182 protein-coding genes, 2 tRNA genes, 3 rRNA genes, 1 pseudogene, 1 riboswitch and 1 other annotated feature (2 of these 190 cut by a window edge) are annotated in these 230,686 nt (G+C 46.3%); of the genes and pseudogenes, 51 read left to right on the top strand and 137 right to left on the bottom strand.

The window, feature by feature from the left end; all coding sequences use genetic code 11:
- A protein-coding gene (locus U4956_RS02350; protein WP_323088770.1) for a MerR family transcriptional regulator crosses the window boundary here: on the top strand, positions 1-285 show its 3' portion. The gene continues 189 nt to the left of window position 1, outside the view; the window shows 285 of its 474 coding nt (coding positions 190-474); its start codon lies off the left edge, out of view; the stop codon is at positions 283-285.
- Between the two features lie 200 nt (positions 286-485).
- Here U4956_RS02350 and U4956_RS02355 read toward each other — a convergent pair whose 3' ends face one another.
- The 13 genes from U4956_RS02355 to parE form a co-directional block, all read right to left on the bottom strand.
- A complete protein-coding gene (locus U4956_RS02355) occupies positions 486-1,049 on the bottom strand; it encodes a dCMP deaminase family protein (protein WP_323088772.1) in 564 nt (187 codons plus the stop codon).
- A complete protein-coding gene (locus U4956_RS02360) occupies positions 1,046-2,101 on the bottom strand; it encodes an RluA family pseudouridine synthase (protein WP_323088774.1) in 1,056 nt (351 codons plus the stop codon). The genes U4956_RS02355 and U4956_RS02360 overlap by 4 nt, the downstream gene beginning before the upstream one ends.
- On the bottom strand, positions 2,094-2,606 hold the full coding sequence (lspA, locus tag U4956_RS02365; RefSeq protein ID WP_323088776.1) for a signal peptidase II: 513 nt from the start codon (positions 2,604-2,606) through the stop codon (positions 2,094-2,096). The genes U4956_RS02360 and lspA overlap by 8 nt, the downstream gene beginning before the upstream one ends.
- Before the next feature lie 178 nt (positions 2,607-2,784).
- A complete protein-coding gene (locus U4956_RS02370) occupies positions 2,785-5,454 on the bottom strand; it encodes an ABC1 kinase family protein (protein ID WP_323088778.1) in 2,670 nt (889 codons plus the stop codon).
- Entirely contained in the window at positions 5,426-5,590 is a 165-nt protein-coding gene (locus tag U4956_RS02375) for a hypothetical protein (RefSeq protein ID WP_323088780.1), read from the bottom strand. Before U4956_RS02375 ends, U4956_RS02370 begins: the two co-directional genes overlap by 29 nt.
- A 230-nt stretch (positions 5,591-5,820) precedes the next feature.
- A complete protein-coding gene (locus U4956_RS02380) occupies positions 5,821-6,873 on the bottom strand; it encodes a PTS sugar transporter subunit IIC (RefSeq protein WP_323088782.1) in 1,053 nt (350 codons plus the stop codon).
- Positions 6,874-7,114: 241 nt separating this feature from the next.
- A complete protein-coding gene (locus tag U4956_RS02385) occupies positions 7,115-8,086 on the bottom strand; it encodes a PPK2 family polyphosphate kinase (RefSeq protein ID WP_323088784.1) in 972 nt (323 codons plus the stop codon).
- A 55-nt stretch (positions 8,087-8,141) separates the two neighbouring features.
- Positions 8,142-8,336 carry a hypothetical protein gene (locus U4956_RS02390; protein ID WP_323088786.1) on the bottom strand — a complete coding sequence of 65 codons (195 nt, stop codon included), beginning with the start codon at positions 8,334-8,336 and terminating at the stop codon, positions 8,142-8,144.
- A 9-nt stretch (positions 8,337-8,345) separates the two neighbouring features.
- Positions 8,346-9,230 (bottom strand): DMT family transporter, encoded by an 885-nt coding sequence (locus U4956_RS02395; RefSeq protein ID WP_323088788.1) that lies wholly within the window; start codon positions 9,228-9,230, stop codon positions 8,346-8,348.
- A gap of 244 nt (positions 9,231-9,474) precedes the next feature.
- Positions 9,475-10,266: a biosynthetic peptidoglycan transglycosylase gene (locus tag U4956_RS02400; protein ID WP_323088789.1), complete on the bottom strand. Its 792-nt coding sequence runs from the start codon at positions 10,264-10,266 to the stop codon at positions 9,475-9,477.
- A gap of 361 nt (positions 10,267-10,627) precedes the next feature.
- Complete coding sequence (locus tag U4956_RS02405; protein WP_323088791.1) at positions 10,628-10,873, bottom strand: YneF family protein; 246 nt, start codon at positions 10,871-10,873, stop codon at positions 10,628-10,630.
- A 78-nt stretch (positions 10,874-10,951) separates the two neighbouring features.
- The gene (gene parC / locus U4956_RS02410; RefSeq protein ID WP_323088793.1) at positions 10,952-13,483 is read right to left on the bottom strand and encodes a DNA topoisomerase IV subunit A; all 2,532 of its coding nucleotides are present in this window, start codon (positions 13,481-13,483) and stop codon (positions 10,952-10,954) included.
- A complete protein-coding gene (parE, locus tag U4956_RS02415) occupies positions 13,476-15,404 on the bottom strand; it encodes a DNA topoisomerase IV subunit B (protein WP_323088795.1) in 1,929 nt (642 codons plus the stop codon). Before parE ends, parC begins: the two co-directional genes overlap by 8 nt.
- Before the next feature lie 303 nt (positions 15,405-15,707).
- Here parE and U4956_RS02420 point away from each other — a divergent pair, with 303 nt between their 5' ends.
- Both U4956_RS02420 and U4956_RS02425 read left to right on the top strand, forming a co-directional pair.
- On the top strand, positions 15,708-16,283 hold the full coding sequence (locus tag U4956_RS02420; protein ID WP_323088796.1) for an NADPH-dependent FMN reductase: 576 nt from the start codon (positions 15,708-15,710) through the stop codon (positions 16,281-16,283).
- Positions 16,284-16,423: 140 nt separating this feature from the next.
- Positions 16,424-17,071: a competence protein ComK gene (locus U4956_RS02425; RefSeq protein WP_323088797.1), complete on the top strand. Its 648-nt coding sequence runs from the start codon at positions 16,424-16,426 to the stop codon at positions 17,069-17,071.
- Here the strand turns inward: U4956_RS02425 and U4956_RS02430 are convergent.
- The 10 genes from U4956_RS02430 to U4956_RS02475 form a co-directional block, all read right to left on the bottom strand.
- Positions 17,047-17,454 (bottom strand): RidA family protein, encoded by a 408-nt coding sequence (locus U4956_RS02430; protein ID WP_323088799.1) that lies wholly within the window; start codon positions 17,452-17,454, stop codon positions 17,047-17,049. The two genes, U4956_RS02425 and U4956_RS02430, sit on opposite strands and share 25 nt — an antisense overlap.
- Positions 17,455-17,456: 2 nt before the next feature.
- The gene (locus tag U4956_RS02435) at positions 17,457-20,096 is read right to left on the bottom strand and encodes a DNA translocase FtsK (RefSeq protein WP_323088800.1); all 2,640 of its coding nucleotides are present in this window, start codon (positions 20,094-20,096) and stop codon (positions 17,457-17,459) included.
- A 215-nt stretch (positions 20,097-20,311) separates the two neighbouring features.
- The gene (locus tag U4956_RS02440; RefSeq protein ID WP_323088802.1) at positions 20,312-20,884 is read right to left on the bottom strand and encodes a hypothetical protein; all 573 of its coding nucleotides are present in this window, start codon (positions 20,882-20,884) and stop codon (positions 20,312-20,314) included.
- A gap of 440 nt (positions 20,885-21,324) precedes the next feature.
- On the bottom strand, positions 21,325-23,010 hold the full coding sequence (locus U4956_RS02445) for a ribonuclease J (protein WP_323088804.1): 1,686 nt from the start codon (positions 23,008-23,010) through the stop codon (positions 21,325-21,327).
- Positions 23,011-23,045: 35 nt separating this feature from the next.
- Positions 23,046-24,482 (bottom strand): tRNA (N6-isopentenyl adenosine(37)-C2)-methylthiotransferase MiaB, encoded by a 1,437-nt coding sequence (gene miaB, locus U4956_RS02450; RefSeq protein ID WP_323088806.1) that lies wholly within the window; start codon positions 24,480-24,482, stop codon positions 23,046-23,048.
- Between the two features lie 511 nt (positions 24,483-24,993).
- Positions 24,994-26,547, bottom strand: coding sequence for a ribonuclease Y (rny, locus tag U4956_RS02455; RefSeq protein WP_323088807.1), 1,554 nt, complete (start codon positions 26,545-26,547; stop codon positions 24,994-24,996).
- Between the two features lie 363 nt (positions 26,548-26,910).
- Positions 26,911-27,096 carry a 50S ribosomal protein L32 gene (gene rpmF / locus U4956_RS02460; protein WP_323088810.1) on the bottom strand — a complete coding sequence of 62 codons (186 nt, stop codon included), beginning with the start codon at positions 27,094-27,096 and terminating at the stop codon, positions 26,911-26,913.
- 11 nt (positions 27,097-27,107) lie between these two features.
- A complete protein-coding gene (locus U4956_RS02465) occupies positions 27,108-27,623 on the bottom strand; it encodes a YceD family protein (RefSeq protein WP_323088812.1) in 516 nt (171 codons plus the stop codon).
- 299 nt (positions 27,624-27,922) lie between these two features.
- Positions 27,923-28,606 (bottom strand): peptidylprolyl isomerase, encoded by a 684-nt coding sequence (locus tag U4956_RS02470; protein ID WP_323088814.1) that lies wholly within the window; start codon positions 28,604-28,606, stop codon positions 27,923-27,925.
- Between the two features lie 111 nt (positions 28,607-28,717).
- Positions 28,718-28,939: a hypothetical protein gene (locus U4956_RS02475; protein WP_323088816.1), complete on the bottom strand. Its 222-nt coding sequence runs from the start codon at positions 28,937-28,939 to the stop codon at positions 28,718-28,720.
- Positions 28,940-29,223: 284 nt separating this feature from the next.
- On the opposite strand from U4956_RS02475, the gene U4956_RS02480 reads away from it, so the two are divergent.
- The 3 genes from U4956_RS02480 (at position 29,224) to U4956_RS02490 (ending at position 31,441) form a co-directional block, all read left to right on the top strand.
- Positions 29,224-30,252 carry a nucleotidyltransferase family protein gene (locus tag U4956_RS02480; protein WP_323088818.1) on the top strand — a complete coding sequence of 343 codons (1,029 nt, stop codon included), beginning with the start codon at positions 29,224-29,226 and terminating at the stop codon, positions 30,250-30,252.
- Between the two features lies 1 nt (position 30,253).
- The gene (locus U4956_RS02485) at positions 30,254-30,841 is read left to right on the top strand and encodes a YdcF family protein (protein ID WP_323088820.1); all 588 of its coding nucleotides are present in this window, start codon (positions 30,254-30,256) and stop codon (positions 30,839-30,841) included.
- Positions 30,842-31,021: 180 nt separating this feature from the next.
- Positions 31,022-31,441: a hypothetical protein gene (locus U4956_RS02490; protein ID WP_323088821.1), complete on the top strand. Its 420-nt coding sequence runs from the start codon at positions 31,022-31,024 to the stop codon at positions 31,439-31,441.
- Positions 31,442-31,721: 280 nt separating this feature from the next.
- On the opposite strand, the gene U4956_RS02495 is transcribed toward U4956_RS02490, so the two are convergent.
- The 3 genes and pseudogenes from U4956_RS02495 to U4956_RS02505 all read right to left on the bottom strand — a co-directional run bounded on the left by U4956_RS02495 (position 31,722) and on the right by U4956_RS02505 (position 34,566).
- Positions 31,722-33,413, bottom strand: coding sequence for an ABC-ATPase domain-containing protein (locus U4956_RS02495; protein ID WP_323088823.1), 1,692 nt, complete (start codon positions 33,411-33,413; stop codon positions 31,722-31,724).
- A gap of 88 nt (positions 33,414-33,501) precedes the next feature.
- Positions 33,502-34,320: pseudogene (locus U4956_RS02500) on the bottom strand (DUF3427 domain-containing protein); the annotation flags it as partial.
- Between the two features lie 12 nt (positions 34,321-34,332).
- Entirely contained in the window at positions 34,333-34,566 is a 234-nt protein-coding gene (locus U4956_RS02505; RefSeq protein ID WP_323088825.1) for a hypothetical protein, read from the bottom strand.
- A 405-nt stretch (positions 34,567-34,971) separates the two neighbouring features.
- On the opposite strand from U4956_RS02505, the gene U4956_RS02510 reads away from it, so the two are divergent.
- Positions 34,972-35,646: a hypothetical protein gene (locus U4956_RS02510; protein WP_323088827.1), complete on the top strand. Its 675-nt coding sequence runs from the start codon at positions 34,972-34,974 to the stop codon at positions 35,644-35,646.
- A 718-nt stretch (positions 35,647-36,364) separates the two neighbouring features.
- On the opposite strand, the gene U4956_RS02515 is transcribed toward U4956_RS02510, so the two are convergent.
- From U4956_RS02515 to ruvA, 6 genes are all read right to left on the bottom strand, one after another.
- Positions 36,365-36,850 (bottom strand): hypothetical protein, encoded by a 486-nt coding sequence (locus U4956_RS02515; protein WP_323088829.1) that lies wholly within the window; start codon positions 36,848-36,850, stop codon positions 36,365-36,367.
- 335 nt (positions 36,851-37,185) lie between these two features.
- A complete protein-coding gene (locus U4956_RS02520; protein ID WP_323088832.1) occupies positions 37,186-39,399 on the bottom strand; it encodes a RelA/SpoT family protein in 2,214 nt (737 codons plus the stop codon).
- Between the two features lie 390 nt (positions 39,400-39,789).
- Positions 39,790-40,311 (bottom strand): adenine phosphoribosyltransferase, encoded by a 522-nt coding sequence (locus U4956_RS02525; RefSeq protein ID WP_323088833.1) that lies wholly within the window; start codon positions 40,309-40,311, stop codon positions 39,790-39,792.
- Positions 40,312-40,684: 373 nt separating this feature from the next.
- Positions 40,685-42,241, bottom strand: coding sequence for a single-stranded-DNA-specific exonuclease RecJ (locus U4956_RS02530; protein ID WP_323088836.1), 1,557 nt, complete (start codon positions 42,239-42,241; stop codon positions 40,685-40,687).
- Positions 42,242-42,398: 157 nt separating this feature from the next.
- Positions 42,399-43,433, bottom strand: a complete 1,035-nt coding sequence (gene ruvB / locus U4956_RS02535) for a Holliday junction branch migration DNA helicase RuvB (RefSeq protein ID WP_323088838.1) — start codon at positions 43,431-43,433, stop codon at positions 42,399-42,401.
- A gap of 360 nt (positions 43,434-43,793) precedes the next feature.
- Complete coding sequence (gene ruvA / locus U4956_RS02540) at positions 43,794-44,384, bottom strand: Holliday junction branch migration protein RuvA (protein ID WP_323088839.1); 591 nt, start codon at positions 44,382-44,384, stop codon at positions 43,794-43,796.
- A 403-nt stretch (positions 44,385-44,787) separates the two neighbouring features.
- Here ruvA and serC point away from each other — a divergent pair, with 403 nt between their 5' ends.
- Genes serC through U4956_RS02555 form a run of 3 tightly spaced genes read left to right on the top strand, consistent with a single transcriptional unit; the run spans position 44,788 to position 48,280 of the window.
- The gene (gene serC, locus U4956_RS02545) at positions 44,788-45,870 is read left to right on the top strand and encodes a 3-phosphoserine/phosphohydroxythreonine transaminase (protein WP_323088840.1); all 1,083 of its coding nucleotides are present in this window, start codon (positions 44,788-44,790) and stop codon (positions 45,868-45,870) included.
- Complete coding sequence (locus tag U4956_RS02550; RefSeq protein WP_323088841.1) at positions 45,870-47,042, top strand: phosphoglycerate dehydrogenase; 1,173 nt, start codon at positions 45,870-45,872, stop codon at positions 47,040-47,042. Before serC ends, U4956_RS02550 begins: the two co-directional genes overlap by 1 nt.
- Positions 47,039-48,280 (top strand): DUF1015 domain-containing protein, encoded by a 1,242-nt coding sequence (locus U4956_RS02555; protein WP_323088843.1) that lies wholly within the window; start codon positions 47,039-47,041, stop codon positions 48,278-48,280. Before U4956_RS02550 ends, U4956_RS02555 begins: the two co-directional genes overlap by 4 nt.
- A 193-nt stretch (positions 48,281-48,473) precedes the next feature.
- Here the strand turns inward: U4956_RS02555 and U4956_RS02560 are convergent, their stop codons facing one another.
- The 11 genes from U4956_RS02560 to U4956_RS02610 form a co-directional block, all read right to left on the bottom strand.
- Complete coding sequence (locus U4956_RS02560) at positions 48,474-49,229, bottom strand: exodeoxyribonuclease III (protein WP_323088844.1); 756 nt, start codon at positions 49,227-49,229, stop codon at positions 48,474-48,476.
- Positions 49,230-49,304: 75 nt separating this feature from the next.
- The gene (locus U4956_RS02565; protein WP_323088845.1) at positions 49,305-50,309 is read right to left on the bottom strand and encodes a glycosyltransferase family 2 protein; all 1,005 of its coding nucleotides are present in this window, start codon (positions 50,307-50,309) and stop codon (positions 49,305-49,307) included.
- A gap of 167 nt (positions 50,310-50,476) precedes the next feature.
- The gene (obgE, locus tag U4956_RS02570; RefSeq protein ID WP_323088846.1) at positions 50,477-51,760 is read right to left on the bottom strand and encodes a GTPase ObgE; all 1,284 of its coding nucleotides are present in this window, start codon (positions 51,758-51,760) and stop codon (positions 50,477-50,479) included.
- A 381-nt stretch (positions 51,761-52,141) separates the two neighbouring features.
- Entirely contained in the window at positions 52,142-52,513 is a 372-nt protein-coding gene (locus U4956_RS02575) for a hypothetical protein (RefSeq protein ID WP_323088847.1), read from the bottom strand.
- A 36-nt stretch (positions 52,514-52,549) separates the two neighbouring features.
- Positions 52,550-52,834, bottom strand: a complete 285-nt coding sequence (gene rpmA, locus U4956_RS02580) for a 50S ribosomal protein L27 (RefSeq protein WP_323088849.1) — start codon at positions 52,832-52,834, stop codon at positions 52,550-52,552.
- 26 nt (positions 52,835-52,860) lie between these two features.
- Positions 52,861-53,175 (bottom strand): ribosomal-processing cysteine protease Prp, encoded by a 315-nt coding sequence (locus tag U4956_RS02585; protein ID WP_323088850.1) that lies wholly within the window; start codon positions 53,173-53,175, stop codon positions 52,861-52,863.
- Positions 53,175-53,477 carry a 50S ribosomal protein L21 gene (gene rplU, locus U4956_RS02590; RefSeq protein WP_323088851.1) on the bottom strand — a complete coding sequence of 101 codons (303 nt, stop codon included), beginning with the start codon at positions 53,475-53,477 and terminating at the stop codon, positions 53,175-53,177. Before rplU ends, U4956_RS02585 begins: the two co-directional genes overlap by 1 nt.
- Positions 53,478-53,490: 13 nt before the next feature.
- Positions 53,491-53,567 (bottom strand) — a sequence feature (ribosomal protein L21 leader region).
- Positions 53,568-53,712: 145 nt separating this feature from the next.
- On the bottom strand, positions 53,713-54,489 hold the full coding sequence (locus U4956_RS02595) for a Cof-type HAD-IIB family hydrolase (protein ID WP_323088852.1): 777 nt from the start codon (positions 54,487-54,489) through the stop codon (positions 53,713-53,715).
- Positions 54,490-54,682: 193 nt separating this feature from the next.
- Positions 54,683-57,739 (bottom strand): DNA polymerase III subunit alpha, encoded by a 3,057-nt coding sequence (locus U4956_RS02600; RefSeq protein ID WP_323088853.1) that lies wholly within the window; start codon positions 57,737-57,739, stop codon positions 54,683-54,685.
- Positions 57,740-57,990: 251 nt separating this feature from the next.
- Entirely contained in the window at positions 57,991-58,914 is a 924-nt protein-coding gene (locus tag U4956_RS02605) for a bifunctional oligoribonuclease/PAP phosphatase NrnA (RefSeq protein WP_323088855.1), read from the bottom strand.
- Positions 58,914-60,101, bottom strand: a complete 1,188-nt coding sequence (locus U4956_RS02610; RefSeq protein ID WP_323088856.1) for an acetate kinase — start codon at positions 60,099-60,101, stop codon at positions 58,914-58,916. The genes U4956_RS02605 and U4956_RS02610 overlap by 1 nt, the downstream gene beginning before the upstream one ends.
- Positions 60,102-60,455: 354 nt before the next feature.
- Here U4956_RS02610 and U4956_RS02615 point away from each other — a divergent pair, with 354 nt between their 5' ends.
- Positions 60,456-60,641, top strand: coding sequence for a hypothetical protein (locus U4956_RS02615; RefSeq protein ID WP_323088858.1), 186 nt, complete (start codon positions 60,456-60,458; stop codon positions 60,639-60,641).
- 81 nt (positions 60,642-60,722) lie between these two features.
- Here the strand turns inward: U4956_RS02615 and U4956_RS02620 are convergent, their stop codons facing one another.
- The 6 genes from U4956_RS02620 to U4956_RS02645 all read right to left on the bottom strand — a co-directional run bounded on the left by U4956_RS02620 (position 60,723) and on the right by U4956_RS02645 (position 66,684).
- The gene (locus U4956_RS02620; RefSeq protein WP_323088860.1) at positions 60,723-61,175 is read right to left on the bottom strand and encodes a threonine/serine exporter family protein; all 453 of its coding nucleotides are present in this window, start codon (positions 61,173-61,175) and stop codon (positions 60,723-60,725) included.
- Positions 61,172-61,918, bottom strand: coding sequence for a threonine/serine exporter family protein (locus U4956_RS02625; protein WP_323088862.1), 747 nt, complete (start codon positions 61,916-61,918; stop codon positions 61,172-61,174). The genes U4956_RS02620 and U4956_RS02625 overlap by 4 nt, the downstream gene beginning before the upstream one ends.
- 31 nt (positions 61,919-61,949) lie before the next feature.
- A complete protein-coding gene (locus U4956_RS02630; RefSeq protein ID WP_323088863.1) occupies positions 61,950-62,231 on the bottom strand; it encodes a hypothetical protein in 282 nt (93 codons plus the stop codon).
- An 83-nt stretch (positions 62,232-62,314) separates the two neighbouring features.
- Positions 62,315-62,605: a sigma factor-like helix-turn-helix DNA-binding protein gene (locus U4956_RS02635; protein ID WP_323088864.1), complete on the bottom strand. Its 291-nt coding sequence runs from the start codon at positions 62,603-62,605 to the stop codon at positions 62,315-62,317.
- Entirely contained in the window at positions 62,602-63,567 is a 966-nt protein-coding gene (gene ftsY / locus U4956_RS02640) for a signal recognition particle-docking protein FtsY (RefSeq protein ID WP_323088865.1), read from the bottom strand. The genes U4956_RS02635 and ftsY overlap by 4 nt, the downstream gene beginning before the upstream one ends.
- Positions 63,568-63,756: 189 nt before the next feature.
- Complete coding sequence (locus U4956_RS02645) at positions 63,757-66,684, bottom strand: AAA family ATPase (RefSeq protein ID WP_323088867.1); 2,928 nt, start codon at positions 66,682-66,684, stop codon at positions 63,757-63,759.
- A gap of 541 nt (positions 66,685-67,225) precedes the next feature.
- On the opposite strand from U4956_RS02645, the gene trhA reads away from it, so the two are divergent.
- Both trhA and U4956_RS02655 read left to right on the top strand, forming a co-directional pair.
- Positions 67,226-67,861 (top strand): PAQR family membrane homeostasis protein TrhA, encoded by a 636-nt coding sequence (gene trhA, locus U4956_RS02650; RefSeq protein WP_323088870.1) that lies wholly within the window; start codon positions 67,226-67,228, stop codon positions 67,859-67,861.
- 423 nt (positions 67,862-68,284) lie between these two features.
- Complete coding sequence (locus U4956_RS02655; RefSeq protein ID WP_323088873.1) at positions 68,285-69,100, top strand: SseB family protein; 816 nt, start codon at positions 68,285-68,287, stop codon at positions 69,098-69,100.
- Between the two features lie 164 nt (positions 69,101-69,264).
- Here the strand turns inward: U4956_RS02655 and rseP are convergent, their stop codons facing one another.
- From rseP to uppS, 3 genes are read right to left on the bottom strand one after another with little or no spacing between them, the layout of a single operon-like run.
- A complete protein-coding gene (gene rseP, locus U4956_RS02660; protein ID WP_323088874.1) occupies positions 69,265-70,341 on the bottom strand; it encodes an RIP metalloprotease RseP in 1,077 nt (358 codons plus the stop codon).
- Between the two features lie 17 nt (positions 70,342-70,358).
- Positions 70,359-71,135, bottom strand: a complete 777-nt coding sequence (locus tag U4956_RS02665; protein ID WP_323088875.1) for a phosphatidate cytidylyltransferase — start codon at positions 71,133-71,135, stop codon at positions 70,359-70,361.
- On the bottom strand, positions 71,125-71,829 hold the full coding sequence (gene uppS / locus U4956_RS02670) for a polyprenyl diphosphate synthase (RefSeq protein WP_323088876.1): 705 nt from the start codon (positions 71,827-71,829) through the stop codon (positions 71,125-71,127). Before uppS ends, U4956_RS02665 begins: the two co-directional genes overlap by 11 nt.
- Before the next feature lie 406 nt (positions 71,830-72,235).
- Between uppS and U4956_RS02675 the strand changes: the two genes are divergently transcribed.
- On the top strand, positions 72,236-73,609 hold the full coding sequence (locus U4956_RS02675) for an IS4 family transposase (RefSeq protein ID WP_323088877.1): 1,374 nt from the start codon (positions 72,236-72,238) through the stop codon (positions 73,607-73,609).
- Between the two features lie 281 nt (positions 73,610-73,890).
- On the opposite strand, the gene frr is transcribed toward U4956_RS02675, so the two are convergent.
- From frr to U4956_RS02750, 15 genes are all read right to left on the bottom strand, one after another.
- Positions 73,891-74,439, bottom strand: coding sequence for a ribosome recycling factor (gene frr / locus U4956_RS02680; RefSeq protein WP_323088879.1), 549 nt, complete (start codon positions 74,437-74,439; stop codon positions 73,891-73,893).
- A gap of 90 nt (positions 74,440-74,529) precedes the next feature.
- The gene (gene pyrH, locus U4956_RS02685) at positions 74,530-75,237 is read right to left on the bottom strand and encodes a UMP kinase (RefSeq protein ID WP_323088880.1); all 708 of its coding nucleotides are present in this window, start codon (positions 75,235-75,237) and stop codon (positions 74,530-74,532) included.
- Between the two features lie 213 nt (positions 75,238-75,450).
- Positions 75,451-75,690: a hypothetical protein gene (locus U4956_RS02690; protein WP_323088882.1), complete on the bottom strand. Its 240-nt coding sequence runs from the start codon at positions 75,688-75,690 to the stop codon at positions 75,451-75,453.
- A 341-nt stretch (positions 75,691-76,031) separates the two neighbouring features.
- Entirely contained in the window at positions 76,032-76,496 is a 465-nt protein-coding gene (locus U4956_RS02695; RefSeq protein WP_323088883.1) for a pyridoxamine 5'-phosphate oxidase family protein, read from the bottom strand.
- A 410-nt stretch (positions 76,497-76,906) separates the two neighbouring features.
- Positions 76,907-77,341: a GtrA family protein gene (locus U4956_RS02700; RefSeq protein WP_323088884.1), complete on the bottom strand. Its 435-nt coding sequence runs from the start codon at positions 77,339-77,341 to the stop codon at positions 76,907-76,909.
- A gap of 329 nt (positions 77,342-77,670) precedes the next feature.
- Positions 77,671-78,567: a translation elongation factor Ts gene (gene tsf / locus U4956_RS02705; RefSeq protein WP_323088885.1), complete on the bottom strand. Its 897-nt coding sequence runs from the start codon at positions 78,565-78,567 to the stop codon at positions 77,671-77,673.
- 24 nt (positions 78,568-78,591) lie between these two features.
- Positions 78,592-79,542 (bottom strand): 30S ribosomal protein S2, encoded by a 951-nt coding sequence (gene rpsB / locus U4956_RS02710; protein ID WP_323088887.1) that lies wholly within the window; start codon positions 79,540-79,542, stop codon positions 78,592-78,594.
- A gap of 139 nt (positions 79,543-79,681) precedes the next feature.
- Positions 79,682-80,623, bottom strand: a complete 942-nt coding sequence (locus U4956_RS02715) for a tyrosine-type recombinase/integrase (RefSeq protein ID WP_323088888.1) — start codon at positions 80,621-80,623, stop codon at positions 79,682-79,684.
- A gap of 7 nt (positions 80,624-80,630) precedes the next feature.
- Positions 80,631-82,031: a methylenetetrahydrofolate--tRNA-(uracil(54)-C(5))-methyltransferase (FADH(2)-oxidizing) TrmFO gene (gene trmFO, locus U4956_RS02720; protein WP_323088889.1), complete on the bottom strand. Its 1,401-nt coding sequence runs from the start codon at positions 82,029-82,031 to the stop codon at positions 80,631-80,633.
- Positions 82,028-84,298: a type I DNA topoisomerase gene (gene topA, locus U4956_RS02725; RefSeq protein WP_323091438.1), complete on the bottom strand. Its 2,271-nt coding sequence runs from the start codon at positions 84,296-84,298 to the stop codon at positions 82,028-82,030. The genes trmFO and topA overlap by 4 nt, the downstream gene beginning before the upstream one ends.
- A gap of 270 nt (positions 84,299-84,568) precedes the next feature.
- Complete coding sequence (locus U4956_RS02730; RefSeq protein WP_323088890.1) at positions 84,569-85,183, bottom strand: ribonuclease HII; 615 nt, start codon at positions 85,181-85,183, stop codon at positions 84,569-84,571.
- Complete coding sequence (gene ylqF, locus U4956_RS02735; protein ID WP_323088891.1) at positions 85,167-86,036, bottom strand: ribosome biogenesis GTPase YlqF; 870 nt, start codon at positions 86,034-86,036, stop codon at positions 85,167-85,169. Before ylqF ends, U4956_RS02730 begins: the two co-directional genes overlap by 17 nt.
- A complete protein-coding gene (lepB, locus tag U4956_RS02740; RefSeq protein WP_323088892.1) occupies positions 86,036-86,674 on the bottom strand; it encodes a signal peptidase I in 639 nt (212 codons plus the stop codon). Before lepB ends, ylqF begins: the two co-directional genes overlap by 1 nt.
- Positions 86,675-86,928: 254 nt before the next feature.
- Complete coding sequence (gene rplS, locus U4956_RS02745; protein WP_323088893.1) at positions 86,929-87,279, bottom strand: 50S ribosomal protein L19; 351 nt, start codon at positions 87,277-87,279, stop codon at positions 86,929-86,931.
- A gap of 252 nt (positions 87,280-87,531) precedes the next feature.
- A complete protein-coding gene (locus U4956_RS02750) occupies positions 87,532-88,719 on the bottom strand; it encodes a M15 family metallopeptidase (protein ID WP_323091439.1) in 1,188 nt (395 codons plus the stop codon).
- Positions 88,720-88,798: 79 nt separating this feature from the next.
- Here U4956_RS02750 and U4956_RS02755 point away from each other — a divergent pair, with 79 nt between their 5' ends.
- Complete coding sequence (locus U4956_RS02755) at positions 88,799-89,086, top strand: hypothetical protein (RefSeq protein ID WP_323088895.1); 288 nt, start codon at positions 88,799-88,801, stop codon at positions 89,084-89,086.
- Positions 89,087-89,092: 6 nt separating this feature from the next.
- Here the strand turns inward: U4956_RS02755 and trmD are convergent, their stop codons facing one another.
- The 9 genes from trmD to U4956_RS02800 form a co-directional block, all read right to left on the bottom strand.
- The gene (gene trmD / locus U4956_RS02760) at positions 89,093-89,824 is read right to left on the bottom strand and encodes a tRNA (guanosine(37)-N1)-methyltransferase TrmD (protein WP_323088897.1); all 732 of its coding nucleotides are present in this window, start codon (positions 89,822-89,824) and stop codon (positions 89,093-89,095) included.
- Positions 89,821-90,309, bottom strand: coding sequence for a ribosome maturation factor RimM (rimM, locus tag U4956_RS02765; protein ID WP_323088898.1), 489 nt, complete (start codon positions 90,307-90,309; stop codon positions 89,821-89,823). The genes trmD and rimM overlap by 4 nt, the downstream gene beginning before the upstream one ends.
- A 176-nt stretch (positions 90,310-90,485) precedes the next feature.
- The gene (locus U4956_RS02770; protein WP_323088899.1) at positions 90,486-90,734 is read right to left on the bottom strand and encodes a KH domain-containing protein; all 249 of its coding nucleotides are present in this window, start codon (positions 90,732-90,734) and stop codon (positions 90,486-90,488) included.
- A gap of 57 nt (positions 90,735-90,791) precedes the next feature.
- Positions 90,792-91,064 carry a 30S ribosomal protein S16 gene (rpsP, locus tag U4956_RS02775; protein WP_323091442.1) on the bottom strand — a complete coding sequence of 91 codons (273 nt, stop codon included), beginning with the start codon at positions 91,062-91,064 and terminating at the stop codon, positions 90,792-90,794.
- A 78-nt stretch (positions 91,065-91,142) separates the two neighbouring features.
- Positions 91,143-91,778: a PBECR4 domain-containing protein gene (locus U4956_RS02780; protein ID WP_323088900.1), complete on the bottom strand. Its 636-nt coding sequence runs from the start codon at positions 91,776-91,778 to the stop codon at positions 91,143-91,145.
- Positions 91,779-91,781: 3 nt separating this feature from the next.
- Positions 91,782-93,206, bottom strand: coding sequence for a signal recognition particle protein (gene ffh, locus U4956_RS02785; RefSeq protein ID WP_323088901.1), 1,425 nt, complete (start codon positions 93,204-93,206; stop codon positions 91,782-91,784).
- Positions 93,207-93,369: 163 nt separating this feature from the next.
- Positions 93,370-94,614: a glycosyltransferase family A protein gene (locus tag U4956_RS02790; protein ID WP_323088902.1), complete on the bottom strand. Its 1,245-nt coding sequence runs from the start codon at positions 94,612-94,614 to the stop codon at positions 93,370-93,372.
- A gap of 18 nt (positions 94,615-94,632) precedes the next feature.
- Positions 94,633-95,463 (bottom strand): ABC transporter permease, encoded by an 831-nt coding sequence (locus U4956_RS02795; RefSeq protein ID WP_323088904.1) that lies wholly within the window; start codon positions 95,461-95,463, stop codon positions 94,633-94,635.
- Entirely contained in the window at positions 95,460-97,667 is a 2,208-nt protein-coding gene (locus U4956_RS02800; protein WP_323088905.1) for a hypothetical protein, read from the bottom strand. The genes U4956_RS02795 and U4956_RS02800 overlap by 4 nt, the downstream gene beginning before the upstream one ends.
- Before the next feature lie 866 nt (positions 97,668-98,533).
- Between U4956_RS02800 and U4956_RS02805 the strand changes: the two genes are divergently transcribed.
- Positions 98,534-100,198 (top strand): diphosphate--fructose-6-phosphate 1-phosphotransferase, encoded by a 1,665-nt coding sequence (locus tag U4956_RS02805; protein WP_323088907.1) that lies wholly within the window; start codon positions 98,534-98,536, stop codon positions 100,196-100,198.
- 170 nt (positions 100,199-100,368) lie between these two features.
- On the opposite strand, the gene U4956_RS02810 is transcribed toward U4956_RS02805, so the two are convergent.
- Both U4956_RS02810 and U4956_RS02815 read right to left on the bottom strand, forming a co-directional pair.
- The gene (locus U4956_RS02810; protein WP_323088909.1) at positions 100,369-100,695 is read right to left on the bottom strand and encodes an antibiotic biosynthesis monooxygenase family protein; all 327 of its coding nucleotides are present in this window, start codon (positions 100,693-100,695) and stop codon (positions 100,369-100,371) included.
- A gap of 255 nt (positions 100,696-100,950) precedes the next feature.
- The gene (locus U4956_RS02815) at positions 100,951-101,490 is read right to left on the bottom strand and encodes a hypothetical protein (protein ID WP_323088911.1); all 540 of its coding nucleotides are present in this window, start codon (positions 101,488-101,490) and stop codon (positions 100,951-100,953) included.
- Positions 101,491-101,717: 227 nt separating this feature from the next.
- Between U4956_RS02815 and U4956_RS02820 the strand changes: the two genes are divergently transcribed.
- Both U4956_RS02820 and U4956_RS02825 read left to right on the top strand, forming a co-directional pair.
- Entirely contained in the window at positions 101,718-102,296 is a 579-nt protein-coding gene (locus U4956_RS02820; RefSeq protein WP_323088912.1) for a hypothetical protein, read from the top strand.
- 135 nt (positions 102,297-102,431) lie between these two features.
- Entirely contained in the window at positions 102,432-103,805 is a 1,374-nt protein-coding gene (locus U4956_RS02825; RefSeq protein ID WP_323088914.1) for an IS4 family transposase, read from the top strand.
- Positions 103,806-104,606: 801 nt separating this feature from the next.
- Here the strand turns inward: U4956_RS02825 and U4956_RS02830 are convergent.
- The 10 genes from U4956_RS02830 to U4956_RS02875 form a co-directional block, all read right to left on the bottom strand.
- Positions 104,607-106,145, bottom strand: a complete 1,539-nt coding sequence (locus tag U4956_RS02830) for a hypothetical protein (protein WP_323088915.1) — start codon at positions 106,143-106,145, stop codon at positions 104,607-104,609.
- Between the two features lie 29 nt (positions 106,146-106,174).
- Entirely contained in the window at positions 106,175-106,843 is a 669-nt protein-coding gene (locus U4956_RS02835) for an IS607 family transposase (protein ID WP_323088916.1), read from the bottom strand.
- Between the two features lie 534 nt (positions 106,844-107,377).
- Entirely contained in the window at positions 107,378-108,391 is a 1,014-nt protein-coding gene (locus tag U4956_RS02840) for an aldo/keto reductase (protein ID WP_323088917.1), read from the bottom strand.
- Between the two features lie 405 nt (positions 108,392-108,796).
- Complete coding sequence (locus tag U4956_RS02845) at positions 108,797-109,309, bottom strand: DUF4428 domain-containing protein (protein WP_323088918.1); 513 nt, start codon at positions 109,307-109,309, stop codon at positions 108,797-108,799.
- A 292-nt stretch (positions 109,310-109,601) separates the two neighbouring features.
- A complete protein-coding gene (locus U4956_RS02850) occupies positions 109,602-111,131 on the bottom strand; it encodes a xylulokinase (RefSeq protein ID WP_323088919.1) in 1,530 nt (509 codons plus the stop codon).
- A 2-nt stretch (positions 111,132-111,133) separates the two neighbouring features.
- Positions 111,134-112,183, bottom strand: a complete 1,050-nt coding sequence (locus U4956_RS02855; RefSeq protein ID WP_323088920.1) for a zinc-dependent alcohol dehydrogenase — start codon at positions 112,181-112,183, stop codon at positions 111,134-111,136.
- A gap of 563 nt (positions 112,184-112,746) precedes the next feature.
- On the bottom strand, positions 112,747-113,586 hold the full coding sequence (locus U4956_RS02860; RefSeq protein ID WP_323088921.1) for a PTS system mannose/fructose/sorbose family transporter subunit IID: 840 nt from the start codon (positions 113,584-113,586) through the stop codon (positions 112,747-112,749).
- 2 nt (positions 113,587-113,588) lie between these two features.
- Positions 113,589-114,392: a PTS sugar transporter subunit IIC gene (locus U4956_RS02865; protein ID WP_323088922.1), complete on the bottom strand. Its 804-nt coding sequence runs from the start codon at positions 114,390-114,392 to the stop codon at positions 113,589-113,591.
- 13 nt (positions 114,393-114,405) lie between these two features.
- Positions 114,406-114,888: a PTS sugar transporter subunit IIB gene (locus tag U4956_RS02870; protein ID WP_323088923.1), complete on the bottom strand. Its 483-nt coding sequence runs from the start codon at positions 114,886-114,888 to the stop codon at positions 114,406-114,408.
- A 2-nt stretch (positions 114,889-114,890) separates the two neighbouring features.
- A complete protein-coding gene (locus U4956_RS02875) occupies positions 114,891-115,319 on the bottom strand; it encodes a PTS sugar transporter subunit IIA (RefSeq protein ID WP_323088924.1) in 429 nt (142 codons plus the stop codon).
- 834 nt (positions 115,320-116,153) lie between these two features.
- Between U4956_RS02875 and U4956_RS02880 the strand changes: the two genes are divergently transcribed.
- Positions 116,154-116,987 carry a class II aldolase gene (locus U4956_RS02880; protein WP_323088926.1) on the top strand — a complete coding sequence of 278 codons (834 nt, stop codon included), beginning with the start codon at positions 116,154-116,156 and terminating at the stop codon, positions 116,985-116,987.
- A gap of 370 nt (positions 116,988-117,357) precedes the next feature.
- Here the strand turns inward: U4956_RS02880 and U4956_RS02885 are convergent, their stop codons facing one another.
- Entirely contained in the window at positions 117,358-119,277 is a 1,920-nt protein-coding gene (locus tag U4956_RS02885; RefSeq protein ID WP_323088927.1) for a BglG family transcription antiterminator, read from the bottom strand.
- A gap of 362 nt (positions 119,278-119,639) precedes the next feature.
- On the opposite strand from U4956_RS02885, the gene U4956_RS02890 reads away from it, so the two are divergent.
- Entirely contained in the window at positions 119,640-119,828 is a 189-nt protein-coding gene (locus U4956_RS02890; protein WP_323088928.1) for a transposase, read from the top strand.
- Between the two features lie 526 nt (positions 119,829-120,354).
- Here U4956_RS02890 and U4956_RS02895 read toward each other — a convergent pair.
- The 5 genes from U4956_RS02895 to alsE form a co-directional block, all read right to left on the bottom strand.
- Complete coding sequence (locus U4956_RS02895; RefSeq protein ID WP_323088929.1) at positions 120,355-120,636, bottom strand: PTS sugar transporter subunit IIB; 282 nt, start codon at positions 120,634-120,636, stop codon at positions 120,355-120,357.
- A 104-nt stretch (positions 120,637-120,740) separates the two neighbouring features.
- The gene (locus U4956_RS02900; RefSeq protein ID WP_323088929.1) at positions 120,741-121,022 is read right to left on the bottom strand and encodes a PTS sugar transporter subunit IIB; all 282 of its coding nucleotides are present in this window, start codon (positions 121,020-121,022) and stop codon (positions 120,741-120,743) included.
- 281 nt (positions 121,023-121,303) lie between these two features.
- Positions 121,304-122,758, bottom strand: coding sequence for a PTS ascorbate transporter subunit IIC (locus tag U4956_RS02905; RefSeq protein WP_323088930.1), 1,455 nt, complete (start codon positions 122,756-122,758; stop codon positions 121,304-121,306).
- Between the two features lie 381 nt (positions 122,759-123,139).
- On the bottom strand, positions 123,140-123,589 hold the full coding sequence (locus U4956_RS02910; RefSeq protein WP_323088931.1) for a PTS sugar transporter subunit IIA: 450 nt from the start codon (positions 123,587-123,589) through the stop codon (positions 123,140-123,142).
- The gene (gene alsE / locus U4956_RS02915) at positions 123,586-124,257 is read right to left on the bottom strand and encodes a D-allulose 6-phosphate 3-epimerase (RefSeq protein WP_323088933.1); all 672 of its coding nucleotides are present in this window, start codon (positions 124,255-124,257) and stop codon (positions 123,586-123,588) included. The genes U4956_RS02910 and alsE overlap by 4 nt, the downstream gene beginning before the upstream one ends.
- 161 nt (positions 124,258-124,418) lie before the next feature.
- Between alsE and U4956_RS02920 the strand changes: the two genes are divergently transcribed.
- The 5 genes from U4956_RS02920 to U4956_RS02940 all read left to right on the top strand — a co-directional run bounded on the left by U4956_RS02920 (position 124,419) and on the right by U4956_RS02940 (position 129,169).
- Entirely contained in the window at positions 124,419-125,252 is an 834-nt protein-coding gene (locus tag U4956_RS02920) for a transketolase (RefSeq protein ID WP_323088934.1), read from the top strand.
- Positions 125,249-126,196: a transketolase family protein gene (locus U4956_RS02925; RefSeq protein WP_323088936.1), complete on the top strand. Its 948-nt coding sequence runs from the start codon at positions 125,249-125,251 to the stop codon at positions 126,194-126,196. The genes U4956_RS02920 and U4956_RS02925 overlap by 4 nt, the downstream gene beginning before the upstream one ends.
- Positions 126,193-126,651, top strand: a complete 459-nt coding sequence (locus tag U4956_RS02930; protein WP_323088938.1) for a PTS sugar transporter subunit IIA — start codon at positions 126,193-126,195, stop codon at positions 126,649-126,651. The genes U4956_RS02925 and U4956_RS02930 overlap by 4 nt, the downstream gene beginning before the upstream one ends.
- Before the next feature lie 137 nt (positions 126,652-126,788).
- Positions 126,789-127,175, top strand: a complete 387-nt coding sequence (locus U4956_RS02935; protein WP_323088939.1) for a hypothetical protein — start codon at positions 126,789-126,791, stop codon at positions 127,173-127,175.
- A complete protein-coding gene (locus U4956_RS02940; RefSeq protein WP_323088940.1) occupies positions 127,172-129,169 on the top strand; it encodes a BglG family transcription antiterminator in 1,998 nt (665 codons plus the stop codon). The genes U4956_RS02935 and U4956_RS02940 overlap by 4 nt, the downstream gene beginning before the upstream one ends.
- 233 nt (positions 129,170-129,402) lie before the next feature.
- Here U4956_RS02940 and rrf read toward each other — a convergent pair.
- From rrf to U4956_RS02960, 4 genes are all read right to left on the bottom strand, one after another.
- A 5S ribosomal RNA gene (gene rrf / locus U4956_RS02945) occupies positions 129,403-129,509 on the bottom strand.
- Between the two features lie 287 nt (positions 129,510-129,796).
- Positions 129,797-132,678: ribosomal RNA gene (locus U4956_RS02950) — 23S ribosomal RNA — on the bottom strand.
- 355 nt (positions 132,679-133,033) lie between these two features.
- Positions 133,034-134,562 (bottom strand): 16S ribosomal RNA (locus U4956_RS02955).
- The 16S, 23S and 5S rRNA genes sit together here, the layout of an rRNA operon.
- A gap of 728 nt (positions 134,563-135,290) precedes the next feature.
- Complete coding sequence (locus U4956_RS02960; RefSeq protein ID WP_323088941.1) at positions 135,291-138,254, bottom strand: AAA domain-containing protein; 2,964 nt, start codon at positions 138,252-138,254, stop codon at positions 135,291-135,293.
- A 645-nt stretch (positions 138,255-138,899) separates the two neighbouring features.
- Between U4956_RS02960 and U4956_RS02965 the strand changes: the two genes are divergently transcribed.
- Positions 138,900-139,367: a GAF domain-containing protein gene (locus U4956_RS02965; protein ID WP_323088943.1), complete on the top strand. Its 468-nt coding sequence runs from the start codon at positions 138,900-138,902 to the stop codon at positions 139,365-139,367.
- A 394-nt stretch (positions 139,368-139,761) separates the two neighbouring features.
- Here U4956_RS02965 and pheT read toward each other — a convergent pair whose 3' ends face one another.
- Together pheT and pheS are read right to left on the bottom strand one after the other, a co-directional pair.
- Positions 139,762-142,173: a phenylalanine--tRNA ligase subunit beta gene (pheT, locus tag U4956_RS02970; RefSeq protein WP_323088944.1), complete on the bottom strand. Its 2,412-nt coding sequence runs from the start codon at positions 142,171-142,173 to the stop codon at positions 139,762-139,764.
- A gap of 12 nt (positions 142,174-142,185) precedes the next feature.
- Positions 142,186-143,217 (bottom strand): phenylalanine--tRNA ligase subunit alpha, encoded by a 1,032-nt coding sequence (pheS, locus tag U4956_RS02975; RefSeq protein WP_323088946.1) that lies wholly within the window; start codon positions 143,215-143,217, stop codon positions 142,186-142,188.
- Positions 143,218-143,529: 312 nt separating this feature from the next.
- Between pheS and U4956_RS02980 the strand changes: the two genes are divergently transcribed.
- Positions 143,530-144,276 carry an RNA methyltransferase gene (locus U4956_RS02980; protein WP_323088948.1) on the top strand — a complete coding sequence of 249 codons (747 nt, stop codon included), beginning with the start codon at positions 143,530-143,532 and terminating at the stop codon, positions 144,274-144,276.
- A 218-nt stretch (positions 144,277-144,494) separates the two neighbouring features.
- On the opposite strand, the gene U4956_RS02985 is transcribed toward U4956_RS02980, so the two are convergent.
- A complete protein-coding gene (locus U4956_RS02985) occupies positions 144,495-145,790 on the bottom strand; it encodes an adenylosuccinate synthase (RefSeq protein WP_323088949.1) in 1,296 nt (431 codons plus the stop codon).
- 637 nt (positions 145,791-146,427) lie between these two features.
- Between U4956_RS02985 and U4956_RS02990 the strand changes: the two genes are divergently transcribed.
- Positions 146,428-147,282: an aldo/keto reductase gene (locus tag U4956_RS02990; protein WP_323088951.1), complete on the top strand. Its 855-nt coding sequence runs from the start codon at positions 146,428-146,430 to the stop codon at positions 147,280-147,282.
- 199 nt (positions 147,283-147,481) lie between these two features.
- On the opposite strand, the gene hcp is transcribed toward U4956_RS02990, so the two are convergent.
- The 3 genes from hcp to U4956_RS03005 all read right to left on the bottom strand — a co-directional run bounded on the left by hcp (position 147,482) and on the right by U4956_RS03005 (position 153,888).
- Positions 147,482-149,122 (bottom strand): hydroxylamine reductase, encoded by a 1,641-nt coding sequence (gene hcp, locus U4956_RS02995; protein WP_323088952.1) that lies wholly within the window; start codon positions 149,120-149,122, stop codon positions 147,482-147,484.
- 583 nt (positions 149,123-149,705) lie between these two features.
- Positions 149,706-152,627: a YfhO family protein gene (locus U4956_RS03000; protein ID WP_323088953.1), complete on the bottom strand. Its 2,922-nt coding sequence runs from the start codon at positions 152,625-152,627 to the stop codon at positions 149,706-149,708.
- Positions 152,628-153,189: 562 nt separating this feature from the next.
- On the bottom strand, positions 153,190-153,888 hold the full coding sequence (locus tag U4956_RS03005; RefSeq protein ID WP_323088954.1) for an alpha/beta hydrolase-fold protein: 699 nt from the start codon (positions 153,886-153,888) through the stop codon (positions 153,190-153,192).
- 361 nt (positions 153,889-154,249) lie between these two features.
- On the opposite strand from U4956_RS03005, the gene U4956_RS03010 reads away from it, so the two are divergent.
- The gene (locus U4956_RS03010) at positions 154,250-155,686 is read left to right on the top strand and encodes an MATE family efflux transporter (protein ID WP_323088955.1); all 1,437 of its coding nucleotides are present in this window, start codon (positions 154,250-154,252) and stop codon (positions 155,684-155,686) included.
- Positions 155,687-155,916: 230 nt separating this feature from the next.
- Here U4956_RS03010 and U4956_RS03015 read toward each other — a convergent pair whose 3' ends face one another.
- Complete coding sequence (locus U4956_RS03015; protein ID WP_323088956.1) at positions 155,917-156,171, bottom strand: hypothetical protein; 255 nt, start codon at positions 156,169-156,171, stop codon at positions 155,917-155,919.
- A gap of 257 nt (positions 156,172-156,428) precedes the next feature.
- Positions 156,429-156,502: transfer RNA gene (locus tag U4956_RS03020), tRNA-Trp, on the bottom strand.
- Positions 156,503-156,735: 233 nt separating this feature from the next.
- Here U4956_RS03020 and U4956_RS03025 point away from each other — a divergent pair.
- From U4956_RS03025 to U4956_RS03045, 5 genes are all read left to right on the top strand, one after another.
- Positions 156,736-156,915 (top strand): hypothetical protein, encoded by a 180-nt coding sequence (locus tag U4956_RS03025; protein WP_323088957.1) that lies wholly within the window; start codon positions 156,736-156,738, stop codon positions 156,913-156,915.
- Positions 156,916-157,018: 103 nt separating this feature from the next.
- A complete protein-coding gene (locus U4956_RS03030; protein ID WP_323088958.1) occupies positions 157,019-158,095 on the top strand; it encodes a hypothetical protein in 1,077 nt (358 codons plus the stop codon).
- Positions 158,052-159,431: an IS1380 family transposase gene (locus U4956_RS03035; protein WP_323088959.1), complete on the top strand. Its 1,380-nt coding sequence runs from the start codon at positions 158,052-158,054 to the stop codon at positions 159,429-159,431. The genes U4956_RS03030 and U4956_RS03035 overlap by 44 nt, the downstream gene beginning before the upstream one ends.
- 318 nt (positions 159,432-159,749) lie before the next feature.
- Positions 159,750-160,637 (top strand): hypothetical protein, encoded by an 888-nt coding sequence (locus U4956_RS03040; protein WP_323088960.1) that lies wholly within the window; start codon positions 159,750-159,752, stop codon positions 160,635-160,637.
- 177 nt (positions 160,638-160,814) lie between these two features.
- Positions 160,815-162,002, top strand: coding sequence for a pyridoxal phosphate-dependent aminotransferase (locus U4956_RS03045; protein WP_323088961.1), 1,188 nt, complete (start codon positions 160,815-160,817; stop codon positions 162,000-162,002).
- 250 nt (positions 162,003-162,252) lie between these two features.
- Here the strand turns inward: U4956_RS03045 and mscL are convergent, their stop codons facing one another.
- The 8 genes from mscL to gltX form a co-directional block, all read right to left on the bottom strand.
- Positions 162,253-162,669 carry a large conductance mechanosensitive channel protein MscL gene (gene mscL, locus U4956_RS03050; protein WP_323088962.1) on the bottom strand — a complete coding sequence of 139 codons (417 nt, stop codon included), beginning with the start codon at positions 162,667-162,669 and terminating at the stop codon, positions 162,253-162,255.
- Positions 162,670-162,723: 54 nt separating this feature from the next.
- A complete protein-coding gene (locus U4956_RS03055) occupies positions 162,724-163,179 on the bottom strand; it encodes a hypothetical protein (RefSeq protein WP_323088963.1) in 456 nt (151 codons plus the stop codon).
- A gap of 160 nt (positions 163,180-163,339) precedes the next feature.
- Positions 163,340-165,124 carry an aminopeptidase P family protein gene (locus tag U4956_RS03060; protein WP_323088965.1) on the bottom strand — a complete coding sequence of 595 codons (1,785 nt, stop codon included), beginning with the start codon at positions 165,122-165,124 and terminating at the stop codon, positions 163,340-163,342.
- A 239-nt stretch (positions 165,125-165,363) separates the two neighbouring features.
- Positions 165,364-166,350 (bottom strand): leucine-rich repeat domain-containing protein, encoded by a 987-nt coding sequence (locus U4956_RS03065; RefSeq protein ID WP_323088966.1) that lies wholly within the window; start codon positions 166,348-166,350, stop codon positions 165,364-165,366.
- Between the two features lie 281 nt (positions 166,351-166,631).
- Complete coding sequence (locus U4956_RS03070) at positions 166,632-167,669, bottom strand: hypothetical protein (RefSeq protein ID WP_323088967.1); 1,038 nt, start codon at positions 167,667-167,669, stop codon at positions 166,632-166,634.
- Positions 167,670-167,715: 46 nt separating this feature from the next.
- Positions 167,716-168,357 carry a hypothetical protein gene (locus U4956_RS03075; protein ID WP_323088969.1) on the bottom strand — a complete coding sequence of 214 codons (642 nt, stop codon included), beginning with the start codon at positions 168,355-168,357 and terminating at the stop codon, positions 167,716-167,718.
- Positions 168,354-169,145, bottom strand: a complete 792-nt coding sequence (locus U4956_RS03080; protein ID WP_323088971.1) for a mechanosensitive ion channel family protein — start codon at positions 169,143-169,145, stop codon at positions 168,354-168,356. Before U4956_RS03080 ends, U4956_RS03075 begins: the two co-directional genes overlap by 4 nt.
- A gap of 192 nt (positions 169,146-169,337) precedes the next feature.
- Complete coding sequence (gene gltX, locus U4956_RS03085; RefSeq protein WP_323088972.1) at positions 169,338-170,798, bottom strand: glutamate--tRNA ligase; 1,461 nt, start codon at positions 170,796-170,798, stop codon at positions 169,338-169,340.
- Positions 170,799-171,319: 521 nt separating this feature from the next.
- Between gltX and U4956_RS03090 the strand changes: the two genes are divergently transcribed.
- On the top strand, positions 171,320-171,586 hold the full coding sequence (locus tag U4956_RS03090) for a hypothetical protein (protein WP_323088973.1): 267 nt from the start codon (positions 171,320-171,322) through the stop codon (positions 171,584-171,586).
- A 553-nt stretch (positions 171,587-172,139) separates the two neighbouring features.
- On the opposite strand, the gene U4956_RS03095 is transcribed toward U4956_RS03090, so the two are convergent.
- Positions 172,140-172,215 (bottom strand) — tRNA-Gln (locus U4956_RS03095).
- Positions 172,216-172,783: 568 nt separating this feature from the next.
- On the opposite strand from U4956_RS03095, the gene U4956_RS03100 reads away from it, so the two are divergent.
- Positions 172,784-174,157, top strand: coding sequence for an IS4 family transposase (locus tag U4956_RS03100; protein ID WP_323088166.1), 1,374 nt, complete (start codon positions 172,784-172,786; stop codon positions 174,155-174,157).
- A gap of 1,100 nt (positions 174,158-175,257) precedes the next feature.
- Here U4956_RS03100 and U4956_RS03105 read toward each other — a convergent pair.
- Positions 175,258-175,575 carry a hypothetical protein gene (locus U4956_RS03105; protein ID WP_323088974.1) on the bottom strand — a complete coding sequence of 106 codons (318 nt, stop codon included), beginning with the start codon at positions 175,573-175,575 and terminating at the stop codon, positions 175,258-175,260.
- 339 nt (positions 175,576-175,914) lie between these two features.
- Between U4956_RS03105 and U4956_RS03110 the strand changes: the two genes are divergently transcribed.
- Positions 175,915-176,241 (top strand): GIY-YIG nuclease family protein, encoded by a 327-nt coding sequence (locus tag U4956_RS03110; RefSeq protein WP_323088976.1) that lies wholly within the window; start codon positions 175,915-175,917, stop codon positions 176,239-176,241.
- Positions 176,242-176,428: 187 nt separating this feature from the next.
- Here the strand turns inward: U4956_RS03110 and abc-f are convergent, their stop codons facing one another.
- The 14 genes from abc-f to U4956_RS03180 form a co-directional block, all read right to left on the bottom strand.
- The gene (gene abc-f, locus U4956_RS03115) at positions 176,429-178,327 is read right to left on the bottom strand and encodes a ribosomal protection-like ABC-F family protein (protein WP_323088977.1); all 1,899 of its coding nucleotides are present in this window, start codon (positions 178,325-178,327) and stop codon (positions 176,429-176,431) included.
- Between the two features lie 359 nt (positions 178,328-178,686).
- Positions 178,687-180,198, bottom strand: coding sequence for a hypothetical protein (locus tag U4956_RS03120; protein WP_323088978.1), 1,512 nt, complete (start codon positions 180,196-180,198; stop codon positions 178,687-178,689).
- A 2,586-nt stretch (positions 180,199-182,784) separates the two neighbouring features.
- Positions 182,785-183,702 (bottom strand): NlpC/P60 family protein, encoded by a 918-nt coding sequence (locus U4956_RS03125; RefSeq protein WP_323088979.1) that lies wholly within the window; start codon positions 183,700-183,702, stop codon positions 182,785-182,787.
- A gap of 783 nt (positions 183,703-184,485) precedes the next feature.
- Positions 184,486-185,841 carry an asparagine--tRNA ligase gene (gene asnS, locus U4956_RS03130; protein WP_323088980.1) on the bottom strand — a complete coding sequence of 452 codons (1,356 nt, stop codon included), beginning with the start codon at positions 185,839-185,841 and terminating at the stop codon, positions 184,486-184,488.
- A 325-nt stretch (positions 185,842-186,166) separates the two neighbouring features.
- On the bottom strand, positions 186,167-186,808 hold the full coding sequence (locus U4956_RS03135; RefSeq protein ID WP_395528677.1) for a redox-sensing transcriptional repressor Rex: 642 nt from the start codon (positions 186,806-186,808) through the stop codon (positions 186,167-186,169).
- A gap of 605 nt (positions 186,809-187,413) precedes the next feature.
- The gene (locus tag U4956_RS03140) at positions 187,414-188,553 is read right to left on the bottom strand and encodes a hypothetical protein (protein ID WP_323088982.1); all 1,140 of its coding nucleotides are present in this window, start codon (positions 188,551-188,553) and stop codon (positions 187,414-187,416) included.
- A 280-nt stretch (positions 188,554-188,833) separates the two neighbouring features.
- Complete coding sequence (locus U4956_RS03145; protein WP_323088983.1) at positions 188,834-189,376, bottom strand: Gx transporter family protein; 543 nt, start codon at positions 189,374-189,376, stop codon at positions 188,834-188,836.
- On the bottom strand, positions 189,373-189,735 hold the full coding sequence (locus U4956_RS03150; protein WP_323088984.1) for a NusG domain II-containing protein: 363 nt from the start codon (positions 189,733-189,735) through the stop codon (positions 189,373-189,375). Before U4956_RS03150 ends, U4956_RS03145 begins: the two co-directional genes overlap by 4 nt.
- Positions 189,732-191,009 carry a hypothetical protein gene (locus tag U4956_RS03155; RefSeq protein WP_323088985.1) on the bottom strand — a complete coding sequence of 426 codons (1,278 nt, stop codon included), beginning with the start codon at positions 191,007-191,009 and terminating at the stop codon, positions 189,732-189,734. Before U4956_RS03155 ends, U4956_RS03150 begins: the two co-directional genes overlap by 4 nt.
- Positions 191,006-191,938, bottom strand: coding sequence for a DNA-binding protein WhiA (whiA, locus tag U4956_RS03160; RefSeq protein WP_323088986.1), 933 nt, complete (start codon positions 191,936-191,938; stop codon positions 191,006-191,008). The genes U4956_RS03155 and whiA overlap by 4 nt, the downstream gene beginning before the upstream one ends.
- Positions 191,922-192,899, bottom strand: coding sequence for a gluconeogenesis factor YvcK family protein (locus U4956_RS03165; protein WP_323088987.1), 978 nt, complete (start codon positions 192,897-192,899; stop codon positions 191,922-191,924). Before U4956_RS03165 ends, whiA begins: the two co-directional genes overlap by 17 nt.
- Positions 192,896-193,762 (bottom strand): RNase adapter RapZ, encoded by an 867-nt coding sequence (gene rapZ / locus U4956_RS03170; RefSeq protein WP_323088988.1) that lies wholly within the window; start codon positions 193,760-193,762, stop codon positions 192,896-192,898. The genes U4956_RS03165 and rapZ overlap by 4 nt, the downstream gene beginning before the upstream one ends.
- 395 nt (positions 193,763-194,157) lie before the next feature.
- Positions 194,158-194,844 carry a TrkA family potassium uptake protein gene (locus U4956_RS03175; RefSeq protein ID WP_323088989.1) on the bottom strand — a complete coding sequence of 229 codons (687 nt, stop codon included), beginning with the start codon at positions 194,842-194,844 and terminating at the stop codon, positions 194,158-194,160.
- Between the two features lie 186 nt (positions 194,845-195,030).
- Entirely contained in the window at positions 195,031-196,347 is a 1,317-nt protein-coding gene (locus U4956_RS03180) for a TrkH family potassium uptake protein (protein ID WP_323088990.1), read from the bottom strand.
- A gap of 493 nt (positions 196,348-196,840) precedes the next feature.
- On the opposite strand from U4956_RS03180, the gene U4956_RS03185 reads away from it, so the two are divergent.
- Positions 196,841-197,383 (top strand): VanZ family protein, encoded by a 543-nt coding sequence (locus U4956_RS03185; protein WP_323088991.1) that lies wholly within the window; start codon positions 196,841-196,843, stop codon positions 197,381-197,383.
- 154 nt (positions 197,384-197,537) lie between these two features.
- Here U4956_RS03185 and U4956_RS03190 read toward each other — a convergent pair whose 3' ends face one another.
- Together U4956_RS03190 and U4956_RS03195 are read right to left on the bottom strand one after the other, a co-directional pair.
- Positions 197,538-199,439, bottom strand: coding sequence for a 5'-3' exonuclease H3TH domain-containing protein (locus U4956_RS03190; protein ID WP_323088992.1), 1,902 nt, complete (start codon positions 199,437-199,439; stop codon positions 197,538-197,540).
- A gap of 1,203 nt (positions 199,440-200,642) precedes the next feature.
- A complete protein-coding gene (locus U4956_RS03195) occupies positions 200,643-201,011 on the bottom strand; it encodes a thioesterase family protein (protein WP_323088993.1) in 369 nt (122 codons plus the stop codon).
- Positions 201,012-201,396: 385 nt separating this feature from the next.
- On the opposite strand from U4956_RS03195, the gene U4956_RS03200 reads away from it, so the two are divergent.
- Both U4956_RS03200 and U4956_RS03205 read left to right on the top strand, forming a co-directional pair.
- Positions 201,397-203,418: a hypothetical protein gene (locus U4956_RS03200; RefSeq protein ID WP_323088994.1), complete on the top strand. Its 2,022-nt coding sequence runs from the start codon at positions 201,397-201,399 to the stop codon at positions 203,416-203,418.
- Between the two features lie 470 nt (positions 203,419-203,888).
- Positions 203,889-205,319 (top strand): ATP-binding protein, encoded by a 1,431-nt coding sequence (locus U4956_RS03205; RefSeq protein WP_323088996.1) that lies wholly within the window; start codon positions 203,889-203,891, stop codon positions 205,317-205,319.
- A 552-nt stretch (positions 205,320-205,871) separates the two neighbouring features.
- On the opposite strand, the gene gpmI is transcribed toward U4956_RS03205, so the two are convergent.
- Entirely contained in the window at positions 205,872-207,464 is a 1,593-nt protein-coding gene (gpmI, locus tag U4956_RS03210; protein WP_323088997.1) for a 2,3-bisphosphoglycerate-independent phosphoglycerate mutase, read from the bottom strand.
- A gap of 554 nt (positions 207,465-208,018) precedes the next feature.
- Between gpmI and U4956_RS03215 the strand changes: the two genes are divergently transcribed.
- Positions 208,019-209,128, top strand: a complete 1,110-nt coding sequence (locus U4956_RS03215; RefSeq protein ID WP_323088998.1) for a site-specific integrase — start codon at positions 208,019-208,021, stop codon at positions 209,126-209,128.
- A gap of 172 nt (positions 209,129-209,300) precedes the next feature.
- Here U4956_RS03215 and U4956_RS03220 read toward each other — a convergent pair whose 3' ends face one another.
- From U4956_RS03220 to U4956_RS03230, 3 genes are read right to left on the bottom strand one after another with little or no spacing between them, the layout of a single operon-like run.
- Positions 209,301-210,053 (bottom strand): amino acid ABC transporter ATP-binding protein, encoded by a 753-nt coding sequence (locus U4956_RS03220; RefSeq protein WP_323088999.1) that lies wholly within the window; start codon positions 210,051-210,053, stop codon positions 209,301-209,303.
- Positions 210,050-210,793: an amino acid ABC transporter permease gene (locus tag U4956_RS03225; protein ID WP_395528661.1), complete on the bottom strand. Its 744-nt coding sequence runs from the start codon at positions 210,791-210,793 to the stop codon at positions 210,050-210,052. The genes U4956_RS03220 and U4956_RS03225 overlap by 4 nt, the downstream gene beginning before the upstream one ends.
- A gap of 5 nt (positions 210,794-210,798) precedes the next feature.
- The gene (locus U4956_RS03230; RefSeq protein WP_323089002.1) at positions 210,799-211,680 is read right to left on the bottom strand and encodes a transporter substrate-binding domain-containing protein; all 882 of its coding nucleotides are present in this window, start codon (positions 211,678-211,680) and stop codon (positions 210,799-210,801) included.
- 58 nt (positions 211,681-211,738) lie between these two features.
- Positions 211,739-211,904: riboswitch (Lysine riboswitch) on the bottom strand.
- Between the two features lie 314 nt (positions 211,905-212,218).
- Between U4956_RS03230 and U4956_RS03235 the strand changes: the two genes are divergently transcribed.
- The 3 genes from U4956_RS03235 to U4956_RS03245 all read left to right on the top strand — a co-directional run bounded on the left by U4956_RS03235 (position 212,219) and on the right by U4956_RS03245 (position 216,216).
- The gene (locus tag U4956_RS03235) at positions 212,219-213,592 is read left to right on the top strand and encodes an IS4 family transposase (RefSeq protein ID WP_323088465.1); all 1,374 of its coding nucleotides are present in this window, start codon (positions 212,219-212,221) and stop codon (positions 213,590-213,592) included.
- A gap of 700 nt (positions 213,593-214,292) precedes the next feature.
- Positions 214,293-215,585: an ATP-binding protein gene (locus U4956_RS03240; RefSeq protein WP_323089004.1), complete on the top strand. Its 1,293-nt coding sequence runs from the start codon at positions 214,293-214,295 to the stop codon at positions 215,583-215,585.
- Positions 215,578-216,216, top strand: a complete 639-nt coding sequence (locus U4956_RS03245; protein WP_323089006.1) for an RloB family protein — start codon at positions 215,578-215,580, stop codon at positions 216,214-216,216. The genes U4956_RS03240 and U4956_RS03245 overlap by 8 nt, the downstream gene beginning before the upstream one ends.
- Before the next feature lie 257 nt (positions 216,217-216,473).
- On the opposite strand, the gene U4956_RS03250 is transcribed toward U4956_RS03245, so the two are convergent.
- On the bottom strand, positions 216,474-218,129 hold the full coding sequence (locus U4956_RS03250; protein WP_323089007.1) for a GH25 family lysozyme: 1,656 nt from the start codon (positions 218,127-218,129) through the stop codon (positions 216,474-216,476).
- 453 nt (positions 218,130-218,582) lie between these two features.
- Between U4956_RS03250 and U4956_RS03255 the strand changes: the two genes are divergently transcribed.
- From U4956_RS03255 to U4956_RS03285, 7 genes are all read left to right on the top strand, one after another.
- Positions 218,583-219,422 carry an HAD hydrolase family protein gene (locus U4956_RS03255; protein WP_323089008.1) on the top strand — a complete coding sequence of 280 codons (840 nt, stop codon included), beginning with the start codon at positions 218,583-218,585 and terminating at the stop codon, positions 219,420-219,422.
- Complete coding sequence (locus U4956_RS03260) at positions 219,388-220,461, top strand: hypothetical protein (RefSeq protein ID WP_323089009.1); 1,074 nt, start codon at positions 219,388-219,390, stop codon at positions 220,459-220,461. Before U4956_RS03255 ends, U4956_RS03260 begins: the two co-directional genes overlap by 35 nt.
- 62 nt (positions 220,462-220,523) lie before the next feature.
- Positions 220,524-221,372, top strand: a complete 849-nt coding sequence (locus tag U4956_RS03265) for a hypothetical protein (RefSeq protein WP_323089010.1) — start codon at positions 220,524-220,526, stop codon at positions 221,370-221,372.
- 724 nt (positions 221,373-222,096) lie between these two features.
- Complete coding sequence (locus U4956_RS03270; protein ID WP_323089011.1) at positions 222,097-225,015, top strand: AAA domain-containing protein; 2,919 nt, start codon at positions 222,097-222,099, stop codon at positions 225,013-225,015.
- 94 nt (positions 225,016-225,109) lie between these two features.
- Positions 225,110-225,550, top strand: coding sequence for a hypothetical protein (locus tag U4956_RS03275; protein ID WP_323089012.1), 441 nt, complete (start codon positions 225,110-225,112; stop codon positions 225,548-225,550).
- A 136-nt stretch (positions 225,551-225,686) separates the two neighbouring features.
- Complete coding sequence (locus U4956_RS03280) at positions 225,687-227,312, top strand: transposase (protein WP_323088133.1); 1,626 nt, start codon at positions 225,687-225,689, stop codon at positions 227,310-227,312.
- Between the two features lie 44 nt (positions 227,313-227,356).
- Positions 227,357-230,686, top strand: the 5' portion of a protein-coding gene (locus tag U4956_RS03285; RefSeq protein WP_323089013.1) for a UvrD-helicase domain-containing protein. It continues 894 nt past the right edge of the window; the window shows 3,330 of its 4,224 coding nt (coding positions 1-3,330); it begins with the start codon at positions 227,357-227,359; the stop codon falls past the right edge of the window.

A 230,686-nucleotide genomic window follows, 5' to 3' on the forward strand; every position in this document is an offset into this window, starting at 1 on the left:
GAGATGAAAACGTTTCTTGCGTTATGCCTGGAAGGCGAGACTACGCTTGGCCAGCGGATTGCCATGCTCGACCATCTGGAAGATGGCATGGTCCAGAAGCAAAAGCGGCTGGAGGAAGACATTGCCTATATCCAAAAAAAGAAAAATTACTATCACCAGATTCAAAATGGTGAAAAGCCATATTTCAGTACTATTCTTCCTGATGGAAAGAGCCTGGAAGAATCAAAAGAGGCGTATTTCCGCCAACAGTCAGCCATGGACGCCTGCGATCCTGAAACCGACTGATTTTTCAAGCGTGGCTTGTGGGCATGCGATGGATGATGGAGAAAAAACTTCTCTTCCCGATTTTTGAACAGACAAAAAGCTGATCCGGCGCTTTGGATTTCAAAGAAATCCAGAGACGAAAGGATCAGCTTTTTCGTGGTTTCAAGCATGAGCTGGGCAGACAGGATTTGCCAAAAGTCTATTTCAGACTCATCCGCCCTTTAATGCGAGCAGCCGTTTTGGCCGCAGTCGCCTGGGATATGGTTGCTGACGGAAAAGTGGGTTGTTTTCACTCCTTCTGGCGTCTGTTCGTCCATTGAAAGATCGATGTGGATCTGGAAGGGCAGCTGAATCAGTTCTACGCCCGCATCCTGGAACATGCGCTTGCTGGCAAGATTATCCGGCTGGCCATCGTATTTATCGGATTCATAAATCACGCGGGTAATGCCGGACTGAATAATGGCTTTGGCACATTCATTGCATGGAAACAGTGAGACGTAAATTGTACAGCCGGAAAGGTTTTGAATGGAGTTTAAAATCGCATTCAGTTCCGCATGAACGACATAAGGATATTTCGTATCCAGGAACTCGCCTTTGCGCTCCCAGGAGTACTGGTCATCATCGCAGCCTTTGGGAAAGCCATTGTAGCCTAAGCCAACCACCCGTTTCTGGTCATTGACAATACAGGCGCCAACCTGCGTATTGGGATCTTTGGAGCGAAAAGCAGCCAGATGGGCCATGGCCATAAAGTATTGGTCCCAGCTTAAAACAGGGCTTCGTTTCATGCGTTTTGTTTCTCCTGTTCCAGCTCACCCAGAATTCTGGCAAACGTTGGATCCAATGGGGCTTCAAAGATCATCTTTTCACCGGTTCTTGGGTGAACAAATTCCAGCTGGTAAGCATGGAGCAGCTGGCCATTGGCTTCCAGAGTCTTGCGTGGTCCATATTTCGGGTCGCCGGCGACGGGATGCTTGATGTAAGCCATATGGACACGGATCTGGTGCGTCCGGCCAGTTTCCAGGGAGCATTCTACATAGGCATAGTCTTTAAAGTTTTCCAGCACCGTAAAATGCGTTACAGCGGGTTTGGAATTTTTCGCGGTGACAGCCATTTTCTGGCGGTCTTTTTCATCGCGGCCGATGGGGGCGTTGATGGTTCCATACGTATGAGAGAACGGATGATGAACGATGGCTTTGTATTTGCGGTGGCAGGTTTTATCCTGCAGCTGTTTTGCCAGGGATTCATGGGCCAGACCGTTTTTGGCAACCACCAGCAGACCCGAGGTATCTTTATCGATCCGGTGCACAATGCCCGGACGCATGACGCCATTGATGCCGGAGAGATCTTTACAGTGATCGAGCAGACCATTGACCAGGGTATGGGAATAATGGCCAGGTGCCGGATGGACAACCATGCCTTTTGGCTTGTTGATCACAATCAGATCGGAGTCTTCATAAATGACATCCAGGTCCATGGGTTCGGGAAGAACTTCCATGGATTGTGCAGGGGGTACATCGACAGCCAGAACATCCCCAGCCTGCAGTTTCTGGCTGGCTTTAACGGGTTTGTCATTGACGGTGACCCGTTTTTCATCCAGCAGATCAGAAGCGCGTTTGCGGGAAATATCCAGCACGGCGCAAAGGTATTTATCCAGTCTTGTGGGAACCTGGTCTTCTTTGACAACAAACGTTTCAAGGCCGCCTTCTTCTTTCGAATCGGGATCGTCTTCTTTTTCATCAAGTGTTACATCGATTTCAGCAGGTAAAGAGTCTTCAGGAAATTCAATTGTGATTTCTTCGCCCTCTTCTACTGATTTTGGTACTGAAGTATCAGCCATTTTTTGCGGCCTTCCTTTCTTTGAAATCGTCATAGAGCATGACGAACATTAACAGAATAAATCCTAAGGTAATGCATACGTCCGCTACATTGAATACCGCAAACGGAGATCCAAAAATATAGAAGCGGAAAAAGTCCCGAACGTAGCCAAAGCAGATCCGGTCAACGAGATTGCCAACAGCGCCCGCTAAAATCAATGCCAGGGCGAATTCCATTTTGGAATCTTTTGTTTTAAAGAACGCATAGACCATGGCGATGATTGCACCGATGGTCAGAATGTAGAAAAACCACATCCCAATTCCCGCAAAACTGGAAAAGGCTGCGCCATAGTTACGGACATAGGTCAGTTCAAAGAAGCCAGGAATCACCACAATCGTGCCATCGAGCGGGATAGACTTGGTGATGGCCCACTTGGTCCACTGATCCAGACCGACCAGGATAAACAAAAGCAGCAGGCAGGTGAAGATCGCTGGTACCTTGGATTTAAGCTTTCTGGTCCATGACATATCAGTCCCCCCTTTCTGATGTTCAGGCTTTTGTAAATGGGAAAAGCCATTTTTATTTGTGTCAGGTAAATTGTACAAATCTTCTCTCCTTGTGTCTTTTCGTGTCGATTCAATCGAATCGAAGATCAGTGTATCCAAGATTTGTCAAAAACAGATGAAACAAAATATGAAGATTTACTTAAAAGAGTTTATTGCCCTTCTTCGCATGGAAAATCATCTTGTAAAACAGCCATAAGCTTAAGCAAAAGGACAGGAAAAAGCCCACAAAGCCAAGCAGCGGGATCTCGAGAAAGCGCGGTTTCATGTTGGTCGTGCAGATAATCGAACTGCCTACAAGCAGTGCGGCAATCAAAACGCACACGATAATCCGATCGACCCAGCGATTAACTTCGGGCATCAGCTCACTTTGCAGATTTGCAATCGAAAGTCCAAGGCGCAGCTGGCCGTGCGAAAGAAGCCCCAGGATATTGTCGGCTTTGAGCGGCAGATTCATGAGAGCTTTGCCATCGGCATACGCCATCTGCAGCCATTTGACGATCTCCTGATTCCAGTCGATCTGGTCGATCGAGGTTTTGGATTTGGAGATGTAGTTGAGCATATTGACTTCCGGATCCAGGTCTTTGAGCGTTCCCTGAATCGTCACCATGCTTCTGGCCAGCATTGAAATCCCCTTGGGCAGACGGATCTTGTATTCATTGCAGACTTCCACCGCCTCTTCGATCATTTTACCAAGATCCAGACTGGCAAAGTCCTGGCTGACATAGCGGTTGAGATAGCTTTCCAGGGCATTGGAAAAACCAATGTAATCCAGGTCCGCCGGCGGTATGCCAATCGCAAGCACCGCATCGGTCAAGGCTGAAGTATCTCGGGCAGCAAGGGCGTGAAGAGCCTGGCTGATGGCCGCGGATTCATTTTTACTGATCTCGCCCATCATGCCAAAATCCAGCCAGCAGATGCGTCCATCATCAATCTTGAGATTTCCGGAATGGGGGTCAGCATGGAAAAAGCCGTAGTCAATCACCTGGGATAAAAAGTTCATCCCCAGCCGCATCGCAATTTCGTGGCGGGAGTAGCCAAGCTTTGCAAGTTCTGGATAGTTGTCGACCTCGACCCCGCCTACTTCTTCCATCACCAGAATATTGGGGCGGGTGTATTCGGTATAAATTTTCGGGACATGAATATATTGAAGACCCTGGCACTCTTTTGCAAAGCGGATCGCATTGCCGGCCTCATGGCGAAAGTCCATTTCTTCTTGAGCAGATGTCCAGAATTCATCAATGACTTCTTCAACATCGACAAGATCCCGCACCACTTCACTCAGTGACAGGATCTTCCCTGCTTTTTTCAGCATGGCGACATCAACTTTCATCTGCTCATAAATGCCCGGCCGCTGGACTTTGACCACGACTTTCTGGCCCTCTTTTGTGATGGCTTCATGCACCTGGGCCATCGAGGCTGAACCGAGCGGCGTTTGAGAAAAGGAAGCAAACAGCTCTTCCGGCGTTTTGCCATAGGCCCGGATGATTTCCTGACGAACGGTTGCATACGGCATTGGGGCCACATTTGAGCGCAGTTTTTCAAGCTCTTTGGTATAGGCCGGCGGCAGCAGATCTGAGCGGGAAGACATGATCTGTCCGAGTTTGACATAGGTCGGTCCTAAATCTTCAAGAATCATCCGCAGCTTGACGGGCGTCATCTTTTGCAGGGCATTATACTTTCGAACCGTCTTGAGAATCTGGAAAAAACGCCGGCGGGCGGAAACAGGTGCCCCAACAGGATGGTCAGACGCGGGGGCTGCCTGCGTCTTGAGCACATCATCAGCCTTTGAACTGTCGAATGTATTGGAATGGAGCGGCTGATTGGCGGCAGCTTTCGATTCTGGCGAATCCAAAGCTGATTCTCTCTGGCAAGAAGCCGTTCTGGAATCTGAATCCGGATTTGGATCTGTATCTGGCTGATCGGCTAGGTTCGAAACCTTTTGTTGCAAGATCTCTTTTGCCGCTTCTTCGCTCAGCTGTGAAACCTTCAGATCATTTTCAAAAATCCCAGCCGCCTCTAACGCCTCTTTTTCCTGGACAGTCCATGGGCTGTCATTAAAAGATGTCTCCGCCGATTCGAAAGCAGAAGCCGGATTTGCGGCTGCCTTATGGTCTGAGCTTTGCCTGAAAGCAAACTCAGTCTTTGCAGGGATAGAAGAGGAATCCGTCATTGAAAAATCGGAATCTGATCCAGCCGCTTTTCTGTCTGGCTCAACAGTCGAAAGGACAGGATTCGAAGGGGTATTCGGGGATGGATTGAGACTGGTCTTTGCCCCAGCCGCCACATCCGGCTTCGTTTTGGCGGGAGAATCCGAAGCAGAATTAGAATTAGAATTAGAATCAGACTCGGGGAGAAAAATCTCTTCTTGTACAGTTTCCTTGATGGCTTCTGTTTCAGCAGGCTCTTGTTCCTGCTTTTTTTCCTGCTCTTTTTCTTTGGACTCGAAAATCGATTCTTGCAGATCCTCCTGTGCCTGAGCGTGAAGATCAGTTTTTCTGGCATCAGTTTTAAAATCGAGAACTTCTTCGCTCTTTTCATGGCGGTCTGGCCCATTGTGGCGTATGGCAGATCTTTTGCGGTCAATATGCGTTTTCAGGCTGAAATCCTCCAGGCTGAACAGATCAGCCTGAAAGGACAACCAGTTTCCAGGGGTTTTCAGCGTACTGGACACTCTGGTCTTTTGATGGACTTCTTCTTTTTGTTCATGAACATCTAGAGCAATTTTCTTCTGGTCATGGATATGGACAGGATCCGATTCACCGGAAGGCTGATCGTCCAGCTCAGTCATCCTGTTTCGATCCGGATTCATCTTTGCCTCCGTGCTTCAGGGGAATATTTTCAATTTCTTCTTTTTCGGTATCGGTAATCTTGATCGAAATAGAAGGAATCGGGATATGCAAGGCCAGGTCAATGGCCCATTTGCTTTTCTGGTCAACTTTAATCATAGAGCAATTTTACCATGACCTATCCAATCGCCTTTTTACATACCCGAGCGGCTGCCTTGGCCAGCCCGACATGAAAAAAAGATCGTCGCGATGACGATCTTTTCAACATTTGACAGCAATGAAAACAGCCCAATGACAAAAACGGCTGAAGAAACAATTGAACGAAACAAATAAATTCCGGATCAGATTCTGTCAGACTGGGCCAGTTCATCAAAGGTGTTCTGACGGTTTTAAACGTTCAATTTGAGGTCTTCATCTGTATACAGCTTGGCCTGTAAGAAGAATTTGTGAATGACGTAGGTCACAACAGCCGGTAAGACAAAGGAAATCAGAATCAGCCCCAGCCAGTTCATGGCCCCAATCGATGCCATGCCGCCTTCACCCATCCAGCCGGTGATCACGCCAATCTGACCCACCAGGCCGCATGTCCCCATACCGCTGGAAATCGCTGGTCCATTCATTTCCAGATGGAACAGGCAAGTTGCAATTGGACCAATTACGGCACTGGCCAGAATCGTTGGCAGCCAGATGACGGGTTTGCGGATGATGTTGCCCATCTGGAGCATCGAAGTACCCAGACCCTGGGCAACCAGACCCGACCAGCGGTTGGCCGCAAAAGACATGATCGCAAAACCAATCATCTGCGTGCAGCATCCCGCAAGCGCTGCGCCCCCGGCAAGACCAGTCAGGGATAAAGCAGCGCAGATCGCTGCAGAACTGATCGGCAGTGTCAGGAAAATTCCCATCAATACCGAAACAATCATTCCCATCAAAAATGGCTGCAGTTCAGTCGCCCACATGATCAGGCTGCCAAGCCAGATCGCACCAGCCCCAATCGAGGGCGCCAGCGCAATCGATAATAAAGCGCCAATGCAGATCGTCACAAACGGAGTCACCAGAATATCGACTTTAGTTTCCTTGGAGACCAGTTTGCCGCACTCACAGGCAATCACCGCGACAAAATAAACAGCTAAAGGCCCGCCTGCGCCGCCAAGCGCATCCGCGGCATATCCAACCGCCAGCAGTGAGAATAAAACAAGTTTTGGAGCATTCAAAGACATGCCGATGGCCGCCGCCATCGCTGGACCTTTGACAGCACTGGCATAGGTTCCGATCTGAGCCAGTACTTCAATGTTCAACAAAGTCCCTAATGTATCCAGAATGGTGCCCATCAACAGGGATGCAAACAATCCCTGCGCCATGGCCGAAAGGGCATCAATGCCATAGCGTTTTGCGGAAATCTGGACGTCTTTACGCGCCAGAAACGCAATAGCAGCTTCCATAACTCAATTCCCTCCTAAGAATGATTTAATTGAACATGAGTATAGGCCTGCCATTTTTCTACCGCAATTCAATTTTTCGTTTCTTTTTCAAAACACAAAAAAAAACAACCAGAAAACGCAATTCTTTTCTGGCTGTTGACCGCTTTCATAGAGATTGGGATGTCCGGATGGCTTGGGATGTCCAAAACTCATTGTGAATCCTTGTTTATTCAAATGAGTTCTGGCCAGACACTTAAAGAACTCAGCTATTCTGGGTCTCTAAAGAAGTCTGGACATCTTTATCTTTGACAACACTGCCCCCGGCAGCCCGAATTTCTACGGCAGACGCTTCAAAGGTATTTTCTTCGCGGCTTGGCTTTTCACTTTCAAGGGCTTCTTTATAGACGTGAAGTTTATCAATCTGGTCTTTGGACAAGGTTGGATACTTCGGATCAATTTTCTCCAGAGCATTCAGGATGGCTTCAGAGACAAGGAAGCGCGCATACCATTTCTTGTCCGCTGGAATGACATACCATGGGTTATGTTCCGTCGAAGTGGCATTGATCATATCTTCATAGGCTTCGGTGTACTCATCCCAGAGACCCCGTTCACTTAAATCCGCTTCGGAGAACTTCCAGTTCTTTTCCGGACGCTCAATACGTTCCATGAACCGCTTTTTCTGGGTTTCAGCTGAAACATTCAGGTAGATTTTGACGATCCGATAACCGTTGTCGTACAGATAGTCCTCAAATTGGGAAATTTGTTTGTACCGGCGGGTAATGATGTCGGCGTTCAGCAGTCTTTCTGGCAGTTTGTACTTTTTCCAGAGTTCTCTGACTTTGACAATCAGAACATCTTCGTAGTAAGACCGGTTGAAGATCGCAATCTTACCCCGTTCTGGAAGGGCCTTGTTAAACCGCCACAGAAAGTCATGGGCAAGTTCTTCATGGCTTGGCGACTTAAAGCTGTAAACATCAACACCCTGTGGATTGACACCACTCATGACGTGTTTGATGGTTCCATCTTTACCCGCGGCATCGCGGGCCTGAATGAGAATAATCAAGCCTTCTCTTCCATCCGCATACAGCTTATCTTGCAGCTGCTGGATCTGAAGCTGATTGGCTGCGGTTTTTGCGATCAGCTCCTCTTTGTGTTTTTTCATGTCCTTGGGGGACGTCGGTGCTTTTTTCAGATTGATCGCTTCGGATCCATCGTATTTATATTGTTTGAGCATAATGGCCTGCTTTCTTTTCCATCAGTATATAGGTCTTTAGAAATCACAAACTCTTTCATGCCTTAAAGAAAGTCAAATCTAATTCTCCATCGGATCTGCAGCCGGCCGGCAGATTGCAAAAAGCAGACACAGCCTCACCATGGGCCCATACCTTGCCCCCATCTGCGCCTGCTTTCAGGAAAAGAAAAAAGGTGAACATCTGCTTTGATCCTGCAAAAATCCACCATTTGTTGATCCAGTCAAAATTCAATGTCTTCTGCTATGCCTGACGAACACGTTTTCTTGCCAGAAAGGTTTCGATGGCCGGAGCAGCTTCCACCATCAAAACAGAGGCAAAAATCAACACGCCGCCGATAATCATGATTGGTGTTTTGGCCTCATGTAAAATCAGAAAGCCAAACAGATTGCCCCAAAGACTCTCTGTTCCCAAAAGAATCGAACAGGCAGCCGGCGAAGTATATTGCTGGGCCGTTGTCTGCAGCCAGTAACACACAAACGTCGCCAGAACAATCGAATACAAAACCGACACAATCGCCGGACCTTCAAGATGAGAAGGCCATGTTGTCGTCAGTCCAAATGGCAAGGCGCAAAGCGCAGCCACGCTTAACTGGACGGCATTGATGACTGTTGCCGAGGCCGATCCCGCTTGAGAAAGCGAAACGATCTGGCCGGCAAACAACACCGCACAGACCAGCGTCAGCCAGTCTCCGGCATTGAGCGAAAAGCTGCCCGAAGACAAAGATAAGCAGCCAATTCCAATCAGACAGATTACCGCTGCCGCAAAAACAATCGGATCCGGTTTCTTGCGATACAGCATCCAGACGATGAAAGGGACACAGATCACATTGACCGCCGTCAAAAAGGCATTCATGCCCGTGGTTGTCCGCTCCAGACCAAAGGTCTGAAAGGCAAAGGCAAGATAGAGCAGCACCCCGGAAATGGTTCCGATTTTTACGGCCTGCTTCGTCATTTGTTCATGGTGGTACAAGACGGGAATCCAGGCCAGCAATGCGCCCCCCGCAAAGCGCAGCAATAAAAACGCAAATGGAGTAAAGCTGTCCAGCCCCATCTCGGTGGCCACAAAACCGCCGCCCCAGATGACTGCCGTTAAAAGACAATAGAGATTTGCTTTCTGTTTCGACATAAACTTCCTTTCCAAGACTCTTCTTTCAAAGACTTTTTCTCATTTTCTTTTTCAAAATTGTTCATTCCATTATACCGAACCACCATCAATTGGGCTGATTGTACTGGCTGCCCTGCACAAATCTGCTCAAAAAAACGACAACTGTTTCCAGAAGCTGGAACACTTCCGGTCAAGCTGTCGTTTGGATTGACTCTTCCTTTTCAAAATCAAAGTGTTTTGGGTCGTCAACTGCTCAATTTTTGCCTTAAAACAGAACATCGACCAGCCGCATACCGCCATAAAAGCCATGGTCAAAGACGGAAGCCGTACGCCATGAAGCATCAAGAACAGTTGGGGCATTCGGTTCCTGGTAAATTGCATCCGCCTGGGCCTGATCGATCATCTTATTGCGAACCATCGCATCCAGCACGAGTTTCTGTTTGGCTCTGGCATTGTCATAGTGGTCTGAAAGCTGGAAATAGCCCGGGGATTGCGGAATGCCGGCCAGAATTGTCGCCTGTCCCTGGGTGAGCTGGCTTGGCTCTACCCCATAATAGCCATGGCTGGCCGCATCAATTCCATGATAGCCGTCGCCATAGTTGATGATGTTGACATACAGGGCCAGGATTTCATCCTTGGTGTACATCTCGCAAAGCCGGTGGGCCAGGACGATTTCAGCGGCTTTCCAGACGGCTGTTCCATCGTATTGACGATACAGGTTTTTCACCACCTGCATGGCAATTGTCGAGCCGCCGGATTTTGGAATCGACGGAATGACCTGGCTGGCTGCTGCGCGGATCAACGCTTTGATGTCCACGGCCCCATGCTGGTAGTAGCGGGCATCTTCAATGGCAATCGTCGCCTGATACAGAGTCGGGGAAACCTGGTCATAGGAGACATATTGGGGATTGCTTCGCACGGTATCCACTAAAGCACTCAGCGGCTGCCGGCCTTCAAATTCATTGGCTTTATCAATTCCATCTTTAAAAAACCACACCACCGCTGCGATGATGACAATCATCAACAGTAAAAAGAGTCTTTTGAAGAATTTTTTCATTGTTTATACCTCATCACAGACCTTGTGGTCTGTCAGTTTCAGCTTATCATCCCTGTCTATTTTGAGACATCGAACGGACTTTCGCCCCTCTTACGCCAATGTAACGTATGGGCCGAATCTGGGTTTCTGGTCGGCCGGGAAAGTGCTTTTCTTCTTTTCAAGCGAAAACATGCCTGATTTCTATCCTGATTTCTGTCCCGGCTTCTATTCTGATTTCTGTCCTGACTTCTATTCTGATTTCTGTACGGTCTTTTTCTTCCAGAAGGCGGATCGATAAAAAACCCCTCTATCTGTTTTTTGTGCTCAAACAGACAAAGGGGTTTTCTGTCTAGTGACGAAAAAAGGCCATCAGCCTTTTTAGTTACTTTTTGTTTTTCGAATTGCTGTTCACGGTTTTCATGATCTGGCGGATCTGTGCCTCAGAAGGCTTGCGGCCCATCTGCAGGAACATAGCGCGGATCATCTTTTCACTGATCGGTGGGTTATCACGCAGCTCTTTTTCAAATTTTCGCTTTGTGAGAACAAAAGCGATAATCGCTCCGATAATGGCACCGACTAACGCGTACAGAATCGAAGACCATAACTGTCCCATTTCGTAACGCTCCATTCTTTTCTCAATCATTTTACACGGTTTGAAATGATCGCTCAATCTGAACAGCCAACTCTTGTTGGTCAAATTCGCAATTTATTGCGATTCTTGCGCGGATTGGTCAAACAGAGTCAGCTGGGTGAGGTTGTTTTCTCGCTCTGGCTGCTCTTCGGGCGTACGAAATCCATTTTCCAGACGCAAATCCAGCGATTCAAAGCCAGTGGGGTTTGCAAGGGTACCCACCGTGCTCCAGGTGGCTGAAGGCTCCATTTTGGGCAGCGTCGAAACATCTAAAGCCGGCAGCGAAGCATCCGCAAAACTCAAGGTCTGTCTGGCCGAAACCATGCGGGCATCAAAGACTTCAAGCGGATGCGACTTCACGGCCTTATACAGTCTTGTCCCGCGCGCCGGCCGTTTGAAGGTATCGATGCTGGAAAGCGCAATTTTTTTAAATGCCCCTTCGTTATTTTCAAGCACCAGATATTCCTGATCGGCTGCAAGCATGGCCTGCAACTGGTCATCTACTCCCAGATTGATCGAGCGGACGCCCTTGCCTTTACCCTTGGAGGCCGGAATTTCGCTGACATCCATCTTAAAGCCATAGCCTTCTTTAGAGACCAGAACCAGCTGATCCTCATTGTGAGCCGAATACACAACATGTTCCAGGCTGTCCTCTGGATTGAGACCCATCAGGGCAACCAGGCGGCTGCGGGTTTTCATCGGCAGGTCTTCATGGTGGATGCGGCGGATCTGACCGGCTTTGGTGGCCAGGACCACATCCACCTGGCTTGCCGGATTGCGCTGGGCAAAAACGCGGACAATCTGTTCGCCCATTTCCGGCTTAAGCAGTGAAGAATAATGGGTTCCAAGATCTTTCCATTTCTTTTCTTCGATCTGGTAGACCGGAATCTGGCCAAAGCGGCCTTTGTCGGTAAAGACAAGCAGGGTATCCAGGGTCGAGACTGGGGCATTGAAGATAAAGCTGTCCCCTTCCTTGAGTCCGGCGGTTCCATTGGAACTGGACGCAAAGGAGCGCATCGATACCCGCTTGACATAGCCCTGGCGGCTGACCACGGCCATGACCTGCTCATCGGCGATCATATCGCGATCATCAATCACGATTTCTTCGGCCTCATTGACAATCTGCGTCCGGCGCGGCATGGGGAACGCTTCAGAAATTTCCTTCAGTTCCTTGATCATCAGCTTGCGTCGGCGGCTTGGAGTCTTAATGATGCCTTCGAGTTTTTCAATCTCCTTGCGCAGCACCTGGGCTTCTTTTTCCAGCGCGATGACATCTGTATTAGACAGACGATACAGCTGCATGGTGACGATGGCTTCAGCCTGTGGTTCACTGAATCCAAAACGTTCCATCAGGCGTTTTTTGGAATCTGCCTTGCCGTTGGACTTGCGGATCAAAGCCACGACTTCATCAAGCACCGAAACGGCCTTTTGCAGACCTTCAACGATATGGAGCCGGTCCTGTTTGCGCTGCAGATCAAATTTTGAGCGATTGATGATGACTTCCTCACGATGCACAAGGAAGGCATCGAGCGCGTCGGCCAGACTGAGCAGTTTTGGTGTTTTGCGCACGATCGCAATGACGTTGTAGTGGTAGTACGTCTGCAGATCGGTATTTTTATAGAAATAGTTGAGGATGGCTTGCGCATTGGCTTCCTTTTTCAGATCCACCACAATCCGAAGCCCCTTCCGGTCACTTTCATCGCGGACATCCAGAATGCCGCTGACTTTCGCATTCAGGCGGATTTCATCCATCTTGCGCACCATTGCGCTTTTAATGACTTCATACGGGATTTCGGTGATCACAATCTGGTTGATCGTTTTGCCCTCTTCGATGACTGCTTTTGAGCGGACCGTGACTCTTCCCTTGCCGGTTTTTAAAGCCTGACGCCAGCCATCACTGCCGATGATCAGGCCGCCGGTTGGAAAGTCCGGACCATGGACGAGATCGAGCAGTTCATCTATCGGGCAGTCCGGATGTTCAATCCGATAAATCGCCGCGTCAATGACTTCATTGAAGTTATGAGGCGGAATATTGGTGGCATAGCCGGCGGCAATTCCGGTGATGCCATTGATTAACAAGTTTGGATAGCGGGCTGGCAGAACGGTCGGTTCGAGTTTTTCATCTGAATAGTTTGGCGCCCACTCCACGGTCTCTTTGTCGATATCTTCGAGCAGATATCCCGCCAGACGGGAAAGTCTGGCTTCGGTATAACGCATCGCCGCCGCCGGGTCATCATCAATCGACCCGTTGTTTCCCTGCATATCAATCAGCGGAATCGGCGATTTCCAGTCCTGTGACAGACGGACGATGGCATCATAAACGGAACTTTCACCATGTGGGTGATAGTTACCAATGACGTTACCGGCCGTTCTGGCCGATTTACGATAAGGCTTGTTATAGGTGTTGCCGTCTTCTTCCATCGACCAGAGGATGCGGCGCTGGACAGGCTTCAGACCATCCCGTGCATCCGGCAAAGCCCGTTCCTGGATGATATAGCGCGAATAGCGGGAAAACCGGTCCGCAACAATATCTTCCAGGTTCGAATCCAGGACTTTCGGCTCGGAAAGTTCAACGACAGTTTCTTTTTTCTTTCTGGCTCTAGGCATGTGTTTCTTCCTTTACAAAATCGTCTTCGAGCGTAAAGACGACATTTTCTTCAATCCAGCTTCGCCGCAGATCGGCGCGCTCGCCCATCAAAGAGGTAATGCGCTTTTCTGCCAGGCGGCTGTCATCCAGCTGCACGCGAAGCAAGGTGCGGGTAGCTGGGTTCATCGTCGTATCCCACAGCTGGGAAGCGTTCATTTCTCCCAGACCTTTGTATCGGCTGATCGAATAGCCGGATTTGAGTTCAGCTTTTTTGGCTTCAAGTTCTTCATTGGAATACAGATAGTATTCATGGCCGCCCTTTTCAATCCTGAATAGAGGCGGCAGGGCGATATACAGCATCCCCTCTTCAATCAGAGGCCGCATAAACCGATAGAAGAAGGTCAGCAGCAGATTCTGAATGTGGGCTCCATCATCATCGGCATCGGTCATGATGATGACTTTATGGTAGTTGGAGTCTTTCGCATCAAAATTGCTGCCTACCCCCGCATCCAGGGTGTGGATGATGGTGTTGAGCTCTTCATTTTTCTCCACGACATCCAGTGAGCAGTGTTCGGTGTTCAGCACCTTGCCGCGAAGGGGCAGAATGGCCTGATACTTCGAGTCACGCCCCTGTTTAGCCGAACCGCCGGCCGAATCCCCTTCGACCAGATACAGCTCTTTCTTGCGGGCATCTTTGGATTGGGCGTGGACAAGTTTTCCGGAAATAATGCGCTCTGAACGGTTCTTGCCTTTTCCCTTGCGGGCTTTCTCCCTGGCTTCGCGGGCAGCCTGCCTTGCCTGGCCGGCCTTGATCATCTTGCGCACCAGACATTCGGCCAGATCTTTGTTTTCCTCCAGGAAGTAGCGCAGATGTTCACTGACGACCTGATCAACCGCCATTTTCGCCTGCGGGGTTCCCAGTTTTTCTTTGGTCTGGCCTTCGAACTGAAGCAGTTCTTCAGGCACGGTGATATGTAAAACCATGGTCAGACCTTCACGGATGTCGCTGCCCTCCATGGATTTGTCTTTTTCTTTGAGAAAGCCGTTTTTACGGGCGTATTCATTCATGGTCTTGGTCAGGGCCTGACGGGCGCCGGTTTCATGGCTGCCGCCATCGCGGGTGCGGACCATATTCGTAAAGGAAAGCAGTGTTTCCTGATACGTATCCACATACTGGAAGGCGACTTGGATTTTCATCCCCTGGTTTTCGCCTTCAAACGAAATAACCGGGGTTAATGGCTCATGATCCGTATCCAGCTCTTCCACAAAGGCTTTGAGACCGTCTTCATAAACGAATTCATCTTCTTTCGGATTTTCCCGACCATCTTTGAGCCGGATTTTCAGCCCCTTCAATAAGAAGGCATCTTCCTGGACCCGCTCTTTGATCACAGAGTAGGAAAAACGGGTTTCCTTGAAGATTTTCGGATCCGGCCAGAAGGTTACAGACGATCCAGTTTCCCTGGTCTTTCCGATTTTTTTGAGAGTGCCGGTGTGTTTGCCCCCATCGGCAAAGTCCATTTCATACAGGTCCTTTCCATCGCGAACCTGGACAACGACTTTGGAAGAAAGCGCATTGACCACACTGGCGCCGACTCCATGCAGACCACCGGAGGCTTTGTAGGTGGAATCGGTAAACTTTCCCCCGGCATGCAGAACTGTAAAAATAACCTCAAGAGCCGACTTGCCACTTTTATGGACACCGACTGGCATGCCGCGTCCGTAGTCCTTGATGGTGCATGAACCATCGGCGTTGAGGGTGATATCAATTTCATCTCCGTATCCGTTCAGGGCTTCATCGATCGCGTTATCGAGAATTTCCCAGACCAGATGGTGCAGACCTTTGCGATCTGTTGATCCGATGTACATTCCAGGGCGTTTGCGGACCGCTTCCAGCCCCTCGAGAATGACGATCGAATTTTCATCATATGCCGCAGCTGGCATCGTATCATCCTTTCCAATTCATATTGACTTCACATCCACGCTATTCTATAACAAACATTGCGCGTAATATGCATATAAAGCGAAAATCTCATTGATTTTTGGTTTTTTTGCCCTGATTTTTGATTCAGGACCATTTTTGATTCTAACCGCGAGAGACATGATAACGAATTTTGAAACATCTTAACAGGGCAAATCAGAACGAAATTTTTAAAGAATCGAGTAGTTTGAAGGCAGAAGGGTCTTTTCGATCAGCCGGAAAGGCTCTAAAAAGAATTACAAGTATCTTGAAAGGATTGAACTATCATGAAAATTTTACTGATCAGCGGATCTCTGCGCAAGAATTCCTTCAATACCCAACTCATGATGATGGCTCAAAAGGCCCTCGACGGTCTGGCCCAAACCAAAGTGCTCGACTGGAGCCATGTCCCCTTCTTCAATCAGGATGAAGAAATTCCTGCTCATTCGGAAGTCGCTCAATGCCGTGAGCAGTTTTTATGGGCTGATGGTGTCTGGTTTTTCACCCCTGAATACAACCAGATGGTTCCAGGTCCATTAAAAAACCTGCTCGACTGGATGAGCCGACCGCTTGATCCAGCAGCCGGACGCACCAGTGCTTTAACTGGCCGTTATGCGGCAATCAGCGGGGCTGCCGGACGCAGCAAGGCCGCCTCCTCGCGTGATCAGCTTGAAAAACTGCTGAAATTCTGCCAGATGAACGTCTATAGCCAGCAAGTCGGCGTGGGAGTGACGCCATCGGAAATGAAATCCGATGCCTTTGAAGATCCGGCTGCCATCCAGAACGACATGGATGCTCAGGCAAAAGGATTTGTTGCCTGGATCAAAGAGCAGAAAGCAAAAAGCGAAAATAATCCCCTCTGACTTTAACTCTTAATTTTCAGCTGCCTGGACTGGGCAGCTTTTTTGTTGATTTGCCTTGAGCATTTCGCGCAGAGCAGCGTTTTGGGATCGAAATGTCGAAATCCCATTCTTTCTTCACAACCTTTTTCTACAATAGCGCCATGAGACCTGACCATCTGATTATTCGCCTTGCCGATCTTTGCAAAGCCGACTACCTCTGCTATGACTATGCCCGCTGCCAGATCAAACTGTGTTCCAGCCGGGAAACGCTGACCGTTCAGGCGGCCAGCCTCGATGAATTTTTCGATGCGGCTGCCCTGCTTCTGGGCTGTTCGATTACCGGACGCAAGAAAGCCTATGGCATGATGATGCACCAGAAAAAACAGCTGCCCATTATCCTCTCCCGATCCCTGCCGCTTTGCTTTCTGCCTACCGCAAGCCACCTGGATCCTGATCTTTATTACGTCAACTATGAGCGAATTGCATCCATCCTGCCACTCAAAATCCATTCTGTACAAAATGAGGGGGCTTTGGATGATGGTCTTTCACTTCCAGAAAGGCCGGCTCAAGAGCCGGTTGGGCCTGCTTCCTGTCCTGGTTCAAAGTCCAGCCCCCTTTCAGCCTTCGTTTTCGACAAAGAAAACCGACCCCAGGCTTCTGGTGATGCGAAGGCGCAAAAAAACCGCGCCATGATTGTCTTCAAGGATGGACTGGCTTTAAAAGCCGGATCCTTAAATGGCATGGCGCGGAACTATCATCGTCTGAACTGGTACCTTAAACGGCTTTATTCATCACAATCTTCACAATAAGCCTTGTCCATGGCCCGCTCATGGCGCAGCGTGTTGACGCCGCAGCCGTCGATACAGATCATGGCTTCATGGGGCAGATGCGGACTTTCGACAATGGTCATGGTCGGGTAAGGCTGGTCGACGAAGTTTTCAAACACCGAAAGGAATTCGTCTTCCATTTCGATATCGGTCAGATAGACCGTGAATTTGAGAACGTGGTCAAAACGCAGGTTAAATTCGCTTAATGTATCCGTCAGGGCATAGCAGGCATGAATGCACTGATCGCGGAAAGTTTCCCCTTTGCCCAGGTGGCCGGACAGATAGAAGAAATCGCCCAGCTGAACCATACTGGAAACGCAGTCATAATCCGGCAGACGGTCGCCGGTTTTCAAAAACAGGTTCATTGTTAATATTCCTCCTCCTGTAAATCATCTGCAGGTCGCTCAACCAGAATTTCACGGGGTCTGGATCCATTTGAGGGTCCGACAATTCCATTGGCTTCCAGCTGGTCCAGAATCCTTGCTGCCCGGCCATACCCCAGTCTGAAACGGCGCTGAATCAAAGACGTGCTGGCTTTGCGGCTGACAATCACGAAGTTTTTAACTTCCGGATAGAGTGGATCCATTTCCTCTGCCATGTCCGAAACTTCCCCGCCCTGGCTGTTGATCTCTTTGAGCATGACAAAGGCATCCTCATAGGCAGGACTGGCCTGGCTTTTTACCCAGCTGCAGATTTCTTCCACTTCCTTATCCTGGATGTACACACCCTGCAGCCGCACTGGTGAAGATGCGCCATTGTCCAGAAACAGCATATCTCCATAGCCCAGCAGCTTTTCAGCTCCGGACTGGTCAAGAATCGTACGCGAGTCCGGTCTGGAAGAAACCATGAACGCAATTCGGCTTGGGATATTGGCCTTGATAACCCCTGTAATGACGTTTACGGATGGGCGCTGGGTGGCAACGATCAGATGGATCCCCGCAGCCCGGGCTAACTGCGTAATGCGCTGAATACTTTGCTCAACATCTTTGGATGCGGCAAGCATCAAATCAGCCAGCTCGTCAATAATGACAACAATCCGCGGCAGGACTTCTTTGTGGCAGTCAGGATTCTGTTTGACATATTCATTATAAGAAGAAATGTTGCGCACGGTCAGTTCTTCGAACAAGGAATAACGCGCGTCCATCATTTCGACAATGACTTTTAAAGCCCCACTGGCCAGATTCGCGTCGGTAATCACCGGCGAAAGCAAGTGTGGAATGCCGTTATATGGCGTAAACTCAACCTTTTTCGGGTCGACCAGCAGCAGTTTGACTTCATCCGGTCTTGTCCGAAGCAAAATCGAACAGATAATCGAGTTGACGCACACGGATTTACCGGATCCAGTCGCCCCGGCGATCAATAAGTGCGGCATCGTATCCAGGCGGCCATAGACATTGTTGCCCATCAAGTCCTTGCCAAGCGTAAACATCAATGGCTTGTCCTGCAGCTTTGGCGGCACATTGCGGATGAGTTCTTTCATCGTCACCATTGTCTTTTCTGCATTGGGCACCTCGATTCCGACAGCGCTCTTGCCTGAGATTGGCGCTTCCACACGGATATCTGTAGCGGCTAAAGCCATCTTGATATCATTTTGCAGATTGGTAAACGCGCTGACCCGAACCCCCTGGCCGGGAATGACTTCAAATTCTGTCACTGAAGGCCCGATATGCACTTCACCAAGCGTTGCATCTACGTTGAACTGTTTGAGAATGTCAATCAGCTGCTGACCCTGAGTGCGGGCATTGCGAACATTCGCATTGCTTCGCTTGGCCGTATTTTCTTCGAGCAGACTGACTGGCGGCAGTTTGTATTTAGCCGGATCATACAGCTTGATTTCCGGTTCAGACGGCTCTTCTTTTGGCGGCTCATCAAAATTTCTGGCATCGGCTGCGATCACATTGGAAATCACATCGGGAACGGAAACGGAATCGGTCATCGAGGCATTTTCCTGTTGGGCAGCTGCGGGTGCATGTTCACTGGAAATGTCCGGCGCCTGTCTGGCGGCTTTGGCTTTCGATGGCGCTGCTTTGCGGGCTGGCTCTTTTTTCGGTCTTTCATCGACCGTCGGCACTTCGAACAGATGCTGCTGAACCAGTGAATCACCAGGAACCTGTGGTCCATCGAGTCCCTCCATCAGAATGCCGCTTTCAAAAATCGTCGGCCGGACAGGCTCGGGAGCCACTGTTTGCTGCTGGTGAATGGTAATCGAAGGCTCATCGAGTTCGCCCTCTTCTTCAAACAGCAGATCCTCCAGAAATCTGGAACTTGGTCTTGGCCTGGAAGCTTTCTTGCTGGCCGCTTTCTGGCGGGCCTTTTGCCTTTGCTGGGTTCTGGAAGAGTCAAACAGAAACTCAGAAACTGGATCCCAGAACATCAGGCACAGGCTGATCGTCAAAAAGCCGATGACAAAAAGCCACGCTCCAAATCTGGAGAACAAAGACACAAGCAGGCCGGAAATTCCTGCCCCCAGCACCCCATAATTGGTCCAGAAGTCAGGCGTTCCAAAGAAAGCCATGGACTGAATCACAACGCTTAAAGGCCCATAGGGATCCTCTGGAGTGGTCGCAAGCAGCGCAGTCCCGACAATCCAGCAGACACCAAAGACAATCAGGCCAGCTGAAGTCCGAGTCGAGAACACCCGCCTTCCGCCGGTATAAATGTATTGAAACCCGGCCCACATCATCACGGGCAGCGCAATGTATAAAAAGCTGCCGATGACGACTTGGAGGGTCTGATTGAACATCAGGCCAACCAGGCCAAGTTTAAGCATGGTAATCAATGCGAAAATCCAGAAAATGAGGATCAGACAGACGAGCATCATCCGACTCAGACGCACGCCCTGCTTCTTGTTTTTCGATGATTTCGATCGAGAATTCGAACGGCTTTTCGCCTGGCTTTTGGCTTTTGAACTCGTCGATCGGGTGTTTTTTGTTTTCGAGCCAGATTTTTTCGCGCCATTGGAGCGCGATTTAGCCTGGCTTGTTTTCTTCTTTGTGGTTGAAGCCATACATCCCCCTCTTTCGTCCTTCCATTCTAATTCATTCCTGGCCGGTAACAAAATGCAACTTTCCCTGCAGCAGGGGCAGTTCATCATCCAAAAGGCCTGAAAATGAAAAAACGAAAGCACGGATTCAGCTTTCGTTTGGAAACAATGAGTAAAAACAGGGTCCATTCGTGATGAATGGTCAAAAAGTTTCTATCAGGGTCCTGGACTCTGTTTTTTCAGTTTTTCGAATCCAGATCTTTGGGCGTACCTGCCTCGGCGACTTTCCAGGCAATCTGGCCAAACTGCCATCCTTTCTCTAAAAGTGTGTTGAACTCCTTCAGGCTGGTCGTGTAATTATGGGCGCCGCTTTTTGCCCTGGGGTTGTACTGGACATACAGATTGACGTCCCCTTTAGAGTAGAAAACTGGTTTTCCTTCCAGATCCAGCTTCCAGCCCTGATCGACAAGGCTTCTGGCTTCGGGAGCGCTGATGGTGTAGTAATGATCGCCGCCGATGGCATTTGGATTATACAGTCTGTAAACCGGATCTCCATCCAGCCAGGAGCGCCAGCCAATCCCCTCATACTTCCAGCCGCTATCCGCCAGAACATCCCGCTCATGCACATCCTGCGTGTAGAAGTGTTCTCCAGTATTTGGGTTATAAAGCCGATAGATATCGACCGTATCCACATCCTGAAAATCAGCGGCCATCATTGGCAAAGCAGGATTCAAAAGACTCACCGCCATAACGGCTGCCAGGGCATGTGAAACAAAATCATGAATGGATAAAGCTTTCTGTCTGTGGCTCATCAAAATGCCTCCTTCCATCAAAAAAATGAAGTCTGAGCGAAAAAAGCCAGACAATCCTCAAAGACTCCTCTTCAAAAAACAGCTTTCCCCTTTTCGATTCCTTTGACAGGTAAGCAGTACTTCTTTTAACAACTTTAGTGTAGCACCCCATTCCTCTGCTCCCTTCAGGCGTGCCGCAAGCGTCATTTTGACCTCCAGTCTGGACAGACCAACGACATCCCTGACCATTTTCTTCTGGTTTCGAACCTCTCTGATTGCTCCTTGTCTCTAGACACTTCGCCCGTCAAAGACTTTGATCCCTGAGAAAAAAGATTGCCTGGCAGATAGAACCCATCAGGCCGTAATCTGCATTTTTCATGTCTCCGTTTTTGCACAAAAAAACCTCCGAAAAGACTGAACTTTTCAGAGGCAAAATTCATTAAAATTTCAGATCCGGTCCATCAGGACTTGTCGCTCAGCTCCAGAATGACTGGCAGAACCATTGGACGTTTGGCGGTCTGTTTGAAGACGTAGCGGGAAACCTTGTCGCGAATCTGCGTGCGGCATTCCATGTTTTCATACTTGCCGGCATCCACCATTTCTTTGATGGTCTCTTCCATCATGCGGCTGACTTCCTTGGTCAGATATTCAGCATCGCGGACATACACCAGACCACGCGTCTGTACATCTGGTCCATTGATGATCTTCTTGGTCTTGAAATCCAGGCCAATCGCCAGAATCATGACCCCATCGGTCGAGAGAATTTCACGATCTTTCAAAACCACACCAGCTAAATCCCAGTCTGCACTGCCATCAATCTGGGCTTCATGCAGTTCAAGCGTTTCGCGCCCGGGCTGTAGTTCTCCATTGATAAAGGTGACGATTTCCCCATTATCGAGCAGCAGGATCTGTTCTGGCGGAATGCTCATCTCTTCAGCCAGCATGGCATTGGCACAAAGCATGCGGTACTGGCCTTTGATTGGGATGTAGTATTTTGGCCGGCACATGTAGATCATCATCTTCAGATCTTCCTTAGATGGGTGCATTCCTTTGACGTTGCGGTCAATCTTGATGATGGTGCCTTCCCGTTTGTAAATATCGTTTTCCATGTTCCGGAAGTCTTTTTCAACACCTGGAACCAATGGGGTGGCCACAACGAAAACATCACTTTCACGGATGTTGATCTCATCCACTTCATTGTTAGCAATGTTGGACATCAGCTGGAACAGGGCTCTTCCCTGACCGGAGATGATGACACACACATTTTCAAGAGAATCGATCTGGTCCGCACTGACCACCAGATCCATTGGAACTTCACTGGTGATGCTTTCCAGGCCGGCGACAAGGTTTTGAAGCTCCTTGGTGTAGAAGCAGATCTTGCGCTTGTGATCAATACAGCACTGAATAATTTCCTGGATGCGGTAAACCGACTGGGTATAGATTTCGACAAAGACGCGGCGGTTTTCATAATCCGACAGAACCTTGTCAAAGTGAGGCGTTACCCGATGGCCTGGCGAGGTGTGCAGCGGGTATTCTGCTCCTTTGGAATCCTGCAGCAGTGCCATGACTCCTTCACTTCTGAATTTAGAGCCTACGGAGTAATCTCCCTGGTAAGCTTCCGAAATATCATCGTAATCGGCGATAAACTCACCGGAATAGACAATGTATCCATGGTTTGTGCGAATGCCAAACCCATAAGTCTGGGGATAGGAGTGCGTGATCGGAAAGAAAACCACCTGACGGCCGCCGATTCGTTTTGTCTCTTTGTGGCGCACCATTTTTAAACGGGTGCCGGTAATATGATTCTTCTTTAATAAGTCAGAGACGATGCCCGCTGTAAACGGTGAGACATACACATCGGCTTTGATTTCTTTCAGTAAATAAGGCAGGGCGCCCATGACGTCATCATGACCATGGGTAATCAGGATTCCTTTGATCTTATCTTCATGTTCTTTCAAGTACGTAAAATCCGGAACGATACATTCAACGCCAAGCGCGCCATTATAATCCGGAAATTTCAGTCCGGATTCACAGATATAAATATCTCCGTCAATTTCGATGACGAACATATTTTTTCCGTCTTCATCCAGACCGCCCAGGGCGAACAGCCTGACAACTTCGTCCTGTTTCAATAATTCATTTGCCATAAACCCTCCATTTCTATCAGTATACCATTGCCAACTTACTCGCTGACTTTTCTGCCGTTTAAAGAGAAAGTTCTTGCCTGTGTAATTTCAACATCGACAATCTGACCGGGTTCTACCTGCTCACCCGTGAAGTTGACCGGGATGGAGGTTTCGGAATAGCCGCAGAATACCTCTGGGTTTTTCTTGCTTGGACCATCGACCAGAACTCTGAGCGTCTGCCCCACCAATTTCTGGTGGTTTTCATTGGCCAGACGATTCCACAGTTCATTGAGCTTATATAAACGTTCTTTCTTGGTCTGCTCGCTGATTGGATCTTCCATTTTTGCAGCCGGGGTCTGGGGTCTTGGCGAATAGATAAAGGTATAGGCATTATCGAAGCGGCATTTTTCAACCACATCGAGGGTATGCTGGAACGCCTCATCGCTTTCATTGGGGAAGCCGACGATGATATCGGTTGAAATCGTCACCCCGGGAACCTGCGTGCGGATTTTGTTGAACAGTTCAAGATACTGTTCACTGGTATACCGACGCCCCATCCGGCGCAGAATTTCATCATCACCGCTTTGCAAGGGCAGATGAACAGCGGGCATGATGTTGTCATAGCGGGCAATGACCTCAATCATCTTGTCAGAGAAATCCCATGGATGGCTGGTCATGAAACGGATGCGCTCAATGCCGATTTTGGCTGTTTCTTCAAGCAATTTTGAAAATTCCATCTCGCCTTCGAGATCCTTGCCATACGCATTGACATTCTGGCCAAGCAATGTGATTTCCTTATAGCCCAGTTTTTTCAGAATCCGGACTTCATTGAGGATATCTTCCGCTTTGCGCGAACGCTGCTTGCCGCGGGTGTATGGAACAATGCAATAGGTGCAGAACTTATCGCAGCCATACATGATGTTGACCCAGGCTTTGTATTTGCCCTGCCGGTGCTCGGGCAGGTTTTCATAGATTTCACCCTGACGGGAATAGACTTCAACCACTTTCTCGCCATTCTGCGAACGTTCTAGATACTGAGGCAGCTGGTTGAAGTTATGGGTTCCGAAAACCAGATGAACCCAGGGATAGCTTTCCAGTAAAGTTCTGGCAAACCCCTCTTCCTGAGCCATGCATCCCCCCACACCGATGATCAGATTTGGGCGGTTTTTAAACAGCTTTTTATAGCTGCCGACTTCGCCAAGAACATTGTTTGCGGCATTTTCACGAATACCGCAGGTATTCATTAAAATGACATCCGCTTCGTCTGCTTTTTGGGCCGGTTCATATCCGCAGGCTTCCAGAATGCCGGCCAGATTTTCGGAATCGCGTTCGTTCGCCTGGCAGCCGTAGGTGGAGATGTAATATTTCTGACCGTTTCCTAAATGGGACTGGTGATCAGAGATCTGCAGACCGTCGATGGTTTCAACTGCATCTTTGGTTCGGCGGGCTGCCTGTTGATGATCTGGCAGATGCCAGGTACTTTTGATTTTCATGAAAAGTCTCCTTTCGTATTCGATTCATCAGCTTTTGCTTCGCTTCCCTGTTTTCTGATCAGTTCAATTTCTGCCAGGGCACGACAAGAAGAAGCCGATTTTGTTTTGTGATCAATCTATCGTGATGAATGGTGCGTAGTGCAGGCGGACCAAAAGGGTGAGGAACTTTTGATCCCACAAGCTGCAAGGATAAGCAGCCGTTCGTACAAGATCAAAAAGCCGGGGATAAGAGAGATTTCTCAAACAGAAAACAAGCGGACAGGCCGCAAAAAGGCCGGCACAGGTTTTGTTTTCTGAAACGATCCGCTTAAGATGATCCATGATCTGTTCAAGATTGTTTTTTAGCAACCCAAAGAACAGATGGCCGTATCAATTATACAAAGCCGGCATCAAAAAGGCATTCTTCGAAAAGCAGGAAACAACTCCATCAGGGTTGGGGTGAATTGGGCAATATCGCCGTATTGAAGAAAGCATTTAAAAAACCGCCGGTGAGGGCGGTTAGTTACTTTAGTTACTTCGCAACTTCCTGAGCACGGACTTCGCGAATTACATTCACTTTAATCTGTCCGGGATATGTCAGTTCAGATTCAATTTTGTCTCGAATAGCGCGTGCCATTTTGACACAGGCGGTATCGCTGACCTGTTCGGGAACGACCATGATTCGGATTTCCCGTCCTGCCTGAATGGCGTAGGCCTGACTGACACCGTCAAAATCGTTCGCAATTTTTTCCAGATTTTCAAGTCGTTCCACATAAGCCTGCGCAGATTCCTTTCTGGCTCCAGGTCTTGCAGCGGAGATGGTATCAGCCGCAATGACGAGATGAGAAGTCAGAAATTTTGGTTCTGCGTCGCCATGGTGGGACGCGATGGCATTCAGAACAATTTCCTTTTCGCCGTGTTTTTTACAGAACTTGTAACCCAAATCCACGTGGCTGCCTTCCTGCTGATCGATATTGAGTGCTTTACCAATATCGTGCAGAAGACCGGCCCGTTTTGCCATGTGCTGGTTCAGCCCCAGCTCAGCAGCCATGGTTCCGGCAATGAGCGCCACTTCAATCGAATGCTGAAGCGCATTCTGGCCATAGGAGAAACGATACTTCAGGGTACCGATCAGACGGATAATCTCGCGATCGATCCGGCCGATGCCAAGTTTGAAGACAGTTTCTTCACCGGCTTTGATGATTTCGGCTTCGACTTCATGCTGGAATTTCTTGACTACTTCCTCAATCCGTCCAGGCTGAATACGGCCGTCTCGAATCAGATATTCCAAAGACAGTCTAGCCACCTCGCGGCGGATTGGATTGAAGCACGTGATCGTAATCAGGTCGGGCGTATCGTCAATGTTCAGTTCGACGCCGGTTGCCTGTTCAAAAGCGCGGATATTACGGCCCTCACGCCCAATGATCCGGCCCTTCATTTCTTCGCCTGGAATAGAGACGACAGAAACGGTCCGGTCCATGGTTTCCTGCTGGGCCATGCGTTCGATCGATAAGGCGATGATTTCCTGCGCGTTTTTGGCAGCTTCCGAATGGGCTTTATCTTCCTGCTCTTTGATGTAGGCCATGGTTTCATGTTCCATCTGTTTTTCAACAAGAGCAAAAAGTTCGTCTTTGGCTTCCTGAGAAGTCATGCGGGCAACTCCTTCAAGAACTTCGATCTGGCGGTCTATTTCTATCTGGAGCTGTTTGTCTTTTTCTTCAAGGCCGGCCAATCGCTCATTGACCTTGCGCATCTGAGCCTGAACCTCTTTTTCTTTCTGGTTGAGAGATTCGTCTCGGAAATTAAGACTGTCTTCACGGCGCAGAAGTTTGTTTTCTAAATCCATGACTTCCTGCCGGCGCTCCTTGATTTCTTTTTCCGCTTCGACTTTCAGATCGTGTACCTGCGTTTTGCCGTCGAGTACGGCCTGCTTCAGTTTCGCATCTGCATCGCTTTGCGCCTTTTCAAGGATCTGTTGTGCCTGTTGCTGATTTTTATCCAGGCCTGCTTTGGAATAGGCCATCATGGCCAGCACACCCAAAACAAGACCTGCTATCCCGGCCAGAGAAATCCAAAGTATATTCATTTGTTTCTCTGTCCTTCCATAAATAAAGCAATCAAATTATAGCAAATCCCCGTTTTTTGTCCATGGAGCACTCCAGCCCTGAAAAGTCTGTTTTCAGGACTGAAAATCTGTTTTCATGTCCATCGGGATGCTCACTGGTTATACCTGTAAGGAATAAAAGCGCTTTACTTAAACATTGCTTCTTGACTTTTTACTGTTGAATGAAACCGGATGTGATCCTGTCTGGAATTGGGTGACAAGGTTTGAAAAATTCTTTGCCGGGTGTCGTATTTTTGTGGGAATTCGTCGTTTTTTATGGGAAGCGCAAGGCACAAAAAAAGCGGATCCATTGTCCGCTTCGTTACGAATTGATTTTGCTTCGTATTAGTCGTTATTTTCTACAACTACAACCTGTCTGCCTTTGTAGAAACCGCAGGATGGGCAAACTTTATGAGAAAGTTTGTATTCTCCGCAGTTAGGGCATTTGCCAATTGCAGGTCTGGAAAGTTTGTAGTGAGTTCTTCTTTTCGCCTTACGGTGTTTAGAACCTCTTCTCTGCTGTACAGCCATCAGTGCACCTCCTAGTTATCCTCGAAATTGATTTCTTTCAGTTTTGCCCAGCGTGGATCTTCTTCTTTGGATTCAGATTTTTCATCCTGATCCGAAATCAGTGTCCAGCCTTCCCCAGAAGGATAGTTCTCGCGGGCCAAACGGGTAATGCTCATGGGTGCTTCATAGACTATGGCTTCAACGGCCTCATCACTCAGATCCAGTGTATCCTTGAAAACCCGAATGATTTCTTCGTCTTCAGAGGCATCGACAGGATCAAAGGAATATTCCTTCGAAGATTCGGCTTCAAATTCGACGTCAAGATCTTCCCCGGTAATCGAGTCGATCACTGTCATGATTCCATCATACTGAAGGCTGCTGACCACTTTGCTTCTGCCATCAAACTGAAGTTTCCCTTCAATATGACATTCCGGCACAGCTTTTACAGGCGTATTGACAAACCGTTTCCCTTCAGGATCAGAAAACTCCAGATCCACATTCAAAAAGGAATTCGGTGCAGCCAGAAAATCGCTTCTTCTGAATTTCACGATATTCACCTCATGTAGCATCTGCTATTATAGGCAGACCCTCCAAAAAAGTCAAACAAATCCGAACTCTTCAGTTTCTGCCTTACTCATCCGTAAATTGGGAATTTCTTACAAATTTCCAAAGATTTCACTTCATTGATTTTTCCCGTTTTTGAACATTCAGGAACGATCAGAAATGAAATTCTGGTCATTTTCTTTTGGGTGGAATCAAGAAATTCTGTCCGAAAAGAAAGAAAATCCACCCAATTTACTTATTCTTGTCGATTGACCGGAATGATCAATTCGACTTTTATTCTGCCTTATTTGCCTTCTTCAACAACTGTAATGGACTCGATGACCGGCTGCTGATCTTTGGCAATGGTTCCATTGTCATCGGTAGGCTCGGCTTTCGCGGCGATGTCATCCACAACATCCATTCCACTGGTCACTGTTCCAAAGGCAGCATACTGACCATCCAGGCTTGGGGTGTCTTCCTGAACGATGAAGAACTGGCTGCTTGCCGAATCTGGATCCTGGGCTCTGGCCATGGAAACCGTGCCGCGCACATGTTTCAGGGAGTTGTCAAATCCATTGGATTCAAATTCACCTTCAATCTGGTGGGAGCTGCCGCCGGTGCCATCGCCTTTTGGATCCCCGCCCTGAATCATGAACCCTTCCATAATCCGGTGCAGAGTCAGGCCATCATAAAAGCCGCTCTGGGCAAGATCGACAAAGTTTTCAACGGTTTCTGGGGCAATTCCTTCATCCATGGTGAAAACAATTGGTTCATCATAACCGGCAATTTTAATCGTAGCGGTATATTGGGTTCCACCTGGTTCAGACTTGGTCTGTTTAGCAGGGGCAGAGGCTGCTTCACTGGAAACAGCGGATGTTTCCGTACTGGAAACTTTGGATGAGGTGCTGGTTGTTGAACTTGAACAGCCAGCCATGAACAAAGCAGCGGCTAAAAACGCAGCAGAAGCTTTGACGTATTTCGTATTCATAAAATCCTCCTTCTTTGGAATCCTTTCCATATTCCGGACTCACTTGATAAAATCCAATTTTTAACTATAGCAGGCGGTTTTGGCAATGAGAACCACTTTGACACGCAGGCTTCAATCCTGGCCGAATCCACCACAATCTTTCTTTTTTGAAAGAACAGAGAAAGAGTGGACGGTTTTCATATCCTTCGTTTTTTCTTTTTGATCCAGAGATGCTCTTTGCCCTCCCTTAGCGCGTTCTTCTTTCAAGTCTGCTCTTACTCCGGTTTTCAATACCCAAATGAAACGTGAAAACTTGTGACGTTGAGCCAAAGCAAAGACCAGCACAGACTTCATGGTCTTCTTCCATATATTTATAGGAAGAAAAAGCTGCTTCTTGACCAAAGGAAAGCGTACTCACTTCTCTTATTTTTTTGAACGATTGGGTGGATTTTTTTTTGGATGGATGCAAGCGTGCCGGCCAGATCCTGCAAGGCGGCGTCTTTTTGCTGGCTAAGTTTCACTTGCCAAGTCGTTTCGATCTTCCTGAAGATCTTTTTTGGCCCCTTCAATCCCCGGCACATTTCAACCTTTTGGTTCTGGACTGGCCACATGGACCCAATTCAAGGTAGACTGAAACTATGTTAGCTGCTGGAGTCATCGCGGAATTTAACCCGATGCATAATGGACATCGTTATTTACTCAAAACCATCCACGAAACCCTAAAACCCGACGTGCTGGTGGTTGTTTTGTCGACCTGGTTTTCCAGCCGGGGTCTCCCCTCGCTGGAGAGTCTGGAGACCAAAACCAGACTGGCGCTGGAAGCCGGGGCGGATCTTGTCATTGGATTGCCAAGTGTGTACACGATGCAGTCCGCCGACTATTTTGCGCTGTATGCCATCGAAGCCTTGAAAACCGCCCAGGTTTCCATGCTTTGTTTTGGCAGTGAAACCGCCGACCACGCCCTTCTCAAACAGAGTGTGGATCAGCTCGAACATGTTTCGGTTGACCCCACCACCTCCCAGGCCCGCAATGCTGCTCAATACGATCTGGCCTTTGGACCTAACGATATTCTCGCCATCCAATACATGCGCTATGCCAGAGAGTTTGGCATGGAGGTACATCCGATCCTGCGCGATCAGTCTTTAAAATCTGCCACAAAAACCCGCCAAGATTTCTTTGCAGGGACAAAACAGGAAGAAGACCATCTCTTTGAAACGAACCAGTGCTGGGAAAACTACTACCCCCTGCTTCGTTATCTGCTGCTGGAAAGCGATCCCAAGTGGCTGGCTTCCCTGTTCCTGGTGGAGGAAGGCATTGAAAACCGCCTGATTCGTTGTGCACAGGTGCATTCTGACTGGGCTTCCTTTCTGGAAGCGGCGGTTTCGAAAACCTACTCCAAAGCCAGAATCCAGAGAACCTGCATGATAATTCTGCTTCAGATTCCTAAAACAGAGATGAAAGCTCACCCTTCTTTCTTCCAGATCCAGGTGCTGGGCTTGAATCCGAAAGGCCAAGCCTGGCTGAAATCTTTACCTGTCGGAACGCCCATCGCAAACCGCTTTGGCCAGCTGCCCGACTATTTACAGAAATGGGAAAACAAAGCCGGCCGGCTGTATGGCATGTTTTCAGACACTTCGCCGGCCTGGAAAGTTGTGGTTGAAAAATAAAATGCGAAAAAATCGAAAACGATGCCGCCATGGCTGGTGGATCTTTCTTACCCTGTTTGCGGGAGGGCTGCTTGTAATTTACGAAAAGTTTCTGCCGCCCACAAAGCGTTCCAAAAAAGGACTCGTCTATCCGTATGGACTGGTTTTAGGCTGTGCCTGCAAAGACGACGGAACCCCGAGTCATGCCATGCTTGGCCGCTGCCAGCTGGCCGTCAAGGAATATCAGGCTGGCAAGTATGGGACACTTGTCACTTCTGGATCTGCAGTCAAAAACCAATACGTCGAAGCCAAAGAAATGGCCAGGCTCATTGGCCAGATGGATCCTGATATCCCAATTCTTGAAGAGGTGAATGCGCGCAACACCTGGGAAAATTTGAAGTTTACCCGGGAAATGATCGGCGATGAGCCAATTCTCGTCATGACGGGCGGTATGCACGCCCGAAGGGCCAGTGCAGTCACCAGAAACTTCTTCTCTACGTATGCCATTGCCAGCTATCCGGATTTTTCCATCAAGCGGCTGTTTACAGAAATCTATTCCCGCTTTAAATACTGCTGGATTGAGCTTGCCAAGTTGTGGCCCTTTCATTAGACTTTGAAACTTTAAATCTTATCCAGGGTCTGAATCCCTGTTCAGCCTCTAACCTTTGAATCTTTCAAGTCAGAGCATTGCTCCTGTTTTCTTTCGCTTTTCTTTTTGCTTCTTTGCATTCAGACTGGATGCTTCCAGTTTTCCTTCGCGTATCAACGCATATAGAAAGGAGGATACGTGATGATCGTCAATCATCCTTTACCTGCAGCCAATGAAACGCCTGAAACGCACATGGCTTTCTCGTTTGCCTGGATGACAAGTGATGAAAAGTATGGCTTTAAAGGGCTTCACAAAATGAAAGGCAATGATGCCGCCATTCTTGAATCGCTCTTTGAATTTCTGGAAACCATCTCCAAAAATCCCTGGTCCTTTACCAAGCATCGCAACCGCTATAATGGCGGCTATGAAGAACTGCCAGTCGCTGAGATGGAACCGACCATTCTCAATGGCATGGATCCCGAAAAAAGGGCTGAAGTGACCAGCGTCATGGTCTTTCGCTTTAATGACTCCAAAGACCGCCTGATCGCCCTCAAAGAGCAGAACGTACTGTATATTCTCGGCTTTGATCTGCATTTCAATCTGTATGATCATGGAAGCTGAATCGCATTGCCCGCAAAGGACTGCCTCCTTGCTGATCCCTGCCCTTAAACGAAAAAGCAGGAACACATGATGAATCATCATGATGAATCATCATGATGTTCCTGCTTTTTTTACTGCAATCTTCAAAGCCATCATCAGACTTCTTCCAATCGGCAAGAATACCCATCCAAATTGCAAAGCCGTTTGGTTGGGTGCATTGCCCCAGAAAACTTTAGAGATCTCTTCTCTGTTTTTGGATCAGCTCTCCTTTTTTGGGAATGCTCTTTCTTCTGGATTGACTCTATTTCTGAACAAACTGCTGGGAGCGCATGCGATTGAGAGCGCCTAAGAGCTCCTGGCGCCGCGGCATGGCCATGGCGCCTTTGCCAAAGAAGGATAATCCTTTTTCGTGAGCCAGGCTTTCAAGTTCATCGGCCAGCTGTTCCGTGGTTTTTTGGCCATCTACCAGGTAGCGCTGCGCGTAGAGAATCATTTTGCCAATCGCAGCAGTCTGCTGGGAATCGACAAGCTGTTCTAAAGCGCGGATGTCAATGGGTTCTCTGGCAATGGAGATGGTATCAAGCGCATTGGTTTTGACTTTGACCTTATCTCCAAGCAAAACCGGATTTTTCTTGACAACCCGGGCGCGTGGGGGTTTCATTGGCGGATACTCGCTTTTTTTGTCATTTCGGAACGCGTTGGCTTTTTCTTTTGCAAACGCCGTGATGTTGTGCGGTTCGTAGTTTTTCATCTGCAAAATCTGATCCGCCTGGTCAAAGTACGCGCCGGAACTGCCAGCAACCAGAATCGTGGAAACACCCTTGTCGGCCAGTTCACGAATCCGGGCAATATAAGGAATAATTGGCTCTTCACTCGAGGCAACGACTTCGCTCATCAGCTCATCACGGATCATGAAGTTAGTCGCGGACGTATCTTCATCAATCAACAGGACGCGGCTTCCCGATTCCAGAGCTTCCATCACATTGGCGGCCTGGCTGGTTGAACCGGAGGCGTCTTCACTGACAAAGTCGGTCGTGGATTTTGCGTTTGGCAAAGATTGAATAAAAGACGAAATGTCCTCCGTATGAACACACCGGCCATCTTCCGAACGGATCTTGGCGGCATCCGCTTGCGTAATGACAAACTCGCGGCCATCCTTAGCAATGTGATCATACACCCCCATTTCCAGGGCGTTTAACAGAGTGGACTTGCCATGATAGCCACCGCCAACGATCAGCGTAATGCCTTGGGGAATGCCAAGGCCGCGGACTTTTCCTGCATAGGGCAGATCAAGGAAGACTTCATTTTCTTTGGTCGAAACAAAGGGGATCGCATCCTTCATGGGCAGCGAACTGGCTCCGCTGGCTCTTGGAAGAATCGAGCCATCGGCCACAAAGGCAGCAAGATGCTGGTCCTTAAGGGCTTTGCGGATGGCCTGCTGGTCAATGGAGAGCTCATAGGCTTTTTGCAGGGTTACTTTCTGTGCCAAAGTCATATTTTCATAGATCAGGTTATGACAAACCAGCTCTGGCAGCACATGAAAAAGAATTTCAATCAGCTTGCCGCCAAGAATCGTACGGCCTCGGGCTGGAAAACCGACATTGAGCCGAAAGATCAGCGAACCATTTTCAGGGTTGATGGTGCAGGCTGAGCGTTCAAGAATTTCCTGCGTGACTTTGGCACAGGAAATCGAGCCAGTCTGTTTGGAGCCGCCAGCCCGCACATTGGATTTGAGAGCCTGCCCAAACATACGCAGCAGCTGATCCTGCAAAGCGATGCGGCAGACTTTATTTTCATAGAGATGTTGGGGAAATCCTGGTTTGGGGATATAGATCGAGACATCGGAAGGAGAAGCATAAGGATCAGACTGGACATGATCAATCGAAAGAACATACGATCCAAAGTCCCACTGGCCTTTCAGATCCCGATAATTCGGATAGCCACGGCCATCGATGCGCAGAATTTCACTTTTTAACATTTGAGCTGTTTTCATTCAATTACCTTCTTTGTTCCATTCTAACAATCCAAAGAAGATTCTCTGCCTGATGCGCTCAGCTCCAATCCAGTCGTCCCAGTGCGCATCAGGTTGTCGTGAAGTAATCGTACAGATCAAAACGCACTGGATGTTCAAGCTGGTAACCAATCTGAACGACCCGCGCATTCACTTTGGGCATGATCTGCTCTTCAAAATGGCCATCGGGCTTCATCAGACCCAGATAATAAAATTCCTTGCCCTGCTCTTTGGTGTTTTTGCGCAGAAACAAAGGGATTTTCATCCCGGTCTGTTCACTGCCGGCAATCGCTTTTACATCGGCCGATGTCAGTGACCGCCTGGCTTTGGAATACGCAATCAGCCTTGTCGGCGATTCAAAGTGGTCTTCATAAGCTATAGAATCAGCAATCGTTTCGGCTTTGTCGTAATTGATATACACTGGGAAGACGTTATTGATCTTTTCATGCACATATCCGCCAACATTCTGGGCAACCATGCCCTTTTCAAAATCGAGCAGCCGGAAACTGTCCGCATAGGTATACGTCCGATTCAGATTCAGCCAAGTGTCATCTTCAAACTTGGTGTAGTCCCGCTTCCAGCGCTGCAGACCAAAGCCAATCAGATCTTTGAGTTGGTCCTGGAAGGCATCGCTTTTCAGAACTGTTTTAAACGAGTCATGGAGATGAAGATTTCCATCCTCATCTTCATCCAAAAAGATCACATCTTTATCGCGAAGGACTTCATTTTCCTGTCCCTGAATCCATTCCTGCTTAAACTGTTTTTTCAGGTTGGTCCATGTCTTTTTGGCTAATGGATATCCAGCTTTTTCCAGCTTCTTTTCAAATCTGTTTTTCCAGTCTTCCTGATCTTCAAGTATACTTTCGAGCATCCACAACTCATGTGGTCGTTTTCCATTGGCTCACTTGCGGGAAATAAAACGCAGAAAATCCAGTTCAAGATCAGTAAATGTCGGCAGCTCAGGTACTTTTGCCTTCTTTTGGAGAAAGTCAACATAACAGCCATAACTGGAATTGGAAAAGATCAGCAGCGGATCCATCGCTTCATGCCGGTCAAAATCAACCAGCCTTGGCGTACGGCCTAACTGCTGCTCCAAGGCCTGCCAGCCCTCCATCAAAACTGCCGCGGAATTCATCGTGGCTTTTTCAATCGACTTAAAAATCCGAGATTTAGCCTTTCAGGTCTTTTCTGATCGCTGCTTCTCTATTTTTCTTGCCAAAAGCACCTGGGTGGTTCAGACCTATCTGAAGCATGCAGGTGCTCGTTTCTTTTTCTTGATTATCGTTTAATCCCTTCATAAACCGCCAGCCGCTCTGACCAACCCGCTTAATTTCTGTCAATCTCAAACGTGGTCAATACCAATTCGATCTGATCTGAATGTTTTGGCGAATTCTTCTGTGATGCCCTTCGGACTTTGACATCTGTCTGGTTCAATTCACTACGAAACGAACAGATTCGAATGTTTTGAAAAAAATTTTAAGAAGTTCAAACAGATCCAGCACTTTCGCGTATATGGAAGTAGAAAGGATACTTAAACCACATGAATAAATCAAAATTGATTGAACAAAAATTTGATCAGGACCTCGTGCCGGATCCTCCGCACAAAGGCGCTTCTGCCTCCACACAAGGCCGCTCTTCAGAAAACAAACCTGGAAATGCGATCGACATCTCTGCCCAGAAAGCATTGCAGTCAAAAGACAAAAAAGAAAAATCTGCCCGTAGTTCGGCAGCCCCAAGAAAACCAGAGAAAAAGCAGAAAAGAAATAGAAAAACATCCCCTGGTCATTCCTCTCACCTGCTGCCCTCATCACCAAGGGACATCTTTGCCAAGGATATCAATCATCAAGTCTATGATGTCCGTTTTTTGATGAACAAACCACTCAGTTTGGCTCAGCTCGAATCCTATTCCCCTGCCTATGCCAGAGCAGCTTACGAAAAAGATGGTTGCCAGATCAAAGATGTTGTCCTCATTATCCTGACCAACCAGCAGCGTTGGAACGACACTGGTGAAGAAATCTTTAATGGCGAACCCGTTGTCAACATGGAAAGATTTCAAGTCTATCAGGAAGAAAATTCATTGGAAATTGTACCGAACTCCCATTTTAAAGTCTGCCTCGTTAACGTCCTGTACGATGGCGATGATGAGCGCGGGGATCTGATGCGTGCGCTCCGGCGTAGTTCCCTGGAAGAAATCCAGAATTGCAGGATTCACTAATACAGACTTTTCTTTAGAATATAGATAACTTTAAGTGCAGTATATTGAAGTCGTTGTGAGTAAGCTACATTAATTCATATATGGGATTTTGCCTAAGTCGTATTATGACTAAGATAAAATAGCTAACAATTAAATAACTTATTTGTAGATTAGTTGGAAATATATTCTTTAGTTAAAGCATATTTTCTATTTTATCTATAGTCCCGAAACTCACTATCCCATTTTTATTAGTACTGCATTTCAGGGCGTTATCGCCTGAAAAGTTAAGGTAATAATGATCTCCATCTCCCGCGGGTGAATTCCTGCGGGATTTTTCTTTCGCCCCAATAAAACTCAGTGTCTGTTTTTGCCTGGCTTACTGTTCAAAACCAACAGCAATCGGATAAGAATAAAAACAAAAAGGACAGATCCTCTGAATCTCTGGTGTATCCCTTCATACTCAGAGTGTCCGTCCTTGATGAGTTCGGATGATTAATTGTTGTGGAAAGCTGGAATTGAATCTGAACCTCCAGTCAGGTTTCTAAGATCAGAAGTGACACGTTTTCAAGATCGGTTTCCAAGTCAGCCAAGGATCAAAACCAGCCCGTTTCTGGAAAGCATCTGCTTACATTTGGCTGGAATCTCAATTTCTCAATCTGTTTTTCTCTGTTCAACCGCTTGATGTTCTGTCCGATTCAGTCCCGCTTCCATCCTGATTCAACGAATTGGCCTGCCTCTCTTATTCGCAGGCGAAACCATTGGATTCAGCACCAGAAACAATATCTTTATAGATCATTTTCTGATCTTCGCTGATGTCAAACACTGTACGGATCTTGTCAAAGTCTTTCATAGAAATTTCCATATTTAATGCGGAGTCAGTGACTTCAGTTTTGATATCCGCAGCGTCTACACCAAGCAGGGTGGTGATGGTAGAAATATAGGTTTCTTCCTGGGATTCCACGATCGACTTTACCTCAGAATCACTCAGATTCGCTGCAGCATCGCCTGCGGCTTCCCGGATCGCAGCGAATGGCATTTCGAATTTGAAATCAATGGAAGAAATTTCGGCATCTTCAGCTGGGGCTTTAATGACAGCGCTCATCACAAGACCGGCGCCGGGCATTTCTGCGGTGCAGGTGGATGTGACTTCTTTTGATACACCGCCACAACCGGCTAACAGCAGGGCACAAAGCGAAGCAGCTACAAAACGTTTTGTTCTTTTCATACAGAATCCTTTCCTGATACATTTTCCGCAATGTAAAAACATTGCGAAGCTTAATGGTTCAATTATGCTTTAATTTTGGGAAGAAGGCAATCTCTGTCAGACGACTGCCCCAAAAGAGAGCCCTCATCCAAAACAGAATCATCATTTATGGCTTAATTCTTACATTTTTTATGGGCAAGATAGGCGATAACAGATAGACAGTTTTCGATCAAAAAAAGGACAGTTTCTGATGATGGATAGAGTGATGGATATCCATTTTTAGAAACTGTCCTGAATATTTAGATGAAAGAAAGTAAACTGTCCTGCCTCTTGATTCGAATCCACAGGCAGTCTCTTCAGAGAATTGTGCGGGTCACTTCTACAACAGAGCGCACCTTTTTCAGGTTGGCGATCAGACGCTCCAATTGGGCAGCATCTTTGACGCCGACTTCTGTTTTGGTCACAGCCATCAACGATTCGCTGTCGACGGTCGAGTTGATGGATTTGATGCTGACGCCGTTTTGCTGGAAACAGGTGACCAGATCCGAAAGCAGGTAGTTGCGATCTTCCGAATCAATCTGCAGATAAACGGAGTAGTTCTTTTCTTCCAGCTCATCGCCCCAGTACACCGGAATCAGACGCTTGCTTTCCTTGGCGATATTCGGGCAGTCTTTGCGATGGACTTTGACCCCTTTGCCTTTGGAGACAAAGCCGACAATTTCATCGCCTGGTATGGGGCTGCAGCATGGCGCCAGCGAAACCTGAATTGTATCGATTCCCGGCACAATGACACCACAGGCGGTTGGCTTGGTATGGTTTTCGTTTTTGGAAAACAGCTTGAGGATTTCTTCGTTGTCATCCATCGCTGCTTTGCCCGTATTGAGCCGTTCGAGAACCACACTGGCCGGAATGCGCTTCGTGGCAATCGCCACAAACAGATCATCCTGGCTGCGGTAAGAAAGCGACTGTAAAACCGACTCAATGCGCTTGGAGTGTTTGACGTCAATCAGATCCAGTCCGGAATTTTTGAATTCCGCTTCGAGAATCTGCTGGCCTTCACGGATGAGTTCCTTGCGTTCTTTCAGATCTTTTTTCTGGTAGAACGATCGGATCTTATTGCGGGCATGTGCCGATTTGACAATCTTGATCCAGTCACTGCTAGGCCCTGGTGAGGTTTTGCTGGTCATGATCTTAACCACATCACCAGTTTTGAGCGGTGTATTCAATGGAACGATCGCACTGTTCACCACAGCTCCCACCGTATGGTTGCCGACTTCCGTATGAACACGGTACGCAAAGTCAATGGGCGTGGAGCCGCTTGGCAAAGCGATCACTTTGCCGCGCGGAGTGAAGCAATAAACATTGGCTTCGAAAATATCCTTTTGAACGGTGGACATGTATTCGAGCGGATCTTCACTTTCTTCATCGGTGATAATCGAAAAGTCACGAAACCACGAAAGCTTGTCTTCCATTTCTTTGATGTTGCTTTCTTCATAGCCTGGCTTGCCGTTTTCTTTATAAAGCCAGTGGGCCGCAACCCCTTTTTCGGCGATGGAGTCCATCTCTTCCGTGCGAATCTGAATTTCAAAGATGTTGCCAGATCCCGGGCTGACTACAGTAGTATGCAGCGATTGATACATATTGCTTTTTGGCATTGCGATATAGTCTTTAAAACGGCCAGGAATGGGTTTGTAAGTGGCATGGATATAGCCAAGCACCTCGTAGCAGTGCGGAATGGAATCGGTAACGATGCGAATGGCCTGCAGGTCGAGGATTTCTTCAAAGCGTTTGTTTTTGGTCACCATCTTTTTATAGATGGAATAGAAGTGTTTGGAGCGGCCAAAGATCCGGTAGGGGATGTTGTATTCTTTGAGGATATATTCGATATCCGTAATCATCTCGTTGACCTGGGCGTTGCGTTCCGTTTCGCGCTCGGCCACCATCGTCTTGACCAGCTGGTATTGTTTTGGATACAGATATTTAAAAGAAAGGTCTTCCAGTTCGTTTTTCACTTTGGAAATACCAAGCCGGTGGGCAATGGGCGCATACACCTGCAAGGTTTCTTTGGCGATTCGCTGCTGCTTGGCTTCGGGCTGGTATTCAAGGGTGCGCATATTATGGAGCCGGTCAGCCAGCTTGATTAAAATGACACGGATATCTTTGGCCATGGCGATAAAAATTTTACGGTGGTTGCTGGCCTGATACTCCTTTTCATCCTTGAATTCCCGGTTGATCTTGCCGACTTTGGTGACTGCTTCAACCAGGTCGGCAATCTCCTTGGAAAATTCTTTTTCCAGAACGTCATAGGTAACCCAGTCCACATCTTCCATCGTGTCGTGCAAAAGACCGGCTGCAATGGTTTTTGGAGAACAATGAAGGCCGGCAAGAATGTTGGCTACCTGGATGACATGAATGACATAGGGTTCGCCGGATTTCCGGTACTGACCTTCATGGGCCTTTTCTGCAAATTTCCACGCTTTCTCAATCAGCTCAAGGTTTTCCGGCTTCTTGATGTAGGTACGGATATTGTCCATACACTGATCCATCGTGACGCTTTTTTTGTCTGGCATCTTAGTCCTCCTTCTCTATATGGCAAAGAGGCAGGCAGTCTTCAAACCTGCCTGCTTCTGTTTTAACTTCAAATCGATTGATTTCTAACTGATTCCTTTTACTGCTGTTTGGCTAAGTCTGACATCGCCCACAAAAGAAACGCCAGATTTGCCGGGGAATGCTTTTATTTTGCTTCAATCCTGCTTTAAATACCGTTCGTTCACCTGAATTTATGCCAATTTATACAAAAAAAGGCTGAAGATCGCAAAAAATGAAGGCTTTCCGTTCAGGGTCAGTGAACAAAACGGGTATCCTTCTGCGATTTCAGCTTATTGAAGCATTGGAATTCCGGTATGTCGGTCTGCTTTTTTTTGCGGTTTTTCGCGCTTAAAAAGTTCGAAAGGCTCTGTTTATTCGCCTTCGTAATGCAGCAGAGTCATAACTGGAGCGTCAGTTAAACGATCACGGCCGTGCAGGTCATCGAGTTCAACGACAAAGGCATAACCAGCCACTTCACTGCCCGCTTTTTTGATCAGTTTGGCAATGGCTTCAGAAGTGCCGCCAGTGGCCAGTAAGTCATCGACGATTAAAACGCCGCTGCCTGCAGGCAAATCATCCGCATGCATCTGTAAACGGTCGGTGCCGTATTCGAGCGTATAGGATTCTTCGATGGTTTTTCTTGGCAGTTTTCCAGGTTTACGGACTGGAATGAATGGCAAGTCAGCTTCGAGAGCTGCCGGAATGCCAAACATAAAGCCCCGCGCTTCTGGAGCAACGATGACATTTGCATCGACGTCTTTGGCAAATTCTGCCAGGCCTTCAGAGGCCTGTTTTAAAGCTTTCGGGTCAGCAAGAATCGGGGTGATATCCCGAAACATAATGCCTGGTTTTGGATAATCAGGGATGGTCGCAATTCTTTCTTTTAGATCCATGGTATCGACAGGCTGCCCTAATAATTGCGGACAGCCGCTCCTTTCTTTTCATTTTTACTTCTTGATTGACTGGATTATTCTTGAATTTTGTTTTTTCTTCACTGTGGCCTGGCCGACAGTCCTGAATCGGTCAAAGACCGGTTCCTTTTTCAAGGGACAGTTTCAGTCATGAAAAATCCCTTACAGCCACGTTTCTATTTTACTGTCCGATTCGCGTTCCGTCTCATTTCGAAAATGTTTTTTCGATGTGGAATCCACATTTTCGACAATCAGGAACATCTGACTGCCTTTTTCTGTTCAATCGGGCAAGATTGTTGGCATCCGAAGCAGACAGGCCGCCAGAAATGATGTCAAATCCAGCTTACTCAGTGACTCAGATCCGGTAGACGATCTCATCAATCACAAAATCAGCGGATTCTCTGCCTCGATAACAGGAAATCGACAAGGTGCCGATCAGGGATTCAATGGTTGAAGGATCACTGGCAGCATCCGTGCTGGACTGGTTGAAATGAATCGCCTGGACACCATTGGCCAGCGTGAATTTGCGGTGCGCCCCGCCGGACAGGTCAAACTGGCTGACGATCTTTGGCTGGTCAAGGCGGAATCTAGGGAGTTCAAACCCCTGGCCAAAGGGACGGAAAGCATCGAGTGAGCGGATATTTTCGATGGTAATTTCTTCCGGTTCAATGGATACCGTCACTTCTTCAACAGCTTCCCATTCAAACTTGCGGGAATACGTCTTCACAAAGGTTTCAAAGTCTTCCCATCGCTCTTTTCGGACAGTAAAGCCGGCTGCCTGGGCATGACCGCCCAGCGCGCTGTAGCCATCGAATTCGGACAGGAAGTTCAGGCAATGGAAGCCTTTCGGCCCACGCATACTGCCTTTATAGCCGCTTTCACACTTCGTGCAGACGATCGCCGGCTTGCCATATTGGGAACAAAGATTGCCCGCTGCAAGACCAATGACGCCTTCATGGAAATCAGGATTCATCGCCAGCAAAACATTCCATGTCGGATGGATCAATGCCTGGCTTTGGGCATAAACCAGGCTGCATAACTGCTTCCGGTTTTCATTGAGCGCAATGACTTTATCAGAATACTGGCTGATCAGGCGGGGATTGACGGCTTCAAGATAGCGGACAAATGTATTCACATTCGCCCGATCCGCCAGCCGGCCAATCGAATTGACCCGCGGTGCAATCTGGAAAGCAGCATCCCGCTCGGTAATGGGCTTGGAACGGACAAAGGGTTCAAGATGCGGCTCGCCTTTCTGGTTAAAAAGCTTCAGTCCTTCCTGAATAATGGCCCGTGTCTGGCCGCGTACTTCCATGCAGTCCGCAATCGAAGCCATGGCCGCCCAGATTAAAAACCGATCCTGCTCAATGCCAAGCGCCCGCAGGCATTCATAAGCCACACCTGCCCCGCACAAGGTTGAAAAGGCATCTTCCAGAGTATCGGGATGAACCAGAACTGCACAGTCCACGCTTTCTGGCAACAGGTGATGATCAGTCACAATGACTTCCACGCCCAGTTCTTTTGCCCGCTTCAAAGCCCCGTCAGCTTTGACGCCATTATCACAGGTCACAATCAAGCTGTAGCCTTTGTCATAAGCCATCTCTACAGTTTTCGGTTTGAGGCCATAGCCTTCCTTGATCCGGTCGGGAATGTAATAACCGACACACAGGCCATAGGCTTTTAATCCTTCCACAAAAATCGCAGACGACAGAATGCCATCGCAGTCATAGTCACCGGCGACCAGAATTTTTTCCTGGTTCTCTCGAGCCTTTTCCATCCGGTCCACAAAGTTTTTCATGCTCTCACTCTGGCTGATGGGATAGAGTCCCTGCGGATTGAGAACCTGGCGGGCCAGTTCAGGATCCGGGTTCATGGCTGAGAGAACCTTTCGGGTAAAATCACTCAGATTTTTCATAAATTTCTCGGACAGACGACCTTCAGGATTTTGGATGATTCGGCTGTCCTGAAAAGCCGTCTGATTTTCTTTCTATTACGGGTATGGTACGGATACGGAAAAAATGATCCTCGAAAGTCGAAGATCACAGATGCCGGTTCAAATTGAATTGTATCGATCAATCGGGCAAACCTTTACCCGAAAGCTCTTCGGGCAGCACCCCTAAATGCTCATACGCCTTGCTAGTCGCCACCCGACCTCTGGGCGTCCGGTTAATCAGACCGATCTGAAGCAGGTATGGCTCATACATATCACTGAGGGTTGCTGTATCTTCACCAATCGAACTGGCCAGCGCTTCCAGGCCGACCGGGCCGCCTTTAAAGCGGAAGATAATCCCTTCGAGAAACCGGCGGTCCGTTGTGTCCAGACCCAGTTCATCCACATTGAGACGGTTGAGGGCATCTTTTGCGACCTGGCGGGTAATCAGGCCATCGTTGTACACCTGCGCAAAGTCGCGGATCCGGCGCAGCAGCCGGTTGGCAATTCGCGGCGTCCCACGCGATCGCAAGGCAACTTCGGATACGGCATCCTCATCCATCTCAACATCCAGAATGCCTGCCGTCCGGCTGACAATGCGTTCCAGATCCTGCCTGGCGTAATACTGCAGCGGCAGGATGATTCCAAAGCGGTCTCGCAATGGGGCCGATAAATCCCCGGCTCTGGTGGTTGCTCCAACTAAGGTAAAGGGCGGCAGGGCGAGTCTTAAAGAATGAGCCGAAGCGCCTTCTTTGCCGACAATAATATCCAGATAGAAATCTTCCATCGCTGGATAGAGAATTTCTTCAATCTGGCGGGGCAGCCGGTGGATTTCGTCAATAAATAAAACATCTCCGGCTTCTAATGTGGAGAGCACAGCAGCCAGATCCCCGCTTTTTTGCAGGGCCGGGCCGGAGACTGTCACCAGATTGCCCTTCATTTCATTGGCGATAATCATCGCCAGCGTTGTTTTTCCAAGTCCTGGCGGACCGTATAACAGAACATGGTCGAGCACTTCATTACGGCTTCTGGCAGCCTGAATGAATACGTTGAGATTGTGTTTCAGTTCATCCTGCCCGATATACTCTTTCAGCGAAGCCGGGCGAAGCGCCTGTTCAAGATCCGAACTGCTCTCTTCTGCAGTTTCGGCTCCATCCAGAATTCTTTCTTCTTCCATGACTGAACTTTCTTCCTTTCTAAATGGTTTCCAGCTGCATTCCTCTTGATAGATCCTTCTTCATACGACAGGCAAGAATCCCCATCCAAATGGCTGTGCAGTTTGGATGGACTCATTGACAAAAGGACCACTCTCAACGCCTCGTTCAATATTCAGACCTTGAAAAATCAACAGCTGGAACGTACGAATCAAACCTTCCCTGGCTTCCAGTCCAGGATTTGATCAGAGATGGTGCTTTTTTTGAGATTTATGGAGTTGACAGGGAAAACAGGGAAACCTGTCTTTTCCAAACCGGCCAGGTTTTGTTCCCTGGGCTCTGTTCCCTGTTTTCTTGCGGACAGCTGCTGAGTGGAGAGCTTTTTAGAAGCGTTTTCCTTTGGCAAGCTGTTTCAGGCAGACACGGAGCAGTTCATCGACTTTTGCACCGGCCAGTACGTCGGGTTCAATCTGTAAGGTATTGATTTCGGCCTCTTTATAGCCAAGCGACTGCAGCGCATCGACCACCTCGCTCCAGACAGGGTTTTGGGGAGCTTTCTTTTTATCTTCTTTTTGCGGTGTAAAGACGACTTTTCCCTTGAGATCGAGAATGATCTGGCCTGCGGTTTTGCTTCCAATACCCGGAAGCTTTTTAAGCGTCGTGGCGTCGGCATTTTCGATCGCTTTGATCATCGTCTGGACATCGATATACTGCAAAGCATTGAGCACGCTCTTGCAGCCAAGCCCTTTCACTGTAATCAGCAGGGTAAACAACTGGTATTGTTCTTCACTTTCAAATCCATAAAGCGTCTGGCCATCTTCGCGAAACTGCTGGTAGCAGAAAAACTGCACCTCCTGGCCAGGGGAATAACTTGCGGGATTGAGAACGTACACTTCATAGCCGACAGGACCCGCTTTGACAATGACACGGTCCTTGCGCTGTAAGAGAATTGTTCCTTCGAGATAAGCGATCAATGTAACCATCCTTTCTTGACAGAAACAGAAAATCCCATTTCAAATCTTCTCATTTTCTGCATTTTTTCGTTTTAAAGTGCATGAAATGTGTCTCGCGTTTCATTATACCAAATCCATCTGCACTTCGCTTTTTTCCTTGAAAAACGGATGGCCTGCCGCCTTTTTCGAGATGGGAGGCAGGATACTCTTTCAACCTTTTCAGAAAGTTATTTTCATTTTTCGCCCGTTTTCGGCCTCTTCCTTGACAGATTCCCCATTTTTTCGAAAATCTTGCAAGTGATTTTCAGCATTTTCAGAAAATAGTGTTATAACTTTGATACTGCTTCCGGATTTGTACAAGTTGTGCATGCAGACGTACATGATTCGCAAACAGTTTAATTTGAAAATGACAGGAGACAACGAAATGAGTAAGATCTACAACTTTTCCGCAGGCCCAGCCTGTATGCCAGAAGCTGTGCTGAAAAAAGCAGCCGACGAAATGCTTGATGCCAACGGCTCAGGAATGAGCGTTATGGAAATGTCACACCGATCTTCAAGCTTCGAAAACATTCTGAAAGATACTAAAGACACCATGCGCCGTCTGGCCAACATCCCGGATGATTACGAAATCCTCTTTATCCAGGGCGGCGGAAACTTACAGTTTTCCATGGTGCCCATGAACTTCAACAAGAACGGTGCCGATATCATCAATACGGGTCAGTGGACGAAAAAAGCCATCAAAGAAGCCCAGAAGCTTGGTCGGGTCCACATTGCCGGCGATTCCTCGGACAAAACCTTCACCTACATTCCAAAAATCACGCAGGAAGATCTCGATCCTGATACAGACTACGTCTACATCTGTGAAAATAACACCATCTATGGAACCAAATACAAAGAACTGCCGCCTCACGAAGGCAAAAAACTGATTGCTGACTTATCGAGCTGCATCTTTACTGAACCACTGGATGTGACCCAATACGACATGATCTTTGCCGGAGCTCAGAAAAACCTCGGTCCAGCTGGCGTCACTGTCGTGTTCATCAAAAAAGATCTGCTCAACGACAAACGCGATGACATTCCAAGTGCCATGCTCGACTACCAGACGTATGTCGATAATGACTCCATGTATAACACGCCGCCTACTTACGGTATCTATATGGTCGGCCTGGTGTGCAAATGGCTCGAAGATGAAATTGGCGGGCTGGAAGAAATGGAAAAAATCAACCACAAGAAAGCCGCTCTGTTATACGACTACCTCGACCAGTCCAAAATGTTCTCCAATCCGGTTGCCAAAGAAGACCGTTCTTATGTCAATATCCCATTTGTAACGGGCAATCCAGATCTGGACAAGAAGTTCATCGCCCAGGCTAAAGAAGCCGGCTTTGAAAACCTGAAAGGCCACCGTACGGTTGGCGGCATGCGTGCATCCATCTACAATGCCATGCCTGTTGAAGGCGTCGAAAAACTGGTTGCCTTCATGAAAAAATTTGAAGAGGAAAATGCCTGATGAAAAAAATTTCGTTAATGAACGCCATTTCTCCCAAAGGAACGGCGATATTCGATGATACCTATGTGTGCGAAGAAAAAGCTGAAAACCCAGATGCCATTATGGTCCGTTCGGCTGATCTTCATGACTATGCTTACCCTGAAAATTTAAAAGCCATCGCCCGTGCGGGAGCTGGCGTCAACAACATCGATCTGGATGGAGCAACCGATAATGGGATCGTTGTCTTCAATACTCCAGGGGCCAATGCCAACGCCGTCAAAGAGCTGGTTTTTGCCGGTCTGCTGCTTGCCAGCCGCGACCTGTTCCATGGTATGGAATGGGTTAACTCCCAGCAAGGCAGTGCAACCCTCGCCAAAGATGTTGAAAAGCAGAAAAAGAAATATGCCGGCAATGAAATCGCTGGTAAGACCTTAGGCGTTGTGGGCCTTGGCGCGATTGGAAGCAAAGTCGCCAACACGGCTTTACACCTTGATATGAACGTTCTGGGCTATGACCCGTATCTGTCCGTTGATTCGGCCTGGAAACTCTCCCGCTGGATCGAACACAAAACGGATCTGAAAGATCTGTTTGCCAACGCCGACTTCATTACCCTGCATCTGCCTTTACTGGATTCTACAAAAGGTCTTGTTAATAAAGAAACCATCGCCACCATGAAAGATGGCGTCAAGATCCTCAACTTTGCCCGCGGCGGCCTGGTGAACGATGACGATCTTCTGGAAGCCCTCGATTCTGGCAAGGTGGCTTTATATGTCACGGATTTCCCAGATGGAAAACTGGCCGGACATCCCGGCGTCATTGGTCTGCCGCACTTAGGAGCAAGTTCGGAGGAATCTGAAGAAAACTGTGCGGTTCAGGCCGCCAAAGAATTGCGTGCCTACCTGGAAGAAGGCAACATTGTCAACTCTGTCAACATGCCTAACGTTTCCCTGGAAATGCGCATGCCCTATCGCGTTGGCGTGATCCATACCAATACACCAAAAGTGCTCTCCCGCATTACGGACATCCTGTCCAAAGACGATGCCAACATCGAAAACCTGCTCAATAAATCCAGAGGCGATGTCGCTTACACCATTCTGGATTTGGATACTGCCCCAGCCGAAGAATCGCTGGAAGCCATCCGTGCATTACGACAGGTTATGCGCGTAAACCTGTTTGAAAAGGATAAAGCGTGAGCATTTTTACCAGCGCCAATATTCTGCTGCCCGCAGCTGAAAATAAAGAAAACTGGGCGGTTGTCGCCTGTGATCAGTATTCCAGCGCGCCTGAATACTGGGATGGCGTGTATGAACGCGTCAAAGACCAGCCAAGTACGCTCCATCTGATTTTGCCTGAAGCCTGGCTCAATACCGAAAAAGGAGCCGCCCACCAGGCAAAAATTCGTTCCAACATGGAAGACTACCTCCAGAACGATATTCTCAAGCTCTACCCCGCTGCCTTCATTTATACCGAACGCACCCTGGCTAATGGCTTGGTCCGTCAGGGTCTGGTCGGAACTTTAGATCTGGAAGCTTATGACTACCACAGCCCTTCTGATCATCCGATCCGGGCTACCGAAGCCACGATTTTAGAGCGGATTCCGCCCCGGGCAAAAATCCGTTCCCAGGCCATCCTGGAATTCCCGCATATCCTGCTTTTACAAAACGACAACCAGGACCTTCTGTTTCAGCGGATTGCGGCGATCAAAGACCAGCTTGAACTGCTCTACGATTTTGACTTGATGGAAAATGGCGGCCGGATTCGTGGCTGGCTGGTTGAAGGCGAATCTAAAGCATGGATTGAAAGCTGGATCGATGAATATGAATCCGCCCAGCATGAAATCAACCCGGCCAGCCCGCTGGTCTATGCGATTGGGGATGGCAATCATTCCCTTGCCGCTGCCAAAGCGGTCTGGGAAGAAATCAAGGCTGGCCTGACAACCGCCGATCAGGGGGATCATCCGGCTCGCTATGCGTTAGCCGAACTGGAAAACCTGCATCATGAAGCGCAGAAATTCGAACCGATCCACCGCATTCTTAAACATGTTGATGTCGATCATCTGATTGCATCCTTCAATCAGGTCAGTGCCGAAAACGGCTATGCGATTGAGTGGCTCAGCCACGATAAAAAAGGCACTCTCTATCTGGATTCGAGTATTTCTCCCCTGCCCCTTGCAGTGCTCCAGCATCATCTCGATGCCTACCTCGATGAAAATGAAGGCGAGATTGACTATATCCATGGCGAAGAAGATCTCATTGCTCTGGCGATGCAGCCAGGCAATGTCGGTTTCTTCCTGCCGGCCATCTTGAAAGATTCCTTATTCGAAACGATCAAAAACGATGGCTCCCTGCCGCGAAAAACCTTCTCGATGGGCCATGCCCAGGAAAAACGCTATTACATGGAAGGGCGCAGCCTGGTTGATCACAAGAAATAGAATCCAGAAAGAAAACAGACTCATTCAAAACAGGATTTCCCTTCTTTCCTGTTTTCAGACGTCATCCATTACGGATGGCGTTTTTTCGACGCAAAAAATCCCCTTTCCTGATGGAAAGAGGCAATTTTTCTGTATTCAATTGTTCAAATTTACTCGTCCATCCAGTCTCCTGTCTTCAATGTTCAATCCAGTTTCAGAACTCCAGATCGATATCCAGCACAACCGGGCAATGGTCGCTGCCGAAGACATCATCAAGGATCTGTACGGATCGAACCTTGGGCAAAAGCTCCTTGCTGGCAAGCCAATAGTCAATCCGCCAGCCTTCATTGCGGTCTCTGCCTCTGGTTTTGTAGTTCCACCAGGAGTACTGACGTTTTTCGGGGTACAGTTCACGGAATAGATCGACAAAGTCATCCATCAGATTATTTTCGAAGCTGCTTCGCTCCTCCATAGAATAACCGGCAGCCCCGATCCCATCCTTTTCATCCCAGATATCGAGCGGAGTGCGGGCGATATTCATATCCCCGCAGATCAGTACCGGCCGGTCGATAGACTTACAGTAAGCCGCAAAGGCTTCATCCCATTTCTGGCGGAAATCCAGCCGCTTTAATCCGTTCTGGCTGTTTGGGGTATAAACAGTCACAAGGGCAAAATCTTTGAAGTAGGCGGTGATTACGCGTCCTTCCTGATCCAGTTCTTCAATCCCCAGTCCATAAACAACCCTCTGGGCGGGCTCAAGGCTGGCAATCATGGTTCCGGAATAGCCCTTTTTCATTGCTGAATTGATATAGGTATATGGATAAAGATATTCATCCATTTCAATCTGGTCAGGCTGCGCTTTGGTCTCCTGGAAGCAGGCGATCTGCGCATCGATCAAAGACAGAATCTGTTCGAGCCCTTTTTTCTGGATGGCCCGGTATCCATTTAAATTCCACGTTAAAAGTTTCATTGGTCTCTCCACGCACGGATCTTCCTGATCGTTTTGAAGCGATCAGGATCGATGACAGAGCGTGCCTCCATTTATTTATGATCTCTGTTCTTGTTTCTGTTCTGGTTCGTAATCCTGGTGAATGATCGGTGTCTGGCGGTCATCTAACAGTTCAAAGTTACTTTCCTTACACAGATAAATCGGGCGGTCTTTGACTTCCAGATAGGTTCTCGCCAGATACTGGCCGAGAATGCCGATCGAAAGCAGCTGGATGCCGCCAATCATCATAATCACGCAGACCAGGCTTGGCCAGCCGGCTACTGGATCCCCATACACACAAGTCCGGACAATGATCACAACAACCATGATAAAGGCCAGCAGTGAAAACAGAATGCCAAAGGCGGATGCAAACTGCAAAGGTACTGTGGTAAAGGAAACAATTCCGCTGATCGCATATTTGAACAGTTTCCAGAACGACCACTTGGTCTCACCGGCTGCCCGTTCAACGTTTTCGTATTCCAGCCATTTGGTTTTATAGCCAACCCAGCCAAAGATCCCTTTGGAAAACCGGTTATATTCCGGCATTTCAAGAATGGCATTGATAAATGGTCTGGTCATCAGGCGATAGTCTCTGGCTCCATCGACCATGTCGACTTCGGAGGCTTTATTCATCAGACGATAGAACATCCGCGCAAAGAAGCTTCGAATGGGCGGCTCTCCGGCTCTTGTCACACGTCTTGTCGCACAGGAGTCATATCCTTCTTCTTCAATGGCTTTGACCATCTTTGGAAGCAGGGCGGGCGGATCCTGCAAATCGGCATCCATGATGACCGCATAGTCACCGCAAGCATTTTTCAGGCCGGCGTAAATGGCCCCTTCTTTTCCAAAGTTACGGGAAAAGGAAATGTAGCGCATTCGCGGATCCTTTGCGGCAATCGTGCGAATTTCCGAAAGTGTCGCATCTTTAGACCCGTCATCGACAAGGATGAATTCAAATTCGTGGTCCGGAAGCTGGCTGGCTGTATGATCAAGTGCCTGGTATAGAAGTGGAATCATCTCCTCCTCGTTATAACAGGGGACGATGATACTGATCTTTGGCATAGAATCCCTCTTTTCCAACAGTTTGTAGTATATCAAGAATCTGAAAAACTATAGTAAGAATCGAAATCCCTGCTGTCTATCCGCCAGAGGAATCTTGAACATTTTTGGTTCTGAATGTATCGATTTCTCCAAACGGAAGCCTGTCCATAAAAAAACTGAGGCTGCCCTCAGTTTTCAAGGAATTCAAATTCAAAGCCTTCGAGTTCAACAATATCTCCATCGACGGCTCCAGCTTCACGCAGATGTTTATCGATACCAAGGAATCGCATCTGGTTAGCGAAGTTGTAGAAGTCTTCATCCGTATTGAGCTTGTCGATATTGAAGTTTTTGCGGATAAGTGGTCCATACACTTTGAAGTGGCCTTCGCCATCGTTTTCGATGGTATATGGTTTTTCTTTCTCTTCGAACGTATAGGTAACACCCTGATCTTCTTCATTTTCATCCAGGACTGGGAAGACTGGAGTGGTTGCCAATAAGTCCGCAGCCTTACGAAGTACAGGATCCAATCCTTCATGAATAATGGTTGAAGTCTCAAAGACTTCCAGATCTGGATACGCTTCTTTAAATCGCTTCAGATTTTCCTGGGCGTGTTCTTCGTCCATTTTGTTGGCCACAACAATCTGCGGACGCTCTAACAGACGCAGATGATAGTTTTCAAGTTCTTTATTGATATTGGCATAGTCCTGAACTGGATCACGGCCTTCTTCAGCCCCCATATCAATGATATGGACGATAACCCGGCAGCGCTCGATATGTTTCAGAAACTGATGGCCTAAGCCACGTCCTTCACTGGCACCATCAATCAGACCTGGCAGGTCGGCCATCACAAAGGAACGGCCATCCCCAGTCTGAACAACGCCGACATTGGGAGCAATTGTCGTAAATGGATAGTCTCCGATTTCTGGCTTGGCCCGGCTTACTGCATCCAGAAAGGTTGATTTTCCAACAGATGGATAGCCAACCAGACCGACATCGGCCAGCGTACGAAGCTCAACCATGACATCGAATTCTTCGCCCTCTTTGCCTGGTTCAGCATAACGAGGCGCTACATTGCGGCTCGATTTAAAGCGGGCATTTCCCCGGCCGCCTCTGCCGCCGCGGGCAACGACCTGTTTTTGATATGGCTCAGTTAAATCAGCCAGAATCTGGCCGGTATCTGCACGTTTGACAATGGTGCCTAATGGAACTTTGACAATCTGGTCGCCGGAATTGGCGCCATGCATCCGTTTGTTTTTTCCTTTTTCACCCGGCTGAGCCCGGATAATGCGGTTATAGCGAAGGTCTAATAAGGTGACCATTCCTGGATCCGCCATAAATACGACACTTCCACCATTTCCGCCATCGCCGCCAAATGGTCCGCCATTGGCGATATATTTTTCATGTTTGAATGAAACGAGTCCATCTCCGCCTTTACCGGCTTTGACATGGACTTTGACCTGATCCACAAACATATGATTACCTCCGCTCTTTTCTTATTGTAGCTTTACGAAAACCTGATTTTTGTACAGATGCCTGACTGAAGGCAAAATTCGCCTTATCATCATAATCCAGACTGAGCGGTTTTCCCATTTTTAAGGCTTGGCAGTCCAAAAATGACATGGACTCACGCATTCATTCGGAAGACTCATTGCATCAGGTCGTGATCATCAGCGCAAATAAACAGTCACTACGAAAAGCACCAGGCACAAAAGCCATTCTTGCTTTTTAAACGACGTTCTGCTGCTTCTTGACAAGAACAGAAGTCAGTTTTCTCAGGATCTTATTGTCCGGATCCAAATCAGATTCATTCGAAAAGCAAGCGGATAATTTACAAACTCCTGTTTTAGCTCCAGCTAAATCTTTGCCATTCTGTGATCCATTTCGTTTCGGATCTTTTCCACATCCTCTACTGAGATATGCAGGACCTTCGCGATAAAGTGAGAATCTTCTCCACCTTCCGCAAAGTAAGACTGAATTGTTCGTTCTGTATTTCTGATTTCAGCTTCTTTCACAGCTTCATCCAGCAGTTCTTTAAATGTGCTCGACACAATTTCCCGTCCTTTCTGTTCATTTTTGAGGCGCCTTTCCACCTCGCGCAGAGCTGTCAGCTTGATTTCTTCCGGGTTTGGATTTCGCAAGTCACGCATCAAATCACCAAGTGAGTCATTGCCATCATACAATGTAGAGATGAGAATGTTGCTATATCCGAATTTTGAAAAGTACAAAAAAAGCCTGGCCAAGCCAGACTTCATTTACATTCATTATTCAACAGGATATACGGAAACCTGTTTTCTGTCTCTGCCGAGTCTTTCGTATTTAACTACGCCATCAACAGTAGCAAACAGAGTATCGTCTCCACCTCTGCCTACATTTTTACCTGGATGAATTTTTGTTCCACGCTGACGGTAGATGATAGAACCAGCAAGGCATTTCTGTCCATCTGCCAGTTTAGCACCTAAACGTTTGGAGTGGGAGTCACGACCGTTCTTGGTCGAACCTACACCTTTTTTGGAAGCGAAGAACTGAAGGTTCATTGTAAAACGCATGAGTACACCTCTTTCTCTTCTGTTATTTAATTACTGTACCGGATCCGAATGGATTTCGGATACTCAGAAGCCAGTGCGGATAACTGAGTGGCCATGGTTTTCAGCGTAATCTGAAGATCATGACTGTCATAATCAACTTTTAAGAAGATCTTATTGTTTTCAGCCATCATCGTACAGGCATCAGGGTACAAAAGATCAATCGCATTGAGCGATGAGAGGGCAACGGCTGATACACCGGCACATACTAAATCCTGTCCATAAGGAGCGGCATTGGCATGGCCTGTCATCGTCATTGTCCGGATAAGACCAGTCTCTGTAGTTTCAAAACGAATCTGAATCATTAAGCGTTGATGGATTCGATTTTAACACGCGTATAAGGCTGTCTGTGACCCTGTTTTCTACGAGTGGAAGATTTTTTAGGACGGTATTTCACGATTGTGATTTTCTTGCCTTTACCCTGTTTTTCTACTACTCCAGTAACAGAAGCCCCTTCAACAAAAGGTTTTCCAACTTTTCCGTCTACATACAGAACTTTGTCGAAAGTTACGTTTTCACCTTCCTGAGCGTCTAATTTTTCTACCCAGATTACGGATCCGTCTTCGACTTTGATCTGTTTTCCGCCGGTTTCGATAATTGCGTACATATGTGTCTCCTTTCCGAGTCTTGATACTCGCCATGAAGGCGGATGCGCCTGTGCATCACTTGTGCCTTTTCTGTGCGGTTGCAAGTCGTGAAGACTGCAACAGTCATATATTAATGATCTGGATTGTGAACGTCAACTTTCAGCCCAAAATTCGATCAATTCCCATAAAATTTTGACCTTGTTCATCGTTTCACAATTGACCGCAGACATTGAAGCCTGCATCTAAGCCAGAATTTCAGATCAGACCGAAATGCTTCATCGCATTGGCGATTCCGCCTTCGTCTACCGAGTCAGTGACATAGTCCGCTGCTTCTTTGACCACATCAAGTCCATTGCCCATTGCTACTCCGATCCCGGCATATTTGAGCATGGACAGATCATTGTCAGCATCTCCAAAAGCCATCATCTCTTCAGGCTTCAGATTATAAACTTTGCCGACTTGCTCAAGGCCATAAGCTTTGCCCCCTGAATGCGGAACCAGATCGACGCCAAAATCACCCCAGCGTTCAACCAGAACCCCTGGTCCGATTTCGTTTTGCTTAAATTCTGGTTCTTCCTCTCTCGAAACATAGGTAACACCACCATAAAGCGGATTTCCTGTCCAGCCGTGGACAGCAGGAGGAGCCAGTGAGTAATCAACCTGAACCTGCCGGACCCTATCATCAATATAGTTCATGTAGAAACAGTCTTTTTCCAGCAGGGCCACCGGACGCTCTTTGCGTTCAAACAGATCCAGAAGCGATTTCAGGGCTTCATTCTGAAACTGAATACCCGCAGCCAGATCCATATTTCGATCGAGAATAATCGTGCCATTCATCATGACATAGCCATCCAGATTCAATTTATCCAGCTCCAACTCTTTCAGCTCACTGACATGCCGCCCGGTTGCCATAAAAACCAGGCCGCCATTTTTCTGAAACTGGTGGATGGCTTCCATTGCATCGTCCGGCACCTTTTTTTGAGCATGCGAAAACAGGGTGTTGTCTACATCCAGAAAGATCGCTTTAATCATCCATTTTCCTTCTTTCCCGGCACAATCAGACCTGGGCAAAAGAGCTGATTGTGCTGCTTCTCTTCTCATTTTTCTACCTATCAAATGTTAACTGTTTTATCTCATTCTTCTATGGTCTTTTCCGGCTGCCTGGTCTGGCAGATTCTATTACTCTTTTCAATTCTTCATTCCGATCAATTCTTCATTCCAATTCTTACAGTCTGGTAATCAAGGCCAGTTCGTCAACCAGAACTGACTGTGGGCGGTTTTTATTGCCCCGCAGCCAGACGAGCTGGTTTTCTTTGAGAATTGGCCGGATCTGATCGAGCAGCCAGGGCATAATTGAAAGGTTGATCTCCCCGGTATCGTCACTCAGGATGGCAAAGGCCATCATCTGTCCTTTTTTCGTCTTATGTTCCTTGATGGAATGAAGGATACCCGCCAATTGCAGTCTTCCTTCATAGCCCAAAGCCTTTTGTGCACTCATGATCCGCCGGTCCTTCTGGCGGACGATCTCGGATGGATGGCGGGTGACATAAAAGCCAAGAACCTCTTTTTCATTTTGCAGGCGTGTCATTCGATCAATCGGACGCTCAGGCAGTTCAGGTGGTGTAATGCCAGAAAAGCGCCAGGTTTTGGTTGTTTCATCCAGACAGACCAGATCCGCCAGCCGGACAACTTCTTCCATGCCCGCTTCCAGGCTTTCACGTCCAGCCTGCAGCTCATCGAATGCCCCTGCCCGTATAAGAGCGAGAATCTGCGCTGAAGAAAGACTGGCATGAAGCAATCGCAGGATAGCCAGGCAAGGATCATCGAAATATCCGTGAGCCTGTCTTTCCGCTTCAATCTTTTCGATGATCTGGCGGTTGATGGAGTGAACCAGAGAAAGCGGCATGCGCAAAGCCTGATTTTCGATTTCAAAGCGGCTGCCTGATTTGTTGATGGAAATCGGCAGGATTGGGATCTGGCGATTTCGGCATTCTTGCAGGAAGATATTGGTTTTCGAACCTGAACCGATACTTGCGTTGAGGGAACACTGATAGAAAACCAGTGGATGTCTGGCTTTGATCCAGGTCATCTGATACACGATCAGGCCATACACATAGGAATGGGACTTATTGAATCCATATTCCGCAAACTGGCTCATCGTCGCAAAGATTTCGCGAGCTTTGGATCCGTCAATCTGATTGGCCAGAGCGCCCTGGACAAACTTCTCTTCCCACTCTTTCATGACTTCCGGCTTTTTCTTTGACATCGCCTTACGCAGAATATCGGCTTCGGATAAGGTAAACCCGCCTATGATCCGGGCCGCTTCCATGATCTGTTCCTGGTAGACGAAAATTCCACCCGTTTCTGCCAGCAGCGGGTCAATCAAGGGATGGATGCTGCGTCGTCTTTCCGGATGAAACCGGGCCTCCAGAAACATGTCGATATTTTTCATTGGCCCTGGGCGGTATAGAGCCAGAATCGCTGCAATGTCTTCAAAACGCACCGGCCGGTAACGAAGGATCAGATCCCGGATACCGGCACTTTCTAACTGGAAGATGCCCTGGGTATCTCCATTTTGCAAGACCTGGAAGACCATCGGGTCATCAAGCTGCAGTTTGAGCAGATCAATTTTCTGACCGGTCTGCTGCTCGATTCCATCGACCATATTGGCCAGAGTGGTCAGATTGCGAAGGGACAAAAAGTCGAATTTAATCAGGCCGATTTCTTCGAGATATTCCATCGTAAACTGAACGGCTGGAAGCGGTTCGCCGACTTCCTGAAGCGGGGCCTGGTTGACGATGCTCTCTCGAGCCAGAACAATACCCCCTGCATGAATCGAAGCATGGCGCGGAAAGCCTTCGATGCGAATCGCTGCCTGGTAAACAGCCTGTAGTCTTGGATTGTTATTGATCAAAGACGCAAAAGGCCGATTGGTCTCATAAGCCGATTTCAACGTCAGATTTGGGCTGTTTGGCAGCAATTTGCAAAGCCGGTCAACTTCCCGCATGGGCACATTCAATGCCCGGCCGCAATCCCGCAGGGCAGATTTGGTTTTCATGCGCGCAAAGGTGACGATATGCGCGGCATGATAACGGCCATAGACTTCCTGGACATATTCAATGATTTCATCCCGCCGGTTATCCGGAAAGTCGGTATCAATATCTGGCATGCTGACACGCCCCGGATTGAGAAAACGTTCAAACAGCAGATGGTTGGCCAAAGGATCGATATGGGAGATGCCAAGACACCAGGCAACCAGCGAACCCGCCGCACTGCCTCGCCCTGGCCCAACCAGGATATTGCGTTTGCGTGCTTCCCGGATAAAGTCCCACACGATCAAAAAATAATCCGCAAAGCCCATCGATAAAATGACATCCAGCTCTTCATTGAGCCGGCGCGCATAGCGGGCTTCTATCTTGCCATTGAGTCGTTTTTTCAGACCAGCGATGCAGAGATTTTTAAGATACATCTCACTGCTGATGTCATTTTTATTGCGATAGACAGGTAGTTCTGCTTTGGGAATGCTGTACTCTTCAATCTGATCCGCAATCCGATCTGTCATTTCCAAAGACCGGGCATCATACAGCTCCGCCATCTCTTCTGGCGATCGATACCAGCGGCCCTTGCGCACTTTCAGGGATGGATCATCAATGAAACAGGATTTTGAAATGGCCTGCAGCAGCCTCAAAGTCCGCTCATCTTCCGGCTTTTCGTATTCAATGCGTGAAAGAGCTACACATTCAATGTCTAAAGAAGGAGCAATGCTTCTCATGACCTGGTTGGAGCGGGCATAGCGCGGAGAGTCCTGTAAGGATAGAGCCATGTAGCTTTGTTCACTTACCGCCTGCAGATCAGCGAAAAATTCACTGAGAGCTTCCAGGTCATTTTCCTGAGCCATGCTTTCCAGATACTCATCGCCGCCCGCATTCATCAAGATCAAACCTTCCTGATAGGAAGCCAGCTCTTCAAAAGGCAGCGGTTCATTTGTCGACATCAGGGTCGTGGAAAGGCGGTACAGGCTTTGCAGACCTGTTGTGTTTTTTGCCAGGGCAAGCAAGGAATAGATCTGTTCGTTTTTTCGGATTTCAAATTCCAGACCGATGATCGGTTTGAGGCCAGCCTCTTTGGCGGCATGAAGAAAAGCCATCGTTCCATACAGGGAACGATGATCGGTCAATGCCACAGCCCTCTGGCCATTTTCTTTGGCTTTACGAATTATGTCATCGATCTGCAGAGTGCTTTCTAACAATGAGTAGCACGATCGGGTATGAAGATGAATCATACGGCTATTATATCGAGTTGTGACGATTTTTCGAAACAGACGAAAGCAATCAGGCCCACACTTCGGATCAATCAGCAAAAGGGGCTTTTCTGTCCGGCAGGAAATACAAAAACCTGATTGTGCACCGTCCTGTTCCCAGGCAGGCTGCCAGAAAAGAAAAAGAGATTTTGACCGGTAAGTAAGGAAAACTTACACAATCAGAATCTCTTGTTTTGGGTTTACAGAATGCAGTTCACGTCTGCCCTGCAGGATCAGGCCTGATTGGCAAGATTTTGCAGAGCCGCGATGAGCACCGGAAGTTTTTCAGGGGGAATCTTCTTGATGCCGCATGCACACGCGTGTCCGCCGCCGCCATATTCAGCTGCCAGTTCGCGGACAGAAACAGAATCCGAACGAAGCGAGGCTGCATAGGTGTGGTCGCAATCTTCAGTAAAGAGCGCCCAGATCTGGATATCGCCAATATTGCCAAGCGCATTTACCTCGTTTTTGGCTTCCTCATAGGACAGTCCAAATTCCAGATAATCACTCTGGCTCATCAGGGCAAAGAGCAGCCCGCCTCGTCTTTGCGCACGGCTTTTTACTCTTGTATTGTACTGGAAAAGCGGCCAGGTTGTGCTGTAGAGCGATTTTGCAGCCAGGTTTGGGTTGGCTCCCTGCTCCATCAGCCAAATTGCTGCTTCAAAAGTCTGAGGACGGACCGTTGGAATGGTAAAACGCTGGGTATCTGCCATCAGGCCGCTCATCAGATGCTGGGCAGCAGCAGAACCAATCGTCTTGTGAGCGTCTTTAAGCATGAGCGCTTCGATTTCACAGGCTGCCGCTGCTTTATCATCGACAAAATCAAGATCACCGAAATCTTCCACTTTGACATGGTGGTCGATGCGGGCAATCTGTTTTGCCTTGGCATAGCGCAAGTCATCCACTCTTGGACTATTGGCTGTATCCGTCACAATCGCCAGCGAATTGGCAATCGTTTCATCATCCGCCTGGTCCATCAAAGGGCCCTGGCCAAGAGCGAGAACAGTTTTTTCTGGATATTCTTCTTTGATCCATTCCCGTAAGCCAAGCTGACTGCCTACTGCATCGGGATCGGGGGAAACATGCCGGAAGATGACGATAGAGTCGGCATGCTCAATGGCCTCAAAGAATTTTTTTTCTTTTTCTGGATCGAACATTACTTCAGGTTGGCGAAAGCATCCCGTGCGATCATGACTTCTTCATCTGTTGGGATGACAAATACATCCAGTTTAGAATCAGGAGCTGAGATCTTGACTTCTTTGCCACGGCAGTTGTTGGCGTCGTCATCCAGTTTTACACCGAGAGCTGCCAGTCCGTTGATGATGTCAGCCCGTGTGTCGATCGCATTTTCACCGATACCGCCAGCGAAGACAATTGCATCCGCACCGCCCATTAAGCCATAGTAGCCGGCAACTGTTTCGACTACGCGGTCATCAAAGATTTTCTTTGCGAGAGCTGCGCGTTTGTTGCCTTCTTCAATCGCATTTTCAATATCGCGGCTGTCAGAGGAGAGACCAGAAACACCAAGCAGACCCGATTTCTTATTCAGGATATTGTCGACTTCTTTTGCGGTGTAACCATATTTTTCCATCAGCACACCAGGGATTGCCGGATCGATATCACCGGAACGAGTGCCCATTTCAACACCAGCCAGAGGAGTCAGACCCATGGAAGTCTTGAAGGATTTTCCTTCTTTAACAGCCGTGATGGAAGCGCCATTGCCTAAGTGGCAAGTGATGATATTCATTTCTTCTGGCTTCTTGCCTTCGATTTCAGCCAGACGCTCAGTCAGATATTTATGAGAAGTCCCGTGGAATCCATAGCGGCGGATATGGTCGTTTTCATAGTATTCGTAAGGAATTGGATAGATATAGTTTTCAGCTGGCATTGTCTGGTGGAAAGCAGTATCGAATACGAAGGTATGAACCGCATCCGGCAGCATCTTTGCGAATGTTTTATAACCAGTCAGACCAGCTGGGTTGTGCAGCGGAGCCAGGGGGATGCACTCTTCAACTTTTTCAACTGCATCTGGAGTAGCCACTACAGAGTCAGCATAGAATTCACCACCATGGACGATGCGGTGGCCAATCGCCTTGATATCAGTCAGTTCGTTAACAACGTGATGTTTGATCAGCGCATCAACGAGCATCTGAACTGCAACTTCGTGGTTAGGGATATCCGCTGTTTCGGTATATTTCTTGCCATCGACAGTGATGGAGAACACCCCATCATTCAGACCGATTCTTTCTACAAGGCCTTTTGCCAGGACTTTTTCTTCCGGCATTTCATAAACCTGGAATTTCAAAGACGAACTTCCAGCATTGACGGACATAACAATTGCCATATTTTTTCTCCTCTTTTCTTGATTAACAGATATATCAAGTTTATCCCATTTTGAATAACAGTCCAATCCTCATCCTTTTTGAGCCCGAAACTGTTTTCGATGACTGCTATTGAAAGAGATCCTAAAAGGCGCTTTCAGGCTGAATGAAAAGAATTCTTTCACAAGTTCGTTTTAGAGCAATTCTCACAATGAAAATCGCAAGTTTAAAAATCTTGGGCACCTAAGCCAGAAATCCGCCTCTGTGCCAGGTCTGTTTTCATCTTTCCATCTTTTTCAAGCTGATTTTTTTCTTTTCAGATTGTTATTTCAAAAAAGATCTGCTAATTCTTTTCTCCATGATCCAAGTCAGGACTGATGCCAGCAGAAGCCAGGTCTGATGCCTGCAAAAAGATCTGTCAGCCATGCCGGCTTGCCGCCCTCGATAAGATTGGCTTTGAGCAGCTGATCAATATGGCGCAATATGGCGCAATATGCCGCAAAAAAATTCCCGGCAAGCCTTGGGGCGGCTATACCGGGACGATTAAAAGCTTAAAAAGTTAAGGCTGCCACATGCAGGCAAGAACCAAACTTTCGTAAAAATCGTAAAGAAATGCTCGTTTTTTTGAGGATCTGGAGCTTTATTTACTCATTCAGACTGGCCTGTTTCTGTTTTCCTTTTTCATGCCATTCGGTCCAGACCCGGATTGCGGTTTCGGTCAGCAAAATGGCCAGCGCAATCATTCCACAGACGCAAAGAATTTCTGAAACTCGATCCATCGCTGCGACCCGATCGCCATGAACAAATTCACCCATCATGTAATACGTCAGTTTGCCGGGTACAAACGGTACCAGGACAGCCGGAAGATAAACGGACACCGGTTTGTCAAAAATTCGGGAGAAAATCTCAGACAGAATGCTGTAAGTCAGACCGCTGACAAAGGCCCTGACATACATGCCGGAAAAGAATCCCATCACCAGAGCGGACATGAAGCCGATAAACCCGGCAACCAGAACATTGCTGCCCCGCCCGTTAAAGCGGATCGAACACATGCTGCACACAATCCCTGCACCAATCGCATTAATAAGAATCATCATATCAAAAGCACCGCCAATGCTATTCCTGTGCCAGCGGCGATGGATGCACCGATCATCAGCGCTTCGGCAATCCGTGCCCAGCCAGCTGCATAGTTACCGTTGAGAGTATCCCGGATGGCATTAAACATGACCATTCCCGGAACCATCAGCGGCATATTGGAAACCACTGTTTTTTCAATCCCAATTGGAATATTTACATGCTCCAGAAGAATCGGAATGATCGTGACAAAAAAGCTTGCGGCAATAATATTCAAAATCCGGTTTGCTTTCGAAGTCAGAATCCATCCGGCGCCAAGGCCAATCAGGAAAATATAAAAAGCGTCTGACCAGTCACTGAAAAACAATCCGAATCCAGCTGAACAGATACCGGAAGCCAGTACCCGGATCCACCTTGGAATCGGCTTGTACGCTTCAATTCGATCGAGTTCTTTTTCCATCTCGTCCAGCGACATGGACGAACAATTCTCGGTAAAATTATGAATCATTTCAATACGTGTAATGTCGTTTCCGATTTTTTTGACCTCACAGATCCGGGTCACAATATGATGATCAACTTTGAAAGAAAACATCAGGTTGTTTGAACCCACGATCGCTTCAGGTTTTTTCGCATCAGAATGCGTTGCACAGACCCTTTTCATGGCCTGCTTGACACTGACTACATCGCCCCCGCTTGATAACAGCAGTTTTCCGGTGCGCATGATAATCGCAGCCAGGCGGCCACTTTCTTCTAACTGCAAAAACATCACCTGCTCTCATGAGGCATGGCTTATTCTTTCAACAAGGCGTTTTTTGATTGATTTGAGCGCCCTCCAAAAGCACACAGAGCCATGCTCTGCTGTTCACAGGATACAATATCCAAAATAAAATGTGATATTTCACGCTTAAAAAGTTGATAATCAAATCCTTATCATTCATAACGCCCACACGGACGCAACACGATGGCAATCGATTTTCAGCCCTATAAGCTTGCCAGTTTTGCCCCTGATCTTCGGATCTTCCATAACGATACGGCCAGCTTTTTTGATCTGTCTTCAAAACCAAAGCGATTTCTTTCATGAAGGGCATTTCAGATCACTTTGGATCACTTTGGATCCAGGGGAATTGATGAATAAAGCGTTTTAAATGCAAAAAGCAGCCTGCTATTCGCGCAGACTGCCGAGGATTTCTTCAAATTCAGGATGGGCTTCCAGAAAAGCGGCCAGGATCTTGCTTTTGGCATGGAGATGGAGAATGGCCTCAAAGTTTTCCATCGCCGCAATCCCCTTTTTGAGGGCATCATAGACAGCGGCTTTGGAAATATTGAGATTTTCCTGGATCTCCTTGAGCGAAAGGTCTTCCTGGAAGTAAAGCTCTAAAACTTCTTGCTGGCGCACACTGAGCAGGCCTTCGTACAGATCGAGCAGTTCGTTGGCTGTGACGTGCGAGATCATTCTTCGTCTTCCAGACCTTTAGTGATGCCGATCAGATAGCTGGACAGATCAAATGGACGCAGGTCTTCCGGTTTTTCACCAAGGCCAAGGAAACGAACCGGCAGACCTAACTGGTCGCGGATAGCCATTACGACGCCGCCTTTGGCTGTTCCATCCATTTTGGTCAGAACAATGCCGGTCACCGGTGTGACTTCCATGAATTCTTTGGCCTGCGAGATTCCGTTCTGTCCAGTGGTCGCATCCAGAACCAGCCAGGTTTCGTGGGGTGCCCCTTCGATTTCCCGGCCTGCTACGCGGCTCATCTTTTCAAGTTCGCGCATCAGGTTCGTTTTGTTTTGCAGGCGGCCAGCCGTATCACAGATCAGCACATCGTTGTTGTGCTCCTTGGCATACCGGCAGGCATCCACAATCACCGAAGCCGGATCCTGTTTTTCCTTTCCGGCAACACATGGCGCATTGAGGCGATCTGCCCAGATTTCAATCTGTTCGACGGCCCCAGCCCGGAAGGTATCCGCAGCCGCTACCACCGGTGAAAGGCCGCGTTCCTGGAAGTAGTTGATTAATTTGGCGGTTGTCGTTGTTTTTCCCGAACCGTTGACGCCAACCATCATGATCACGGTCGGCTGATCTTCCTGCAGATCCCAGCCGGCATCGACATCCGGATTATAAAATTCATAGAGAATATTGATCAGATAGTCTTCCATGGAGTCGAAGTTCTTGATCTCTTTGCTGTGGCTTTCAAATTCATCCACGATTTTCTGGGCTGTATGAATGCCCATATCGCTTTCCAGCAAAATGACCATGATTTCTTCGAGCAGTTCATCGTTGATGCCATGGAAGCTGTTCGATAAAGCACGGATTCGGTCTCCGAAGCTTTTACGGCTCTTGGATAAGCCGCTCAGATATTTGTCCTTATCTTTTGAGCGGACAAATTTGGATTTCAGTTTCTCAAAAAAAGCCATTCTTTTCTCCTGACTAATGATTTAAACCAACGCCCGGTTTCCCCGATTTTTCGAGAGCAGTTCTTTTCATTCTTTAGTTCTTTAGTTCTTTGATTCTTTCCACTTGGTGGCTGCCAACAAGGTATCAGCGCCCAAAGGGCGGCCAATCTGCTTTCGATCTTTCGGTTTGATGACTCTGGACTCTGGTTTTTATTGACTCATTTCTCTGGCGTCTTTTAACAGTACCTTCAACACCTGACTGACCCCGTCCTGCTGCATGGTAATGCCATAAAGCGTATCGCACTGTTCCATGGTTCCTGGCCGGTGCGTTACGGTAATGAACTGGCTGGACTCCTTAAAGTGGGACAGATAGCGTGCGAAACGCTCAACGTTGGCCTGGTCAAGGGCGGCTTCCGCTTCGTCAAAGATACAAAGAGGCACCGTTCTTGCTTTTAATATAGCAAACAGCACTGAGATCGCAATCAAAGCTTTTTCTCCGCCCGAGAAGGTCTGTAAATTTTTGACTGCTTTGCCTGGCGGCTGGACATCCACATCCACGCCTGTGTTGAGCAGATCCTGGGGATCACACAGCACCAGTCTTGCCCTGCCCCCGCCAAACATGGCTTTAAAGACCTCATCGAGGCAGCCATTGATCTTGTTGAACATCTCTTCAAACTGGACAATCATTGTCTGGTCCATCTCATCCACAGCTTCCAAAATCTGCCTTGAGGCTTCTTCCAGTTCTGTTTTCTGACCATTTAAAAAGTCATATTTTTCTTGGACTTCCTTGAGCTGTTCAGGCGCGGAAAGGTTGACGTTGCCAAGCGCCACCATTTTTTTGCGCAGGGCACGCACCTGCACTTCCGCTTCATCGACATTGACTGGCTTCATGCGAAGACTCGCCGCTTCAAAGGTCAGCGCGTAATCTGCACCCAGCCGATTGAGATCCTGTTCCAGACGGGTTTCAACGCGGGCCAGCTCCAGTTCTTTTTTCTGGATCGAAGAACTCAGCTGTGAAATCTCATGGCGAAGCGTTCTGATCTTCGTGGTCAGTTCACTGTTCGTGTTCATTGCTTCTTCTTTTTCCTGCTGCAGGCGGCGCATTTTCGCATTGGCCGCATCCTGCTTTTCATGCAGGGCGGAGAGTCTTGCAATCAGGCTGTTTTCATGATCCAAGTCCTGTCTGCCATTGGCTTGGGAAAGATCCAGCTGGCCAATTTGCAGCTGCAGACTGTCGTATTTTTCTTTTTTGACCTGGACAATGTTGGCCAGTTTTTCTTTTTCAATCCGGCTTTGCATCAGATCCGCTCGCAAAGTTTCCACCTGCAAGTCGAATTCATCCAGTCTGCTTTCCTGTTCTTCCAGATTGCTCTGCAAAGCTTCAATCTGCTCTTCCAGACGGATCTTTTCTTTTTTCAGGGCTGGAATCGGGTTGACAGGCTGCTTGTTATAGCCGCCAGTCATGGCACCACCCGCATGAACGACATCACCGCCAATGGTGACAATCTTGACGCTCTGTTTTAAGCGTCTGGCGGCTTCGTTGGCCGATTCCAGATCCCGGGCGATCAGAATGCTGCCAAGCAGTCTGGTTTTAACCTTTTCATATTCTGGCTGGCATTGCACAAAGGTATCAGCACTGCCCAGAATCCCGGAGACTTTCGAAGCCGTCTGTTTCTGCCAGTCGGCCAGAACGCGCGGTTTGCATACCGTTAAGGGCAAAAACGTAGCCCGCCCGGCCTGGGATCGTTTGAGCCAGTTGATGGCCTGTCTGGCACTCGCTTCGTCGCTGACCACAATCTGATCCGCTGCGCCCGATAAAGCGGTGGTTATGGCTGGCAGATACTCATCTTCACATTCGAGCAGGTCTCTGACCAGGCCATGAATACCGCCCAGGCGGTTTTTATTGTTCATAACGGCTTCTACCCCATGGTTTTTAAACGGCGGATGGGCAATGCGGGATTCCACTCCAGCCAGCTGATTTTCGAGCCGGTGCAGATCCTGCATATCGCGATCCCGCTGTTCTCGAGCCGGATGGATACGGCTTTGAAGACGATTGATCTCATCTTCTTTGGTCTTCAGTTCCAGCGAAGCCTTGTTTAAACGATCCCGGCGGTCTTCATATTCAAAGGCTGCTTCCGAGAACAGTTCCATCAGCGACTGACGCCTTGCCTGCTCGTCTTCACTGCTCAGCGAAATCTTGCGTCGTTCATCCAGTACGGCCTTCTGTTTCTGGAGCTTCATGGCTTCGGCCATACATTCTGACAGTTCGCGCTGCAAACTGGCGATCTGCCCATCCAGTTCTAAAGAGCGTTTTGTCAGGATTTCGGACTGGGCTTCGGCTTTTTCAAGCTGACTGCTTTTGTCCAGCTGACTGATCTGCATGGTTTCCAGACTGGAGCGGATGGTCATTTCTTCTTCCTTGGCGCTCTGAATGCGGATAACCAGAACCGAGATTTCGATTTCGGACAACTCTTCTTTGGCAGCCAGATATTCCTCAGCCTTTTTGGCCTGTTTTTCCAGAACTTCAAGCTGATCTGTCTGGGCGTCAAGCAAGTCCTGTACCCGCTCCAGGTTATTTTTGACTGCCTCCAGTTTGGACAGGGAGACTTTCTTGCGTTTTTTATATTTGGCAACCCCGGCCGCTTCTTCAAACAACAGCCGGCGTTCTTCTGGTTTGGCATCCGCAAAAGACGAAATGTTGCCCTGCGAAATAATCGACAGGGAGTCCCGTCCCAGTCCGGTATCCATAACCAGGTCCTGAATGTCTTTTAAGCGGCATGGTGTCCGGTTGATAAAGTTGGAAATTTCTGAACTGCCCCGGCTGATCTGTCTTGTAATTTCGATCTCGTCATAGGGCGAGTCAAAAATCTTCTGCGAGTTATCAAACACCAGGGTTGCTCTTGCCGTATTGACCGGCTTGCGGCTCTGGCTGCCCGCAAAAATAATGTCGGAAATTGAAGCGCCCGAACGCAGGGATTTGGCGGACTGTTCTCCTAACACCCAGCGCACCGCATCGGTAATGTTGCTTTTGCCGCAGCCATTTGGGCCGACAATGCCAGTTAAAGGTTCATCAAAGGAAATGACAGTTTTATTCGCAAAACTTTTAAACCCCGACAGTTCAATGCGTTTTAAAAACATCCAATCCCTCCTTTCGTATTTGTTTTCTTCAACAGTCTCATTCTGATTTTCTTTTGCGTGTTTCCAGTCTTGTTGCTTCTGGAGTCAGTTTTCTGGAAAGCAGAATTATTTTAAACTGATGACTCGATCCAGTATTGTCTCATGGTTTCAGGTTGTTTTCAAACTGGCAACAGCTGCTTCAAAGTCACTTCCTGCCCATTTCAGATGGAACATTGGCGTTATATCGTTTTTAAAACCAGATCACGTTATAATGTAAAACAGATCGAAGCATACCCCAGCGCTTAGATCGTCACTAAATGACTTAAAAAGTTCTTGTCCTGTCACCAATTCAGGCATTTCTTCAAACCAAAACGGAATATGAAGATAAACTAAAGCAATCAAAATCAACTCATTCCAATATAAATGGCCCTATTTTCAACGAAAGGAGAGGCGCACAGAATAACGAATCGGTCAGAAACCTTCTTTGCGCCAGATCACGATCAACATGGAAAAAACTTTGAACCCAAAACTGAGAGCTCCCAGACTGAAGACGCCAAAACTAATGAAAGATACCGTTCACCTTTCCTTTGGAGAGGAGGTCGGCAATGCCGTCAGCCATGGCGTCATGATGCTGGTCTTCTTATTCTTGCTGCCCTTCCTATCGGTTTACGCCTATGAAAAAACGGGCTGGACCGGAACGATTGGCATTGGTGTGTATGTCATCTGCATGACCTTCATGTTTGGCGGGTCGTGCCTGTATCACATCATGCCCTATGACACGCCCTGGAAGCTGGTCTTCCGCAAACTGGACCACATTTCCATCCTGCTGGCCATTGCGGGAACCTATACCCCAATCTGTCTGAGCGTTTTAAAGGGCTGGGCTGGCTGGACCATCCTGATTCTCGAATGGGTGCTGGTCGTGCTTGGCATCCTGCTCAAAAGCCTTTCCAGGTATTCTCATCCTGTTTTATCCATGGTTCTCTATCTGGCCATGGGCTGGATGGCGATCTTCGTGCTGCCCCAATGCTGGAAGCAGGGCGGCGTGATGTTTGTCGGTCTGATGCTTGCCGGCGGACTTTGTTACACCGTGGGAACCATCTTTTATGCCCGCAAAAAACCGTACAGCCACTTTATCTGGCATCTGTGGATTGCGGCTGCCGCCCTGATCTTCCTTGCAGCCATCGTACTCTATCTGTAATCGGCAAACTGCTGATTCCATCTTTTGAACCATCAATGATCATTGGAGTGGATTTCTGATCCATATTTATTCCCTGCGATATTTACTGCCTGCCAGTTGCCTGTCCACTTCATCCAGCCAGACTGTTTCCTCTCTGGCCTGCCGCCTGTCGACCTTCCATCGATCAGGCGGCTTTTCTTCTGTCTGCGCATTCCTGTACAGACGTGCGTTCGCTGCTTCGATCTTTGCCTTTTTTCAGCTGGTGATCCGGATTCTGTCCCGAATTCCTGTTTCAAAATCATCGAACGTTCAATCCTCAGCGATTTTGGGAGCCTTTTGTTTTTTCGTCGCTTTACTTTTAGGAAGAGTGACAGACCTTGTCGACAATGGCAAAATAGACATCAGAGCCAATGAAAACGTTTTAACTCTAGAAAGGAAGTTTCTATGCATTCCCACCCGATTACTTTAGAGCGAGCCATCGCCAATTTTAAAAAGAACTCAACCCCTGAAAATGCCCAGCGATTGATCACGCTGATCAAAGAAGGTACTTTCTATTTACTGATCCATCCCTCTTTAATGCGGCCTGAAAATGCCAAAAAGCGGCAGGAAGTTGAAGAACAGATCCGCCAGGGGCACGTTGAAAAACTGCCTTTACTGCTCTTTAACACTGAAAGCGAAGCCGGAACCATTCTGCCTGTTTTTACCAACCGCAATGAAATGGCCAAATTCCCAGATTCCCAAAAAATGGCAGCCATTCAAGTCACTTTCCCACCTCTTTACTTACTGGTTAAAAGCCAGCCAAAAATCGATAATCTGCTGATCAATCCTGAAGGCCATGCGATCGCCTTTAATCGTGAACAATTCCTTCAATCTTTTGATATCGGGTCCATCAAGACGGTTGAAGATTCCTTCAAGCCTGGAACTGTCGCTCATTTTGAGCAGGGCATCAATGAGATCAGCCCGAAAGGAAAGCGTCTGTTGATTGAAGCAGCCATCCGCCATCCGGAAATCGAAGCACTCTGGATTGTCAGACAGCTGCGCACGGATACAAATCACCGCTGGTTTGTCATTCTGGATGTAAAACCCGAAGACCAGCACCATGATACGCATACCCTGATGCTCGACGCTTTTTTGCGGACCCTTTCTGAAGAAGAAGCGGGCATGATGTATGCCGATAATGAAGCAGCCAGGGATGTGGTTTCCCTATTCGAACCGCTTTACCGTCGTCAAGACGCCCAGAGATCTGGCGTCATCCATTAATTCCTGATTCTTTCAACTGTTGTTTTTTTTCAAACGTCTGAATTCTTTTTCCAAATTTCTCTTTGCAGGCCGCCTGGCGGCCTGTTTTCTTTTGGCGGTGATGATTGATGGCGATCAAATCGGTATAAAAAAACCGTCCGAAGACGGTTCGTTGATTCATGAGTTTAGAAGAATCGCATGATGTCGTTGTAAGTCGAGAAGATCATCAGACCAAACAAAGCCACAAAGCTGGCCAGAATGACACCCTGGACGATTTTGAGCGGGATTTTCCGGCGGAAAATCTTCTCAAGCAGAGTAATCAGAATTCTTCCGCCATCCAGTGCCGGAATTGGCAAAAGGTTGAAGAATCCAATATTCAAAGAGATCAGTGCACACAGGGATAAGTACGGTAAGAAGCCATAGCTTACAACCTGGTCAGTCACTTTATAAATTCCAATCGGGCCAGAGAGTGAATCCAGGCCTTTGCCGGTAATCAGCTGGCCTAAAGAGCGGACGATCGTCTGCGTATCCGCAACCATTTCGTTCCATCCTTCCTGCCAGGCTTCAATAAAGTTGATCTGTTTGACACGGGTCTGTGATGTAAAACCAAGTAAGTAAACCTGGTTTTCTTCGTCATATTCAGGCTGAATCTGGGTGGTGAAGGTTTCTTCCCCCCGTTCAATTTCAAAGGTGCTCAGCCCATGATTGTACTGCATGAACTCAAGAACATCATTTTGCGTTTTCGGTTCAAGCGAGCTTCCGTCCTCAGCAGTGACTTTGACAATTGTATCTCCCGATTTCAGGCCGGCCTTGGCCGCTGGGGTATTGTCAAGGACTTCATAGACGATGGGTAAAGCTTCCTGGGTAACATAACCGCGGGCCATGAAAATTCCGCTGAACAAAGCCCATGCTAACAAAAAGTTCATGACAACGCCGGCACCCATAATAATAATCTGCTGCCAGGCGGGTTTATGATTCAGTTTTTCTTCATCCGGAACGTTTTTCAGCCACGAATCCGGTTCTTCGTCTTCATCATCGGAGGTTTCCCCGGCCATGGAGACATAGCCGCCAATCGGGAAAGCTCGAATGGAAAACAACGTATGCTTTCCCTGATGCTGCCAGAGAAGAGGACCCATCCCAAATGAGAATTCATGGCAATGGACACCAAAGGCTCTGGCGGCAAGAAAATGCCCCGTTTCATGAATCATGATGATGACTCCCAGCATCAGAATAAATGCTAACAATCCAATCACAAAATTCATCGCGTTTTTTTTCCTTTCTAGAGGATAGAGTACAGAATACCAAACAACAGGAAATTCATCAATAAGGAATCGACTCGATCCAGAATACCGCCATGGCCTGGCAGCAGGTTGGAAAAGTCCTTAATCTGGTATGTCCGTTTAAAGGTTGAAAAGCAAAGATCACCCAGCTCCGCAAATACCGGCGCCAGGATACAGATAGCCAGGTTGAGGGCTGGATTGAGCGAAGCACCATACACAAAGCTCATTCCCCATGAAAGCAGGAATCCAAAAATCCATCCGCCCACAAACCCTTCCCAGGTTTTCTTGGGGCTGATGCGTTCAATCATCTTATGTTTGCCAAAGAAGCGGCCAGAGAAGTAAGCTCCCGTGTCCGATCCATACGTGGCAAAGCACAGCGTCCACAAGTAACGGTGTTCAACGAAGATCAGAATCTGCATACACAGATAAGCCAGACCAATAATCAGCATAAAGGCCAGCACGGCAAAGCAATCCTGCTCTTCAAAACTTGGGCAGAAAATCGGCAGGGACCACACAACCACAACCCCCAAAGCGACGAATGGAAAGACCAGGTTTGGAAACTGGATCCAGACAACCGGCAAAAAAAGAAGAAACACACTCACAAAAATCTGCACCGGAATGCCCCATCTGGAATAATTTGGCAAGGCATGAAGCCATTCGTAGGTCCCGCAAAGAACAATCGCAACGCCTAACGCTTCCAGCAGCCATCCACCGTAAAGAATCGGGAATAAAACGACCAGAATGATCAGAATCGAAGTCAGGATTCTAGTCTTCATCGTCCAGACCTCCATACCGGCGATGGCGATGTTCATATTCCTGAAGGCATTCGTCCAGCGCTGCTTCATCAAAATCTGGCCAGGCTGTTGGTGTAAAGATCATTTCTGCATAAGCCAGCTGCCAGAGCAGGAAGTTTGAAATGCGTGTCTCCCCACTCGTACGGATCATCAGGTCAATCGATTCGGGAACAAACAGATACCTGGAAAATTCATCAATCGATAAATCATTCTTGCGAAGCCCCGCTGCCACCTGGGCAGCATATTTCTGGATCCCGAGCTGGATTTCCCGCTGGCCGCCATAGTTAATGGCCAGACACAGTTCCATGCCGGTATTGGTGGAGGTCTGGTTGATCGCCTTCATAATGACTTCCTGCGTACTTTCCGGGAATTTTTCCAGTTCACCGGCAAAGGTGACACGGATGTTGTTATCCATCAGCTCCTGGATAAACTTGTTAAAAAACATCCCTGGAAGCTTGCAGAGGTAGGAAACTTCGTCTTCTGGTCTTTTCCAGTTTTCGGTTGAAAATGCATATAAAATCAGCTTCTGGACACCTTTGCGATTGGCTTCCAGTGCGACATCCCGGACCCGGTCAGCACCTTTTTTGTGCCCCATGGTCCGTGGTAAATTCCGGGCTTTCGCCCACCGCCCATTGCCATCCATGATGATGGCCATTGTCTGCGGAATTTTTGCCATAGATTACCCTTTCTATTGGTGGAGCTTTCCACCTGTCTGATTCAAAGACCGAAACCGTGTAAATCTGCGCCCGGTCTGGATCTCTGTATTGATCTTTTTTCACCTTTCCTTGAAAGACATCTCTGGTTTCAAGGATATAAAGCTCAGCTGCACTCTTCAGACTCCATTCAGCCAGCCAAAAATCATGAACTCATTCATGAACTCATTCATGAATGAGTTCATAAACTGAGCTTTACATCCAATGTCATTTAGCTTAGTTTTTGATAGTTAGTATTGTCCACCATCCGTGCACAGATGGTGGATTTTATATTTTCTGGTTTAACGAAAATTAGCTTTGACAACAACTCTATAATTGTCTAATTTAATCCTTATCACGTTGAAAACATAACTTTATAAGGAGGAAAATATGGCAACTAAAGTTACTTCGCCGTCCGTGATTTATCAAAGATTCATGAAATTCCTTGAGGAATTTGCCCACAAACAGGAGAAGATTCTTGCTTCTCAAACAGGAGCTTTCTCACGAAGTCATTATCGATCATCAAAAATAAACTTGTTCCATTTCCTGAATACATCCATTATCGGGAATGGATCAACACTCTCCGATTTATCCATGAACTATTTCGGCATGGGCAGTGTAAGACCATCTGCTTCGGCACTTGTTCAGACAAAAGCCAAGACTCCAGTCAGCGTATTTTCAACACTGCACAAAGCCACATTGGCACTTTATTCCATGGATAAAAAATATAAAGAACACAGGGTAATCGCTTTTGACGGAACCAATGAACCTGTTGCGCCAAATGAAGATGAACCTGACTACATCATTTATACCAAGAACAAGGAAAACATTATCCGGGCCGGTATTCATGTTAACGCAGCCTATGACGTACTTAATGACAAATTTTTAGCCATCGTCACTCAAGACCAGAGGTCCAAAGACGAACGGGGCGCTGCTATGAAAATGGTCAAGGAGATTCATGAAGCTTATCCTGGCGAGACATTTCTCTTTGTCATGGACAGAGGGTATTTTTCTTATCCATTGTGTAAGCTTATTGAATCCTTAGGGCACAAATACCTCATACGTATGAAAGAACGAGAGTATAGCTGCCTGACTTATACACAGCTTGACCATACAGAAGACCAGCAGATCAGCCGCATTCTTACCCACCACCAAAGAAAAGAGGAAAAAGAAAACCCCCAGATGAAATACCTGGTCAAAAAATCAATGAGACAGATTGATCAAGAATCTGAATTTATTGATTTTGACTGCAGGGTGGTAGCTATCGAGATTGGCGACAACGTCTGGGAAGGACTGATTACCAATCTGGATGAAGCAGAATTTCCTCCGGAGGCTCTTGGATTTATTTACCACCTAAGGTGGCGAATCGAGCAGAGTTTCTCCTGGCTTAAATATGGAATAGGAATGAAACGTATCCACTCGATAAAAGCAGAATACATCATTCAGGAGATTTATTCATCCCTTATCTTCTACAATCTGGTTTCCGAGATCAAAAAGTGTGTTCTTGAATCATCTCAATCGGATAATAAAGAAGAGAAGCAGACAACTTATGAATACCAAATCAATACAACTAAGGCGATACGGGCTATCAGGAATACGTTTACTCCGAAATGGACGAAAAAACGAACAATCTGTCAAATTACAAAAGCGGAGTTTCAAGCTCTGACTGAGGAGCTGCTAAGAGAAAAACTGCCCGTTCGGCCGGAAAGGAGCTTCAAGCGAAATCTCCATCCCAATCGTTTGATATGGTTCACTTACCGATAAGTGCATTATATGCGCATCTTATTGATACAAACCACCCATACAATTCTTAAAAACGGCTCTTATCGAAGGGTTGTTTTTAGTGTACCTATTTTGATGAATACAGCCAAATCAATCAGTATATTTTGTGCTTGGTTGGTGCATATGGATATAATCAGCAGCAAATTCTATTCCTATCATCCACTTTGTCTTTGATTTTTATACAAAGTTTGAGGTCATATTTTTCTAGCTAAATGACATTGGCTTTACATCCTTAAAAAAAAGCCCATGCGGGCTTTTTGAGCTTAACCTTCCATCAGGTCGTTTTCTTTTTTAGCAGCCAGCGTATCCACTTTCTTTACAAATTTATCGGTGAGTTTCTGGCAGGAATCCAGCCATTCCTTGGAAGTATCTTCCGGAATCTCTTTGTCTTTTTTGATTTTGTCGTTGGTATTGCGACGGATGTTTCTCAGATTTACTTTTGCTTCGTCGGCATATTTCTTGGCTTCTTTTGCCAGCTGTTTACGACGATCAGTTGTCAGTGGTGGAACATTGATGCGGATGCAGTCTGCTTCAGCCTGTGGAGTAACGCCCAGGTTTGCCGCAGCAATCGCATGGTTGATTTGTTTGACCATGGAGCGATCATAAGGTTTAACCACCAGCTGGGTTCCTTCGAGAACAGAGATTTTTGCCATCTGGTTAACCGGTGTCATTTCCCCATAGTAGTCAACTTTCACCCGGTCAAGCATGCTTGCCGAAGCCCGGCCGGTACGGATTGTCTTTAAGTTGTTTTCAAAATTCTCAATGGTTTCTTCCATTGCGAGTTCAGCGTTATCGAGATATTCGCTAGCCATAATTATTCTCCTTACTTATCGTTTCATTTTGACAAAAGAGTCTGTACAGAATCTTTTGCAGGGTTCAGATTTGGAACTTTGATTTTTGACTCAGTCTTTGGAAATGGTTGTTCCAGCCACTTCGCCTTTGACTGCTTTTTCAATATTTCCCTTTTCGTTCATATTGAACACAACAAGATCGATATCATTATCTTTGCACATGGAAATGGCAGTGGCATCCATGACCTGCAGATCTTTGTTCAGAACATCCAGGTAAGTCAGGCGGTCAAACTTTTTGGCATCCGGATTTTTCTTCGGATCGGAATCATAGACACCATCAACACCGTTTTTGGCCATCAGGATGACATCGGCATCAATTTCACTGGCTCTTAAAGCAGCTGTGGTATCGGTTGAGAAGAATGGATGTCCGGTTCCGGCACCAAAAATCACCACGCGGCCTTTTTCAAGATGACGAAGCGCTCTTCTTAAAATGAAGGGTTCAGCGACTTCCTGCATTTTCACAGCCGTCTGCACGCGGGTATCGACCCCTTCGTTTTCCAGAGCGTTCTGTACAGCCAGAGCATTGATGACGGTTCCCAGCATTCCCATATAGTCAGCCTGAGCGCGGTTCATGCCCATATCCTGAATCTGTTTGCCGCGGATGAAGTTTCCACCGCCGACAACGATGGCCAGTTCAACACCGGTCTCTTGAACTTTTTTTAACTCCTGGGCCAGTTCTTTCAAAATAGCTGGATCCAGATTGGAATCTTTTGAAGACAGAGCTTCGCCGCTCAGCTTCAATAAAACGCGTTTATACATTGGTTTATCGTTCCTTTTCATTCCAACCTATTATACATGAGCGCTCATTCAAAAAAAAGAAACGCTCATACAGCTCCGCCTGTTCAGGATTGAATTTTTACCTTCGCTGCCGATTCTTTCACCATGGATCACCAGAACAAAAAAGCCCAGTCCTTCAAAAGAAAGATCGGGCCTGAAAAATTGATTTGCTTTTCGGTGGTTTCAATCCGGAAATTATTCAGCTGCAGATTCAGTTGTGGCAGAAGAAGCAGTTGTATCCGCAGTGGACTGAGCTTCAGAAGAAGCCGCCTGAGAATCTTTGGCTTCGGAAGAGACAACGCCTTCTTCAACCACTTCTACTTCTTCAACTTCAGTAGAAGAAGCGGAAGAAGCGGTTGAATCAGAAGAGCAACCTGCAAAAGCAAACATCATAGCAGCAGTCAGAGCGGCGCCAAGTACTTTATTCATTTTCATGGAATCATCCTCCTTGATGAGTTTTTCTTAACGTCAGCGATTATAGGCTGTTTAGACAAAAATAGCCAATTGAGATGCTTTTTCTGCCACATGATGTCATTGAAACCGATTCCATCGAATCGATAAATTTTATGGGTGACAAAAATCGTCCGCACACCTTTCAAATCCGAAAGCTTCATTTCCCCTTCTCTTTCGGTCCATCCCTGGATAGGCTTCAGTCTATTTCCCCTGTCTGGTTTTCTGTCCAAAAAAATACAAAGAACAGTCATCCATCAGACAACTGTTCTTTGCGTGTGCTGTTTTTGATTTGTTAGGACCTTCTGGTTTTGGCTTGGCGAAAGTTATCCCTTTTTCTTGCCGGTCATGGTGTCAACGTCCAGAATCAGGCAGGTTGTCCTTGGTATGGCCGCATCGTTATAGGCTTTGACTTCTCCATAGTAGTGAGCCATCAAAGCATCCAGAATTGCTTTTTTCTCTTCTGCTTTGGCCATATGCATCCGGCGAAAACCGGTGACACTCTCATAAAACATTGTGCAACGTTGTCTTGGCTCATTGTAATCAAGGATTTCATCCCTGTGGATCTCAAAACAGACATTAGGATTTTTTTGGATCAGGTCCAGTTTCTTTCCTTCGTCGGCACAATGAAAATACAGACGAGTTTGATCGCCTGAATAGTCAACTGCGTAGTTCATCACCACCAGATAGGGATACGGTTCATCATGCATGGCGATGTGACAGACCTGCCCGCGATCGAGGATCTCACGGATCTGCTGTGGGTCTTTGATTTCCAGATTTTTCTTTCTCATAGGCTTCTACTCTTCTTTCCGGTGTAGAAGGTGATCATTCTTTACACCTTTGTATTGGCCTCATTATATTCGGGAGAAGCAAAATATCGAGCAGAAAATTCGAGATCAATTTCCATCAAAACTATCTCTGTAATTCCTTTATAAAGCTGTCTGTTCCATCTTTCAAATAGCATTCGAGTACAAAATCATCCCAATCCTGTAAACAAATTTTGAATCATTCAGTTTTCTGGCTTGATCTTCCCTTCCGGTTCGGAGTATCCTTGTTTTAGTTGATCCCGAGGCCTTTGCAGGCGGCCAGAGGATCGTTTTTATTTGGGCCAGTGGAAGACAGTTTTCTGTTGCCACTGGCTCTTTTTTTGCAAATAAAAACCGGGCACTGGATTCCCGGTTCAATGATATTGATGATTATCTTACTTGGCAGCTTTTTGATTGCCCGACTTTTTGAAGATGATGAATTTGGAAAAGAGGTAGTTGAGGGCAATGACGATGACATTGGCGATGACTTTCCAGAGCATTGCATTCATGTGCATCAGATCAACCGCCCAGATCATGATTCCAAGATCAAAAACTTCCGACACCAGACGAAATCCGGCAAAGGATACAAATTCCTGAATGTTCTGCTTGAAGGTTTGGTTGCGGCTTTCAAAGACGAACAGTTTGTTGGTCACAAAGGCGACCAGCATGGCAGCCAGCCAGGCAATCAGGTTACTGGCTGTATTGCTAAGGGATGCCAGATCGTAGCAGACATGGAAGGTTCCGATGTTGACAACCGTTGCGACGGCGCCCCAGAAGCCGTATTTAATCAGTTCTTTATATTTTCTTAAAAGCGCTAAAATTGTCTCCATATATGCCTCCCTCGCCTGTTCTATTAAAAATGGTTTACGTGCTGAAACTTGGATACTTTAACATATTTGCCGCCAGAAAGTTCGGTCAGATTACGGGGAATGGCCAAAAAAGAGTTCTGGCTTGCTCATCGAGCTATTCATTTGGGAATGTAAGCCGTTTATCTGGTCTCGTGGCATTCTGCCTGGCAGACGAAGTCCAGGTAAGAACCCGCTTTGATTCCTTTTTCGATGCTGCCTTTGCGTTCTGTCTTCTCTTTTTTGCTTCCAGCTTCTGGCAAACGTAAAAAAAGGACCCTAAAGGGTCCTTCATGATCAAAGTGAGTTTCGGCTTACTTGTGAGCAGCTTCCATCTGAGCTGCAACTTCAGCGGCGAAATCTTCTTCTTTCTTTTCGATTCCTTCACCAACCTGGAAGCGGATGAATTCAACAACAGAAGCGTTGTTTTCTTTGAGGTATCCACTGACTTTTTTCTTGGAGTCAAGGAAGAATTCCTGATCCATTAAGCATTCTTCCTGGAAGTGTTTGGAAACTTTTCCTTTCAGAATTCCCTGGATCATCTTTTCAGGCTTACCAGCCATTTTTGGGTCTTCAGCCATGATTTTCTTCTGAACTTCTTCTTCGTGAGCCAGAACATCAGCTGGGATATCTTTTTCACTTACGTAGACTGGACGCATGGAAGCAACCTGCATAGCGATTTCTTTTGCAGCCTGTGGGTTGCCGCCTTCCATAACAACAAGAGCGGAGATAGCACCTTTGTTGTGCATGTAAGCGCCAAATACCTGAGAATCCGTTTTCTTAACGATCGCAATACGACGAAGAGTGATTTTTTCACCAATCGTTGCAGTTGCGGATACGATCAGATCGTTGATTGTGCCAGATGGCAGCTGGATTTCCAGTGCTTCTTCAACAGTAGCAGGCTGGTTAGCCAGTAATGCAGTCTGGATCTGGTCAAGGAGTTCCAGGAACTGTTCGTTTTTGGAAACGAAGTCAGTTTCGGAGTTAACTTCGAAGACAACAGCGGTATCGCCTTCAGTAGCGACACGAGTCAGACCTTCAGCAGCAACGCGGCCAGCTTTTTTCGTGGATTTTGCGATGCCGTTTTCACGCAGCCAGTCAATGGCTTTTTCCATGTCACCGTCTACAGCAGTCAGGGCTTTTTTGCAGTCCATCATGCCAGCGCCAGTTTTTTCACGGAGTTCTTTGACCTGTTTTGCAGTGATTGCCATGTTTTATTATCCCTCTTTCCGAGATTAAGCAGCTGTTTTTTCAGCTGGTTTCTCTTCTGTTTTTGGAGCTTCAGCTTTTGGAGCGTCGTTTCTTGGTCCTCTGTTCTGACCTGGGCGGCCATTGTAAGGACGACGGCCGGCATTGCGGCGTTCCATATTTCTTTTGCGGCGTTCTTCGTTTCTTGCTCTGCGGCGTCTTTCGTTTTCAGCAATCTGGGCTTCAACATTGCGGACAACGTCTTCCATGTTGACATCTTCTTCAGGATTGTCGAGGTAAGCGATTTCGAGCAGACCGCCTTTAGCGTCTACGATTGCGTCAGCAAGGATGGTTGTGATCAGTTTGATCGAACGGTTGGCATCATCATTGGAAGCAATTGGGAAATCCGCATCTTCTGGATCGCAGTTGGTGTCGAGCATAGCGAATACAGGGATGCCCAGTTTCTTCGCTTCGGCAACTGCGTTGTGTTCTTCTTTCGGGTCGATGATAACAACTGCATCAGGCAGTTTTTTCATTTCTTTGATACCGCCAAGGGAAGTTTCGAGTTTTGCTTTTTCCTTGAGGATCTGAGCCTGTTCTTTCTTAGTATAAACTTCAAGTTTACCGCTGGCTTCCATTTCTTCGATTTCAATCAGACGTTTAATCCGTTTCTGGATTGTACGGAAGTTGGTGAGCAGACCACCTAACCAGCGTTTGTTTACATAGAAAGATCCGGAACGCAGAGCCTGCTCTTCGATTGTGTCTGCAGCCTGTTTCTTTGTTCCGACGAACAGAACTTTACCGCCTCTTTCAGAGATTGCTTTCAGTTCGTTGTAGGCATTTTCTACCTGGTTGAGTGTTTTGTTTAAATCAACGATGTAAACCCCGTTTCTGCTTGTGTAAATATAGGGTTTCATCTTAGGGTTCCATTTGCGGGTCTGATGTCCGAAGTGAACACCATTCTCCAGCATTTTTTTCATGGATACAATGTTAGACATAAATAATCCTTTCCGTTAGTCCTCCACCATTTCGAAGGGAAGCAACACATCGACTGTGCACGGGATTCCCAATTCATGGTGTGTGTAATTTAAGCGGTCCAAGCCGCAATTGGCATTATAACAAATGCCTGTTCGTGCATCAACTGTCAGAAAGGGTAAAATTGGCAAAAGCTTTCTGGCAGGCGTTGCGCAGGCTTTCATTGGAAATATGGGTATAAATCTGCGTGGTTGAAAGCGCTGCATGGCCTAAAAGTTCCTGAACTGTACGAATATCCGCTCCCCCATCGAGCAGCTGGGTGGCATAAGAATGGCGAAGCATATGCGGGTGTACGTTTATCGTCATGCCCACTTTCTGACTGTGGATCTGCATGCGATACTGCACCCCGCGCACACTCAGCGGCCCGCCGTTTTTATTGAGAAAGAGTACTCCGCTTGCGCCAGTCTCGACTTTCCAGCTTTTGAGCAGTTCCATCAGCCACAGGGGAATGGGCACGATTCGTTCTTTGTTTCCCTTTCCGACAATCCGCACGATTCGCTCATCGAAACGAAAATCCACCCATTTCAAAGCACAGGCTTCTGAAACACGAAGTCCGCAGCCATAGATCAAAGAAAACAGCACTCTGTCTCTTCGATCGGATGCATTCGACAAGTCAAATCCGGAAAGAAACTGCCCGACCTCTTCCTGGAAGAGGTATTCGGGCAGTTTCTTTGTCTTCTTAAAGCCATGGATCTGGCCAAGCGGACTATCGGCGACCAACCCCTGCATCTGTAAAAACTTATAGAACTGCTTAAGCGTGCTGAGTTTTCGGGTCATGGTCGAATTTTTAAGGGTCTGATCCGGGTAGAGTCTGCGCAGATCCGACAAATAATCGAGAATCAGCAGCCGATCGGCCTGCAAATAGTCCAGCTTTTTGGCCTCCAGCCATCTCTGGTACTGCTCCAGATCCGTGCGCAAGGCTTTGATTGAAGCTTGAGAGCGGGAATTCTGGGCATACTGTCTTTTTAAAAACAATTCGATCTGGCTGGAAAGATCGCAAACTTCCCCCATTGGCAGAGTGGTCTTGATTTTCTGATCGTCCATGATTCCTCTATTGCTTTGCCTGCATCGATTCAGGCTGGGGATTGTCTGTTGTCTTGCAGGCTGGCTGATGCGCTTCTTTGGGACGGTCGTCAAAGACGGGTCCCTGCCAGTCGGCATTGACGATTGCGGCCACTTCCTGGATCCGCTCTAAGGCATTGGCTGCCAGTCGATCCTTTCGATCCTTCTTGCGGCATTTTTCAGGAAGTTCAAACAGGCCGAAGTTTGCATTCATCGGCTGGAAGTGAGCCGGATCAGCATGGGCAATGTAATAGGCCTGGCTGCCCATGGCGCTCTTACGGCCAAACAGGATTGGCTCTTCCCCTTTCAGCTGCCTGGCCATGGCAAGTCCTGCCTGCAAGCCGGAGGCCGCACTTTCCACGTACCCCTCTACCCCGGAAATCTGGCCGGCAAAAAACAGATCCGGACGGGTTTTGAAACGATATTGTTCATCGAGCAGGGTGGGCGCGCAAAGGAAAGAATTGCGGTGCATGACGCCATACCGGGCAAATTTTGCCTTTTCAAGACCAGGAATCATGGAGAAGACACGTTTCTGTTCCGGCCAGGTTAAATGCGTCTGAAAGCCGACAATGTTATAGAGCGTTGCACTGACATTATCCTGGCGAAGCTGGACGACGGCAACGGGGCGCTGGCCTTCTTTTTCCAGACCCACTGGCTTTAACGGACCAAACAACAAGGTCTGATAACCGCGGCGGGCCATTTCTTCTACCGGCATGCAGCCTTCAAAAACTTTTGGATCCTTTTCAAATTCATGCAGGCTGGCACACTTTGCATTGACCAGTTCGTGATAAAACGCATCGTATTGCTTTTCATCCATTGCGCAGTTGATATAGGAGGCTTCGCCTTTGTCATAGCGGCTTTTGAAGTAGGCTTTGGAAAAGTCGATCGAATCTTTTTCAACAATCGGCGCAGCCGCATCGAAAAAATGCAGGGCTTCACTGCCGGTCAGCCTGGCAATCTCAGCAGCCAGATCATCCGAGCATAATGGACCAGCCGCAATGATCGTCGGGCCGGTGGGAATGGCGGTGACTTCTTCTCTGACCACTTCAATGAGCGGATGTGATTCCATCGCTTTGGTGATCGTTTGGGAAAAGCCTTCCCGGTCAACGGCCAATGCGGACCCTGCCGGCACGCGATTGACATCAGCCGCATGCAGAATCAGGGAATTGAGCTGGCGCATTTCTTCTTTCATGACGCCCACAGCGTTTTTGAGCGAATCCGAGCGCAGGGAGTTGGAGCAGACCAGTTCACCAAAGCCATCAGTATGAAAGGCCGGCGCATATTTGTGCGGGCGCATTTCATACAGACGAACCGGAATGCCGCGGTTGGCCAGCTGCCAGGCGGCTTCACAACCCGCCAGGCCAGCGCCGACAATCTGAACCGGACTCATGATTTGGACTCCGAAGAGCGATCAGAGAAATCAAGCGAGGCATTGTCATCAAACAGATCGGATCCGGAGAAGACTTCCAGATTCTGAATGACATTCTGAACATTTGGATCTGGAGCACCCGCTGGAGCCGGCCCGTTCTCGATGGCTGCGGCTTCCTCTTTTTTGGCAGTTTTTTCGCTCTTTTTAATGTAATGGCATTTTGGATAGTTCGAGCAGCCGATAAAGGTCTTGCCATAACGGCTGACGCGCTCAACCAGGTCATGACCACATTCCGGACATTTCTCCCCGGTTGGCTTGGGTTTGGGTTTGGCTTTGAGCGGCTCGATGTGTTTGCAGGTCGGATAATCGCTGCAAGCCCAGAATGGACCGAAGCGGCCTTTTTTAATGACCATCTTATGACCGCACTCTGGACAGAGTTTTTCAGTCTTCTCCAGTTCTGTCAGCTCTGGATCCGCATTTTCGGTGTACTTGCATTCCGGATAGGTGCTGCAGGAGACAAATTTGCCAAAGCGGCCGTTGCGATAAACCAGGTCGTTTCCACAAAGCGGGCACTTGCGGCCGACTTTTTCGAGTTCCTTTTTCGGCATCTTCTCATAGGCCTGTTCGACCAGTGGCTCGAAATCGGAATAGAACTCTTTGAGAAACTTCACATAGTCTTCATTGCCTTCCGCAATGATATCCAGCGACTTTTCCATGTCGGCCGTGTACTGAACGTTGATGATTTTCTTGAAGAACTCCTGCAGTTTCGTATTGGTCAGTTCGCCCTGTTCGGTTGGGCGGAAGACTTTGGTTTTGGAAGTCTCAGTCGCTTTCTCCAGCGTGACATACGCCCGCTTTTGCAGGGTATCGATGATGGTGGCATAAGTCGATGGACGGCCGATGCTCTTTTCTTCCAGTTCCTTGATCAGTTTGGCTTCGGTATACCGGGCTGGCGGTTCGGTAAAGTGCTGAGCAGAAGTGATGTGGACATGTTTCATCTCTTCGCCCTGTTTTAACATCGGCAGATTGGTTGTGGTCTGCTTTTCATATTTGGAATACACCTTCGTGTACCCGTCAAAGAGCATTACCTGGCCGCTGGCGCCAAACTCACAGGGACCGGCCGTAAATTTTACGCTGGTGACATCAAACTGCGCGTTTGCCATTAAGGAAGCCAGCGTTCGGGCATAAATGAGCGAATACAGACGGAACTGTTCGTTGGTCAGATACTCCCGGACTTTTTCGGGCGTGTTGTTGATGTCAGTTGGACGAATGGCTTCATGGGCGTCCTGGGCGTTGGTGGAATTTTTTTCATGGGCTTTGCCCCGGTATTCCTTGCCATATTCACGGTCAATGAAGTTTTCAGTATCATTGACAAACAGATCCGACAGTCGGGTCGAGTCCGTACGCATGTAAGAAATCAGACCGGTTGTCGTGCCGCCCAGATCAACCCCTTCATACAGTTTCTGGGCCAGGCTCATCGTTTTACGGGCACCATAGCCCAGTTTGGTTGAGGATTCCTGCTGAAGAGTGGATGTAGTAAATGGCAGCTTTGGTTCTTTGTTTTTCTTACGGCTTGTAATGGAAGACACCACAAACGGTTCCTTGGCACAAAGCGCCAGAATGGCATTGGCCTCTTCTTTGTTGGCCATCTTTGGCTTCTTGCCGTCGACTTTGTTCAGATCGGCGGTAAACGTGGAGTTGCCTTTTTTCAGGTCGGCCGCGATCGTCCAGTACTCTTCGGATTTGAACTTCCGGATTTCCTCTTCCCGCTCAACAATCAGACGCAAAGCAACGGACTGGACACGGCCGGCTGATTTGGACTGGATTTTATTTTGCAGAAGCTTGGACAGCTTAAAGCCGATGATGCGGTCAAGCATTCGTCTGGCTTCCTGGCTTTTGACCAGATCCATATCAATTTTGTGCGGTTCCTGAATGGCTTCAGTGACGACCGGTTTGGTGATTTCATGGAAGGTCACGCGGTTGTCATCTTCAACCGACAGACCCAGCTCTCTTGCCAGATGCCACGCGATGGCTTCTCCTTCACGGTCCGGGTCGCTTGCGAGAATGACTTTTTCACTGTCTTTGGCCAGTTTCTTCAGTTCTTTGACGACTTCTTTTTTCTCCTTGGAGATTTTGTAGGTCGGGGTGAAGTTGTTTTCGACATCAATTCCCAGTCCACCCTTTCCGGTTGTGGCCAGATCGCAGATATGGCCTTTGGAGGAAACGACTTTGTAGTCGCTGCCTAAATATTTTTCAATCGTCTTGGCCTTGGATGGCGACTCGACGATAACAAGATTCTTTTTTGCGGCGCTTTTCGTTGATGATTTACGACCAGTAGCCGTGGTTGTCTTTTTGGATTCTTCTTTCACCGAAATACACCCTTTCTATCTTTATGCACCTTTATTTTTCTCTTTGTCCGTTTTTTGATCTACAGGAAACGGACCTGTTTAAATCGTTCTATTTCTATCATGCAAAAGTACAGAGTTCAACCGAAATATCTTTGAAACTCTTTTGGGACAGGATTCTGGGATCGTTTTCTGGCAGGAATGAAAAAACCGTCAAAACAAAGTCAGACGGTTGTTTTCTTCAATAATTTTGGCCACCGGACCATAGGAACGACGATAGAAATCCTGAATTCCACAGGCGGCAATCGCATCCAGATGGCGGCGCGTCGGGTAGCCTTTATGGTCTTTAAGCCCGTATTGCGGATATTCCTTGTCCAGAGCAATCATATAATGATCCCGGCTGACTTTGGCCAGAATACTTGCAGCCGCAATCGCCAGCGATTTCTGATCCCCTTTGACCAGCGCTTCAAAATTGGTGCGATCTGTTAAAGGCATCGCATCCGTGAGCACATAGTCGGCACCAGCCAGACTGGCGATTTTCTCCATGGCCTGCTGCGTCGCGCGATAAATATTCAGACGGTCAATCGTCGGCTCATCGATAAAGAGCACCCAGTACTTCAGGGCATCCTTCTGGATCACTTCAAATAAGGCTTCCCGCTTTTTTTCGGAAAGTTTTTTGGAGTCATTGATCAGATCGTTGGTATATCCAGCCGGGAAAATGACGCCGGCAACGACTAACGGTCCGCAGATCGGTCCCCTTCCCGCTTCATCCATGCCCAGAATCACTGGGTAATCCGGCCACAGGGCTTCTTCACTCGGATGCTGCATCTTCGTCTGGCTGCTCCCAGGTAATCCGGCCCAGTTTGGAAGAACGGATATCCTGAATGAAAGTGCGCATGGTGCGGTTTTCATCGATATCCCCCTTTTGCAGCCAGCCGCGCTTGCGGGCAATGGCCTGCAAAGTCGGCCAGGGCGTTTCTTCAATGGTTTCCAGGCCATAAGTATCCATCAAAGCCTGCGGCTTATGATCCATCAGATACTGGCAGCAATACAAAGCCAGATCATCCATATGGACCACATCATCTTTGATTGAGCCTAAAGCGGCCAGAATCAGGCCATTTTTTTCGCTTTCAAATTTTGGCCACAGAACCCCTGGAGTATCCAGGACTTCCAGATCCTTGCCAACCTTGATCCACTGCAGAGATTTCGTTACCCCTGGCTTATCCCCCGTCTGGGCTGCCTTGCGGCCAGCCAGGGAGTTGATCATCGTTGACTTGCCAACATTTGGAATGCCCGCGACCATCGCCCGAAGGGCTCTTGGGCGGATGCCGCGCTTTTTCTGTTTTTCAATGAGTGCCTGGTTTAAAGCCAGCGACTCCTGAATGATCCGGTTTTTAAAGTTTTCCTTGATCAGATCCACTGCAATGACGCGGGTATTGTCATTGCTTAACTTTTCGATCCAGGCTTCGGTCATTGCCGGATCTGCCTTATCTTTTTTTGAAAGGATGACCAGTCTTGGCTTGTTGCGGGCCAGTTCATCGATCAGTGGATTTTTCGATGACTGGGGCATTCGGGCATCCCGGATTTCAATGATGAAATCCACTTTCTTCAGATTTTCTTCCATCTGCCGTCTGGCTTTCGCCATATGGCCTGGAAACCACTGAATGACATTACTCGGCATTATTTCACCCCAATTTTATCGAATGGATATAAAACTAAAACACCTTTCCCATACAGCTGGTCTTTCTTGACAGGACCAACTGTTGGATAGCGGGAATCTTTGGAATGCGGGCGGTTATCTCCCATCACCCAGTATTCGTCCTCACCCAGAGTGACCGGACCAAAATCCGATGTGAATGGACCGTAGTCCACGTCATATTCGGCTTTGAAATCCGCTAAAGTCTGGTCCATGAAATCCTGTTTGAGATAGCTGCTTTCATCGAGAGCTTCGCTATTGATATACACGACACCATCTTTGGCTTCAACCGTCTCGCCTGGCAGAGCGATGATTCTCTTGACCCAGCGTTCTTCTTTACCGGTTTCGTCATCCGTCATCGTCACCACGACAATATCGCCGCGGTTCACTTCCCCGGTTGCCAAAGAAATCAGATTGGTAAAGCCATATTCACCATTGAGCAGCGTTGGACTCATGGAACGGCCTTCTACGTTGACTGGATGGGCAATAAAATTCACAAACAACAGTACGACAATCGCACTGATCACAAACACTTTGACAAAGTCGAGAATGTCATCGACTAAGGTTTTTTCTTCATCCTTACGACCCGCTTTTTTAATTTTCTTTGAATTTGAATCTTTCATTGGACCTCCCCCATGTTTTATCTTGAATGGCCTCGCTTCAACAACCGCCTGAAGATGCTCAGGTTCTTTTCCAGTTGATTATACCGATTGTGCAGGTGAATTTGCCGACCGCTTCAATTGTCTTTCAATTCCTGCTCCCTCCAGTATAAAGCTTTTTCTAAAACAGCGATGAAAGTTGAAAACAAATCAGGCCAATAAGACAACAGATCGAAAAAAATCCCCGAAGTCCGCATGGATTTCGGGGATTAACGTTCTTAGCGACGAACTTCTTTAAGACGAGCAGATTTACCGGAACGGTTTCTGAGGTAACGCAGTTTGTTACGACGTACTTTACCGTGACGGACAACTTCGATCTTATCAATGATTGGAGAGTGTAATGGGAACTTACGTTCTACACCAACACCGTTGGAGATTTTGCGGACAGTGAACGTTTCACCGATGCCTCCGCCTTTTCTTTCTGTCACTACACCTTCAAATACCTGAATACGGCTCTTGTCTCCTTCTTTGATCATTACGTGAACACGTACAGTGGAGCCAGAACGGAAATCAGGAATGTCTTTACGAAGCTGGCTTTTGCCAATTTCGTGAACCAGATTTAAATTCATTTTCGTTCTCCTTCTTTTAAATTACTGCTTCTGCTTTTCAAGATTCATAGTCAATGATGCCAGCGGAACCCGCAGAACCTAAGAGACTATACCATGCGCAAAAGCAAAGATCAAATTGCATTCGGCTTTCAAACCGGCAAAAAATCGCAAAGCGTCCAGAAAGAAAACGCTCTATTGGCCAGAATCGCCTTTTCTGTCCAGATCCATCCTTTAAGATTGCCGGTCTTCAATCCAAAGCAAAACGCAAAGGGATCAGAATCCACCATCTTCTTCTGGGTAGACGACATCCGGTTCGACTGGCATCGGACTTTCGCCATTCATCGTTCCATCTGGATTGATGATAATCTCGCCTGGCAAGTCATCACCCGGCTGATCGACCACTGGCTGATCGACCACTGGCTGATTCACAACAGGCTGGTCAACAGCTGGCTGGTCAATCGCAGGCTGATCCACAACAGGCTGGTCAATCGCCGGCTGATCCACTCCAGACTGGTCAGGTGTAGTGACATTCTGATCTGGCGTGACGACGGGTTCCTGGACAGGTTCGCTGACGGTCTGCGTGCTTGGTGTCTGCCCTGTGGAATCTTTCTGGCTGGAAGCCGAAGAGGATTGTGAGGTTTGGGTGTTTGTGGTTGAGGAGGCTGCTGGCACACCAGAATATTCAAAGTGCTTGTAGTCATTCAACCCTGTCACATTGCCCTTCCAGCTAAACCCTTCCTTTTTAAAGGCTTCAACCGCATAGTCATTGGCATGAATGTAGTGATCTGCATTGATTGTGCGATCCAGGTACAGCTGTCCTTCCATCGGGAAAACCGACAGGGAGCTTCCATTGTCCTTGATCAGCGGGTTATAGAGCGGGTTAAGATCTACCGCATAGCCGCGCGCGTGGAGGCTTCCGCCATTATCATCAGTCAGATTAAACGCCAGACCGACGGTGTTGTTATCGGCATAGGATTCTGAAATCCGGGTGCCGTAGGCATCCGGCAGGATCATCTTGCCAATCTGGTATTTGTGCAAAAACAAATCATAGAAGACATTCTCGATCTGTTTGGCAACAGCAGAATTGACGACAATTTCGCCCACGGTGGCCCGTCCGTTAAAGTCGTTGTACAGAACACGGACATAGCTGAGCTGGTCGGCTGGAATCTGATCCGCATAGCCCATTTTGACCAGCCGCTCTTTGAGTTTGTCATCAATGGACTGACTAAAGAAACAGTCACGCAGTTCCTCATCGGAAAAGCCGGTGACGGATACTTCATCGAGCGCATTGGCTTCCTTGATTTTCTTGACTTCATTTGCATGAGAGATCCGGTTGAGGGGAGCCGTTTTTTCGTTGTTAGTCAGCTGCGGAATGATCGCAAACAAGGAAGGACCATATTTCAGGCCGGCATAGCCGACACCACCAGCCAATATGGCGCCAAGAACCAGCAAGGTAAGCACTCTGCCCAAGCGCAGCTGTCGTTTTGCTTTTTTACGGCGAGAATTTCGTAAAGCCGGCTGACTGGACGTCTTGCGGGCGGTGGAAGCCGTTTTGGGACGGGGGTTTTGCGGGGCGGGTTTATTTTTTGTAGATCTTGTTGTTTTCGCCGATTTTGTTGTTTTGGTGGATCTTGTTGTTTTTGTCGATTTTGAGGCTGTAGAGGGACGCTTCTTTTGGGAAGCGGAAGACTTACGCGTTTGTCCTGAGCGCCCTGAACCAGAAGAGTTCGGATTGCTTCTGGATGTAGATTGGTTGTTTCTTACAGTTTTTTTGCTCATAGAACTAGAGTACAGAGTTTTTTGCCGTAAAAAAAGGGCAGAGCCATGACATTTTTCAGTCAGCTCTGTCCAGTTCGGCCTTTGCCTGGTCTAAAAACGCAAGATCTTCGCTGGAAAGCTTCGCACTCTCAAGCAGATCCGGGCGGTGTTTCAGGGTGTTGAGCAGGGATTGTTCCCTTCTCCACTTCTGGATATTGGCGTGGTGTCCGGAAAGCAGAACATCTGGCACTTTCTGTCCATCATACTCGTAAGGTTTTGTATATTGGGGATATTCAAGCAGTCCATCCGCAAACGAATCATCCGCGCTGCTGTCCTGTTTGATGGTTCCCTCCACCAGACGAAGGGTTGCATCGCAGATGGCAGCCGCTGCCGGTTCCCCGCCGGTGAGCACAAAATCGCCCAGGGAAATCTGAAGATCGCAGGCATTGCGGATTCGTTCGTCGAATCCTTCATAGTGGCCGCAGATTAAAATCAGATGCTCCATTTTCGAAAATTCAAGCGCTTTCGCGTGGTTGAAAGTCGCTCCCTGCGGGGAAAGCAGGGCGACAACCGAATCCGGTGTCCGGATGGATTTCAGGGCATCCAGAATTGGCTGGCACTGTAAAACCATTCCAGCCCCACCCCCATAGGGGGTGTCATCGACATGCCCATGCTTGGATCTGGTGAATTTTCGAAAGTCGATCAGTTCCACTTCATACAATCCGGCATCCAGTCCGCGCTTGAGAATCGATGTGGAGAGCATGCCCTGGAAGTATTCAGGAAACAGGGTCAGAATCGAGATTTTCATCGTAGACCGTCCATTTCTTCGATCACGATTTTCTTTTCTTTCGGATCCACTTCTTTCACGAATGCGTTTACAAAGGGAAGCAGATATTCCTGTTCACCATTTTTTACGCGTAAAACCAGGTTGGCTCCCGTTTCAAGAATGGCGCTGACAATGCCGGTGTCTTCCCCTTGCTGATTGAAGACATGACAGTCCTGGAGTTCGTGGTAGTAGAATTCATCTTCTTCCAGTTCATTGAGTTCTTCTTTTGGCAAGAAGAGTTCGTGCCCTTTTAAGGCTTCCGCCTGTTCAATGGTGGTGATTTCATCGAACTGAACATAGCCAAATCCTTTATAGACGGAATACTTTTTGACCGTCAGTTTCTTGTGGTCTTTTAAATACAGATGATTACCACTCTGAAAGCGGATGTCATCCTGGTCTGTGAACAGTTTGACTTTACATTCCCCTTTCAGGCCGCGTGTATTGATAATCTGAGCAATTCGAATCATATCTTCATCCTCCTGACTGGATGGTTTTGCCATAATTGGCGAAGTGTTTTTTCGAGGCAATCGTACTTCATTTTTATAAGCAAAAAGAGTCAACTGCCTGAAGGCTGAAAAAAAGGGCGCAGTTTCCTGCAGCCCTGGTGTTTCTGGTTACCTGCCTGAATCGATTCTTAAGTCGATTAATAGGCTTCAAATTTTACAAGAACGCGTTTTTTTGTGGCTCTTGCTGCAGCACTCATCGCCGAACGAATCGCAGTGGCAAGGGCACCACGCCGGCCGATCAGGCGGGCGATATCCTTGTCGTCTGCATAGACGTAAAGGAGAATTTCCTTTTCGCTGGTCGAAGACAATGTCTTAACCGACAGAGCTTCTGGATGAGTGGTCAGTGGAACGCACAGATCAAACAGAGTTTTCTCGAGATCAACCATGAATTTTACCGTTTCTTTTCTTTCTTATGACCTGCACTGAGGTCCGTAACGTTAAGACTACTTACCGAGTTTGGAGTTGTGGAAAGCAGTCATTACGCCTTCTCTGGAGAGAATGGAACGTACAGTATCGGAAGGCTGTGCACCCTGCTTGAGCCATTTTAAAGCGGCTTCGCGGTTCAGTTCAACAGCTTCTTCACCTTTAATTGGATTATAAGTTCCGATTTCTTCGATGAAGCGGCCATCTCTAGGACTTCTGGAGTCAGCAGCAACGATTCTGTAGAAAGGCTGTCCTTTCTTACCCATTCTTCTTAAACGCAGTTTTACCATGATTTTCTATATCCTTTCAAATTGAGTATTCACTTTTACTTTTTGATTGCCGGTTTATCTTACAATACGGCACCAAGGCCGTCAAGCATTTTTGCTTGACACTTTCACCTTCACTTTGAGCGGCGTCATTTTGTGAAGATAGCGCGACGGATATTGATCCTGATCATTTTCACGGACAAAGAAACTGCGCGCAAACCAGGAACCATCCTGATCCTGGCAAATCCCGACATGGATGGTCCGGTTTCCAAACACTCGATAAAGGAGAATATCTGATTTCAGCTTGCTGCCGGGCACCTTTTTCGGATCAAAGAGCACAGCGCTCGGATCATTGACTGTTTCGATCAGCTGTTCGATCATGGCATATTCATTGGCATAATACTGCACCTGATCCGGATTGATCTGCCGCAGCATTTTCATCGTGATTTTGCCGTTTTGAATATTGCGCCAGCCTTTCATCCCCGAAAACTCATCGAGATCAGGGGTGTAATCTTTGACAATTGAACCGATGGAAAACAAATGACAGAAAGCCGAGCGGTCAAATATCAGATCCGCTTTGAAAGGCGTCTTCCCTTTTTGCTGGAACGTATACCGGAAAGTCCGATCCGTCAGCTCTTGTTCATATCGGTCGGCAAGGGTGGCAAGCGAGGGGCTGGCCATGCCGGGCAGCAATGCTCTGGCAACCGACCACAGCAGCTTGGCTAAGCGTGAGGAAGGCATAGCTTATTTCTTTTTCTTCTTTTTCTTGGACGGTTTCTGTTTCTTGCTGCCCGAATGCTTGCTGGCACCATACATTCCGCCGCCACGCTGCATGGAGGCAAATGGATTTCCAAATGGGTTGCCAAATCCACCGCCAGACATCATCTTGGACAGCTGCTGCATCTGCTGCTGTTGGGCGATGAGTTTGTTCAGATCCGCGACTTTCAGCCCCGCACCCCTGGCAATCCGCTGCTTGCGGGAATTTTTAAGGCATTCAGGATGTTCCCGTTCGTAGGGAGTCATGGACTGGATCAGCGCTTTCATGTGCTTGATCTGTTCACTCATCTTTTCGTCATCGACTTTTGGTGCCATCTTGCCCATGCCTGGAATTTTAGAGATCAGTCCGGAGAAAGATCCCAGTTTATTCATCTGTTCAAACTGGCTGAGCAGATCATTGAATGTAAAGACACCGGCCATCATGCGGGATGCGGATTCTGCAGCTGCTTTTTCGTCGATTTTGTCCTGAGCCTGTTCAATCAGGGTGAGCATGTCGCCCATGCCAAGAATTCGGGCCGCCATCCGGTCTGGGTGGAATTCTTCAAGATCTTCAACCTTTTCACCATTGGAAACAAAGAGCACAGGCACTTTGGTGATGGAACGGACGGATAACAGGCCGCCGCCACGGGCGTCGCCATCCATTTTGGTGACCACAAGACCGGTGATATCGAGCTTGTCATTGAAATCACGGGCAACCGTTACGATATCCTGACCGGTCATGGCATCAACCGTCAGCAGGATATCCTGCGGCTGGATTTCTTCTTTCATTTCCGATAATTCGTTCATCAGCGCTTCATCAATATGCAGACGACCGGCGGTATCGAAAATGATCACGTCATAGCCTTTTTCTTTGGCGTATTCTTTGGCGCACTTGGCCGTATAGACAGCGGGTGTTTCTGCGCCTAAGGAGAAGACTTCCACATCAATCTGTTTTCCAAGTGTTTTTAACTGCTCAATCGCGGCTGGACGGACAACGTCGCAGGCAGCGAGCAGGACTTTTTTGTTCTGTTTGTTTTTCAGAAAGCGGGCAATTTTAGCTGCAGCGGTTGTTTTACCCGTTCCCTGCAGACCAACCATCATGACGGAAGTAATGCCCTGGTCATTCATAACCAGTTTTGCCTGGTCAGGTCCTAAGATTTTTTCCAGTTCATCACGGACGATTTTCACGACCATCTGTCCGGGATCAAAGCTCTCCAGAACTTCCCGGCCCATAGCCTGTTCTTTAATATCGTTGATGAAGTCCTTGACAACCTGGTAGTTGACATCTGCTTCAAGAAGTGACATTCGGACTTCTTTGAGCATGTCATTCATATTGGCTTCGGTCAGCTTTCCTTTGCCTGAAATTTTCTTCAGCGCACTTGAAAGCTTTTCCGAAAGAGATTCAAAAGCCATCGTAATTCTCCATTCTAATTTCTGTCCTGTCTTGTTATTGTACAGGATTTTTAACTCTCTGCCAAAAGCCGCTGGAGTCCAGCGGCTTTTATGCGAAATTTAAAGGAGTCCTGTCCTTTTTGGGATTGGTTTACTGTCTTTTTGCCTGCCCAAGCAAAGCTGTTTACTCGTTTTCTGGCTGCAGGACAGGCTGTAAGTTTCCCTGATCCATGTCCTCTTGCCTGCTCTGGCTGGTCTGGTTTTCATCTGACGAAACCGTTTGAGAATGCATCTGCCCAATGGGTTTCTGATCGGCAGAGTTCTGATCATCAGAGAAATGAAGCCCGCTTTCAGCCGCATTGGCCAGGCCGCGAATCTGCGCGATATCTTCCGGTGTGATTTTTTCAAAATCAGGTTTGATTTTGCGGGCCGCTTCATCAAGCAGTTTGTTCCAGTCCAGATTGGCAGGCGGATTTTCGAGGATCTGGCGCGTATTTTCATCCATCTCCACAATCGAATCTCCCAGTTTGAGTTCTGCCAGTTTCAGCCAGGCCTCATAGGCCGCTTTCATGACGGGCGAGAAATTCAGCTTGCTCCAGTCAATTTTAGCCCCGACAAATTTGGGATCGTCTTTGCGGCGCGAGAAGACAATCAGTGTATAGATCAGCACCATATCCGTGTTGTACTGGGCCTGGTCAAAGGAAAACTTCTCATTGGGAAAGCGTTTTTTGAGATATTCTTCCTGATACTGATACGCCCGGCGCATCCCATACACCGTTGTCAGAGACATACAGTTGGTCAGAGATCCCATACGTTGTTCATAGTGGTAGAAACGTTCGGGAATGGTCCCGACACGTTTTGCATTGGCGATGGTTTTAAAGATCGTGCACGTATCTTCAAAACCTTTCATGTTTTCCGGAAACGTAATGCCCTCAAACAGCTCTTTTTTATACAGCTTCCCCCAGGGGTAGTTGTTGAGATACTTCTCTGCTACTAAGGCATGCAAAGCTTCCAGGTTGGTAAAGGTTTTATTGCCTGTGGCCCGTCTGAAAAACGGCACTGGGCCAAAGTCCATGACAAAATTGCACTGCACCAGATCCAGATTGCGTTTTTTAAGGGCATTGACCATGACCTCTAACATATCCGGCTCAATATAATCATCGCTGTCCACAAACAGAATCAGGTCCCCTTTTGCCTTAGCCAAAGCCCGGTTTCGGGTCTTGGAAATCCCGGAATTGGAATAGGAAAAAACATGAACGCGGGGATCTTTTTTTTGGTAAGCGAGCAGTTTTTCGAATGAGTTATCCGTCGAGCCATCATTGATGACAACGACTTCCAGATCTGAATACGTCTGGTTGAGCAGGCTGTCCATACAACGGTCCAGATACGGAGCGGTGTTGTAGACAGGAACAAGAATCGAAACGAGCATAAACATCCTCCAGTTGTTTTATTTTTCGACAAACAGATGGTCGATACAAAGATTCCACAGCTTTTCAAACGCAAACACCAGCAAAATCAGCCAGATCGACCACGCAAAGACTCCTGCCAGATTCAGATCCAGCCTGGCAGCCTGAATCTTCTTGCCCATGCCCGGGGCAATCCCTGTCAAGATCTCACTGGTGACACAAGCTTTAAAGCCCAGCGATGACGCATTTTTTAAAGCCGCCAGAAAAGCCGGACGAAGCATAGGAAAGCACACCCGGAGCATCAGCACAATTCTGGGCTGGTTGTAGACAATCCAGATCGGACGATACTGATGAATCAGTTCAGCCAGCTGTTCATACAGACTGCGATAGATTAACGGAAAAAGCAAAAACACTCCCGTAAGAATGACCGTTGCATTTCGATCTGTCCAGAACAGAAGCAAAATGATGTAGCAGACATTGGGCACTGTCTGCAAAATCGAGACCAGCCGATTTAAAAATTCTCTGGCTGGTCCATAGAAGGCGCCCGCAAAAGAAGCCGGAATAGCCAGAACAAAAGAGGCGGCCAAAGCTCCCAGCGCCCGGCCAATCGTCCAGGCAATCGCTATAAAAAATCCCGGTGCTCTGGCCTGCTCGATCATCTGACTAAAGGTCTGTGCAGGAGAGGGACAGATCAGAGAATTATGCATCACCCACGCGGCCGTCTGCCACAGACTCAGAACCGTAATCAGAAAAGCCAGCCAATAGAAAAAGCCATTCACCTGATGGAGATCCGGTGATTTGGCTTTGTTCGGGTTTCTGTCTGATTTTGGTTGTTTTTTTTTCTTGAAAAGAAAGGAAGAAGCAGACATCATTTTGGCTTTCTTCCACTATGAGCCTGATTCTTGCCAGACCCCTCTTGATCATTTTTTGAACCCGCGTCCGGATCCTTTTGAGTGGAACCCTTTTGATCAGATCGATCCGAACGCTTCGCATGCTCCGAGCCGCCTTTTGCGCCATTTTTACGAGACGCTTTTGGCCGTTTGGAAGCAGTCTGCTTCTTCTTTGTGCCAGATGATTTCTTTTCCGGTTTTGGGGCAGGCTGATCCAGTTCGGAAAGATCCAGCAGATCCTTCAGTTCTTTATATTCATCAAAAGAAACTGGCAGCTCTTTTCTGGAATTAGATGGAGACAGGGCTCCAAATCCCGGGATTTCCTCTTCCAGATCCAAACCATTTAAAAAATCTTCCTTCTGGCTAAGGATTTCTCGGATCGCTTTTTCAAACTCTTCTGGGTCTTCTGATTCCTGCATCTCCTTTCGAAGCTGTTCAACCGCTCCATCGAGAACCTGCCCGAAGAAAAGATCCATTGCCTCTAACAGCGCAGTATTCAGCTCCTGAGAACCGTCTTCAGGAAGGATCGGCTCTTCTTTTAGGACAGGTTTTCCTTTTTCATGCGGCTTGGGGACAGAATCTGGCGATGCAAACGAATGGTCCGTTTTTTCATCGGAATAGTATTTGTCCAGATACGCCTGACCAAGCTGATGCATTTGCTTCCAGGATGGATCTTTCATAATATCGACTGTCAGAATCGTCCAAAGATAACTGTGCATCAACTCCCACTGGTTATCCTTGCCGGTGTAGCTTTCGGCTTCCTTAAGCATCTGCTTGAACACTTTTTTAAAGTGTCCAACGGAATGGAACTGAAAGGCCCGGTGCAAAATAAAGATCTGGTCTACCAGATACGCATGAACGGTTGGGTAGTCGTCTGGGTTGGGACGCCCGCTTGGGTAGTCCGAAGAAAACTGCATGAAAAGCTCTGCGGCAAGCAAAGTAGTCATGCCATCGGGGAGCATATCGAGATCGTACAGGTAGCGGGCATGCGTATAGGCCCGGTAATAATCCTGGCAATCGAGAGCTTGCAGCAGCAAAGCCCGATGGACAAACATCGTTTCAGGCGGTGTAAAGGTATCCGGAATCCCGACTTCATTAAACATTTCCCGGACAACTTTCGAGAGGGCTTTTCCTTTTGAAGCGCTGTACAGATACAGCTCAAAAAGACAGTCTGAATCGCCGGTGGCTTTTGTGTGCTCGAAAAAGGATCGCAGGTATTTGGCCTGAACTTGTGGTGTATAATCCAGCCACTCCAGTGCTTGCAGCTTTAAAGTCAGAGCGGAAGTGGCATCACTGATCAATGTCAGCTTGTCATCAACAGGCATCACTAAAACCTTGCGGTACAACTTTTTTGCGGCCTGGCGATGGCCACAGGCATCTTGCAAAACAGCCTCCATATAGTTTGCCAGTTCGTTTTCCGGCTGTTCACTCAGCATTCGGGCAATGATGTCCTTAAAACTTTCCGGTTGATGGCGGATCATGGTCTCCAGGGCATCAATGGAAATGCTGACCATATTGACCAGTGTCGGATATAAAGCCTGTTGAACTGTAGGCGGAAAGAAGTTGCTCATCAGAATATCGGCTTCATTGAACGTCATCAATAAGTCAGCCAGCCATTCATAGCTTTTATCTTTCGTGATAGCTTCCATCTTTTCAAAACATTCGGCAGCCCGGTCAAGCTTTTCAAGATGCCAGTACGAAATCCCGGCAATCGCAAAAATCTGCTCATCTTCAATATCCAGGGAAACATCTTCCATGTATTTAGCGGCCTGGTCATAGTTTTTCAGGCCGAATTCCAGAATTCCGCGCAGATGCAGATACACCAGCGATTCTTCATTATCATCCAGCTCATTGGCATCGACTTCATCAAGCGCATCCAGTGCTGCCTGGTAGTCTTCCCTGACGTACTGGATTCGGGCTGCGTTGATCTGGCGGGTCACCACTCCGAGGTTGGAATAGTCAATGGACTCGTGCAGTTCCTGCATCGTATCACTGTCCTGTTCGAGTTCTGCCATATCGAAGGAAACCACTTTCCAGTACTCGTCCCGACCATATTTACTCTCGTAGGTATTCAACAGTTTCCGGATTTCTTCTTTATCTCTTCCCTCTGAAATTGCATCCAGAATCCGGTCTTTCAGTTTCTCCAGTTCAAGATCCTGGGAATCATACTGATCAGAAAAATCCATACGTAAATCTCCTTTCTTCTATGGCATCGAATTGTTCATCTGATGCATCTATAAGTTTCCCCTAAACTATCTCAAAAAGCAACAAACCACGTTTTTCGTCTGTTGATCTTGATGGTCTGATGATCTACGGCAAAACGCTGTCTGACTGTCTGATCAGGGGATTCTCACTTTTGGCTCCATTCTTTTTTCTCTGAACCTGTCTTTGCTTCGGACTTCCTGCAAAATTTCCTCTTCTTTTGGTGATCTTCCAGCACCTGTGCCCGATCTTTATCGATGATCCTTTCCTGTACTCCTTCAAAAAGACTGGCCTTTTTGGGATTTTCTCATCCCGTAGGGCTTCAGACTGAGGATTGAATCCGCTCCATATTCAGAGATTCAAGCTAAAGACTTCTCTCATTATATATAGTAGACAGCAGCCACTGCTCTAGAGCAGGCACTCCTATGCGAAATCCGGAATCAAAAAAACGAATCAGAAAGCCTCTTTCGATCCTTTCTTTGATCACTTTCTGCTCACTTTCTGCTCACTCTCTGTCAAACATTTAAATGGATCCAGGCTGGTTTGAATCCACAGCACAGGCAAAGAAAAAAAGAAGCGTCTGCCAGAAGACAACCGTCCGCCCCGCCAGCAAACGAGTTTTTATTAAATTGCATTTTGTGATATTCTCCAAAAATATCCGTCTGATTTGAAAGGATAAGATTAGCGCATAGAGAAAGCGCTATTTCTTTGTTTCAAACCAGAATGCCGTTCTCTCATTCTTCCGGATTGTTGCCATTCTAAAAGGGAATGCATTTCTGTGACGGATGGAAGTTTACAATTGTTTTTGGCTATTCTATGATTGAAACGTTGAAAGAGGAGAAACTTATCAATGACAATTTCACCATTACAGAAAGCACGCTATGAGTATTCACCAAAACTCCCTGGCATGCTGAGATCTGGAATTTCCGAAATCACCGTGAAAACGGGTGCTCCAACCCAGAGCGTAGCCGATCAGGAAGTGATCGCAAAACTGTTCCCAAACACATATGGCGAACCAGAAATCACTTTCGAAGCTGGCGAAGCAAAAGACGTCACTCCAACGAAGAAAACCGTTGGTGTGATCCTGTCCGGTGGTCAGGCTCCAGGCGGACACAACGTTATTTCTGGTCTGTATGATGCCCTCAAGGCTCTGAACCCAGAAAACACTTTAATCGGTTTCAAAGGCGGCCCAAGCGGTCTGATCGAAGACGACTTTGTCGTATTTGATGATCCATTCATCAATGAATACCGCAACACGGGCGGTTTCGACATCATCGGTTCTGGCCGGACTAAACTGGAAACTGAAGAACAGTTCGCAATCGCTGCTGAAGTAGCTAAAAAGCATGGAATCGATGCAATCGTGATCATCGGTGGTGACGACTCCAATACAAACGCCGCTGTTTTAGCTGAATACTTTGCCGCTCATAACACTGGTGTCCAGGTTATCGGTGCTCCAAAAACGATCGATGGCGACCTGAAAAACGAAGATATCGAAACTTCCTTCGGTTTCGACACTGCGACAAAAACGTACAGCGAACTGATCGGTAACATTGAACGGGATGCCAACTCCGCTAAAAAATACTGGCACTTCATCAAAGTTATGGGTCGTTCCGCTTCCCACGTGGCTCTGGAATGTGCTCTGGAAACTCAGCCAAACATCTGCCTGATTTCCGAAGAAGTTGCAGCCAAGAAAATGTCTCTGGCCCAGATTGCCAACTACATCGCCGATGCCGTTGAAAAACGTGCCGCAAACGGCGACAACTTTGGCGTAGCCATCATTCCAGAAGGTGTTGTTGAATTCGTTCCAGAATTCTCCAAACTGATTGCTGAAATCAACGAACTGCTGGCTGGGGCAAAAGCTGACGAATTCAATGCTCTGCCAACATGGGCTGACAAATATGCATTCATCGAAAAAGGTCTGACTCCAGAATCCATGGACGTCTTCAAAATCCTGCCAACGGGTATCCAGCAGCAGTTATTCCTCGAACGCGACCCACACGGAAACGTACAGGTATCTCTGATCGAATCTGAAAAACTGTTCTCTGCCCTGGTTGCTGACGAACTGGCCCGTCGTAAAGAAGCTGGCACATACAAAGGCAAATTCAGCCCTCTGCACCACTTCTTTGGTTACGAAGGACGCTGCGCATTCCCATCCAACTTCGATGCGGACTACTGCTACTCCTTAGGCTACAATGCCGCTCTGTTAATCGAAAACGGCTTCAACGGTTATCTGTCCAAGATTTCCAACCTGTCCAGACCAGCTGAAGAATGGGTTGCTGGTGGTATGCCAATCACAAAAATGATGAATATCGAACGTCGTCATGGTGAAGACAAACCAGTTATCCGTAAAGCTCTCGTTGAACTGGATGGCAAACCATTCAAATTCTTCGAAGCCAATCGTGACAACTGGGCTGTTGAAACTGCATACACCTTCCCAGGTGCTATCCAGTACTATGGACCAGCTGAAGTCTGCGATCTGACCACCAGAACGCTGGCTCTTGAAAAAGGCGAATAATCACTCGTCTTTCCAGCTCCAATCCCCAATCATCAATCATCAATAAAGGATCGAATCTTAACGGACTCGATCCTTTTTCTGTTTTCTGTTCTGATTTTCCATGCCATTTTCTGGCTCATTGGTCATTTGCCGGTCTATTCTGACTTGCGGTTGATCTGGCAGTCTTCTTTCTACTTGCGGATGAATTTCTGATCCTGTTCTGGAAGTTCATCCGGTGTAAAGCGCTCAACCTTCATCGACAGATCATACTTGTCACGCAGCTTTGCGATCTGGGCCATCACTGGCAGGGCATGATGGCGGTCAATGGCTTCCTGGTTTTCCCAGCGGTCAATCAGCAGAACCGTTTCCGGATCATCAGCCGAAAAAAAGTATTCATAGCGTTCGTTACCTGGTTCATTTCGGATAAACTCTACCAACCCGGATTCGGTCATCTCCTTGACGAATTCTCTGGCTGCGCCATTTTTGCCCGTATAATACAGATTTACAACAATACTCACTTGCCTGTCTCTTCCTTTCTGCCAGCATCCGAGTATTCCAAAAGCTCTCTTTTGAATCCTCTTTGATGCCAGCCTGATTTTTAACCATTTCCCCGCTTTGAAAATGGTTTTTGATAACTCTACTATGCCTTAATTTCACTCTAAAGTGAGTCCGTTTCTGCTTTTTCTTCTTTGAGCGTCCGGTTTTCCTGATTTTGATCCTCGAATGGCTGACTGCTTCTGTCCATTTCAGACAACTGAATCTGTCTGTAAAAATCAGTTTGCATGCTGGCGCAGATACTCCAGGTATTCCGGGGTCTTTGACCAGTACTTCACACCCCAGTTTTCAAAATTCCATTCCTCCATATAGCTGTTGCATTCATAATCAATGTAAAAAAGCTCGCTATTCTGGACGATGAAATTGGTCGGAAAATAATCGATGTTCGTATGCGCCGGGTAGAGGCGTTTGCACATCTGATGGACCTGTTCAAAATAGGAAGGATCCATTTTATCCTGACTGACCAGATCAAAAATGGTCTCTCCTTCAATGTAGTCCTTGAGAATCCGCTCATTCTCGACATCAACATCCAGCATCCGCGGCATACGGATCCCTAAGTCTTTGAGATGATGATAATCCCGGATTTCGGATTCAATCTTGTTGCCAAACTGATAGTAATCGCATGGCTCATGATGAATCTGCTTGAGAACGTATTGTTGATCTCCATCTTTAACCAAATACGAATAACCGCCTTTGCCTTTCCCGAGCAGTTTGATTACTTCAAATGGTTTTCCGTTCACGCTCATCCATTCACTCATTGTTCTTCCCTCTCCTTCATACATTCCAAAATCCGGCTTATCATCAAATAAGATGTAAGGCATCCAATTCCATTTTATGGATTCTCCATATCAAAAGGCATAAAAATCAAATGATTGAAAGCAAGATTAGAAATGGATGTCATTTTCGCACGGTCTTTAACTGTTGTCCTAATTTTTGAAACTTGTACATAGTTTCGTAGTTAAGCTCTGTCGACGATGATCAACTTGTGCTGACCGATCTGGATGGTGATACCATGACAGTCATCGAAAAACACGAAAAACCAAAAGGCGATAGCGGTCTCTGGTATTACTCAGAAAAAATTTTCGAAGATCCAGAAAACTGGTATGTCAAAACAAGTACAGACAACAATATGGGAGTCTGGATTGAAGCAATTAGCAAGTCAGATCTTTCAGTTAAACGTACAAAATTTTCTGGTATTGATATTAACGTGCTGGCTTTTGACGGCGATCAAATCATCGCCTCGAATAACAAGATGAATGAACTTTGTTTTGAAATTTATGACAAAGATCTGAATCATCTGGAAACAAAGACCCTGAACTATCGAAATGGTGAAGCCAGAATAATGCTTGAAACCAAACTGCTGCCAACAGAAGATGGCCGTTACTATCTTCTGCTTGGATTCATCCCAGAAGGATCAGATTATGCTTACAACGAAAATCACTTACTGGAATTAGATCAGGATTTCAACGTCGTTCGTGATCTGGATTTTGGTCTCTATGATGGCTCCTTATCCTCTTTTTGTATTGTCGGTTCAATGTCATTTAGCTTAGTTTTTGATAGTTAGTATTGTCCACCATCCGTGCACAGATGGTGGATTTTATATTTTCTGGTTTAACGAAAATTAGCTTTGACAACAACTCTATAATTGTCTAATTTAATCCTTATCACGTTGAAAACATAACTTTATAAGGAGGAAAATATGGCAACTAAAGTTACTTCGCCGTCCGTGATTTATCAAAGATTCATGAAATTCCTTGAGGAATTTGCCCACAAACAGGAGAAGATTCTTGCTTCTCAAACAGGAGCTTTCTCACGAAGTCATTATCGATCATCAAAAATAAACTTGTTCCATTTCCTGAATACATCCATTATCGGGAATGGATCAACACTCTCTGATTTATCCATGAACTATTTCGGCATGGGCAGTGTAAGACCATCTGCTTCGGCACTTGTTCAGACAAAAGCCAAGACTCCAGTCAGCGTATTTTCAGCACTGCACAAAGCCACATTGGCACTTTGTTACATGGATAAAAAATATAAAGGGCTAAGGGTAATAGCCTTTGATGGAACCAATGAACCTGTTGCGCCAAATGAAGATGAACCTGACTACATCATTTATGCCAAGAACAAGGAAACCATCATCCGGGCCGGTATTCACATTAACGCTGCCTATGACGTACTTAATGACAAATATCTAGCCATCGTCACTCAAGACCAGAGGTCCAAAGACGAACGGGCCGCTGCTATGAAAATGGTCAAGGAGATTCACGAAGCTTATCCTGGCGAGACATTTCTCTTTGTCATGGACAGAGGGTATTTTTCTTATCCATTGTGTAAGCTTATTGAATCCTTAGGGCACAAATACCTCATACGTATGAAAGAACGAGAGTATAGCTGCCTGACTTATACACAGCTTGACCATACAGAAGACCAGCAGATCAGCCGCATTCTTACCCACCACCAAAGAAAAGAGGAAAAAGAAAACCCCCAGATGAAATACCTGGTCAAAAAATCAATGAGACAGATTGATCAAGAATCTGAATTTATTGATTTTGACTGCAGGGTGGTAGCTATCGAGATTGGCGACAACGTCTGGGAAGGACTGATTACCAATCTGGATGAAGCAGAATTTCCTCCGGAGGCTCTTGGATTTATTTACCACCTAAGGTGGCGAATCGAGCAGAGTTTCTCCTGGCTTAAATATGGAATAGGAATGAAACGTATCCACTCGATAAAAGCAGAATACATCATTCAGGAGATTTATTCATCCCTTATCTTCTACAATCTGGTTTCCGAGATCAAAAAGTGTGTTCTTGAATCATCTCAATCAGATAATAAAGAAGAGAAGCAGACAACTTATGAATACCAAATCAATACAACTAAGGCGATACGGGCTGTCAGGAATACGTTTACTCCGAAATGGACGAAAAAACGAACAATCTGTCAAATTACAAAAGCGGAGTTTCAAGCTCTGACCGAGGAGCTGCTAAGAGAAAAACTGCCCGTTCGGCCGGAAAGGAGCTTCAAGCGAAATCTCCATCCCAATCGTTTGATATGGTTCACCTATCGATAAGTGCATTATATGCGCATCTTATTGATACAAACCACCCATACAATTCTTAAAAACGGCTCTTATCGAAGGGTTGTTTTTAGTGCACCTATTTTGATGAATACAGCCAAATCAATCAGTATATTTTGTGCTTGGTTGGTGCATATGGATATAATCAGCAGCAAATTCTATTCCTATCATCCACTTTGTCTTTGATTTTTATACAAAGTTTGAGGTCATATTTTTCTAGCTAAATGACATTGATTGTCGGTTCAAAAATTTTTGCAAATGTAAACAAACAGGGCTTAGGCTCAGATGGTCGTGGTCTGAAAGCTCAAACCGTTCTTGTTTATGACTTGGACAGTGGTGCCAGTATAGGCCAGAAGATCGATCTGGATATATCTAGTGGTGGTTCACTCAGTCATGATTCTGTCAGTGGTAATGTTGTTTTGCAAAGGACCGTAGCCTATTTTTAGCTAATCCAGCTATACGGATAAAATGAAGCTGCCCCAGAGTCCCTACGGCTGGTTCCTCTGCCGGGTTGAAAAAAGCTCTTTCACCTTCAGAGCAAGGCTAATGATCCGCTGGCCATTAACCGGGATGAAGGATAAACTTTTCCGTGCCCAACAAACTTGCGTTTGTACAGAGTTGGACTCGCTTCATATATAGCGGACTGCAGATTAAATGCATTTCAAAAATACATCGCAAGACACCTTGGGCTTTCGCCCATGGCGCAATAAAAACAAGTGAGGCCTCTTCAATCAAGTGGACTAAGAGGCTGAATTTTCAAAGCAGAATGGACTTTACATCATTGCTGAATGCCAGTTACGCACATGGTTTTGATGCCTTTGTTTCAGACTTCTTTGTTTCAGTTTTCTTTGCTTTGGACTTTCCTTTTTTGGGAGGAATATAGAATTCGCTGTAATTCTGAGCCCGCCGGGCAATCACATAGGCTGCCGCCTGATGACGGCTGATCCCCAGCTTTTCAGAGTACTTCTCGTCTCCAAGAACGGATGACCAGTAAGGAGAAACATAATAAAGTGGAACACCGCTTTTAAGCGATAATGCTTCACAGTTGTCCATATATCTTAAGTATGGGAAATTTGAAATCATTCGGTTATATTTTCTTTCCCATCTCTTTTGAATCTTTGTTTTCTTCTTCGTAAGATTGATTGTCTCGATGGCAACCCCATAATGGAGCTTCTCTGCTCTGGTAAAAATTTCAGACAGCTTCTGGGCCATAACGGTGGCATTTACCGCTTTGGAACCTGAATTTGAATAGGTGATATCCTGGGAAGAAACAAATTTTCCCTGGCTGTCACTTTCAGTAACCGAGAAGAATCCATCATTAATATCGATTCCAAGCATTCCCTGTGGTTCATAGGTTTCTTTTTTCTGGATTGTGACCACCGGCTGGGTATACAGTCCTTTATCTTTCAGAACAAAGTGATAGGAAACAGAACGGTTTTCGAGATTGTCTTTCAGTTCTTTTTTCAGATATGGAATCCGCACTGCGATGTGATGCTCAGTTTTGTCATCTTTAAACCCGCTTCTAAGAAGCAGACTGAACCAGTCAGAGCCAAGTTTAGATTCTGGTGTTAATTGACACAACTGGTTTCCCTGAGTCTCATCCGAACTGCCAAACAGATAATAGCTTTTCTTTCTGGCTTTTCTCCAGGCTGCTTTCCATTCCTCATGGTTTTCAAATCCTGCTTCTATTAAATGGTATTGAGCCTTAAAGAGTTTTCTAGATCCAAAGCAGCATGAAAAAGAACTGTTTTCAATTTTTTCTTTCCAGTTCGCCAGTTTCTGCTTCATTCCATGGAGGCGGTTTTTCATGTTGTTGAGTTTTCGCTTCCAGTATCTGTTTTTCTGGCAGTCACCTTTTTGCGGCTTATGCCAGTTTACGCCCTGGTGCCATTCTTTATGCTCCTTTTTCTGATCTTCAAGCAGCTCCTCGTAGGCGCTGATTTTGGATTCAAGCTCCTCCATCTGTGTCACTTTGAGAGCACTCAGGGAATTCATTCTGGTGCGGGCCTGGTTAATCGCCGCATTCGCTGCTCTCGATTTAACAGAATACTTTTCGACAAGAGAAGCTTTAATCTCGCCATCTTCCATTCCGTGGCAGATCATCACCCATGCCGAATGAACCATCCGCGAAAAATGTTCTGCGATTGTTTCAATATAGGCTCTAAGTTCCGCCAGCTGCCCCACAGCTTCTTCCTTTGGTTTGAGCAGTGATTTTTTATCCAGACATCCTTCTTTACCAAAACGGCCGGAGGAAGTGAGTGTAAACGACTCTTCATCAAAAAGAGCTGCTCTTTGATAAGGGACTTTTTCTCGAATCTTCATTTTTGTCGCCATATACACAGCTCCTTTCTTTTACAGGCCTCTCAATCTTTTGTTTCTTCCTGTTTGAGAGGTTCTTCAATTGCTTCTTTGGCCTGTTGTGCAATCTTTTTTCTTTGAGAACTTCTCATTCCATACATTTGCCCGGAAAAGAAGGCAAGGAGCGACATCATATCGTCTACCAGCTCCTCCTGATAGTTCTTATCCGGCTTATCCTCGGTCACTATGATTTTGACTCCATGGGCAGTGAAAAACTTTTCAAGATAGCCATATCCAAATCTGGTGAGTCTGTCTTTATGAGTAATATAGAGGACATCAATCTTATTATGAATGACCTCATCTATGAGTTTATTTAGTCCTTTGCGTTCTGTATTCAGGCCGCTGCCAACATCAGAAAAGATCATTGCGCCAGAAGCTTTCTGGCAGAGCCTGCCGATCTGTCTGTCCAGATCACCATGTTTCTTTTGATCATGGGAAGAAACCCTGGCATAGATAGCATTCTTTTTCTCGGAATTGTTCCATAACCCGAGTTTTTTCAGATAATCAATCAGGTCTTTTTTATCGGCATACCAGAACCCGGAAACTGGATCCTGCACCATATTAATCATGCCCTTGTTTTTATGAAAGGCAATTGTATGGTAGTTTTTCCCTACAAGTTTTCCAATTTGTCCAGTGGTATAGCGTTCTCTTCTTAAGTCTTCAGGACCGATCATAACGTCATCTCCTGTTTGAATGATACCATAAAAAATCCACAATTAGTTGAATTATAAAATAGTTATATAGGAATATTAATATCTTGATTCACCAAGATAAGGTAACAGTTGTGTACCCTTGCCAATGACGGTGAAACTGATTTCTTCAATATTCCGGCCGTTCTGATCAATCCGGATAATTACACTGCTACTGATTTAGTCCTTTCAGATTCCGTTGTTCCTGTTACAGAAGGCCGACCTCCCTTCACCTTTGTCAAAAATGGTCAGTTCTGTTATCTGACCCCAACGCAACTCGTAATCTGAGATCTGATTACACTTGAGACTAACGTCTATTCTCTTGAAGGTATTTCTAAGGATGGAAATGGAATTTTCATTCCAGATCAAAATGGATAGATATGTCGGGAAGCGGACAAGCCGCTTCCTTTTTATACTGAGTCAGAGATTGAAAAACGGAAGACATCCAATGACATCTTCCGTCTGGTGGTAACGCATCAGTTTTATGAGAGTTAAAGACTATTTTATAAGGACGAAGGTCTATTTCTCATCTTTCTTTTCGTCGATTAAAACTGTACCGGCAGGTGGATTTTGCAGAACTGCTCCAACAACCGGATGGGGAACATAGGCTTCATTGAGACAAGCGATTTCTTCAGGTGTTAAGTGGATGTTGAGGGCATTCACTGCATCATCAATATATCTGGCTTTTGTGGCTCCGATAATTGGGGCATCAATGCCCTGCGCCCATTGCCAGGCCAGGGCAATTTCACTCATCTTGCAGCCATGTTTTTTGGCCAGTTCATCAACACGGGCAACAATTTTCATATCTTCCTGCTCCATGCGGTCATATTTTCCCTTCAAAACGTTATCGGTCTGGGCCCTTAACGAGTCTCCCTTCCATTCTGGGTGAGTCAGATGACCGCCCGCAAGTGGAGAATAAGGCATCAGCGTGACATTCATCTGTTTGCAGATTGGAATCAAATCCCGCTCATCTTCGCGGTAAAGCATATTGTAGTGGTTTTCCATAGCCGAGAACTGCGTCCAGCCATGATCTTTGGCGCACTGCTGCATATTATAAAACTGATAGCCATACATAGCCGAAGCGCCGATCGCCCGGACTTTTCCGTTTTTGACCAGCTCATTTAAAGCTTCCATCGTTTCTTCAATTGGCGTGTCGTAATCAAAGCGATGAATGATGTACAGATCCAGATAGTCGGTTCCTAAACGCTTAAGTGTTCCATCGATTTCACGGAAAATTGCTTCTTTGCTTAAACGGCCAGGGTTGAAATAGACTTTGGAAGCAATGACCACATCCTCGCGCTTTGCATATTTGCGTAAGGCTTTTCCCAGATATTCTTCACTCGTTCCTTCGGAGTAGCAGTTTGCGGTATCAAAGAAATTGATTCCGGCATCCAGGGCATGCTTGACGATTTTTTCTGTTTCTTCTTCACCCAGTGTCCAGCCATGCATCGTGCCGCGTTTGCCAAAGCTCATGCATCCAAGGCAGATTTTGGAAATCTTGATTCCGGTATTGCCAAGAGTTGTGTATTCCATCGTGATTCTCCCTCTCTGTTTCTCTCGAGCAGAAAATATCCAGAAATGATTTTGCTTATCCTTTTTGAAGTCCTCTGCTTTTCTTTCCAGTCTCCAGATTCGAGCTAGAAGCTGATGACTTTATTGTAGAAGAATTGCCTGGTAGGTTGAAATGCTTATTTGTACAACTAACCAATGCTCGTAAGGCATAAGATTGCCTTCATGATTGCCTTTTGGCTGCCCTTCTCTTCCCCTTGAAATCTGAAACCAAAAAAGGGCTGCCCTTTTATCGGACAACCCTGATCAGGTTGGGCAAGAAATCAATCTTTATTCTCTGACAGGATATCAGTTTTCATTCTTTGAGAGAAAAACAATTCAATCAGCAGCTAATGGAGTCTGCCAGATGGTGCAGATCCATTATCTGTTCTATCTGTTCGCGATTTTTTCTTTATCGAGGCAGTCTTTCATCCGTCTGGCCAGATGGTAGGACTGGCGAAAAGCGAAACTGGAAGTGCGAATTGGTTTTTTAGCCAAATCGATCGAAAGATCAGAATGGTCTTTCATTTTCACCTGAACCGATAAAGCAGACATCTCAGCAGCAGGATCACCTTTCACCTGGCAGTCGACAATCTCATCGGCTGGATAAGCGTGAACCGTTGAAAACTCTTCCTGAAATTTTCCACCTTTAAGGATCGCAAACTGGTGATGTTTTCGGTCGACAGCCAGAAAAGGGCCGATTTTTTCACTGATTTCAAATCCATCCGGGGTCTGGCCTGCTTTTACGATATTGGCCACGACTTCATCGAAGCTTAAATCCGTAATCGTCTGCTTATAAAACAGGCTGGCTTTTCGATAACACTCCGGGCAAAGACTTCCTTCCTGAAAGCGGAAGGAATGAAGTGGCTTAAGTGGCTGATGGCAGACTGCACAAGTTTTCATAGTTTTTTTGGGATCCGAGCAATGCGGTTCTTACGCAATCTGTGTGGTCCACTAGGAATCACTGGTTAAGCCTTCTTTACTTAAAGGATTTTAAGAGGACATAATCAGAATTTTCCGGAAAAACCACAGACTTTGCGTAAGAACCAGCAATGCGGCCCTTTCCTTTCTATATTGTTTTTCTATACCGTTTTATACCGTTTTAGGTCGGGTGTTAGCCGTTTGGTGTCATTCCTGATCTTTCTGGATAATCATTGATGAAACTCTATTCAAAACTTCTGCGCAAAATCTCTGGTTATTCATTGTTCTGATTGAAGACTACGCTCATTTCCATCAGGTTCAAAAAGCGCTGATATTTCTTTTCAAGTTCTGGAAGACAGGCTGGCTGATATATTTTTTCGGCCGGTTCTTTTGAATGCTCAATCCTTTGACTACTGGTTTCGGACTGAGCGCAGCCATCGATTCTATCCTTTCGTTCTTTGTGCAAAACGCGCAGAGCACTTTGCATGACCCCTTCTGCAGCCGAAGAAGCGGATTTTCCGGCTTTGAGAGGGACCTGCAAGACATTGGCCAGCATCTGCATCCATACATCTGAGCGGCTGCCGCCGCCTGTTACTTCGATTGACTCATACACTTTCAGATCGATATCCATTTCACGTGCCAGCGTCCGCAGACCAAAGGCAACGCCTTCGATTACAGCCAGAGCCATCTGCAGCGCATCCGTGCGGGCGGTCAGGCCATAAAAAATCCCCTGAAGACCTGAATTGGGATAGACATATTTATCACCATTGAGATAGGGACAGAAAATCAAGGATCCCGTATCAAGATGATCAGGATCTGCCTGATTCAAGACCCGATCAAAATCTGCATTCAGGATATTCTGAACCCACCAGTTCAATGCCGAACCGCCGCTTGCAAGCGACCCCTGAACCATTGTCAGCATCGTTTTGCCATCCAGGGAAAAGAGAATGTTCTTTCCTGGATGATCAAAATCAGGATGATCGCGGCACGCCATGATCACGCCACTCGTTCCAATGGAAAGAATCGGTTTTCTCTCTTCAAATAAATTCAGTCCTAACGCGCTGGCTGAATTATCTCCGGTGGCCGTCAGAACCAGACAATTCTCTGGAAGGTCAAAATAGTCGGCTGCTTCTTTTGTGATCGGCCAGGCCTGCTGTTCGATTCCCGTAATTTCAGGAAGAACCGAAAGGTCCAGGTCCAGAATCTCTAACATATTTATACTTGGTTTTGCGCTGTTGTAATCCAGCAAAGAGGATGTGCTCATGTCGCAGTAATCCGAGACCGCTTGTCCAGTCAGTCTGTAAACCACATAGTCAGGGGCGATCAGAATCTTCGTGATCTTCCGATACAGATCCGACTCGTTTTCTTTCATCCACAACAGGGCAGCTGCCGGAGAGCCGGCGGAAAGAATCGAGGTGATTCCACTTGGATTCTTTCCGGGTTTTCGGGCGGCTTCTTTTTGATCCAGAAGTGTCTTCAGGCGATCTGCCTGGTCTTTAGCCCGCAGATCATTCCACATTAAGGCTTTTCGAAGCGGTCTTCCCTGTTCACCCAGAACAATCAGCGTATGCATCTGACCCGTTACACCAATGGCCTGAATGGTGTTTCGCTGCGACTTTGTAAAATCCTGAAACAGACAATCCTGAATGGCTTCAATCCAGCGATCGGGATCAATCTCCTTATATCCCTCCTGCGGCTGGTCAAGAGAATACTCCCGCTTCGAACTTTGAATCAACTGACCGTTTTGATCAGCCAGGCTGATTTTGACGGAACTTGTTCCCAGATCAATCCCGAGTACTGCCATGACTATTCTCCAAAAGTCAGGATTACTTTATAGGTACCAGGGCGGGAGGCAAGAGTAATCGCCTCGCCAAAGTTCTCAAAATCAATGGTTTTTTCCAGGAAAACCGTTGGATCTACAATATTTTTGGCGATAAGGTCTACAGACTGAGCAAAGGCCTTAATTGTCGGAGATACGGCTCCAGTGATCGTGATCTGGTTAGAGTGAATGGAACCCATATCGACAGGAACTGGAGTATTGGGATGAATGGAACTGAACATCACAACGGTTCCCGTTGGGGCGGTCATCTGAACAGCCTGACCGGCAATAGCCGGAATTGCTGTGGTGTTGAAAACGTATTTTGCGCCTCTTCCTTCTGTCAGTGTCTTGACCTGGGCAACTGCATCAGATGCTAACGGGTCAATGACCTCATCACAACCTAATGCCAATGCTTTTTCGCGGCGTTCTTTCATTGGTTCGCTTAAAATAACCCGTGCGCCGCGCAGTTTGGCAAGAACAACATGCAGCAAGCCCATTGTTCCTCCACCAATGACGACGACATCTTCACCATAGGTAAGCTGAGTCCGGTTGATCGAATTGACTACGCAAGCCAGCGGCTCAGTAAAGGCCATTTTTTCAAAAGAAGTCTGTTCAGGATAGAGATACAGATCTTCAGCTTTGGCTTTCACATACTGACCAAATCCCCCGTATCCGGACAGGCCGTTGTTATTATGGAAAATTGTACTTTTGGGATGATGTTCGCAGATGTTTTCATCCCCATGTTTGCAATAGTAGCATTGTTTACAATCGTCAATAATATAGCTGACAACTTTGTCCCCTAAATGCCATCGATCGCTGACATTTTTACCCATTGCGGCAATCGTACCGCAGTATTCATGACCGCCAATTCGGGGATAGCTGTAGCTGCAGTCGCCATGGAAGTCACGGACATCATTGGTGCAGATTCCCGACGCACGCACCTGGATCAATACTTCATCGTCTTTCAGTTCGGGAACTTCAATTTCCTGAATGGAAAAATGTTCTGGCTGTTCAAGGATGATTGCTTTCATTTTCATAGTGATTACCTGTCTTTCTATCTTGTTTATTCCTGCAGATCTTTTTCTGTATAGTTCTTTCTGTTCAGTCTGCTGGCTGCTTTGTATCCAGAAAATCTCAAAGTCAATTGATCGTGCCCATCATGGATGTATGGCGTTATGGTTTGAGCTTTTTGTGGACCTATATGAGCAATCCTGGCAAATCTTTGCGGTGTTTTTTCGGTTTGCCTTTGTTCAGTCGATGACCTATTGGAAGGCCCCGGATTCAATCCAGAATCCGGGGCCGGCTGCCAGATTTGCAGCCAATCCGTACCAATAGATCAAAAACTCATCAGGCCCTCTTCGGAATGGGGCTCTTACGCAAATATCGTGTTTAGCTATCATCATTATTATCGACGATAGCAATTGCCGCTAAGCCCAATAACCCAAGATGCGATAGGCCAACTCATCTCGAATTAGGTATTGATTATTTAATCAACAATATGAATGATGCAAGCTTATTCATTCTCCAGGATTATTAGTGTTAAAAACCACATTTGCGTAAGATCCCGGAATGGAAACCTTCCTTTCTTACGTTTTGCTGATTAATAAGTCAGAATACCTGTCAGACCGCCAACAATACCCGTGACGATAATCAGGGCAATAATCTTTAAAGAAGACCAGCGTTTCTTACTCATGAGGTAGTAAATCAGCATTGTTGCTCCAAGCGGCAGAATTTTCGGGCAGACCGCATCCAGGAAATTTGTCTGGATCGAGTAGGTCTGAGCGGAAGACACAATTTCAAGACCGCAGACAGCAGAGACATAGTTCACAATCAGGCCGCCCATCACCATGCAGCCCATAACAGAAGCCCCTTTGATCAGCTTGTTGAGAATTCCTTTTTCCAGAAAGTCCATAATGGCTTCACTTCCTGCCCGGTATCCGAACATGAAGTTGATATAGGAAAGTGCATAAGCACCAGCAAGAATCAAAACTGTATAAATGATTGCGCCCCAGACATTGCCATTTCCGGATCTGGCCAAATCAATACAGATTGCCAACAGAATTGGGATCACCACACCTTGCCAGATGGTATCGCCCATGCCGGCTAATGGACCCATTAAAGATGTTTTCAGGTTGGTGATAAATTCACCTGGAATATTTTTGCCCTCTGATTTCTGTTCTTCCAGGGCAATCGCCATACCAATGATGCAGGCGCCGAATTCAACATGGACATTGAAGAATTCGATTTCACGTTTCATGGCTTCTTTTCGCTTTTCAGGATTGTTTTTATAGAGATAGTAGATGACACAGGAGAAAACCTGAGCAACGGCCTGTCCCATCATTCGTTCGTAGTTATAGCAAGTCTGAGGAAATGTTTCCCAGACCAGCCAGGCTTTGGTTAATGCTGATTTTGGAATCAGTGAACTCTTTTTTTCGGACATCTTCAGTCATCCTCCTCATCGTCATACTCATCAGAAGAAACAGCACCCGCCATCACTTCTTTCTGTTTGGAATCGGTAATCTGTACATAAATAATGGCCACAACCAGGGCGATAATACCCAGTGTTAATAATGGAAGGCCAGAATATACGGCAAGCAAGAATCCCAGGAATAAGAAGACGCGGGATTCGCCTTTGTAGATGTATTGCAGAGTAATTGCGATTCCTAATGCAGGCATCAGACCTCCGATGACCTGGAAGATTGTCAGAACTTTGCCGGACAGAATGTTCAGAATCCCTTCGATATAGTTGGCTCCAAAGTAAGCAGCCAGGGTGCATGGAATGGCGGTAGCCAGGAAGCAGAGTACCTGTGGATAGACAACATTGGCCAGCCAGATCTTGTTGTATTTGCCTTCATCAATGTAGCGGTCAGCCATGTGAACGAAGAAGGAATCAAATGTCATACGGCCAGACCAGACGATCGTTCCAAGAATTCCGATTGGAACAGCAAGAGCCAAAGCCGTTTCCGTATCCAGGCCGCCTGAAATTGCATAAGCAGTTCCAAGGATACCGGCTAAGGCCATGTCGGCCGGCATCGATCCGCCAGCGGACATGAATCCAAGGTAAACCAGGTTAATACTTGCTCCGATCATGGCACCTGCTGCAGGATCGCCCAGAACACAGCCAGTTAAGGTTCCGCAGACCAGAGGTCTTTGCAGGGACCAAAGCCCTGCAAAAGGAAGGTTGCCAACCGAAAGCCAATAGATAACGCCCAGAATAAAGGCTTGAAGAAGAGTGATCTTTTCCATTTGTGCCTTCCTCCTAAGCCAGATAGCTGTCGACTTCAATGACCTGCTGTTCAGGAACCAGCTGGTAGTAGACGCGGACATTGTTTTTTCTCAGTTCGCGGATGCTTTCAATTTCATCTGGATCACAGGCAACATTTTTGATGAATGGGGTTCTTTCATTTCTTAATCCCATGCCACCAAGATTGACTTCCTTGAGATCCAAGCCCAGCTGCTGCATGCGATGGTAAGTAATTGGAGTTTTGGTCAGAACCATAACTTTTTCATTCGGAGTTTTGGAATCTTTTTTCAGAATTTCTGCTCCACGCTCAGTGGAATAGACATTCACTTTGACTCCATTCGGAGCCAGTGCTTTTACAACACGTTTGTTGAATTCGTCAGCAGCAACGCCATCGTCAACGATGATGATGCGGTTAACACCAAGAGCTGGTGTCCAGACAGAAACAACTTCTCCATGAATCAGACGGTCATCCACGCGGGCTAATACGATGTTTTTCATAATTAATCTTCCTCCTCATCGCCGTCACACTCGGCGTTCTGAAATAACTGAGATACGTTCATTACTGTGTCGCCGGCCTGTCTGGCAGCATCTTCACACATCTGGGCAGCGCTCTTGCCTGAATATCGGCTCAGGACCATATCGAGCAGCAGCGGCAGGTTAATACCGGTCAGGTGTTCAAATTTGTAATCCCGCATCAGGGATACAACTGCATTGAACGGGCTTCCATGATAGAGATCTGTACAGAACAGAACCTCCTGGTCAGCAGGTGTGCTTTTCAGTTCTTCTTCAAGTTCATCCGTCAGGTCGTTGACGGTCTGCTCAGGCATCAGGCCAAATGCTTTGAGATCTTCCTGCGGTCCGGAAAGCATCTGGACACTTTCAACGATGCCTTTGGCAAAACCGCCATGCGAGACAACAATCATTTTCATAGTGATTTTTCCTTTCTTGTTTGTTCCTTTTTTCTTTGGGATTCCCCGTTTGTGTTCCCTGTCTTGTGGGGGAACTCACTTGACACTCGCAGTATAGCAACCCCCATAAAAGTCCTTTCACAATGTTTTGCTTCAAGTTCATGCAAATTTCATTTCCGCAAATCTGCGTCAATTGATGCAGCCGTAAAAAAAATCATGCAATTCCTGCAGGTCGTAAAGAATCCTGAAATGGGATAAATCTTGCGTAAAAGCCGCTTTAAAATCTGCATTAACCAGCCGCAAAACCATAGTCTTTCTGTCCTGCTTCGTTTTCTATACTTTGAGCGTATTCAAAACTTCTGATACCGGCTGCTTCATCCAAGTGTGCTGATTTTCCTTTATCAAAAAGGAAAAAGTTCGAAACTTCCCATCAGGTTCTTCTTGGGCTGACCAGTCTGATTCCATACTCAGTCTCTGGCTCGTTGTACTGGTCCAAGTTTCCGGTCAATTGCTGCGGTCCCAAAGAGTCGACTGAATCAGTTTTCTGATTGATCAGAAGCTTCCTTGTCTGCGATCTGACTCTGCGATCTGAATTCTCTTCTATACAGAAGGAGAATTTTGAAACGGAAAAATGATAAGGAGAAAAGAAAACTGATAAAGAGAAAAAGATAAAGATAAAGAGAGGGAGTAAAAAGCATCCGATGGTAAGACAAAAGCACAGCTATATCAACAGCTCTAGAAAAGACAGATTAAAGAATGCCGGATAAGCAAACAGAACGCGCAGGAAGTGCTGACTTTGGGGTCATCGATCTTCTTGCAGCAATTCAGGAGTTAGGAAAAGGAGAAAAAACCAGTATGAAAATTGTTAACGGCTACGACTTAATGAACTACGCAAAGGAATACCACTATCTGCTCCCTGCTTTCAACACAACCAATATGGAAATGACGTATGCGATCGCCAAGGGACTTAACGAAGCCAGATTGCCAGGCTATATCCAGATTTCCTCGAACAATCTGCGCCTGTCTTCACCAGAAGCTATCGTTGCTCTGACACGCGATGCATTAAAAGATGTAGATACTCCAATTGCTCTTCATCTTGACCACGGCAAAACCTATGAAGATGTAAAAGCCTGTGTTGATGCTGGATTTACTTCTATCATGATCGATATGTCCCATCTGCCCTTTGAAGAAAACGTCAAGGAAGTCCGAAAAGCCGTTGACTATTGCCACTTCTACGGAATTCCAGTGGAAGCAGAACTTGGCGCTTTGATGGGGAAAGAAGATGATCACGTTTCGGAAGCTGACTGCCATACCGATCCAGCAATGGTTAAAGATTTCGTAGAACGAACTGGCTGTGATTTACTTGCCGTTTCAGTGGGAAATGTTCATGGACTGGATATCCAGCCGAAAGTTGATCTGGATCTGCTTAAAGAAATTGCGGACGTTTCCCCTGTTCCACTGGTTATGCATGGCGGAAGCGGAATTCCATTTGACACGATCCGTAAAGGTCGTGATGCCGGCTTATTAAAAGTGAATTATGGCTCTGACTTACGAAAGGAATTTGTAAAAACATTTGGTCAGGCTTATGAAAAGAATCCCGCCTGCTGCAGCGTCATCGAACTTTCTTTGGATGCTGTAGACAACGTTGCAGCCAAAGCCAAAGAACTGGTTGAAATCATTAACAGTTAAATTCTGCCAGCCATTTTGAGTCATTGACCTTTGATCATCGCTTGAAACCGATTGATTTTTGAGGATTGGTTTCTGGATCGTTCCAGCATTTCAGATCGCCGTGACTCTCCTTTCCTTTCAACACATGCCCAATCCTCTTAACAAATACCCAAAAATTCTCTCTTCATCTGTTTTCCTGCTGGAATCTTCCACCTTACCGATAAAAGGCATGCCATCTGGCATGCCTTTTATCTTTAGAGGATAATCGACTGGTCGTGATCATTCAATTTCAATTTTATCTTTGCTGGGTATATTTCTAATTTTCTGCTTTCGAATGTGTCAAATCTTATTTCTATTTTCATCAATTCAGTCTGGTTGCAGCCAGAAAGCTTTAAAGGCGGACCGGCTGCTCTTCCAGTGTATTTCGAATCAGCGAAATAAAATGAGAGTATTGAGGAGTTCTCGCCAGACGGGAGGCAAAAGATGGATCATTGAAAATTCTGGCCATATAGTCCCATAACGAAAAAGCCCGCAAATTATTCCGGCCAATATGCATCATCAACACCAGGCTGACGGTATGGCCTTCTCCATCCCAGATCACTGGATTTTCACAGATGCATACAGAAATAAAAGTATCCGCACTCACCGCCTGCATGGGATGCGCAAGAGCAATATGATGACCAAAGTAGGTGCTGCCAATGGATTCGCGGCGGATGATTTCCATCTCCAGTCCATCCAGATCCTCGCAAACCTTCTGCGCCTGTTCACACATCTGATGAAGGATTTCATTTTTCAGTCCATCTCTGACAGTCATAAACAAATCCTGACGGAAAATATTCACCACATCATCCACACTCTTAAAACCATTCATATTTTGTTGAATGTTGATAAAATCGCGTTTTTCAGGAAATGGCGAGATCAGCATGGCCGCTCCGGATTCAAACAGTCTGTTCTTTTCAGTCGTCAGAATCAGATCATAGGTATCAAACATCTCTGGAACAACATCCGCTTCCTGGCAAAAATCCAGCTGACTGATTGACTGCGAAAACCAGCGCAGCAACGTCTGACGAATCAGCAGAGTAATCGATTTACGCTGAGCGGTGCATACAAGCATTTTCTTCCCTGCTTCAGGTTTATGAACATCCAATAAAGCAGAGTAAAAATGCAGAGCCAATAAAGATAACTCTGGAGAGGAGATCCGCTCGGGATTGTCCTGCTCCAGGATATAGGTAAAATACTGAGCCAGTTCATAGCCTAATGGATAGCTTTCACGGATAAAGGCCAATGGCTCTTCCTGGATCTGCAGACCATAATGGGCCCGCATCATCAAAGACTGACAATGCAAAGCCAGTGTTGTTTTCAGAGACAGATTTTGGGTAAAGTCAATATCAAAAGCTTTCTTAATCTCTTCCAGTCCACGGGAAACCAGCACCATCGTCTGCTGATTCAGGACACTGTTGTCATCAGTGTTCTGCAAACTGCTCAGGCAGACCGAAATAAAGTCTTTCTCATATTCCGAATACGGGACCAGAAATGCTCCAGCGATCTTTTGCATGATGGCTTTAGCCAGATCATCTGTCTGCAGGGTTTCTGTGGCAGAAGTGCTGGTCATCTCCTCCAGTCTGAAGCCATTCTGCATCCGGAATACCGCAATATTAATCAGCAGCGACAGATTGGTCAGATCGGTTTCACTGATAGAAAATCGGAATTCAACAAACGCTTCAGTGAGCAGGTCCTGAATCCGTTCCAGATTGTATTCATCAATATAAAGCGTCTGGCTGTTTTCATCGATGGTCATATACAGATCCTGATCGGACAGAAACCGACGCTTGCGCAGTTCACTGCCATCAATTAGAATCCGGCTGCTGCTTTTAAGCAGTTCAAGCTGATATTCATGCAGAATTTCTTCCGCCCTTTTCAGATCGGCCATCAAGGTTGAATGTGAAATATAGAATTTATTCTCGAGTTCATAATAAGTCATTGCCCGATGCCGGTTGAGCAAAAGCAGAATCATCTGAGTGACACGATCCTGCGGACTGGCGTACTGCTCCGCCCCCAGTTTCTGATAAATCCCCTTAAAAAAGGAAGTAAACTGAGCCGGATCTTCAACAATCAGACAGGTTCCCTTGTTAGATTTGGATTCCAGTCTGGCTCCGGAATCCTCCGCCAGGACAGATTTAATCACTTTGATATCTGACTGAACTGTGCGCAGACTGACAGACAATTTGTCACAGAAAACAGATGCCGGAAGAAAGGCTCCCTGATTTGAATAAAATTCCTGAAGAATATCAATTTGTCTTTGACTAAGCATAGTGAAGAACATTTCCTTTCTTACCAAGAATGTTTTATTTCTCTTTCATTTAAAACTTAAAGGATTCGATTCATCGAATCGGTTACACGGTTTATTATACAAAGATCGTGAATGGATTGGGGATGATTCTGGAAGGCGAGATAGAAAAATCATGCAATCAGTCATTGCATGATTTTTCGCAGTCTGGTCGAACAAACGCTTCTCTTCATTTTTCTTTTTCTTGTTTCACCATAGCAAAAGTCTGGCGGTCTAGTTTGGGCAGTCTTGCCTGATCCTGCATCTTTCTGTGAAGGTACCTAACGTCATGTACAAAAATTTTTTCTGTACCCCTTCCACACATTGCCCCTAAAAAAGCGCCAATAATGTTTATGGATCAAGCCTGCGAGTTTGTCAGTAGCAATCAGGACGATATCTTTCTCGATGCCGATTCGACAAAAGCCGATCTCTATGGTAAGCAGGAAGGGGCAGCACGGATCCATCACTATAGTCAGATTGAATACCATCCGTTTGTCATTAATGAATACAACTCGAAAGCCCTTGTGGGAGCATGACTGCGTCTTGGATCCACTTATTCTGCCGACGAAGCTGAATCGAACATGGCTGAAGTCCTCATGCCATCAGAGCTAAAGAAACAAACAGACTTGAAGGCCTCTGTCAGGATGTCTACAACAGTTCCAGTCATGAAGAAGACAGCACTTATACTTCATCTAAGTCTTCTCTTCTGGATTACTTTACCAGATCTAAGAATTTTGTTACAGGATGCCGATTTTTCCATAGAATTTTGTTACAGGATGTCAATTTTTCTTTAAAACCTATTATCCGCATCTTTTTTCGAAGAAATTCTTAAGGGCATCCTTTTGCCTATTCTTGATCTTTCTGGAACTTTCCATTTTACTGGACTGCTTAATTCTGCCGCTGGCCGTTAACATGACCTTGATGCTGGCTTGCAGACAAAGATCCCGTCTGGCGGGAGGGCAGACGGGATCTTTCAGGATAGGATTTGAGATGAGAGAGTGGAGAGAAGTTTTTGGGGAGTAGTTAATGATTTCTGATTCTTCTGTTTGATGCAGAGATTGTTCAGGCAGCGAACTGATCTTTGAGTTTTGCTGTCAGTTCATTCATATTCATCAGCTCATCGAGAACAATGACTCTTGGATAGTCTTTGAAGACGTAGCCCAAGTCTTTTCCGACAACAAACAGGTCGGCACTGTTTACATTGACTTCCGATACAGTCGTGTGGTCAACACTGACCCCATTGATGCCCAGGCTGGAAAGAGCGCGTTCTGTATTCATGGATACGATCATGGAAGATCCAAGACCGGAACCGCAGCAGCAAAGAATAGTTCTGATGGTTTTCATAATGTTTTCTCCTTATATTTCATCGTTTTTAACCAGATCGGATCTAATTGATCCGCGGAACAGTTCGGCAGACCGTTTGGAAAGTTCAGCTTCCAAATTTGGCTTTAAGCAGCAAACTGGTCTTTCAGTTTTGCAGTCAATTCGTTCATGTTCATCAGTTCATCAAGAACAATGACTCTTGGATAGTCTTTGAAGACGTAGCCCAAGTCTTTTCCGACAACAAACAGGTCGGCACTGTTTACATTGACTTCCGATACAGTCGTGTGGTCAACACTGACTCCGTTGATGCCCAGGCTGGAAAGAGCGCGTTCTGTATTCATGGATACGATCATGGAAGATCCAAGACCGGAACCGCAGCAGCAAAGAATAGTTCTGATGGTTTTCATAATATTTTCTCCTGATGGCTTTTGCCCTTATCTGTTATGAAATGTAGATATGGAATGAGTAGTGGATGAATCAGACTCTGATCCACTGGACCAAAACGAACCCGTATACATGAACCGACATATACCCCGATATACTGATATATGGTAAGGATTCAATCCAGAAGAATAGGCAGACTCAAAATTTAAAGAAACTGTTTCGGGATCCGGGATCAGTCCGACTCCCGAAACAGTGGGTTTTATTGTTGGCTCTTACTTGTTGCAAGAATCAGGTAATTCTTTGTTTATCTGCCTGCAAGGGCAGCTTCTTCTTCCTCGGTTACTTCAGCGGGCTTTTTTTTACGGCTGAACACATACATCATGATTGGCGCGAAGTAAACCACTGCACACAAGATGAAGACTGGCAGGCCTGGAGCCATATTGATGAAGTTACCAAACAGGATGGCCAGTGCGGAGAAGTCTGCATCTGAGAAGGTTGTGTTGCTGAAACCAAAGTTGGAGAACACGAACATGGACAGTGCTGGCAGGAAGGTGATCAGCAGACCATGAACGAAAGATCCAAGAACACAGCCTTTATAGCCGCCTTCAGCATTTCCGAATACACCAGCAGTTGCGCCGCAGAAGAAGTGAGGAACAACCCCTGGCAGGATGATTGCGATTGGCGTCAGGTTTGCATTGGCCATAATCAAAATAATCATGCCAAGAATGCCGCCAACAAAAGAGCAAAGGAAACCAATTAATACAGCGTTTGGAGCATACGGGAAGACAACTGGGCAGTCAATTGCCGGAACAGCACCAGGAACCAGTTTTTCAGCAATACCACGGAAAGCAGGAACCAGTTCACCAACAATTAAACGAACACCGGACAGGATGATATAAATTGCTCCCGCAAAGGACATACCAGAGGTTAAAGACCATACAATCCAGTTTGTCTGCGTTTCAGCGCCTACGTTGAGCAGACCGCCAAGATTTGGATAGGAAGCCAGGATGACTTCTGGATCAGCCGTTAAGATCCCGCGGCCAACAGCCACAGAGCAGACGATTAAGAAGAAAATCATCATGGTTAAAGAAATCGATACAGTTGTGTCGCGTAAGAAAGTCAGGCGCTGGGGGAATGGAATCTCTTCAGTGGATTTAGTACCTTTGAAGAGTTTTCCAACCTGGGCAGAGAGCCAGTAGCCAACGCCTCCGAAGTGCCCAAAGCCAAGCTGATCGGTATGAACGATCTTTTTCATGGTTGGTTCGCAGATCATTGGAGAGAAACACATCATAAACGCCAGCAACATCGCACCGGAAATGACAAGCATTACGCCGTTGAGACCCGCAACACTTAACAGGACGGAGATCATGGCTGCCATGTATAAAGTGTGATGACCAGTCAGGAAGATGTAGCGCATTTTGGAGAAACGGGCCAGAACAATGTTCAGGACCATTGCCAGAGCCATGATGTAAGCTGTGGAGGTTGCAAAATCATTTAAAGCCAGGGAAACAGCGGCTTCACTGTTTGGAACAACCCCCTGCATGTTGAAGGCATAGTTGAATAAGTCACCGAACGCAAGCAGCGAACCGGACTGTAAAAAGGAGGATCCGGCAGATAGCACCAGGAATCCGACGATCGTTTTGATCGTCGATTTAATAACGTCTTCAATCGGTTTTTTCTGTAATACCATACCGATACAGGCCAGCAGGCCGACCAGGATCGATGGGGTAGACAGGATGTTAATGATAAAGTTCAACATAAATTTTCCTCTCTTGTCCTTTTGGGTTTCTTGCCCTTTGGAGTTTTGTCGTAGATCTTCAATATTTCTTGATGGATCTGGAAATCTTTATTCTGGATGGGCATCCAGTTTCCAGAATGGTAAATCTGATTTAGCTGTTTTATCTCTTTTATAGCGGTTGGCTGAGACGCGGTCAATCCATGATTGAATACTTAAAGCGCGTCTTATTTATGCTGGATTTTAATATTTTGAATGCTCTTTTATTCAAAAACGACCGTCTCGTTTTTCACTTCCTTTCGCCAGACCATCTTTGGATGACCTTTTCGACGTGACTTCATAACTTTTCTTTTGGTTTGCAGCTTTATGCAAAGGACCCGTTTCGATCTGCTCTGGTCTTTCTTTTTAAGCAGCAGCGCTTTCGACAAACAGGTTGTAAATCTCTGAAGGAGTACCGGCGCCAAGAATCGAATCAATTTTGGATGAATTCATAAAGATGTTGGCGGTAGCCCGAATCCCTTCCATGTGGGACTCTCGATCACTTGCCGCTAAGGCAACCAGGACGTGAACATCAGGACCTTCTTCACTGAAGCGGACCGGATTTTTTAATACGGTGACGGCCATCTGTGTTCCGTTGACTCCTTTTTCAAAGCCAGCGTGAATCAGGGCCAGTTCAGGACATAAAACATAGTAAGGTCCATATTTGGCGGTGTTTTCCAGAACAGAATCTTCATATTCCCAGGTGCACCAGCCGCCTTCCTGTAAAGGAATCAGGGCGGTGTGGATGGCGTCTTTCCAGTCTTTTACGCCTTCTTGTTGGCGGCAGTTTTCAGGCTGCAGCAGTTTTTCAATCATGCGGTCTCCTTTCTGAATTCTTCTTTCATTTTTTCGCATGCTGTTCTCAGATCTGGATCGAGTGAGAACAGTCCTTTGTTGCCGATGATATAGATATCGGCACCCGCTTCCCTGAGGGCTTTGTAGTTTGCTTTGTTACAGCTGCCATCTATCTGGATGCGGTAGTGATACCCCCGCTCTTCACGAAGTTTTTTTGCCAGAGCGATTTTATCGAGCATTTCCTCAATGAACTTCTGACCGGCAAATCCGACATCGACGGTCATGATAGTCAGAATGTCTACGGAATTGAGGTAAGGCTCAACATAGGAGAGCGGGGTTGCTGGATTGAGAACGACGCCAAAATCACAACCGGCGTCTTTAATTTTATGGATCATGCGGAAAGCATCCGTATTGATCGTTTCCGCATGGGGGCTGATGCAGCTGGCACCAGCAGTTGCACAAGCCTCGACCCAGTCAGCCGGTTCAGTTGTCATCAGATGTACATCAATATATTTATCTGTACACTGACGAACGGCTTTTAAGACCATTGGACTGAGAGTGATATTCTTGCAATAGTGGCCGTCCATAATATCGAAATGGTAGAGGTCCATCTGTTGATCCAGAACGTTCAGCTGTCTTTTCATCTGAACCAGGTCCATACACATTAAGGAGGGGGCGAATTGTTCCATGTCTTGTTTTCTCCTCTTCGCTGTTCGCACCATCAGAATATGAAATTTTTGCAACCAGAATAAGAACGGCTTCGTGCATGTTTTTGTGCACAAAGCCGTTCTCTTTTTTGAAGATTTTTGTTGGTAGGATCGAGGTGTCACAAGAAAGGAAGACAAAACAAATGAACACTGCTAGTACCACCTCTTATATTGAAGAAAAAGCCCGGGCAATTCGACAGGACGTGATTCGCTCAGTCTATCTGGCCGGATCCGGTCATCCCGGTGGATCTCTGTCGAGCGCTGAAATCTTTGCCACTTTGTATTTCCATGAAATGAATATCGATCCAGCTGATCCGAAAAATCCGGATCGCGACCGCTTTGTCTTATCCAAAGGCCATTGTGCTCCAGCTTACTATGCTGCTTTAGCCGAACGCGGCTACTTTGATAAAGAAGAACTCGATCACTTACGGAAATATGGATCGATCCTCCAGGGTCATCCTGATATGAAACATATTCCTGGAGTCGATATGTCGACCGGTTCCTTAGGTCAAGGCGTATCAGCTGCTGCGGGAATGGCGTATGGGCTGCGGATGAAAAACAGTCCTGCTCATGTTTATGCACTGCTTGGTGATGGTGAATTACAGGAAGGTCAAGTCTGGGAAGCGGCTATGTTTGCCGGATCCAAAGGTCTGAACAATCTGACCCTGATTGTTGACAATAACAATCTTCAGATCGATGGAACCATCGATGAAGTCAATTCTCCTTATCCAATTGACGAAAAATTCAGAGCCTTCAATTTCAATATTGAAGTGGTCGATGGCAACGATGCCCATGCAGTTCTGGATGGTTTTGAAAAGTTAAAGCGGAAAAGTGACCGTCCTTGCGTGCTCATTGCCCAGACAATCAAAGGAAAAGGTGTTTCCTTTATGGAAAACGTTGCCGGCTGGCATGGCAAGGCCCCAAATAAAGAGCAGATGATGCAGGCCATGCATGACTTAGAGGAGGAAGCAGAATGAGTGCAGTTGCAACCCGCCAGAGCTATGGCGAAGAACTTGTAAATTTAGGAGATCAGGACTCTAATGTCGTGGTCCTTGATGCCGATTTATCCGGCGCAACGATGACCAAACTCTTTAAAGAAGCTCATCCGGACCGCTTCATCGACTGTGGAATTGCCGAAGCCAATATGATGACCGCTGCCGCAGGTCTTTCCACAACCGGTCTGGTTCCTTTCGCTTCTACTTTTGCAATGTTTGCGGCTGGGCGTGGATTTGAACAAATCCGAAATTCCATCGCTTATCCGCATCTCAATGTCAAAATCTGCGCTACTCATGCCGGTATCAGTGTTGGAGCTGATGGGGCAACACATCAGGCGATCGAAGATCTGGCTTTGATGCGTTCCATTCCTGGCATGGTTGTTTTAAATCCATGTGACGATCAGGAAACAAGAGCCTGCTTATGGGCGGCCCATGAATATGAAGGACCCGTTTATGTCCGTTTGAGCCGTCATCCGGTTGAAGCCGTTTATACGGACTGTCAGTTTGAGATTGGAAAAGGAAAAATCTTAAAAGAAGGCGAAGATGTAGCTTTAATCGCAACTGGCATCGAGGTCCAGGAAACTTTAAAAGCTGCAAAAGCTCTTGAAAAAGAAGGGGTGTCGGTTCGCGTTGTGGATCTGGCTTCTATCAAACCAATTGATAAAGATCTGATTCTCGATTGCGCAGACAGATGCCAGCAGATTGTCACAATTGAAGAGCACAACATTATCGGCGGCCTTGGCTCAGCGGTTGCTGAAATCGTCAGCGAAAACCATCCAGTCCCAGTCCTGCGCATTGGTGTAGAAGACCGCTTTGGCCAGTCCGGCAGTGGTGTCGAATTACTCCATGCCTATGGTCTCGATTCTGAGTCAATCGCCAAAAAAGTTTTGACCTTTGTAAATCGAACTGATACAACTAAAGCATGAAGACAGAGGGCAAATTAGTTTCAGAAAAACAGATCAGTCATATCTGCAGATCACGGGACTGGAAAGACGCCGTTCATCAAGCTTTGGACCCGTTCTTTCAGGCCGGTATTGCGCCGGCTGAATACGAAAAGACCGTCATTGAGCAGATTGAAAACCTGGGGCCCTACTGCATTCTTCGTCCCGGCCTGGCTTTAATCCATGGTCCGGCGTCGGAAACGATCAAAAAGACCGGTCTTCACATCGCTCGATGTGACCAGCCGGTCTTTTTTAACGAGACTTCCCTACCAGTCACCTTGATGATCGCCGTATGTGCCCCAGATAAGCCGCAATACCTGGCTCTGATCAGTCAGCTCGCTGCACGATTGCGTGGTCAATACACCGCCAAATATTTGGAAACACTGACCGACGAGCAGCTGCTTGCTCACTTTGAATCGGTCTTTAAGCTTCTGCACTGAATCTGGTCTTAAGATTTTCAAAGTCATATCTCTTTGAAAGCCATTTACAATTGAACCACTACATTTCCAACGAGAAAAGAAAGGAAAATCTGAAACGCGTCCTGTTTTCAGGCCGCCCATTTCAGGTCCATTTCCCTATGAAAAAAGAAAAGACAAGCTTTTTTAAAAAGAAAGATCCGAATAAGAAGGAAATCAACAAAAAGGAATCCACTGCTCCAGTTCACCTTCAAGCTGTCCACTCACCGATCATTTCGATTTTCTGCTGCTGTGCCAGCGGACTTGGTTCTTCTTTGATGCTCAAAATGACGGTTGAAGAAGCACTGGAGATCGTTGGGCTGAAAAACTATGAACTTTCTTTTGGCCAGGCTTCTGCCATCCCCATGATGGCCAACCTGATTTTATGCTCCGATGAACTTGCACCAAATTTACATGTCAGTCAGGATGTCCGGGGGCTGCATGATCTGATGGATGAAAACGAAGCAGCCAAGGTCATTCAATCCTGGCTGAAGGAGCGCGACCGATGAGATGGCTGAATGAGAGAACCCAGTCCATTCTAGAGTATTTATTAATGCTTTCTTCGCCCGTCAGTCTGGGAGAAATCGGCGAACACTTCCAGATTGCCAGGCGGACAATTTATAACGAAATCGACCGGGCGAATGTCTGGCTTAAATCCAGCGGCTTTGCCCCCATTGAAATCCAGCGCGGCAAAATTGAGCCGCTTTCTTCCAATGTTATCCGTTCCATCCGCCGTCGGTTAGAAGAGAAAGAAAAGAATCTGTATATTCTTTCTCCCCAGGAGCGGGTGTGGTTGATCATCGCACTGGTCCTTTCCAAAACCGATCGTATTCTGATTGGAACGCTGTTAGATCTGCTTGAAGTGAGCCGGACTACGCTGCTTGCCGATTTAAAAGCGGTTCAGTCTTCACTGGCCAGTTATGGCCTGAGTCTGAGCAGTAAAGGTCGCGCGGGCTATGAAATTGAGGGATGCCTGGTCACAAAACGGGCTTTATTCTTAATGCTGCTCAACCGCATTCCTTCCCTGCCTAAAGAGACCTATCTATATCGACCAAGACTGGAAGCTATTCAGGAACGATACATTCTGCTCAAACGCGTCGAAGCCAGACTGCATCATGAATATATTGAAGAAGATCTCTATGATCTGGCGGTTCTGCTTACATTCTGCAATCAAGAATCCATCAATTTTGAAGAGATGGATCGAAACCGGATTGAAGCCAGTGAAGAATTTCAGGCTGTTCAGGTATTCTTTGATTTCTTGTCCAGAGATGAACAGATCTATCTGACTCTTCACTTTCTGGGTTCCCGACTGACCGGATTTTCTAAAGAAGATTTCGACAGTGCAGATCCGGAACTGCTCAGTATTACGGATGCTTTTATTCAGGAATTCCAAAATGCAGCCTGTGTTGAATTTGATGACTTCAAATCGCTGCGTCAGGCTCTGTTTCATCACATCAAAGCTTCCCGCTACAGATATCGTTATGGGATTCAGATTGGCAGCCCTTTAGAAAAAGATATTCGCCAGGAATATCCGGAAATCTTCCGAATTACCCAGGAAACAGCCGTCTATCTTGAGCAGGCTTTGCAGGTTCATGTCACCGATGGTGAAATCGCCTACCTGGCCTTACATTTTGGGGCTTTTCTTTCCCTCCCCCACAAGAAAGAAAACCAACTGCGCATTCTCATCGTCTGCGTGAGCGGAATCTCCGCTGCCAACATGATTGCCAGAGAAGTCCGCCAGCTGTTGCCCAGTGTTGAAATCACTGGAATTGAAAGCCTGCGGTCTCTGGCCAATCCACATCTCAAAGCTGATCTGATTATCAGTTCAGTTGAGTTCCAGGCATTAATTCCGGTCATCATGGTTCATCCAGTTTTAACCAGAGAGGACCGAAACAATATTCTCAACCATCCTCTTGTCGCTGCCCATCAGCGTCAGGGCAACGCTCAGGCTCTTTATCTGCGCCTTGCAGATCTGGTCAGCGAAGAAAACCGGGAAACCCTTAAAACCAGACTGATCGACTACTTCAGTTTTGCAGGGAACGAAAAAGAAGCAAGGCCTGTTCATCTTGCTCCAATGCTAGACGGCCGCATTCGAGTTTTCGATGGTGCTCCGGACTGGAAGCAGGCATTACGTCTGGCTGCCTCTCCTTTGTTAGAACGCGATGAAATCACCCAGGGCTATATCAATACCATGATATGGCTAAGCGAAGAAATGGGTCCTTATATGTTCATGACCAATGATGTTGTCATTGCCCATGCCAAGCCTGAAGAAGGAGTCAATGAACTCTGTATCTCGCTGGCCTATTTCAGAGAACCGGTGGATTTTCTTGGCCGTCCGGCAAGGTTTCTGTTTGTTCTGGGAGCCATTGACCAGAGTACCCACTTTCCTTTGCTGAAAGAAATCCGATCGTACTTCAAAAAACCTGAAGATCGTGAGAATCTCTTGCAGGCAAAATGCGCAGAGGAACTGGCTGGCCTGCTCAGAACAAAGTCAAACCCATAAAAATACTCTCTGCTTGCCTCACCTCAGAACGCATTTGAGAATTAACTGTAGGCCAAAATTATTCAACATCCCAAATCTGAAATTTTACTATCAGAGGCCAATTTCTCTTTGGTGACAGCTGAAGGACACTTTTTTAGATCCAGCTCAATCCATGTTAGTATCAACTAACACCAAGCATAATAAAAAACCCGAAGAATATCGGATTTCTCCTTTATTCTTCGGGTTTCGCTTTTGTCTGGCGACTTCCTATTTTTGCTTTTACACTATCGTCGGCGTTCAATGGCTTAACTTCCGTGTGCGAGATGGGAACGGGTGTGACCCATTGGCTATCGTCACCATACTTTGCATTGAATCAGCGCATCCTTGGATGATTATTCAATGACAGATTCGATTTCAGTATTCTTGCGAATACCGCGGGTTGATTTCATTTCACATGAATCTTTCAAAAACAAACACCAGCTTCGACATAACCTTGGTTACAGTTATGATCTGATCATTTCTGATCGTTTTACTTCTTATTACCGCCTGTCTGTGATTTTGAATGATTCTGGAATCATTGTCTTTAACTTGCGTCTTTGACTCTGTTTCCATATCCTTCATCACTTCCAACAGGCGCTCTCGTTATCTTAGATTAAGCTTTCGACCGATTAGTACTGGCCAACTTCATGGATCACTCCACTTCCATACCCAGCCTATTTCCTTGTAGTCTTCAAGGGGTCTTATCTACCGCAGATCTTATCTTGGGGCTGGCTTCGCACTTAGATGCTTTCAGCGCTTATCCATTCCCTGCTTGGCTGCCCGGCTGTGCCACTGGCGTGACAACCGATGCACCATTGGCAGGTCCATCCCGGTCCTCTCGTACTGAGGACAGCTCCCCTCAGATCTCCTGCGCCCACAACAGATAGGGACCGAACTGTCTCACGACGTTCTGAACCCAGCTCGCGTACCACTTTAATGGGCGGACAGCCCAACCCTTGGAACCGAATCCAGCTCCAGGATGCGATGAGCCGACATCGAGGTGCCAAACCCCGCCGTCGATGTGAACTCTTGGGCGGGATCAGCCTGTTATCCCCAGGGTAGCTTTTATCCGTTGAGCGACGGCCCTTCCATTCGGTACCGCCGGATCACTAATCCCGACTTTCGTCCCTGCTCCACTTGTTGGTGTCGCAGTCAGGCGCGCTTATGCATTTACACTCTCTGTCTGGTTTCCATCCAGACTGAACGCACCTTTGGGCGCCTCCGTTACTCTTTAGGAGGCGACCGCCCCAGTCAAACTGCCCGCCTGGCACTGTCTGTAAGATTCTCTCTTCACGTTAGGGCTTCAAATCATCAGGGGCGGTATCCCAACGGCGGCTCCAAAGAAACTGGCGTTCCTTCTTCATAGCCTCCCGCCTATCCTGTACATGATCATCCAAAACCCAATACCAGGCTGCAGTAAAGCTCCATGGGGTCTTTCCGTCTAGTTGCGGGTAACCTGCATTTTCACAGGTACTAAGATTTCACCGAGTCTGCTGCCGAGACAGCGCCCAAATCGTTTCACCTTTCGTGCGGGTCAGAACTTACCTGACAAGGAATTTCGCTACCTTAGGACCGTTATAGTTACGGCCGCCGTTCACTGGGGCTTCGGACCACTGCTTCTCCCTGCGGATAACAGATCCCCTTAACCTTCCAGCACCGGGCAGGTGTCACCCCATATACTTCGCCTTGCGGCTTTGCATAGAGCTGTGTTTTAGTTAAACAGTCGCTTGGGCCTTTTCACTGCGGCTCTCTCGAGCGCCCCTTCTTGCGAACGTACGGGGCAATTTTGCCGAGTTCCTTGGCAACAGTTCTCTCGCTCACCTTCGCTTGCTCAGCGCGCCCACCTGTGTCGGTTTTGGTACGGGCCGCAATAAAGTTTAAGCTAGAAGCTTTTCTTGAAAGCCGCTCCATGTGCTTGGCTACTTTCTTTCGATTTCGCTTACCCTTCACGCTCTGTACGCATTGATCCGGATTTGCCTGGATCCGTACTGCCGCGCTTGGCCCTCAATCCATTAAGAGGGTCACACTTCCCGTCTTTGTCACTCCATCGCCTTTATTGCGGGTGCAGGAATCTTCGCCTGCTTTCCATCTGCTTCGCCTGTCGGCTTATCATTAGGTCCCGACTGACCCAGGGCGGACGAACCTTCCCCTGGAATCCTTGGGCTTTCGGTGTGCAGGATTCTCACCTGCATCTCGCTACTCACACCGGCATTCTCACTTCCATGTCCTCCACAGACTCTCACGATTCTGCTTCCATGAACATGCAACGCTCCCCTACCATAAAAATCTTTCAATCCTTATCCGCGGCTTCGGCAGATGACTTAGCCCCGGTACATTTTCGGCGCAGGGCCACTCGACTAGTGAGCTGTTACGCACTCTTTAAAGGGTGGCTGCTTCTGAGCCAACCTCCTAGTTGTCCGTGCGTCCCCACATCCTTTTCCACTGAGTCATCATTTTGGGGCCTTAGCCGGCGGTCTGGGCTGTTTCCCTCTTGAGCATGGACCTTATCACCCACACTCTGACTGCCAACTACTATCCTTGCGGCATTCGAAGTTTGATTCCATTCAGTACCCCGGGATGGGGCCATCATGAATTCAGTGCTCTACCTCCGCTGGCTTGCGTTAACGCTAGCCCTAAAGCTATTTCGGGGAGAACCAGCTATCTCCGGGTTCGATTGGAATTTCTCCGCCAGCCACAGGTCATCCGCCAGCTTTTCAACGATGGTCGGTTCGGTCCTCCACAAAGTTTCACCTCTGCTTCAACCTGCCCATGGCTAGATCACCCGGTTTCGGGTCTGCTCCTGGCTACTTCATTCGCCCTGTTAAGACTCGCTTTCGCTTCGGCTTCGCATTTTCCTGCTTAACCTTGCATCCAAAAGCAGCTCGCCGGTTCATTCTACAAAAGGCACGCCATCACCCTTTGACGGGCTCTGACTTCTTGCAGGCATACGGTTTCAGGTTCTCTTTCACTCCGCTTGCGCGGTTCTTTTCACCTTTCCCTCACGGTACTTCTTCACTGTCGCTCACTCTTACTTATTCAGCCTTGGCGGATGGTCCCGCCTGCTTCCGACAGGATTTCACGTGTCCCGTCGTACTCAGGATTTCGCTGACTACTTCGCTTGCTTTCCAGTACAGGGATTTCACCTTCTGTGTCCGTGCTTTCCATCACGTTCCTGTTCACTCGCGTTTTGTCTGTTGCGCTCCTACAACCCCATATCGCTATGGTTTGGGCTAATTCCCTTTCGCTCGCCGCTACTCGGGAAATCACTGTTGTTTTCTTTTCCTCCGGCTACTTAGATGTTTCAGTTCACCGGGTTGCTCTCCATATTCAGAAATATGGATGACTGGATATGACTCCAGCCGGGTTCCCCCATTCGGACACCTGCGGATCGTCGCTTTCCTGACAGCTCCCCGCAGCTTTTCGCAGTCTGATGCGTCCTTCATCATTCAAGAGTGGCAAGGCATCCTCCGTACGCCCTTCCTTGCTTGATCTAGTTTCAAATATGCTTGTTTTTAACTATGCTTTTTCGAGATTTTTCTAATAAGAACTGTTAACTGTTTTCTGACTTGGTAAATCTTGTGACTTCAAAGATCGAATTTCTTCTTCTCTTTTCAGTCGGTTACTTTCGTAACGTTGCTACTTACAACTTACGTCAGACCTTCTGTTATGTCTTATACTGATGTTCGTTTTTCAAAGATCCATGGTTTAGACTGTTTCTTCTGTACTTCTCTTTTGAACTTTGTTCTTCGAGAAGAAGATGAATTCCAGCCTGGAAGATCGCTCTTCCAAAACTCTGTTACAGACTCCAACTTAGTTACTTAATGCTTCCTTGTACTTTCTCCTTAGAAAGGAGGTGATCCATCCCCACGTTCCCGTAGGGATACCTTGTTACGACTTAACCCCAGTCATCGGCCCCGCCTTCGACGACTCACTCCTTTTCAGGTTATGCCATCGGCTTCGGGCGTTGCCGGCTTCCATGGTTTGACGGGCGGTGTGTACAAGGCCCGGGAACGTATTCACCGCGGCATGCTGATCCGCGATTACTAGCGATTCCAACTTCATGAAGTCGGGTTGCAGACTTCAATCCGAACTGGGACGCCTTTTCTCGGGTTCGCTCCACTTCACAGCTTCGCTTCCGTCTGTAGGCGCCATTGTAGTACGTGTGTAGCCCAGGCCATAAGGGGCATGATGATTTGACGTCATCCCCGCCTTCCTCCGGTTTGTCACCGGCAGTCTGATCTGAGTCCTCATCTTACTGGTAGTAACAGATCACGAGGGTTGCGCTCGTTGCCAGACTTAACTGAACATCTCACGACACGAGCTGACGACAACCATGCACCACCTGTGTGGATGTTAACCTCCAACTTATCTCTAAGTCTTCGCATCCCATGTCAAGGCCTGGTAAGGTTCTTCGCGTTGCTTCGAATTAAACCACATACTCCACCGCTTGTGCGGGCCCCCGTCAATTCCTTTGAGTTTCACACTTGCGTGCATACTCCCCAGGCGGAGGAGTCATTGCGTTAGCTTCGGCACCGGGGCATTACCCCCGACACCTGCTCCTCATCGTTTAGGGCGTGGACTACTAGGGTATCTAATCCTATTTGCTCCCCACGCTTTCGTGCCTGAGCGTCAGTAACAGTCCAGGCGGCCGCCTTCGCCACTGGTGTTCTTCCATATATCTACGCATTTTACCGCTACACATGGAGTTCCACCGCCCTCTCCTGTCCTCGAGCGTGGCAGTTTCCAAAGCCTGTACAGGTTGAGCCCGTACCTTTCACTTCAGACTTGCCACGCCGCCTGCGCACCCTTTACGCCCAATCATTCCGGATAACGCTTGCCACCTACGTATTACCGCGGCTGCTGGCACGTAGTTAGCCGTGACTTTCTGGCAGGTTACTATCAAAAGAAAAGCATTTCCTCTTCCCTTCTTTTCTGACCTGCAACAGAGCTTTACGATCCGAAAACCTTCCTCACTCACGCGGCATTGCTCGTTCAGGCTTGCGCCCATTGACGAAAATTCCCTACTGCTGCCTCCCGCAGGAGTCTGGGCCGTGTCTCAGTCCCAGTGTGGCCGATCGCCCTCTCAGGCCGGCTATGCATCATCGTCTTGGTAGGCTTTTACCCTGCCAACTAACTAATGCACCGCAGATCCATTCATCTCCCAGGCTTTAGGGCCTGTTTCAAAAACAGAAGATGCCTTCTGTTTTCCTATGGGGTTTTAGACTTCGTTTCCAAAGCGTATCCCCCGGATATGGGCAGGTTATCTACGTGTTACTCACCCGTTCGCCACTGAACACAAAAGTGTTCCGTTCGACTTGCATGTATTAGGCATGCCGCCAGCGTTCATCCTGAGCCAGGATCAAACTCTCCATTTGATATTGACTCAACGCTATTGCGTTTATATTTCGTGAATTGATTATTGAAGTATTAAGTGTTGTTTCAAGAATCGACGTGTTAATTTCGAATATTGAATTGTCTGTAATCAGAGTTTTCAAAGAGCCATCTGTTTGTGAGCGAATCAATTTCCCTCACAAGGCTTGTTTATCTTATCATCAGCAGATCCAGAAGTCAACATCTTTCGTGAAATATTTTTAAGAATTTCACAATCGATGATTTCTTCGATATCTAAAGATGATTCGCGTCAGATCAGCGGCTTTGTTGCCGTGTTTTCTTAACGCTCAATTACTATAACACCGGGCAGTATCCCGGGTCAAGCACTTTTGTGAAAATATTTTGCAAATTCACAACTTTAGATTTTATAGAATCTTGCCCTTGGGCACTTTTGTGTATCCCTCTGGCATTCCCACTGTCCTTCGAAGCGAAAAACAGCTTATCCTTTATACCTCATTTGGGCTTGGTTTGTCAATTTTTTTATCCACCCTGTTCAGCATCGAATTTTGCAATAGAATAGAAGCCCGGCACTGATTCAACAACTTCCTCAACCGCCTTACTCCCAGATGCTATCCTATCCTCTAACAAACAAAAGCGGCAGCAAGCAGTATCCCCTGAAATCATCGCCTGAAAAATTTCAGGGGACACAGTCTGTCTATTGCTGCCTTGAGGAAACGTCCAGCCAAAGCCTGATAAGCTGGACATTCCGCCTTCAGATTTTGTGAAGTGAAAACGTATGATGGGGATCATTTGCGCAGCGAAAAAATATTCCGCCTCCTCCTCGACTGACCGCATACAGTCTTCCCCCGCACCTTGGACAAGTCACTGGCTTTCTAGGGTCGCGGTTCAGATAGCCCTCTGCCATCTCAACAGTCACTAGATAGTACTTCTTACAGGAATCACAGACAAGAAAAGGTCTATTGAACTTTTTGGAGTACAGGTATCGCACGTTTCCCCCGCACGAGCATCTTGCCTGAGCGCTGATGTATCCTGAAAAGGAAGCCGACTGACGAGAAGCAGTTAAAGACAAATCATCACTCACCTCTCGATCATAAACATTCAACATTTCAAGATACTGCTCAATTTCTAAAGCAGTCTCGCCATTCTGAATATAAAAGACTGGAAAGATCCACTCTTTTCGTTCAGGTAATTTTTCTTCATAAAATTTTGCGCAGCCAACTAAAGGCTGATTGATCCAGCATTCATTGCGGTCAATCAAAGTGGCACTTTCCAGTACATAACCAGCCGCACTGTACTGACGCAGACTTTCGGGAAGTTCAGCCTTATCGTTGCATCGAATGACCAGTCGGCAGTGACGGGCAACGGACCCAAGAAGATAGGTGAGTCGTTCACCATGGTCTTTTGAAAAATTCCAGGTCGGAATGTCAATCCGAATTTCCTTATGGGCACGACTAATTGACTTCAGATATTCCACAAACAGAGCTTCAGAATTGTCTGCCTGTCGATAAGACCAGGGAAAAGTAGGAAAAGAGGTCCCAGAAAATTCCTTCCATAAGCTCTGCCTTTGCTCCAGGTTTTTCTGCGCAAAATCAAGAACATTCAGCACCTCTTTTCCGCCAAGATGAAGAAGCTGGCCATTGCCTGCCTGCTGATCACATCCGTCAAGATTATAAATCGTTTTAAGAAGATTATTATCAAGCTTGCTGGTATGAAGATACTCCTGGTTGGATATGAGGATAAACTGTCTTCTGGCCCTGGAAATGGCTACATTGATCAGTCGGGTAGACTCATTATTATGCATGGTTGTTACCATTACGCCTGGACGATTTCTTCCATAGCTTTCGACGGTATCAAACAAGATATAGTCTCGCTCACTTCCCTGAAACTGGTGGACTGTGCTGGCCTTGATGCGCCTGGAATTCAGAACATTTTCATTGGATGGATGTTCAGAATCGTTCCAGATCGAAAGTTCATTCAAGCCAGTCTGGTCCAGCAGGTTCTGGATGAGCATGGCCTGTCTGGCATAGGGAGTAATAATGCCAACTGTTCCTTTAAACGCAAAATAAGCTGCCAGAGTAACTGTTGTCATGGCGCTGAGCAGATTCATTCTTGAACCCGACAGTCCGGGCTGCTGAAAGTTTCCCAGTCCTGAAAGATCGAGAAATAAGAGCGGAACGCTTTCAAACCTGGTCCAGGCGGGTAAACAATCCTGCCCTCTTTGATCATCCGGGCTGAATTCTGGTCGTTCGTCCTGATCCTGGATTGTCTTTTCTCCCTGATCGCTTTGCGCAAGTCGTAAGGGGGCAGTGTGCAGCAAAGAGTTATAGACAGAACAAGAAAGCAAGTCACTTAAAAAGGGCGGCATTCGATACTGTTCGTTCAGCATCGTCAGCCATACATGACCTTTTTGTTTCAAAACGGCCTCCGCAATCTGGCAATACTGGAACAAATCGATATTCAACAATCCTTTTCGAGAAAAAGTAATAGGGGAAAGCTGGCGGAAATCTCCCAGACAGACAAAACTTTTCGTTGCGCGGCTTGCCGCCTGCAAGATCGTCGGTACATCCAGCATGCTCGCTTCATCAACAATCACCGTATCAAAAGAGGTGTGGAACAGTTCCAATTTGGTTTGCTGGAGCGCAATGGTTGAAGCTATAAATCTCGCTTCGTTAATCAGTTTGAGTTCAGCTATTTCCAGACGCCTGCGTAAAAAAGTCAGTTCATCTCGAATACTTTCACGCTCTTCACTGTCAAGAGGCGAAGAGAGCTCTTCGACAAGCTCGTCAATCCGCTTCACAATCTCTGCATTTTGGTGGTGGGCTCGTCTTGTAGAATACAGATCCGGATCTTCCAGGATCAAAGGATCCCGGGGATAGCCATACCGAAGAATCGTTCCTGGATGCTGGTGGGCCTGGTCTTTCAGTTTCAAAACCGCTTCATCCACCGCAACATTTGCCATGGAAAGAAGCAAAACCCGGCGACCATCCTGAATTAAGGCGTTGGCGATTTTTGCGATTGTTGTCGTTTTGCCCGTTCCAGGCGGCCCCCAGATAAAGCAGACAGGCTGACGGAGTGTTTTTTCAACCGCCGTCTGCTGGGACGTCTGGAATTCATCACAGATCAGGTCAGTACGAGTGGGCGCCTGAATGAGCTGATCCAGTAGTCGAGGATTCTTTCCTGGCATTCCTCTTTTCATCCAGTCGATGACTGACAGCAGACCAGACAAGGATTCTTCCGTGATTACCGCCATACTGACACGCGCGCCCAAATCACGGCCAATCTTTACAACAACTGTCATTCCTTCGGTTTCAACCACCTGGCAGGAATATGCCTGCTTTTTGACAATCAGGCTGACCTTATGGCCTGTCGTAAATCGAAAACTCGAACATGCAGTAAAGCTGTAAAAACAAGTTGGTCCGCTTTCAATCCGAATTCGCTTACCGGACCGAACTTTCACGCCATCTGTATTGGCAGAAGTAATCTTGTCCAGATCTTCCAGGGCGGCTGGCAGAAAATAGTCCTGAAATTCCTCGCGGGAATGAATTCGAGGTACCTCTGGTTCCTGATCCTGTCTCCAGACTGGACAGATTCGCTCTGGCATCGTGGATTGAACAGAAATCGTCTTTAATGCTCGATCCTTTTCTTTCTGGCCGGCCAGTTCTGGTCTGATCTGTGAAAGATCAGACTGGTTTTTCTGCTGTTTATTTCTTCTCATCCCTAATCCTCATCCGCATGGATCAAACTGTCCAGTCAATGTTAATGTTCTGGAAAAACACTCCCGCTTCTTGATCAAGCTTAACCCTGTTGAGCAAAAGCCGATTTTTGTTTTTTTACCCGGATTGCGTGCAGTGTACTTTTACCTGACTATCCACGGAAGAAAAATTGATCATCGAATCCCAGAATCGATCCAGAAAGACCGAACAATGATTCAGAATATGCAATTTCCAATTCTTTACCGATTGTACAACATAATAATTTGTTTTATAAAATAAGTTTTAACATTTTAAATTGATTTTATATAAAAAGCACTTTAATTCCAATTTATTTCCAGTTTTCATTCTTCCTTATCCTCTGTTTTCTTAGAGCCGAGTCACGAACCATGAAGTCAAAGCAAGCCAATTTGATTCGATTTGATTCGATTCAATTCTGCTCGATCTGGTTTAGGATGACTTTCTTTTCTTAAATAGAAAAGCCACAATTGTAAAACATCATATGGATTTAAAGACAAACAGGTTAAAATAAGTCTAATCCCGAAACTCCATCAACAAGCCAGCATCCATTCAAGACATTTTTGCCTCTTGACCATCGTGAAGCCTGGCGTCTTTTGATGGCAGTTCAATTGAAAAGGAGAAAAACTGTTATGATTGACTATTCTCTTTGCAGTCAGCTGCAATCATTTTACGATCCTGCCCTGCCCGCTAACAGCATTCTCGTCAACCAGATTGCCGCTTTATTTCATGCCGATCCTCATATTACCTGGGCCGGGATATACTTGCTGAATCCATTAACTGGCGATTGTTATATAGATGCATTTCAGGGACTTCCCGCCTGCATGAAAATCCCTGCTCATCAGGGAGTCATTGGAGCCGCGCTGGATGCCAATGCCCCCATGATTGTTTCCGATGTCCATAGTTTCCCTGGCCATATTGCCTGCGATGCCCGTTCCAAAAGCGAACTGGTGATCCCGCTCAAGCCCTCCAATATTCTCATGGGCGTTCTTGATCTCGACTCGGATGTCCAGGGCTTTTTCGACCCGCTGGATCCGGATCTGATTGAAGAACTTGGCGAAATTTTTTCCCGGACTCTCAAACTCAGCCTTCCTTTCTGAATGTTTCGGCTTTGGACACTCGCCTTTCTCAGTCGACAAGATAGGCCTCAACTTTGAAGATTTAAAATCTCGTGTTGCAATCGACAGAAGAAGACCGGAGTCCAGTTTCGAGAATTTTTTTGATATCCAATTGCTCATTTCCTTCTTTATTGAGTAAAGGCGTTATGCTCTCTCAAAAATCAGAAATGGAACGCGGACGTTTTATCCTGCTCAGGAACAAACCACACTCACTCACTCATTGGTTGGTTGATTGGTTGGTTGAATGAATAAACGTCCAAGATTGCCGACGGCTGACCAATCTCTCCAGACTATTGGGCACGCCCACACATTCAAAAAAAGCAGAGGAAAAACCTTCAGGTTTTTTCCTCTGCTTTTAAATTTCTGGATATCAGGGTCAGGCGGAACGAAGTTTGGCATGACACTGTTTTTGAATCGCATCAATGATGGCATTGAAGACAGTATTGATCTTTTCTTCATTGAGAGTCTGTTTGTCAGACTGGAAAGTCATGGTCAAGGCAATCGATTTTTCGTTTTCACCAACGTGTTCCCCTTCGTAAACATCGAAGACATCAACATTGCGGACAACGGATTCCTTGTCAAGTTTACCGGAACGTTTGATGACATCGATGATCCGGCTGGCTGGCAGGTCTTTTTCAACGACAAAGGCCAGGTCACGAATAACAGATGGGTATTTGGAAACAGGAACGAATTTCACTTTGGACTTCTTGGTTTTCAGGATTTTGTCCAGATCCAGTTCCGCAATCACTGCATTCTTGACGCCAGTGCGAACCCCATAAGTTGGATGAATTTCACCCATCAGACCGATCAGATCTTTACCGATATACACCTCAGCGGAACGGCCTGGATGGAAGTGAGTTGTGTCTTTCTTGTTCGGTTTGAAATACAGACGATTTTCACCAATTCCCTGCCGTTCAAGCAACACTTCAATCAAACCTTTAAGCGTATAAAAATCAGCCGGTGTGCTGTCCTTGAGCCATTTGGTTTCATCAAGGCTGCCCGTCAGTACGATGGCAAGGTGTTCGATGACGCCGGATTTGCTTGTCAGTTCGGAGATCTCGAACAGGTTGACGTTCTTGTTGCCGCGGGCAAGGTTCCAGGCTGCGCTTTCTAATAAGGAAGGCAGGATGGATGTACGCAAGTAGCGTCGTTCTTCGGAAAGAGGGACAGGCAGTTCGAGAGATTCACCCGTGGAGTAGATTGCATCCTCTTTTTTCGCTTTGGAAATCAAAGTATACGTGATCGCATCCTGCAGACCGTTTTCGGTCAGCAGGGTCCGGATGAAACGACGCTGACGCTGCTGGGGGTTCAATTTTCCTTCGGTCATTTCCATCACTGGCAGAGTCGAAGGCAGACGATCATAGCCGATCATACGGATCACTTCTTCAGAAAGGTCGGCCATACCCTCCAGATCTGTACGGGAGCTTGGAACGGTTACGGTAATGGTTTCCCCTTCCACAACCGGCTGAAGGTTCAGACGATCAAACACGTCGACAACTTCTTCCAGACTGAATGCAGTGCCCAGACGGCCATTGAGCAGATCTAAGGTTGTGGTGATTGTTCTTGGCACGAAGTTGGCCGAACCATATTCAACCGTTTTTTCAATTCCTTTGGCATCGGCATATTCAACCAACAGCTCAACCGCACGGTCAATAGCTTTTTTCGCTGCCAGTGGTTCAATGCCTTTCTGGTAACGGATGCTGGACTCGGTATTGAGGTTCAGGCGACGGGCCGTGTTGCGGATTTTGACCGGATTGAAGCTTGCACATTCAATGATCAGACCGGTTGTGGTTTCTTCAATCTTTGAGTCATCGCCTCCCATAACCCCAGCAATACCGATTGGTTTGTTTTCCGTTGTGATGACCAGATCTTCTGGCTGCAGATGGTAAGTCACACCATCCAGAGCGGTATACTCGCAATCCAGGCCTTCTTTGACCGTGATTTCCTGCGCGGGCAGGGCGTTGATGTCGTAGAAGTGCATGGGTTGGCCGGTCTCTAACATGACGATATTGGAAATATCGACCACGTTGTTGATCGAATGCATGCCAGAAGCACGCAGCAGTTCTTTCATCCATGGAACGGATTCCTTGATAGTGACAGAGTTAATGACTTTGCCATAGAAGTGTGGGCAGCCTGCTGCTTCAGAGTGAACCACCAGGCGGGTATCGACATCAGCACCGGCATCCGAAGCCCCTTCGCATTCAGGCAACTTATAGTCTTTCTTTAAGATGGCGGCTGTTTCGGCTGCCATGTTCCAGGCCGCCTGGCAATCCGCACGGTTAGGCGTTAAGGAAACATCCAGAACCGTGTCATCCAGCCCCAGATATTCTCTTGGATTGTCATATCCAACCGGAGCATCTTCCGGCAGCACTTCAATGCCAGCTAACTGCGCTTCACTTAAGGCGTGTTTATCGACACCCAGTTCCGATAAAGAGCAAATCATGCCATTGCTCACTTCGCCACGGATTACCCCCGACTTAATTTCACCACCTGGAAGAACTGCACCAGGCTTGGCCACGATGACTTTCTGGCCAGCGGCAACGTTTGGAGCCCCACATACGATTGGAACAATTTCATCGCCAATGTTTACCGTTGTGCAGTGCAGGTGATCAGAATTCGGATGATCTTTGCAGCTCAGAACTTCACCAATGACAAGGTTGGTTCCCTGGGACATTGGAATGACGTCTTCCACTTCAAATCCGGCATCGGTAATGGCTTTGGCGACGTCTTCCATGCTCAGATCGCCTAAGTCCATATACTGTCTGAGCCATTTTTCAGAGATTTTCATCGTTTGCCCTCCTTAGTCCATCCGATCAAAGAGTTCATTGAACCGCTGATCGTTGGTGTAGAAATGACGGATATCGTCAATTCCATATTTGAGCATGGCAACACGTTCGATACCAATACCGAAGGCGAAGCCATTCATCTTGGTTGAATCATAGCCGGCCATTTCCAGCACTTTCGGGTTCACTTCACCGGCGCCCAGGATTTCAATCCATCCGGTTCCTTTGCAGGTCGGGCAGCCTTTTCCGCCGCACATGTGGCAGGAAACGTCAACTTCAACGGAAGGTTCCGTGAATGGAAAGAAGGAAGGACGGAAACGGATTTCACGCTCTTCCCCAAACATCTTGCGGGCGAAGAATTCCAGGGTTCCCTTCAAGTCAGAAAGAGGGACGTGTTCCCCGATGACCAGGCCTTCCATCTGCATGAACTGATGAGAGTGGGTGGCATCGTCATCATCTCGACGGTAAACCTTGCCTGGGCAGACAACCTTAATTGGATTTGGCGCATCCTGCTCCAGAACTTTCATCTGGATGGCGGTGGTATGCGTACGCAGCAGGTGTTCAGGATCCAGATACAAGGAATCCTGCATGTCACGGGCCGGGTGATCCTTAGGAATATTGGCCCTTTCAAAGCAATAGAGATCGTCTACCACTTCATCCCCTTCGATGACCTGATAGCCAAGACCAATGAACAGATCTTCCAGTTCCTGTTCGATCAGGGTTAACGGGTTCAGGTTGCCATGGGCAGGCTTGCGGCCAGGCAGGGTTAAATCGATCGTTTCACTGGCCAGTTTTTCTTCCAGGGCTTTAGCTTCTAAAGCCCTTTTCTTTTCGTCAAATAATGCGGAAGTTTCGGTCTTGATCTGATTGACTGCCTGACCGAATTCACGTTTTTCTTCTTTCGGAACAGATTTCATCTGTTTCATCAGATCCGCGATTTTTCCTTTTTTACCCAGGTATTCAATGCGCAGATCATTTAAAGCTTCCAGCGAATCGGCTTCATCAAACCGTTTTGCGATTTCGCTTTTAAGCTCTTCAAAATTTGGCATAGGTTCTCCTTTCAAAAATAAAAAAAGGACGAATGCGAAAACGGGGAATTCCCCGCGGTACCATTTCGCTTCGTCCTGAATTGACACACTCTGTCATGATATCCGTATGAAACGGGGAGGTTTTATCCTCCAGCTCCGGAATGAATTCACAGACACTTGGCTGCCCTGTTTCACCACCCCAGGACTCTCTGCAAGCCGCCTGAATCTGCCACGGTTCCTTCGACGCTTGGAACCATTGTAACAATTCAATGCTTTAAATCAACAACGGCCCTTTCAATTGACTCAAATTCGTGCCCTTTCTAAACTGAAACTATGAAAATCGAATCTACTCAAAATTCCACCATTAAAGCGTTATCCCGTCTTTTAACCAAGAAGGAACGCGATCAGTCCGGCCGATTTTTAGTTGAAGGCTGGCATCTGTTAGAAGAAGCGAGCCAGGCAGGACTGCTCGAACACGTTTATCAGCTTTCTGACCAGCCTGTCTTTTCAGATGCACCAGTGACTTTCTGTTCCCAGCTCGTTTTAAACAAGCTCTCCGCCCAGAAAAGTGACGCCCGCTACATTGGCGTATGCCAGAAGCCCCAAATCAGTCTGGATTTGACACCCCGTAAGGTCCTGCTGCTCGACCATCTGCAAGATCCCGGCAATTTAGGCACGCTGATCCGTTCGGCCGTCAGCTTTGGCCTGGAAGCCGTTTACCTGTCAGAAAACTGTGCCGATCCATATGGACCCAAAACAATCCAGTCCTCACAGGGGGCTTTGTTTCATATTCCAGTGATCAGCCAGGATTTATGTCAGGCCATTGAAAAGCTGAAGTCCAATGATGTTCCCGTTTTTGGTGCTGCTTTACATCAAAACTCCAGAGAACTCCATGACCTGGCGATTCCCGACTCCTTTGCGATCATGATTGGCAATGAAGGCCAGGGCATCCGTCCAAAGCTGCTTGAGCAATGCTCCCAGCTGGTCCATATCGAAATGGCTTCCTTTGAATCGCTCAATGCCGCAATTGCCGGAAGCATTCTGATGTATGCCTTCCAGTTTCCATCCGGCAAAAAGTAAAAGTCAGGAAGCAGACCTACAGAAGATAAAGTCAGGAAACAGACCTGGAACAGTTCAAGTGAAGAAGCCAAAGCGTGGTTACTGCTCTGAATTGATTTTTCTTTTCCGACTTTTTTGTTTCCTTCCCTTTTCGTTTTCCCTGTTTTCTTCCACTCAAAAAGCCGCTGGTCTTTCGATCGGCGGCTTTGCTTGTCTTAGATTGAGCTGGATCTGTTCAACTAGTCTTCTTTTGGCAGAAGTCTGCTGCCCAGATAAATATTGTTGATGCGGTCCGGGCCAACGGAAATCATGGAAACAGGTACCCCGGTGAAGTCCTGAATGAACTGGACATACTCACGGGCTGCCTGTGGCAGTTCTTCCCATGTGGTACATTTAGAAATGTCTTCTTTCCAGCCTGGAAGGGTCTTGTAAACCGGACGCGCTTTGGCGACATCCATCTGGTCGGATGGAACATAGTCGATGATTTCGCCATCGATGTCATAACCGATGCAGACTTTGATCTCCTCCAGGCCGCCCAGAACATCAAGTTTCGTTAAAACGATATCCGTCAGGCCATTGATGGTATTGGCATGTTTGATGACAACCAGATCTTCCCATCCACAACGGCGAGGTCTGCCCGTTGTAGCGCCAAATTCAAATCCATGTTCACGCAGCCAGTCCCCCTGTTCATCGAGCAGTTCCGTGACAAATGGACCTTCACCAACACGGGTAGAATAGGCTTTGACCACACCGATCACCTGATCGATTTTGGAAGGCGCAACGCCGGCTCCAACAGTCACACCAGCAGCCGTCGGGCTGGATGATGTTACATATGGATAAGTTCCATAGTTAATATCCAGCATGGCAGCCTGGGCGCCTTCAAACAAAACGTTCTTGCCTTCATCAATTGCATCATTCACAACATGAATACTTTCAATGATCATGGGAACAATCTGATCGTGGATCGCCGCAAAGTCAGCTTCCAGTTGGTCATAGTCCATCGGTTTGGCGCCATAGACGTCAGTGAACAGTTTGTTTTTCCGTTCTACACTTTCTTTTAAACGGTCTTTGAAATGTTCAAAATCTTTAAATTCGTGATACCGGATGCCAGTGCGGGCATATTTATCCTGATAGCAGGGACCAATCCCGCGTTTGGTGGTTCCGATTTTATGAGAAGCAGAATTTTCTTCCAGTTCATCCTGGTAGCAGTGATAAGGCATCAGAATCTGGGCCCGGTCTGAAATACGGATGTGATCCGTTGACATTCCACTGGCTTTCAGGGTTTCCATTTCCTTCAGCAGAACAAATGGGTTGCATACAACTCCCGGTCCGATGACGCATAAAGCCTCGTCACGCAATACGCCACTTGGCAGCAGATGCAGCACGTGTTTTTTGCCATTGACAACAACGGTATGTCCCGCGTTGTCTCCGCCCTGGAAGCGAACGACCATATCAGCTCGATCGGCCAGAACGTCTACGATTTTTCCTTTTCCTTCGTCACCCCACTGGGTGCCGACTACGACTTGGGTACTCATACTCTTCATATCTCCTTATCGATTTTGCAAAAACAAAACCGAATATAAGTATATCGAGCCTGATAGTAAAATCAAAACCTCCACCGCCCATGCCCATTTTCCTGACCAATTTGGCCGATCTGGCTCATTTATCTTTCCTCTTACATTTTAAAGAGCATCTGCCCGGCATATTTTTCGAAGCTGCGCTAAAAAGTAAAACAATAGGCTCATGGCGTTATTGGATATCCGGATGCCTTTACGGATTGCTTTTCCTTTCCAGTCTGCAAAAAGCTGGTCCCTTGGCTGCCGCATCCGATCTTATCTTCTGATCGAGGCCAGGCCGGCATGGCTTTGGCTTTCAACGTGAACAAGTGGTCAGATTTCTTACGCTGTCATTATCCTGACGCCTTTCAATGTTCTTTTTAACATTGTTGCCTATACTGATAGTGGTTTATCTGACGGATCCATTCTCCTTTCCAGACTGAAAAACAAGATTAATTCTGAAGCTTACTGTCTTTTGGGCCTGAACCGACAAAAAGACAGAACTCCAGAACTAAACCTGGATCGTCGGAAACTGGATCCGCCATCGTAACCGGGATCGCAAGATCCTGTATGATCGCAAACATGATCGTAAATAAAGAAGGAGTGAACTGTGCCCATGGAATATTCCAACGAAAAATATTTCACGATCTCCAATCAAACTCATATTCCCGCCCCCGGTTTTGGAACCTATCTGATCGATAACGAAGCCGTCTGCCAGGTGGTCAAAGACGCTCTGGATGCGGGTTATCGCCATATTGATACAGCAGCTTTCTATAAAAATGAAGAAGGCGTAGGAAAAGCTATCGCCAGCAGCGGGCTGGACCGCAAAGATCTCTTTGTGGTGTCCAAAGTCTGGAATGACCACCGCGGCTACGATGCCGTCAGACAATCCTGCCAGGATTCCCTGCAAAGACTGGGCTTGGACTATCTGGATCTGTTCTTGATTCACTGGCCGGCCAATCCGGTTGAATATCCGGATACCTGGTCCCAGATCAACCAGGACTCCTGGAAAGCGATGATTGATCTGTATAAAGAAGGAAAAGTCAAAGCCATTGGCGTGTGCAACTTTCTGCCCCAGCAGCTCGATCCGCTGATGAAAATGGAAATTGTCCCAATGGTCAACCAGATTGAATTTCACCCCGGCTGCACATGGCCTGAAACATTAGAGTACTGCAAAAAGCATGGCATCCTGGTTGAAGCCTGGAGCCCGTTAGGACGCGGGCGAGTATTAGAAGAACCGCTGCTGCGCATCATTGCCAAAGACCATGGCAAAGACGTCGCCCAGGTGTGCGTCCGTTATGCCCTGCAAAAAAACACCCTGCCCCTGGTCAAATCCGTTCATCCCGATCGGATCCAGTCCAATCTCGATGTCTTTGACTTTGAACTGACCCCAAATGAAATGGAGGCCATCGACGAGCTGGAAGGCAAATATCCCGCCAGCCGGGATCCGCTGACTGTTGTCTTCAAGTAAGAAAAGAAGCAGTAAAAATCTGAGCAAGAGTAAAAACACACAATTAAAAACAAAAGCTCAGGCAGGAGCAAAACACACAAACAAAAAATACGGCAAGCTTGCAGAAATCTATTCTGTAAGCTTGCCGTATTTTTGTATTCTGCATCCTTTACAAATCAGAACGCATTGCATTGTGTACCAAGATGCGTTGTGAACCGATTCAGCCAATCATCGTTTTCAGATCTTCGTCCACTTTGGTAATGCCGCCGATATTGAACTCATTGATCAGTACTTTCAAAACATTTGGCGACAAGAACGCTGGAAGAGTTGGTCCAAGATGGATATTATGGACACCAAGATATAACAGCGACAGCAGAACAATGACGGCTTTCTGCTCATACCAGGCAATATTGAAAGCCAGTGGCAGATCATTGATATCCTCCAGACCAAAAAGCTCCTTGAGCTTTAAGGCAATCAAAGCCAGAGAGTAGCTGTCGTTGCACTGACCAGCATCCAGAACCCGCGGAATACCGTTGATGTCACCAAGATCAAGCTTGTTGTATTTATACTTGGCGCAGCCGGCGGTCAAGATCACGACATCTTCTGGAAGTTTTTCGGCAAACTCTTTGTAGTATTCGCGAGATTTCATCCGGCCATCGCAGCCTGCCATCACGACAAATTTGCGGATGGCACCGGACTGAACCGCCTCGACAATCTGGTCTGCCAGTGCGAAAACCTGATTGTGCGCAAAACCGCCCACAATGGAACCCTGTTCGATTTCAACTGGCGGCTTGCATTGTTTTGCCTGTTCAATGACAGCCGAAAAATCTTTTTCTTCGCCAATTTCTCCTGGAATGTGTCGACATCCTGGATATCCGGCTGCTCCTGTAGTCCACAAACGGTCTTTGTAGCTGTCTTTTGGCGGGACAATGCAGTTGGTGGTCATGACAATTGGACCATTGAAGGATTCAAACTCTTCTTTCTGCTTCCACCAGGCATTGCCATAGTTGCCCGCGAAGTGATCGTATTTCTTGAACGCTGGATAGTAATGGCCAGGAAGCATTTCAGAGTGAGTGTAGATATCGACGCCACTGTCTTTACTCTGTTCGAGAAGCATTTCCAGATCCCGCAAGTCGTGGCCGGAAATCAGAATACCCGGCCGATTGCGCACTCCAATCTCAACTTTACTCACTTCCGGATTGCCATAGGCAGCAGTGTTGGCTGCATCGAGTAAAGCCATGCCATCAACACCATATTTACCTGTCTCCAGGGCTAAAGCAACCAGATCTTCGATACTCTTCGAATCATCCAGGGTATCGGCCAGGGCACGCTGCATGAAGGCATCGACCTCTTCGTTGTCTTTGAGCAGAGCGTTGGCATGCTTGGAGTAGGCAGCCAGGCCTTTTAAACCGTAAGTAATCAATTCGCGCAAAGAGCGAATCTCTTCATTTTCTGTTGCCAGCACACCAACCTTGCCTGCCCGGTCCATATATTCATCCTTTCCACCCTGCCAGAGGGATGCCTCAGGCAAAGCGGATGTGTCTTCAAGCTGGCTGAGCAGCTCTTTTTCTTTTTCAAGAGTCTTTTCAATGCGCATCTCGATGACTTTCCGATCGAAATTGGCATTGGTAATGGTGGTAAACAGATTCAGGCTGATGAGGTGGTTGATATCCTGATCGACTGCTTTTCCTTCTTTGCGCAGCTCAGTGGTGATCGCACTCAACCCTTTGGTGGTATCGATCAGAAGATCCTGCATAGCGGCCACATCGGACGTTTTTCCGCAGACACCAACACGGGTACAGCCGCGATTGCCGGCCGTCTCCTGACACTGGAAACAGAACATTGTTTCTTGATTGCTCATAAAATTCTCCTTTAATTGTAATTGGTCTTGCCAATATTGGTTTCTAGTTTTCAAACAGCATAGGCTGTTTTGCCTGGCAGCAGCTTAGTCAAAGGCCTCTCTCTTTTCAAAGCTGCTGACGGCATCGGTATCGCATCCAGTCTGAATCCACTCTTCAGCAGGCGATAAATGGCTGAAGTCAACTGGAAGACAGGCAGTTTTTTCCTCTATAATTGGATTCAGATTGGAATCAGTTGTTTTTAACAGAGAAACAGTCATTTACTGCCAAAAAATGGCGTTTCTCGCTATTTAAGTTAGCATAGTCTTATTTTCAGATCTTCTCTGTTGCTCATTGACCAGACTGAAACGGAAGTTAGACGCAGAGGATCTGTGTTCTCTCTGATTGAGGGCGTATTCTCTCTTTTTTGGTTTCTGATGCCGATTCCTGTTTTCTTGAACACGAAAAAAGCACCCCTGTCCTTGCAAAGTATTTCTTTGCAAGGACAGGGGTGCTTCGTGATCTGAGAAGGTGACGTTCAGACGACTGAAAATCCCTCTTTCGTCAATTGAGATTCTGATTTTCGTCTTCTGCCGGTTCAATGGGTCAATTCTGGTCTCCAGAACTTTCGACTTTTTTCTCTGGCGTTTGTGAACTATCTGTTAAAATCCGTCCATTTTGGGACTGGTCTTCAACTTCTTTTGATTTTTCAGGATTTCCTGATTGCTCGGCTACGTTCGTGGCGACCTTATCTTCCAAATCTTTCGATTTTTCAGAAGTTTCTGGCTGAGCCGATTTTTCTGCTGGTTCGAGATCTTCCTGCGGTTCGTCAAAGATCGTCTGCAGCTCTTCTTCTCTTTGAGCTGGTATTTCCTGCCGGATTTCCGAAAGATCAACAACCGTGGATGGTCTGGCATCCTCACCAAAATAAACCGGATAACCAGGCACTCCAAAACTCTCGCCATTGGATTCTGGCGGATTGGCTCTGGAGGCTTTTTGTTTTTTGCGATCCATGACATAAGGCCCCCCCAGAATCAGAGCCGCACTGATTCCACCAAGTACACTCGCAAAGATTCCCAGATTCAGGCCTGCTGGAATATAGACAAGCCTGATTTCACTGTCGCCTTCGGGAACCTGAATGGAAACCAGGGCATCCTGCCAGGCCGAAGTTTCCACTCGTCTGCCATTGACTTGGGCTTTCCAGCCTTCATCAAATGGAACCGTAAAGATCATCGTTTGTTCGTGGTCGGTATGGTAAGTGCCCGTAATGACATTCTTGTCGATCTTTTCCTCTTTCAGACCGTTGTCAATCAGATACTCAGCCGCAGCTTCAATGTGAGCATTGGGCAGGATCGCTCCTTGCAGTCGAACTGTTGCTTTTTCTTTATCCGATTCCGCTTTAAAGCTGATCTGGATCTTATCCTGAGGAAGAACATCGCCGATGTAGACCATGTTGCCTTCGTATTTATTGTCAGCCATGATCTTGCCATTGTACGTAACCGTAAATTTCTTGGTGCCATCAACTTTGGCATACAGATAAAAGTTATCGGCTTCTACGGGATCAAGCGTCAGGACATTGAGATCATCCGCTTTGATGTCAGTGAATGTATAAACGCCATCTTCCCTCTTGAATGTGCTGTCGCCGCTGCCTTTGGCGGTGAGTTCATAGTCAATAAAGGCATCTGGGAACAGTTCGTTGTTGTTGTCGAACTTATTGGATGAACTCAAAATTACATCCGGGTCTTCCAGGCAAAGACCAATCGGGATTTCATAAGGTGAAGTCCAGACTTCCATGTCCTGGACTTCCACCGTCTTAACGTATGGATACGGAAGAACAGCATTCTTTTTGGTTGTGATGGAGCGGATATTAAAGAACAAAGCACTCAATGGGTTGTAGCCAAAGAAGCGATAATAGTTTTCCCCGCTCGCAAAGCCCAGCTTGCCAAGCAAGGAAGCTGTTTTCGGGTTGATGACCGAGTTAAAGGCTGATACCCCATTCATGCCATACAGCGTTGGCGCATTGGCAATATCTGAACATTCGATCTCCGCCCGGCCTCCTGGAGTCATTCTTGCCGCTTCAATGTAAGCCGACATATTCGTAAAGCTTTCATCCAGCGAACCTGGAGCAACCATCGTCAGGCCAACAACACTTTCAACCGCCACCAGCAGGCTGATGACCTTGCGGCGTCTGAGCATGGCCGCCAGCAGATAAAGAACACAGACAGCTGGAAGCAGAAAGGCCAGCCAGAGCCGATCCTTGTCGGTGAGGGCCACAATCACTCCAAAATACACGGCACTGATGATCCCTGCACTCAGAATCTTCCAGAACTTCAGCTTTTTAATCGACTGGAAACCCGATTCCATCATGAGTGTCGCCAGCAAGACCACCAAAAAAGCAAACCGGTTTGGAACCTGGCGCTGCAGGTAGAATCCGTGAAACGCGTAGTTCAGCCAGCTGACCTGCGTGGCTGCAAGATAAAGCAGGCATAAAAACAACAGGCCGTATTTGGTTCTTCTGGATGGCTGGGGTGAAAACAGGTAGAGCAGACAGCCATAGAGTACAGCCGTGCCCATATACAGATTGATTGTTCCGCGATTATGGGTAATGCGCACCACGCCTGCATCTGGCAGCAGTCTGGAAAAGAAATACTTCCAGTCATTGAAAATTTCAAAATCCGGCGGACTCATGCGTGAGGCATTGGCCATGAGCATGCCATAAATCACCGGAAATAAAATGATGCCCGCACAAAGGGCCGCACTGATCGAACAGGCGGCAAACCACCCGGCCGCCTTCCAGCCTTCCCTGTTCCATTTCCATTCGATGACCACGAAATACAGAAACAGGAAAATACACAGAATGGCGCCCATATAAAAGTTCATCAAAATTGCTCCCGTTAAGGAAAGCAGATAAAACCATCGTCCTTTGCGGGTATTGATCCGCTCAAGACCATAAAGCATCAATGGCGTCAGGGCGATGGAATCCATCCACATGAAATTGACCGCATAGCCTAAAAAGTAATACCCAAAGCCATAAGCCATCGCACAGGCAACCGCCAGCGCAATGCCATTCTTGCGGGCATTTCTGGTCGCCAGATACCAGGCCATGATCACAATCACAAGAATATTCTTGAGAATGATGATCAGATTGGCCGCGCTTGGAATCTGTGCTTTGTCAAAAAGCAGCACCAGAAAGCTGAAGGGGCTGAACAGGTAATAAGCCATGGTCAGATAGAAATTTGACCCCAGAGCGCCATGCCACGAGTAGAGCACTGACCCGCCTTCTCTGAAGACTGACCAGAATTCCGATAAAAACGGCATATATTGCGCATACCCGTCATTGGTGCATAAAGACTCATCCCCAAAAGGGGCCAGTCGAATGATCAGAGCGGCCGCAAACCAGATCACAGAACTGAGGCACAAAGAAACGGCGACTGCCCGCAGCGGCAGACTCTTAATTTTTGTAAAGGGACGATAAAGACGATCGCCCACTGCCTGGATCTTGCTCATCCAACTCTTGACTCTCGACATCAGATCCTCCTTTCTTATGCAAAATCTGACTTAAAATCGTCAATCAGACAGATCATTTCTGGTCACAGCCGCAAAACGATCTGTAAAAATGGCAGTGATACCATTGGAAAAGCAGAAATATCCGCTTTACCGCCTCTATGGAAGAGTTCCATAAAGTTACGGATGGTTCAATTATACGAAAAACCACACTATTTGTTTTGTACAGTCGTCAGTGATCCCTTACAGCCTGTCAATTCCATCTCTTTTCCGCAAAAAAATCACCAAATCCGGTTCATTCAAAACAGGCGTTTTGGCAAGAAGCGGCATGTCCCAAAGAAATCCTGCTCTTTTCAGTCTTCAGACAGACGCCCAAGCCAGCCTTTCTTGCCTGGGGACGATTTTCTTCATCGGCCTCTTCATTGGTTTTCTTCATTGGTTTTCTTCATTGGCCTTTTTCTTGGCACTCCTTTGCGTGTATTTTTACTTTCCCTGGCTTGAGGCCGCATGAAAAGCGGCAATAAAAAAGGGAAGGCGATCCATTAAGGTCCTTCCTTCACCTTTCGATTGAAAATTAATTTTCACTCTAGCCGCGCGGATTTTCAAGAATCCAGCCCACAGCGGCCGCTGTTCGGGGGATGGCATCCTGATAATGGTTTCCAGGATTGAGTACAAAAGTGGTCTGGACATGGTGGCGATCCAGCCAGTGTTGAATGGACTCAGTTGTTTTCTGGTTTGGGGCCAGAAATGGATTGGTGGTATAGTATTCATTCCGGCTTGAAGAAAAATAGACAGATTTTGGCAGTCTCAAAGGAAGGTGGCGGGTAAACCAGTTTTCAAAGTCTGGAAACCACAGCGAACCACAGGCGCTGGCAACCCGGTCGAACAACTCGGTTTCGCACATCGCGTAAATCGAAAACAGACCGGCTAACGAATAGCCTGCAATTCCCCGCCATGAAACAGGCGGCAGCAGGCTTTCCGCATGCGGAATGATTTCTTCGACAAATGTTTTGAGGTATTCCGGCGCACCACCGGTGCAGGCCACATACTCCGGAAAACCAACCGGGGTATTCCATGGAGCCAGAATGTGCGACCAGAGATTGTCAGGAATGGTGATCGTCACCAGATGAAAAGATGGATAGTCTTTTAAAAGGGGAAGAATCTGGCGGCCATAGCCATTCAGATCATGCAGATAAATGATGGGGGCATCGGGTTGTTTACAGGAAAAAATGTGGACATGCAGCATTCCCTGCTGGAAAGAATAGTTCGGAACGATTTTTGACATAGAACTCCTTGATTGCCTTGTCTTGCTTTCAAAATCCAACAGAACGCACCGATCTTGCAGCGGTTTCCTTATGATGGATTGAAATCCTTTAATCAGAATCAGATGATATCATCCTATCTGGATTCTTTTTGATCTACAGACAAGCAATTTGACTGACTGGGCAGCTGTTTCTGGTTCCATTCTAATCATCTGCCCTCTGGTTACGCCTTTCATTTGCCTGTTCTCAGATCAACTGCCAGATTCAGCACCGTCTGGCTTTAAGCCGATTTTGAGCACTGTAAAAAGTGAATCAATCAACGTACAATTTCCATAGCGTCATAAGCGTACTGGAAATATTAAGAAAGGATGAAAACTTGATCTTATGAAAAAGAACCAATCCGCTAAACCGGATTTGGGAACCGCACCCGTTGGCAAACTTCTGTTTTCACTGGCGATTCCCTGTATTACCGCCCAGATCATCAATGTTCTCTATAACATTGTTGACCGGATGTACATTGGGCACATTCCAAACGTCGGCTACGCAGCCCTGACCGGACTTGGGGTTACGATGCCGCTGATCACCACCGTTTCCGCGTTTGCGGCGCTGGTGTGCATGGGGGCTGCCCCGCGGGCGGCGATCTTTTTAGGCCGCAACGATAAAGAAACCTCTGAACGGATTCTTTCCAGTTCGTTTACTCTGCTGGTCCTCATTGCCCTGATTCTGACTGTAATTGTTGAAATATTCGGTCAGGATCTGCTTCTTGCCTTTGGTGCGAGTGAAACCACGCTGCCATATGCCTGGAGCTATATCCGGATTTATGCGATGGGAACCATCTTCGTTCAGGTCGCTTTAGGTCTGAATGCGTTTATCAATGCTCAGGGCTACTCCATGTGGGGCATGGCCACTGTATGTATTGGCGCTTTGTTAAACATTGTTCTGGACCCGATCTTTATCTTCGTGTTCAACATGGGAGTTCAAGGGGCTGCTCTGGCTACCATTATTTCCCAGGGTGTCTCCGCCATCTTCGTGCTCTGGTTTTTAAACTCGAAACACTCCTATCTGCACATTCAGAAGAAATATATGCGTCTGAACTTCCGGATTCTTGGTCCATGTCTGGCTTTAGGTCTGTCCCCCTTCATCATGCAGATTACCGAAAGCCTGCTGACCATCAGTTTCAACACTTCGCTGATGCGCTATGGCGGCGACTTAGCCGTTGGTTCGATGACCATTCTGTCTTCCGTGATGCAGTTTGCGGTTCTTCCATTGCAGGGGCTTTGTCAGGGCGGTCAGCCAATTCTGTCGTATAACTTTGGAGCGGGTAACAAAGATCGTGTCCTGCATACATTCAGACTGCTGCTGACCTGCTGCTTAACGTATTCCATCAGTATCTGCCTGCTTTGCGAAATCGCACCAGGAATGATGGCCCGGATGTTTACGTCAACTCCAGAGCTGATTGAATACACAAGCTGGGCTTTACGCATTTACATTGCTGGAATTTGTATCTTCGGCATGCAGATTGCCTGCCAGCAGACATTTGTATCTCTTGGCAACGCAAAGACTTCCCTGTTTCTGGCTGTCTTCAGAAAAATCATTCTGCTGATTCCATTGATCTACATTCTCCCAACGTTTATCCCAGACAAAGTCTTTGCGGTATTCCTGGCTGAACCGATCTCGGATGTTGTTGCTTCCGTTACGACTGCCTTCATGTTCTACCGCTACGCCAAACACAAACTGCCAGCTCTGATTGCGGCCAACAAGGCAAGTGCCGATGCCGCCAAAACCGCCCAGGAAACTGAAGCGGCTCACCAGGCTGCTTAGTTTTGCGGGCAGTCCACTGAATGAATCAAACCCATTTTGTCTCAAAATGAATCAAGGCAGGCCGGATCCTTTCGAGGATCTGGCCTGCCTTTTTCTTGTTCTTCAGTTTTGGGTTCGTTTTCCAAGAATACCGGAGTCTCTCTGGCTTTTCCACTAAAACGACTTCTCTTTCTGACTGGGTATTCACGAGCCGCCTTTTGCAGATTCCTGATCATTCGATGGATTCGAATTTATTCGTTTTCTGGACTCTCTTTTCTTTCCAGACAATGGGCAAAAAATTCCAGAAACTCTTCTGCGCTCATGACTTTTCTGCGGTTTTTGGTATAAAACGCAAACAGAACCGAATTTGTAGGGGCGCAGCAGTTCATATCATCGAGCACTTCAAAATGACCGATGCTGTTGAAGAAACTCTTATCCTCCCCCAGATATGTATATTCACGCCCTGCTGCCTGTTCGATTTGCAGGATTGCCTGTTGTTCATGCATAAGAACTTCCTCCTGATGGTCTTATTTTCGCAGAACTCTTTAAAAACTTGTTCTGGAATGCAAAAGGGCGTTTTCCTTTTTCAATCCGGTTCTGTTCAGCGTCTTTCCAGTTCACTTTCTGCCCATTTTTCCTTATTTCAACTCCAGGCAACAAGCTGGATTTCGTCTTTTCAAAAAAATAAAAAAACACAGAAGCATAGAAGAACAAAAGCAAAAAAAAACGGCACCTCAGTGATGAGATACCGATACTTTCGAAATGGCAGGGGTAGCAGGAGTTGAACCCACATCAACGGTTTTGGAGACCGTTGTTCTACCATTGAACTATACCCCTAAGCGCTCGTATATTCTAACAGACTCGTTTGAGAAGTGCAACTCGATTTTTTTATTTTTTCGAGGCCCTTTTCGAAGCGGCATCTGCCTTACGACTTGAACAGAATAACGGAAACGAATTGAAAAGGCAAGAAAAACATTCAGAACTTTTTAAGGGGGGATTTGTTAGAATGAACACAGTGCATCTGTCGTATGGACCTGCTGCATATCAGGCAGATGCTTTGGAGGTTTTTTATGGACATTGCCAGAAGAATGGATTTTTTGCAGACATCGGTCTTTACCGATCTGCGCGCTGAAAAAGAGGAATTTGAAAAGAATACCCGAACCCGGGTTTTGGATTTCACGGATGTTTTGCAGTTTTTGAAAAAGTCAGATTTGATAGGTGATTTACATCTTAATTATAAAAATCTATAAGTCAGCAGTAGCGAGTTACGGCAGACTTTTTTTGTTGTCAAATTTTCAGTCATTTAAAATGCGTACTTTTTCGTAATTCTATATGATGCAATAGGGTGATCATATGTCGTATCGGCTCAAACAATCTAAATCAAAAAATTCTGTTTCGTTTTTTATAATCTCAGACTACACAAATCCAGAGACCAAGAAACGGTCTACAGAAGTTGTCGAAAAACTGGGCAACCAGACTTACTGGTTTAAAAAACTGAACACCAATGATCCCTCGGTTGTTGTTGCTCATTTAAAAAAGCTGGCTAAAGAAAAAGACGATCAACGAAAAGCACCTGGGTCAAATCTTGTTAATGTCGTTCTCGATGAAAACAAGAAGATTCCAATGGATGCTCCAATCTACAACGTGGGATACTTGTTTCCAAATAAAATTCTTCACATGCTCTCCATAAAAGGAATTTGTGAAGAAATAGAAGCCAAATATCAATTTAAATTTCCATTGGAAAGGATTGTTTCTGATCTTGTTTGTGCTCAAGTCGTTTTCCCGGGATCTAAGCGATCTGTATTTCGCGAAGTAAAAAAATTCTTCGACCCGATAACTTATTCCCTCGATGATATTTATAGATCACTCCCAATCCTGTCTTCAGAACGATATTTCATTGAGTCAAAGCTTTATGACCAAAGTTCAAAAATATGCGAAAGGGATACCACCGTTCTCTTTTACGACTGCACAAATTTCTATTACGAGACAGAAGATGAAGATGATTTCAGAAAGTATGGCAAAAGTAAGGAAAATCGTCCGAATCCGATTGTTCAGTACGGTCTTTTTATGGATTCAAAGGGAATCCCCCTGGCAGATATCGTCTTTGATGGCAATCAGAATGAACAAGCTTCACTTAGAACTCTCGAGGATAAAATTGACGCCGATTTTAAAGACTCAAAATTTATCGTATGTGCAGATGCCGGACTGAATGGATTTGAAAATAAGATTTATCCTGAACAATTCATCAAAACCGACAAATGGCCGGAAACACCTTTAAAGAACGTGTTTCCGGCCATTTTGCTTTTCACCAATCAGGTGAGTGTAAATCGTTCATCATTCCTGTACAATGTTATTCGCACAAACAACCAAGAAAGGATTTTGAACAATGACACACACCCTGAACAACAGTATGGCCGGTTTTATTCCTGAATGCAACATTTCATTTAATGGAGGGGATCTTTCTTCCGACACCGGTGCAATTCTCCCTCTCGATTTCATCAATTCTAATTCACTTCTTCAGCCTTATGCAGACCTTCCTTTTTCGGACGAAAGGCAATCCTGCCATCAGAAAAATTCCAACTTCTCTTTGATGAGCCAGCAGGTTTTCAAGTATCTCCTTGGTTATTCATCTCAGGCTGATCAGGAGGTTCTTGCCAAAGATCCAATTCTTTGTCAGTACTTTCAGGGGATTTCTTCCCAAAGCTCTGTCAGCCGTTTTTTCAGCCGTGTCTGTGAAGATACGAATAATGCTTTCTGGCCGATTTTTATGGATCAGGCCTGTCAGTTTATCAGTTCTAACCAGGACGATATTCTTCTCGATGCCGATTCGACAAAAACCGATACCTATGGAAAGCAGGAAGGGGCTGCATGGATCCATCACTATAGTCAGACTGGATATCATCCATTTGTCATTAACGAATACAACTCGAAAACCCTTGTTGGGGCATGGCTGCGTCCTGGATCCACTTATTCTGCCGACGAAGCTGAATCGATCATGGCCGAAGTCCTCAAACGACTGCCTGACTGTACTGGAGCTGGCAAAATACGGATTATCATGTTCCGTGGAGACGCTGCTTTTTACTCGGGCAGCCTGATGGATCTGTTTGAAGGCCGTTTCAATCCAGTTCGTTATGCCATCAGAGCCAAAGGAACAGACAGACTTGAAAGCTTATGTCAGGATGCCTACTACGACAGTTCCGATCACGAAGAAGACAGCACTTATACTTCAGCTAAGCCTTTTTATGGAGAAATCCGCTATCAGATGTCCAACTCTTCAAAAAGCAGAAGGGTCTGTTTTAAGCTCTATTTCACCGAAGAAGAGGATGAGAAAGGGCAGGCTCAGCTTCTGCTGGTCCCTCATGTTTTTGCGGTAATCACCAATATCGAAGACATGACCGTAAAACAGGTCATCGACTTCTATTGTCAGAGAGGCAACAGTGAAAACTACACCAAGGAGTTGAAAAGTGACTTCATGGCAAATACGCTTTCGCATCGCTCATTTGAAGCCAATGCCTTTGAATTTCTTCTGAAATGCCTTGCCTATAACCTTTTTCACTTTTTCCAGTTCCGGGTGATGGAAGGTGCTGATCAGAATATGACATGTGGCTCATTCCGGAAAAAGTATCAGAAAGTTGCTTCAAGGCTGAGCTTTCATGCGCGAAGTTTTCACTTGAAGATTGCCAGTTCATTTCGTCATGCCGACAGATTCACCCGATATCTGCAAAAGTCCAGGACAATCGGATGGATAGCCGCTCATTTGTGTTGAATATATTTTAAATAAAGTAAAATTTTATATTCGGCAGTCTTCGGACTGTCTTTTTGTCGTGGACAAAAGGTTGTTATATGCGATTTCGACCAGTTTTTGCCCGTCATTTTTGAAAAAATCAAGTACCCCCCTCCACCGGAAACAATGTGGATAACCGAATCGAGAAAGATTTGTTTGCGTTTTGAAGACAAAACACGAAAAATGGTTTTGTGAAAAAAGCCATGAATTATTTGGGTTTATAACGACCGAAAGAAAAACAGAGCCTATATCGTCACTCAGTCTATAAAAAAACTCAGGAATAATTATAAAGAGTGGGCTTTGAAGCCAGACGGCTGGAAGTTAAGCGGCTTTAAAGGCGAGTTTTCGATTAATAACTTAAAGGATACAATTAATATAGACGGAATTAAATATGAAACAAAACGGCTTACTTTCTATAAAGAGATTTGGATGGAAACTGAGAAGAAGTCTCAGTTAACCGGAAAAAAGGAGAAGCTGACGGAACGCATTGTCGTTACATACAACACAAAATATAAGAAATATAATGAATTTATACGTGAAAAGAAATTGGAACGAGCTAGGAAATTGATTAAACAGGGGAAAGTGAAGAAGAGTAATAATAACCGTGATCCACGATATTACATCTCAGAAACGAGCGTCACCCAGGAAGGAGAAGTTGCAGATCACGAAATTTATGAACTGGACCAGGCAAGAATCGATGAAGAAGCTCAATATGATGGATTTTATTGCGTGGCAACAGATCTTTTATATGATGATGTAAATAAAATACTGGCAGCTAATCACAGCCGTTGGGAGATTGAAGAAAGTTTCATGATCATGAAGTCAGAACTTGAAAGCAGACCAATCTACGTTAGCCGGGAAGAAGCTATCAAAGGACACCTGCTAATCTGCTTCATAGCTCTGTTAGTCTACAGAATTCTGGAGCAATATCTGGAAAGCATGGATAGCTGCTTTGAAATTTTTAAAACACTCCGACAAATGAATGTTCATCGCCTTAAGAACGATTATTATGTGCCATCATTTGAGAGAAACGTAATAACAGACAGACTTATAGATATTTTTAACTATAATGTAGATAGAGAAGTGATTACTCTACAAAATTTAAAAAAATTTTTGAAAAATTCGAAAGGCAAAAATGTTACGCAAGTTCGTGCACAAGTAAAAAAGGCCAAAAGTGCTTTAAATTAAGCCATTTGGCCTTTTTATCTTCTAAAAACTGCAAAACTAGAGAACAGAATAACGGAAACGAATTGAAAAGGCAAGAAAAACATTCAGAACTTTTTAAGGGGGGATTTGTTAGAATGAACACAGTGCATCTGTCGTATGGACCTGCTGCATATCAGGCAGATGCTTTGGAGGTTTTTTATGGACATTGCCAGAAGAATGGATTTTTTGCAGACATCGGTCTTTACCGATCTGCGCGCTGAAAAAGAGGAATTTGAAAAGAATACCCGAACCCGGGTTTTGGATTTCACCCTGGGCTCTCCCGATATCCCGCCTGCGCCTTCGGTCATTCAGACGTTATGCATCGAAGCCAGACATCCAGGCAATTACCGCTATGCGGTAGATCCTCTGCCAGAGCTGATTGAAGCCATTCAGAAATGGTACCAGACACGTTATCGTGTCCATCTCGAACAGGATGAAATCTGTCTGCTGCAAGGCTCCCAGGAAGCTTTAGTCAACCTGCCGCTGCTTTACTGCAATCCGCATGATGGCATTCTGATCCAGGATCCTTACTACCCTGCCTATGTCGATGCTCCCCATATTGCGCAGGCTGACATCATTTACATGCCGCTCAAAGAAGAAAACGACTTTCTCATTGACTTTGATGCGATTGATGAAGAATCCCGCCGCAAAGCCAAAATGATGATTGTCTGCTACCCGAATAATCCAACCGGCGCTACGGCTCCAGACTGGTTTATTGAAAAACTGATCCGTTTTGCCCACGACAACGAGATCCTGGTTGTTTATGATAATGCCTATTCCGATCTTGTCTTTGAAGGCGAACCCGGTCAGAGTTTCTTATCCTTCCCGGGGGCAAGTGAAGTTGGTGTTGAGCTGAATTCTTTCTCTAAATCGTATGGGATGGCCGGGGCCAGACTTGGCGTTCTTTGCGGCAATAAAGAAGTCATTGCCCAATACAAAAAGCTTAAGTCCAATCTGGATTATGGTATCTTCATTCCGGTTCAATACGCCGGCATTACGGCCCTTAAAATCGGCAAGGATATTGTCAAGAAGACCCGTGAAACGTATATGGCCCGCCGTGAACTGATCGAAAAGGAATTTACCGCTGCCGGCTGGCCGATTCATCTGCCTGCCGGAACGATGTTTGTCTGGGCGAAAATCCCAGATGAATATGAAGACTCCTATACCTTTGCTAAAAAGCTGCTCAATGATACCGGCATTCTGGTTACCCCCGGCAATGCGTTAGGAGAAGAAGGCCGGCGCTATGTCCGCCTGGCTCTGGTGGTCAACAGTTTCACCATCCGCCAGGCTGCCAAGCGTCTGATGGAAACCCGCTTCTTTTTAGAACACCAGGACCAGAACCAGTAATCCCCGGCAAGTCTGAGTCCAGTACTCCCCTCAATTCAACACTCAAAATCTGCACTTCTCTTTAAAGCAGACCCCGTGTCCTTTCTGATTTCAAGTTTCATCGATTTCAGGTTAATCATTCCAATATGGGTTCAAAAAAATGGATGGCCTTCCATCAGGAAAGCCATCCGTTTTTTTGTTGGTTAGATTTTGTTGGATGAATTGTGAGAATGGATTCATTCTGGTCAGAATCCAAATTTGAGAGTCGAGGTTATTTCTCTTCTTTCTGGAGCAGATCGCGGATTTCGGTAAGCAGAACGATCTGGGGATCTGGTTTTTCTTCTTCTTTTTTCTCTTCCTCGGCTTTTTTCTTGCCGGCAAGCGCTTCGGCTTTGTTTTTCGCTGCATTCATGGCTTTGACCATGCTGAAGACAACGAAAGAAATAATCAGGAAGTTGATCACTGCCTGTAAGAACGAACCATATTTCAGGTCGGCAGTCCCTACGGTTACGGCCAGGTCAGAAATGTTGATACCACCCGTGATGATACCAACCAGAGGCATAATCAGATCATTCACCAATGAAGTCACAATAGCGGTGAAAGCAGAACCCACGATGATACCAACAGCCATATCCATGACGTTGCCGCGGGAAATGAATTCTTTGAATTCGTCAAAAAATTTCTTCATATTCAAATCTCCTTATTTGATGCTTCCATTTTACCGGTTTGTGTGAGTTTGACTTCAATAATACCCGACTGTCAGCGGTCCATCCGGTGATTGGAACCAAAGAAGATGGTTTTGGGCATCAAAATCGAAAAGATAGGTATTTTCACCATGGCTTTTGCGCAGCGCAATCAGAATCGGCAGTACTCTTCTGGGATCAAGTTCCAGATCCAGAATCGAAAAAGCATCGAGAAACTGGGCCGGACTTTTCGTCAGAACCACCTGGCCTGCCATCCCTTCGGGCAGCGACTGGGCCTGGACCAGACTGAATCGCCGCTGGCCATCCCGGTAGATCAAAGGATAATCCAGATCAAAAAGCACCTCGCATTTCTGGCACTGATGGCGAAAATATGTATGGTCCTTGAGTCTGGAATAGTCCAGAGATTTTGCATCTTTGATCAGGTAAGTATCCCGGGCCATGAAAAAGGAACTGCCGCAGTTTGGACAGGTAAATTCAAAGACACGTTTTTTCATTTCTTCTCCTTTCCAGCCGCCAAAAAAAGGCATCCAAAACAATAGATGCCTCTTTGCGTTCATTCTGCTTGATCAGACCAATTCAATCCAGTCCAGATCGGCTGGAAGGTTTCAATCTGGCCTGTTTTCGATCCAAAGTCAGAGTATCAGACTGTATCGATTAGCGATGAATCGGTGCAGTCTTTTCTTTTAACCAGGCAGCCTCTTCTTCACTCAGACGCGGGGCGATGGTGCCATAGACAGTCTTGTGGTAGTTGTTGAGCCAGTTGATTTCTTCGTCGTTCATCAGATCCAGATTCAGGCCGCGAACATCAAATGGAACCATGGTCAGAACGTCATGTTTCAAGAATTCGCCATACTCGGTTTCTTTGTATGGAGCCACAACGAGCAGGTTTTCATGACGAATGCCGAATTTGCCTTCTTCATACAGACCTGGTTCGTCAGAAGTCACCATACCCACTTCCAGGACACAGGAGTCTTTCCGTTCAGGTACAACTTTCCAGCGGAAGCCATTTGGGCCTTCATGGACACTGAGCATCGCGCCAACACCATGACCGGTACCATGGTTGAAGTCCTGACCCACTTCCCACAAGGGTCCACGGGCCATCAGATCCAGATTCAGACCGCGGGCGCCTTTCATGAAGACAGCCTTGGCCAGATTGATATGACCTTTTAAGACACGGGTAAAGCCATCGCGTTCTTCATCGGTAATCGGGCCCATGACAAAGGTCCGGGTAATATCGGTTGTTCCCGGTAAGTAGTGGCCGCCAGAGTCGACCAGGAAGAAACCGCGGGCTTCGAGTGGAACCGGGTTTTCTTCATCAGGATGATAGTGAGCCATAGCAGCATTTGGGCCATAAGCGGCAATCGTTTCAAAGGAATCTTCCAGGAATTCTGGCTGTTCCCTGCGCAGGTTACCTAAATGCCCTCTGGCACTGATTTCAGTGACCGAATGGCCAGCTGCCATTTCTTCTTCGAGCCATTTCCAGAATTTGATCATGGCAACCGCATCGCGTTTGTGCGCTTCTTTAAAGCCTTCAACTTCAACCGGGTTCTTGCAGGCTTTCAGCAGCTGAATTGGATTGTCATCCCAAAGCGGCTCCTTCACTGCCCGGCCAATCCGGGAGTTGATGAAGTCTTTTTCTAAAAGGACTGGTCCTTCGAGTGTTTCCACGTCTTCATAAATCGCATCATACGGTTTGATTTCGATGCCATTGTCTTCGAGAAGTTTGCGGCTGACTTCATCCAGACGGGAATCATCAATATATAAAGCCCCGCCATCTTCTCGCAGAAGGGTATAGGCTAAAGCAACCGGGAAACTTGGAATATCATCCGCACGCAAGTTATACAGCCAGGCCACTTCGTCGATTTTAGAAGTGACATGGGAGCTGGCCCCTTTCTCTTTCATGAGGACTCGGACTTCGGCTAATTTGTCTTCGACCGATTTACCCGTGTATTTGTCTTCGTAATGGAAGGTTTGAGAAGCCGGAAGGGCTGGACGATCCGGCCAGGCTTCCCCTGCCAGGTCAAGATCGGTGACGATTTCAAGATCTTTATCCGCAAAGTCTTTTTGATAGGATTCAAAATCCTGCATACTTACACAACGCCCGTCAAAGGCAACTTTCTGGCCAGGGTTTACGTTTTCAAGAATGTAATCGGAAATCGAGGGGGTCTCTTTCATTCCCATCTTCATCAGATCCACGCCAGTATTCTGGAGTTCTTTAGCGGCCTGAATAAAGTAACGGCCATCAGTCCAGAGTCCAGCCTGGTCATCGAGAACAACCAGGACGCCGGCACTGCCGGTAAAGCCGGAGAAGTGCTTGCGGGCGCCGAAATAGTCACAGACATATTCGGTATCGTGGAAGTCTGAAGTCGGGATGATTAATGCATGAATATCATGGTCTGCCATTTTCTGCCGAAGCAGCTGCAGTCTGTTTGGAATCATAAACTACCTTCTTTCTGCCTTTTATTATAGGAAAGTTCCCCGTAAGTGGTAAGAATCGGACTTTCTGAGGATGGAAAGCGGATGATTTCATCCGAATTCTGCTTTCTGGACCGACTCCCTTTTTTCCCTTCTCTGTTCTATTTCTCTTTTCCACTGAAAAAGGATCAACACCTGGGCCGATCCTTTTTTGATCCGGATTTTAATTTTGTTTTTCAAAGAGTTGTCTGTTTTTTTGAGTTCTACTTTTGGCCATACCAGGCAATGCCCTCATCCTTCCAGCCCAAGATGCTTAACTGGTTTTGTTCGGCAATTGATGAAGTGTAATGATGGGCTCCGGCTTTGGTCGCGTTTGGATTGTAAGAACGATAAATTGGGACGCCGCTCTTTTCTTCCATGGAATACCAGCCGATCCCTTCATCCTTCCACCCCAGGGATTTGAGGGCATCTCTTTCTTCGGTGCTCATGGTGTAGTGATGATCACCCGCATTTGGATTGTACAGGCGATACACCGGCAAATCCGTCTTGTCAGGAGCAATCCAGCCCAGTCCCTCATCTTGCCAGCCGCGTTTGAGCAGATCTGCCTTTTCGGCTTCGTCGGCGGTATAGAAATGTTCGCCGCTGTTTGGATTGTACAGGCGGGCCATTTCCACTTGTTTAACTGGATCTGGTTTTTCAATTCCAGGGGGAAGCAAAGTCGTGAGTCCATCTCCGCCTGCAGTCAGATTTTCCAGATTGATATTCTGGCTTAAATCCAGCGTGGTCAGGTTGTTATTGGAGCAGTCAAGCGTTTTGAGTTTCTTGTTGCCAGCAAGATTGAGTTCCACCAGCTTGTTGTTGGAACAGTCAAGAACTTCTAAATCTTTCAGCTGTTCAACGCCCTCCAGAATGGTCAGGTCGTTGCCAGAGCAGTTGAGAATTTTCAGCTTGCGCAGCAGCTCAATCCCGCGAAGCGTGCTGATGCCCTGATTCGACGTAGCCAAATAAGTGATTTTATCCAGAGCATCCTGGGTAACAGGAGTTCCATCCAACTCAGCCTGGCCGTTTAAAGCCTCAAACACCGCAGCACGCAGGCTGGAATCAGGAATCTCTTGTGCCAGATCAATCGTGCCGGCTTCCTGGGTTATTTCTACAATCGGCGCAGCAGGTGTCTCTTGGGCCATTGCTGGAGTGCTGACAATGGAAGCGACCAGAACCGCAGCCATCAGGGCTGTAAAGTTTCTTTTCATAAGTTGTATATCCTTTCTTTTTTTGATGCGTTTTAAAACTCATCGATATCGCAAGTATTATCTACAACTGCGATGAGTTTCTCAACACAATTCTCTGACTTTTCCAACATTTTTCTCTTCTCACCAACAGAATCCGGGCATTTAATTTGAAATTTCTTTTTTCATTCCGGCTCGGGCGATCATCAAATCCAGAGATCCAGTGATCATCCAGAAACCCATCAAAAAAAGCAGTTTTGCCTGTGCTTGGCGCATTCAGGCAAAACTGCTTTCATCTTTCTTCGTTAATATCCTTCGCCCTCGTAAAGGTCAACTGGGGCGGTGTAAGGATCTACGGCATTTGGATCGATATTCGGATCCACAATCTCTGGATTGGGGTCTGCAGGCTGGGCGTTGGGATCGACGTTCGGATCGACTGGCTGCGCATTGGGATCCGCGTTTGGATCAGCCGGCTGCGCATTGGGATCGACATTTGGATCCGTCGGCTGGGCGTTGGGATCTGCATTCGGATCCGTCTGCCCGGCATTGGGATCAGCAGCCTGGTCTTCAGGATTGGCAGCATCTGCTGGCACATCTTCAAGATCCTGACGTTCCATCGGGACGATGGAATAGATGGGCACCGGATCCTGATGCTGGTAAATCAGATGCAGGCCTTCCCCGCCAAAAATTCCCAGTCCGGCGGTTAAAGCCAGAACCAGCAGGGATTTCATCCAGTAGGTAAACATGTTGGCTGCCTTGAAGGTATTTTCAAGACGCATGTACTTGAACTGGCCCCACAGGTTCATCACCGGAACGGCCAGAATCAGAACCTGCACCAGATACGCGGCAGGGGCAGAGTTAGTCAGGTACAACATTGGCTGCAAGGCTTCACCGGCCACAACCAGATTGGCGTACTCATAGGAGCGAACCCATAAGACATAGTCATTGTAAAAACCAAAGCCAGCCAGAATCCCCACTCCATAGATCAGGTTGATTAAGAAGATCACCTGAATCTTAATGGAGCGCAAGCGGACCTGGCTCATCCGCACGGCTCTTGAAACGGTGCAAAGCCACGTAAAGGTCAGCCAGAACAAATAGATCAGCGGGCTGTAGGGGATCCATGGAAACCCGACACAGAAAATCAGGCTGATCCAGAGCATCAGATTGCCAAGGGTATCGGTGCGCGAATGCCAGCGCTTGATTTTGCGGATTCCAAAGGTCCGCATGGAAAATGGCGTCGTGATCAGCGACAACCACTTTAACGGGATCAGCATCATCAGCATCGCCACAACCAGTACGATTGCTGAAAGCAAGAGATCCTGTCTGGATACAATTTGCGACATACTTTCTTTCCTCTTCAGTCCAGATTTTTATTTCCCGAAATCTGGATCAGATGACGCGTTCTTTTTGGCGGACAGCTCCAAAGAGTTTTCGATGGAGTTCAAAGCCAAGAAAAAACACGATACCACTCAACAGAATAACACTGATTGGCGAAACATAAAGCTTACCAGGTAGAAACCTTGCCACACCCATCACACTTAGATACAAAACAAACAGGCTGCCAAGCCCAAGCCAGCGCTTCCAGCCGCCTTCAAAACGAAGCAGGCATTCAATCAAAAGCTTCACGACCACATACGCACCAATGGTCTGCGCAATGTTTTCCAGACCAAAAGGCATGGCTGCCAGCAGGTTGTGCTGTTCCAGCCCCTGAATAAAAAGCGTCTGGTACAATCCAATCCAGCACGGTGCAAACAACAGAAAATCTGCCAGCTCGCGGCCAGCCCCAAAAGAAGATGCGGCGTATTTCTGCTTGAGACCAGCCACTTTGGCCGGTATCTGTTCCAGCAAGGTTTCATTGGCTTGTGGCTGGTGAAGATCATGGATCATCTGGCCGATAAGCTTTTCCTGCTCTTCAATGGGCGCATTGGTCTTTCGAATCGCAAAAATCAGTTGACGGCCTTTTCTTTTCGCCCAGCCTGGCAGAGCGTAACTTTGAATAGCCGGGGCCTTGAAATAGAGATACAGGTTCATTTCAGCACCTGCACAAGATCAACTGGCGGATTGAGCGCACTGGCTTTGCGCAGCTGTTCAATTTTATCTTTCAGATCGGCCAGAACATCCCAATAATTATCGGTCTGACAATAACAGATCACCTTGATCTGGATGCCCATGCCATCTGGCGTATAATCACCGACAATCGTTTTTGGTGCTGGATTGGCCAAAACGCCGGATTCTTTCTGAAGCATCTCGGTCAGATCCTGGCGGAAACGTTCATAATCATCCTGAACAGACAGCGGAACAAGAATCAGAATCCGCCTGGTTGGCAATGCAGAATAATTGGTGACCGGATTGGCAATCAGGGTTGCATTGGGAATTACGACTTCCTGATTGTCAAAGGTAACCAGGGTTGTAAACATGATTTCAATGGACTGGACGGTTCCTTCCAGCGAATTGCATTCAATATAGTCACCAACTTTAAAAGGCTTGGTGATCAGAATTTCCAGGCCTCCGGCTACGTTGGCCATGTTGTCTTTCAAAGCGAGCGAAATGCCCAGGCCTAACGCCGAAAAAGCACCAACCGCTACGGACATGTCGACACCGATCTGGCCTAAAGCAACGATCACAGCCAGAATCCGGATAAAGATATTCGCAAAAGAGCCAGTAAAGGTCAGAACCCCTTCATCCACGCCCCTGCGGTTGTGCAGCCGCATAATCTGTTTTTTGATGAACGGACCTAAAAAATAGCCCACCATCAGCTCGACGATTGCGGCCAGCAGTTTAATCAGAAAATTGTTATGAAGAAATTGTTCCCAGCTCATACTTCCCTTCCTTTCAAAATCACCATTCGCAATTTTTTTCAGCATGCATCCATCTGCTTTCCTGGCAAGAGAATCAGGCAGCCATTGGCCTATCATTGGCCTATCCAATTGAACAGATGCACCAGCCTGCAAAGAATGGATCATTTTCAAAAAAAGCCGGACTCAATCCAGGATTGAGTTCGGCAGAAAAAACTAAGCTAAAGCCGCTTCGAGTCGTGCGATGGCCGTATCAATTCGGCGTAAGGATTCGTCCTTGCCTAAAATCCAGGCAATTTCAATGGCTCCGCCTGGCGTGAACTGTTTACCAGAAAGGGCAGTCCGAACAGGCCAGAGAACAACACCGTTTTTTACCCCCATTTCTTTTGGCAAAGCCAAGAGGGTTTCATGAACGGATTCTTCTGTCCAGTCTTCCAGATTTTCCAGTGCAGTGCGGACAGCTTTTAAAGCAGTCAGCGCGGATTCTGGAGTGGATTTCATCTTTTTATGACGATACATTTCCAGATCATAGTCGCCAGGTTTATCGAAGAAGTCTACAGATTCTTCAATCTGAGTCAGCACATCAATTCTTGGCTGAATGATCTTGGCAATTTCTTTGAGATCATATGGGCCTTTTATCGCGCGTTCAAGATATGGACGAACCGTTTCGAAGTAAGTGTCCTCATCCATATTGCGCAGATAAATGCCATTCATCCAGGTCAGCTTATCAATATCGAAAATAGCCGGTGACTTGGAAATTCGTTTTACATCAAAGACTTCGATTAATTCTGGCAGAGAATAAATTTCCTGTTCCGTAGGGGGTGCCCAGCCAAGCAAGGCAATGTAGTTGATGATTGCAGCTGGCAAATAGCCTTTAGCCACCAGATCCTGGAAGGAAGCGTCACCGTTTCGTTTGGACAGTTTCTGGTGTTCATCTTTCATTACAGGGGGCACGTGAACATACGTAGGACGATCCCAGCCATAGGCATCATAGATCAGGTTGTATTTTGGTGTAGAAGACAGGTATTCATTCCCACGGACAACATGGGAGATGTTCATGGTGTGGTCGTCGATGATATTGGCAAAGTTGTAAGTCGGGAAACCATCGGACTTTAACAGGATCTGCTCATCAAGCAGGTCGCCGTCAAATTCAATGTGGCCATAGACTTCATCATCAAAGGAAGTTTCACCAACATTGGCAATGGTCTGACGGACAACATAAGGTTCACCGGCATCAAGTCTGGCCTGGATTTCTTCTTTGGACAGGTGTTTGCATGGATCCTGGAACTTGAAGGAAATGCCCAGGGATTCAGCTTCTTTGCGCTGGGCTTCAATATCTTCTTCGGAGCAGAAGCAATAGTGAGCGTGGCCGGTTTTCACGAGCTCTTCGGCATAGCCTTTATACATGCCTAAACGTTCAGACTGAACGTAAGGACCATAGTCGCCGCCGATATCTGGTCCTTCATCCCAGTTCAGGCCAACGTCTTTGAGGGTTTTATAAATAATGTCAACGGCACCTTCGACTTTACGACCCTGGTCAGTATCTTCGATTCGAAGTAAAAAATCGCCGTTCTCATGTTTGGCAATGAGATATTCAAATAATGCGGTCCGCAGGTTGCCGATATGCATATATCCGGTTGGGGATGGGGCAAACCGCGTTCTGACTTTTTTTGTCATGACAATCATTTCTCCTTACTAATCAAGTCAAAGTGTAGTCGATACCGGCTGGATTTGCAAAAAGATCGACATCTTCCGCTCCTTTTCGAATTGAAATCCCCCTTGTCCGCCATCACCATGCCATAACGGTAGGAGCCGCAGACTTTTTTCTACCATACATGATTTTGTTTAAGAGGTTCCATAAGTTTTCTGTTGAATACACCTATCTCAATGATTTCGAAAAACTGTCTATCAAAATCAAAACTCATGAGCTTCCTGGACATTTTTCATGAATTGGAAGCGAGCTGTTAAACGCGTTGTGAATTTATAGGTTTAAAGGGGCAATAAATTGGATCTAACAGATGGGAAAGAAATCGATTGAATATGGAAAGGCTATATCTTCATTCGGTGAAAGCGGATATAATAAATGTGTAATTCTACTTCGATTGGATACTTATTAATAACAAAGTCATTTCTTTGCATAGCGTCTTGAGGACTGCAGAAGGTGATCGTTCAGTTTTGAATTGGAAAGGGGTAAACGAATGAAGAAGAAATTTCGCTCATTCTCGGCTTTTGCTCTGTCTGCCTTATTAATTTGCGCTCCATCCTTTCATGCCTTAGCAGCCGAGAACAATCCAAAGAATTCAGATTCAGCTGTAGTTTCTGAAGAGACTATCCATCGGTTAAATCCGTGGATTTTTTATATCGATGAAGAAAATCGATACGAAATGAAAGCCGGATCCGAAGAAGCACTCGACCTGAACGATTTTAAACGAGCTATATGGCAGCAAGTAAAACAAGAGCTCTGACGGTAGTCCTCAAAATAGTATTGAGTTTGCTTGTGCTTTTGCTCATCGGCCTGCTTCATTTTAGACTGATAAGTCTAGTTCTCTACGCTATTCTTACCACTGCATCTTTCCTGACATTCTGGATGTTGGAACAAAGAATTAAAAAATACAGCACCAAACATGAATAACACCAAGAATAAAAGCTTCGCCTTTTGTCCTCACTATAAATCAGGAAGTTTATCAAGACACAATGGTTGATTCTATTTGTCGACCTTTCATTATGGTGAAACTTCAAGAGCAGATTTTTGACATTGGAAATCCTATCGAAGAATTCAGGAAGAAATCACCTTCCCTTATTCATCTTCCTGGATGAATTAGAAGAGGCAGCAAACCTGGTTGCTGCCTCTTTTTGTTCGTCTACAATTCGTGGAAGTTAACGGATAAAAATCCAGGAAAGATCGGGAAACGAAACCCGAAAAAAAGAAAACGCCTGGCCGTCAGAACCAGAAGGGTAAAAAAAAACCTGCGATTTGCAGGCGTATAAGGAATCAGCTATTGCTGATCTATTTTCATATGGCTGGGGTACGTGGATTCGAACCACGGAAATGGCAGATTCAGAGTCTGCTGCCTTACCGCTTGGCTATACCCCAATGCGATCACGCTCATTTAAGATACTCCAGATCAGAATCAAAGTCAAGCATTTCTTTAGGAAATTTATTTGGCTTTGAATTCGAACTGTTTCGCTCAACTCGAACTCCCATATTAAAGCACTCCTCGGTTTTGAATGCAACTCTAAATCTAATTTTTTTAATTTTTTCGACCGGCTGTCCCTGTTCCAGAGCCTATCAGAAACAAAAAGTCGATGAGGCGCAAATACCTCTAATCCTGAAATGCCATCGGCTTTTCATACACATCACTATTCTCCCCATATCTATAGGATTTTTCTCTTATCGTTTGTCGCATCAGCGGGATCCGGGAGATGAACAGACTCACCTTTAAGAATTTGATGATAGGAATTTGGTGAGTTAGATTCTCTTTTCCATAGTCTCCCCAATGTCATTTAGCTTAGTTTTTGATAGTTAGTATTGTCCACCATCCGTGCACAGATGGTGGATTTTATATTTTCTGGTTTAACGAAAATTAGCTTTGACAACAACTCTATAATTGTCTAATTTAATCCTTATCACGTTGAAAACATAACTTTATAAGGAGGAAAATATGGCAACTAAAGTTACTTCGCCGTCCGTGATTTATCAAAGATTCATGAAATTCCTTGAGGAATTTGCCCACAAACAGGAGAAGATTCTTGCTTCTCAAACAGGAGCTTTCTCACGAAGTCATTATCGATCATCAAAAATAAACTTGTTCCATTTCCTGAATACATCCATTATCGGGAATGGATCAACACTCTCCGATTTATCCATGAACTATTTCGGCATGGGCAGTGTAAGACCATCTGCTTCGGCACTTGTTCAGACAAAAGCCAAGACTCCAGTCAGCGTATTTTCAGCACTGCACAAAGCCACATTGGCACTTTGTTACATGGATAAAAAATATAAAGGGCTAAGGGTAATAGCCTTTGATGGAACCAATGAACCTGTTGCGCCAAATGAAGATGAACCTGACTACATCATTTATGCCAAGAACAAGGAAACCATCATCCGGGCCGGTATTCACATTAACGCTGCCTATGACGTACTTAATGACAAATATCTAGCCATCGTCACTCAAGACCAGAGGTCCAAAGACGAACGGGCCGCTGCTATGAAAATGGTCAAGGAGATTCACGAAGCTTATCCTGGCGAGACATTTCTCTTTGTCATGGACAGAGGGTATTTTTCTTATCCATTGTGTAAGCTTATTGAATCCTTAGGGCACAAATACCTCATACGTATGAAAGAACGAGAGTATAGCTGCCTGACTTATACACAGCTTGACCATACAGAAGACCAGCAGATCAGCCGCATTCTTACCCACCACCAAAGAAAAGAGGAAAAAGAAAACCCCCAGATGAAATACCTGGTCAAAAAATCAATGAGACAGATTGATCAAGAATCTGAATTTATTGATTTTGACTGCAGGGTGGTAGCTATCGAGATTGGCGACAACGTCTGGGAAGGACTGATTACCAATCTGGATGAAGCAGAATTTCCTCCGGAGGCTCTTGGATTTATTTACCACCTAAGGTGGCGAATCGAGCAGAGTTTCTCCTGGCTTAAATATGGAATAGGAATGAAACGTATCCACTCGATAAAAGCAGAATACATCATTCAGGAGATTTATTCATCCCTTATCTTCTACAATCTGGTTTCCGAGATCAAAAAGTGTGTTCTTGAATCATCTCAATCGGATAATAAAGAAGAGAAGCAGACAACTTATGAATACCAAATCAATACAACTAAGGCGATACGGGCTATCAGGAACACGTTTACTCCGAAATGGACGAAAAAACGAACAATCTGTCAAATTACAAAAGCGGAGTTTCAAGCTCTGACCGAGGAGCTGCTAAGAGAAAAACTGCCCGTTCGGCCGGAAAGGAGCTTCAAGCGAAATCTCCATCCCAATCGTTTGATATGGTTCACCTATCGATAAGTGCATTATATGCGCATCTTATTGATACAAACCACCCATACAATTCTTAAAAACGGCTCTTATCGAAGGGTTGTTTTTAGTGCACCTATTTTGATGAATACAGCCAAATCAATCAGTATATTTTGTGCTTGGTTGGTGCATATGGATATAATCAGCAGCAAATTCTATTCCTATCATCCACTTTGTCTTTGATTTTTATACAAAGTTTGAGGTCATATTTTTCTAGCTAAATGACATTGATAGTCTCCCAGTTTTTCAAGCAGCTTTGAGCGAATTTATTCTTTCTTTGCCGTGGTAAATTCAGATCCATTTTTATCGAGAACTTTCAAGCTCGGAACGGATCCGACAGGATGCGGCGAAGCATTGCATCGCAGGCTTCGTCCTGAATGGCTTTGCTTTCATACCTGGAAATGGCGGATTCTTCCCATCCAAGTGTTATCAGTCACATTCTATTGGTCAACTTTTTGAAGAAAACGTCACAATCTTTTGCATGAAGGGGTACCCCTTCATGCAAAAGATTGTGACGTTTTTCATTTAATTATTTTGCACGATAACTGGTTGCTCCATAATGAAATTATGTCAGGTTTTTCAACCGTCTTAACCTCCGAATCCAGATGTCTTTCTGCAGGTGACTAATGCGGCTATCATTGCGAATAATCCCATTAACTTTAAAGCTGGTCAATCCGGCGACTGGCAAGATCTATACAACAGTTTTGTCGAGTCCGCAGGCGATTTCTCCTCAATTGCCTGTCCGCATTGCGGTTGTCAATGTACGTTTAAGCGCTGCCGCACCTACAGCCGATTCTTTTATAACTGTCAAGAGGATCATAAATCAGGCTACGTGTTAGATATCGTTATCCTGAAATGTCAGGCAGAAAACTGTGGCTATGAGCACGCTCTTTTTCCGTCGTGGATCTGCCCAGTACAGGAACTCGCATTCGTTTCCGAGCAATATGGTCAAGTGCTCGGCTTGTTCCGTTGAGCAAGTTCATTACACGACGATATGAAATTGGGGACGCCAGAATGAGAGAAGATCCTGCAGATCAGTTTCTCAGTGAAGATGATCTTGGCTTTTAGGTCACTGTCCTGACAAGCCCCTTCTAATTCCTCAGACGTATATAAGGCTGCTTTGCCAGATCCACTTGCGACAGGCCGCAACTTTCTCTAAGTTTGACCATCTCATCAGAGGTAAGCAAACCATTTTGAATTCGATACGCATCTCTTGCCTTCAGTAGGTTTGCGTCACTCATCGCTCCGGTCTCAAATTCATTTTCATCTTCCGAAGCATTCCTGCACAAATAGTATCTTTCTGCATAAGTGACTTCCTGTCCCTTGATGATCAGCGATGTTGTTCGTTCTCTTTCTTCAACTTCGTGTTCCTTACCGCATAAGGGGCAGTGCATATCAATCTTTTTCAATCATTTGCTGTCTTCCATCGTCGTATCCTTTCCTGATTCTTCGCAAAATCAAACTTCATTTCCGGCAATAAAACCTTGGCTCTTATTTTGGCTCTTTAGGAAAGCCAGAAACATTCGCCACCGGGCGGTATACTTAACTATCTCTTGAGAGTATGGCGGATCCATGAATATGTCGTCCAGCAATGAAAGTGGGAATTCATTTTCTGTCGGAAAGATTTTTCCCAAAATCCTATTGGTTTATCTGCCATTGATTGATCCGGTCTTTGCGGTGGGTATTTGTGCCGATAACTCTTTCCATGTGGTTTGAAGGCCGATGCGTGAATCGATACAATGTAAGGCATGGAAGGAACACCGCTTTACTTTGTCTACATACTCGTCTGTCATGACGGAACGTTTTATACCGGCTATACACCCGATCTAATCCGGCGCCTGAAAACTCATAATGCTGGACGGGGTGCCAAATATACGAAAGCCCGAACGCCGGTTTATCTGATTTATCATGAAGTATTTCTGGACCGGCACGAGGCACTCCGCCGCGAATATCGGATTAAGCAGCTGACGCGCCAGGAAAAGCTTGCTTTGGCTACCGGCCGACCGTTCTGTCTGGCTGAGACGGCAAAGCTGTTTGCCGGCCAGAGGAGCATTGTGGCCAACGAAGCTGCATAAAAAAGAGCTTTTCACTCTTATTGATCATTTGGATCGGTGAGTGAAAAGCTCTTTGTTTGTATAGAGAGTTCAAAGAAGCTGAAAGTTCAGATTGAAGCATTCCTTCGAGCAAGGCTTCAAGCAGGATTTCAAAAACAAATTCAAAAACCCCTTCAAGAGATTGGCTTCAATCTTCAAGCCAGTGCTCTTAGGCCATTTCCTCCAGGCGGGTCATTTTTTCTTCCCATTCCTTGGTCAGATTGGCGATTTCATTGTGCTTGTCATCGATCTTCGCTTCCAGTTCGTCCATTTTCCGGTAGTCTTGATAGTATTCCGGTTCATAACGAAGATCGCGCAGAGTTTCCAGATCTTCTTCCGCTTTGGCAAGCAGCTCTTCGAGCTTAGCGCAGCGATTGGTCAGCTGGTTCTTTTCCTGACGAAGCATGGCCGCTGTTTTTTCCGGTTCCGGCTTTTTCATCTGCCGGCCGCGGCCAGCAGGGGCAGCTTCGATCTGGTTGAGTGTGCCAGCTTTTTTCTTTTCTGTATATTCGTTATAGCTCAGGTCATACATCTTGCTTTCCGGGCCAACAACCAGGACTTTATCCGCCATTTTGGATAAGAACATTCGGTCATGGCTGACAAACAGCAGCGTGCCATCATAGTTCTGCAGCGCTTTTTCCAGTGCTTCTTTGGCCGGAATATCGAGGTGGTTGGTCGGTTCGTCAAGAATCAACAAATTGTCATGGGCCATCATCAGTCTGGCCAGCGATAAGGAGACTTTTTCGCCTCCCGACAGGTCATTGACTTCCTTGAAGACTTCATCTTTGGTAAACAGGAAAGCAGCCAGCACATTGCGAATCTGCGTCTGGGTGCTGTCTGGCTGATCATCCCATAAGGTGTCAATGACCGTCTTGGTCGAATGCATAGCAGCTGTTTCCTGGTCGAAATAGCCAATATCGATCTGGTGGCCAAAATCATACTGGCCGCCAAGGCTTGGCAGTTTGCCGGTCAGGGTTTTGAGCAGCGTAGACTTTCCAATGCCATTTGGGCCGATAATTCCGACCCGATTCTGGCGAAACAGGTTGAAGCTGACTTTGGATAAAGGTTTGTCATAACCAAAAACCAGGTTGTCTACTTCCAGAACGCGGTTGCCCCCTTTGCGGCCAGAAGTAAAAGTTGCCTTGATCACTGAGTTATCGGCTTTGACATCTTCAATCCGGTCCATCCGCTCGAGATATTTGATTTTGGATTGCGCAAAGGCTGCTTTGTTTTTTTTGTAACGGAATTTTTCGATGAGTTCTTCCATGTGATGGATCTCATCCTGCTGACGCAGATAGGCTTCATGGTTCTTTTCGATCCATTCTTCCTTGGCTTTGACATAGTGGGTATAAGAACCGGGATAGCGCGTTGTTTTTCCATGTTCAATTTCCACGATTTCATCACAGACATGATCCAGAAACATCCGGTCATGGCTGACAAGAATGACGGCACTTGGATAGCGGCTGATGTAACTTTCCAGCCATTCAATGGAATCGAGATCCAGATGGTTGGTTGGTTCATCGAGCAGCAAAACATCCGGTTTTTCTAACAGCAGGCGAACAAGCGCAATGCGGGTCTGCTGGCCGGAAGAAAATTCATCCAGACGTTTGTCCAGATCTTTTTCTTCGAAGCCGAAGTGGAAGAAAACCGACTTCATTTCATGCTCGTAATCATACCCGCCCAGGGTTTCAAATTCATTTTGCAGGCGATCATACTTTTCGAGCTGCTTTTCTGAGTGGTCTTCACCAAGAATCATGGCCTGCTTTTCCAGCTCTTTTTCCAGAGCTTTCAAGGGTTCAAATACTTTTTCGAGTGCTTCTTTGACCGTGATGGTTTTGTCATTAAATACAGTCTGTGAGAGGGTTCCGATGCGGGTGGCATTCGGAATAATCCGCTCTCCTTTTTCAACGTCTTCCTGGCCGGAAATGATATTTAACAACGTGGTCTTGCCGCATCCATTGCGGCCGACCAGTCCGATTTTTTCAGTTCCTTTTACTTGCAGGCTTGCCCCCTGCAAGATGTCATGCGCGCCAAATGACTTATACAGATTCGAAACTTGAAGTTTCATTTGCAATAAGCGCAAGGATTCCCTGCTCTTTTCTGCCTGGGCTAGGTTTTTAGAGGGTGGTCTGCTTTCCGGATCAATAAAAGGCAGACCTTGGCAAAAACAGAAATTCTCAGACAAAGGCAGATGGAATGCAGGGAGAAGGAATTGCGCGCCCTCCTTTCCATATCTGAATATCCAGAGTCCTTTTTGGCGGACTCTTTCCTTATATAAATTTGTACAGTATATAAACTTGTACCGGTTAGTCTTATGTGTTCAATTTATAGACGTGCTTAACAGGCTTTCCTGTAAGCTTGTTCTTTCTGTTTACATTGGATTCTCCGATTTTAAGACAACGCTTTTTTGTCTTTCTATTGATTGGCTTATTGGCCATCGATGGCTGGCTGTTCTTGAATGGGCTCTTCTACAGGGGCGCTCAAAGAAGGATCGGCATGTTCAGCCGGTTCGGTTACCGGAGTTTCAGACTCTTGGACTGCCATCTGGCTGGAACCAGCCTGCTGCGTGCTCAGCCTGCTCAGATCAATGGGCGTCGAGATATGGGCATACTGAAGGATGCCTTCACTGATTCCTCTGGCAATCGCATCGATATGTTCGAGAAAGTAAGTCCGGCTTTCGGCATTTTCGGTGGACGCAAAGCCAAACAGAACACCGTTCATGCCATAGGCCTGTGAATACTGGCTGTTCACTTCAAAACCGGCAGCCTGACCAGCACTGGTCACTTTACCACCAGATTCGCGGATTGCGGCCGTATTGGTCAGTTTTGTATAGTTGTAGTTTTCATCCGGCTGAAACAGATCATACCCATTGCCCTGATTGAGCTGGGTCAGGGTCGAGATATTTTCCAGTTCGACCCCATTCTGATTCAGGCAGACCGAAATTTCATTCCCCAGTCTGCCATTGGTAAATGGGCTGGACAGAACAAACGGACGGGTATAATCCTGCGTATACATGCTCAGGGATAAGAAAATTTTTGCCTGTGCCCGATAGCCCGTTTCAATTGTGCTCTCGGGGCCGACATAAGTCGCTTCTTTGACTTTTTGATGGGAATAAATGACTTTCAGTCCTGTGCTTTCCAGATTGGCTTTGATCTTTTCAGCCAAAGCCCAGGCCTGCTGGGTTTCGGAGAAGCCATCGATTGAATCTTCAAAGGTTATCTCATCTGCGGGCCAGGCCAGGGTGCTTGGATCAATGCAAACATCCGCAACGGTCTCCAGCGGATCGCTTTCCGTGACTGCGATATACAAATATGGTTTGTCCGTCTGAATATTGTAGCGATCCAGATAATAAGGACTGGAAGCGACCTGCACTTTTTTGACTTTATCATTGTCGCGCATGGTTACAAACGTATCTTCAAGGGTCGCACTTTCGGTGTAGGCGCGTTTGGGCTTATAGCCATCGGACAGATACACTTCATATACTCCTTCGGGAAGCAGCTGCAAGTCAATGCCTGCATCGGCCCCGCCGCTGAAGGTCGAGGAAATCGTATTTCCATCTTTAATATTGCGCAAAGACACATTCCGGCCAAAAAAGCCATCGGTTTCCATGGGTTCAAAAGTGCGATCATAGAACACCAGGGATGTCCCGTAAATCGTCATATCTTCCACCTGAACCGTATCTTCAAAGGTGCTTTGCGGCAGTTCTTTCAGATCTGACAGCTGGATCTGATCGAGGTAAGTCATGGAACGCTTTGGACTGAAAGCTTTTGGCAGCCAAAGACACAAAGCAATTACAATCACCAGCCCAATCACAAGGGCACTCGCCAGAATCTTGCTTTTTGAGCTGAAACGCTTGCGCGTTGGTTTTCTATTCGAAGCAGATGGCTTCTTGCCATCCGGGATTTTTTTATATTGATTTTTATTTTTCTTCTTGGTCATGGTTTAAGAGTATCGAAATCTCAGCCAAAAAAAAAGCAAAGAAAAAGAAGAGCTGCGACAACCCTTCTTTTCCCAAAGCTATAAGATTAAAAGAGGAAATAATGGAAAGATTCAACTTTGAACCAGCCGCTTTCTGGTTCCCTGCTCGTTATCTTCTTTCCAAGCTCACTATAACATTGCTTTTTTTGGTCTTGTGTTTTACGCCCGAAAAAATGAAATCCACAAAAAAAGCCGACGGGCATCGGCTTTAGAGAAAAGAAAGGGATTTTGCAGAAAAGACTCTGCATGTCAGAGCGGGATCATCTGACGGTTTTGAATATACATTCCTTTTCTCAAAAGAACATTAAATCCTCAGGGAAATTTTGCGAAAACAACATGCCGAAACAAAATAAAAATCTGGATGGGCGAAATCCAGATTTTTATCAGATGAGAGTAAGAGAAAAGAAAGGAAATTATAATGAGGAAACCTGCTGCTTGATTTCCATGGCTTTATCCTAGCAGAAAGCCCTCAGGCAGAAATGTATTTTGCTTGATTTTTTTATTCAGCCTTTATGACAAGCCAGGCGCTTCTTAATCCCAGTCTCTTTCGGCTGCTCTAAAAATTAACCTGGATTTTTAGATTCTGATCCGACCTCAAAGCCAGAAAAGGTGTTCAGAAAATGGATTCGATCCTTTCTGCACAAATCCATTTTCAAGACCATCCCGTCTGATCAGAAGTTGAAAACAAACCAAATCGGCCGCAATTTCGCGTTTTTCGCCATGGAAGGCAGCAGAGTCATAATCCAGAACAAATAAAAACCGGAGATGGGCGAGATCTCCGGTTTTTAAAATATGGTTAAGAGAAAAAAGAAAGGAAATTTAGGAAATCCGCTGCTTGATTTCCATGGCCTAATCCTACCACATTCTTTATGGGATTGGTGTATGAACATTGAGTTTTTTCTTCCGATGTTATGAGCGGAATTTTGTGGAGAATGTCGAATCTTAATTTTTCTGAAGTCTTGAAACGCATTTTGCATTAGAATCCAATCCTGGCTGAATATGAAAGTCTCTTTAAGGCAACTGGAAATCGGCTTTGATCCCTTTTTCTGACCCGTTATCGGTCCAGAAAAATTCAATTCTTTCAGCATTTCCTCCAAAATTCATCCCCAAAAACATGCCAGTTTCGTACATTTTTCAGAAACTGTTTCCGAAACACTCCATTTCATTTTCATTTTGTTTTTGCCATCCTGCAAATTCAAGATCGCCAATGATTCGCCTGCAGCTGTCTTTTTTGGATCCCTGATTCCTGCCATCCCCGAACGCCCTGCTTTTTTCGATAAACATTTCTGATCAGAACTCCATTGAAATGCCCCGTGTTGTGCCAGAGCAAGTTGCGCAATCTTTGATTGTTTTTAAACACGTAAAAACCCGATCTGGCGGGGACCGGGTTTCTACTATGATAAGAGAAAAAAGAAAGGAAATTTAAGGAAACCTGCTGCTTGATTTCCTTGGCTATACTGTACCTGATTTCCTGAATCTTCCCAATTTTAACGCTCATAAACTTTATAACTTCTTTACAAAACTTCTGGACATCTTTAGGCCATCCAAGCCAACAGACCCCTGCCACCGCCATGCGCCAGGTATGAGCAGACAGCTATATCCATCTCGAGCCCGGATCCAGGCAAAACGAAAAAGCTAAACATTGAAACTGAAAAGGTCTGGATATGAGTTGCAAAGACCGAAGATCACTTCTCTAAAACGCAATAACCGACCGAGGTGGCGAAACCCGGTCGGTTATTGCGTCTATTATATGAGAAGAGAAAGAGATAAGAAAGGAAATACAATCTAAGGAAATCTGCTGTCTGGTTTCCTTGATTCAAAAATACAGGATCTGATTTCAAAACGGCTCGTAAACGCCCGTTTTTTTATTTGCGGCTTTTTCGATTGCCTTATTGGCCTGTCATGCCCAAAATCCTTCTTGATCCATCAGGCTCTTTGACATTCCATGTCTATTACGGAAAAGGTTTCTGGAAAATTATCTCTTCAGGTCAATCATTTTCCGAATCCGAAACATATCCCAGTTCTTTGAGTTTTTGTTGGGCTTCAGGTTTTAACAGGTGATAACGATCAATTAAAAGACAAATCAAATGGGTATGACGATGAAGAGAATTTGTTCCTTTCTGAATGTACTCCCAGCTTGGTCGATAAGCAGCCTGCTCGACTTTTATAAGATTTGGGCATATTTTCCGTAATTCGTTTTGAGATCCGGAAATCTGCTGCTCCAGATGAGCAGTTTGGGAAATCTTTGATCCACTTTCAAAAAAGCAGACATCGATTTTTGAGTATTTCTGACTTTCTTTTCCGAACGACTTACGGTTCCTTAAAGGGAGAATAAGTCCGCAGGCTTACCATTGGCCAGAGACTGACTTTGGGCAGTCTGGCGATTTTTTTAACCTCATTTTTCATCTCTTGCTTACGCAAAAACATCCGCAAAATTTACCGCAGCTTAGCTGAGCGATTCTTCGCTGCAGCCGGCATAAAAAAATGACCGCCTTGATTGCTGGAAACAGCGTGGCAGTCGCAGAATGATTCAGTTCGCCTTAAAGATTAGGGCAGGATTGGATGAACGTATCCAACCAGTGGTGTAGAGCAGTTTACGCTGAAAACGGCCGTGGTGTATCCATTCCATCCGCCATGAACAGCCTGTCCATCACCGATGTAAATCGCCACATGTCCCTGGTAGACAATGATATCTCCTGGAACCGGATTGTCTGTGAGAGGTCCTAAAGACAGGTAAGCGGCAGGAGCGCCATGAAAGTCAATTCCAACTGCTTTCAGGGAATTTGTCACCAGCATGGTGCAGTCCTGATTGACGCCAATCTGTGCCAAGGCTGCCTGGGCAATGCGATCATACGCAGCCGGGTCGCCAACCCCAATGCCATCTGCACCATAAGCATAATTGCCATGCGTGACATTGGTTTCCATCACACCATCCGAAGCAAAGCTGTATTGTTTATCTTCGATGGTCTTGATTTCTCCAGTTACTGCGCTTCCATCTTCATTGAGGTAGTAGCGCTTGCCATTATTTTCGACCCAGCCGGCCTGAGTTTTTCCCTCTTTGTCCAGGACATAAGTCTTGCCGTTTTCAGTGATCAGTCCGCTTTCGAGCTGACCCTCTTCGTTATAGTAGTAAGTAGATCCATTCTGGTTTACAAATCCTGTAGCCATTTCTCCTTTTTCATTGAAGTAGTAGCTGCCGGAATCGTCTTTGAATGTTCCTGTTAATTTTTCACCATTTTCATTTAAGTAGTAGGTTTTCCCATTGATCTGAGTAAAACCGGTCTTACGGGTTGCCTGTACACCTTCTGTAGCGGCTTTAGCCCGGTTATTATCGAGACTAGCAATCTGAACCGATTTAACTGTTGGCTCAGTTTCAGCGGCACACACAGGAGCGCCTGTGAATGCTCCAGTCATCATCAGAGTAGTGCCCAGCGAAAGAACTGCTTTTCGAATCTGTTTTTTCATGTTCGCGTCCTCCTTGTTGACTCGAACAGATTAACAATCCTCGTTTTTGAAAGCAAAATGATCGGAAAGATTTTGTTTAGATTTTCTTAATAATTACGGACAATATTATCCTTGACACCCTTTAAATAAAAACCATTTACAACTGTATTGGGATTTTGTGGGATTCTGTTGAAAATCATGGAATTTAAAGTTGTTCATTATTCGTAGACATATTATAATCAGTTCTCTAACCTCCACAGACAGAAAGAAAGCCGTTTCAGCCTATTTTCCGGGCGCATTTAAGACCGTTTAATTCAATCATCTTTAATCCTGCTTTAATAAATCTTCTATGTATGATGAACAATTTTGCGGATTTCAAAGGCCTGAAATTGACCTTTAGATCATCATAATCCGACGTTTTGCAAAGCTCGAAATCACATTTGAATACCGAAATTCTTACGAAATTCGAAAGAAGTATCGGTGAACACACTGCTTTCGCCGTTTTTCATACATTTGATATTTCAATGACAAGATGGGGTGATGGGGTTTTATGAGGCTGCTTTCTTTTCATTTTCCCTGTCAGCAAGCATTTGACCTCACCAAAAAATCCTTCATCATCACACGAAGGAAATGAGCAGAAGCGTTTTATCCAGACTAAGGCCAAACAGGGATTGATTGCCTGTCCTTCTAAACCAGAGAACAGGAACAAATAAAAACAGATCCCATAGCCAGGAAGGTTCTGGGATCTGTTGAGTTGTTTTCTTTGAGAGTGTGCGCTTCTTTGATTCTGCGTACTTCTTCGATTTAGAAAATCAGGTTTCTTGGAGTCCGTGGATAGGGCTGGACGTCACGGATGTTCTGAATACCGGAGAGGTACATTAACATACGGTCAAATCCCAATCCGAATCCGGAGTGAACGCAGCCACCGAAGCGGCGCAGATCCATGTACCACTGCAGGATTTCTTCATCCATGCCTAAGGCATCCATTTTGGCTTTCAGAACGTCGTAGCGCTCTTCACGCTGGCTTCCGCCAACCAGTTCGCCGACATAAGGAACGAGCAGGTCGCAGGCCGCTACTGTCTTGCCGTCTTCGTTTTCCCGCATGTAGAAGGCTTTGATTTCTTTTGGATAGTCTGTCAAAAAAACCGGGCCGCCGACTACTTCTTCACAGATGTAGCGCTCGTGTTCAGACTGGAGATCCATCCCCCAGAAGATATCGTTGTTTTCAAAACGTCCTTTGGCTTTCTGGAGTTCTTCAATGGCTTCACTATAAGGCATGCGTTTGAAGGTCGAGCTGGCCACCGCTTTGACACGGTTGATGCAGTCTTTGTCGATGACCCGTTCGAAGAAGGCCATTTCTTCGGGTGCGTGCTCAAGAACGTAGTTGATGCAGTATTTAACCATATCTTCGATCACATCCATGTTATCGGACAGATCCGCGAAGGCCATTTCTGGTTCGATCATCCAGAATTCGGAAGCATGGCGGGTTGTGTTGGAGTTTTCAGCCCGGAAAGTTGGACCGAATGTATAGACGTTGCGATAAGTCAGGGCAAATGGTTCAACGTGCAGCTGACCGGATACGGTTAACTGAGCGTGTTTGCCAAAGAAATCTTTTTCATAGTCCTGGTTTTTGATGGTAGTGACAGTAAAGCACTGGCCTGCCCCCTCGGCATCGTTTCCGGTGATTTCTGGGGTGTGGACATACACAAATCCGCGATCCTGAAAGAAGGTATGGATCGCCATGGACAATACGGAACGGACACGGAAGATCGCATAGTATGTATTGGCACGTGGACGGACGTGGGGGATTTCACGCAGGTATTCAAAGCTGTGGCGTTTTTTCTGGAGTGGGTAATCATGATCAGCCATGCCTAAAACCGTGATTTTTGTCGCGTTGATTTCTAATGGCTGTTTGCCCTCTGGTGTCACTTTGACAACCCCGCTCACTTCAATAGCGGATCCAGTTGTGATCTTTGTTGCTTCATCATAGCCTCCCATTTCAGGGGTGTAGACGATCTGTAAGTTGGAGAATGTCGAGCCATCGTTGAGTTCGATGAAGCTGACGTTTTTGGATTTACGGTTGGTTCTGACCCATCCCTGAAGGGTGACTTCTTTTCCATCGTAATCCTGAAGATTTGATTTCAGTTTTTTGACTAACATATTCAAATTCCTTTCTGTATGTAAAAGTTTCTGGCTGAACTTCGTGAGTATGGTTTCATGCATGCCCGTCATCAGCAAACCGCCGTGAAAAAAAGCAGGAAACAAAAAACGCTCCTCAATGACTTAAAAGTCGTGAGGAGCGATTGTTACCGCGGTACCATCCTGCGTTCCCTTTTCGGGCACTTGATTAGGCCTTAACGCGGCCAACGGGACTGTCTACCATTCTAAAGAACTTCTCCAGTCCGGCTGGGCAGGTGTTCAAATTCCTGGTTCTGCTCCGGGTTTCACCATTGCCCCGTCTCTCTAGGCCAGAGTTGCAGGAATTTCACTGCTTCGATGCCGTTGAATCCATCGAGTTTGTTGTAAATACGAGTTCCTGGATAGAAGATACCACATCGACAGCTTTGACAGCAACTCCATGCGGAACCTGAAAATGCTGGTGGGTAAAATCGACAATCCCGGTAATTCCGTTTTCGATCAAACGGTCTACTGTATTCTGCACATCTTCCGAGATGGTCAGAATCGCAATGCGGCATCCTTTGGGAATCCGCTGCTCAAGTTCATCGAGCAGATAGACATTAATTCCAAACATGTTGCCGACTTTAGCAGGGTCTGTGTCAAAGGCACAGGTGATCTCACCGACCACATAATCCCATTTATTGTAGTTTAATAAGGCCCGCCCAAGGTTACCAGCGCCGACCAGAATAATTTTTTCGTCGAAATCGACTCCAAGCTCAGAATTGAAGATGTCGATCAGCTTGTCTACATCATATCCATAGCCCTGCTTGCCAAGGCTGCCCAGGAAAGAAAAATCCCGGCGAATGGTCGTTGGTTCGATATCTACGAAATTGCTCAGTTCCCGGGACATAATCTTCGAGACCCCGTTTTTCTGCAGTTTGCGTAATGCCTTGAGATAAACTGGATATCTCTGCAGCGTTGCCTTTGGAACAGAGTTTGCATTTTTCATCTTCATCACCGCACCCATAATACCATCTAAAATTCAATTTGTGAATTTGCGATCAACATTAACAAAACTCCTGTTAAAAAGTTGCGCATTCTGGCCAGGAACTCTGGACTTTTTTGCATCATGAAAGGCTTTTCATCCAGACTGAATGCACGAGATTTGCTCCACTTCCCCATTTGGGCATGAAGTTCGCTTCAGTACTCTTTCCATGGATCGTTTCGAGCAATATTTACAAACTCGCTGATCCGCTCTCCAGACTGCCAAACGATGCAAAAGAAAACAGAAACTGCCCTTCAAAAACTGAAAACCAAACAGAAAAAAAGACCAGGATCACGGCTCTTACGCAAATATTGTGTTTAGCTATCATCATTATTATCGACGATAGCAATTGCCGCTAAGCCCAATAACCCAAGATGCGATAGGCCAACTCATCTCGAATTAGGTATTGATTATTTAATCAACAATATGAATGATGCAAGCTTATTCATTCGCTAGGATTACTCGTGTTAAAAACTACATTTGCGTAAGATCCAGGATCACTCCTGATCTGATGTTCTGATTTTGAATGCAGTCCTTAAACATCTGCATGATTTTTGCATCATTTCTATTTACATCTGCGAGTTGGAAGGCTCTTGGCGCGACAGGTCAAACAGGGACAGATCCACATCGATAACCGGCAGATCATCGACCGAAATATCAAAGCGTGATTTCTGTCTTCGCTGCTCATTTCGCAATGCATTGGCTTCTACCCGCTCTAAAATCTGTTCTCTTTCCTCCGTCGAAAGCGATCCGGTCTGATCCAGATTGTTCAGGGTAACAGGACCAGAAGCGCTCAAAGCCGGCTGAGAAGCAGAAGCATTGGCATAACGCACAGCGCGGGATGCGCCAACCGGACTGACCTGGCGGCGCGGCTTGCGGCCAAGCAGAGTTCTGGAAGGTTTTGAAGTCTTGCCATTGGCGGCGGTTGTGCGCCTGGTTTGTTGTTGTCGTTGCTGCTTTTCCAGGGTTCTGGCCTGGTCAAGGCCAAAGCGGCGTTCTTGTTGAATCTGACGTGCTTTCTGACGTGCCAGTCTGGCCCGGTCTTTTCCCTCTTTCCAGGCGGCATACATTTCCTTGAGATCATAGAGATCCGGAAAGAGCGGCAGGTTTCGAACTGGTAAAGAGCGGATAAACTGACGGCTTGGCTCACTCATCCGTTTTGTCATCATCTTCAGGCGCCTGATCTCCAGGCGTCTTTCAAACCAGAGAAAATAGTAAGCCGCAAGCAGCCCATAAATCAGCAGGCCGCTCCAGAAGCACCCCCAGAAATTCCAGTGAAACACCAGTACCAGCAGGCTTGTCAGCACCCCTAAAAACACCGCTGCGCCAATCACCGCCATCCAGGCAAGTTTAGAAGGATAGCGTCGAAATTTAGCGAGCAGTTTTTCATCTGGCTCAAACTGTGGATAGATCGGCTGATTGAACTCAATGGACTCATAAAGCATTCCCTTTAACGGTCTGCCCCAGGCTTCAAGAATCGCGTTCTGCCAGTATCGGAGCGCTCTGGCTGATCCTGGATTGCGCTGACTGCCATCCATCTTTTCCAGCATGGCCATCGCCTTGAGAACAGCGTTGGGGGAAAGTGGTGAGCCTTTCAGTGTCTTTAAATATTCAAGGAATCGGGAGTTGGACATGGAAAACGCAGAAATCTCGTTTTTCATGGAGCGCTCAATCTGGACGAGCGCAATGTACTCGACATCTTTTTCCATGCTTTTCCTCCTTTTCTTTTTCCTGGTGGTGGCACAGATACTTCAGTATAACAAATTCACAGGGGATTGATGCCGATCAAGCCAGACTTTATCCTTACGTCTTCCAAACAAGGACTAGACATTCAGCTCTGGCAAACCCTTTTGCATCTTTGTAAACCTAATTATTCAATTATCCCCTGATTTCAGGATACAACCATTCAGGAAAATCGGCTCTTCTTTTTTCGTCAAATCCCTTCACCGCTTGAATATTCGGCTTCAATCATTAAAAAAGCGGGCCGATTCATTTTTCCAGCCCGACTTGATGCAAGTACGCTTTCCACTCACGCGGCCGCAGCCGTTTTAACAGGGTGGCTGTAATCCAGGCAATTCCCAGCCCTGACACCACCGACAGCGCTGTCAGCACCGGCAAAAGGCTGGCCATAAAAAACTGCTGGTAAATCAAAGAAATGGCCAGAGTCTGACCAAAGGTATGAAACACGGCTCCACACACACTTACCCCATAAATTGAAAAGAGATGAGAGCGCCTGGCAAGGATCATCGCCAGACACGACAGCGTGCAGCCGGTCATTGACAACAGAAAGGAAACGGAAAATAACGTTCCCGTGGCCAGGGCGGCGATAAACACGCGCAGCCCCGTCACGATCACCATCTCCTTGTTTCCATAGGCATACAGAGCAAACAATCCGGCAATGTTGGCCAGACCGATTTTGTAGCCTGGAATCACCATGACCAGTGGAAAAAAGGATTCGACAATCTGCAAGACAATCCCGACGGCCGTTAACATCGCCAGGGTTGTAATGATCTTAAAGTTCTGCTTTTTCATTGAATCATTGTATCCTCACTGTTTTCACTGGCATTTTCGATCGTAATCACCGTCTCGTTGGGCAGGCAGACAATCGGAACGACCCCATTATCCGTCGGTGCCTGCTTCGAACAATAATGTAACGGCGAATTTTCCTGCGTGACTTCGACTTTGCCTTTTGATACCACAATATGAACCGGACCCAGTGTTCCCTGGACTTCATATTCGCCATCCTGGCTTAAATCCAGCCGCAGCTTTTCTTCGTTGCGTACCTTCACAACGGCAAAGCTTCCCGTATCCTGCATCCAGAACAGTGGGATCAGCAAAGCAAGGGAGAGCACCAGCAAGAAGCTGACCAGAATTTTATCTGCTTTTTTCATTGGATCACCGTCACTTTAACCGTTTTGACAACCGCATTGCCAAAGCGGTCCCGGATTTTGACCTCTACGGTATGCTCACCGACAGTGGTCTCAAAATCTAACGAAGGTTCATAGTAAACCCCGGATAAGTCCGTCGCCCCAAAGACCTCATTCCAGTCCACCTTCTGTCCCCAGCCGATTTCAATGGCCTCGACAGAGTTTTTGAGCGTTGGAGGCTTGGTGTCTTTGACTTTGATGACAAATGGAGTTTCGGCATCTCCATCCTTTAAGACAAAGTCATACGAACCCACCCCCAGATAGTCCAAAGAAACAGTAATGAACCGGTTGTCGGCAATCGTAATGCCCGGCGATCTGGGTTCAATCGAAAGATTGCTCAGATCTACCTGATCGGCATTTTCAATGTAAAGCGACGGATTGGCATACACATCCGTTCCCAGTTCCATCACAAATGTCTGGTTGGTCAGCTGAAACGATCTGGTGCAGCCTGAAAGCCCGACATTGAGTACGGCCGCAAAGACTGAAAGCCCAATAACCATCACAGAAAGCCAAAGAACTCTGGATGTCTGGAGTTTTTTGTGAAGTGAAGACTCCCGGAACATTTCGACCATCCCCTGCCATAATGAAGGGGCATCGCCCTGTCCAAAACTGGTGACTTCAAGGGTTTTCTTTTCTTCCAAATCCAGATCGGTATACCAGCGTCGGCCATTGAAAGGATCAACGGTCCGATTTTGATCCGGCCCGGTTTTCTGGAATAACGCTTCCATTTCAAAGGGCGCATCCGTTTCAAACGCACCGCCGATTTTAAGCGAATCGTTTTCGGCTTCGTCTTCTTCATACAGCTCTTCGCGCCCAAACCGATCCTCCACGGACAATCGATCAAGGGTGAGTGAAAAGATGGGTTCGTGCTCCATCGTCTCTTCTCTGGCGGCTGGCTGTTTTGCGGCTGATTGTCCAGCTGTTGACTGTTCAACGGCCGATTTTTTTTGTGCCCTCTGCTCAGTGCTGCTCCGCTTACCCAGATTGAAATAAAGATCCGACTGGCTCTGGGAAGTCTTTAAATTGTGCCTTCTGGCGGTGCGGGAAAGACGGCGGGTGGAAAAGAGAGTTTTCTCTTTTCCTTCCTCTTTTCCCTTCTCTTTCTGCTTGGCAAGCAGAACAGCAGAATCTTCTATTAAAGAAGCATCTTCTATTGAAGAAGCGTTTTTGAGGCTGGATGGACTTTGAGAGTCTAAAACAGACTCCAGATTCTTTTGCTCGTTTCTGGCTCTGCTCATGCCTGCACCCCCGAAAGCGCAAGTTCTTTCATCTTGGCCATGCGGTGTTTCATGCCGGATTTGGTAATACTTTCCCCATACATCGCATAGATGGCATCGCACAGCTCCACATTGGAGGCCTCAGGATTCTGCTTGCGGGCTTCCATGACGTGGACGATTTTTTCCGGGACTTTGCATCCCGATTTTTCAATGATCGCAATCCATTCGAGCTGCTCTCTGGCGGCTTTCTGGGTTTTCATCTCATTGGCCACCTCGCAGTTGTCCAGGCGGGTGAGCTGGTTGTAGAAATCGCGCTGGATCCGCTGGTCTTCAAATGTAAACAAAGACTGGCTGGCGCCAAGCAGACGCAGAAAATCGGCAATCTTGTCCCCGACTTTGGTGTAAACGACATACGATTGCTTGCGCAGCGTGATTTTGGCCGGAATATAAAACCGGTCAAGGATTTTCACGGCCATCACGGCTAAATCCTGTGAAGGCAGGGTCAGTTCCATATGGTAGTTGGTTGTTTTGGGAGAGTTGATGGAGCCCGCCGCTAAAAACAGTCCCTGAATGAACGCTCTGGCGTTGCGTTCGGAACGAATTAACGAATAGGGCGGCACGTTATACAGTCCGCCCGTGCGCAGAATGCCCAGGCTTTCGAGAATCTCGCTGGCTTGCGAGTACACAGTCAGACGATAGATGTTGTTCTTTTTCAGATTCATCCGTCTGATCGAGGCAATCTGCACATCGACATGGTATTCACTTTTCAAAAGGCGGAAGACCAGCTTGGCAATGGAGGCGTTCTGGGTCTGGAAAGACAGCCAGGTTTCGCCCCGGTTCCAGTTCAAAGAAGCCCGGGACAAAAATAAAGCGCATAAAAGCGCTTTAGCCTGCCCGCCTGAAAACTCAAGCTTGCTGATCTCCTGTTTCACATCACTTGAAAACGACATGAACTTCTTCCTTTTCCATCATCGCCAGAATTTCCACCAGACAATCCGCAATCGCCTTGGAATCATGGCGGATGCGGCCGGTTTCATCGACGATCGTCAGATCGCGATGGAACACTTTATAGGCGTGATCGACTTCTTTCTGGACCACCGGAACACTGCCTTGTCTGGCATAGCGTTCAAGTGTCTTTTCGTCGATCGGATTGCGGTTGATGATCGCAATCTCAATGGGGTTTTTGTACGTATGGGTTTCAATGGCGCGCACATGGTCTTCCAAAGAGAACCCATCGGTTTCACCTGGCTGGGTCATGGCGTTGCAGAAATAGACTTTGGGACAAGTCGTATCCGCAATCGCTTCGCGAACGCCTTTTACAATGACATTGGGCAGAATTGAAGTATACAAAGAGCCAATGCCATAAATAATCAGATCGGCCTGCCGGATGGCTTCAATGGCTTTCGGATAGGCACGGATATCGTCTTCATAGAAGACTTTGGCAATGGAGTTGTTGGCGTTGGGGATGTTCTTCTCCCCGCGCACTAAGGTTCCATCATTCATCAAAGCATACAGAATCGCATTATCCAGAGTGGAAGGCAAAATGTTGCCCTTGACTTTCAAAACCTTGGAAATCGCCTCAACCGCGCCCATGTAAGAGCCAGTCAGATCCATCATGGCAAGGAAAATCAGGTTGCCAAGCTGGTGGCCGCCGATATCTTCCGATCCGGAAAAGCGGTAGTTCATCAGCTGGGAAAACAATGGATCCTCGTCATCTTCGGCCATGGCACAAAGCACATGACGGATATCGCCCATTGCCGGAACGTTATACATATCGCGGAGTCGTCCCGTTGATCCGCCATCATCCGCGACCGTGATGATGGCAGTCAGGTTGACATTTTCCAGATGCTTGAATCCATTCATCATGGCGGAAAGTCCGGTTCCACCGCCGATTACCACAACGTTTTTCATGCGACGTCATTCCTTAAATCCAGGTCGCGGTGGGATTTGAAGGCTTTGTATTCATCTTTGTAGTGGTCATACAGCCAGTTGCACACGGAAACCGACCGATGCTGGCCGCCCGTGCAGCCGACGGCTACGATCATGTGGTTTTTGTTTTGCGAGCGATAGCTGTCAAACACAAAATCAAGATAAGCGCTTAAGCGTTTCACGTATTCGCGTGTCTCTTCTCTGTCCATGACGTATTTGTACACCCGCTCATCATTGCCCGTCAGTTTTTTCAGCCCCGCTTCATAGAAGGGGTTTGGCAGGCAGCGGACATCGATAACGATATCAGCATCCATTGGCAGGCCATGCTTAAAGCCAAACGACTGGAACGTAATCGCAAATTCAGGTTCAGTCTGGCTTTTGAAATATGGTTTGAGAAGATTGACCAGCGCCTGCGGAGTCAGGCGGGTGGTATCCAGATGAAAGGTATCCTTCATGTTTTCTTCCAGGGAACGGAAAGAATCCCGCTCCAGCTCAATGGCCTCTTCGAGAGTGGACGCTTCATTGTGAACAAGCAGCGGGTGCAGGCGGCGCGTAAACCGATAGCGAAGCAGTAATTCTTCATCGCTTGCGTCGACAAAAACGACCTGCAGCGGCCGCTTGAGGGTATCAAAAAAGTTCATGAAATCCACGTAATCCTGGCTGCTTGCACTTAAAGCCAGCCGGTCGTATTGTGGATCGCCGCTTTCCATCAGTTGTTCTAAAGCCGGAAGGAGTTCTTTTGGATAATTGTCAATGCAGTTGTAGCCAAGATCAGCCAGCGCATTCATTGCGGAGGTTTTTCCTGCTCCACTCATGCCTGTAATCAGGACCAGTGATTTTTCCATAACAGTCACATCCTTTCAGTAAGCTTCCTTTCCAGACGGAATGGTTTGTGATGACTGGAAAAAAGCTTGTATTTTCTAATCGTGTATTTTAAGGGATTTATGGTCAAGGTTGATTTTGTGGGTGAACTGGATCTGGTGCAGGCCTTTTTCAGGTCAGTATGGAGTCCAGTCTGAACCTGCCAGATTCGAACCAGAAAAAGCTGCTGAGAGTTTCTGGTCTGGAATTTTCTGGTCTGGGGTTTACGGTCGGACTTGCTTTGAATCGATCTTCTTTTTTACTTGAAGACAGAAGAGATCCGATCGTTTTGAAAATCAAGCCAGAAACCTATTCCTTTCAGGCAGGTATCGCCTTATTGTACAAAAAAAATCCGGCATAATTATGTGCCGGATTTGCTTTAATCTCCAACGGAACGTTCAAAATTATGAATATTTTCATTGGATCCGATGACGATGATAATATCCCCGCGCTCAAAGACGTAGTTTGGATCGATTTCTTCAATCGTTCCATTGTGAGTCTGGATGGCGATGATCGAAATACCATACTTCTGGCGAAGCTCTAAAGCCTTCAGCGGCTTGCCCGTAAAGTAAGAAGGGGCTTCAAGCTGGGCAATGTCAATGTTGCCCGAGATCGAGAAGTAGTCGATGACTTTCTTGTTGGAAAGCTGATTGGCCAGCCGGACACCCATTTCATGTTCCGGATAGACGACTTCCGCCCCGATTTTTTTGAGAATGTTGCCCATATCTTTGCTGTTGGCTTTGGCAATCACGACCGGCACCTTCAGATTCAGGCAATAGAGTGTAGCCAGAATGTTGGCGGCGATCTCTTCGCCGATCGCGACAATTGCGACCTGACAATCCCCGACCCCGATTTCTTCAAGAGCAGCCTGGTCAAGATGGTTGATGACATAGGCATAGTCGGTCAGATAGCGCATTTCCCGAACGCGGTCCGGGTTTTTATCAATCAGGATCAGATCCTGGCCATTTTCGACAAGGGTTTCGGCAACGGCGGAACCAAACCGGCCCAGGCCGATGACACAATACGCCGAGCGGCTCTTTTTAAACATGTCAAAATTCTTTCGCATGAAGATTTCCCTTTCAATTTGCGAGTCTTTTTATCACGTTTCATTTTCGCTTAAGACTCATCGTTATCCTGAAACAGAAGGCAACAAGCAGGACTGGATCTTCGATCCAGACTGATCCCAACCTTCTGGAATTTTCTTTTGTTTCTTTTGTTTTATTTCCTTTGCGGCTTTTTTAGCCAGCGTTATTTATCCAATCAGGATGCTTTCTTCGGAATAGTGCGCTTTTGGCTCCTTGCCGGTAATCAGAAGGTTGGCAATCGTTACCGTTCCCAGACGCCCCATAAACATCAGGGCGATGATGACCAGCTCACTGGCCTCGGATAACTGGGCCGTAATCCCGATCGAAGAGCCAACCGTTGCCAGGGCACTGGTCACTTCCACCAGCACTTCCGCCAGCGTGAACTGCGGATCAAAGGCGCAGATCAGAATGGTGCCCAAAAGCACCGCCAAAAGGCCAAAATAGAGCACCGTCGAAGCTTTGGTAAAGCAGATGTCCGGAATCCGGCGGTAGAACACAGAATCTTCGTCATGACCGGCGCTCGAGGAAAAGGCTTTTAAGGAGATCGCAAAAGCGGTCGTGGTCTTAATTCCGCCGCCCGTCGAATTTGGCGAAGCACCGATAAACATCAGCACGATAAAGACAAGCAAAGCGCCGGTTGAAAAGTTGGAGAGGGGGTAGCTTGCAAAACCGGCCGTCCGGGTGATGACCGACTGAAACCACGCTTCCAGCCACGTCTGGGGCGTCAGGATCTTAAACAGAATCGTACCGCCCGCCAGCAAAAGGATTGTCATGAAGGCGGCAATCTTGGTTGTCAGCATCAGCCTGGACCAGCGAAAATGGTTGCGGACCAGATCGACCATAGCGATAAAGCCAAAGCCGCCGATAATGACCAGCGCACTGACCACCAGAATCAGCGGCAGATTGTTCGCATACGGAATTAATGAATCACCGCCTGCAAACAAATCAAAACCAGCGTTGTTAAACGCCGAGATCGATAAAAAGACGGCATGGCCAAGCGCCTGCAAAGGACTGAAATGCATCATCAGCACCGGCCACATCAGCAAAGCCCCCAAGGCTTCAATGCCAAAGGTCAGATACAGAATGCACTTGGCAATATGAATGAGGCCCGTATAGCCGGAAAGATTTTGCGCCTGGACAAAGAGAGCCCGGGTTTTAAAACTGATCTTGCCCCCTGATACCAGCATAAACGTCATTCCCGCCAGGACGATCCCCATACCGCCAATCTGAATCAGAATGGCCAGCACCGTCCGGCCAAACAGGTTAAACGTCTGTCCAGGAACAACGACCGTCAGACCGGTTACACAAACCGCACTGCACGCTTCAAACAACGCATCAAGAAAACTGAGCGGCACGCCCGCATAGCGTGAAATTGGCAGCCACAACAGGAAGGCGCCACTCAGGATGACGCTTAAAAACCCGAGTACGAGCAGTCTTGCGGGGGTGAGCTTGAAAAACCACTTCTGTATTCGTCGAATTACCATACGTTTTCACTTTTTCCTTTTTCTGGATGGATTCAACCAGGTCCCAAAAAAACGAGAAGCCTGTTTGGATCCGAACCTTTATACTCCTTGGACACGCTTCTATCCACTCTGCCCTTTGATCCAGGCCGATTTTTGAAGACCAGTCCAATCCAGTTTTTTTGCCAATCCGGTAAAGATTTGACAAAAAATCAGGCAGGCGTGTGGGAGTTCTGTTTTTATCATTGTAAAAGGTGGAAGAATAGATTGCATCCAAACATGCCTGCCTCTTGTGCCGGATATGGCGATTACTGTACCACGTTTGCCGCCCGGATTCGACCAGGCCGTCACTGACGGCCTGGCCGAATCGATTTCAGACCATATGAAAGGCCTTTTGTTGCCATTGTATGCATCAGTCTTTCTGTAATTCTAAAGTGACAGAGACAGACCTGTTTTGAAAGTCAGAAATGCATAAAATGACATTCCTTCCATGTTGAAAATTCGGTAAAATTTAGTTATGAAAACACCAACCTACAGCGCTTCTACCAACAGAAAAGCCAATCTGCCGCTGGCCTTTCTCTACTTGCTTCTATTGTTTATTCTTGTTTGCGCCATCTGGCTTTTTTCCAGCCAGACTGGCTCTGATTCCCAGGCTCTGTCGGATCGGCTGATCCATCTGCTTCATCTTGAATCCCTGCCCGAGATCCGGTTTCTGATCCGCAAAGCCGCTCATTTTTCAGTCTATCTGGTGATGGGGATTCTGTGGTATCTGTTTTTTGATTCCTTAGGCTTTGTGGCCGGGAAAGCTGTCCTGGGGGCGGTTCTTTTTTCTTTGCTCTTTGCGGGAATTGATGAAATTCACCAAAGCTTTGTCGCCGACAGGGCCTGCCAGTTTCGCGATGTGATTCTCGATGAAATCGGCGCGATCAATGGAACATGTCTTGCTTACCTGCTGCTGTTCCAGCTTCGCACCTTCCGCCACCGGCCGCACTCTCATCTTACGTCCAAAAAGCCGCTGGATGACTACAAAAGCGAAAGTTCTCTTCAAGTCGGCCTGTAGTCTGAACCTCATTGGAACCTCATTGGAATCCCCTTTGAACCTCATTTAAATCTCATCAAAAACCCCAGACTTCATGATCATCCATGAATTCTGGGGTTCTTTTGTCTGGTTCTGTTTCAGGTCCTTTTTTGGCAGCTGTCCTGGACCAGAGGAATTAAACCTGTGGGGGCGTCTGGTGGCCAGGCTGCTTTTTTTGCTTATAGCTGCGCTGGTTGCGTCTGGGGTGAGCCTGGCGTTTTTTGGCGCCTTGTTTTTCACTTGGGCCATGGTTTTGCCCATTTAAAGAGGTCGGGCGCGATGGTTTCCTGCCGGGTGCCGCTTTTGGCTTTGAGCTGGAGCGGCTGGCAAAAGAAGAACGGCTGGAAACTTCAAAATCGTAATCCTCTTCCTGACCATCATCAAAGCCGGCGACAACAACTTCAAAAGGCTCACTAGCTTCGAACTGCTCGAAAGCCTGTAAGGAGAAGTCATTTTCTTGGGTTACAGAGAGTCCAGAAGCTGCGGCTGCCATTTTTCGGGTCTTTGTTGGATTTGCGTTTTTTCTGCCTTTTGGCTTTCGGCTTTTTGGCGGTGTGGTTTGTGTTCTGGACGTTGTCGGTGCGTCAGTGGATGCATTCAGGCGGGCATCCCCCTGAATTTCTTTTGCCAACAGATCTTCCTGGATCCTTTGGGTTTCAAGAAAGATCTGTTTTTTAGAAGCAGCAGCCTGGGCAGATTTTTTTCGAGATTTTGAGGCTGCGCTGCCTGGCTGGCCGTTTTTTGGCACTTTTCCATTGGAAGCAGCTGGTCCGATTGGAGCAGCCATTGCCATTTTTCTGGCGGTTTTGCTTTTGGACTTGGCTACTGGAACTTCCAGGAAAGATTTTGTGGAAGCTTTCGAAGAGCCAGACTTCTTTCTTTCGCCTGGCGCTCCCTTTTGGGCTGAAGTCCGTTTTTTCGTCCCCCGGCAAACGGCACTCGGTTTGCTGAGAGATCGGCCAGGGACACCGTTTTTCTTGCGGCCGATTTTCAGTTCGATTTCAAAAGGTTCAAGGACATCAAAAATCGTCTGGGGATCGAACTGGCAGCGGAATAAATCAGGCCCGAATTCGCCCTCAAAGCAATCCTCCAGATCCAGATCGGTCCGGATCTTGCCCAGTTCATAACAGATTTCAGCCATCTGCCGGGCGTTGAGTCTTGTATCGTTTCCCTTGCGGGTCAATACGGAATAAGGGGAGATCGTAATGCCCCATGTCCGCCATAAGCGCGCCAGTTTCTGGCGGTCCGCTTTGGTGCGTACGGCATCAATCGGATCGTACAGTTCGGCCACAGAATGGTAGTGTTCAGCCAGTTTGATCGAGCGATTTTCCCCCATCCCTGAAACTCCAGGAATATTGTCAGAAGGATCGCCAAACAGGCATTTGATCATGGGAACCGCTTTGGGATGATAGCCAAATTCCTTATACAGGACATCTTCATTCACCAGCACCACCCGGCTTGGCAAGGACGAGGGCATGTTATGGGTTTTGCGCCAGGCTTTGACTTTCTTTAAGTCGGCCATGCCATACCAGATGTGGATTTCGTCATTGATCAGCTGGAAATAGTCTTTATCCCGAGTGAGAATGCGCACCGGAATATATTCACACATCCGGGTCGCAATCGTTCCCGCAAAATCATCCGCTTCATAGCGGGTATCACGCACCTGGCTGATGCCCAGCTGTCCGCAAAGCGCATAAGCCGTTTCAAACTGCTGGCGCAGCGGGGCCGGGGTGGCCTGACGGTTCGATTTATACGCCGGCCAGAGTTCTTTACGAAACGTATTGCGGCCGGCGTCCCAGCAGATCACCAGATGGCTGGGGCGCTGGAAAGTGACAATGGTAAATAAGGTATGGAAGAAGAGTTCCAGGGCATTGCAGTAATGGCCATGTTTATCCTGTTTGAGCAGGCGGGGGTACATCTGCTCCTTTTTTTCTTCATCCTTTTCTTTGCGAAGAGCTCTTGGCAGTGAGGCATAGTAGCTGGTTGCCAATAAGGAAGAGCCATCCACAATCAGAAGAAATTCATTTCTGTTTTTCATAGTACTCCGGAATCTAAGCAGGATTTGCCTGCAATCGATTCAACCAGATTTCGTTCGTTTCCTGTTTCCTGAACCTGTTGATCAAAAACCGTCTGGGTTGATAAGCCGGTTTATTCATTTCATATCGAAAAAGTGCCAGATTTCGTTTCTCCTCCTTTTTTCTTTTTCTCTTTTCTTCCCTTCTCAAAGGCACACGAAAAGATTTCTTCAAAGAGAATTTCGAAGGCAGCTTGTCGTTTCTGATCTGGGCACAATAAAAGACTGGCAGACTGGCGGCATACTCTTCGGACTAAAAAGAGCTTTGCCGCCCGTTTTCAAAAATTGAGCTTACTTTGAACTCTTGATCTGGATCCATAAAATTGTTTTGCGTTTGAAACCATTCAGTCTTCGTTCAAAATCAAAGCGCAGCTTTGAAGAGTGACTGACCCGCATAAAGAATTGGACAGGATAAGCGGATACACGCTTGAAATCAGGATCCGTGCTCATTTTTTTGCCAGAAAGCAAAGTGAAAAGGCCTGGCAAAAAAGAATCGCGAACGTTTCGGTTGATCGCATTCAGGATCAGCACACTGCCTGAGTTCATCTTGTCACTCAGAGCAAAAATCGCACCGTACGAATACCGTATAAATGTTGAAAACGGTTGTCGTTTGTTTGAGTTGAAAAGCAGATCAAAATGTCATTTACGACTTAATTTCCGCATGACTGGCAAAAACCAATGATAAGAAAGCCGGTCAAATCCGAAAGGACTTCTTTTGATCTGCTTATGCAGCAGCTGATCCCCCTATTAATAACAGAAAATCTCTCCTCTGTTCAAGCTGGCTGTCTTATTGCCTGCAATTTCGCACGCGGTTTGGATCGTAACCGCAATCATTCAAACTCAGTTTTTCAGGCTGACCTGTCTTCAGTCCCGAAATTTGATCCTTTATAAATGGATCAGAGTCATGGGACTTGAAGTATGTAGTTTACAGGATTTTCGGGCGGATGAAAAGATCCAGTAAGTTGACAAAGTCACACGATAGTATTCCCGGGCGAACCATATAAATAAAAACAGGGGGGCGCTCTTTCCCCCGTTGATTTCATTCGATAGGCAAGGATCCCCTCCAAATTGCAAAGCAGTTGAAGAAGGGGGGGTCAGATATTCACTGTTTAATATCATTGACCTCAGTTCAATATCGATGAGACGATCTGCTTTTTCCCTATGCGTTTAAGCTTGGGCATTCACCTTGGCCATAAAACGTTCCCGATTGACGGCAGCCCGTTGATGAACACCTTTGCCGATGCACGTGTCGTTGCAATAAGCACTGACTTCAAAAGTAAAGATCTTGCCGTTGGTTTCAATCAGATGGCTGACAATACGGATGCGGGCATGTAACGGTGATGGAGCATCATGCGTCACATTCATGGAAATGCCGACCGTGGTATAGCCTTCTTTGGTTTCGGCAATGTTGCAGGATGCTTCTTCCATCCAGGCGATCATCTGCGGTGTAGCCAGAACAGGCAAGTCACCGCTGCCCATGACCATAGCCAGGTTCTGGGCTTCAACAGTTCGATAAAGTACAGAGTAAAGTTCCATATTGATTGTTCCCCTTCATAGCATCCCGCAGGATTTTTCCAGTCTGTCTTTTTGATGGCCCGTTGATGGCCTGCTGAAGAAGAAAACTGGAATTCATCTTATTTTGATATAAAAATGATCCGTCCAGACTCAGAACCTGTCTTTTTGATTCTGATTCACGATCAAAGTGACCGTTGCGGTCGATCTGGCCTGCAGGATGGATAGCAGAGCAGGTTTGACCAGGTCTCATGAACTGTCAATCCAAGTACTCTTTCCATATGCCGCTATCGTACCACGCTTATAAAAATTGGCCTGTACTTTGATCAGTCTTGTGTTAAGCGCTTTGCGAATGGACAATTTCAGGAATGGAATTTGATTTAGCTCATTCATCCGATAAACTTGAGTTATGACTCAATATCAAGATGATCTCAGGCTCCTTAAAAAAGCAAAGCGTCGGATCCAGGCGGTTCTGATTCTTTCCTATCTGGTGATCTGTCTTTGGCCGGCAGGGATGTACTTCCTGCTCAGCCAGCCCATTTTCACCCGGCCTGATTTTTTTACCGTCCTCTACTTACTTGTCACCTTAGTCCAGATGGTTGTCTGGATGGTGATCTTCTTTGCGATTTCCTCCGGCAAATCATGGACCAGACATCTGGTTTTGCTTGGATGCTTTTTAGAAATCGCCTTCTGTGGATGGCTGATCTATGATCTGACCATCCATACCTCCTTCATTGCGGTCTATCTGGTCTGGATCACATTGGAAATGGTCAAGAACTTCTATCTGCTCTGGCTCTATAAGTGGCTGCGCAATTCCTGGTGGTCACGGATTTTCTTTGACCACATCATCACGCTGTCTGAAAGCGAACGCCAGGAACAGGAGCGCCAGGCAGCCCGTGAGCAGCAGGCCAGAAAGAAAGCGGCCAAAGCCCGCGCCCAAAAAGAGAAAGCAAACCAGGAGGAAGCTTATGCTTCCCGCCAGAACAGCTATTCCCAGCAAGGAAGCTATGCCCAGCCAAACAGCAGTTATTCGCAGCAGGCTGGTTATCGAACTCAAAATGGATCGCCAGACGGATATAGAAATGTTCCTCAAAGCAGCTATCCGCAAAACCAGCCCCAGCAAGGCTATGGCAATGGCTATTCCAGTCCCTATCCAGCCAACAGCCCGACTTCTGGCTATGGCAGTCAGCAGACCGGGTATAGCCAATACTCAGCCCAGATGCAAAATGGATACGGAAATCCAAACTACCCGGCTCAAAACGGCGCCTACCCTTCTAACGAAAACCAGGTTCCTTTAGAAGGCCGCCCGCTCAACTTTGATCCATCGACGGGTCAATACTATGATCCATATACAGGTCAGATCATTCCAACCGGACAGCCTGCTTCCTGGCCGACACCAGATTTCCAGCCCGGCATGGCTTCGGCCAATGGAAACTATGCGCAGCCAAATGATCCGTATTCCAATTTTGGCTCTCAGCCGGATATCACCTCAAGAGTGAAATCTGCTCCAGCCCAAAATGGATCGAATAGCCGCCAGTCTCAAAACAATGCGCCGGCCAAGCCCCAGCCAGTTCGGGTAGCCGTGAAAAGCCCGGTGGATATTGAAGGCAACTCCCATGAAGAAGCCGCGGCCAGACGCCAGAAAGAGAAAGAAAACCGGCGTCAGCTTTCCAGCAAATATCCCCGCATGGCAATCCGGATGGCCATTGTGGTCTATGGCGAACTGATCCTGTTTCCATTGATCGTTCACCTGTTCCAGAATAACTTTGTCTCCATCGACAATACCTCTGTCTTTGCACTCAATCTCATGTTTACCCTGTGTATTCTGACCGGGGCCATCTGGACCCTTCCGATTTTCTTTCTGTATCTCAAACAGCCAGGATGTAAAAAGATCTTATGGTTCTGTGTCGTCGCCCAGATTGGCGTCGCCATCTTTGGCGGCATGATGTTAAAAGGCTTCTATGATTCTGATACGGTCAACTACTCCATGAAAGTCTTTACTCTGTTTTTGATGCTGGAAGTTTTGCGTTATGGACTTTTGATTGTTGGCATCTTCCCTGCCTTCAAGCTTCCTGAAATCAAGGACAGCCATTCTGTTTCCGATGAGGATCTCGATGACGAGGATCTCTCCGATTACGAATTCGAACTCGTCGACGAACAGGATCCTGACCAGGACGAAGAATATCACGACGAGGATACCGATTTGAATGACGATGCACCCCGCTCCGGCCATCGAATTCTTTCGATCTTCACGAACAAAAATCAGGATCACGATCAAGAAGATCCGTACAACGATAACCGGTACGTTACTGGCGAGTATGGTGATGGATACGAAGAGGACGATGGGTATGAAGAAGATGATGAGAATGAAAAGCCATCCTTCTTCTTTCGGGTCTTTGGCCATCATGATGACTACGGTGATGATCAATAATGTGTCATCGATGATCGATCCAGATTCACTCCAACGCCTCGGTCTGTAAAAAAAGCAGCAGGAAGCGAAATACGAAAACAGTTCAAGCAGCAAAAAAAGGTCACCTTCAGGAAAACATCAAGTTTTTCTGAAGGTGACCTTTTCATATGGCTTCAATTGCAGTCAGACAAAGGCCGGATTTCTTCAGATTGTTGCTCTTCTAAACGTTAAATTCCACGAATTCGGGACTAATAAACTCGAATTTGTGGAATTTAACGTATAAAGAGCGAAAAATCGAGTATAGCATCGATATAATCGAGTATATAGCGCAAAAAATAGAGTACATCATCGATATAATCGAGTATATAGCGCAAAAAATAGAGTACATCATCGATATAATCGAGTATATAGCGCAAAAAATAGAGTACATCATCGATATAATCGAGTATAATAGAACCAAGATGAGCAGATATAGAATGTGAGAAGACTGTATGAAAGATGAAGAAATCATTGAGTTAGTCCATAAAATCGGAGAAATACAATGTGAGACAAATGTAATCGAACTAAAAAGTTCATCAAAAGGAGTTACTGAAAAAATATATGACACCATATCCGCGTTCTCGAATCAGGACATGGGTGGGGTTATCGTATTTGGTATAAACGAAGAAAATTATAAGCCGTGTGGCGTATTAGATGCGGAACTGGTACAGAAGAGAGTCGGAGAACAATGCGAGGAAATGGTGCCGGTTGTCCGTCCTGTACTTTCCTGTATAAGTATAGATGGCAAGAAGATTGTAACTGCTGAGGTTCCTTCTGCTGATTATTCAGACAGACCAGTATATTGGAAAAAAGCCGGACTAACAAAAGGATCATGGATTCGAGCAGGTGACATGGATAAAAGAATGTCAGATTATGAGATATACAAATATCAAGCCTATAAAAAAGGGATCCATGACGATCAAAGAATTATCGAAAGTGATTGGGCACTTCTGGATAAAAATTTACTTAATCACTATTTAGAGCAGGTTACCATTGGGAAGAGAAATTTGTTTGAACATGTTTCACAGGATAAAATGTTGGAGCTATTCCGAATTACTCAGAAGGAAAAACCGACTTTAGCGGCATTTTTGGTATTTTCACAGTTTCCTCAGGCTATTTTTAACAACCTATGCGTTACAGCCGTTGTAATTCCTGGAACGCAAAGAGGCGATAACTTAAGTGATGGTACCCGCTTCCTGGATAATAAGCGAATAAATGGCTCAATACCTTCTATTCTTTCTGAGACAATGGATTTTATTTTGAAGAATACTGCCAATAGAACAGTGATCGATTCATCTGGAGTACGCAACGACGTAGAACAATACCCTCCTGAAGCAGTTCGTGAAGCTGTACTCAATGCTTTAATCCATAGAGATTACAGTGTATTTTCTGAGAATTCACCCGTTAGAGTTGAAATTTTCACAGATAGACTAGAAATAACCAGTCCTGGTGGATTATACGGCAGGGCAAGGATTGAGTCTCTCGGATATGAAAGTCTGGAAACAAGAAACAGTGTTCTGACTTCTATTCTTGAAACTTTAAAGATTTCTGAGAATCGCTATTCTGGAATTCCAACTATGCGGAATTTGTTAAAAAGAGCTGGACTTCCTGATCCAGAGTTCATTAATACGGGAACAACATTCAAAGTGATTTTGAGGAGTGCTCCGAACAAGTCCGTTGAGCAGGCACTTACAGAAACCGAAAGGCAGATTTTAGAATACTGCAGAACACCTCGCACAAGGAAGGAAATCGCAAATCATATAGGGAAGACATATAATTATGTTAACTCTTATCTCCTGAAAAAGATGATAATGACAGGTTTATTGAGTTTGGTTAAGGACGAAAACAATAAAAGAAATCAAAGACTTCGATCATCTTATTAGATCGCATGCGAAAGTCAAATTAGCTTCTATTCCAAAGCGATAAGTTTGTTTTGGGTCCTACCAGCAGTGGAAGCAGTAGTTAAAGAGAAACAGATCTGAAAATAGCCATTTCGCTACCGGTCACGCAAATCACAAATAGCCCGTGAAAAAGTTTACTTTTTACCTCTTGTCTTAACCGGCAAGAGGCTTTTTTTGTCAGGGAGAAAATTGTTCCTGAAAATTGAAAATAGCCGTCTGTACTTTACAGGGCGCAAAAAGGCATCCTGAACCTTCAATGACACAATTCACTTTCAGCTTCTTCGCCAGCCAAAACATTTGGCAGCAAGTGTACATCCGCAATCATTAGAGGGACTCGACTTCTCAGCTCCCCTGCATGATTCATAAAAACGGGCGACGCTCTGCCTTTCTGCTAGGTTCCACCTCTTCGCAATTCAAAAAAATGCTGGCAAGCGGACTTGCAGTCCAACTTGCCAGCATGATTCGTTCCATAATTTTGAGTTTGCTTCTGATCGAAAAGGATCAGATCATCCAGCGATCAAGACCAGTTCGTGATTAGTCTTTAGATTCGATGATGGAAGCTCTCCAGTGTTCGTTTGGTTCAACACCCAGGATTTCGCAGACAGTTGCAGCGATATTGGACAGACCCATATCGTCATCGTGTTTGAGTGTGCATGGGTAGTTGTAAACAATGAATGGAACACGGTTGAGGGTGTGAGATGTTTTTGCTTTCAGAGGAGCATCTGGTTTTTTGCGTTTTTCGTACATTTCATCCGCATTCCCATGGTCCGCTGTAACAAGCAGAACACCATCAACGTCTTTGACAGCCTGAATCACGCGGCCTAAAGCCAGGTCAACCGATTCAACACCGATTACAGTGGCTTCAAGGTTGCCAGTGTGGCCAACCATGTCACCGTTTGGATAGTTGGTGCGTAAGAAGTCGTATTTACCGGAGCGGATTGCATCGCAAAGTTTATCCGTGATCTGAGCAGACTTCATCCATGGACGCTGTTCGAATGGAATTACATCGGATTCGATTTCTACGTATTCTTCGAGGTTTTCATCGAATTTAGCTGCACGGTTTCCGTTCCAGAAGTAAGTGACATGGCCATATTTCTGAGTTTCGGAAATTGCATATTCACTGATGCCGTTTGCAACGAGCTGTTCAGTCAGTGTGTAATGGATTTTTGGTGGTTCAGTGAGGTAACGCTTTGGAATCTGCGCATCTGCATCGTACTGAAGCATGCCAGCGAATTTAACGTGTGGAACTTTAACACGGTCAAATTTGTCGAAGCTTTCGTCCCCATCAAAGGCTAAGGAGATTTCCTGAGCACGGTCGCCGCGGAAGTTGAACAGGATGACGGAATCATTGTCATCGATTGTTCCTTTTGGTTTACCTTCTTCGTCAACAATGACAAATCCTGGCAGATCCTGGTCAACAACACCGGATTCTTTACGATAAGTTTCGATGGCTTCCGTAGCGGATTTGAACTGACGTCCAAGACCACGGACATGGATCTTCCAGCCTTCTTCAACCATTGGCCAGTTGGCTTCATAACGGTCCATCGTGATCTGCATACGTCCACCGCCAGATGCGATCTGGGCGTCGAAGTTTTCATCGTTGAGATCGTTCATGAAGTTTTCGATTTCGTCTACATATTTTAAAGCGGAAGTTTCAGGCACATCACGTCCATCTAACAGAGCGTGAACGCGGACTTTCTTAACACCTTCTGCTTTGGCTTCCTGAATCAGGGCCTTTAAATGATTGATGTGCGAATGTACATTTCCATCAGAGAGCAGACCTAAGAAATGAAGAGTCGAGTTGTTGGCTTTCGCGTTGTCAACGAGTTCTTTCCAGGCAGCGGACTGGAACATTTCACCGGATTCAATGTTTTCGTTTACGAGTTTTGCACCCTGTGAATAGATCTGACCACTTCCGATTGCGTTATGGCCAACTTCTGAGTTTCCCATATCGCCATCTGTTGGCAGGCCTACTGCCAGACCATGAGCTCTTAACTCCGTATGGGGGCAGTTTTCCCAGAGCATATCCAGATGTGGCTTGTAGGCCATTTTCACTGCGTTGCCAAGAACGTTGTCAGACAGTCCGACGCCATCCATGACAACCAGTACAACAGGTTTTCTTGCCATGTATTTTGTTTCCTCCTTTAAATACATCTTTTTAATACAACTTTCGTTCCTATCCATTATAAACTCTGACATCAGGTTGGAAAACCGGACAAAGCTGTCCTCCAACATTTTTTACGAAACCCAAAGAAGAAGAACGGGTTGAAAGAACTGAAACCAAAAAGCACAAAGACAAAAGCGTTACAGAAACCGCCTTCAGTTCAAATAAAAACTTCATTGCGCCACTCTGCCTGATCTGTCCATCCAGCCTCTTTTCTTAACAGATGAATAGTCAAAGGCAGTTGTCTTCTCTGCTGAAAGCCACAAGAGATAAATGTTGCAAGGATTGCGATAAAAAACTGCCTTCTTTACTGAATTTGGAAAAAGAGAGCGATTCATTCGAAAATAGAAGCAGCAGATTGAGTCCAGACATGCAGTCTGTTCATGCAATCAGAAAAAAGCGCCGCCAGGCAGCGAATCCCAAATCCATATCCGACCTATTTTTTGAATCTTTTTCATTCCGATTGCGCCTGAAAAACAGAATCTGCATTCCTGATTCTCAACAAGGAGGGATCTTCATGCAAATCGAAAAACTTGAAAAGGCGAACGGAGAATTTTCGTATCAAGTTTCCGTTGAATCCATCGACGAACAGGGCAAAATGGTCAGGCATACAAAAACCTTCCCGACCAAACATGAAGCACAGGCCTACAGCGTCCGCGTTTCCGCAGCGCTTCTGGGTGCCAGCAGCGAAAACACCAACCAGATTCGGACCGTGGACGATATTTATAAGGAATGGCTCGCCATTGACAGTATCCGCTTTGCTGCCAATTCGAAAGTTTCCTATACCTATCATTACGAACGCTTTATCCGGCCAAGTCTTGGCAGTCTGGACATCAGACAGGTAAAGTATCCTGTTCTTCAGAGCCTGTTCAACACGTTCTCGGATAACAGCCAGTCAACAATGGATCTGATTCGTTCCTGCCTGAAAAACATCCTGGACTATGCCCAGAAAGCCGGCTACATCAACAGTCATCAGCTCAGCCTGATCTATGTGCACAGTGATAAGAAAACGACCCGCCGGCAGATGTATCTGGAAGAAGAAAACTTTCTCGGCCTGTGTGATCACTTCAAGGATGAACCCACCGTCATCGCCTATCTGTATCTTGGCTACTATCTCGGATTACGCCGGGCTGAAGCCCTGGCGCTTTGTTTTTCTGATATCGACTTTGAACACAATACTGTATCGATCAGCCGGCAGATGGATTTCACCGGTGGGAAAAAGTCTCAGTTCAAAACCACATCCCCGAAAACAGATTCAAGCACCGCCGTGCTTCCCCTTTGTGAGGTGCTCAAAACGTTTCTGCTGGAGTATCAAAAGGTTCATCCCTATAATCTGATCGTTTCTGATCCGAAAGGCAGTTTTATGGCGCCAACGACGATTCAGCACAAAATCAGTGTGGTAGTCAAAGAGCTGGGCATGGATTTCCATTATCATATGCTCCGTCATACGTTTGTCACCAATCTGATCCGCAGCGGCGTTCAGCCAAAGATTGCAGCGAAACTCGCCCGGCACTCCAATGTCAAAACAACCCTGAATGTGTATACCGAAGTCAGTGAAAGCGAACTTCACCAGGCTGTAGATCAGGCCTTCTCCAAAAAAGCATCAAATTCTGTACCTCAGTCTTGATCCATTGCGTCTGCCAGAAAAAAGGCGATCGTTTTTAATCAACCATCCTATTGGCCGCGTGGACAATATTCTGCCACTGAAAAAAACCGGTATCCTGTCACGGACGCCGGTTTTCAACTGAGTTCAAATCTATTGGTCAGGATCCAGACATTCGCTTTCGTCGCTTCAATCCTTACGATAAGTTCGCACTTTCACGGAAACGGGAAAGGAACTGTCTGGTTCGTTCGTTTTTCGGATGATTGAAAACTTCATCCGGGGTTCCCTGTTCAGCAATGACGCCCTGATCCATGAAGATCACGCGATCAGAAACGTCTTTGGCAAACTGCATTTCGTGGGTAACTACAATCATCGTTAATCCTGAACTTGCAAGACCCTTCATAACATCCAGAACTTCGCCGACCATTTCCGGGTCAAGCGCACTGGTTGGTTCATCGAAAAGCAGAACTTCCGGATCCATCGACAGCGCACGGGCAATGGCAACACGCTGTTTCTGGCCGCCAGAAAGCTTGGTGGCATTTTTATTTAAGAAGTCACTCATGCCAACGCGTTCTAAATGCTGGAGCGCAATTTTTTTCGCCTCTTCATTGGAGCGACCAAGAACTTTTCGCTGGCCCAGAATGCAGTTATCCAGAACGTTCTTGTTAGCAAACAGGTTAAAGTTCTGGAAGACCATGCCAACTTTGGAACGATAGTCCGTTGGCTTCAGGCCGCCGCCTAAAATGTTCTGGCCATGGAACGAAATCGTTCCCGAGTCTGGAATTTCAAGCAGGTTGATGCATCGAAGCAGCGTACTTTTTCCGGAACCGGAAGATCCGATAATGGAAACGACTTCCCCTTTTTCGATCTGGAAGTCAATATCATGCAAAACTTCCTGGGCACCAAAACTCTTTTTGAGATGTTCAACAGAAATTACTGGGCTTGTCATGCGGACATCTCCATAAAGAATTTCTTCTTTTTCGCTGTATCCTCATCCTGACTCATGCGGCGCTCAATCAGATTGAGCAGCCAGGTCGCAGCAGTCGTTAAAATCAGATACAGGATTGCGGTATCAAAGTAGATCTCAACAAACCGCATATTCGAGCCCGCAATCGAACTCGACTGGAAGAACAGCTCCGTAACCGAGATAACGTTCATCATACAGGAGTCCTTCAGGTTGACAACCAGCTGGTTGCCAATGGCCGGGAAGGTATTTTTGATCGCCTGTGGGAAAATGACATACACCATCGCCTGGAAGTTGCTCATTCCGATCGCTTTACATGCTTCTAACTGACCTGGATCCACGGACTGAATTCCAGAGCGCAGAATCTCTGCCATATACGCACCAGTGTTGATTGAAATGATCACAAAACCAGCCGTAATTGGACCCCAGTGAATCACTGGACGAAGCAGGTAGTAAATAAAGCACGCCTGAATCATCATTGGTGTGCCGCGGAATACCCAGATATACAATCCGGTAATCCAGCGGCCAAATTTCTTTAATCCCTTAATCAATGGAGAATCCAGTGGATCGATTGGAACCGAACGGATCGCGCCGACCACCAGACCAATCAGAAAGCCGAAGACGGTACCCACCAGTGCAAATTCGATTGTCACTTTCATGCCGTACCAGAACATCGGCCAGTTTTTTACGAGTGCCCGCCAAGCATATGACCAATCAATGGACATGACGCTTATTCACCGGTTGGAGCGTTGTTCACCGCATCCAGCATATATTCATCACGGGTTTCCTGGGAGATTTCGTCCAGAGCAGCCTGAACGTCCTTGAATTCCTGTGTATCTCTTGTGTTGTTTTTCAGACCGATGGAAACCGTTGTGTCTACATCGAATCCTTTGCCATCTTCAAATGTGATGTAAGTCAGATCCGGGTTGGCAGCAACGATACCCTTGGCAACTGGCAGCTCGGCAGTGATGGCTTCCGCTTCCCCTGTCTGTAAAGCCAGGACGAGTTCTGGATAAGCAGCTTTTGGAGTCACGTGATCTACACCTTCGATCTGGTCGATGATGGTATCGTAGTTGGTGTTTTTCTGACCGATCACTTTATGACCAGAGAAATCCTGGATGCTTGTAAAGGAAGCAACATCAGAATCCTTTGGAACAATCATCACCATGTCAGAAGAATAATAAGGAGTTGTAAAGTCAATTCCTTCTTCACGTTCATCGTTGGCTGTCATCCCAGCAACAATCGCATCGATTTCGCCGGATTCCAGAGCAGGCTGCAGACCATCCCAGTTAATCTTCTTTACGACGAGCTGTTTGCCCAGTTTGTCAGCCAGGTCCTGAGAAATCTTGACATCATAGCCGTCGCAATATCCTGCACCATTTGGTAATTCTGCAGAAGATTCAGTTGCATCCGTTGTCTGCCAGTTAAATGGAGCATAGTTGCACTCCATTCCTACAGTAAAGGTGTCGCCAGAAGCAGCGGCTGTGCTGGAAGCAGATGTTGTCGAACTTGATGTACTAGCGGTACTTGCAGTGCTTGAAGCAGAAGAGCTGCTTGAGCAGCCAGCCAGAACGAGCATTGCGCATGCGGCAGTCCACATTGATTTTTTCATAATTTTTCTCCTTTTCTGGAAATAAAAAAACTGTGGTCCCCACAGTTCAAAAAGAAGGTTTCAAGATAACGCCTCTTCGACTGAAGGAGTCTGCAAAGTATTTCCCTGCATCCCAACCCACGCTCCTGCCAGAGTGTGAATTTCGGCGGTGATTGCCTTTCCCTTCCTTCATCGGACGCCTCCTTGAGAAGGTACTCATCTGCACCGCAGCCTCTATCTTTTATTTCTCAACATTTGCGGTCATCTTAACAGTCGATATTTTGCGTGTCAATCCATCCATACCCACAATCCCCTCACACTTGCATAAAAGTCTCAAAAACAGATGAAAGCAGACGTATTCTCAGCTTGAACAAAAATTAAAATCTTTTTTTATTCAGCTTTTCCCAATGTCATTTAGCTTAGTTTTTGTCCACCATCCGTGTACAGATGGTGGATTTTATGTTTTCTGGTTTAACGAAAATTAACTTTGACAATAGCTCCATAATTATCTAATTTAATCCTTATCACGTTGAAAACATAACTTTATAAGGAGGAAAATATGGCAACTAAAGTTACTTCGCCGTCGGTGATTTATCAAAAATTCATGAAATCCCTTGAGGAATTTGCCTACAAACAGGAGAAGATTCTTGCTTCTGAAACAGGAGCTTTCTCACGCAGTCATTATCGATCATCAAAAATAAACTTGTTCCATTTCCTGAATACATCCATTATCGGGAATGGGGCAACACTCTCCGATTTGTCCATGAACTATTTCGGCATGGGCAGTGTAAGACCATCTGCTTCAGCACTTGTTCAGACAAAAACCAAAACTCCAGTCAGCGTATTTTCAGCACTGCACAAAACCACATTGGCACTTTATTCCATGGATAAAAAATATAAAGAACACAGGGTAATCGCTTTTGACGGAACCAATGAACCTGTTGCGCCAAATGAAGATGAACCTGACTACATCATTTATACCAAGAACAAGGAAAACATTATCCGGGCCGGTATTCACGTTAACGCAGCCTATGACGTACTTAATGACAAATTTTTAGCCATCGTCACTCAAGACCAGAGGTCCAAAGACGAACGGGGCGCTGCTATGAAAATGGTCAAGGAGATTCATGAAGCTTATCCTGGCGAGACATTTCTCTTTGTCATGGACAGAGGGTATTTCTCTTACCCATTATGTAAGCTTATTGAATCCTTAGGGCACAAATACCTCATACGTATGAAAGAACGAGAGTATAGCTGCCTGACTTATACAGAGCTTGACCATACAGAAGACCAGCAGATCAGCCGCATTCTTACCCACCACCAAAGAAAAGGGGAAAAAGAAAACCCCCAGATGAAATACCTGGTCAAAAAATCAATGAGACAGATTGACCAAGAATCTGAATTTATTGATTTTGACTGCAGGGTGGTAGCTATCGAGATTGGCGACAACGTCTGGGAAGGACTGATTACCAATCTGGATGAAGCAGAATTTCCTCCGGAGGCTCTTGGATTTATTTACCACCTAAGGTGGCGAATCGAGCAGAGTTTCTCCTGGCTTAAATATGGAATAGGAATGAAACGTATCCACTCGATAAAAGCAGAATACATCATTCAGGAGATTTATTCATCCCTTATCTTCTACAATCTGGTTTCCGAGATCAAAAAGTGTGTTCTTGAATCATCTCAATCAGATAACAAAGAAGAGAATCAGACAACTTATGAATACCAAATCAATACAACTAAGGCGATACGGGCTATCAGGAACACGTTCACCCCGAAGTGGACGAAGAATCGAACGATTCGTCAAATTACAAAAGCGGAGTTTCAGGCTCTGACTGAGGAGCTGCTCAGAGAAAAACTACCTGTTCGACCAGAGAGGAGCTTCAAACGAAATCTCCATCCCAATCGTTTGATATGGTTCACTTACCGATAAGTGCGTTATACGCGCATTTAACGAATGTTATGTGCTTGTTAATTTCTTAAAAGCAGCTCTTATCAAAGAGTTGTTTTTAGTGCACCTATTTGGACGAATACATCCAGATTAATCAATATATTTTGTGCTTATTTGGTGCATATGAATGGATGAGGACCGGATTCAGTCTCGATCATTCACTTTGTCTTCAATTTTGAGACAAAGTTTAAAGTCATATTTTTCTAGCTAAATGACATTGCAGCTTTTCCAATATTCACTTCATCCGTCAGAGTGAAAGATAAAGAGATGGATTAAAAGTGTTCACTTTCGAAAACAAGGAGCCAGTTCAATCCGAATTGATAAGACCGTGACTGAAGGCCGGAAATTTCAGCAAAGCCACACTGCATTCTTTTGATAAAGTTTAAATTTCAAACTTTTACAAGTGGTTTATCGGTGTAGCTCCCCTTGAAGGAGGAGGAGTTTATTGTATTGGTCTATTCGGCAGCTTTAGTGTTTTTAGAGCTAATTAAGGGACCACTGCAGAGAATTTTTTTGCTTAAATCTATCCCTCTGTTCTTTTTTCGCCAAAAGGCAAACAATATAATAACTTTAGTCATCACCCAGTTTCACAATTAAAATTCAGAATATAATGGAGAAAATTGAAATTTTTGTTCATTTTCTAAATTTTCATCCGTAAAATATCAAATAAGGAGGGGGAAACATGTTACTCGAATTCATTGTTGAAAACTACAAATCCATTAAAAATAGAATGGCGCTTTCTATGGTGGCAAGAAACAACCAGAAGGACTTCGAATCCAGGCTCATCCCCTTTCGAAACCAAAAAATCCTTCCTGAGGCTATGATCATCGGAGCAAACGGATCTGGAAAAACAGTCCTGCTCCAGGCTATTCGAGCTATGCAGTTTGTCTTAAAAAACACGTTGAATACAGAACCAGGAGAAAAAATCAAAGGTATTGTTCCGTTTCACTTCTCTGCGGATACTGTCGATGCGCCTACGACCTTCCAGATCGAATTCACAGTCGCGCAAGTTCGCTACATTTATGGATTTTCAGCTACCGAAACTGCTGTAACCGATGAATGGCTGTTTGCCTATTATTCCTCACGGGCAACCAAAGTATTTGATCGGCAAAGTCAAAAGATTTCCATAAATGAACGATGGAAATCAAAGCTGAAACAGTATGGATCCATGGCCCGGCCCAATATGTTATTTCTGGGTACAGCAGGCAAACTGACCGATCAGCCGGATAATCCGGCAGCAATTGCCTATCGATACATTACTCAGGACATCATTCTGTCGACTCCATCAACATTTGCGCAAGTAGGGAAACTCATGCTCAAAAACAGCTATGCAACAGAAGAGAACAAGGCCAAGATTCAGGAGATGCTTAATTCTGCCGATTTCAGCATCACTGACTTTTCGATCAACTTTCAAAAAGCAGATCTGAATCATCTCTTTCCAAAGCTGGAAGATTCAGATCTGGAACTGCAAAACAAAGAATTGCTGCAGGATCTTTTTTCTGTCGACAAATCTTCAACGACTCATTCTGTCAACGGCAAGATCTATTCCCTGCCTTTGAAAGAAGAATCCAACGGAACCAGAAACTACTTGTATATGCTGCCAGTTATCTTGGAATGCTTAAATCACGGCAACGTTCTGGTTATCGACGAAATTGAAACCAGCCTCCATCCTTTGCTTGTCAAAGAAATTACGTCTCTGTTCAACAGTGAAGCGGCCAATCCGCATCATGCGCAGATTATTTTCACCACTCATGATGTGCTTTTACTTGAACTCGAAAAGCTTCGCAGAGATCAAATCTACTTTGTCGACAAAGACTCTGTTCATCAGGAGACCGATTTATACTCACTGGCAGACTTCTCGCCAAGAGTGAACGAAGACTACTTGAAAAACTACCTGATTGGCCGATATGGGGCGATTCCCAATCTGATGTTTGAAATCCAGGAGAACGACTATCAGGAGTGCGTCTATGAGTAGAACTTCTTCAAGAAAACCGCTTTCCAAAACTCCAGTCAAGCGCTGCTGGAAAAAGAAAATTTACATTTGCAGTGAAGGCGGCAAGATCAACCAGACCGAAAAAAATTACTTTACCAAGTTTATCGATCATAAAAGATTTACTGCTACCTATCAGACAAGTTCGGTTACAGCTTATAAACAGCTTTATCAGGACGCAAGAAAGAAGATCCAAAGTTCCAGGGAAGATCAGATTGACTATGCCTTTATTCTTTTCGATCTAGATTTGGATAGCAACAACTGGAAAGAGAAGATCGAATTTGCAAAAAAGAATACCACAGATCAAATTCTGTTCATTCCATCCAATCCTATGTTTGAGTACTGGCTTCTGCTCCACTTTGAACAAACACGACATGGCTATAACTCAAAAGATGAATTAATGCGCCAGTTACGTAAGCATATCCCGCAGTATAAAAAGAACTATTCCAATTACCAGATCACCTCAGAACAGGTTCACCTTGCAGCCAAACGAGCAAAGCTGTATCTGGACCCACACAACAGAAAAACAGACTGCGAATTGCTTGATGAAATCGCAAAACAAACTGGAACGCTGGTCTATCGTATTATTGAGGTTCTTGACGATACAGAAAGCTGATTCACGCTGTCGGCTTACAATATTACGAATCGCGCCGTTTTTTCAATTTACAGGTCCAAAGACCAAATACCTCTTCCTAAGCTGCTGATAAGAAATATTCGGCTCTGACACAATGTCTGTGACAAATAAGAAAACTGCCAGCTTCTTCACTTTCGAGAAAGTGATAGAACCCGGCAGTTTTCTTGGTCTAACAGATGTTCAAATTCGAGTTTGTCCTGATCTTTGTCCGTTGCTTCAAAAAAACACAGTTTGCCTCATTAGTAAGGCATGGCGTTTTTGAAAGGACGCAGTCTTTGGAGCTTGATCTGCTGCTGCATCTCTTCAAACTCTTCGGCGCTTTCAATGGTTTTTCCCGGGTCAACTGCATACCAGGCCACCCCTTCGTTTTCCCAGCCCATCGCAACCAGGGCGTTGATCTCTTCAACGCTGGTGGTAAAGTGGTGAGCTCCGGTTTCAGCATTGGGATTGTATGCTCTGTATACCGGAATGCCTTCCTTGCGATCTTCTACTGCGAGCCAGCCGATTCCTTCGGCTTGCCATCCATAGGAAATCAGCGTATCCCGCTCATTGACATCAACAGTATAGTGGTGGTCGCCAGAGTTTGGATTGTACAGACGATAGACATTCTGCCCTGCTCTTGGAGTGGTCCAGGCGAAACCTTCATCTGTCCATCCAAGACTGGTTAAGATTTTCTTTTCTTCCCGGCTTGCGGTATAGAAGTGCTCACCAGAGTTTGGGTTATACAGGCGAAGCAGAGTCTTGGAAATGCCTTCTGGCGAAGATAACATACGCCACTCGTCTTTCGTCCCGTAGAACTTATTCAGGTCCAGATTGCCTTCATAGCCTTCGAGTTTTCCCCGAGAGGTGTACTGATGCATGTAATACTCTTCAAATGCCCCGGTACCCAGCAGATCTGTCTTCACTTCAGCGGTTTCCCGATAACCCTGCTGCTCATCGTTCTTGCCATAGTTGGCTACCCATAACTGATAGCCAGCGTTGGCAACGGGTGTCCAGTCAATGGTTCTGGTGTAATAGCTGCTTGTATACAGCATTGGCTTTACGCCAGAAAGCTTGTAGTAGGTTTCCAGGAAATCTAAAGCCCATGAGGCCCCTTTAGCCAGAACGTCATGATCTTCAAAGTCCAGAATTGGAATTCCTTTTCCAATATATTGTTTTGTCTGCTCGTAGAAGAACTTTGCTTCGTCCTGAGCAGAACCTTCATAGCCAGAGTCATGGGCAAAATGGTAGAACCCAAACAGGCGGCCGGAATTCAGAATTTTATTTGCAAAGTAGTCAAAAGACAGATCCTTAAAACCCGTTCCACCAGTTGCTTTGCAGATGATGAAATCAGCATCAATCAGGTCCAGGTCGATTGTCCTCTGCCAGTTCGAAATATCGATTCCGTCCAGAACGGTACTGCTCTGGCGATGGTTATCGATATCGCCAAGAATCAGATCCGATTCTTCTTCCATCCCAAACAGCTCCTCATCTGGTAAAGATTCCTCTTGTGCACCAGCTCCCATATGACCAGAGGTGTCAGAAGCTGCATCTTCACTCGCCGGCCGGCTTGAATCATCGGCCACTCCATTTACCGTTCCCGAAAAATCACTGGTGTTTTCCCCGGCATTTCCACCTGTTGGCCGGCTGCCATTGCTGGTGGTCGCCCCACCCGGGTTTGATCCAGTTCCATGATCAAGATCTTCTACCCAGCTGTCATTCGAACCGGTCGAAGACGAACTGCTTCCAGCAGAAGAATTTGTATTTGCAGGCGACTCATCAAAACCGCCATCTTCAAAATCCTGTTCAATCGCATACACAGGCATCACAGTACTTGTCAGGGATCCGCCGGCAACAACGGCTGCAAGAGCCAGTCCCAGCGCCCGGTTCAGGCCTGGTTTCTTTGAATATTTCATTAAATCCTCCCCTTCTCGTCTCTATCTCTCACAGATCGATCCTGTTTCTGTCTGGAAAACGCGCTTGAGCGAAAAAACAGCGGCAAAGCGCAAAGCAGATCAAAAACCGATCCAGTTTGCTTCTATATTCAGAAACTCATTAAACCATTTCTCGATCATCATGTATAGTTTTCGATTTGTTTCTTACAAAATTATCGTACAGTTTAAGTTAAATCTTTAAGGAAAACTTTCGTTTTTACGCTGCCTGTTTGAAGGTAACTGCTTTCCTTTTTGACGAATTCTACCTTCTTTAAACTCACGATGAAAAAGCCCTCAATTTACATTTTGAAGCCATTCAGCCCCCGTCTGAAGTCTTTAAAAAAGTCAATCCGAAACGGATAGGGAAAATCTGAGATTTCTCATCTTTTTGCCATCTATCTTTGGTGATCGCATCACGCTTGGTAAAATGAGTCTATGACCGAAATCAATGCAATCGTCGCATCCCTGGAAAATGGACTTGCGAATCAATTTATCGATATCCCGCCAGCCACTCTTTCGATTCTCCGTGATCTGAAAGAAAAAGGAGTTGTGCTGGCTTTAACCTCCTCCAGATCCATTGTCTGGCTGGAACACTTTCTGGAATCCAAGCAGCTGAAAGGAATGTTTTCCTTTTTAATTGGCTGCAATGGGGCCCAGTATCTCAACTGTAAAACCCGGCAGCGCTCTTACCTGGTATCCTTATCTAAAGATGAACTTTTGGAAATCGCCAGAAACGCTGCCAAATACAACCTGGTCTGCGGTGTAGGCTACCACAATGAAATCTTCTTCAATGGCTTTAATCCGTGGGCTTTAAACTATGCGGTCCGTATTTATCGCTTCCCTCATTTTTCAGGATTTGGACTTATCAATCCTGACACCACTTTCTCTAAAGTGACCGTCGCCGGATCCAGAAAGAACCTGCGCAAATTCGAAGATAACTTTGATCTGCCAAAATTCCGCATCCTCCATCCATCTTCAGCCAACCTGGAAGTTGTTCCCACCAAAACCAATATGTTTGATGCCCTGAAACTTGGCATGGCTCAGTTTGGCCTGTCAGCGGATAAGATTCTCTACTTTGGTGAATCCGAAAAAGACCAGTCTGCCATGTTCCATACAATAGGCATCGCTATGAAAAATGCCCAGCAATCCGTGAAAGACAGCGCCCGCCGCGTGACCAAATACAACGGAGCCCAGAACGGCATTGGCTACCAGATCAATTTATTAAGGATGGATAAGGTCTATGTTTTCCGAAAGCCGAACCGAGAAAAAGCGTAACGAAGACGTTATCTACGCCTCAGACAACCTCTGGATTGTCTGCGATGCAGCCAGCGGCCTGACCAAAACCGACTGGATGCATGAAGGCAGTGATGCCGCCTGGTTTTCCCATTTTCTGGTCAACCGGATTATAAAAGCCCTGCAGCCAGCCCTGACGGATGACAAGGTTTCTGTGCAGACCGCTTTCTCTTTTCCTGACCGCCCTGCCCGAACCGGATCTCTTTCTGAGATTCTTGCCTCTGCCTGCCAACAGGCCGCAGCGATTTTCCCCTCTTGTTCGGAGCTGGAAATGCCTTCTGCAGCGATTGCCATTCTGTATCGAAACGAAAGCAGGCAGCAGTTTGAATACCTTGTTCTTGGTGATTGCGTCCTGTTGGCAGAACTCGTCTACAGTCAAGTTCCTGTTGATCCTGAAAAACCGGCTGGTCAAGAGAGAATCATCAACCAGGAAAAGCTTGCAAAAGCAGACAAAAGTAATGCAGATCAAGATAAAAATAACGCGAAAGCAGACGAGAATAAAGAAGGAGATCAAGAAGGTCGAACGAACTTCAATTTCGACAGGCCAGATTCCCCAGTTTGTAAAATCACCGATTCCACCATCGCTTCTTTTGATGGGATTGCTCTGGATTTCATGAAAGCCAAGAGCCAAGCGTCCAATGAACCCTTTCTTGCCCAGCGCTTGCTGGCCAATGAAATTCTGATTGCCAATCGCAAAAAGAAAAACCAGCCCGATGGCTATGCCATTGCCGACTGTACAACCCGCTGGGCTGGTCGTGAACTGACCGGAACGATCCCGCTCAACGCTCTGAAACGAGCCGCTTTGTACAGTGATGGTTTTGACCAGCTTCATACTTTCCTACAGGCGGACCAGACCATCCAGTCTGATCAGGATTTTCTGAATTATATTTTTGACCATCAGAGCGAAATTCTTGATCTGCTGCATGACAGGCAGGAGCAGGATGCAGCGTGCCAGATTCTGCCCCGGCTCAAACTTCGAGACGATACTTCAGTGATTCTGGTGGATTTTCCACCCCGATAAGATTCAATAAGATATAGATCATTAGAATTTCGAGATAGATCTCTAAGCAACAGGAGGAGTTTATGAAATCAGCATTCCATAAAGACCATAAAACCCAATCCACCTTATTCAATCGGCCGATGCTTTCGCAAAAGGATCCCCACCTCTGGACCAAACAGAAAAAGAACAACCGCCGCGCCCTGGCCCGAAACATGATGGCTGGCTTTATGGCCATCGCTCTGCTTCCCGTATGGACACCCACCGTTTTGATGGCCGACTCCTTTGACGAAGATGACACCAGCATCAGTGCCGACCAGGAAATGGTTGATGTCTATCGTCTGTACAACGAAAATACCGGTGAACATTTCTACACGGCTGATCTCAAGGAAATCGATACGCTGTTCAACATTGGCTGGAACTACGAAGGACTTGGCTGGCGCGGTTTTCTCAGCGGCGATCCCGTTTATCGTCTGTATAATCCGAATGCCAATGGCGGGGATCACTACTATACCGCCAGCATTGAAGAAGCCACAGCCCTCAAAAATCTGGGGTGGATTTTCGACAATGATGGCCAACCAGTCTTCTATTCTGGCGGGAACGTCAATCTGTACGTCGTCTACAATCCCAACGCCTCGTCAGGCTCTCATCACTACACCACTGATGTGGAAGAGTACAACGGCTTATTGGATCTTGGCTGGACCAATGGAGCGGTTGCCTGGAGGGTTGCCGAAAAAGGTGATCTGGAAAATATTGACCTGAGCGTTCTTCCTTCTCCCGATCACTACATCATCGAACGGATCGGCAAAGTCTATCACCGCCCCACCTGCCTGAAAGTCCGAAAACTCTGGTCTCCTTTCCGCAAGGTTACCGATCTGACTGCCGAAGAACTTCTCGATCAGGGATACATCCCCTGCTCCCTTTGCCGGCCATAATTCTTAAACCTTAAAAACAGCAGCTGTTTTATCGGATTTCAAGCAGCTGCTTTTTATACGCGGCTTCTGTCCTTTTCGTTTACACTCTCAAGTCTTTTCCGATCCATTAAAGAAATTTCACAATAAAACCAATCTATTCAATGATTTTTCACACAAACATAACTCAATTATTATTATTAATTCGATGTTTTCTTGATTTTTATTCACTTCAGGGAATAACATTAAATTCGGCTCACATATTCTATTCTTATGCTTTAGATAAGAAACAAATTACAAATGAGCTTTTAGGAAAAGACGTAAAATGAACTGTTCACCTTCTTTTAATTCATTTGATGACTTTTTTGGAAAGGACTGACTGAAAAACATGACTGATACTTCGATTGAAGAAATTCTGAGTAGTTGCCTCAATCAGCCAATTCGAATTTTTGACTCATATCCCGCGTTGTCCGGCCACACCAGCACCCTCACTCAGACCAGCAGGAAAGAATGGAAGTTCACCGTACAAAATGAATCTGGAGAAGATAAAGGCGTTGCACGCTTTCCTGTAGACTTTGTCTCACGAAAAGCTTTCTTTTCAGATTTCGGATGCAGCCGAAAAATTCTTGAAGCCCTGAAGCTCCTTTTCGAGCCAGAACAGTCAACTGACTCAAAGATACCGGACGTTCCCCGATTTTCTTCAGTTTGCGAGTTCCAGCAGTACTTCACATTTGCGTATTCAAGAGAGATGTATCAGGTCTTCACCACTGAAACACGAAAAGAACGCCTGTTCTTCGGTATTCTCGTTCAGGTCTATGACACATTAATTCCACCGATTTATGAATATCAATTTGACTCTGTCAGACAGCTTAGCATCCCTGCAAATACCGAAGTTACACTCCATTTAAATCATCTCCAATTTACTGGAACCGTCCTGTCTACGGATAATATGCAAATTATTGTACAGACCACTGAAAATCTGGGAAAAGAGATCGAAATTCTGGAAATTTCAACGGATATGGTCTGGTTAACCCGCCATTGCGAAAACCGTTCTCGGTTTATCTGTCAAGACCCTTCACCTCTGGTGAAAGATCTGATTCTTAATGGCCGCTTTCAGTTGCAAGATGAGGATACACCCCTGAAAACCGGACAAAAGCAAGCGAGAACCATGATCAATAAACAACCCATCACCTGTATCTGGGGACCTCCAGGAACAGGAAAAACCACTACCCTCTGTTACATGATCACAGACTGTTTTCACCAGCAGCGCACCGTTCTGGTTACAGCCTTTTCCAATGCCGCCCTCGATCAGGCACTCGAAAAGCTGTTAAGCCTACCTTCGTTTTCATTCCAGCCCGGTGAAGCAATTCGCTATGGATCACCATTTTATGCCTCCATTTCATCGCATCCCTATCTGACCCTGGATAACTACGCTCGTTTTAAAGATGGAAAATGCTTTGAATGTCTTCAGAGTACCTCTGCTTTAATCAAGAGGGCAATCCATATAGACAAATTGAAACCAGAGAAGGCAGCTCAGCAACTAGCCAGTCTTCAGAATGAAACTTCATTCCTTATACAGAAAATTTGTAGTCTGCCAGACTGGAAGGAAGATCCCCAAAGCAAGCTACGGATCTCCAGAAACACTTCAGCCGCAAATTTATTACTCGAGCTGAAACGGATGGCTGCTCTGTTAAGACAACGAATTGAAAACTTGAAGATTGAAGCTCTGTCAAATGCCAAAATTGTATTTGCTACTTCTTCTGCTGTTATCGCCAGTACAAAAATTCAGTCTTTGATTTTTGATACGGTATTTTTTGACGAAATCAGTATGGCGCCCGTACCTGAAGTCATGATTGTTGCCCAATGTGCCCTGAATCATTTCGTCTGTCTGGGAGATTTTAACCAACTCCCACCAACGAAAAGTTCTGGTTTACAGGTGGATGCTTTCCGCTATTTTGGAATCGTTGATGCGTTGCAGCACAATCGTGGACACAACTGGCTGGTCATGCTGGACACGCAATATCGTATGAATTCTCAAATTTCAAGCTTTATCAGCATGAATTACTATTTTGACAAACTGAAAACTGCACCAAAACTGGACCTGTTACTTGAACCTAAAATTCAGCAGGCTCCTTTTCCAGGCAGCAAAATTGTTCTCATTGACTGCTCTGATTTTCACACTTGCTGCAAAGTTCTACCCAGCCACTCAAGAGTCAATATTCTGTCCGCTTTATTAGCTACGGCACTGGCTATCATTGCTTCCAAAACGTCTACGGCTGCTGTCATCTCTCCCTACAATGCTCAATCCCTGATGATTAGAAGTGTATTTCGGGACCTCGACCGCCTGAATCTGACAATAGGAGCAGATTCCGATCGAGAAGAACCAACGAGTGAAATAGATGAAACAGAAAATCTACAGTCTCCTGATCTCTATAATCTGGAGGCTATGAACAATAATCTATCTAAATCCATTCTTCGGCCTTTCGCAACCCCATCTCTTCACGAGATCAAAGCAGCTACTGTTCATTCATTCCAGGGATCCGAAAGCGATGTGGTCATTCTCGATATGACTGATTGTTATAAGGCACGCTATGTCTCACGGTTGCTGTCAGGGCGTGATAACGACCTGGCAAACCGGTTGTTTAACGTTTCGCTTTCCCGGGCCAAAGCTAAGCTGATTGTTCTTGTCCATCGCCGCTTCTTTACGGATAAGCTCAGTCCCGTTCGGAAAAAGTCTGCTCCAGACCGCGTCCTGCTTCTGAATAAATTCTTCAACTGGATGGATTTTAATTCTGAAGACAAATTAGATTTGACTGAAATCAGCGGTGATGAACTGGAACAACAACTGCGAACACTCTCACAGATGGCCTCAAAACTGACGCCAGTCAATTCTCCAACTGCCCAGCCCATCTTTCAGTACCTGGAGAATAAAGGAAAGAACTGGAATCTCTATCTGCGCGACCTGCAAGATGCCAAATCACGTGTTCGCATTGACCTTCCCGGTCCATTATCTTTGGACCAGAAATTTTATCTGCTTAAGATGAAAGCTATTCTCGAGAAAAAGCAAAACAGTCCCGATTTCAAGGTGATTATCCGAGTTCAGAAGGAAAAAGATATCCCTAAACAATTTGAAAAGATAGCCATCGTCAGTCAGGAAGCTACTGATCCTGCAACTGTTATTGATAAAACCATCACCTGGTATGGGATGCCCCGCTGTGTTCTGACTTTTCAGAACAATGACACCATTCAGTCAGCCTCGAGTCGCAACCCTGTTTTCCGTTTAGAAGGAAAGTTTGTTAGTTACCAGATCGAACAGATTCTTTCGATGCGTGATCAGGATGCCTATCAGATTGTTGGACTGAAAGACGAATTTGACTTGTATCTGGCGAAACATTCATGGTGTCCGGAATGTGAATCCGCGATGCATCTCGTTTCCAACAGAAACAACCTGTTCCTTGGATGTACAGACTATCCAAACTGCAAATTCACTGCGCCCATTTCAGAGAAAATGGTAACAGAGTTTATCGAACAACGAAAAGGATCCCTGATCTGCCCAATCTGTGGAGCTCCTCTTCAATTTCAGCCTCAAAAGAAAGGCAAAGATCCTCTTCAGTTTGTCTGCTCACAGAACATTCAACATAACTTTACATTCGCTGAACTGGCCTAATAAAACTGAAGAGTCGGACAGGGTGAACCAAGTTCCTTTGAGCAGTCAACTATTAATATTCAGCTAATTATATAAAGGAAAGGATTACCATTTTATGAGTGATTCAGAAAGCACCCAGAAGCCTCAACTAAGCGAAGCGGCAGAATGGGATCATTTCAGGCTGCTGAAAAAAGATATTCAGCAGACCTATTCAAAAAATGAAGAAAGAATTAAAGAGCTCGAAGCTCAATGTGATATCCATGATACATTCGGTTACGATGATGCAGATAGTTATCGATTCAATAATGCACAGCTCAAAAAGAAGAAAGACAAACGCATCGAACTTTCTGAGCTTAAAAAAATCCCCTATTTTGCCCGTCTAGTTTACGATCAAGTCAACCCAGAAACTAAACACTCTAACCAATCGAGCGTATATATCGGGAAAAACGGATACAAGAATTTCAGTAGCACGCTGCTCCCTTCAGAAGATGTAAAAGTTTACGAGTGGTATGAAAAAAAAGCTCAATATTTCTACACTTTAGAAAGTAATCCTTAGATAATCAGGAAAGTAGAAGCACACTGTCTATTTTTCCAACAAACCCTTTAAGCATCAATTAAATTTCATATCTTCCTCGGTAGAACTATACTAAATGTGCTTCTACTTTGAAGCATAGAGGAGTGTGCTTCTACTTATGGCTTATATCAAGGTTCAGAAAATCGTTCGTGATGCTGAAAATAACATAGTCTCTGGGTCCGCGGCCATTGTTAAGTCTATTTATGCGCCAGAGAGGAAAAACCATTCTGCTCAACAGGTTTTAGAACGTCTTGGCAAGGTGATTTCACTTGCTGAGGATAAGAAATCCGGGGTTTTTCTTTCTCCAACACGTGGTTTAGTTCACTATAACGTGACTACGGATACTTTTTCTCCTGTTTCAGAAGAAGAAAAAGAGAACCAATGTAAGCTGGTTTTCCCAGAGCCGCAAATTCATACGGTTTTTGGTGACTCATATCTACTTCTACAATTTTTAGAAAAACGTGGCCTGCTGGAGGTTTTCAAAACGGTTTTTCCAAAAAAAGAAGAACTGGAAAGGGTTCTTGCTCATATTCTTCATGGAGTTCTCAGAGATGGATCAAAAATTGGCTGTGATGATTTTCTTGAAAAATCTTATGCATCTTATTTATTTGAAGACTTGCCAATTCAATCCCTACACTCCGATACAGCTTTTTTCTCTTTGCTGGGAAGCGATAAAACCCGGGTGGCATTCTTCAAAGAGTTTATAAAGCTGATGAAGAAACAAAATCCAAAATTTGGCCAGGGATGCTACGTAGACTCTACTCCTCTTCCAAACCAGATTACCAACAACCCTTTTAATGCACTATGCTGCCATGGACTTTCGTCATCTGAAATTCAAATCCGCCTGGTCTTGGTTTTAGACGATGCGACTGGCCTGCCAGTTTGGTATGACATCATTCCTGGCAATGTGCTGGATTTAAGCACGGTGATGAACATTGTCAATGATGTCGCTTCGACTTTGGATATTGAAATTGAATCGCTGGTTCTTGATGCTGGCTATGTATGTGAGCCGCTGATAGCCGCTTTCCATATTGGAAGTTCAAAATCCGTCATCAGCCGGATGCCAGCCAGACGGGGGTACCCGTTCAAAGAACTCTACTGGCAGTTCAAAGACCAGATAAATAAAGGGAAATACCAGTTTGTTCGTAAGGATCACACCTATTTCGGAAGAAAGAAGAAAATCAAACTATACGGAAAATATGACGAATACGCCTACGTTTATGTAGATCAGAACAATGCGCTTTACCACTTTATTGATTATCTTGAAGACCACAAAGATGAGTTTCAAAAGATGAAGGATAAAGACAAGGACTGGATGACTGTCAAATTCGGATATTTTGTTCTTCTATCCAACATCGATACTTCTCCTGAAGATTTGCTTTATCGGTATTTCTGCCGCACTGAGATAGAGACAGTTTTCAAAACCAGTAAAGAATATTTGGAACTGCTTCCTCTTTCAAAATGGAGCGATACAACAGTCAGAGGGAAAATCCTGCACGATATTATCGATACAATCATTCTGTTGCTCGTTCGAAAACAAATGGAAAATACCGGCGTATCTACATCACGATTATTTGGGAAAACCCAATCGTTGATGTGCTGCCTAGGACCTAATAAAAAAGTTGTGATCGAAGTTCCTAACAAGCACGTAAAACAATTTTATAAAATTTTAGATATAGAAATTCCAACTCATCTAAACCTTGATAAGGAACGAAGTAGAATGCGCGGCTATACTCATCTGTAACAGTCATTGATGTGTATAGCTAAACTAGTTTAAAATCCAAAGTTGTGCTTCTACTTTTTCGATTATCTAAGGGTAATAACTTTGAAGAAATCATAGAGGGAAATGACAGAGTTGTTCCTCAGCTTATCAGAAAATTTAACATTGAGAACGGAGAACTCTATGAGTTCTACACCACTTTTGAAAATGGAAAATCAAAGTATCAGGATGGCCAGCTTGACCCTTATATCATTAAAGTTCTGAATAAAACCAGAACTAGAAACGCCAAGCTAACAGATATTGTTTCCACGATTCAATCTGAACAAAATGCGATTATTCGAGTACGTCCTTCGGCAAATTTTGTTGTTCAGGGCTGTGCCGGGTCCGGAAAAACGCAGATTCTGATGCATCGCCTCGCTTATTTGCAGGGGAATAATAAGCTGAAAAATAAAGGGGCTATCGTCATTCTCACGCCAAATCAGAATTTTAATGAGTATATTCAGTCTGTAGAGAACAGTCTGGGGCTGGATCCTGCACGGATCCAGACATTCTCTCTGGAAGACTATTATTCGTATTTGCTCGCCATTCGCCTCAACAACGCTGGGATCAAATCGCCTGTTACCTACAAAGGTGACGATGAAGCCAGATTTGACAGCCAGTTTTTACGTACTGTTTATTCCCAGGATTTCTACGATGAAACCGAAGAAATGGTCTTTTCTTTGTGGACGGCTCTGCAAAGTGAATATCCTTACCCCTTTCAAATCATTCCCGAAGCTGAATATGAATTTGGAATTTCTGCTATCGAAATGCTGGAATCATCTTTCAACGAAATACAGCGTTCTGGGGATGCCCTTCGAAGGGAAAAGCTGTTAAAAAAGTTCTCCGACCAGAGCCAACAGCTACATAAACTCAGTGAAAGTACAGCCAAGCTGGAATCAGTACTTCTCAATGCCATTCTCATCGCACGCAACTCACTGCTATATGGAAATCACTCTCCGCTGACAAATCTTCTGCGAGTTGAAAAGCAAGGACTGTTAAAACATCTGCGAGGTAACTCTAACCGTCTGCTCAACTACTTGAATAAGGCTGACAATCTCCTCAGCGATACGGAAAATTCAGAGCTGGAAAGGTCCATTGCATTATTGCAAGCTGATATTGAAATTCTTAAAAATAAAGACATATATAAAGATGCAAGCCTGCTTTTTCAACTGAGTAATCAGACTCAACTTCTTGGTCTTTTTTCAAATGCCAGCTCCGAAAATCTGACAGATTCATACGATCACATCTCATCAGATGACTCCTCAGAAAGTAAGAAGAAGACAACTGGATGGAAAGAACTATGGTCCATAATCCAACAGAGTCTAAAATGGAGAGAACTGTTGATCAACCGTCTTGAAGTACTCATACAAACAGACTTTATCCTGTCCAAACTATCTAACGAAGACCGTCACCAGATTGTTGAACAGCTTAACGGTCTGGAAGTGGATATTCTGGAGATCCAGAAAAAAGAAAACCTTGCTTCGCTTAGTAAGATTGCAATTCTAGAGGATAAGCTTCTTTTCACACCTCTTTCCCAGCTTTTCCCTCTCTCTCGAACAATGGATTATCTGGAACAGATGAGAAAACTGATGGAAAGAAAATCTTCTCTGCTTCAGACTGTGGAAGAATATAAGGAACTTGGCTCACTACCAAATGGCCAGCTGATTAATCTTTCAAAACTGCAAAATGAAATCGAAGCACTTCGTGAGGCATGGAGCTGGCAAACACTCCACCAGAATCTGATTCAGAACCGTCTTCCAAAAGAAGTCGGGGAAGAATTATCACCCACAACTATACATTATCGGTTCGAACTTTATCTCAACCTGATGGTAGCCACCTTTGCCTATGATCGTCCCAATGATGAAGAGTCAATGGCTGCTCATGGAGACTCCATGTTAAATATTGATGAAGCGCAAGATCTATCTCTTTCCGAATATCGAATGCTTCAAAAAATCCATGGTGCCGACTCTATTTTCAATTTATATGGAGATGAGAATCAGAACATCTATCCGTATCGAGGTCTTTCGAGCTGGAAAGAATTGAACAATGTTCTTGCCCTAGAAACGATTACTATCAATCAAAACTACCGAAACCCATCCAATATTACTGATTACTGTAACCACTCCTTTGGCATGAATATGACAGCGGTTGGAGACTCGTTTGATCCTGTCAACGATCACTTTACAAGACTGAATGACGCTTTAAAAAGCTTCGCTGATTTGTTAATTACCAACTCTCAGGTCAGTTGCGCCATCATTTATAAAAGTCCTTCTGTCAAAGAACAGATTGATGTATTTTTCCAGAAGAATTCGTCTATCAAAGCAGGCAGCCTGGAAAACTTTCCGATCTATCATATTCGCGATGCTAAAGGTCTGGAATTCAATTATGTTCTCGCTATTACAGATGGAATGACCCGCAACGAAAAATATGTAGCCTTTACCCGAGCTCTTCAGCACCTGATTGCCTTTAATCAACCCATTACTGCTGCCAATGCTCAACCTGCTCTTCAGCAATCTACCTCTGGCTTTGTCGGCAATACTCCCAAATTTCCTGTCTGTTCCGTTTCAGATTTTACACACTCGAAAAGCATGGAGTCTATCCCGACAGACTTGGAAACAGCCGAACTAAAAACGGGAAATCTAGATTCAGATCTCTTAATAGAAACTGCCAATCATCTTCTAGAAATGACTCCACAATTCCTTGATAATCAAATTTCTGTACAATTTGATCTGGTTCTGGAAAATCTCAAAAACAACAAGTCTAAACCATTAGAGAAGGCTGACACAGAACTAAAAACTTCTTTAGACTTGAAAAAAAAGCTTTCTCCCCAAGTTTCCAAAAAGAAAGAAGGAAAATCAAAAGAAGACGTTGATTCAAGTATGGCCTCCCTATCTATTCAAGGCCTAATTATTGACGAAAAAGATTCTGCTCATATTCCAGAGTCGGCCAGTAATACAACTTCATCGGATTCAATTTCAGCTTCAGAACCCATTCATCTCATTTCGGATTCTGGAGTTTCTACCACCGGTCACCTCCCACCTCATTCTTCATTCATCACTCCAGAGAATGAGCCTGAATTAATGATCGCAGATCCATCAATTCAGATAACAAACCTGAATCAAGAGGTAAATGTAAACCCTTCGATGAAAGCACTCGAGATTCAAGGTGACTTGACCACAGGTACTACTGATTCTCAGGAAAAAGCAGACGAAAATAATATTGTGAAGATGACTGATCCGGAAACAGAACAAGAAGCCTTTGAAGGTTCACTAGAGGCTCTGCAGCAGAAAGAAACTGTTTCTCCTGGTCCATTAAAGCTTCACTCAAACAAGCGTCGTTTATCCTTGCACCGTCGCCCC

Source organism: Allobaculum sp. JKK-2023, assembly GCF_034745455.1.
In the GTDB taxonomy this organism is placed as follows: Bacteria; Bacillota_I; Bacilli_A; order Erysipelotrichales; family Erysipelotrichaceae; genus Allobaculum.

What these genes read in the sequence shown, in the direction of transcription:
- U4956_RS02355 (WP_323088772.1), bottom strand. Translation starts at nt 1,049, where the DNA reads ATGAAACGAAGCCCTGTTTTAAGCTGGGACCAATACTTTATGGCCATG.
- U4956_RS02360 (WP_323088774.1), bottom strand. Translation starts at nt 2,101, where the DNA reads ATGGCTGATACTTCAGTACCAAAATCAGTAGAAGAGGGCGAAGAAATC.
- lspA (WP_323088776.1), bottom strand. Translation starts at nt 2,606, where the DNA reads ATGTCATGGACCAGAAAGCTTAAATCCAAGGTACCAGCGATCTTCACC.
- U4956_RS02370 (WP_323088778.1), bottom strand. Translation starts at nt 5,454, where the DNA reads ATGAATCCGGATCGAAACAGGATGACTGAGCTGGACGATCAGCCTTCC.
- U4956_RS02375 (WP_323088780.1), bottom strand. Translation starts at nt 5,590, where the DNA reads ATGATTAAAGTTGACCAGAAAAGCAAATGGGCCATTGACCTGGCCTTG.
- U4956_RS02380 (WP_323088782.1), bottom strand. Translation starts at nt 6,873, where the DNA reads ATGGAAGCTGCTATTGCGTTTCTGGCGCGTAAAGACGTCCAGATTTCC.
- U4956_RS02385 (WP_323088784.1), bottom strand. Translation starts at nt 8,086, where the DNA reads ATGCTCAAACAATATAAATACGATGGATCCGAAGCGATCAATCTGAAA.
- U4956_RS02395 (WP_323088788.1), bottom strand. Translation starts at nt 9,230, where the DNA reads ATGTCGAAACAGAAAGCAAATCTCTATTGTCTTTTAACGGCAGTCATC.
- U4956_RS02400 (WP_323088789.1), bottom strand. Translation starts at nt 10,266, where the DNA reads ATGAAAAAATTCTTCAAAAGACTCTTTTTACTGTTGATGATTGTCATC.
- U4956_RS02405 (WP_323088791.1), bottom strand. Translation starts at nt 10,873, where the DNA reads ATGGAGCGTTACGAAATGGGACAGTTATGGTCTTCGATTCTGTACGCG.
- parC (WP_323088793.1), bottom strand. Translation starts at nt 13,483, where the DNA reads ATGCCTAGAGCCAGAAAGAAAAAAGAAACTGTCGTTGAACTTTCCGAG.
- parE (WP_323088795.1), bottom strand. Translation starts at nt 15,404, where the DNA reads ATGCCAGCTGCGGCATATGATGAAAATTCGATCGTCATTCTCGAGGGG.
- U4956_RS02420 (WP_323088796.1), top strand. Translation starts at nt 15,708, where the DNA reads ATGAAAATTTTACTGATCAGCGGATCTCTGCGCAAGAATTCCTTCAAT.
- U4956_RS02425 (WP_323088797.1), top strand. Translation starts at nt 16,424, where the DNA reads ATGAGACCTGACCATCTGATTATTCGCCTTGCCGATCTTTGCAAAGCC.
- U4956_RS02430 (WP_323088799.1), bottom strand. Translation starts at nt 17,454, where the DNA reads ATGAACCTGTTTTTGAAAACCGGCGACCGTCTGCCGGATTATGACTGC.
- U4956_RS02435 (WP_323088800.1), bottom strand. Translation starts at nt 20,096, where the DNA reads ATGGCTTCAACCACAAAGAAGAAAACAAGCCAGGCTAAATCGCGCTCC.
- U4956_RS02440 (WP_323088802.1), bottom strand. Translation starts at nt 20,884, where the DNA reads ATGAGCCACAGACAGAAAGCTTTATCCATTCATGATTTTGTTTCACAT.
- U4956_RS02445 (WP_323088804.1), bottom strand. Translation starts at nt 23,010, where the DNA reads ATGGCAAATGAATTATTGAAACAGGACGAAGTTGTCAGGCTGTTCGCC.
- miaB (WP_323088806.1), bottom strand. Translation starts at nt 24,482, where the DNA reads ATGAAAATCAAAAGTACCTGGCATCTGCCAGATCATCAACAGGCAGCC.
- rny (WP_323088807.1), bottom strand. Translation starts at nt 26,547, where the DNA reads ATGAATATACTTTGGATTTCTCTGGCCGGGATAGCAGGTCTTGTTTTG.
- rpmF (WP_323088810.1), bottom strand. Translation starts at nt 27,096, where the DNA reads ATGGCTGTACAGCAGAGAAGAGGTTCTAAACACCGTAAGGCGAAAAGA.
- U4956_RS02470 (WP_323088814.1), bottom strand. Translation starts at nt 28,606, where the DNA reads ATGAATACGAAATACGTCAAAGCTTCTGCTGCGTTTTTAGCCGCTGCT.
- U4956_RS02475 (WP_323088816.1), bottom strand. Translation starts at nt 28,939, where the DNA reads ATGAAGTCTGTGCTGGTCTTTGCTTTGGCTCAACGTCACAAGTTTTCA.
- U4956_RS02480 (WP_323088818.1), top strand. Translation starts at nt 29,224, where the DNA reads ATGTTAGCTGCTGGAGTCATCGCGGAATTTAACCCGATGCATAATGGA.
- U4956_RS02485 (WP_323088820.1), top strand. Translation starts at nt 30,254, where the DNA reads ATGCGAAAAAATCGAAAACGATGCCGCCATGGCTGGTGGATCTTTCTT.
- U4956_RS02490 (WP_323088821.1), top strand. Translation starts at nt 31,022, where the DNA reads ATGATCGTCAATCATCCTTTACCTGCAGCCAATGAAACGCCTGAAACG.
- U4956_RS02495 (WP_323088823.1), bottom strand. Translation starts at nt 33,413, where the DNA reads ATGAAAACAGCTCAAATGTTAAAAAGTGAAATTCTGCGCATCGATGGC.
- U4956_RS02505 (WP_323088825.1), bottom strand. Translation starts at nt 34,566, where the DNA reads ATGAATTCCGCGGCAGTTTTGATGGAGGGCTGGCAGGCCTTGGAGCAG.
- U4956_RS02510 (WP_323088827.1), top strand. Translation starts at nt 34,972, where the DNA reads ATGAATAAATCAAAATTGATTGAACAAAAATTTGATCAGGACCTCGTG.
- U4956_RS02515 (WP_323088829.1), bottom strand. Translation starts at nt 36,850, where the DNA reads ATGAAAAGAACAAAACGTTTTGTAGCTGCTTCGCTTTGTGCCCTGCTG.
- U4956_RS02520 (WP_323088832.1), bottom strand. Translation starts at nt 39,399, where the DNA reads ATGCCAGACAAAAAAAGCGTCACGATGGATCAGTGTATGGACAATATC.
- U4956_RS02525 (WP_323088833.1), bottom strand. Translation starts at nt 40,311, where the DNA reads ATGGATCTAAAAGAAAGAATTGCGACCATCCCTGATTATCCAAAACCA.
- U4956_RS02530 (WP_323088836.1), bottom strand. Translation starts at nt 42,241, where the DNA reads ATGAAAAATCTGAGTGATTTTACCCGAAAGGTTCTCTCAGCCATGAAC.
- ruvB (WP_323088838.1), bottom strand. Translation starts at nt 43,433, where the DNA reads ATGGAAGAAGAAAGAATTCTGGATGGAGCCGAAACTGCAGAAGAGAGC.
- serC (WP_323088840.1), top strand. Translation starts at nt 44,788, where the DNA reads ATGAGTAAGATCTACAACTTTTCCGCAGGCCCAGCCTGTATGCCAGAA.
- U4956_RS02550 (WP_323088841.1), top strand. Translation starts at nt 45,870, where the DNA reads ATGAAAAAAATTTCGTTAATGAACGCCATTTCTCCCAAAGGAACGGCG.
- U4956_RS02560 (WP_323088844.1), bottom strand. Translation starts at nt 49,229, where the DNA reads ATGAAACTTTTAACGTGGAATTTAAATGGATACCGGGCCATCCAGAAA.
- U4956_RS02565 (WP_323088845.1), bottom strand. Translation starts at nt 50,309, where the DNA reads ATGCCAAAGATCAGTATCATCGTCCCCTGTTATAACGAGGAGGAGATG.
- obgE (WP_323088846.1), bottom strand. Translation starts at nt 51,760, where the DNA reads ATGTTTGTGGATCAGGTCAAAGTCCATGTCAAAGCCGGTAAAGGCGGA.
- rpmA (WP_323088849.1), bottom strand. Translation starts at nt 52,834, where the DNA reads ATGCGTTTTACAATGAACCTTCAGTTCTTCGCTTCCAAAAAAGGTGTA.
- U4956_RS02585 (WP_323088850.1), bottom strand. Translation starts at nt 53,175, where the DNA reads ATGATTCAGATTCGTTTTGAAACTACAGAGACTGGTCTTATCCGGACA.
- rplU (WP_323088851.1), bottom strand. Translation starts at nt 53,477, where the DNA reads ATGTACGCAATTATCGAAACCGGCGGAAAACAGATCAAAGTCGAAGAC.
- U4956_RS02595 (WP_323088852.1), bottom strand. Translation starts at nt 54,489, where the DNA reads ATGATTAAAGCGATCTTTCTGGATGTAGACAACACCCTGTTTTCGCAT.
- U4956_RS02600 (WP_323088853.1), bottom strand. Translation starts at nt 57,739, where the DNA reads ATGATTCATCTTCATACCCGATCGTGCTACTCATTGTTAGAAAGCACT.
- U4956_RS02605 (WP_323088855.1), bottom strand. Translation starts at nt 58,914, where the DNA reads ATGTTCGATCCAGAAAAAGAAAAAAAATTCTTTGAGGCCATTGAGCAT.
- U4956_RS02610 (WP_323088856.1), bottom strand. Translation starts at nt 60,101, where the DNA reads ATGGCAATTGTTATGTCCGTCAATGCTGGAAGTTCGTCTTTGAAATTC.
- U4956_RS02615 (WP_323088858.1), top strand. Translation starts at nt 60,456, where the DNA reads ATGCCAGCAGAAGCCAGGTCTGATGCCTGCAAAAAGATCTGTCAGCCA.
- U4956_RS02620 (WP_323088860.1), bottom strand. Translation starts at nt 61,175, where the DNA reads ATGATGATTCTTATTAATGCGATTGGTGCAGGGATTGTGTGCAGCATG.
- U4956_RS02625 (WP_323088862.1), bottom strand. Translation starts at nt 61,918, where the DNA reads ATGTTTTTGCAGTTAGAAGAAAGTGGCCGCCTGGCTGCGATTATCATG.
- U4956_RS02630 (WP_323088863.1), bottom strand. Translation starts at nt 62,231, where the DNA reads ATGAAAGAAATCGCTTTGGTTTTGAAGACAGATCAAAAAAGCTGGCCG.
- U4956_RS02635 (WP_323088864.1), bottom strand. Translation starts at nt 62,605, where the DNA reads ATGATCTCGCACGTCACAGCCAACGAACTGCTCGATCTGTACGAAGGC.
- ftsY (WP_323088865.1), bottom strand. Translation starts at nt 63,567, where the DNA reads ATGGCTTTTTTTGAGAAACTGAAATCCAAATTTGTCCGCTCAAAAGAT.
- U4956_RS02645 (WP_323088867.1), bottom strand. Translation starts at nt 66,684, where the DNA reads ATGTTTTTAAAACGCATTGAACTGTCGGGGTTTAAAAGTTTTGCGAAT.
- trhA (WP_323088870.1), top strand. Translation starts at nt 67,226, where the DNA reads ATGAAAGATACCGTTCACCTTTCCTTTGGAGAGGAGGTCGGCAATGCC.
- U4956_RS02655 (WP_323088873.1), top strand. Translation starts at nt 68,285, where the DNA reads ATGCATTCCCACCCGATTACTTTAGAGCGAGCCATCGCCAATTTTAAA.
- rseP (WP_323088874.1), bottom strand. Translation starts at nt 70,341, where the DNA reads ATGAATTTTGTGATTGGATTGTTAGCATTTATTCTGATGCTGGGAGTC.
- U4956_RS02665 (WP_323088875.1), bottom strand. Translation starts at nt 71,135, where the DNA reads ATGAAGACTAGAATCCTGACTTCGATTCTGATCATTCTGGTCGTTTTA.
- uppS (WP_323088876.1), bottom strand. Translation starts at nt 71,829, where the DNA reads ATGGCAAAAATTCCGCAGACAATGGCCATCATCATGGATGGCAATGGG.
- U4956_RS02675 (WP_323088877.1), top strand. Translation starts at nt 72,236, where the DNA reads ATGGCAACTAAAGTTACTTCGCCGTCCGTGATTTATCAAAGATTCATG.
- frr (WP_323088879.1), bottom strand. Translation starts at nt 74,439, where the DNA reads ATGGCTAGCGAATATCTCGATAACGCTGAACTCGCAATGGAAGAAACC.
- pyrH (WP_323088880.1), bottom strand. Translation starts at nt 75,237, where the DNA reads ATGTATAAACGCGTTTTATTGAAGCTGAGCGGCGAAGCTCTGTCTTCA.
- U4956_RS02690 (WP_323088882.1), bottom strand. Translation starts at nt 75,690, where the DNA reads ATGAAAATGAATAAAGTACTTGGCGCCGCTCTGACTGCTGCTATGATG.
- U4956_RS02695 (WP_323088883.1), bottom strand. Translation starts at nt 76,496, where the DNA reads ATGAGAAAGAAAAATCTGGAAATCAAAGACCCACAGCAGATCCGTGAG.
- U4956_RS02700 (WP_323088884.1), bottom strand. Translation starts at nt 77,341, where the DNA reads ATGGAGACAATTTTAGCGCTTTTAAGAAAATATAAAGAACTGATTAAA.
- tsf (WP_323088885.1), bottom strand. Translation starts at nt 78,567, where the DNA reads ATGGCAATCACTGCAAAACAGGTCAAAGAACTCCGTGAAAAAACTGGC.
- rpsB (WP_323088887.1), bottom strand. Translation starts at nt 79,542, where the DNA reads ATGTCTAACATTGTATCCATGAAAAAAATGCTGGAGAATGGTGTTCAC.
- U4956_RS02715 (WP_323088888.1), bottom strand. Translation starts at nt 80,623, where the DNA reads ATGGACGATCAGAAAATCAAGACCACTCTGCCAATGGGGGAAGTTTGC.
- trmFO (WP_323088889.1), bottom strand. Translation starts at nt 82,031, where the DNA reads ATGAGTCCGGTTCAGATTGTCGGCGCTGGCCTGGCGGGTTGTGAAGCC.
- U4956_RS02730 (WP_323088890.1), bottom strand. Translation starts at nt 85,183, where the DNA reads ATGCAGCATCCGAGTGAAGAAGCCCTGTGGCCGGATTACCCAGTGATT.
- ylqF (WP_323088891.1), bottom strand. Translation starts at nt 86,036, where the DNA reads ATGCCGAGTAATGTCATTCAGTGGTTTCCAGGCCATATGGCGAAAGCC.
- lepB (WP_323088892.1), bottom strand. Translation starts at nt 86,674, where the DNA reads ATGAAAGATTCAAATTCAAAGAAAATTAAAAAAGCGGGTCGTAAGGAT.
- rplS (WP_323088893.1), bottom strand. Translation starts at nt 87,279, where the DNA reads ATGAATTTAAATCTGGTTCACGAAATTGGCAAAAGCCAGCTTCGTAAA.
- trmD (WP_323088897.1), bottom strand. Translation starts at nt 89,824, where the DNA reads ATGAAAATCTCGATTCTGACCCTGTTTCCTGAATACTTCCAGGGCATG.
- rimM (WP_323088898.1), bottom strand. Translation starts at nt 90,309, where the DNA reads ATGATTCGAATTGCTCAGATTATCAATACACGCGGCCTGAAAGGGGAA.
- U4956_RS02770 (WP_323088899.1), bottom strand. Translation starts at nt 90,734, where the DNA reads ATGGTTGATCTCGAGAAAACTCTGTTTGATCTGTGCGTTCCACTGACC.
- U4956_RS02780 (WP_323088900.1), bottom strand. Translation starts at nt 91,778, where the DNA reads ATGCCTTCCTCACGCTTAGCCAAGCTGCTGTGGTCGGTTGCCAGAGCA.
- ffh (WP_323088901.1), bottom strand. Translation starts at nt 93,206, where the DNA reads ATGGCTTTTGAATCTCTTTCGGAAAAGCTTTCAAGTGCGCTGAAGAAA.
- U4956_RS02790 (WP_323088902.1), bottom strand. Translation starts at nt 94,614, where the DNA reads ATGCTCGTTTCGATTCTTGTTCCTGTCTACAACACCGCTCCGTATCTG.
- U4956_RS02795 (WP_323088904.1), bottom strand. Translation starts at nt 95,463, where the DNA reads ATGATGTCTGCTTCTTCCTTTCTTTTCAAGAAAAAAAAACAACCAAAA.
- U4956_RS02800 (WP_323088905.1), bottom strand. Translation starts at nt 97,667, where the DNA reads ATGGATTTTTCTGATCAGTATGATTCCCAGGATCTTGAACTGGAGAAA.
- U4956_RS02805 (WP_323088907.1), top strand. Translation starts at nt 98,534, where the DNA reads ATGACAATTTCACCATTACAGAAAGCACGCTATGAGTATTCACCAAAA.
- U4956_RS02815 (WP_323088911.1), bottom strand. Translation starts at nt 101,490, where the DNA reads ATGAGTGAATGGATGAGCGTGAACGGAAAACCATTTGAAGTAATCAAA.
- U4956_RS02825 (WP_323088914.1), top strand. Translation starts at nt 102,432, where the DNA reads ATGGCAACTAAAGTTACTTCGCCGTCCGTGATTTATCAAAGATTCATG.
- U4956_RS02830 (WP_323088915.1), bottom strand. Translation starts at nt 106,145, where the DNA reads ATGGCGACAAAAATGAAGATTCGAGAAAAAGTCCCTTATCAAAGAGCA.
- U4956_RS02835 (WP_323088916.1), bottom strand. Translation starts at nt 106,843, where the DNA reads ATGATCGGTCCTGAAGACTTAAGAAGAGAACGCTATACCACTGGACAA.
- U4956_RS02840 (WP_323088917.1), bottom strand. Translation starts at nt 108,391, where the DNA reads ATGGAATACACAACTCTTGGCAATACCGGAATCAAGATTTCCAAAATC.
- U4956_RS02845 (WP_323088918.1), bottom strand. Translation starts at nt 109,309, where the DNA reads ATGAAAACTTGTGCAGTCTGCCATCAGCCACTTAAGCCACTTCATTCC.
- U4956_RS02850 (WP_323088919.1), bottom strand. Translation starts at nt 111,131, where the DNA reads ATGGCAGTACTCGGGATTGATCTGGGAACAAGTTCCGTCAAAATCAGC.
- U4956_RS02855 (WP_323088920.1), bottom strand. Translation starts at nt 112,183, where the DNA reads ATGAAAATGAAAGCAATCATCCTTGAACAGCCAGAACATTTTTCCATT.
- U4956_RS02860 (WP_323088921.1), bottom strand. Translation starts at nt 113,586, where the DNA reads ATGTCCGAAAAAAAGAGTTCACTGATTCCAAAATCAGCATTAACCAAA.
- U4956_RS02865 (WP_323088922.1), bottom strand. Translation starts at nt 114,392, where the DNA reads ATGGAAAAGATCACTCTTCTTCAAGCCTTTATTCTGGGCGTTATCTAT.
- U4956_RS02870 (WP_323088923.1), bottom strand. Translation starts at nt 114,888, where the DNA reads ATGAAAAACATCGTATTAGCCCGCGTGGATGACCGTCTGATTCATGGA.
- U4956_RS02875 (WP_323088924.1), bottom strand. Translation starts at nt 115,319, where the DNA reads ATGAAAATGATTGTTGTCTCGCATGGCGGTTTTGCCAAAGGCATCGTT.
- U4956_RS02880 (WP_323088926.1), top strand. Translation starts at nt 116,154, where the DNA reads ATGAAAATTGTTAACGGCTACGACTTAATGAACTACGCAAAGGAATAC.
- U4956_RS02885 (WP_323088927.1), bottom strand. Translation starts at nt 119,277, where the DNA reads ATGCTTAGTCAAAGACAAATTGATATTCTTCAGGAATTTTATTCAAAT.
- U4956_RS02890 (WP_323088928.1), top strand. Translation starts at nt 119,640, where the DNA reads ATGTTTATGGATCAAGCCTGCGAGTTTGTCAGTAGCAATCAGGACGAT.
- U4956_RS02895 (WP_323088929.1), bottom strand. Translation starts at nt 120,636, where the DNA reads ATGAAAACCATCAGAACTATTCTTTGCTGCTGCGGTTCCGGTCTTGGA.
- U4956_RS02900 (WP_323088929.1), bottom strand. Translation starts at nt 121,022, where the DNA reads ATGAAAACCATCAGAACTATTCTTTGCTGCTGCGGTTCCGGTCTTGGA.
- U4956_RS02905 (WP_323088930.1), bottom strand. Translation starts at nt 122,758, where the DNA reads ATGTTGAACTTTATCATTAACATCCTGTCTACCCCATCGATCCTGGTC.
- U4956_RS02910 (WP_323088931.1), bottom strand. Translation starts at nt 123,589, where the DNA reads ATGATTGAAAAACTGCTGCAGCCTGAAAACTGCCGCCAACAAGAAGGC.
- alsE (WP_323088933.1), bottom strand. Translation starts at nt 124,257, where the DNA reads ATGGAACAATTCGCCCCCTCCTTAATGTGTATGGACCTGGTTCAGATG.
- U4956_RS02920 (WP_323088934.1), top strand. Translation starts at nt 124,419, where the DNA reads ATGAACACTGCTAGTACCACCTCTTATATTGAAGAAAAAGCCCGGGCA.
- U4956_RS02925 (WP_323088936.1), top strand. Translation starts at nt 125,249, where the DNA reads ATGAGTGCAGTTGCAACCCGCCAGAGCTATGGCGAAGAACTTGTAAAT.
- U4956_RS02930 (WP_323088938.1), top strand. Translation starts at nt 126,193, where the DNA reads ATGAAGACAGAGGGCAAATTAGTTTCAGAAAAACAGATCAGTCATATC.
- U4956_RS02935 (WP_323088939.1), top strand. Translation starts at nt 126,789, where the DNA reads ATGAAAAAAGAAAAGACAAGCTTTTTTAAAAAGAAAGATCCGAATAAG.
- U4956_RS02940 (WP_323088940.1), top strand. Translation starts at nt 127,172, where the DNA reads ATGAGATGGCTGAATGAGAGAACCCAGTCCATTCTAGAGTATTTATTA.
- U4956_RS02960 (WP_323088941.1), bottom strand. Translation starts at nt 138,254, where the DNA reads ATGAGAAGAAATAAACAGCAGAAAAACCAGTCTGATCTTTCACAGATC.
- U4956_RS02965 (WP_323088943.1), top strand. Translation starts at nt 138,900, where the DNA reads ATGATTGACTATTCTCTTTGCAGTCAGCTGCAATCATTTTACGATCCT.
- pheT (WP_323088944.1), bottom strand. Translation starts at nt 142,173, where the DNA reads ATGAAAATCTCTGAAAAATGGCTCAGACAGTATATGGACTTAGGCGAT.
- pheS (WP_323088946.1), bottom strand. Translation starts at nt 143,217, where the DNA reads ATGCCAAATTTTGAAGAGCTTAAAAGCGAAATCGCAAAACGGTTTGAT.
- U4956_RS02980 (WP_323088948.1), top strand. Translation starts at nt 143,530, where the DNA reads ATGAAAATCGAATCTACTCAAAATTCCACCATTAAAGCGTTATCCCGT.
- U4956_RS02985 (WP_323088949.1), bottom strand. Translation starts at nt 145,790, where the DNA reads ATGAGTACCCAAGTCGTAGTCGGCACCCAGTGGGGTGACGAAGGAAAA.
- U4956_RS02990 (WP_323088951.1), top strand. Translation starts at nt 146,428, where the DNA reads ATGGAATATTCCAACGAAAAATATTTCACGATCTCCAATCAAACTCAT.
- hcp (WP_323088952.1), bottom strand. Translation starts at nt 149,122, where the DNA reads ATGAGCAATCAAGAAACAATGTTCTGTTTCCAGTGTCAGGAGACGGCC.
- U4956_RS03000 (WP_323088953.1), bottom strand. Translation starts at nt 152,627, where the DNA reads ATGTCGAGAGTCAAGAGTTGGATGAGCAAGATCCAGGCAGTGGGCGAT.
- U4956_RS03005 (WP_323088954.1), bottom strand. Translation starts at nt 153,888, where the DNA reads ATGTCAAAAATCGTTCCGAACTATTCTTTCCAGCAGGGAATGCTGCAT.
- U4956_RS03010 (WP_323088955.1), top strand. Translation starts at nt 154,250, where the DNA reads ATGAAAAAGAACCAATCCGCTAAACCGGATTTGGGAACCGCACCCGTT.
- U4956_RS03015 (WP_323088956.1), bottom strand. Translation starts at nt 156,171, where the DNA reads ATGCATGAACAACAGGCAATCCTGCAAATCGAACAGGCAGCAGGGCGT.
- U4956_RS03025 (WP_323088957.1), top strand. Translation starts at nt 156,736, where the DNA reads ATGGACATTGCCAGAAGAATGGATTTTTTGCAGACATCGGTCTTTACC.
- U4956_RS03030 (WP_323088958.1), top strand. Translation starts at nt 157,019, where the DNA reads ATGTCGTATCGGCTCAAACAATCTAAATCAAAAAATTCTGTTTCGTTT.
- U4956_RS03035 (WP_323088959.1), top strand. Translation starts at nt 158,052, where the DNA reads ATGACACACACCCTGAACAACAGTATGGCCGGTTTTATTCCTGAATGC.
- U4956_RS03045 (WP_323088961.1), top strand. Translation starts at nt 160,815, where the DNA reads ATGGACATTGCCAGAAGAATGGATTTTTTGCAGACATCGGTCTTTACC.
- mscL (WP_323088962.1), bottom strand. Translation starts at nt 162,669, where the DNA reads ATGAAGAAATTTTTTGACGAATTCAAAGAATTCATTTCCCGCGGCAAC.
- U4956_RS03055 (WP_323088963.1), bottom strand. Translation starts at nt 163,179, where the DNA reads ATGAAAAAACGTGTCTTTGAATTTACCTGTCCAAACTGCGGCAGTTCC.
- U4956_RS03060 (WP_323088965.1), bottom strand. Translation starts at nt 165,124, where the DNA reads ATGATTCCAAACAGACTGCAGCTGCTTCGGCAGAAAATGGCAGACCAT.
- U4956_RS03065 (WP_323088966.1), bottom strand. Translation starts at nt 166,350, where the DNA reads ATGAAAAGAAACTTTACAGCCCTGATGGCTGCGGTTCTGGTCGCTTCC.
- U4956_RS03070 (WP_323088967.1), bottom strand. Translation starts at nt 167,669, where the DNA reads ATGTCGCAAATTGTATCCAGACAGGATCTCTTGCTTTCAGCAATCGTA.
- U4956_RS03075 (WP_323088969.1), bottom strand. Translation starts at nt 168,357, where the DNA reads ATGAACCTGTATCTCTATTTCAAGGCCCCGGCTATTCAAAGTTACGCT.
- U4956_RS03080 (WP_323088971.1), bottom strand. Translation starts at nt 169,145, where the DNA reads ATGAGCTGGGAACAATTTCTTCATAACAATTTTCTGATTAAACTGCTG.
- gltX (WP_323088972.1), bottom strand. Translation starts at nt 170,798, where the DNA reads ATGACAAAAAAAGTCAGAACGCGGTTTGCCCCATCCCCAACCGGATAT.
- U4956_RS03090 (WP_323088973.1), top strand. Translation starts at nt 171,320, where the DNA reads ATGAAGAAGAAATTTCGCTCATTCTCGGCTTTTGCTCTGTCTGCCTTA.
- U4956_RS03100 (WP_323088166.1), top strand. Translation starts at nt 172,784, where the DNA reads ATGGCAACTAAAGTTACTTCGCCGTCCGTGATTTATCAAAGATTCATG.
- U4956_RS03110 (WP_323088976.1), top strand. Translation starts at nt 175,915, where the DNA reads ATGGAAGGAACACCGCTTTACTTTGTCTACATACTCGTCTGTCATGAC.
- abc-f (WP_323088977.1), bottom strand. Translation starts at nt 178,327, where the DNA reads ATGAAACTTCAAGTTTCGAATCTGTATAAGTCATTTGGCGCGCATGAC.
- U4956_RS03120 (WP_323088978.1), bottom strand. Translation starts at nt 180,198, where the DNA reads ATGACCAAGAAGAAAAATAAAAATCAATATAAAAAAATCCCGGATGGC.
- U4956_RS03125 (WP_323088979.1), bottom strand. Translation starts at nt 183,702, where the DNA reads ATGAAAAAACAGATTCGAAAAGCAGTTCTTTCGCTGGGCACTACTCTG.
- asnS (WP_323088980.1), bottom strand. Translation starts at nt 185,841, where the DNA reads ATGTTAGTCAAAAAACTGAAATCAAATCTTCAGGATTACGATGGAAAA.
- U4956_RS03135 (WP_395528677.1), bottom strand. Translation starts at nt 186,808, where the DNA reads ATGAAAAATGCAAACTCTGTTCCAAAGGCAACGCTGCAGAGATATCCA.
- U4956_RS03140 (WP_323088982.1), bottom strand. Translation starts at nt 188,553, where the DNA reads ATGGAAAAAGATGTCGAGTACATTGCGCTCGTCCAGATTGAGCGCTCC.
- U4956_RS03145 (WP_323088983.1), bottom strand. Translation starts at nt 189,376, where the DNA reads ATGAAAAAGCAGAACTTTAAGATCATTACAACCCTGGCGATGTTAACG.
- U4956_RS03150 (WP_323088984.1), bottom strand. Translation starts at nt 189,735, where the DNA reads ATGAAAAAAGCAGATAAAATTCTGGTCAGCTTCTTGCTGGTGCTCTCC.
- U4956_RS03155 (WP_323088985.1), bottom strand. Translation starts at nt 191,009, where the DNA reads ATGAGCAGAGCCAGAAACGAGCAAAAGAATCTGGAGTCTGTTTTAGAC.
- whiA (WP_323088986.1), bottom strand. Translation starts at nt 191,938, where the DNA reads ATGTCGTTTTCAAGTGATGTGAAACAGGAGATCAGCAAGCTTGAGTTT.
- U4956_RS03165 (WP_323088987.1), bottom strand. Translation starts at nt 192,899, where the DNA reads ATGAAAAACGTTGTGGTAATCGGCGGTGGAACCGGACTTTCCGCCATG.
- rapZ (WP_323088988.1), bottom strand. Translation starts at nt 193,762, where the DNA reads ATGGAAAAATCACTGGTCCTGATTACAGGCATGAGTGGAGCAGGAAAA.
- U4956_RS03175 (WP_323088989.1), bottom strand. Translation starts at nt 194,844, where the DNA reads ATGCGAAAGAATTTTGACATGTTTAAAAAGAGCCGCTCGGCGTATTGT.
- U4956_RS03180 (WP_323088990.1), bottom strand. Translation starts at nt 196,347, where the DNA reads ATGGTAATTCGACGAATACAGAAGTGGTTTTTCAAGCTCACCCCCGCA.
- U4956_RS03185 (WP_323088991.1), top strand. Translation starts at nt 196,841, where the DNA reads ATGAAAACACCAACCTACAGCGCTTCTACCAACAGAAAAGCCAATCTG.
- U4956_RS03190 (WP_323088992.1), bottom strand. Translation starts at nt 199,439, where the DNA reads ATGAAAAACAGAAATGAATTTCTTCTGATTGTGGATGGCTCTTCCTTA.
- U4956_RS03195 (WP_323088993.1), bottom strand. Translation starts at nt 201,011, where the DNA reads ATGGAACTTTACTCTGTACTTTATCGAACTGTTGAAGCCCAGAACCTG.
- U4956_RS03200 (WP_323088994.1), top strand. Translation starts at nt 201,397, where the DNA reads ATGACTCAATATCAAGATGATCTCAGGCTCCTTAAAAAAGCAAAGCGT.
- U4956_RS03205 (WP_323088996.1), top strand. Translation starts at nt 203,889, where the DNA reads ATGAAAGATGAAGAAATCATTGAGTTAGTCCATAAAATCGGAGAAATA.
- gpmI (WP_323088997.1), bottom strand. Translation starts at nt 207,464, where the DNA reads ATGGCAAGAAAACCTGTTGTACTGGTTGTCATGGATGGCGTCGGACTG.
- U4956_RS03215 (WP_323088998.1), top strand. Translation starts at nt 208,019, where the DNA reads ATGCAAATCGAAAAACTTGAAAAGGCGAACGGAGAATTTTCGTATCAA.
- U4956_RS03220 (WP_323088999.1), bottom strand. Translation starts at nt 210,053, where the DNA reads ATGACAAGCCCAGTAATTTCTGTTGAACATCTCAAAAAGAGTTTTGGT.
- U4956_RS03225 (WP_395528661.1), bottom strand. Translation starts at nt 210,793, where the DNA reads ATGTCCATTGATTGGTCATATGCTTGGCGGGCACTCGTAAAAAACTGG.
- U4956_RS03230 (WP_323089002.1), bottom strand. Translation starts at nt 211,680, where the DNA reads ATGAAAAAATCAATGTGGACTGCCGCATGCGCAATGCTCGTTCTGGCT.
- U4956_RS03235 (WP_323088465.1), top strand. Translation starts at nt 212,219, where the DNA reads ATGGCAACTAAAGTTACTTCGCCGTCGGTGATTTATCAAAAATTCATG.
- U4956_RS03240 (WP_323089004.1), top strand. Translation starts at nt 214,293, where the DNA reads ATGTTACTCGAATTCATTGTTGAAAACTACAAATCCATTAAAAATAGA.
- U4956_RS03245 (WP_323089006.1), top strand. Translation starts at nt 215,578, where the DNA reads ATGAGTAGAACTTCTTCAAGAAAACCGCTTTCCAAAACTCCAGTCAAG.
- U4956_RS03250 (WP_323089007.1), bottom strand. Translation starts at nt 218,129, where the DNA reads ATGAAATATTCAAAGAAACCAGGCCTGAACCGGGCGCTGGGACTGGCT.
- U4956_RS03255 (WP_323089008.1), top strand. Translation starts at nt 218,583, where the DNA reads ATGACCGAAATCAATGCAATCGTCGCATCCCTGGAAAATGGACTTGCG.
- U4956_RS03260 (WP_323089009.1), top strand. Translation starts at nt 219,388, where the DNA reads ATGTTTTCCGAAAGCCGAACCGAGAAAAAGCGTAACGAAGACGTTATC.
- U4956_RS03265 (WP_323089010.1), top strand. Translation starts at nt 220,524, where the DNA reads ATGAAATCAGCATTCCATAAAGACCATAAAACCCAATCCACCTTATTC.
- U4956_RS03270 (WP_323089011.1), top strand. Translation starts at nt 222,097, where the DNA reads ATGTATCAGGTCTTCACCACTGAAACACGAAAAGAACGCCTGTTCTTC.
- U4956_RS03275 (WP_323089012.1), top strand. Translation starts at nt 225,110, where the DNA reads ATGAGTGATTCAGAAAGCACCCAGAAGCCTCAACTAAGCGAAGCGGCA.
- U4956_RS03280 (WP_323088133.1), top strand. Translation starts at nt 225,687, where the DNA reads ATGGCTTATATCAAGGTTCAGAAAATCGTTCGTGATGCTGAAAATAAC.